Annotated in this window: 176 protein-coding genes, 2 tRNA genes and 3 pseudogenes (1 of these 181 only partly in view); 90 read left to right on the top strand and 91 right to left on the bottom strand. The window is 62.3% G+C overall.

Going from position 1 to position 165355, the window contains the following annotated elements:
* Positions 1–188: 188 nt before the first annotated feature.
* Both NKJ58_RS15045 and NKJ58_RS15040 read left to right on the top strand, forming a co-directional pair.
* A complete protein-coding gene (locus tag NKJ58_RS15045) occupies positions 189–1082 on the top strand; it encodes a hypothetical protein (RefSeq protein ID WP_352853381.1) in 894 nt (297 codons plus the stop codon).
* A gap of 262 nt (positions 1083–1344) precedes the next feature.
* Entirely contained in the window at positions 1345–3966 is a 2622-nt protein-coding gene (locus tag NKJ58_RS15040; RefSeq protein WP_023827696.1) for a bifunctional diguanylate cyclase/phosphodiesterase, read from the top strand.
* A gap of 45 nt (positions 3967–4011) precedes the next feature.
* Here the strand turns inward: NKJ58_RS15040 and NKJ58_RS15035 are convergent, their stop codons facing one another.
* Positions 4012–5634 (bottom strand): ABC-F family ATP-binding cassette domain-containing protein, encoded by a 1623-nt coding sequence (locus NKJ58_RS15035; RefSeq protein ID WP_023752556.1) that lies wholly within the window; start codon positions 5632–5634, stop codon positions 4012–4014.
* 222 nt (positions 5635–5856) lie between these two features.
* Between NKJ58_RS15035 and NKJ58_RS15030 the strand changes: the two genes are divergently transcribed.
* On the top strand, positions 5857–6177 hold the full coding sequence (locus NKJ58_RS15030) for an EthD family reductase (RefSeq protein WP_245272119.1): 321 nt from the start codon (positions 5857–5859) through the stop codon (positions 6175–6177).
* Between the two features lie 51 nt (positions 6178–6228).
* Here NKJ58_RS15030 and NKJ58_RS15025 read toward each other — a convergent pair whose 3' ends face one another.
* A complete protein-coding gene (locus tag NKJ58_RS15025; RefSeq protein ID WP_352853379.1) occupies positions 6229–6972 on the bottom strand; it encodes a 2OG-Fe(II) oxygenase in 744 nt (247 codons plus the stop codon).
* Between the two features lie 65 nt (positions 6973–7037).
* Between NKJ58_RS15025 and NKJ58_RS15020 the strand changes: the two genes are divergently transcribed.
* Positions 7038–7496, top strand: coding sequence for a hypothetical protein (locus NKJ58_RS15020; RefSeq protein WP_050586866.1), 459 nt, complete (start codon positions 7038–7040; stop codon positions 7494–7496).
* Positions 7497–7542: 46 nt separating this feature from the next.
* Here NKJ58_RS15020 and NKJ58_RS15015 read toward each other — a convergent pair whose 3' ends face one another.
* Both NKJ58_RS15015 and NKJ58_RS15010 read right to left on the bottom strand, forming a co-directional pair.
* Positions 7543–8082, bottom strand: coding sequence for a carboxymuconolactone decarboxylase family protein (locus tag NKJ58_RS15015; protein ID WP_023684792.1), 540 nt, complete (start codon positions 8080–8082; stop codon positions 7543–7545).
* Between the two features lie 44 nt (positions 8083–8126).
* Complete coding sequence (locus NKJ58_RS15010) at positions 8127–8549, bottom strand: OsmC family protein (protein ID WP_023752554.1); 423 nt, start codon at positions 8547–8549, stop codon at positions 8127–8129.
* A 200-nt stretch (positions 8550–8749) separates the two neighbouring features.
* Between NKJ58_RS15010 and NKJ58_RS15005 the strand changes: the two genes are divergently transcribed.
* From NKJ58_RS15005 to NKJ58_RS14975, 7 genes are all read left to right on the top strand, one after another.
* A complete protein-coding gene (locus NKJ58_RS15005) occupies positions 8750–9481 on the top strand; it encodes a 3-keto-5-aminohexanoate cleavage protein (RefSeq protein WP_023684791.1) in 732 nt (243 codons plus the stop codon).
* Between the two features lie 102 nt (positions 9482–9583).
* Positions 9584–10093 carry an Lrp/AsnC family transcriptional regulator gene (locus NKJ58_RS15000; protein ID WP_023670324.1) on the top strand — a complete coding sequence of 170 codons (510 nt, stop codon included), beginning with the start codon at positions 9584–9586 and terminating at the stop codon, positions 10091–10093.
* Positions 10090–11253: a saccharopine dehydrogenase family protein gene (locus NKJ58_RS14995; protein WP_023684790.1), complete on the top strand. Its 1164-nt coding sequence runs from the start codon at positions 10090–10092 to the stop codon at positions 11251–11253. The genes NKJ58_RS15000 and NKJ58_RS14995 overlap by 4 nt, the downstream gene beginning before the upstream one ends.
* Positions 11254–11361: 108 nt before the next feature.
* A complete protein-coding gene (locus tag NKJ58_RS14990) occupies positions 11362–12150 on the top strand; it encodes an ABC transporter substrate-binding protein (RefSeq protein WP_023684789.1) in 789 nt (262 codons plus the stop codon).
* A gap of 108 nt (positions 12151–12258) precedes the next feature.
* Positions 12259–12936 carry an amino acid ABC transporter permease gene (locus NKJ58_RS14985; protein ID WP_023684788.1) on the top strand — a complete coding sequence of 226 codons (678 nt, stop codon included), beginning with the start codon at positions 12259–12261 and terminating at the stop codon, positions 12934–12936.
* Positions 12933–13607: an amino acid ABC transporter permease gene (locus NKJ58_RS14980; protein WP_023684787.1), complete on the top strand. Its 675-nt coding sequence runs from the start codon at positions 12933–12935 to the stop codon at positions 13605–13607. The genes NKJ58_RS14985 and NKJ58_RS14980 overlap by 4 nt, the downstream gene beginning before the upstream one ends.
* Positions 13608–13677: 70 nt before the next feature.
* Positions 13678–14406 carry an amino acid ABC transporter ATP-binding protein gene (locus NKJ58_RS14975; protein WP_023670319.1) on the top strand — a complete coding sequence of 243 codons (729 nt, stop codon included), beginning with the start codon at positions 13678–13680 and terminating at the stop codon, positions 14404–14406.
* Positions 14407–14600: 194 nt separating this feature from the next.
* Here the strand turns inward: NKJ58_RS14975 and NKJ58_RS14970 are convergent, their stop codons facing one another.
* The 9 genes from NKJ58_RS14970 to NKJ58_RS14930 all read right to left on the bottom strand — a co-directional run bounded on the left by NKJ58_RS14970 (position 14601) and on the right by NKJ58_RS14930 (position 25075).
* A complete protein-coding gene (locus NKJ58_RS14970) occupies positions 14601–15668 on the bottom strand; it encodes a cyclic nucleotide-gated potassium channel (RefSeq protein ID WP_023684786.1) in 1068 nt (355 codons plus the stop codon).
* 144 nt (positions 15669–15812) lie between these two features.
* Positions 15813–16883, bottom strand: coding sequence for an adenylate/guanylate cyclase domain-containing protein (locus NKJ58_RS14965; protein ID WP_023684785.1), 1071 nt, complete (start codon positions 16881–16883; stop codon positions 15813–15815).
* A 3-nt stretch (positions 16884–16886) separates the two neighbouring features.
* On the bottom strand, positions 16887–17381 hold the full coding sequence (locus tag NKJ58_RS14960) for a Rab family GTPase (RefSeq protein WP_023670316.1): 495 nt from the start codon (positions 17379–17381) through the stop codon (positions 16887–16889).
* Between the two features lie 11 nt (positions 17382–17392).
* Positions 17393–20071, bottom strand: a complete 2679-nt coding sequence (locus tag NKJ58_RS14955; RefSeq protein WP_031204239.1) for an OmpA family protein — start codon at positions 20069–20071, stop codon at positions 17393–17395.
* 7 nt (positions 20072–20078) lie between these two features.
* Positions 20079–20744, bottom strand: a complete 666-nt coding sequence (locus tag NKJ58_RS14950) for a hypothetical protein (protein WP_023670314.1) — start codon at positions 20742–20744, stop codon at positions 20079–20081.
* Positions 20745–20939: 195 nt separating this feature from the next.
* Positions 20940–21341 carry a GFA family protein gene (locus NKJ58_RS14945; RefSeq protein WP_023670313.1) on the bottom strand — a complete coding sequence of 134 codons (402 nt, stop codon included), beginning with the start codon at positions 21339–21341 and terminating at the stop codon, positions 20940–20942.
* 21 nt (positions 21342–21362) lie between these two features.
* Positions 21363–22421 carry a Gfo/Idh/MocA family protein gene (locus NKJ58_RS14940; RefSeq protein ID WP_352518964.1) on the bottom strand — a complete coding sequence of 353 codons (1059 nt, stop codon included), beginning with the start codon at positions 22419–22421 and terminating at the stop codon, positions 21363–21365.
* 103 nt (positions 22422–22524) lie between these two features.
* The gene (locus NKJ58_RS14935) at positions 22525–23310 is read right to left on the bottom strand and encodes a ThuA domain-containing protein (protein WP_023684782.1); all 786 of its coding nucleotides are present in this window, start codon (positions 23308–23310) and stop codon (positions 22525–22527) included.
* Positions 23311–23512: 202 nt separating this feature from the next.
* Entirely contained in the window at positions 23513–25075 is a 1563-nt protein-coding gene (locus NKJ58_RS14930; protein ID WP_084569989.1) for a DUF2778 domain-containing protein, read from the bottom strand.
* A gap of 482 nt (positions 25076–25557) precedes the next feature.
* Between NKJ58_RS14930 and NKJ58_RS14925 the strand changes: the two genes are divergently transcribed.
* From NKJ58_RS14925 to NKJ58_RS14915, 3 genes are all read left to right on the top strand, one after another.
* Entirely contained in the window at positions 25558–26109 is a 552-nt protein-coding gene (locus NKJ58_RS14925) for a cytochrome c (protein WP_245263134.1), read from the top strand.
* 129 nt (positions 26110–26238) lie between these two features.
* Positions 26239–26661 carry a hypothetical protein gene (locus NKJ58_RS14920; protein ID WP_023684778.1) on the top strand — a complete coding sequence of 141 codons (423 nt, stop codon included), beginning with the start codon at positions 26239–26241 and terminating at the stop codon, positions 26659–26661.
* A 237-nt stretch (positions 26662–26898) separates the two neighbouring features.
* Entirely contained in the window at positions 26899–27060 is a 162-nt protein-coding gene (locus tag NKJ58_RS14915) for an FCD domain-containing protein (RefSeq protein ID WP_023684777.1), read from the top strand.
* A 322-nt stretch (positions 27061–27382) separates the two neighbouring features.
* On the opposite strand, the gene NKJ58_RS14910 is transcribed toward NKJ58_RS14915, so the two are convergent.
* Together NKJ58_RS14910 and NKJ58_RS14905 are read right to left on the bottom strand one after the other, a co-directional pair.
* Positions 27383–28315 carry a dimethylarginine dimethylaminohydrolase family protein gene (locus NKJ58_RS14910; RefSeq protein WP_023711883.1) on the bottom strand — a complete coding sequence of 311 codons (933 nt, stop codon included), beginning with the start codon at positions 28313–28315 and terminating at the stop codon, positions 27383–27385.
* A gap of 19 nt (positions 28316–28334) precedes the next feature.
* The gene (locus tag NKJ58_RS14905; protein WP_031204236.1) at positions 28335–29936 is read right to left on the bottom strand and encodes a zinc-binding metallopeptidase family protein; all 1602 of its coding nucleotides are present in this window, start codon (positions 29934–29936) and stop codon (positions 28335–28337) included.
* Between the two features lie 83 nt (positions 29937–30019).
* Here NKJ58_RS14905 and NKJ58_RS14900 point away from each other — a divergent pair, with 83 nt between their 5' ends.
* The 6 genes from NKJ58_RS14900 to NKJ58_RS14875 all read left to right on the top strand — a co-directional run bounded on the left by NKJ58_RS14900 (position 30020) and on the right by NKJ58_RS14875 (position 35693).
* On the top strand, positions 30020–30916 hold the full coding sequence (locus tag NKJ58_RS14900; RefSeq protein WP_023684774.1) for a LysR substrate-binding domain-containing protein: 897 nt from the start codon (positions 30020–30022) through the stop codon (positions 30914–30916).
* Between the two features lie 103 nt (positions 30917–31019).
* Complete coding sequence (locus NKJ58_RS14895) at positions 31020–32111, top strand: ABC transporter ATP-binding protein (RefSeq protein ID WP_352853374.1); 1092 nt, start codon at positions 31020–31022, stop codon at positions 32109–32111.
* A gap of 83 nt (positions 32112–32194) precedes the next feature.
* The gene (locus tag NKJ58_RS14890) at positions 32195–33310 is read left to right on the top strand and encodes an ABC transporter substrate-binding protein (protein WP_023684772.1); all 1116 of its coding nucleotides are present in this window, start codon (positions 32195–32197) and stop codon (positions 33308–33310) included.
* 21 nt (positions 33311–33331) lie between these two features.
* Positions 33332–34165 (top strand): ABC transporter permease, encoded by an 834-nt coding sequence (locus NKJ58_RS14885; protein WP_023670301.1) that lies wholly within the window; start codon positions 33332–33334, stop codon positions 34163–34165.
* Positions 34165–34971 carry an ABC transporter permease gene (locus tag NKJ58_RS14880; protein ID WP_023684771.1) on the top strand — a complete coding sequence of 269 codons (807 nt, stop codon included), beginning with the start codon at positions 34165–34167 and terminating at the stop codon, positions 34969–34971. Before NKJ58_RS14885 ends, NKJ58_RS14880 begins: the two co-directional genes overlap by 1 nt.
* An 89-nt stretch (positions 34972–35060) precedes the next feature.
* The gene (locus NKJ58_RS14875) at positions 35061–35693 is read left to right on the top strand and encodes a LysE family translocator (RefSeq protein WP_023684770.1); all 633 of its coding nucleotides are present in this window, start codon (positions 35061–35063) and stop codon (positions 35691–35693) included.
* Positions 35694–35738: 45 nt separating this feature from the next.
* Here NKJ58_RS14875 and NKJ58_RS14870 read toward each other — a convergent pair whose 3' ends face one another.
* Both NKJ58_RS14870 and NKJ58_RS14865 read right to left on the bottom strand, forming a co-directional pair.
* The gene (locus NKJ58_RS14870; RefSeq protein ID WP_023684769.1) at positions 35739–36629 is read right to left on the bottom strand and encodes an alpha/beta fold hydrolase; all 891 of its coding nucleotides are present in this window, start codon (positions 36627–36629) and stop codon (positions 35739–35741) included.
* The gene (locus tag NKJ58_RS14865) at positions 36629–36964 is read right to left on the bottom strand and encodes an antibiotic biosynthesis monooxygenase family protein (RefSeq protein ID WP_023738659.1); all 336 of its coding nucleotides are present in this window, start codon (positions 36962–36964) and stop codon (positions 36629–36631) included. The genes NKJ58_RS14870 and NKJ58_RS14865 overlap by 1 nt, the downstream gene beginning before the upstream one ends.
* Positions 36965–37130: 166 nt before the next feature.
* On the opposite strand from NKJ58_RS14865, the gene NKJ58_RS14860 reads away from it, so the two are divergent.
* Positions 37131–37511, top strand: a complete 381-nt coding sequence (locus NKJ58_RS14860; RefSeq protein WP_023684767.1) for a hypothetical protein — start codon at positions 37131–37133, stop codon at positions 37509–37511.
* 160 nt (positions 37512–37671) lie between these two features.
* Here NKJ58_RS14860 and NKJ58_RS14855 read toward each other — a convergent pair.
* Positions 37672–37993 (bottom strand): annotated as a pseudogene (locus tag NKJ58_RS14855) (HigA family addiction module antitoxin).
* A gap of 179 nt (positions 37994–38172) precedes the next feature.
* On the opposite strand from NKJ58_RS14855, the gene NKJ58_RS14850 reads away from it, so the two are divergent.
* The 8 genes from NKJ58_RS14850 (at position 38173) to NKJ58_RS14815 (ending at position 44681) form a co-directional block, all read left to right on the top strand.
* Positions 38173–38415, top strand: coding sequence for a hypothetical protein (locus tag NKJ58_RS14850; protein WP_352639515.1), 243 nt, complete (start codon positions 38173–38175; stop codon positions 38413–38415).
* Positions 38402–39571: a hypothetical protein gene (locus NKJ58_RS14845; protein ID WP_352853371.1), complete on the top strand. Its 1170-nt coding sequence runs from the start codon at positions 38402–38404 to the stop codon at positions 39569–39571. Before NKJ58_RS14850 ends, NKJ58_RS14845 begins: the two co-directional genes overlap by 14 nt.
* The gene (locus NKJ58_RS14840; protein ID WP_352853369.1) at positions 39568–39840 is read left to right on the top strand and encodes a hypothetical protein; all 273 of its coding nucleotides are present in this window, start codon (positions 39568–39570) and stop codon (positions 39838–39840) included. The genes NKJ58_RS14845 and NKJ58_RS14840 overlap by 4 nt, the downstream gene beginning before the upstream one ends.
* Positions 39841–41432: 1592 nt before the next feature.
* Positions 41433–42341, top strand: a complete 909-nt coding sequence (locus tag NKJ58_RS14835; RefSeq protein ID WP_352853367.1) for a hypothetical protein — start codon at positions 41433–41435, stop codon at positions 42339–42341.
* Between the two features lie 320 nt (positions 42342–42661).
* Positions 42662–43210 carry a hypothetical protein gene (locus tag NKJ58_RS14830; RefSeq protein ID WP_352853365.1) on the top strand — a complete coding sequence of 183 codons (549 nt, stop codon included), beginning with the start codon at positions 42662–42664 and terminating at the stop codon, positions 43208–43210.
* Between the two features lie 12 nt (positions 43211–43222).
* Positions 43223–43855: a hypothetical protein gene (locus NKJ58_RS14825; RefSeq protein ID WP_352853363.1), complete on the top strand. Its 633-nt coding sequence runs from the start codon at positions 43223–43225 to the stop codon at positions 43853–43855.
* Positions 43852–44067, top strand: a complete 216-nt coding sequence (locus NKJ58_RS14820; RefSeq protein ID WP_352853361.1) for a hypothetical protein — start codon at positions 43852–43854, stop codon at positions 44065–44067. Before NKJ58_RS14825 ends, NKJ58_RS14820 begins: the two co-directional genes overlap by 4 nt.
* Entirely contained in the window at positions 44064–44681 is a 618-nt protein-coding gene (locus NKJ58_RS14815) for an HK97 family phage prohead protease (protein ID WP_352853359.1), read from the top strand. Before NKJ58_RS14820 ends, NKJ58_RS14815 begins: the two co-directional genes overlap by 4 nt.
* A 227-nt stretch (positions 44682–44908) precedes the next feature.
* Here the strand turns inward: NKJ58_RS14815 and NKJ58_RS14810 are convergent, their stop codons facing one another.
* Positions 44909–46435: an anti-phage dCTP deaminase gene (locus NKJ58_RS14810; protein ID WP_352853357.1), complete on the bottom strand. Its 1527-nt coding sequence runs from the start codon at positions 46433–46435 to the stop codon at positions 44909–44911.
* Positions 46436–46490: 55 nt separating this feature from the next.
* Here NKJ58_RS14810 and NKJ58_RS14805 point away from each other — a divergent pair, with 55 nt between their 5' ends.
* The gene (locus NKJ58_RS14805) at positions 46491–46691 is read left to right on the top strand and encodes a hypothetical protein (protein WP_352853355.1); all 201 of its coding nucleotides are present in this window, start codon (positions 46491–46493) and stop codon (positions 46689–46691) included.
* Positions 46692–47183: 492 nt separating this feature from the next.
* Here NKJ58_RS14805 and NKJ58_RS14800 read toward each other — a convergent pair whose 3' ends face one another.
* Positions 47184–47543: a hypothetical protein gene (locus tag NKJ58_RS14800; protein WP_352853353.1), complete on the bottom strand. Its 360-nt coding sequence runs from the start codon at positions 47541–47543 to the stop codon at positions 47184–47186.
* A gap of 87 nt (positions 47544–47630) precedes the next feature.
* Between NKJ58_RS14800 and NKJ58_RS14795 the strand changes: the two genes are divergently transcribed.
* The 3 genes from NKJ58_RS14795 to NKJ58_RS14785 all read left to right on the top strand — a co-directional run bounded on the left by NKJ58_RS14795 (position 47631) and on the right by NKJ58_RS14785 (position 50678).
* Complete coding sequence (locus tag NKJ58_RS14795) at positions 47631–48095, top strand: HK97 family phage prohead protease (protein ID WP_352853351.1); 465 nt, start codon at positions 47631–47633, stop codon at positions 48093–48095.
* Entirely contained in the window at positions 48092–49798 is a 1707-nt protein-coding gene (locus NKJ58_RS14790) for a hypothetical protein (protein ID WP_352853349.1), read from the top strand. The genes NKJ58_RS14795 and NKJ58_RS14790 overlap by 4 nt, the downstream gene beginning before the upstream one ends.
* Before the next feature lie 211 nt (positions 49799–50009).
* Complete coding sequence (locus NKJ58_RS14785) at positions 50010–50678, top strand: hypothetical protein (protein ID WP_352853347.1); 669 nt, start codon at positions 50010–50012, stop codon at positions 50676–50678.
* Here NKJ58_RS14785 and NKJ58_RS14780 read toward each other — a convergent pair.
* Positions 50675–50875, bottom strand: coding sequence for a hypothetical protein (locus NKJ58_RS14780; protein WP_352853345.1), 201 nt, complete (start codon positions 50873–50875; stop codon positions 50675–50677). The two genes, NKJ58_RS14785 and NKJ58_RS14780, sit on opposite strands and share 4 nt — an antisense overlap.
* Before the next feature lie 1328 nt (positions 50876–52203).
* Positions 52204–52434: a hypothetical protein gene (locus NKJ58_RS14775; RefSeq protein ID WP_352853343.1), complete on the bottom strand. Its 231-nt coding sequence runs from the start codon at positions 52432–52434 to the stop codon at positions 52204–52206.
* An 80-nt stretch (positions 52435–52514) separates the two neighbouring features.
* Between NKJ58_RS14775 and NKJ58_RS14770 the strand changes: the two genes are divergently transcribed.
* Complete coding sequence (locus NKJ58_RS14770) at positions 52515–52727, top strand: hypothetical protein (protein WP_023746180.1); 213 nt, start codon at positions 52515–52517, stop codon at positions 52725–52727.
* Between the two features lie 109 nt (positions 52728–52836).
* Here the strand turns inward: NKJ58_RS14770 and NKJ58_RS14765 are convergent, their stop codons facing one another.
* Positions 52837–53370: a J domain-containing protein gene (locus tag NKJ58_RS14765; protein ID WP_352853342.1), complete on the bottom strand. Its 534-nt coding sequence runs from the start codon at positions 53368–53370 to the stop codon at positions 52837–52839.
* A gap of 278 nt (positions 53371–53648) precedes the next feature.
* The gene (locus NKJ58_RS14760; protein ID WP_352853341.1) at positions 53649–54059 is read right to left on the bottom strand and encodes a Ros/MucR family transcriptional regulator; all 411 of its coding nucleotides are present in this window, start codon (positions 54057–54059) and stop codon (positions 53649–53651) included.
* A gap of 1071 nt (positions 54060–55130) precedes the next feature.
* Here NKJ58_RS14760 and NKJ58_RS14755 point away from each other — a divergent pair.
* Positions 55131–56261, top strand: coding sequence for a tyrosine-type recombinase/integrase (locus tag NKJ58_RS14755; RefSeq protein ID WP_352853340.1), 1131 nt, complete (start codon positions 55131–55133; stop codon positions 56259–56261).
* On the opposite strand, the gene NKJ58_RS14750 is transcribed toward NKJ58_RS14755, so the two are convergent.
* Positions 56232–56308 (bottom strand) — tRNA-Arg (locus tag NKJ58_RS14750). The genes NKJ58_RS14755 and NKJ58_RS14750 overlap by 30 nt on opposite strands.
* 60 nt (positions 56309–56368) lie before the next feature.
* Positions 56369–56674: an ETC complex I subunit gene (locus NKJ58_RS14745; protein ID WP_023670294.1), complete on the bottom strand. Its 306-nt coding sequence runs from the start codon at positions 56672–56674 to the stop codon at positions 56369–56371.
* Between the two features lie 173 nt (positions 56675–56847).
* On the opposite strand from NKJ58_RS14745, the gene NKJ58_RS14740 reads away from it, so the two are divergent.
* From NKJ58_RS14740 to NKJ58_RS14725, 4 genes are all read left to right on the top strand, one after another.
* Complete coding sequence (locus NKJ58_RS14740) at positions 56848–58032, top strand: flavin-containing monooxygenase (RefSeq protein ID WP_023684766.1); 1185 nt, start codon at positions 56848–56850, stop codon at positions 58030–58032.
* A 51-nt stretch (positions 58033–58083) separates the two neighbouring features.
* Positions 58084–58160 (top strand) — tRNA-Pro (locus NKJ58_RS14735).
* Positions 58161–58337: 177 nt separating this feature from the next.
* Positions 58338–58649: a hypothetical protein gene (locus NKJ58_RS14730; RefSeq protein WP_023684765.1), complete on the top strand. Its 312-nt coding sequence runs from the start codon at positions 58338–58340 to the stop codon at positions 58647–58649.
* A 378-nt stretch (positions 58650–59027) separates the two neighbouring features.
* Positions 59028–59288: a hypothetical protein gene (locus NKJ58_RS14725; RefSeq protein ID WP_023684764.1), complete on the top strand. Its 261-nt coding sequence runs from the start codon at positions 59028–59030 to the stop codon at positions 59286–59288.
* Positions 59289–59594: 306 nt separating this feature from the next.
* Here NKJ58_RS14725 and NKJ58_RS14720 read toward each other — a convergent pair whose 3' ends face one another.
* The 5 genes and pseudogenes from NKJ58_RS14720 to NKJ58_RS14700 all read right to left on the bottom strand — a co-directional run bounded on the left by NKJ58_RS14720 (position 59595) and on the right by NKJ58_RS14700 (position 62802).
* On the bottom strand, positions 59595–60011 hold the full coding sequence (locus NKJ58_RS14720) for a type II toxin-antitoxin system VapC family toxin (protein ID WP_352853338.1): 417 nt from the start codon (positions 60009–60011) through the stop codon (positions 59595–59597).
* Complete coding sequence (locus NKJ58_RS14715) at positions 60008–60262, bottom strand: FitA-like ribbon-helix-helix domain-containing protein (RefSeq protein ID WP_023670289.1); 255 nt, start codon at positions 60260–60262, stop codon at positions 60008–60010. The genes NKJ58_RS14720 and NKJ58_RS14715 overlap by 4 nt, the downstream gene beginning before the upstream one ends.
* Before the next feature lie 123 nt (positions 60263–60385).
* Entirely contained in the window at positions 60386–61090 is a 705-nt protein-coding gene (gene hdaA, locus NKJ58_RS14710; RefSeq protein WP_352853337.1) for a DnaA regulatory inactivator HdaA, read from the bottom strand.
* A gap of 2 nt (positions 61091–61092) precedes the next feature.
* Entirely contained in the window at positions 61093–62286 is a 1194-nt protein-coding gene (locus NKJ58_RS14705; protein ID WP_023705318.1) for an AI-2E family transporter, read from the bottom strand.
* Positions 62258–62802 (bottom strand): annotated as a pseudogene (locus NKJ58_RS14700) (CDP-alcohol phosphatidyltransferase family protein). Before NKJ58_RS14700 ends, NKJ58_RS14705 begins: the two are co-directional and overlap by 29 nt.
* A gap of 187 nt (positions 62803–62989) precedes the next feature.
* Between NKJ58_RS14700 and purM the strand changes: the two are divergent.
* From purM to NKJ58_RS14680, 4 genes are read left to right on the top strand one after another with little or no spacing between them, the layout of a single operon-like run.
* Positions 62990–64069, top strand: a complete 1080-nt coding sequence (gene purM, locus NKJ58_RS14695) for a phosphoribosylformylglycinamidine cyclo-ligase (protein ID WP_023738653.1) — start codon at positions 62990–62992, stop codon at positions 64067–64069.
* Positions 64066–64773: a phosphoribosylglycinamide formyltransferase gene (purN, locus tag NKJ58_RS14690; protein WP_023684759.1), complete on the top strand. Its 708-nt coding sequence runs from the start codon at positions 64066–64068 to the stop codon at positions 64771–64773. Before purM ends, purN begins: the two co-directional genes overlap by 4 nt.
* A 22-nt stretch (positions 64774–64795) precedes the next feature.
* Entirely contained in the window at positions 64796–65128 is a 333-nt protein-coding gene (locus NKJ58_RS14685; RefSeq protein ID WP_023731097.1) for a hypothetical protein, read from the top strand.
* Between the two features lie 10 nt (positions 65129–65138).
* Positions 65139–65654, top strand: coding sequence for a SixA phosphatase family protein (locus NKJ58_RS14680; protein ID WP_352518959.1), 516 nt, complete (start codon positions 65139–65141; stop codon positions 65652–65654).
* A 192-nt stretch (positions 65655–65846) separates the two neighbouring features.
* On the opposite strand, the gene NKJ58_RS14675 is transcribed toward NKJ58_RS14680, so the two are convergent.
* The 6 genes from NKJ58_RS14675 to NKJ58_RS14650 form a co-directional block, all read right to left on the bottom strand.
* On the bottom strand, positions 65847–66080 hold the full coding sequence (locus NKJ58_RS14675; RefSeq protein WP_023684758.1) for a DUF680 domain-containing protein: 234 nt from the start codon (positions 66078–66080) through the stop codon (positions 65847–65849).
* Positions 66081–66317: 237 nt separating this feature from the next.
* A complete protein-coding gene (dapB, locus tag NKJ58_RS14670; RefSeq protein WP_023754698.1) occupies positions 66318–67091 on the bottom strand; it encodes a 4-hydroxy-tetrahydrodipicolinate reductase in 774 nt (257 codons plus the stop codon).
* 63 nt (positions 67092–67154) lie between these two features.
* Entirely contained in the window at positions 67155–67958 is an 804-nt protein-coding gene (gene speB / locus NKJ58_RS14665; RefSeq protein ID WP_023684756.1) for an agmatinase, read from the bottom strand.
* 96 nt (positions 67959–68054) lie between these two features.
* Entirely contained in the window at positions 68055–69227 is a 1173-nt protein-coding gene (locus NKJ58_RS14660) for an amidohydrolase (protein ID WP_352518957.1), read from the bottom strand.
* A gap of 12 nt (positions 69228–69239) precedes the next feature.
* Entirely contained in the window at positions 69240–70466 is a 1227-nt protein-coding gene (locus NKJ58_RS14655) for a Zn-dependent hydrolase (RefSeq protein WP_031201259.1), read from the bottom strand.
* Between the two features lie 2 nt (positions 70467–70468).
* Positions 70469–71671, bottom strand: coding sequence for a diaminopropionate ammonia-lyase (locus NKJ58_RS14650; protein WP_352518956.1), 1203 nt, complete (start codon positions 71669–71671; stop codon positions 70469–70471).
* A 103-nt stretch (positions 71672–71774) separates the two neighbouring features.
* Here NKJ58_RS14650 and NKJ58_RS14645 point away from each other — a divergent pair, with 103 nt between their 5' ends.
* Positions 71775–72251 (top strand): Lrp/AsnC family transcriptional regulator, encoded by a 477-nt coding sequence (locus NKJ58_RS14645; RefSeq protein ID WP_023834753.1) that lies wholly within the window; start codon positions 71775–71777, stop codon positions 72249–72251.
* Positions 72252–72308: 57 nt separating this feature from the next.
* Here NKJ58_RS14645 and NKJ58_RS14640 read toward each other — a convergent pair whose 3' ends face one another.
* From NKJ58_RS14640 to NKJ58_RS14630, 3 genes are all read right to left on the bottom strand, one after another.
* Positions 72309–74417 (bottom strand): molybdopterin-containing oxidoreductase family protein, encoded by a 2109-nt coding sequence (locus NKJ58_RS14640; RefSeq protein ID WP_352853336.1) that lies wholly within the window; start codon positions 74415–74417, stop codon positions 72309–72311.
* A 159-nt stretch (positions 74418–74576) separates the two neighbouring features.
* Positions 74577–74990: a GFA family protein gene (locus NKJ58_RS14635; RefSeq protein WP_023689070.1), complete on the bottom strand. Its 414-nt coding sequence runs from the start codon at positions 74988–74990 to the stop codon at positions 74577–74579.
* A complete protein-coding gene (locus NKJ58_RS14630; protein WP_081730967.1) occupies positions 74983–75897 on the bottom strand; it encodes an NAD(P)-dependent oxidoreductase in 915 nt (304 codons plus the stop codon). Before NKJ58_RS14630 ends, NKJ58_RS14635 begins: the two co-directional genes overlap by 8 nt.
* Before the next feature lie 125 nt (positions 75898–76022).
* Between NKJ58_RS14630 and NKJ58_RS14625 the strand changes: the two genes are divergently transcribed.
* Positions 76023–76361: a winged helix-turn-helix transcriptional regulator gene (locus tag NKJ58_RS14625; RefSeq protein WP_023689072.1), complete on the top strand. Its 339-nt coding sequence runs from the start codon at positions 76023–76025 to the stop codon at positions 76359–76361.
* 224 nt (positions 76362–76585) lie between these two features.
* Here the strand turns inward: NKJ58_RS14625 and NKJ58_RS14620 are convergent, their stop codons facing one another.
* The 5 genes from NKJ58_RS14620 to NKJ58_RS14600 form a co-directional block, all read right to left on the bottom strand.
* The gene (locus NKJ58_RS14620) at positions 76586–78463 is read right to left on the bottom strand and encodes an ABC-F family ATP-binding cassette domain-containing protein (protein ID WP_023689073.1); all 1878 of its coding nucleotides are present in this window, start codon (positions 78461–78463) and stop codon (positions 76586–76588) included.
* Between the two features lie 137 nt (positions 78464–78600).
* On the bottom strand, positions 78601–79047 hold the full coding sequence (locus tag NKJ58_RS14615) for a Ros/MucR family transcriptional regulator (protein ID WP_023670270.1): 447 nt from the start codon (positions 79045–79047) through the stop codon (positions 78601–78603).
* A 167-nt stretch (positions 79048–79214) separates the two neighbouring features.
* Positions 79215–79448, bottom strand: a complete 234-nt coding sequence (locus tag NKJ58_RS14610; protein ID WP_023684750.1) for a hypothetical protein — start codon at positions 79446–79448, stop codon at positions 79215–79217.
* Complete coding sequence (locus tag NKJ58_RS14605; RefSeq protein WP_352853334.1) at positions 79441–80397, bottom strand: DMT family transporter; 957 nt, start codon at positions 80395–80397, stop codon at positions 79441–79443. The genes NKJ58_RS14610 and NKJ58_RS14605 overlap by 8 nt, the downstream gene beginning before the upstream one ends.
* Positions 80398–80422: 25 nt before the next feature.
* Positions 80423–81256, bottom strand: coding sequence for a hypothetical protein (locus NKJ58_RS14600; RefSeq protein WP_023743822.1), 834 nt, complete (start codon positions 81254–81256; stop codon positions 80423–80425).
* A gap of 111 nt (positions 81257–81367) precedes the next feature.
* On the opposite strand from NKJ58_RS14600, the gene NKJ58_RS14595 reads away from it, so the two are divergent.
* Positions 81368–82336, top strand: coding sequence for a LysR substrate-binding domain-containing protein (locus NKJ58_RS14595; protein WP_023743821.1), 969 nt, complete (start codon positions 81368–81370; stop codon positions 82334–82336).
* 241 nt (positions 82337–82577) lie between these two features.
* On the opposite strand, the gene NKJ58_RS14590 is transcribed toward NKJ58_RS14595, so the two are convergent.
* Entirely contained in the window at positions 82578–82730 is a 153-nt protein-coding gene (locus tag NKJ58_RS14590; protein WP_023684746.1) for a hypothetical protein, read from the bottom strand.
* A 137-nt stretch (positions 82731–82867) separates the two neighbouring features.
* Here NKJ58_RS14590 and NKJ58_RS14585 point away from each other — a divergent pair, with 137 nt between their 5' ends.
* The 8 genes from NKJ58_RS14585 (at position 82868) to NKJ58_RS14550 (ending at position 93054) form a co-directional block, all read left to right on the top strand.
* Entirely contained in the window at positions 82868–83035 is a 168-nt protein-coding gene (locus tag NKJ58_RS14585; protein ID WP_023684745.1) for a hypothetical protein, read from the top strand.
* Between the two features lie 50 nt (positions 83036–83085).
* A complete protein-coding gene (locus NKJ58_RS14580; protein ID WP_352853332.1) occupies positions 83086–85167 on the top strand; it encodes an ATP-dependent helicase in 2082 nt (693 codons plus the stop codon).
* A 165-nt stretch (positions 85168–85332) separates the two neighbouring features.
* Positions 85333–85635, top strand: coding sequence for a DUF982 domain-containing protein (locus tag NKJ58_RS14575; protein WP_352518946.1), 303 nt, complete (start codon positions 85333–85335; stop codon positions 85633–85635).
* A gap of 875 nt (positions 85636–86510) precedes the next feature.
* The gene (locus tag NKJ58_RS14570) at positions 86511–88850 is read left to right on the top strand and encodes a methyltransferase domain-containing protein (RefSeq protein ID WP_352518945.1); all 2340 of its coding nucleotides are present in this window, start codon (positions 86511–86513) and stop codon (positions 88848–88850) included.
* Positions 88847–89917, top strand: coding sequence for a glycosyltransferase family 2 protein (locus tag NKJ58_RS14565; protein ID WP_023684740.1), 1071 nt, complete (start codon positions 88847–88849; stop codon positions 89915–89917). Before NKJ58_RS14570 ends, NKJ58_RS14565 begins: the two co-directional genes overlap by 4 nt.
* Before the next feature lie 97 nt (positions 89918–90014).
* A complete protein-coding gene (locus NKJ58_RS14560) occupies positions 90015–91067 on the top strand; it encodes an acyltransferase family protein (protein ID WP_023715088.1) in 1053 nt (350 codons plus the stop codon).
* Positions 91068–91074: 7 nt separating this feature from the next.
* Positions 91075–92010 carry a class I SAM-dependent methyltransferase gene (locus NKJ58_RS14555; protein ID WP_050586865.1) on the top strand — a complete coding sequence of 312 codons (936 nt, stop codon included), beginning with the start codon at positions 91075–91077 and terminating at the stop codon, positions 92008–92010.
* A gap of 21 nt (positions 92011–92031) precedes the next feature.
* On the top strand, positions 92032–93054 hold the full coding sequence (locus tag NKJ58_RS14550) for a class I SAM-dependent methyltransferase (protein WP_023715087.1): 1023 nt from the start codon (positions 92032–92034) through the stop codon (positions 93052–93054).
* Between the two features lie 26 nt (positions 93055–93080).
* Here NKJ58_RS14550 and NKJ58_RS14545 read toward each other — a convergent pair whose 3' ends face one another.
* From NKJ58_RS14545 to NKJ58_RS14535, 3 genes are all read right to left on the bottom strand, one after another.
* Entirely contained in the window at positions 93081–93866 is a 786-nt protein-coding gene (locus NKJ58_RS14545; RefSeq protein ID WP_023684736.1) for a GGDEF domain-containing protein, read from the bottom strand.
* Positions 93867–94259: 393 nt separating this feature from the next.
* Entirely contained in the window at positions 94260–94910 is a 651-nt protein-coding gene (locus NKJ58_RS14540; RefSeq protein WP_023689083.1) for a hypothetical protein, read from the bottom strand.
* A gap of 447 nt (positions 94911–95357) precedes the next feature.
* Entirely contained in the window at positions 95358–95870 is a 513-nt protein-coding gene (locus NKJ58_RS14535) for a DinB family protein (RefSeq protein ID WP_023684734.1), read from the bottom strand.
* 68 nt (positions 95871–95938) lie between these two features.
* On the opposite strand from NKJ58_RS14535, the pseudogene NKJ58_RS31490 reads away from it, so the two are divergent.
* Positions 95939–96025, top strand: a pseudogene (locus NKJ58_RS31490) (glutathione S-transferase family protein); the annotation flags it as partial.
* A 121-nt stretch (positions 96026–96146) separates the two neighbouring features.
* A complete protein-coding gene (bluB, locus tag NKJ58_RS14530) occupies positions 96147–96782 on the top strand; it encodes a 5,6-dimethylbenzimidazole synthase (RefSeq protein WP_352518943.1) in 636 nt (211 codons plus the stop codon).
* A gap of 12 nt (positions 96783–96794) precedes the next feature.
* On the opposite strand, the gene NKJ58_RS14525 is transcribed toward bluB, so the two are convergent.
* Positions 96795–96992 (bottom strand): hypothetical protein, encoded by a 198-nt coding sequence (locus tag NKJ58_RS14525; RefSeq protein ID WP_023814921.1) that lies wholly within the window; start codon positions 96990–96992, stop codon positions 96795–96797.
* Between the two features lie 238 nt (positions 96993–97230).
* On the opposite strand from NKJ58_RS14525, the gene ndk reads away from it, so the two are divergent.
* Positions 97231–97653 (top strand): nucleoside-diphosphate kinase, encoded by a 423-nt coding sequence (ndk, locus tag NKJ58_RS14520; protein WP_023684731.1) that lies wholly within the window; start codon positions 97231–97233, stop codon positions 97651–97653.
* Positions 97654–97739: 86 nt separating this feature from the next.
* On the opposite strand, the gene NKJ58_RS14515 is transcribed toward ndk, so the two are convergent.
* On the bottom strand, positions 97740–98195 hold the full coding sequence (locus tag NKJ58_RS14515) for a MarR family winged helix-turn-helix transcriptional regulator (protein ID WP_352518942.1): 456 nt from the start codon (positions 98193–98195) through the stop codon (positions 97740–97742).
* Positions 98196–98259: 64 nt separating this feature from the next.
* Between NKJ58_RS14515 and NKJ58_RS14510 the strand changes: the two genes are divergently transcribed.
* Complete coding sequence (locus NKJ58_RS14510; RefSeq protein WP_023684729.1) at positions 98260–98736, top strand: cupin domain-containing protein; 477 nt, start codon at positions 98260–98262, stop codon at positions 98734–98736.
* Between the two features lie 3 nt (positions 98737–98739).
* Here NKJ58_RS14510 and NKJ58_RS14505 read toward each other — a convergent pair whose 3' ends face one another.
* The 6 genes from NKJ58_RS14505 to NKJ58_RS14480 all read right to left on the bottom strand — a co-directional run bounded on the left by NKJ58_RS14505 (position 98740) and on the right by NKJ58_RS14480 (position 103917).
* Complete coding sequence (locus NKJ58_RS14505; protein ID WP_023715085.1) at positions 98740–99507, bottom strand: YbaY family lipoprotein; 768 nt, start codon at positions 99505–99507, stop codon at positions 98740–98742.
* 69 nt (positions 99508–99576) lie between these two features.
* Positions 99577–100050, bottom strand: a complete 474-nt coding sequence (locus NKJ58_RS14500) for a molybdenum cofactor biosynthesis protein MoaE (RefSeq protein WP_023684727.1) — start codon at positions 100048–100050, stop codon at positions 99577–99579.
* Positions 100051–100054: 4 nt separating this feature from the next.
* The gene (moaD, locus tag NKJ58_RS14495; protein ID WP_023673448.1) at positions 100055–100312 is read right to left on the bottom strand and encodes a molybdopterin converting factor subunit 1; all 258 of its coding nucleotides are present in this window, start codon (positions 100310–100312) and stop codon (positions 100055–100057) included.
* Between the two features lies 1 nt (position 100313).
* Positions 100314–100910, bottom strand: a complete 597-nt coding sequence (pgsA, locus tag NKJ58_RS14490) for a CDP-diacylglycerol--glycerol-3-phosphate 3-phosphatidyltransferase (RefSeq protein ID WP_023673449.1) — start codon at positions 100908–100910, stop codon at positions 100314–100316.
* 170 nt (positions 100911–101080) lie between these two features.
* A complete protein-coding gene (uvrC, locus tag NKJ58_RS14485; RefSeq protein WP_023715084.1) occupies positions 101081–103156 on the bottom strand; it encodes an excinuclease ABC subunit UvrC in 2076 nt (691 codons plus the stop codon).
* Positions 103153–103917: an SDR family oxidoreductase gene (locus NKJ58_RS14480; protein ID WP_023684725.1), complete on the bottom strand. Its 765-nt coding sequence runs from the start codon at positions 103915–103917 to the stop codon at positions 103153–103155. Before NKJ58_RS14480 ends, uvrC begins: the two co-directional genes overlap by 4 nt.
* Before the next feature lie 411 nt (positions 103918–104328).
* Here NKJ58_RS14480 and NKJ58_RS14475 point away from each other — a divergent pair, with 411 nt between their 5' ends.
* On the top strand, positions 104329–104979 hold the full coding sequence (locus NKJ58_RS14475) for an outer membrane protein (protein WP_023684724.1): 651 nt from the start codon (positions 104329–104331) through the stop codon (positions 104977–104979).
* Between the two features lie 63 nt (positions 104980–105042).
* On the opposite strand, the gene NKJ58_RS14470 is transcribed toward NKJ58_RS14475, so the two are convergent.
* The 3 genes from NKJ58_RS14470 to NKJ58_RS14460 form a co-directional block, all read right to left on the bottom strand.
* Positions 105043–105639 carry a glutathione S-transferase family protein gene (locus tag NKJ58_RS14470; RefSeq protein ID WP_352518941.1) on the bottom strand — a complete coding sequence of 199 codons (597 nt, stop codon included), beginning with the start codon at positions 105637–105639 and terminating at the stop codon, positions 105043–105045.
* Between the two features lie 340 nt (positions 105640–105979).
* Positions 105980–106369 carry a hypothetical protein gene (locus tag NKJ58_RS14465; protein ID WP_023673454.1) on the bottom strand — a complete coding sequence of 130 codons (390 nt, stop codon included), beginning with the start codon at positions 106367–106369 and terminating at the stop codon, positions 105980–105982.
* 581 nt (positions 106370–106950) lie between these two features.
* The gene (locus NKJ58_RS14460; protein ID WP_348626027.1) at positions 106951–107475 is read right to left on the bottom strand and encodes a DinB family protein; all 525 of its coding nucleotides are present in this window, start codon (positions 107473–107475) and stop codon (positions 106951–106953) included.
* A 62-nt stretch (positions 107476–107537) separates the two neighbouring features.
* On the opposite strand from NKJ58_RS14460, the gene NKJ58_RS14455 reads away from it, so the two are divergent.
* Positions 107538–108161 carry a TetR family transcriptional regulator gene (locus NKJ58_RS14455; protein WP_031198064.1) on the top strand — a complete coding sequence of 208 codons (624 nt, stop codon included), beginning with the start codon at positions 107538–107540 and terminating at the stop codon, positions 108159–108161.
* 96 nt (positions 108162–108257) lie between these two features.
* Here the strand turns inward: NKJ58_RS14455 and NKJ58_RS14450 are convergent, their stop codons facing one another.
* The 6 genes from NKJ58_RS14450 to NKJ58_RS14425 all read right to left on the bottom strand — a co-directional run bounded on the left by NKJ58_RS14450 (position 108258) and on the right by NKJ58_RS14425 (position 111540).
* Positions 108258–108704 carry a hypothetical protein gene (locus NKJ58_RS14450; RefSeq protein WP_023673457.1) on the bottom strand — a complete coding sequence of 149 codons (447 nt, stop codon included), beginning with the start codon at positions 108702–108704 and terminating at the stop codon, positions 108258–108260.
* Positions 108705–108906: 202 nt separating this feature from the next.
* Positions 108907–109329: a VOC family protein gene (locus tag NKJ58_RS14445; RefSeq protein ID WP_023684718.1), complete on the bottom strand. Its 423-nt coding sequence runs from the start codon at positions 109327–109329 to the stop codon at positions 108907–108909.
* 70 nt (positions 109330–109399) lie between these two features.
* Positions 109400–109660: a MarR family transcriptional regulator gene (locus NKJ58_RS14440; protein WP_023689095.1), complete on the bottom strand. Its 261-nt coding sequence runs from the start codon at positions 109658–109660 to the stop codon at positions 109400–109402.
* Positions 109653–109877, bottom strand: a complete 225-nt coding sequence (locus tag NKJ58_RS14435; protein WP_023689096.1) for a hypothetical protein — start codon at positions 109875–109877, stop codon at positions 109653–109655. Before NKJ58_RS14435 ends, NKJ58_RS14440 begins: the two co-directional genes overlap by 8 nt.
* Positions 109878–110069: 192 nt before the next feature.
* Positions 110070–110918 carry a 23S rRNA (adenine(2030)-N(6))-methyltransferase RlmJ gene (locus NKJ58_RS14430; protein ID WP_023673460.1) on the bottom strand — a complete coding sequence of 283 codons (849 nt, stop codon included), beginning with the start codon at positions 110916–110918 and terminating at the stop codon, positions 110070–110072.
* Between the two features lie 7 nt (positions 110919–110925).
* Positions 110926–111540, bottom strand: a complete 615-nt coding sequence (locus NKJ58_RS14425; protein ID WP_023673461.1) for a hypothetical protein — start codon at positions 111538–111540, stop codon at positions 110926–110928.
* A gap of 182 nt (positions 111541–111722) precedes the next feature.
* Here NKJ58_RS14425 and NKJ58_RS14420 point away from each other — a divergent pair, with 182 nt between their 5' ends.
* Entirely contained in the window at positions 111723–112880 is a 1158-nt protein-coding gene (locus NKJ58_RS14420) for an ATP-grasp domain-containing protein (RefSeq protein ID WP_031205215.1), read from the top strand.
* Between the two features lie 48 nt (positions 112881–112928).
* On the opposite strand, the gene NKJ58_RS14415 is transcribed toward NKJ58_RS14420, so the two are convergent.
* Genes NKJ58_RS14415 through NKJ58_RS14380 form a run of 8 tightly spaced genes read right to left on the bottom strand, consistent with a single transcriptional unit; the run spans position 112929 to position 119720 of the window.
* Positions 112929–113231: an addiction module antidote protein gene (locus NKJ58_RS14415; protein ID WP_023814929.1), complete on the bottom strand. Its 303-nt coding sequence runs from the start codon at positions 113229–113231 to the stop codon at positions 112929–112931.
* 1 nt (position 113232) lies between these two features.
* Entirely contained in the window at positions 113233–113520 is a 288-nt protein-coding gene (locus tag NKJ58_RS14410; protein WP_023727340.1) for a type II toxin-antitoxin system RelE/ParE family toxin, read from the bottom strand.
* Between the two features lie 52 nt (positions 113521–113572).
* Entirely contained in the window at positions 113573–114577 is a 1005-nt protein-coding gene (locus NKJ58_RS14405) for a Rieske 2Fe-2S domain-containing protein (RefSeq protein ID WP_023715077.1), read from the bottom strand.
* Positions 114574–115707 carry a GNAT family N-acetyltransferase gene (locus NKJ58_RS14400; protein ID WP_352518940.1) on the bottom strand — a complete coding sequence of 378 codons (1134 nt, stop codon included), beginning with the start codon at positions 115705–115707 and terminating at the stop codon, positions 114574–114576. Before NKJ58_RS14400 ends, NKJ58_RS14405 begins: the two co-directional genes overlap by 4 nt.
* Entirely contained in the window at positions 115704–116960 is a 1257-nt protein-coding gene (locus tag NKJ58_RS14395) for a F390 synthetase-related protein (RefSeq protein ID WP_352518939.1), read from the bottom strand. The genes NKJ58_RS14400 and NKJ58_RS14395 overlap by 4 nt, the downstream gene beginning before the upstream one ends.
* Positions 116957–117781 carry an MBL fold metallo-hydrolase gene (locus tag NKJ58_RS14390; RefSeq protein WP_023715074.1) on the bottom strand — a complete coding sequence of 275 codons (825 nt, stop codon included), beginning with the start codon at positions 117779–117781 and terminating at the stop codon, positions 116957–116959. The genes NKJ58_RS14395 and NKJ58_RS14390 overlap by 4 nt, the downstream gene beginning before the upstream one ends.
* On the bottom strand, positions 117778–118782 hold the full coding sequence (locus NKJ58_RS14385) for an NAD-dependent epimerase/dehydratase family protein (protein ID WP_023685698.1): 1005 nt from the start codon (positions 118780–118782) through the stop codon (positions 117778–117780). The genes NKJ58_RS14390 and NKJ58_RS14385 overlap by 4 nt, the downstream gene beginning before the upstream one ends.
* A complete protein-coding gene (locus NKJ58_RS14380; RefSeq protein ID WP_245263167.1) occupies positions 118779–119720 on the bottom strand; it encodes a 3-oxoacyl-[acyl-carrier-protein] synthase III C-terminal domain-containing protein in 942 nt (313 codons plus the stop codon). Before NKJ58_RS14380 ends, NKJ58_RS14385 begins: the two co-directional genes overlap by 4 nt.
* Before the next feature lie 201 nt (positions 119721–119921).
* Here NKJ58_RS14380 and NKJ58_RS14375 point away from each other — a divergent pair, with 201 nt between their 5' ends.
* A complete protein-coding gene (locus NKJ58_RS14375) occupies positions 119922–120518 on the top strand; it encodes a T6SS immunity protein Tdi1 domain-containing protein (protein ID WP_023685696.1) in 597 nt (198 codons plus the stop codon).
* Positions 120519–120524: 6 nt separating this feature from the next.
* Here the strand turns inward: NKJ58_RS14375 and NKJ58_RS14370 are convergent, their stop codons facing one another.
* Genes NKJ58_RS14370 through NKJ58_RS14360 form a run of 3 tightly spaced genes read right to left on the bottom strand, consistent with a single transcriptional unit; the run spans position 120525 to position 122816 of the window.
* A complete protein-coding gene (locus NKJ58_RS14370; RefSeq protein ID WP_023672739.1) occupies positions 120525–120974 on the bottom strand; it encodes a DNA polymerase III subunit chi in 450 nt (149 codons plus the stop codon).
* A gap of 8 nt (positions 120975–120982) precedes the next feature.
* Positions 120983–122473, bottom strand: a complete 1491-nt coding sequence (locus NKJ58_RS14365; protein ID WP_023695590.1) for a leucyl aminopeptidase — start codon at positions 122471–122473, stop codon at positions 120983–120985.
* Between the two features lie 49 nt (positions 122474–122522).
* The gene (locus tag NKJ58_RS14360) at positions 122523–122816 is read right to left on the bottom strand and encodes a hypothetical protein (RefSeq protein ID WP_155921583.1); all 294 of its coding nucleotides are present in this window, start codon (positions 122814–122816) and stop codon (positions 122523–122525) included.
* A 32-nt stretch (positions 122817–122848) separates the two neighbouring features.
* On the opposite strand from NKJ58_RS14360, the gene lptF reads away from it, so the two are divergent.
* The 8 genes from lptF to NKJ58_RS14320 all read left to right on the top strand — a co-directional run bounded on the left by lptF (position 122849) and on the right by NKJ58_RS14320 (position 131162).
* Entirely contained in the window at positions 122849–124048 is a 1200-nt protein-coding gene (lptF, locus tag NKJ58_RS14355; protein ID WP_023672737.1) for an LPS export ABC transporter permease LptF, read from the top strand.
* 2 nt (positions 124049–124050) lie between these two features.
* Positions 124051–125133, top strand: coding sequence for an LPS export ABC transporter permease LptG (gene lptG / locus NKJ58_RS14350; RefSeq protein ID WP_023695591.1), 1083 nt, complete (start codon positions 124051–124053; stop codon positions 125131–125133).
* Positions 125133–127565, top strand: coding sequence for an LPS-assembly protein LptD (locus NKJ58_RS14345; protein WP_023705353.1), 2433 nt, complete (start codon positions 125133–125135; stop codon positions 127563–127565). Before lptG ends, NKJ58_RS14345 begins: the two co-directional genes overlap by 1 nt.
* Before the next feature lie 90 nt (positions 127566–127655).
* Positions 127656–128582 (top strand): peptidylprolyl isomerase, encoded by a 927-nt coding sequence (locus NKJ58_RS14340; RefSeq protein ID WP_023705354.1) that lies wholly within the window; start codon positions 127656–127658, stop codon positions 128580–128582.
* A gap of 12 nt (positions 128583–128594) precedes the next feature.
* On the top strand, positions 128595–129623 hold the full coding sequence (gene pdxA / locus NKJ58_RS14335; RefSeq protein ID WP_031196567.1) for a 4-hydroxythreonine-4-phosphate dehydrogenase PdxA: 1029 nt from the start codon (positions 128595–128597) through the stop codon (positions 129621–129623).
* Positions 129624–129661: 38 nt separating this feature from the next.
* Positions 129662–130498 carry a 16S rRNA (adenine(1518)-N(6)/adenine(1519)-N(6))-dimethyltransferase RsmA gene (gene rsmA / locus NKJ58_RS14330; RefSeq protein WP_023705356.1) on the top strand — a complete coding sequence of 279 codons (837 nt, stop codon included), beginning with the start codon at positions 129662–129664 and terminating at the stop codon, positions 130496–130498.
* 68 nt (positions 130499–130566) lie between these two features.
* Positions 130567–130872, top strand: a complete 306-nt coding sequence (locus NKJ58_RS14325) for a type II toxin-antitoxin system RelB/DinJ family antitoxin (RefSeq protein WP_023672731.1) — start codon at positions 130567–130569, stop codon at positions 130870–130872.
* Positions 130869–131162 carry a type II toxin-antitoxin system RelE/ParE family toxin gene (locus NKJ58_RS14320; RefSeq protein ID WP_352518937.1) on the top strand — a complete coding sequence of 98 codons (294 nt, stop codon included), beginning with the start codon at positions 130869–130871 and terminating at the stop codon, positions 131160–131162. The genes NKJ58_RS14325 and NKJ58_RS14320 overlap by 4 nt, the downstream gene beginning before the upstream one ends.
* 33 nt (positions 131163–131195) lie before the next feature.
* Here NKJ58_RS14320 and gmk read toward each other — a convergent pair whose 3' ends face one another.
* The 7 genes from gmk to fabD all read right to left on the bottom strand — a co-directional run bounded on the left by gmk (position 131196) and on the right by fabD (position 137989).
* On the bottom strand, positions 131196–131870 hold the full coding sequence (gene gmk / locus NKJ58_RS14315; protein WP_031193552.1) for a guanylate kinase: 675 nt from the start codon (positions 131868–131870) through the stop codon (positions 131196–131198).
* A 6-nt stretch (positions 131871–131876) separates the two neighbouring features.
* Complete coding sequence (locus NKJ58_RS14310) at positions 131877–132767, bottom strand: YicC/YloC family endoribonuclease (RefSeq protein ID WP_023695597.1); 891 nt, start codon at positions 132765–132767, stop codon at positions 131877–131879.
* A 262-nt stretch (positions 132768–133029) separates the two neighbouring features.
* Positions 133030–134286, bottom strand: coding sequence for an endolytic transglycosylase MltG (mltG, locus tag NKJ58_RS14305; protein WP_352518936.1), 1257 nt, complete (start codon positions 134284–134286; stop codon positions 133030–133032).
* A gap of 202 nt (positions 134287–134488) precedes the next feature.
* Positions 134489–135751, bottom strand: a complete 1263-nt coding sequence (gene fabF / locus NKJ58_RS14300) for a beta-ketoacyl-ACP synthase II (protein ID WP_023685687.1) — start codon at positions 135749–135751, stop codon at positions 134489–134491.
* 34 nt (positions 135752–135785) lie between these two features.
* The gene (locus tag NKJ58_RS14295) at positions 135786–136022 is read right to left on the bottom strand and encodes an acyl carrier protein (RefSeq protein ID WP_006203723.1); all 237 of its coding nucleotides are present in this window, start codon (positions 136020–136022) and stop codon (positions 135786–135788) included.
* 221 nt (positions 136023–136243) lie between these two features.
* The gene (fabG, locus tag NKJ58_RS14290) at positions 136244–136981 is read right to left on the bottom strand and encodes a 3-oxoacyl-[acyl-carrier-protein] reductase (protein ID WP_023752523.1); all 738 of its coding nucleotides are present in this window, start codon (positions 136979–136981) and stop codon (positions 136244–136246) included.
* 60 nt (positions 136982–137041) lie between these two features.
* The gene (gene fabD, locus NKJ58_RS14285) at positions 137042–137989 is read right to left on the bottom strand and encodes an ACP S-malonyltransferase (protein WP_023752522.1); all 948 of its coding nucleotides are present in this window, start codon (positions 137987–137989) and stop codon (positions 137042–137044) included.
* Positions 137990–138266: 277 nt separating this feature from the next.
* Here fabD and NKJ58_RS14280 point away from each other — a divergent pair, with 277 nt between their 5' ends.
* The 13 genes from NKJ58_RS14280 (at position 138267) to NKJ58_RS14220 (ending at position 152283) form a co-directional block, all read left to right on the top strand.
* Positions 138267–140195 carry an LTA synthase family protein gene (locus NKJ58_RS14280; protein WP_023752521.1) on the top strand — a complete coding sequence of 643 codons (1929 nt, stop codon included), beginning with the start codon at positions 138267–138269 and terminating at the stop codon, positions 140193–140195.
* A 310-nt stretch (positions 140196–140505) separates the two neighbouring features.
* The gene (rpsF, locus tag NKJ58_RS14275; RefSeq protein WP_023672722.1) at positions 140506–141006 is read left to right on the top strand and encodes a 30S ribosomal protein S6; all 501 of its coding nucleotides are present in this window, start codon (positions 140506–140508) and stop codon (positions 141004–141006) included.
* The gene (gene rpsR / locus NKJ58_RS14270) at positions 141006–141254 is read left to right on the top strand and encodes a 30S ribosomal protein S18 (protein ID WP_006203718.1); all 249 of its coding nucleotides are present in this window, start codon (positions 141006–141008) and stop codon (positions 141252–141254) included. The genes rpsF and rpsR overlap by 1 nt, the downstream gene beginning before the upstream one ends.
* A gap of 266 nt (positions 141255–141520) precedes the next feature.
* The gene (gene rplI / locus NKJ58_RS14265) at positions 141521–142108 is read left to right on the top strand and encodes a 50S ribosomal protein L9 (RefSeq protein WP_023672721.1); all 588 of its coding nucleotides are present in this window, start codon (positions 141521–141523) and stop codon (positions 142106–142108) included.
* Between the two features lie 185 nt (positions 142109–142293).
* On the top strand, positions 142294–143643 hold the full coding sequence (locus tag NKJ58_RS14260; RefSeq protein ID WP_023672720.1) for a cyclopropane fatty acid synthase: 1350 nt from the start codon (positions 142294–142296) through the stop codon (positions 143641–143643).
* Between the two features lie 157 nt (positions 143644–143800).
* Positions 143801–144778, top strand: a complete 978-nt coding sequence (locus tag NKJ58_RS14255; protein ID WP_352518934.1) for a small ribosomal subunit Rsm22 family protein — start codon at positions 143801–143803, stop codon at positions 144776–144778.
* Between the two features lie 222 nt (positions 144779–145000).
* Positions 145001–146494 carry a replicative DNA helicase gene (locus NKJ58_RS14250; protein WP_023672717.1) on the top strand — a complete coding sequence of 498 codons (1494 nt, stop codon included), beginning with the start codon at positions 145001–145003 and terminating at the stop codon, positions 146492–146494.
* A 230-nt stretch (positions 146495–146724) separates the two neighbouring features.
* Positions 146725–148128: a DNA repair protein RadA gene (radA, locus tag NKJ58_RS14245; RefSeq protein WP_023672716.1), complete on the top strand. Its 1404-nt coding sequence runs from the start codon at positions 146725–146727 to the stop codon at positions 148126–148128.
* Between the two features lie 48 nt (positions 148129–148176).
* The gene (locus NKJ58_RS14240) at positions 148177–148842 is read left to right on the top strand and encodes a CvpA family protein (RefSeq protein WP_023672715.1); all 666 of its coding nucleotides are present in this window, start codon (positions 148177–148179) and stop codon (positions 148840–148842) included.
* 108 nt (positions 148843–148950) lie between these two features.
* Positions 148951–150432, top strand: a complete 1482-nt coding sequence (purF, locus tag NKJ58_RS14235) for an amidophosphoribosyltransferase (protein WP_023672714.1) — start codon at positions 148951–148953, stop codon at positions 150430–150432.
* A 30-nt stretch (positions 150433–150462) separates the two neighbouring features.
* Positions 150463–151218, top strand: a complete 756-nt coding sequence (locus NKJ58_RS14230; RefSeq protein WP_023702953.1) for an SDR family NAD(P)-dependent oxidoreductase — start codon at positions 150463–150465, stop codon at positions 151216–151218.
* A 77-nt stretch (positions 151219–151295) separates the two neighbouring features.
* Entirely contained in the window at positions 151296–151925 is a 630-nt protein-coding gene (locus NKJ58_RS14225) for a hypothetical protein (RefSeq protein ID WP_352518933.1), read from the top strand.
* Between the two features lie 136 nt (positions 151926–152061).
* The gene (locus tag NKJ58_RS14220; protein WP_023689120.1) at positions 152062–152283 is read left to right on the top strand and encodes a hypothetical protein; all 222 of its coding nucleotides are present in this window, start codon (positions 152062–152064) and stop codon (positions 152281–152283) included.
* Between the two features lie 152 nt (positions 152284–152435).
* Here NKJ58_RS14220 and NKJ58_RS14215 read toward each other — a convergent pair whose 3' ends face one another.
* A complete protein-coding gene (locus NKJ58_RS14215) occupies positions 152436–152942 on the bottom strand; it encodes an OsmC family protein (protein WP_352652413.1) in 507 nt (168 codons plus the stop codon).
* Between the two features lie 289 nt (positions 152943–153231).
* Between NKJ58_RS14215 and NKJ58_RS14210 the strand changes: the two genes are divergently transcribed.
* The 3 genes from NKJ58_RS14210 (at position 153232) to NKJ58_RS14200 (ending at position 156735) form a co-directional block, all read left to right on the top strand.
* Positions 153232–154737, top strand: coding sequence for a S10 family peptidase (locus NKJ58_RS14210; RefSeq protein ID WP_352499547.1), 1506 nt, complete (start codon positions 153232–153234; stop codon positions 154735–154737).
* 149 nt (positions 154738–154886) lie between these two features.
* Positions 154887–155774, top strand: a complete 888-nt coding sequence (locus tag NKJ58_RS14205) for a DMT family transporter (protein WP_352518931.1) — start codon at positions 154887–154889, stop codon at positions 155772–155774.
* A gap of 52 nt (positions 155775–155826) precedes the next feature.
* The gene (locus tag NKJ58_RS14200; protein ID WP_352853328.1) at positions 155827–156735 is read left to right on the top strand and encodes a DMT family transporter; all 909 of its coding nucleotides are present in this window, start codon (positions 155827–155829) and stop codon (positions 156733–156735) included.
* Between the two features lie 134 nt (positions 156736–156869).
* Here the strand turns inward: NKJ58_RS14200 and NKJ58_RS14195 are convergent, their stop codons facing one another.
* The gene (locus NKJ58_RS14195) at positions 156870–157733 is read right to left on the bottom strand and encodes a LysR substrate-binding domain-containing protein (RefSeq protein WP_023693978.1); all 864 of its coding nucleotides are present in this window, start codon (positions 157731–157733) and stop codon (positions 156870–156872) included.
* A 112-nt stretch (positions 157734–157845) separates the two neighbouring features.
* On the opposite strand from NKJ58_RS14195, the gene NKJ58_RS14190 reads away from it, so the two are divergent.
* Positions 157846–158256, top strand: coding sequence for a tautomerase family protein (locus NKJ58_RS14190; RefSeq protein ID WP_023672705.1), 411 nt, complete (start codon positions 157846–157848; stop codon positions 158254–158256).
* Between the two features lie 3 nt (positions 158257–158259).
* On the opposite strand, the gene NKJ58_RS14185 is transcribed toward NKJ58_RS14190, so the two are convergent.
* Both NKJ58_RS14185 and NKJ58_RS14180 read right to left on the bottom strand, forming a co-directional pair.
* Positions 158260–158766, bottom strand: a complete 507-nt coding sequence (locus tag NKJ58_RS14185; RefSeq protein WP_023689127.1) for an RES family NAD+ phosphorylase — start codon at positions 158764–158766, stop codon at positions 158260–158262.
* Positions 158763–159251 (bottom strand): Xre family toxin-antitoxin system antitoxin, encoded by a 489-nt coding sequence (locus NKJ58_RS14180; protein WP_023727360.1) that lies wholly within the window; start codon positions 159249–159251, stop codon positions 158763–158765. Before NKJ58_RS14180 ends, NKJ58_RS14185 begins: the two co-directional genes overlap by 4 nt.
* Positions 159252–159451: 200 nt before the next feature.
* Here NKJ58_RS14180 and NKJ58_RS14175 point away from each other — a divergent pair, with 200 nt between their 5' ends.
* On the top strand, positions 159452–161674 hold the full coding sequence (locus tag NKJ58_RS14175; protein WP_352518929.1) for an AMP-binding protein: 2223 nt from the start codon (positions 159452–159454) through the stop codon (positions 161672–161674).
* Positions 161675–161834: 160 nt separating this feature from the next.
* Here NKJ58_RS14175 and pssA read toward each other — a convergent pair whose 3' ends face one another.
* Positions 161835–162650: a CDP-diacylglycerol--serine O-phosphatidyltransferase gene (gene pssA / locus NKJ58_RS14170; protein ID WP_023672701.1), complete on the bottom strand. Its 816-nt coding sequence runs from the start codon at positions 162648–162650 to the stop codon at positions 161835–161837.
* Between the two features lie 3 nt (positions 162651–162653).
* Positions 162654–163436 carry a phosphatidylserine decarboxylase gene (locus NKJ58_RS14165; protein WP_280790543.1) on the bottom strand — a complete coding sequence of 261 codons (783 nt, stop codon included), beginning with the start codon at positions 163434–163436 and terminating at the stop codon, positions 162654–162656.
* Positions 163437–163617: 181 nt separating this feature from the next.
* On the opposite strand from NKJ58_RS14165, the gene NKJ58_RS14160 reads away from it, so the two are divergent.
* Positions 163618–164295, top strand: coding sequence for a lysozyme inhibitor LprI family protein (locus tag NKJ58_RS14160; protein ID WP_352518928.1), 678 nt, complete (start codon positions 163618–163620; stop codon positions 164293–164295).
* 97 nt (positions 164296–164392) lie between these two features.
* Positions 164393–165265 carry an SMP-30/gluconolactonase/LRE family protein gene (locus tag NKJ58_RS14155; RefSeq protein ID WP_031198057.1) on the top strand — a complete coding sequence of 291 codons (873 nt, stop codon included), beginning with the start codon at positions 164393–164395 and terminating at the stop codon, positions 165263–165265.
* On the opposite strand, the gene NKJ58_RS14150 is transcribed toward NKJ58_RS14155, so the two are convergent.
* A protein-coding gene (locus NKJ58_RS14150) for an antibiotic biosynthesis monooxygenase family protein (protein WP_023752515.1) crosses the window boundary here: on the bottom strand, positions 165244–165355 show its end. It continues 236 nt past the right edge of the window; 112 of the gene's 348 nt are visible here — the last part of the coding sequence; the start codon falls outside the window, past its right edge; it ends in the stop codon at positions 165244–165246. The two genes, NKJ58_RS14155 and NKJ58_RS14150, sit on opposite strands and share 22 nt — an antisense overlap.

Below are 165355 nucleotides of genomic sequence, written 5' to 3'. Positions count from 1 at the left end.
TCGTTGCGCGTTAAGCGCTAACGTCGTCTCGCGCTGCAAAAGGAGTCAGCGCTTCACGCGCGGCGACCCCCTCTGGCCTGCCGGCCATCTCCCCCTCATGTGGGGAGATCTGCAGCTCCAACGGCGTCTTTTTTCAGCCCAATGTTGTCATGTATCCTTGGAATCGAACGTAGAGCAGGGTTTATATCATGCGGTGGGTCTGGACGTTTCTGTTTGCACTGGTGAGCAGCGTGGCTTTCGCGGCCTCGCCGGAGGACGACTATGTGGCCGCGCGTGACAAGGCGAATGCTGATATCGCAGCGCTGAACAGTGCGAACGCGGCAATCGAGACCATCGACGCTGAGAACGAGAAGGCGCTGGCCGACCTCCAGCAGCGTCTTGCCGGCATTATCGGGCCGCTGGCGGTCAAGGACTTTCCGCCAACCGGCACAATCAATATCGAAAGCCTCAGCGACTCCGATATCGGCTATGGCATGCTCGATGGGCTGCGATACACCAAGGGCGACGACGGCCCCAGCCTAGTGGCAACGACGCGAGGGCTGCTGGAGCGCTGGCTCCAGTCCAGAACCGCCGAGACCGACGAAAGTTTCAAACTGCCCGCCGGCATCGATGAGGCGCTTAAGCTGGATGCCTTCTATACCCAGGCGATCAACAGCGACGCCGCCTTCGAGGGAACGCTCGACTTTCCATTGAAGAAACCCGAAGGCGCCGACATCGCCTTCGCACGGCTCGGCGGCTGGACGCAGGACGTCGGGCCGATCTATGAGCAGGAAGTCATCGTTACGCTCGTCAAAGGCAACAGCGTGAGAATTATCGCAGCGCCGGCAGCCCCTGCCGTTCCGAAGATCGCCGCCTGCGACGCCGTGTGGGCTGCTGCGGACGCCGCCGCGCAGAAATTCCAGGAGGCCTACCAGGCATCGGACCTGAAGGACGAAAAAGCGTTCGAGTCCTCCAACGCCGCCTGGGACAAGGGCGACAGCGACTACCGGGCCTGCATGGCGCAGCGCCTGCCGGCTGACCCGGCTTTCCCGGCGCTGCTCGCCCAGGCGCAGGCGCTGGCCGATCAAATGGCTGGGAAGTAAGCCTCCCGCAAGGGCCCGCGCGGCAAGATCAGGCGGCTTGTTGCAATCTGAGGCGAATATGACTTCGCCGCTGGGTTGCAGAACGCTGCAACCTGGCGTCCTACTTTCGGACACTCATTCAGATTTCGGCTGGACCCTGGCAGCCAAAAGCTTACCGTTTGTTCTCGGATTCGTCTCGAAGCTCAAACTTAAGCTTTAGCTACTATGGTCGACCGAAGGACTACTGTCCTGGAAAGGTCTTCGGATCGAGTTGGCAGGTGCAATGCTCAATTCCGGCCGGTTGAAACGGGCCGTTTTTTCTTCCGCCAACTTGCCGGCGGCGATTGCCTTTGTCGTGCTTCTCGTCTGCGCCCTGGTTGCCGACCAGAGGAACAGAGAGGTCTCCGATCAGCTGGCGCGCGCCGACGTCCTGGCCAAGGTCAACATCATACGCGCCAAGCTCGAAGGCAACATAGGCGGCAATCTCCAGCTGGTTCAGGGTCTCGTTTCGACAATCGTTACCGAGCCTTATATGGGCCAGCAAAGATTTGCGGCACTCGCCCGTAATCTGTTCGAGCAAAAATCGCAGTTGCGCGATATTGCCGGCGCCCCCGACCTCGTCATCGCGCTGATGTATCCGCTGGAAGGCAATGAAAAAGCCATCGGGCTGGACTACCGCAAGAGCGATACGCAACGCATGGCCGCGCTTCGCGCCCGTGACCAGCGCGCGCTGGTGCTCGCCGGGCCGGTCAAACTGGCGCAAGGCGGACGTGGCTTCATCGGCCGTATCCCGGTCTTCGTGCCGACGGCGGGTGGCGGCGACCGTTTCTGGGGTATCGTCTCGGCCGTGATCGATGTCGATCGGCTCTACGCTGCCAGCGGACTGACCGACCCTGATCTGGATATCGATGTGGCGCTTATCGGCAAGGATGCGCTCGGCGGCGGCGGGGAACTGTTCTTCGGCGGCGATAATGTCGTGTCCGGCAATCCGGTGATGGCAGAGGTGCAATTGCCTTCAGGCTCCTGGCAAATTTCAGCCATACCGAAGGGCGGCTGGCCGACCGCTCCGAAAAATGAGTGGCTGTTGCGTCTGCTCATGGCGCTTGCCGGCGCGCTGGTGGTGCTGCCGATCCTCGTGGCAGGACGTCTTTTCGGTGAGCGGCAGAAAAGTGACGCCGAGTTGAGGCGCCTGTCCCGGCGGCTGGAGCTGGCGTTGGAAGCCTCTGCTATAGGCGTGTGGGAGCACGATACCGTCAGCAACGAACTCGTATGGGACGACCGCATCAACGAAATCTATGGCAAACCCGGCGGCGGCAAGACCCGTAGCTATGACGACTGGGCGCTGGCGATCCATCCCCAAGACTTCGAACGGGCTAAAGCAGATTTCGATTCGGCTGTTGCAACACAAGGCCCCTACTCTTCGCAGTATCGGCTCCTGCGGCCGGACGGCACCATTCGCCATGTGCGCACCCGCGCCAGTTTCTTCCGGGACATCGACGGCACGCCAAAAATGATCGGCGCCGAATGGGATGTGACAGGCGACGTGCTGCTCAACGAGAATCTCGTGCGTGAACGTCGCCTTTCAGAATCGAAAAATGCCGAACTGAACCTGGCCAAAGCCCGCATCGAGCATGTCGCGATGCATGATTCGCTGACCGGTCTGCCCAACCGTCGGTATCTGGACGAGATGCTTGCCGAAAACCGCGAAGCCGACGGCCGTGCGGCGTTGCTGCATCTCGACCTTGACCGGTTCAAGCAGATCAACGACACGCTCGGCCATGCAGCGGGCGATGCATTGCTGGTGCATGCTTCGAAAGTCATCAAGGCCAGCGTCGGCAGTGCCGATTTCGTTGCGCGCATCGGCGGCGACGAGTTTGTCGTGCTGAGCCATGGACGCGACGACAAGGAACTCGCCGCGCTGGCCGACCACATTATCGATGCGATGCGCCAGCCGGTCGACTATCTGGGTCACCAGTGCCGGTTCGGCGTCAGCATCGGCATTGCGGCCAATAGCGGCGTCGATGCAAGGCAGTTGCTTGTCAATGCCGATCTGGCGCTGTACCGGGCGAAAGGCCGCGGCCGCAACCGCTACGAGTTTTTCAACGAAGAGCTGCAGAGCGAGATCGTGCGGACCAAGCAGACCGCCGACGAGATTCTGGGCGGGCTCGAGCGGAACGAATTCATCGTCTACTATCAGCCGCAGTTCGACGCCAAGACGCTGGAGATCGTCGGCGTCGAGGCGCTGTCGCGTTGGGATCACCCGCAACGCGGCATGCTGACCCCCGACGCCTACATCAAGGTGGCTGAAGAACTCAATGTCGTGGCGCTTATCGACCGCACCGTCCTGGAGCAGGCGCTCGATAATTTTGAGCGTTGGTCGCGCAGCCACCTCAACATCCCGCGCGTCTCGGTCAACGTTTCCGCCAGGCGCCTGGAAGACAGGGATCTGATCAAGGGTTTGCGCAAGCTTCCCATCAAGGAAGGGACCGTGTCGTTCGAACTGGTGGAGTCGATTTTCCTCGACGAAAACGACGAGCTGGTCAGCTGGAACATCGAACACATCAAGGGGCTCGGCATCGACGTCGAGATCGACGATTTCGGCACCGGGCATGCCTCGATCGTCTCGCTGTTGAAGTTGCGGCCCCGTCGCCTCAAGATCGACCGCCAGCTGGTCACCCCCATCACCAGCTCAACCGCACAGCGGCAGCTTGTGTCGTCCATCATCGACATCGGCAAGTCGCTCGGGATCGAAGTGATCGCCGAGGGCGTCGAGACGATGGAGCACGCGCGCATCCTGAAAGAGCTTGGCTGCGACATCTTGCAAGGCTTCCTGTTCGGCTACCCGATGGACGCCAAAGCCTTCAAGGCCTTCGCGCAGTCGCGCAAATGGCTGGCGGCGAGCTGACAAATCCTGGCTTTGCTCGACGCAAATGCGGACGCAGGACCTGCGTCAGGTCCGCAGCCCCGGCGCCTCGTGCCCGGTCCTCTCCACATATTCGGTATAGCCGCCGCCATAGGTGTGGATGCCTTCGGGCGTCAGTTCCAGCACGCGGTTGGAGAGTGCGGCCAGGAAATGGCGGTCGTGCGAGACGAACAGCATGGTGCCTTCGTACTGCGACAGCGCCGTGATCAGCATCTCCTTGGTCGCGATGTCGAGGTGGTTGGTCGGCTCGTCGAGCACCAGAAGATTGGGCGGATCGAACAGCATCAACGCCATCACCAGGCGCGCCTTTTCGCCGCCCGACAGCACCCGGCATTTCTTCTCGATCTCGTCGCCGGAAAAGCCGAAGCAGCCGGCGAGTGCCCTGAGCGGCGCCTGGCCGGCTTGCGGAAACGCGTCCTCCAGCGTCTGGAACACGGTGCGTTCGCCCTCCAGCACCTCCATGGCGTGCTGGGCGAAATAGCCCATTTTCACGCTCGGCCCCCGCGCGACCGTGCCGGTGTCGGGATCGGAAGCGCCTGCCACCAGCTTCAGCAGCGTTGACTTGCCGGCGCCGTTGACGCCCATGATGCACCAGCGCTCGCGGCGGCGGACCTGGAAATCCAGCCCCTCATAGATCGAGCGACTGCCATATCCCTTGTGGACGTTCTTCAGCGTAACGACATCCTCGCCGCAGCGCGGCGCCGGCTGAAAATCGAAATTCACGATCTGACGGCGCTTGGGCGGCTCGACACGATCGATCTTGTCGAGCTTCTTCACCCGGCTCTGCACCTGGGCGGCGTGTGACGCCCGCGCCTTGAAGCGCTCGATAAAAGCGATCTCCTTGGCCAGCATGGCCTGCTGGCGCTCGAACTGCGCCTGCTGCTGCTTGTCGGCGAGCGCCCGCTGCTGCTGGTAGAATTCGTAATTGCCGGAATAGGCGGTGAGCGACCCGGCGTCGATCTCGACCACCTTGTTGACGATGCGGTTCATGAACTCGCGGTCGTGCGAGGTCATCAGCAGCGCGCCCTCATAACCCTTCAGGAACTGCTCCAGCCAGATCAGGCTTTCGAGATCGAGATGGTTGGACGGCTCGTCGAGCAGCATGACGTCGGGCCGCATTAACAGGATGCGGGCCAGCGCCACGCGCATCTTCCAGCCGCCGGACAGTTTGCCGACATCGCCGTCCATCATTTTCTGGGAAAAGCCGAGGCCGTCGAGCACTTCGCGGGCGCGGCCATCGAGCGCATAGCCGTCGAGCTCCTCGAAACGATGCTGCGCCTCGCCGTACTTCTCGATGATCTCGTCCATCCGGTCGGCCTGCTCGGGATCGGCCATGGCCGCCTCGAGTTCGGCCATTTCGGCCGCCACGTCGCTGACCGGCCCGGCGCCGTTCATCACTTCGGCCACAGCACTGCGGCCGGCCATGTCGCCGACATCCTGGCTGAAATAGCCGATGGTGACGCCGCGATCGACCTGCACCTGGCCTTCGTCGGGCTGTTCCTGGCCGGTGATCATGCGAAACAGCGTCGTCTTGCCGGCGCCGTTCGGCCCGACAAGGCCGACCTTCTCGCCCTTCTGTAGCGAGGCCGAGGCCTCGATGAAGACAAGCTGGCGGCCGTTCTGCTTGCTGATGCTTTCAAGACGGATCATGAGGCGGTCCGGGGGAGTTGGTGCAAAGTTGAGGGATTTGCCCGGGGCCATACGCGAATGAGCGCAAGGAGGAAAGAGGCAGAAGCGCCACAGATGGTGGCGAGGACCCCGTCATCGCGCCCGAAAACAAAAAACCAGCGATTGTCGAAAACCGCCCTCGCGGAACGACATTGGCACGGCGGCCTGCATGGCCCCCAAACAGCGACACCAACAGGCAGGAATATGACGATGGCCAAGATGCTCGTGATCTACAAAACCCCGGCTGATCCGGAGGCGTTCGACCGGCACTATTTCGAGGTTCATGTGCCGCTGGCCAAGAAGCTTCCCGGCCTGCGGCGCTACGATATCAGCAGGCGGCCCATCATCAAGCGCTCGGCGGGCGAGATTCCGTATCTGGTCGGGACACTCTATTTCGACAGCCTCGCCGATATGCAGAGCGCATTTGCCACCGAAATCGGCATTGCCTGCGCCGCTGACCGGCGCATACTCGCCCCAGGAGACGATGACTTGACGATGCTGCTGTTCGACGTCGACGAAGTGTGAATCTTAGCCGTCTCGGAGTGGAACGAAGGAGCCGCGCCGAAGCGGACGACGTTACTTCGCGTCGTGGAAGATGATCCCCACCGTATGCCGCCGTCCCGAGTGCAGGCGGCTGACGCCGTGCCGGAGATTGACGCGGTAGTGCCCTTTCGTACCTTGCACCGGGCGATTGTGGACAGCAAAGATCACTGCATCGCCCCGGGTCAGCGGCACCACTTCGGCACGGCTTTGCATGCGCGGGCGCTGTTCGGTCAGGACGAATTCGCCGCCGGTGAAATCCTCGCCGGGCTGCGACAACAGGATCGCCACCTGCAGGGGAAAAGCGAGATCGCCATAGAGGTCCTGATGGAGGCAGTTGAAGTCGCCGGGGCCATATTGCAGGAGAAGCGGCGTCGGCCGCGTTTGGCCGCCTTCGTGGCAAAGCTGGAGGAAGGCGGCGTGGTCATCGGGATAGCGCCGTGCCACGCCCATGCGTTCGTTCCAGTCGTTGGCGACGCCGGCGAGCCTGGGATAGAGCGCGGTGCGCAGGCCACCGACCAGATCCGGCAGCGGATAGCGGAAATAGCGGTACTCGCCCTTGCCGAAGCCATGGCGGGCCATCACCACATGGCTGCGGAAATGGTCCTCATGCGGATAGAGACCGGCGATCTCGGTGCACTCCTCGGGTGAAAGCAGCGCCGGCATGACGGTGCTGCCGTGGCTGTTCAGTTCGCCGATCAGAGCACTCCAGTCCTGCGCTGCGACGCGCGCTTCGGCCGAATGGGCTGCGCGTTTGGTGCTTATCGAATGGATGGTCATGGATGCCTCCTTTGCTTGCGGTCAAAGTGGGGCGAACGAGGCGCCTGGGCCACCCGATTCCTGCGATGAACATTGTCATCTGCTGCCGGCAGCGATTAACTGTGTACATGCATCTTTCGATCGAACCGCTAAATGGCGTCAAAGGGCTTCCTCTCGGATCGTCTAAGGCGACTGTCAGATCCTTCTTTTCAGGAGAGCTCAAGGTCTTCCGGCGGAGCCCAACCAGCGTTCCGGCCGACTATTGGCCGGACCTTGGAGTATTCGCCTATTACAAGGCCGATGGCGCACTCGAAGCGCTAGAATTCACCTCGCCTGCGATCTTGGAACTGGGTGGCGCGTCGCTGTTTCCGATTTCCATGGAGGTTGCGCTGAGGTTCTTAAGACAAACCGACCCCAATGTGAAGGTCGAGATCGATAGCGCGATTTCGAATGCTCTCGGCATCAGCATCTGGACAGCCATAGGAAAAGAAGCGGACTCCCAGGTGGAAACACTTTTGCTGTTTGGAGCCGGCTACTACGGCTGATCCTTCCGGGCGATATCCACTGCAGATCGACTGCGTATCGATCGCATCAGACCGGATCGGCACCCTTGCGGCGATACGCCTCCAACTCAGGGTCCAGATCGACCCTCACCGCGTTTGTGAACAGGCAGGTCGCCACCATGATGCCGGCGAAGGCGACGAGGTTGACCAGCAGCGTGTCGTCATAGCGAGCCTTCAGCGCTGCCCAGATGTCGTTCGGAATGACATTGGCATCGGCGGCGACTGCCTTGCCAAATTCGATCAGCAACGCCTCGTCGGAGGTTGGCTGGATTGCCTCGGGATCAAGGCCACCATCGATCAGCGCGCGGCGGAAGAAGGTAAGCGGTATCTCGGCGCGGCATCTCTCGGAGATCGCCAGCGACAACAGCCAGACAGCGCGGTCGTCGAGTGCGGGCTTGAGCAGATCGCGCAGGGTGAACCATTCGGCATAGATGCGGTGGGCCGCCGGTGAATGCAGCAGGATGCGCTTCATGTTGGTCATGCGTCCGCGCAGGCCAAGCTCCCTGTCGTGCTCGGCGCGGATGTCATGCGATGCCGAGGCGTAGTCGATCGGCGGGATCATGGCCATGGGACGGTCCTTGGTTGGTGGCAGCGAGGCATTCTGCGAAGCCCTCACGCAAGCGTCGTATGCAATTGCGGCGCGGCGCGCAGCGTGTTGGACACCGTGCAGATCGCTTCGGCGTCCTCGACGATCCGCTGCTTGGTCGCAGCGTCGAGATCGCCTGAGATGTCGAGCCTGATGTTGAGCCTTTCGACGCGCGACGGCTCGTCCTTGGCCTTCTCGCCGCTGACCTCGGCGCGCACCTCGCCAAGCGCGGCGGCAACCCCGAGGCGGGAGGCGGCGATGCGCGCGCTCAGCACCATGCAGGCGGCGAGCGAGGCGTAGAGCAGGTCGAGCGGATTGAAGCCCGGCGCGCTGACACCGGTGACGACATCGACTGCACCGCCGGTCGGAGTGGTGATGGAAGGCAAGCCGCCGGGCTGCAGCGTCGCCGTCGCGCCGGTGACACGGGTCCTGACCTTCAACTCAGCCATCGCAAATCCTTCTGGCCGGCAGTCCGGCAAAGGGGTAAGGATCGCCCGTGGCGTGTCCTGTCCCGCTATATGGTATGTCCTGGGCCGATACCGCAACCTCCGCAGAAGCGGCACCCTGTCAGCAATCTTCACCACGCCCGTTCCCTCTCCGCCCTGCCCTGCGGTAGGCTCGCGCGATCCGCAACAGGATCGCGAGAGCCATGATCGTCCAGGCCTGCATCAATGGCGCGCGCGCCGCCGATTTTCACCCCACCCTGCCGCTCGACCCCGACACCATGGCGCGCGACGGGGCGGCTTCGATTGCCGTGGGCGCAGCTGAGCTGCATGTCCATGCCCGCGGCGCGGACTGCCGCGAGAGCCTTGCGCCGGAAGCGATGGACCCGACGATCGCAGCGCTGCGCCGCGCCTGCCCCGGCACGCTGATCGGCGTCTCCACCGGCGCCTGGATCGAGAATGACGATACAAGCACGCTGGTCGCCATCGCCGGCTGGCGCGAATTGCCGGACTATGCCTCGGTCAATCTCAGCGAGGCGGCGGCTCCGATCGTCATGGAGAGCCTGCGCCAGCGCGGCATCGGCATCGAGGCGGGTCTGGCGTCGGTCGCCGACGCCGAGCGGCTGGTCGGCCTCGACCATGGCGGGCGCGTGCTGCGCGTGCTGATCGAGATTTCCGAGCAGACGCTAGACGAGGCTTTTGCGGTCGCCGGCGGCATCGAACAGGTCCTGGAGCGCGCCGGCATTCGCCGTGCCATCCTGCTGCATGGCGAGAACGCGACGGTGTGGCCGTTCGTGCGCCGTGCGGCGGATCGCAACTGGTCGACGCGCGTCGGGCTGGAGGATGGGAAGCATCTGCCGGATGGCACGGTTGCGGCCGGCAATGCCGCGCTGACTGCGGCAGCGGTGGCGATCTTCCAGTCCATTCGATCAGCGTAGCAACAAACTCACCTCTTGCTGTTATTATAAATATCTCGTAGGCTATTTTCATATCAGGAAGAAATTCCACCACATTTTTCTCCTTTATGAAAGCCTTGCCTTTTGCGTGAGCATCTCGATCAAACCGATCGACGGCTGGTAAAGCTGTTGTCGCAGGATGCCCAGCCCGGCATCAACCGGCTCGCCGAGACGATGGCGATCTCGGTGCCGACGGTGCGCTCAAGGCTGCGCAATCTGCTCGACCGCAACCTCTTGAAGATCGTCGGGCTGCTCAATCTGACCGAACGCCCCGAGCTGATCTCGGCCATTGTCGGCATCAACGCTCAGGGACGTGGCCGCGCCCGGGAACTGGCGCAGCGCATTGCCGAACTGCCTTTCGTCAACTCGGCCTCGGTGGTTACCGGGCGCTTCGACATCATCGTCGACGTGACCGTCGCCGGCGATGTCGCCGACCTCTACCGCATCACCAGCGAGCTGATTCCGGGCGCCGGCATTCCCGGGGAAGTCGTGCGCAGCGAAACCTTCGTCGTCATGGCTTCATGCAACAAATGGGTCAGCCTTCCCGAAGGCTGCTGGTCGGAAGAAACACCGTCACGCAAGGAGCCGGCATGAGAATAGCTGTTCTCGGCGGCCTCGGCCTGCAGGGACGGGCGGCGATCGCCGATCTCGTCGCCAGCGCCGGCGTCGAGGAAGTCGTCTGCGTCGATACGTCGGCCGACGGCCCTGCCCGGCTTGCCGGGCTGACCGACCTTTCCCGCGTGCGTTTCGTCGTGCCCGAGGGCCCCATCGGCCCGGCACTTGCCACCGTGCTGGCGGATGTCGACGCCGCCATCGATCTGTTGCCACAGCCATTGATGCGCGAGGCGGTGCAGGCCGCGATCGCAACGCGCACGCCGCTGGTCACCACCAATTACGGCAAGGCGATTGCCGATCTGGCGGCGGAGGCTGAACAGGCCGGCGTTTCGATCATGACCGAATGCGGGCTCGATCCCGGCATCGACCTCGTGCTCTACGCGCGCGCCGCAAAGCAGTTCTCTACGATCTTCTCGATCGATTCCTATTGCGGCGGCATCCCCGAACCGAAGGCGATGGCGAAGCCGCTTTGCTACAAGGTAAGCTGGAATTTCGACATGGTTCTGGTCAGCCAGAACCGCGACAGCGTGATGATCGAGCATGGCAAGCGCGTCGAAGTGCCGGCCGGCCGACAGCACGACAATGCCTTCATCCACGAGATCGAGGTCGCGGGCCTCGGCCGGCTGGAAGCTTTCCCCAATGGCGACGCGCTGCACTATGTCGAGATGCTGGCAGCCGCCAAGGGATTGCAACGCTCGGGCCGCTATACGCTGCGCTGGCCGGGATGGTCGGCGTTCTGGGCGCCGCTGAAGGAACTCGGCTTCCTCTCCGAAGATAAGGTGCCCGGCACCGGCGCCAGCCCACGCGAATTTCTCGGCCGTCTGCTCGGCCCGCAACTGCAATATGGCGCCGACGAGAAGGACCTTTGCGTGATGCGCAATGTCTTTTCCGGTCTCGAAGGCGGCCGCGCCAAAACGGTGACGTCGGACCTGATCATCGAACGCGACCTGGCATCAGGCCTGTTCGGCATGAGCCTTGGCGTCGGCTATCCCGCCAGCATCGTGGCGCAGATGCTGGCGCGGCGCGAGATCGCCACACCAGGGCTTTTGAACCCGCTGCTGCATGTGCCAGACGGGCCGTTCTTCGACAAGCTGGCCAGGCGTGGCATCAAGGTTGCCGAGACGGTGGCCTGGGACTGAGGATTTTCGAACGGTGGCTGCCGCCGGCAAACGGTGCCGCCGCTCAAAAAACACCCAAAAGGGTGGAATAACAAAGTGGAACAACAACGATAACAGGAGGAATGCCAAATGAAGATTGCCAAGCTTTTCATCGCCGGACTTGCGCTTGCGGGCCTGACCGCTGCTGCCAGTGCCGGAACGCTCGACGAGATCACCAAGCGCGGCGAACTGCGCGTCGCGGTACAGACGCAAGGACCTCCCTTCTCGCTGGTCGGCGCGGCCGGCGAGCGCACCGGCAGTTCGGTCGAACTCGCCGAACTGATGGCCAAGGAAATGGGCGTCAAGATCACCTTCCTCGACTATGATTGGGACGGGCTGATCCCGGCGCTGCTTTCGGGCAAGGCCGACCTGCTCGTCGCCGACATGACGCCGACGCTGGCGCGCGGCATGAAGGTCGCCTTCACCACACCTTACATGTATACCGGCAGCACCGTCTTCACCAAGGCCGACAGCAAGTTCAAGACAACCGAGGACTGCAAGGCCAAGGGCACCAAGATCGCCGTGCTGTTGGGCGCCACCGGCGAAAAGGAAGCCAAGAACGCCTTCCCGGATGCCGACATCAAGAGCTACAAGGGCGGCGGCCCGCTGCTGCTCGACGCGGTCAACAACGGCCAGGCCGATTGCGGCGTCAACGACGTCTCGGCGGTCAAGGGTCAGTCGACAGCCTATCCCGCCGGCACCTTCACCATCATGCCGGACCTGTTGTCGAAGGAGCCGCTTGCCTTCGCCACCCGCTACGACGAGCCGGACCTGTTGATCTGGATGAACCTGTTCCTCAACCAGGTCAGCATCGACGGACGCCTGCAGAAGAACCTCGACTACTGGGTCAATTCCGACGCCTGGAAGAAGGATCACTAAGCAGAGGTAAGCAGGGAGTAGTGAGTAGGAAGTAGTGAATGGTGAATGGCCATTCCGCACGCCCTTCACTACTCACTACTCACTACTGCCCATTCACCATTCACCGCCATGCTCGAAAATTTCAGCTTCCGCACCATCGTCGAATATCTGCCGCTGTTCGGGCAGGGCCTGATCACGACCGTTTGGCTGTCGGCGCTGTCCTTTGCCGGCGCGCTGGCGGTCGGCATCGTGCTCGCCGCCATGAACCTGCAGCGCGGCCAGCTGTTTCGCGTGCTGGCCAAGGGCTATATCGATGCCGTGCGCGCCACGCCGTTGCTGGCGCAGCTCTACTTCCTCTATTTCGGCCTGCCGCGTCTCGGCTTCGTCCTGCCCGAGCTGGTCGTCGGCATCATCGCTCTGTCGCTGAACAGCGGCGCCTATGTCGCGGAAATCATCCGCGCCGGCATCCTGTCGATCCCGCGCGGCCAGGTCGAGGCCGGCGTCGCTTCGGGCATGACCTATGTCCAGCGCATGCGCCTGGTCATCCTGCCGCAGGCGTTCAAGGTGACGATCCCGCCGCTGCTCGGCCAGGCGATCGTGCTGGTCAAGGATTCCGCGCTGTTGTCGCTGATCTCGGTTTCCGAACTGACGCGCGCCGGCCAGTTGCTGGCGTCCGACCGCTTCATGCCGGCCGAAGGTTTCATCACCATCGCCGCTTTCTATCTGCTGCTCTATTACGGCCTCAAAGGACTGGCGGGGCTGTCCAGTCGCTGGCTCGGTCTGCAGCCGGCAAGGAGCAGCACATGATCTGGCAACAGCTGCAAAGCCTGGCCGGCAGCTACCCCCTCGCCTTGCGCGGCCTCGGGATGACCGTGATGCTGTCGGCGATCAGCCTGGTGCTGGGCACGCTGCTTGGTTTCGGCCTCGGCATATTGCGCACGGGCGGCAACCGGCTGATCTCGAGCGTGATCGGCGCCTGGGTCGACCTGATCCGCGGCACGCCGTTCCTGGTGCAGATCTTCCTGATCTTCTTCATCCTGCCGGAATTCGGCATCGAGCTCGATGCCTTCACGGCCGGCATCATCGCGCTCACCAACCTCGCCGCGTGCTTCATCTGCGAGATCGTCGCCGCCGGCATCCGCTCGGTGCCGACCGGCCAGGTTGAGGCAGCTCTGGCGTCTGGCCTGTCGCGCTGGCAACGCATGCGCCAGGTGGTGCTGCCGCAGGCGATGCGCATCGTGCTGCCGCCGCTGGTCGGGCAATATGTACTCTTGATCAAGGATTCCTCCGTCGTCTCGGCGATCGGGCTGACCGACCTCACCCGCGTCGGCTGGCTTGTGGTGCAGCGTGTGCCCAACGGCCTGCTGGTCTTCTTCCTGGTCGGCGTCGGCTATTTCGTCGTCTGCTATCCGCTGATCATGCTCGCCCGCCGGCTGGAGCGCCGCATGGGCGCGGCGCATGGCGAGGTGCAGCTGTGACATCGAACCCAAAGGGCTGACCGCCATGACCAATCCAAGCCCGACCAAGACAAACCTGACCAAAACGGGCATGATCGACTTTCGCGGCGTCAACAAATGGTTCGGCTCGCTCAATGTGCTGAAGGACATCACGCTCAGCGTCGAGCCGCGCGAAGTGGTCGTCGTCTGCGGCCCGAGCGGCTCGGGCAAGTCGACGCTGATCCGCTGCATCAATGGCCTGGAGGCGATCAAGGACGGGGATCTCGTCGTCGACGGCCAGCGCCTCGGCGACCCCGCCACCAACATGACGCAGCTGCGCACTGAGATCGGCTTCGTCTTCCAGTCGTTCAACCTCTACCCGCACAAGACGGCGCTGGAAAACGTCACGCTGGCGCCGATCCATGTGCGCAAGATCCCCCGCGCCGAGGCCGAGCAGGCCGGGCGCGACTTGCTGGCCAAGGTCGGCCTCGCCGACAAGGTCAACGCCTACCCGTCACAGCTGTCCGGCGGCCAGCAGCAGCGTGTGGCCATCGCGCGCTGCCTCGGCATGCGCCCCAAGATCATGCTGTTTGACGAACCGACCTCGGCGCTCGATCCCGAGATGATTTCCGAAGTGCTCGACGTCATGGTCGCGGTGGCCGAGGAAGGCATGACCATGATGGTGGTAACGCACGAAATGGGCTTTGCCCGCAAGGTGGCGCAGCGCGTGGTGTTCATGGACGCCGGCGCCATCGTCGAAAGCGGCACGCCGGAGGCGTTTTTCTCCGACCCGAAGACCGACCGCAGCCGGGCTTTTCTAAGCAAGATTCTAAGGCATTAGAGTTTAGCCCAAGCCGAAAGGCCGCGGGGCAGGAACTGTCGACGCACAGCGCCAAACAACGAGCCGCCGGTAGAGTGGATCGGCTACGTTTACGTCTCCGGCTACGCCTCTGGAACTTCCACGTGCCGTCCAGAAGCTCCGCGCGGATGGAGCCGCACCATCCAGTTCCAGCCGGGCCACCATCGGCTGTACGGTCAAGCCACCGGCGCCGCGCCGCGCCGCTCGAGCGCGGTCCTGCGGATGATTTCCGCGATTTCCGGGCTGCTGCTGCACAGCATCTGGAAATCCGCCGCGTGCAGCGACAGGAGTGAGACAGAAGTTGCGGCAGTGACGGTCGCCATACGCGGTTCGCCGCTGATCAGCGCCATCTCGCCGAAGAAGGCGCCAGGGCCAAGCTCCACCGGGTTCGGCGTCGCGACGCTGACGCGGCCCTCCACGACGAAGAACATCCGATCGCCGGTCTCGCCGCTGCGGCAGATCACGGCGCCCGCCGGCACCGTGCGAGGCCTTAACGCGCGCACGATCTCGACCAGCGTGGCCGGGCCAAGCTTCTGAAACAACGGAACGCCGGCAATCAATTGCCAATTGCGGACGAAATCCTCGCGACGGACTTCTTGATAAAAGCCGGAGGCAAGAATGCCGGCCCAGAGCCCGAAGATGCCGATGCCACACATCATGACAGCCCCGGCAAGGACGCGGCCGGCGAAGCTTTGCGGAATGTCGTCGCCATAGCCGGTAGTGGACAGCGTGACCACCGCCCACCACATTGTCTCGGGGATGCTGCCGAACTTTTCCGGTTGGACGTCGCGCTCGATGACATAGGCCGCGAGTGCGACACCGAACAGAACCAGGCCGAAGACCGTGGTGACGCCGACCAGGTTGCGCGCTTCGTTGGCCAGAACCCTGCCAAGCAGCGGGAAGAAGGTCGAGTCGCGCAGCGGCTTCAGCAGCCAGACAGCACAGTAGAGGCTCCGGTCGGGCGTGCCGTCGAGCAGAAATGCGGCGACTGGAACCAAAACCGCGAGCACATCGATCGCGATTGCCGGCGTCCTGTCCCTGAGGTCTCCCGCCCAGCGCTTGAGCAGGGTCTCGGCCATCTGCAGAAGATAGGCGGCCCAAATGACAGCGAGCACAGCAGCCAGAGCCAGTCTGCTTCGTCCGGACATGTTCGGCATCGTGAGCGCAGCCACCGCCAGAAGCCCAGGCGCAGCGAGCACCGCATTTAGCGGTGCGTAGATTCTCAGAAAAGGCAGTACCGACATTCTATCCCACCAGCGGCCACTGTGCTCCAGAATAGAGGCCTTCCGGGCAAGCGCAAAGGGTGCTTTGCGATCGCAAGATCACGTCACGCCAATGGCTTTCGGGCGCCGCTATCGGCTCTCCACGGTCGCACCGCAGGCGACGGATCAGCTCGGGAGCCGCCACATTCGCACGCGACCCGCACCGCGCAATTCCGTTTCATCGAGTGGGTCGCAAGCAAATTTCGGTCCAAGCAGTTGGTAAGTTGCATCGGAAATACGGATTTCATCGGGCTCCGCGGACGTTTGAATACGTGAGGCGAGATTAACGGTCTCACCCCACAGGTCATAGGCGAACCGCCTCTTGCCTATGACACCGGCGACGATCGGTCCTGAGTGAATTCCAATTCTCAGCCTTATCGGTTCTCCTGCGAAGCGTTCCCGCCTTACCGCCTTGCGCAGCTCAACTGCATAGCGCGCGAGGGCTTTTGCATGATCGGATCGCGCGGTGGGCAAGCCAGAGACCACCATCACACAATCGCCGATTGTCTTGATTTTTTCGCAGCCGTATCGTTCCGAGAGCCGGTCCGCCGCCCTGAAGAAGTAATTCAAGATAGCGAGCGTCGTCACGGCTCCGACGCTTCGCGCTCTTTCGGTAAAGCCGACGATGTCGGCAAAAAGCACACTCACCTCCGCGTGGTTGTCGGCAATTTTCTTTTGCGCTTTCAACCGCTCCGCGATGGATGCCGGAAGAATGTTGAGGAGCAGGGTTTCGGCGCGCTGGTATTCACGCGCCAATCCCTCCTGGCTCTTTCTCAGTGCCTCGTTCGTCGATTGCAATTTTTCGTTGAGTTGACGCTCCCTCTCTTGCAGGAGCGTCATTTCATAGGCCTTCTGTTGAAGCCGCTGCCTGTTGTCTCGTTCGGCAGTGGCGTCCAGAAAAAGCAGCCACACGCACGCATTGTCAGCAAAAAAATGAAGGTCGGCGACACGCCCGCCGGGCAGTTCGATCATGTCCATGCGAAACGGAAGCTCCGGGCAAGGCAGCAAACCTTCCATGAATTCAAGCTGCCCCGCAACAGGCTTGCCGATGCGAAGCGATGACAGCCCGTAATGTTCAACATTACCGCCCTTGGCAGCTATGCAAAGCTCAGCGTCGATTTTCAGATAAGCGACAGCGTGCCCGTCGAAGAAGAAATTGAAAAACCAATTTCTGACTTCTTTTGGCAATTCATGCATGGTCTATTTGGTGACCATCAAGGCAAGTTGACGAAAGGCGTCATCGACCTGCTCGCCCGAAAGCGCACTTGTTAGATAGATTTGCCATCCACGTTGCCTCAACTCGTTGATCTCACCATCCGATATCGCCCACCGATCGGCCAGATCGGACTTGTTGAACAGCAATACGAACGGCATGGCGCCGAATTCGGCCTCGACCCGTTCGCGCAGCGTGAGTGCCACGGCAAGAGTAGCAGCGCGGGTTCCATCGACGACTAGCACGAGCCCGGTTGCACCTCGAACATAGCTGACGCGGAATGAGCCGATATCGTCCTCGCCGGCCAAATCCCACAAAATCAGATCCACGGTTTTGTCCGGGAGCGCGACGCTTTTCTTGTCGATTTTCACTCCGACGGTGGTCAAGTAGGTTTCTGAGAAGATGCTCTGCACAAACCTGCGGACCAGACTCGTCTTTCCGACGGCGAAGCCGCCCAGCATGCAGATCTTTTTTTGCAACATGTTGGGCTCCGCTAGTCCAGGTTTACCGTAATCGAAACCCGGCGATTGGTGGAGCTACCGGTTAGACTGTTTTCAGGTACAGCCGGCTCAAAAGTGCCCGCGCCCCGAACCAGCAGCAGTTCGGGAGCAACGCCGCGCTTGTTGAGAAGCGCACGAACTGTCTCGGCGCGGGCGGCGCTGATCGACGCGTTGGCCGTCTCACGGCCCGTGGTGTCCGAATGCCCGGTCAACATGAACCTCGCCGTTACGCCGGAATTGCGGGCACTCTGGGCGAATTCCTTTATTTGATCCGCCAACCTGTCGAGAACCGGCGTCTGCTCCGGTCCCGGCACAACCTTGCCGGAAGAGAAGAAAATATCGGTCGTCTGGATCGCCTGCCTCAAATGATTAAGTTCTGCGAGGTTCAGCTCACGCAGCTGCGAGACATCCAGAACCACTCCGTCCGCCGAAAGTTGTTCAGCGGCGGCCCGCGCGCGGTTGATCCAGCCGGCAGGAGCCTCACCCACGGCCACGATGCGACCCTGGATGATCGAGAGCTGAACGGTTTTCGGCGGGGACAGCGCCGCCGTCAGCCGCTTCACCACAAACTTCGGATCAAGGCTCTGATAGAATTGCCACTGTGCATGAACGCGGGCAGGATCAACGTCCGTTCCAGACAGCAGGGCTTGCGGGTCGGCGGCAAGCGGGTCTCTCAAGCCGGAAATGTAGAAATGTCCGCCCCTCGCGCTTTGTTGGGCGACGATGATTCCCGATTGGGCCTCAAGTCGCGACACATAATACTGCCAGTGCTCCGCCGCGCGTGCTTCGGGGCTCACGTCACGAACCTTGGAGATGTCGAATTCGGGTCCGCCTGCCGAAAGCTGCCGGGCCGCCGCGCGCGCGCGATCGATCCAGGTGTCGGGAGCCTCACCCTCGGCAACGATGCGATCATCGACGATCGAAAGTCGTACTGTATCCGGCGGATACAGTGACGCCGTCAGCCGCTTCAGCACGAACTCCGGCTCAAGGCTCTGATAGAACTGCCACTGCGCATGAACCCGGGCAGGATCGACCTCTGTTCCCGACAACAGCGACTGCGGGTCGGCGCCAAGCGGGTCTCGCAGGCCGGCAATATAGAATTGGCCGTCGCTTATCTTTTGGTCTGCAACGATGATGCCCGGCTGGGTCTCCAGTCGCGACACATAGGCGTGCCAGCGCTCCGCCTCGCGCACTTGGGGGCTTACGTCACGAACCCCCGAGATATCGAAGACCGGCCCGCCTGCCGAAAGCTGCTGGGCCGCCGCGCGCGCCCGGCTGATCCAGGTGTCGGGAGCCTCACCCTCGGCGACGATGCGGCCATCGACAATCGAAAGTCGCACTGAATCCGGCGGAGCCAGCGACGCCGTCAGCCGCTTCAGCACGAACTCCGGCTCAAGGCTCTGATAAAATTGCCATTGCGGATGAACCCCGGCCGGATCGACTCCCGTGCCTGACAACAGCGACTGCGGGTCGACGGCAAGCGGGTCCCTCAGGCCGGCAATATAGAACTGGCCATCGCGTACCTGCTGTTCGGCAACGATGATGCCCGGCTGGGCCTCCACTCGCGACACGTAAGCCTGCCAGCGCGACACATAAGCCTGCCAGCGCTGCGCTGATTGCCAGGAAAGAAAGTACCAACCGCCTGCCAGACTCAAGAGCAACAGGGCAACGGCCGCCACCAGCCACGGAAATCCGTCGTTTGATTCCTCTTGCTTGAGCTCGACGCAGGTCTGCAACTGCGCCTCTACGGAGGCCAGCTGCGAACCGTCGCCGTCGAACTGCTCTAAAGCCTCTGAGGATTGCTCATGGATGCGAAGCAACACATCGCGAACGATTTCATGCAATTCCTCCGGCGGATTTCCCCGGATCACCGAAACCAGTGTCGCAAACGGTCCAACTTCCGACCAGAGACGAAGCTCGCCGAAACGGATTGTGTCCAGGCCGCTCTGCTCTTTCTCGTTAAATGAGTCTTTTACAAAATCCTGAATCGCACTGAGCATCGAAGAAATGAGCTGAGGATCTTCGCTCGTCGCATTGTCGGCAGTTACATGCGCTATCAAAAGGCCGGAATTCCGATGAATGAGAAAGGCATGTTCCACACGGTAGACAAGGGAATGCTTCAGAACAACTGCCGAGAAGCTTGCCCCTGTTCTCCAGGCTTCAAGTCTCCACTTGAGCCCGTGCCAGGTGAATATGTGCCTTAGAGTTTCATTCAGCGACTGAAAGGTCTGGTCGATCTTTTCCCCGATCGACTTGCGAATTGCCGGCAGAAACACCGGGTACAATATGTCCGTCAGCGTGCGCGGGCTCTTCTGGATCGACCGTTGCACAGCCCGTTCGACAGCTGGCGCAAGCGCCTCGCCGAGTTGCGCGTAAGGCGCTCGTCCGGCAGCACTGGGAAGAACGTCGCCCACGGCCGCCGCAAGCTGCTCGGGTTCGTCGAGCAGATGCGTAACGCGTGAAAGCTCCGAGATTTCGCGGCTGACCAGCAACTGCCGCAGCGTTTCCATGCGCGGATCGGCGGTGGGAACCGCCTCGAACTGCGCACGGTAGTCCGGATCAACGTTCCGGGCAATTTCGATCAAAAGACGAGCCAGAGCCTCGCGATCAATCTCTGTATCGTTCGAGGCTGTTCTTTGCGGAAGGTTGAATGGGTCGACGGTGGACGTCAAGGTCCCATCAACTCACTTTCCAGCTGCGGTCCGAGTTGCTCTTGCTCCCGACGGGATCCTGATTGAGACATTTTGCAACCTCGACAAACAGGCCAGCCAAAAGATTTCGGTCGGTCTTGACGTTGCTGAGGTCGGCAAACATCTTCTCGATCAGCATCTGAACGCCTTCATTCTTCTGCTTGATTTCCTCACGCAGCAAATGATCGTTTCGATTTATCCGGTCCGAAACGTCGCGCTCGAGCGCGCTCAACTGATCCGACAACGTGCGCACCTGCTTTTCAAGAGCCTGGTTTTGCTCGCGAAGATTCCGGTCGATCTCCTTGTCGGCATCGGCTCGTGAATCTTTTTCGCTCCGCAATTGCCCTGCAAGCGAATCGATCTGCTTCTTTGCATTCGACTCGTACATTTCGAGATTGCGCTTGGCCTCGGACTCGACATCCTTGAAGCGCTGCAACACCCGTTCTTCAAGCTTGGAAAAACGGCGGTCATAGTCCTGCATCTGGTTGCCGAACAGCAGGTCACGGATCTTGTCGACACCGACGGCGTCGCCGGCGGTTCCGTTTTCGCGGGCCTGAACTCCCATGAAGTTCAGCCCGTTTCCTTCTGTGTTACCTATCAGATTTACGTCCGCCTTCTTTTCTGAAGAAGCGGAATTCGAAGATTCCTTAGCCATCCATATACCCCCATTGAACACATGCCGTCAGGTAAGCATGTCAGCAATCGGGCCGCAAGCCGGATTCGTCTTGACTTATGCCTATTCATGGGGCAGCCGAGCGCGATGGCTAACGGCCCGGCAATGGCAATCAGGGGCGATGCCCTCTTGAAGGCGCGGAGCGTGCGGACGGTTCCGGGTATCCAAAAAGCGCCTTCAGTCGAACGTCGCCAGCGGCTCGGCGTTGATCTCGACCCACTCACAGCGACGGCTTTCGTGGTAAAAAGACTGGAAGGGCGGCGGGAACGACGGGTCGGCGAAGGCGCCGACGGGAATGGCGATCACACCGGGCTGCGTGTCGATGCGATAGTGGACGGCGGCGCCGCACTCCGGGCAGAAATTGTAGATGACGCGGCCGCCCTCGTCGCCGGTGCGCGTGAACTGCTTCGCCCGCCCCTCGATCGATACATCAGCTTGCGCAAACCGGACATTGTAGCTGAAGGCGCTGCCGGTGCGGCGCTTGCAGTCGAGGCAATGACAGACCGAGATGCGCACCGGCTCGCCCGAACAGACGGCTGAAAGCTGGCCGCAGAGACATTGCGCGCGGCGCGTGACCATTGTTTCTTCCTCCCCTTCACATCACTGCGTATCGGCGCTGGCCCTCAGTTCCGTCCGCTTCTGTTCCGAAACCATGGCCAGATCCAGCACCTTCTGCAGTTCGGCGGCATGGTGGAATGAAGGCTCGGCCTGCACGCCGCTGCGAACCGCATCGACGAAGCGCTGGTAATTGGTCGGCACCGTGCCGGCGTCGAGCACCTGCCATTTGGCGTTCTCGATATCCTCGCCGACACACGCCTTCAGTTCCGAACCCTCGAGATTGTGCACGACTTCGATGCCGCCCTTGTCGCCATAGATGCGCAGGCGCAATTCGTTGATGTGGCCGGTCGCCCAGCGGCTGGCGTGAACGACGCCAAAGGCGCCGTTGGAGAAATCCAGCGTCATGGCGAAGCTGTCATTGGCGTCGAGGTCGTATTCGCCGATACGGTTGCCTGGCGCCTTGTCGAAGGTGCGCAGCCGGCAAAACACGTGGTCGACGTCGAGTGCGGCGCCATAGCTGGCGAAATCGAGGATGTGGATGCCGACATCGCCGAGCACGCCGTTGGAGCCGTGGTCGCGCGACAGCCGCCACAGCCATTTCGGGTCGGTGCGCCAGTCGCCCCAGAATTTCGAGACCAGCCAGCTCTGTAGATAGGAGGACTCGACGTGGCGGACGGTGCCGATCTCGCCGGCCAGCACCATCTGCCGCGCCTTCTGCAAGGCAGCGACATTGCGATAGGTGAGATTGACCATGTTGACGATGCCGGCGGCCTCAGCCGCTTTGGCCATCTCGCTTGCCTTGCCGAAGTCTTCGGCCAGCGGCTTTTCGCACAGCACCGGCTTGCCGGCCGCGATCAGCGTCATGGTGGTCGGGTGGTGAATGCGGTCGGGCGTGACGTTGGCGACCGCATCGAACTCGCCCCACGCCAGCGCGTCTTCCAGCGATGTGAATCGCTTCGGTATCTTGAACCCGTCGGCAAATTCGCCAACGCGCTTTTCATCGACGTCGACAGCACCGACGATCTCGACGCCGTCGATACCGCCGAAGCGGCGGGCATGCTCCTGCGCCATCCAGCCGGTACCCAGTATCAAAAGCCGCATTCTCTGCACTCCGAGCGAATTGGTTCGATTCAATCATATGGCGCAGATACGGTCTAGGAAACCCATGCGGAAAACCGCTACGCCTTTTTTCCTGGATTTTGCTTTAGCGGAAGCCGGCCTCGCCCGAAGCGTGCAGCTTGCCGCCGCGCTCGACGATCGGCTCCAGCGCCTTCTCGACCGGCACGTTCGGCGCCTCAAGGATCGCCGACTTGGTGCCCTGCGGATTGTGCGCCCACTTCACCGCATTGCGCAGCACCTTGTGCACATTGGCGTCGTGATAGGTCGGATAGGTCTCGTGGCCCGGGCGGAAGTAGAAGACATTGCCGGCGCCGCGGCGATAGGTCAGCCCAGAACGGAACACCTCGCCGCCCTGGAACCAGGAGATGAAGACGGTCTCCAGCGGTTCGGGCACGGCGAACTGCTCGCCATACATTTCTTCATTCTCGAGCTCGAAATATTCGCCGACGCCTTCGGCGATCGGATGGCTGGGACTGGTCACCCAGAGTCGCTCGCGCTCGCCCGCCTCGCGCCATTTCAGCGTGCAGGGCGTGCCCATCAGCCGCTTGAAGATTTTCGAGAAATGGCCGGAATGGAGAACGATCAGCCCCATCCCCTCCCAAACGCGGCGGGCGACGCGCTCGACGATCTCGTCGGCCACCGCGCCATGATCCTTGTGGCCCCACCAGACCAGCACGTCGGTCTCGGCCAGACGGTCGGCCGGCAGGCCGTGCTCCGGCTGATCGAGCGTGGCGGTCGAGGCGGAGATCGCCTTGTCGGCATTCAGCGCCTTGGCGATGGTCGTGTGCATGCCCTCGGGATAGAGGGCTGCGACCACCTCATTGGTCCGCTCATGGATGTTCTCGCCCCAAACGACAGCGCGTATTGTCATGGATGTCCTCGTGGTGAAGCCGACCCGCAGGGGTCACTCATAGTCTGCCTGGGGGTGAAAAGGGAATAGGCAGTGGGGAATAGGCAATAGGGGCAGAAAAACAATCAACAGGCGATGGACGCTCCTGGGCCCTACTGCCTACTGCCTACTGCCTACTGCCTACTGCCTACTGCCTACTGCCTACTGCCTACTGCCTACTGCCTTACGCTCCCCGGCCTTCCTGAGCGACCCGCGTCAGCGGCTTGGTCAGGCGCGGCACGACGACGAGGCGCTTAATCTTGCCCTTCTTGTAGGCGGCAAGGAAGCGGGCGTAGTCCTTGAAGACGACGCAGCCATTGGATTCCGCACGGCCGCCGCGCAGCATGTAGGTGTGGGCGAGCAGGCCGTCGCGGCCGTATTTATTGCCGCCGCTGACCGGAGTGAGACGGAGCGCCTCGACGCCATGGAAGCGGGATTCGCGCAGTCGCAGATCATAGGTGTTGGGCGGCGTCGGGCCGACATTCTTCTTGTGCACGAAGCGCGGCTGGTCGACCATCGAACCCAGCCCCGAATGGGCCTCCAGCCGCGAGCCGTCCGGCATATAGACGGTCTTGGCCGAGATATCGTACACGGCGACGCCGCCGCCCATTCCGGGCGTGGCGAACAGATCCTTGAAGGCGCGACCGACACCGCCCGCCGGGACGTCCGGCTTGGCATAGGCCAGCATCTCGCCGGCCTGTGTCTTCGACCGTTTGCCAGGCTTGATCCGGCTTGATTGGATGCTCTGGCTGTCTGGCACGCCAGGCAGTGCGGCGACCTCCGAAGTACTGCGTGGCGAGCGCGGCGACGAATTGCCCGGCGACTGGGGTGCGGGGCTCTCGGGCGTCCTGTCGGTCTGTGGCTTGGCTGCCCTGGGCTTGCTGGCTTGCCGAGCCTCGGCAGGCTGAGCGGTTTCGGCGCGTGGACGCCAACCGGGCAACGCAATGTTGTCGGGCAGATCGTCCTGCGGCGGCAGCGAAGCGACCTGAACCTCGGCCTGCTCAGGATCCTGCCCTCCGGCGATTGCTTCAACGGCCGGCGGCGGGGCCAGCATGTCAGCGTCTTCCGGCAAGCTGTTGGCCAGCGCCAGCGCCAGGCGCGATGAGCGTTCGATCTCAGCCACTTCCGGCCCAAAGCGTTCCGAGGCCGGGCCATGCTGATCGGGCAGCCGGACTTCGGCGAAACGGGCAGCGACCGGAAGGCTGGCAAGCATGAAGGGCGCATTCGAGGCCTTGGCGAAGGCGGCAGCCAGCTTTTGCGGCGACAGCTCTGCCTTGGCCACCACGCCGTCGAAGCGCATGCCGCGCGAAGTGGCGAGAGCGACGCTGGTGTTTGGCGCAATGTTTGAGGCGACACTGCTCGGGGCCACAGCGTGCGCGGCCGGCTTCAGCCGCGCCATCTTGCCGTCATGCGCGAAGTTCGCGGCGGCATGCGCGCAGCCGGCGTCGCATTGGCTGAGCAGCGAGGCCTGTGATTTTTGCGCCGAAAGCCGAGGCGCCCACGAATTGGCGAGGCTGCGGCGCGAATCGGCAAGTGCTGCGTTCGGCAGAAGCAGACTGTGCGGAAGGCTGTTGGAGGCTGCGGTGAGCGAGGTACCGAGCGAATAGAGGCCGGCCATAGTTGCCACCGACCACAGCGCCAAGGCCGCGCCGACAACCGGCACCACCACCCAGCGCTGGCCGGATCTCTTCGAAGTCAAACCCCGTTCAGGAGTATCGCCCCGGTCTTTCAAACGCAAAAACGCCATACAACCACTCTCAATCGGCATGCAGGCTTGCGACCCTCGCATCCGTGACATCCACAGTTCGCTGGTGCCCCCTGCACCTTTCGCGTCTGTTGCCGATTGAATCAAAAGATGGACAAAGTTGGTTAACCAATCCCTCCATCAGCCACCGATTATGCGGCGCCTGATACGAAAAAAAGAGCACTCCATGGTCTGCGCCACGGTAGAATGCTCTCCCTCACCCCCGCCTTGCTGCCCGTTTTTGCGATCCAAGTCAAGGAAACGCTGCGTCAGCTTGCTGCAAGCCTGTGCTGATTGCCCGCTGATCGGCCTTCTCAATCAGTTGACCTTCCGGTGGCTGGAAGGTCTATCTGCTCAGAGACGGAGACCTCCGGCGACGGAAATTTACCGATGAGAACCGGCATCACGACCGAAGAATCCGACTGCAGGTCGAACCCCTGCTGCGGCTGGCTGAGCACGGATGAATGGGGCAAGGACATGGCGCCGTGAGATGGACTGTGAAAGCGGCGCTGCTGTGGCTGGTCTGTGCCCTTACGATGGGCGCCTCCGTCGGCAGCGGACCGATCGTCGCGGCCCGCCAGGCGTCGATGAAGGAGATGGCGGCGGCTGCGAAAACCATTGCCGGCATGTTCGACCGCAGGCAAGCCTATGACGCGGCAGCCTTCAAGGCGGCAGCGGACACGCTGCGCGCGCGCATCGGCCCTGCCCTGATTGCCGAATTTCCGAGCGGCTCGCTTGGACCGCCTTCGCAGGCCAGGCTGGAGATCGATCAGTCACGGGCGGAATTCGAGGCCCTGGCAAATCATATCGGAACGCTGGCCGACGCTCTGGCCGCCAAGGCCGAAAGCGCGCCGGCCGTCATCACCGATGACATGCGCATGGGCACCGGCCTGGCGATGGGCGGCGGCAGCCTGCTCGGCAAGCGCTCGATTCCAGAGGAAGCCGATCCGACCAAACTGCCGGCGGAGCATATCCTGCATCTCATCCTGCAGGATTGCTCGACCTGTCATTCGAAATTCCGGCAAAAGGTACAGTGAAGCGACATTATCCGGCGGAGCATTTCTTGCTGGCCTGCGCCACAGTCACTTTGCATACAAGTAAATTCGTTTGTGCTAATATATCGCCGGCCGTGCATATCCATGCATGACGAGCATCGGGAGGATGCAATGAAAACCATGAATCGCAGGTCTGCAATTGCCCTCGGTCTGACGACCGCCGCGGTAGCGCCTTTGTTCACCTTGGCGGCATCGGCAAAAATCAAGAAATACGGCCCGAAAGAGGGCAAGGAGATTGCGCCCGGTGTCAGGGTGGTGGAGGTCGGCACCGGCAATGCAGACATTCCCGCCTACAAGAGCATCGCAATTATCGACGTTGTGTTTCAGCCCGGAGCACATGCTCCTCAAACCGTGATGGACAACGACATGGTGTGCACCATTACCTCAGGTGCATTCACGATCAAGAAAGCGGACAAGGAATTCAAGCTCAAGACGGGTGATATGTACACCTGCTCCAAGGGCAAGACCGATGAAGCGACGAATACAAGCAAGGAGGTCGGCGTGCATCGCATCGCCGTATTGATACCCGCATAGCAGATGGAATTCCGGCCGGACCACGCCGTCGCGAGTCCGGCCGGCCAGACGAGGCGATCTCGTTCCGTCGTCAGCGCGGCCATCTCACGCCAGCCACTCCCTGATCGCCGAGCGGGCGGGAACGGCGCGCATGTGGTCTTCGCGCTATGGCTTTGTTTGGGCATGATCTTTTGGGGAAGCTGGCTTGGTTTTCAAATCATCGGCTAGGTCGAATGGCTGATCAACCAGCGCATCCACGTGGCCAATACGGAGATCGAAAACCGCACGAGTTTTGCCGGCCACCGAGCGGTGTTCGAGGCGATCGAGCGCCGCGACCCGGAAGCGGCCGGCCAAGCGATGCGGGCGCATCTGGAAAACGCCCGGCGCAAGTTCAATTCAGGTTCGGGCAGATTGGACTAGCCGGCAGACGCGGCAGCGCTCTGGCGCAAAGCAAAAAGCCCGCCGTTCATAGCCGGCGGCTCCCTTCAATCATACAGCGCGATCCGGTCGCCGATAACCAGGACGACCGAATTTCGGCCTTCAGCGGCTGGTTGCGCTCAGGGGGCGGGCTTCGATGGGTTTGAAGCGACCAGCGAACCCAGTTTGCCGGCTTTGGCCAGACTCGGCTTTTCGTAGGTTTTTTTCACAGAATCCCTCCTTAATAGCATCAATTCCGTCTGCTGGGCCCGTTTTGTCAAATCTGGCAGCAGTCCGTCACAGGTCCCGGCGGCAATTCGTGCCCTTACGCCGGCTCGCGCTTGAGCGCCTGCGCCATGCAGTGAATGCCGCCGCCGGTCTTGGAAATCTCGCTCATGTCGACGGCAGCAACCTCGAAGCCGCGCGCTTTGAGTTGGCCGATCAGCGACTGGCTCGACGTCGGCGCGATCACCCTGTCCTTGCCAAGCGACATGAAGTTGCAGCCGAGCGCCATCGTGTCCTGGAACGGCACGTCGATGATCTCGTGGCCCTTGCCCTTCAGCCAGTCGACGATGCCGGGCTCGGTGCAGGCGAGACACACCGCGGTGAGTTTTTCGGCGATCGGCACCACCATCAGGTCGATATGGACGTAATATTCGTCGATGAAGGCGAGGCGCGTTTCCCAGCCTTCCTTTTCGAACCAGTCCTGCACCTGGCGGGCGCCCTCTTCCTGCGTGCGGGCGCCGCCGCAGCCGATCAGCACCACGCCCTCCTCGATGACGTTGAAGTCGCCGCCTTCGAAGGTGCCAGCCGTGACCATGTCGTAGATCGGGATGCCGAGCTTTTCATAGGTGCGGATGGCGGCATAGTTCTCGCCGCGCCGCCACCAATTGGCCATGGCGGTGATGAAGGCGCCGTAGGGCGTCATGACGCTGGAGTCTCTGGAATAGACCTGCATCGGCAGTTCCGGCGTCGGCTCGTGCCAGTGGATGTTGACGCCGAAATGCTCATAGGCGGCGACGAGGTCCTTGTGCTGCGCCTGGGCGATCTGAACGTTGCAGGGCGCTTCGCGCAAATGCTTGCGCGAGAGCGAGCTGGTCGAGAGGTGGCGCAGGAAGTTTGGCGAGCCGAGCAACACGTCTGTCAGCACGTCGGTCTCGTTGGCAAAGCCCCATGATGTCAGCGGCTTGGTGCCGCCGGCGGGATTGCGGCGCTGCAGCGAGAACGGTTCGGCGATGATGCGATCATGGACGGTCATAAGGTTCTCCTCGATTTGACTATGCAGCTTGATTGGATTGGCTGCTCGGAATCCACCAATCGCGTCCGCGCGCGGTGGTGACATATTCCGGCCAGCGGAAATTGATCGGCGGGTCATAGTCGCAAAGCGGCGCGATCCAGTTGGAGCCACCAATGCCGCCGCCGGTGCGGGTGACGAATTCGTCCATGGCTGCATCACGCGCGGACTTGTCCTCGAGCAGGCGGAGGGCTGCAAGCGCAACCGTCTTGGCGGCGCAAATGACCATCGGGTCGATGGTGGCCGAGATACCGCCCAGCGCGTTCATCGCCCAGGATGGATAGGCATGGCCATTCGCCGAGCGCAGCGCCGGGCGGGCGACATAGAAGCGTGCGGTCGGCGTGTGCCACGACATGTCGGTGTAGTCGTCGGAGGTCGAGTTGATCTGCGACGGAGGCAAATCGCGGCGCAGGATTGCCTCGGCCTCTTGCGGCGCAACCAGCCGCTCCATCTCGTCGATGAAAGGGTTGTCGGTCGCGGTGCCGCCGGCATTGACCTGGACCTCGCGACCGATCGCTTTCGCCGCCTCGTCCCAGCTTGGAGCGCCAACGGTGGACAGCGCCTCATAGGCAATCCCCGCCATGGCGTGATTGGCGAGACCCGGCCTCGACTTCGACACCCAATGGCGCTCATAGCGACAACCGCTGATCGCCGCGGCCGCGGCCGCATTACGGTCGAGCACCGCGGTGACCTGCTCTGCCATGGCAATGGTCGGCACGCGGATCATGTACTGGATCTCGGCCAGCCCCGCCGGCAGATTGTCGGCGGTCGCCTGCCCGGCGGTGAGGATCGCCTCGCTGATCGACCAGCCGCCCTGGTGGGGTAGCATGGAATCGCGCAGCGCCTTGGAGGCCATGTACATCGTCATCAGTGCGTCGTTGGCGCCGGGCGCCCGCACCGCCGAATGCGCCTGCGGGATCGGCGCGCCATCGCTTGCGCGAACCCAGTTTTCGGGTTCGTCGCAGACAAAACGGTAGATCATCGCATAGGCGGCGCCGCAATGCGTGTCCCAGCGCGCCGTGTTGCAGAGCGGCAGCATATAGAAGGGGTGGAAGGAGATCATGCCGGCAAGGCCGTCATAGTAGCCCTTGGCCGCATGGATCGGCTTCGAGCCCCTGACCTTCTCGGCCGGCTCGCCGGTGAAGCGCAACGTCCCCTCGATGCCGTGGCGTTGCATTGCCGCCTTGGTGGCGAGAAGTCCGCCGAGGCCGGCAATGCCAAGCCCGGAATGCGGATCGGTGTGGCCGCCGGCCTCGCTGCCGAGGCGCGGCCGCGATCGCTTCACCGTTGCCGCGTCCTGGCAGTTGCCAGGCACGGCGTCGTATTCGCCGTACATGCCGATGGTCGGCCCCGGGCCATTCGTCCAGTGGGCGCAAAAGGCGGTCGGCATGCCGGCCGACCCTTCCTCGACCGAAAAGCCCTCATGCTTCAGCCGCGCGACATACCAGGCCGCCGACTGGTATTCGCGCCAGGCTGTTTCGCCGAAATCGAAAATGGTGCGCGTCCACGCCGACAGCGACGGCTGGATGCTATCGAGACAGGCAAGCGCGGTGGCTTGCGCCGAGGTCGTCACCGGTTTCTCCATGCGGCCCAAGAAAGCAGTGAAGCGGCATTGCAAAAAGTGATATGTTTTTCCGGTTCATGCAAATTCGGTTCACCTGAGGCCTCTTGCGAATACCTTCCACACAGGCGCTGCGCGCCCTCGACAGTTTTGCCCGTCACGGCAGTGTCTGGCGCGCAGCCGATGAACTGCACTTGACCCGCAGCGCCGTCAGCCATCAGTTGCGGCTGCTCGAACGCGACCTCGGCTTCGACCTGCTGGAGCGCATCGGCAAGGGCGTGGCGCTGACACCGCGCGGCCAGCGCTATGCCGCCGATGTGAGAAAGGCGCTGACGGTGCTCGGCGATGCGGTGACGCGCCAGGCCGGCACGGGCGTCGGCGGTTCGTTCGCCGTTTCCTGCACGCCGGGCTTCGCCTCTCTGTTCCTGTGCACGCACATCGGCGAGTTCCGGCAGATGTATCCGGACGTGGCGCTGTCGATCCTGACGCCGCGGCGGCTGGACGATGTCAGCAATCCGGACGCCGATGCCTTCATTGCCTTTGGCGTCGGCAACTGGCCGAACCGCTCGGTGGAGTTGCTGTGCGAAATCTCGTTCACGCCACTTTGCAGCCCGACACTGCTCAACAAGGTCGGCGGCTTTTCAAAACCGGCCGACGTGCTGCGCGCCAATCTCCTGCATCTCGGCGACACCGAGGACTGGGCGCGCTGGCTGGCGCTGTCCAAGGTGGAAAACCCCGACACCGAAGGCGGCATCTTCTTCTCGGACATGAACCTCGTTTTTTCCGCGGCGATCGCCGGCCAGGGCATCGCCATGGGCGACGAGCTGACCAGCCGCCGGGCGCTGAGCGAAGGCCGTCTGGTGCGCCCCTTCGACATCGCGATCCCCTCGCCGCGCTCGTATTTCCTGGTGTCGGAACATGCCAAGGCCAGCCACCCGGTGCTGGAAGCATTCAATGGGTGGTTGAGGTCGAAGCTGTCGGAGAACCGGATCAGCCCGTACTAGCCTCCCATCCGTGAATCAAATTTGCCGATCAGGCGAAAACTATTCGGTTGCGGTGAGCCGGCGCACTGCCCTACGCTCAAGCCACGATCAAGGAAGAGGCAGGATGCAGCAACCCGGCCGGGCCGCAGAGATCAAGGCAATCGGGATCGGCAAGAGCTTCGGCTCGTTCCAGGCGCTGGACGATCTGACGCTCAATATCGGCCGCGGCGAGTTTTTGACGCTGCTCGGCCCCTCGGGTTCCGGCAAGACCACCTTCCTGATGATTCTGGCCGGCTTCGTGCAGCCCACCGTCGGCAGGCTTTTCAGCGACGGCGTCGATATCACCGAACGGCCGGCCGAGCAGCGTGCCGCCGGCATGGTGTTCCAAGGTTATGCGCTGTTTCCGCATATGTCGGTCGAAGCCAACATCGCTTTCCCGCTCAAGGTACGCAAGAAATCGGCTGCCGAGATCAAGCGCCGCGTTGCCGAGATGATCGAGCGCGTCGGCCTCAAGGGCCATGAGACGAAACTGCCGGCGCAGCTTTCCGGCGGCCAGCAGCAGCGCGTGGCGTTGGCCCGCGCTTTGGTGTTCGAACCCGGCGTGCTGCTCCTCGACGAGCCGTTCTCAGCGCTCGACAAGAGCCTGCGCGGCCAGATGCAGGCCGAGATGAAGCGGCTGCATCAGGAGACCGGCACCACCTTCGTCTTCGTTACCCACGACCAGAGCGAGGCGCTGGCGCTGTCGTCGCGCGTCGCCATCTTCAACCATGGCAAATTGCTGCAGGTCGGTGCACCGGACGAGGTGTATGACCGGCCGGCCAATCGTTTCGTCGCTGAGTTCCTGGGCGAGATCAACATGCTGCCGCTCAAGGGCGTGAAGCGCGCCGACAATGGCGCGACCGCGCTCTGCGAAGACCGCGCGATCACGCTGCGCGGCAATGCCGAGGCGGTGAACGGCAACGCCATATTGGCGATCCGGCCCGAACATATGTCGATCGCGCGCGAAGCCGCCACCGGCGACAATGGCATCGCCGCCACCGCCATCGGCTCGACTTATCTGGGTGCGGCGACCAAGCTCGATCTGACGACGCGCCAGGGCGCCAAGGTGACCGTCTCGGTGCCGAACGAGGTCGCGGCGGCGGCGCTGAGCAAAGGCAATTCCGTCTGGCTGACCTGGCCGGCGGAAAAGGGTTTCCTCCTTCCGGACGGAGGATGACGACGAGAACGGCGAAGTCTTCCAGCAAAGAATCTGGAGCGCGCCATAACCACCGGAACCAACAACGAAAAAGGGGAACTAAAATGACAGACCAAAGCAAAAAACAAGCCATGGACGCGCTATCCGCCCGGGCTGTGCGCGGCGAGATTTCGCGCCGGCAATTCACCCAGCTTGCAGCCTTCGTGCTGGCCGGCACGCCGATGCTGCTGCGCTCGACCGGCGCGTTTGCGCAGGCCAAGGAACTGGTGCTGGTCAACTGGGGTGGCGATGCCCTCACCGCTTATGACGCCGCCTATGGCCAGGCCTTCACCAAGGACACCGGCATCGCCGTCAAGATGGACGGTTCGGGCCCGACCGAAGGCGCGATTGCCGCACAGTTCAAGAGCGGCGCGCCGACCTGGGATCTCGTCGATGTCGACCCGTTCTCGGCCATCACTCTCGGTGCCCAGGGTGCGCTCGAGCCGATCGACTACGCCGTCGTCGACAAGAAGAAGATGCGAGAAGGCTTCGGCTGGGAATACGCGGCCTCGACCTATTTCTTCTCCTACGTCATCGCCTATGACTCGGAGAAATACGGCAAGGACGCGCCGACCGGCATGGCCGACTTCTTCGACGTGAAGAAGTTTCCGGGCAAGCGCTCGCTCTACAAATGGGGCGTGTCGAGCTGGGAAGCAGCGCTGCTTGCAGACGGCATCGCGCCGGCCTCGCTCTACCCGCTCGACCTGAAGCGAGCGCATGACAAGATCGCCGCTTTCAAGGAAAACGTCGTGGCTTACTGGGGCGGCGGCGCCGAGAGCCAGAGCGTGCTGCTCAACGGCGAAGCCTCGATGGCGATCGTGTGGTCGACCCGCGCCTCGCTGATCGAGCAGGACTCGGGCGGCAAGATCAAGTTCATCTGGGATCAGGGCCTGATTTCGCCCGGCGCGCTGGCCGTGCTCAAGGGCAACCCCGGCGGCAAGGACGCAGCGATGAAGTTCATCGCCAGCGCCCAGGATCCGCAAAAGCAACTGGTGATGTTCGACAAGCTCGGACAGGGTCCGGCCAATCCGGCCGCCGATGCGCTGATCCCCGCCGACAAGAAGCGCATCAACCCGGTCGATCCCGAAAACATGAAGAAGCAGATCGCGCTCGACATGGACTGGTACGCCAAGAATTACGGGGCAGCACTCGACGAATACACCAAGATCATCTCGGCCTGACCAGGCCGGGCACGAGCTTCGATGAGAGGCACCCTCTCCGACAGGATGGGCGCGGCGGTGCTGATGGCGCCGCTGCTCCTGTTCCTTGTGCTGGCCTACGCCTGGCCGTTCCTCGGCGTCGTCAAGTGGAGCGTCACCTTGCCGACACCGGGGCTCGGCCAGTATGGCGCGCTCGCCACCGATGCCCTGGTGCAGTCTGTGTTCATCCGCACGCTGCGCATCGCGCTGATCGTCACCGTGGTTTCCGTGGCGGCGGCATACGCCATCACCATGGTGTGGGTGCGCGGCAGCCCGGCACAGCGCATAATCGCTGAATTCTGCATTCTCGTCCCCTTCTGGATCTCGGTGCTGACCCGCGCCTTCGGCTGGGTGGCGCTTTTGTCCAACCGCGGCCTGATCAACACCTGGCTACAATCGATCGGCTTCATCTCCGAGCCGCTGGCGCTGGTGCGCAACGAGTTCGGCGTCATCGTCGGCATGACGCATTTCCTCATTCCCTTCGCGGTGTTCCCGCTGGCCTCCGCCATGCGCAGCCTCGACGAGCGCGTGCTGCTCGCGGCGCGCGGGCTCGGCTCCAGCCGCATGCGCACCTTCTGGACCGTGTTCGTGCCGATGACGCGCTCCGGCATCATCGGTTCGGCGATGATCGTGTTCGTCTTCTCGCTCGGCTTCTTCGTCACGCCGGCGATCCTCGGCGGCGGCCGCAGCGTGATGATCGCCGAGCTGATCTATCTGCGCATCTTCCAGAGTCCCGACTGGGGACTGGGTGCGGCGATCAGCGTCGTGCTGGTGCTGTTCGTCGGCGCGCTCATGGCGCTGCTGTTCCGCTATGTCAGACCGAAGCAACTGATCTGATGCCGACCTATCGCCCCGGTCCCGTCTCGCTGATCCTCGCCGTGCTGGTGGCACTGTTCCTGCTGCTGCCGCTGCTGGCGGTCATCCCAGTGTCGCTGACGCCAAGCCGCATGCTGGCTATGCCGACGGGCGAACTGTCGCTGCGCCACTACCGCGCGCTGATCGAGGATCCGCGCTGGCTCGACGCCATCCTGCTGTCGATCCGCATCGGCATCGTCAGCAGCGTCATCTCCACCGTGCTGGCGCTGTGCTTCAGCCTTGGCGCCTGGATGTTCCAGCCGCGCTTCACGGCCACCCTTGTCGGCTTCGTGCTGTTGCCGATGGTGGTGCCGCCGGTGGTCTCGGCGATCACGCTCTACTTCCTGCTGACGTCGATCTCGGGCATGAGTTCGTTCTTCGGCTACGACACCTGGCTCGGCGTCGCCATGGCGCATTCGGTGATGACGGTGCCTTTCGCCACGGTGCTGATCCTGGTCTCGCTCAGCCAGCTCGACCGCCGCATCGACCTTGCCGCGCGCGGCCTTGGCGCCGGCGTGTGGGAACGCGCCACGCGCATCATCATGCCCAACATCAAGTTCGGCATCGTCACCGCCGCGCTGCTGTCCTTCGTGCTGTCCTGGGAAGAGATAGGCGTCACCCTGTTCATCACCTCGGTCAACGCCATCACGCTGCCGCGGCTGATGTGGATGGGCCTGCGCGACAACATCGACCCGGCGATCGCAGCCCTTTCGGTGATCCTGATCATCATCACCGTGCTGGTCCTGGCGGTGAGGACTGTGGTGGTGAAGATGCGCGGCGGGCACTGAGCCAAGGTGGCCAACAACAATCGGCGATAGCCAAGCCGCTGTGTGAAGGGCGTTACGGACGGTGAGCGCCGGGTACATTACGCGGCGTCATGGGAAACCTGCCGCTGGTGACATTTGCCTTCGTGTCGGTGCTCGGAATGGCGGTTCCGGGACCGGACGTCGTGCTCGCCATCACCAACGGCTCCCGCTACGGTTTTCGACGCGCGTTTCTCGGCATGGCCGGCGTCGTACTGTCTGATTTCGTTCTTATCAGCATCGTCGCGCTGGGCTTCGGCGCTCTTCTGCTGGCTTCGGAATTCTATCTCTCGGCTCTCAGGATGTTCGGCGCGGGCTATCTGCTTTTCGTCGCCATCGGTACCCTGCGCACCGCGTCCCGACCTTCGTTCAACCCTAACGTTCCCGAAACACGCCATTCAGCCAAGGCACTCATTGGGCGCTGCTTCCTGGTGGCGGTCACAAATCCGGCGGCCTGGCTGCTTTTCCCCGCGATCCTGCCGCATTTTGTCCGCGTGGATGAGCCGATCGCGATCCAGTATGGCATCCTGGCCATTATCGCCGCGCTTGCCGATGTGTTTGTGCTGACGTTTTACGCAGCCCTTGGCGCGCGGGCTGCAAGGCTTCTGGCTGGGCCAAACGCCGTGTGGATCGACCGGTTGTACGGTATCGCCCTGCTTGGTCTTTCGAGCACTTTGATCCTGCAATCCCTCGGGCATCTGAGATAGTCGACACAGGACTACACAGGGCCGGATTTAGCAATCGGCCCGTAGTCAGCTTGCGAAGAATCTCGACAGCCTTGCAGCCGTGTCTTCGGGGTGCTCTTCCGGGAAGAAATGCCCACCCTTGACCGAGCCGCCTCCGACGTTATCAGCCCATTGCCGCCAGATCGCCAACGGGCCGCCCTCCTCCGCATACCAGTTCTCCAACCCGCCCTCGCCGCTCCAGAGCGCAAGCAGCGGGCATCTGATGCGACAGCCATCAGCCTGGTCCTGCGCGTCGTGCTCGCGGTCGATGCCTGCGGCGGCGCGATATTCCTCGCAGATGGCGTGGGCATGGGCGGGATCACGCAGCGCCTCGATATAGGCGGCCCTGACCTCAGCGGGAAAAGCATCTGGAGCCGAGCCCCAGCCGGCGATCGCATTGTCGACAACTGCGTCGGGTGCTGCGGACAACAGGCGCTCAGGCAGCGGTTCCGGCTGGGCGAGCAGGCTCCACGGCCAGAAGGCCAGCGCCAACCTGGCATCGGCCCGATCCCAGGCGGAGGCCGTGGGGACGATGTCGAGAACGGCGACTTTCGACACGGTTTCGGGATGGTCGAGCGCCAGCCGGTAGGCGACGCGACCGCCACGGTCGTGGCCGGCAACCATGAAACGGTCGAAACCGAGAACGTCCATAACCTGCACCATGTCGCGCGCCATCGCTCGTTTGGAATAGGCGGCATGATTGGCTCCGGAAGCCGGACAGCCGCTTTGTCCGTAGCCTCTCAGATCGGCGGCGACCACGCTGAAATGCGGCGCCAGGGCCACGGCGATGTCCCGCCACATCACATGCGTTTCGGGAAAGCCATGCAGGAGCAGCAACGGCGGCCCTGAGCCACCGGCCCTGACGAAGATCGATGTCTCCTCCATTTGAACGGTCCTGGCGTCAAAGCCCGCAAACATCAGCTGCCGCCAACCAGTCCGTGGCTGGAACGGATTCGCAGCACCTGGACACCCTTCGGCAATTCGATCAGGAACTCCTTGTCGCGGTCGAGATGGTGGATGCTTTGCGGATCGCCGCCGGTAAAGGCGGCCATCGCCTCGACGCTCTCCCAATAGGAGATGGTGATGAATTCCGAATGCGTCGGCGTGTCCTCGCGAAAAGTCTGCACGCCAAGCGCTTTCTCGATCAGCGGCTTGATACCAGCCTCGTAATTGTAGCGCTCATAGGCGTCGGCCCTGCCGGGCGAGGTCCTGCCGCGCCAGATGCGCGCAATGGTCGGGGTTTTCGGTGCCATCTCCTATAACACCCGAAGGCGCGCCGCGTTCCGACTATCCTGACTGGCCGCACAACTGGCTGATAGTCGACGTATGGCAAAGGTTCCGTACAGTAACTTGCACTGGACACGCGGCTATCCTGTCAAGTCCAAACGTGCTCTCTTGTGCTCAACTTGGGAGGGCACAATGAAACTACGTCTAGCTTTCGCTGTATTCACCGCAGGAATTTTCTTCGCATTGTCGGCTGCCTCGGCCGGACAAGGGGAACAGCAAAACATCAACTTCCTGGCTCGGATGTCCGATGCAAGGTTAAATTCGGCCGCCAGAATGGCCGGTGACCTCGTTGGCGTAAGGCAAAGATGTCCGGCGTTGAGGCCAACGGAAGACGGAAAAGCAATTTTCGCCGTCCCGGTCCTTTTGTATGATGGGCGGGACAAACACCTGACCCCAGACCCCCGAAAGTTCAACATGGCCATCCATACCTATGAGAGGGCTTTCGCAATGGCGGCCCAGAGATCGGCAAGTTGCCAAAGCGAGAGGGCCAAATACCCGAAACTTTACCGGTAGATGGCTAACAAGGACGACCTTCAGTCTCCGGCGCCGCGACGCCTCACCTAAGGTATTGAAATTATTGGCAGGATTCGAAGCTGTGACCATCGGTTTAGAAGGCCGGTGCTCTATCCGGCGGAGCTACGGGACCGCTGCCGTCAGCGAACGCGCTCTACCTTCAGGCAGCATGCAGGGTCGGGATGGCGCTAACGTCAACTTCGCGCTCCGCATGCCAGGCATCATACGCGGCCTGCATCCTGAGCCAGATCGCGGCACCATCGCCGAACATCTTGCCAAGGCGGGCGGCCACGGCAGGCGATACCGGCTTCTTCTCACGGATGATATCGTAGAGCTGCTGGGCGCGAGATTCCGAGCAGATTGGCGATTTCCATCTTGGTCTTGCCGGCGGCGGGAACGATGTCGTCGAGCAACGCGCCAGGATGGGAAGGGCAGCGCTCGGTCGTTCTGTTTCGTTCGTACACCTTCAGAGTGCTACCCATATGCCAGGTACAAACCGTAACCTATGTGTCCGGAATGGACCCGGCAAAATTGGCGATCCCGACAGGATTAACATAGCCTAGCCAAATCAAGTGGTTAGCCCTACTAACCAGCCGCTATCGTCCCATTGAATCGCATAGCGTTTTTTCCAAACTGCCTAACCTAAAATAGGATTCTTCCCTTGAACATCATTGCAATCCGGCCAGCAGCCGGACCAAAGACGCTTGCCTATTTCGATCTGGAGATTGGCGGGCACTTACGGATTTACAATCTCATTCTCCGCCGAAACACTGAAGGCAAGTTGCGCACAGTCGCACCTCAAGCTTGCGGCAAACACGCTGTAACCTTCCTTCCGAAGTTCGCCGAACAAATCAGCCAGGCGGCAGCCGCGGCGTTGCGGGCAGCAGCTCATGTCGGACGCTAAACACCTCCCCAAGCCGGAGAGCCTCGAGGCCAAGTTCAAGCTCCTTACGAGCCTGCCATACGACAAGCGCGCGAACCGTAAGCACAGCTTGGTCTTCGGTTTCATTCTGGATTGGTATCACAGCAGGTACGGCAACGCTTTGGCCAGCATCCGGCACGTCGTCAGCACCATCAAAGAGCGCGACCCGTCGGGCAAGGGCCTGTATGCCGGTGATGTGCATGGTGCGCTCACTGACCTCGTATCGTGGGGCTACCTCCACCAGGAAAAGGGCAGCGGGCGCCGCGCCAGCCGCTACATCCCCGTTTGGGACCTGGTTTGTAGCGTTCAGGATTCTCCGAACACTACGAATGTTGCGCCTAGCGTTCTGAATTTTCCGAACGCAGATGTTCGGGAATCCCCGAACGCTACGACCGTTAGCGTTCAGCAATCTCCGAACAAAGACCCATCCACCCTGACCCGGTCACTAGACCCGGGTACAGGGAAGGATGAATATGATTGCACCGCGCCTTTGGCGCCGCCCCCGGCTGGCCTATCGGCAGCCGCGGCGGATCCGGCGCAAGCGTTTGAGAAATTGTATCGCGCTTATGGTGTCCGCAAGAACAAGACTGCGGCTGAGGGCGAGTTCATGAAACTTCATCTGCCGATCGCCGATCTCATCTCCGCCGCCCTAGTTTGGAAAGCGGCTGCAGGCGAAGGTGTGACCCGCATGTATCTCGACAGGTGGCTGCGGGAAGGACGCTATGACGAAGATCCACCGCAAAAGTACGAGCCGAAGCGCGACAAGGTGAAGATGCCGCGAAAGCAGGCGGGTGCGATTAGACGCGACGTCGAAATCGAGGAAATCCTCTGGGATGGTGGCTTCGGGCCGATTGATGTCTGTCTAAAATGGCTAGATCGAGAAAGAGACGAGCCGGCCAGCAGCACCATTCGATTGCATGGCGATGACTACGCCACCATGAAAAGCGAACTCGCCGTCATCAACGATTCCGACTTCGAATTCAGGCGCGCCCTGCTTGACCTGCATACCGCAAAGGACGGCACCGAAACTTATCGGTGGCACAGGTATCCCGACGCCGCAAACGACAACCTCGTTCGCGAGGGCGACAGCGACGACGAGTCCTGTGGGCGCCATCTTCCTTGGCAGGACGCCGCATGATGGATCCGGAGCAATTTGAGGAAATCGTGCGCGGAGTGCTGACCGACCGCGAACCTGCCGACGTTCGCGTCATCATGCCAGTCACTGCCTTTGCGGCGCAGGATGATGACGGCGATGATGTCGAGGTTGTCGGCGTCACCTTTACACAGGCCGACAACGAAAACCTGTCTTTCGTGGTGATGGTGGAAATGGAGGACGGCGAAGTCTTTCCCACCATGCGAGACACTGTGTGGAGGAAGGCGTACGGAGTCGTCCGGAGCGCAGCCTAATCAGCCCGTATCCTGTCGGCGTCAGATTATTTTCATGTGAGCGCCTTGTGACAAATGCTGGTCGTCCCCACCTTCTCAGACAACACGAGTCAGCCGAAGGCTTGGGGTCACCGCACCGCTGAATTGATAGGTCTGAAACGATCCCATTGCTGGTCTTGTGCGCGGCGTTCGGCTCATCAAGAGGCCCGCGCAAGGTAGAAGGAGAAGCCGCCACATGACGGTCTTTCTTGCTATCGAAACCAGCCAGTCGAACGGGACTACGCGCCGCCTGGCTATGGGGATTAAGTTCCCCTTGGTTTCGTGGTTAGCAGTCTTCGCCAGACTGTTCTGATGAAGAAAGGGCATCTCGGAAACGGGGTGCCCTTTTTCGTTTTATCGCGTGAATTTTTGCTAGATAGTAGCCTATGGCTAGGAACAAGCCCGACCAATCAGGAAAGCGGAAGAGATCGCCCCGCAAACGGTCGAAGCGACAGCTAAAAGCATCTGCACTCAAAAGAGTAAAAACGGTTATCCGTGCTCGCCCCCGGTCAATGTTTTTGAACCCCGATCTGGTCATGTATAGAACTGGCGCAACGAGCGAACCTCCTGTCGGACCGATCGTTCGAAACTCGGGACGTCACACCGAAGACGAGGCGGAATGGTTTCGAGATACTCTCGGCGAGTGACTGTGTGCCTCCCCCTTTGTCACCCATGTGACACACAAGACGTTGGGGTCACGGAAGCTCCTGAGAAGAATCCTTGACTGACGGAAACGAGCCGCCTTTTATAGGGATGTGTTCGAAAAAGATGCGGTTATTTCAAGGGCTTTGCCTTTATACGACATGCAGGGCCGACTGGAAAAAATCATTGTTCAGCACTATATTTAGTGTTTGAAAGCAGGTTCGACGTTAGATAGTGCGAACGACATAGACAAAAGACCGTCGCCAAACTGGCGCCGATGCAGACCGGCCTCGCCGGAACCCGCGCTTACAGCGCCTTTTCCCTAGAGTTCCAAATGATATCCCGAACCATCGCAGTGGGCGCCGAGACCGTTCAGGTGCGCAGACTATCTTGGGCCGATAACCGTTCGGACTTTGGGGCGACCCACGGCGCGCATAGGGGTAGCCAGACGAGGCCGCACCTTGATTTGCCAGATGGGAACAAGATGCCAATGGCTCCTGCTCAAGCTCGAAAAGGGAGCCGGCTGGCGTCCTCGCCTATCGAAATGCACGGCTAGGCCTTCGTCGACTGCGGCCAATACGGCGCACCGCTCGATGTGATCGTCGGACATCTCGCAATCGGGGACTCTGTCTCGCACCCACTGAACGGCAGCAAAGGTTGAAATGATACGGCCAGGAGCGGAGCAGTCGATATACCCGACGATAGCGTCAGTGACGTCATCGGGAATATGAAAGTTAAAATGGCGCGAGGAAGCTGCGCGGTTTGGCATTTCGCCTTCTGAAAGCCCCGGCAGACGCTGGCGCCTTAAAGGATAATTTAGCAAGACCTAATGGACGGCGCAGGATGTTATGCACCGTTATCTTACCGGCCGCGCTTTGCGGTTCGGCTCTACCGGCCTGGCGGCCGGCTCTTCAACCTGGGGACGACCGCATATGGAACTGCAGCTAGATTTGACTGGCAAGCCAGCGTGCTTTGATGGGGCGCTGCGCGGCAAGGTGTTGTCGTGGCAGGCGTTCGCCTCACTCACTGGCCGCCCGATACCGGCAGGCGCAACCGTGCGGAGGAAGCAACCGCGCCAACGTCCGGAGCCGCGGCCAGTTGACCAATATTGGCTTGGCCGCTTGTGCACGTTTGCGAAGCGCTACACCGATCCGCTGCGCCGTTGGAGGGGTTGGAAGCCCAAGCCGCCAGAACAAGCCACCGTGCCGTTTCTAGTCCTCCTGGCGCCCCTGTCGGCCACGATACTTGCGCGGCATTACTTCGCTTCCTTCGTTGCGCCAGAGGCAGCAATCAGGGCTCCCATAGCTCCTCGCCGGCCGCTTGCCGAAGAGCACGTTGCCGGCCGCATCTCTGCGCGGCACGTCAACGGCGCGGATTGGTTCCAGCGAGACATCGAGGCGAGCGGTAGCGCTCTTGTTGACGGGATGCGTATGCGGACGTCTTCTGGCGAAATGGTTCCATCCGGAAGCCGGGACCCTGAATCACTGTGGCCGGCCGAAGCCTCCGCTGACCGGGCAATCCGATTGCGGGGTCGGTTCCGCACATTGGGGCCTTTGGCGCACATTGTGTGGCGTGCGTTGAACGGCGCTGAAATGGCCGACCTAGCCCCAGTATGGAACTTGCCGCAAAGGCACGTCGCCGAGGCTGGCCGCATCCGGTTGCGGGCCGGTTTGGAACTTTGCGCCCGCATGGCTGAGCGGGAAGTCGATTGCCTGTCACAGTGGGAAGTGCTCGAGGTAGTGCGTCAAGCCCGCGACGAATGTGCAAAACTGGAAGCAAGGCGAAGAATGCGCGTGCTGATCCCGGCAAATGATAACTGTCGGCAACGCAACGCTGCTTGATTTTGTTAGTGTTTCCGGCTTCGCGCGAGGGTCACTGCAAGTTTTTGCTATATTACAATTATTGAAATCAGTTTAGCGCCGTCCCCCAGGTCGGCGCTCGCCGCTCACGTCGCCAGCGTGGCGGCACCTATTGCGCTGCGGCCTTAGGGCCGCGGTGCGGTCTCCCCGTTGTGTTCGTCCGCTCCTTGCGCAACGGGGCCAGTTTCCAATCCGCATAGCCGCTGCCGGCAGTGCGTTGATCGACCCCGCCAGGCGCTTCCAGCCGGCGGGGTAGCGTTTCGCTTTACCTCTTCCTTCCCGATTTATTGAAAGGATCACACATGGCCACCGCAAAGCAGGCGGTCGAAATCTTCGACTCCACACTTCGACTATCAGACGGGTCCGCCCGATGGCATGCCGATCGCCTGAGAGCAGAAGGCATGCTGATATCGACGCCCGGCAAGCCGGAGCCGATCGATGGCGGCCACATTGCCTTGCTGTTGCTAAGCATCCTCAGCGGCCTGCCACCTCATTCGAGCGCGGGTTTAGTTGCCGAATATGCCGGGCTCCGTCCGACCACAGGCGGCAAGACGCTGGTGGAGACCCTTGCTGCCTTCATCGACATCCCACACAACTTTTTCGAGCTGCGCGTTGACAATTTCTCCGTCTCCGCCGCGCTGACCTACCGCGGTGCCGATAACGGCATGCAGGTTGCTTCGTTCAACACTTATGGCCACCAACCGCGGCCAGCCTTCGAACGCGTCTCTATCTTAAGCGCCTCCACACTTACAGAACTCAGTCAATCACTTGCCGCTGCAGAACCACACCGCGCCGGCAGGCGCCGCACGGTCGACCGCTACCGACGCATTGAACGCGCCGTTCGATTTTAGAAGGAAAACCAAGTGTTCAAACAAACCACCAAGGCCACTCCGCCGATGCGGTTCAACCTTCGCGACGCCACACCAGACTACGATAAACTCGCAGAGCTGTGCGCTACTCTGCGTTCATCGGCTGCAAAGTTCGACACCGAGGAATCGGAGCTTCTAACCTGCCTTGGGTCTGGCGCTGCCAAACCACACAAAGCCATCAATGCTCGCGTAGCCGATCTGCTGGGTGACGCGGCCGATGAAAGCCCTGATCCACTTGCGGAAGGCATTCGCGCTCGGCTGACCGAGATCAACAGCTTGCGCAGAGATACCAGGGCAGCCCTCGATATAGCTACCGCTCGCCTTCAGCAGGCCCGCCACGCCGCGTCGAAGGCCATCTGCGATAGTGTCGCGACCGAATACCGCGCACGAGTCCAGGCGCTAGCCGAAGCGCTCGTTACCGCGCACGAAGCTAACGCTTCCTTGGCCGAAATCACCAACGCCCTCGAGGCAGCGGACGTCGCCTGGGTCGGCATCCTCCCGCCCGCTCCCGCCCGTATGCTTGGTGCGCCGCACGATCGCGGGAACAGAGTTGGTATCTGGCTCCGTGAGGCTGCTTCTGCAGGCCTAATTGATAAGAAATCCATCCCAAGAGATCTGACCCAATGACCAAACTACTGATTGAAAAAGCCGTTCGCGGGCGTGAAACTACGAACGACAAGGAACTCCGCGCGACAAAGGTGAGCGGCAGAACGGAAATGCTGCCAGCAGATCCAATGGCTGTTGCGAAAATCTTGAAAGACCGCCGCAACAAATTATCACCCGCCGCCAAGCTGCGTGCGCGACTGCAGGCCGACGTCGACAAGCGCGTCAATCGGTGATCATCCCCGCACTGCCGCCCGAGCCAGCGCGGCTGATCGCTGGATGGGCGGTGCGATGGCACTCTCCGGCTGAGATCACGTGTCCAACCCGCGGCAAGTTTATCGAGACAATAGAGCCGCAGTGCTTTAGCGCCGCTGTCGCTTCCGGTGTCGTTGACCTGATCTTCAGCCACGACCGTCGACGTGGCGTGATCGCCACTCAGCGCAACGGCTCGCTAAAACTGTCGCAAGATTCGGCGGGCCTCTGGTTTGAAGCGGAGGTTGGAGACAGCGCTATTGGGGACGAAGCGCTCGAGGTTGTCCGCGGCGCCGGATATCGCGCGGCGTCAGTCGGCATGACCGAAGCACTGTCACGCTGGTCCTATGATAGAGATGGCAGGCATCATCGCGCCATCATGTCCGCTGGCCTTCGGGAGATATCGATATGCTCTCGGGGTGCCCACCCGTCCGCGCGCATCGCGGCAGGCAGGTTGCCAATCGAGCGACTAAAGGCAGAAGGCAGGCTCGACCGCCTGGCGCGCGCCGAAGCAGAGGTGGCGTCGCAACGGGCATGGGGGTCGGCTGACATCCGTGGCCTTCCAGATCCATACCGCTGCGAACGCCCCGCGCTATAGCTATTACAGGTTTTCTCCTCACGCGCGCGCAAGCGCGCGAGGCGACGCCGAAAAAATAAGCTGAAAACCTGCGGCGTAACGTCTGCGATGGCTGAGACGGTCTGAGCGGAGCGATGCTGCAGGTCGCGCCATACCCCCGGAGGGGGTCTTCCGAACGCGGCCGCAATCGACTTTCGCTTACCGGTCCGCCTAGTTTGCGCACATTTTTCCAATTCAAATGTTGAGCGTCAGACGCCGCCCAGAGCCTTCCTGGCCACTATCTCCTCGAAGGCCGTAAAGCCGGTTCGCACAACCTTAGATTCGAAGTCGGTGTAGAAGGGAGCGATTAGGCTAAGATTGGGGCGCTTGCGGTTCCAGATGTAAGGCTCAAACCGCCCGTCCGCCTTTCGCGCACCTCGTTCGAAAAATTCGCGGTACCTTCGTGGTGTCACGCCATAGAAATGTTCAAACTTGACGGCATCGTAGGTTTCGTATTTTCCCCGAGATCCGCCCTCAATCTGAATTGAGTCAGAATGCAAATCGGAGGCTAGGCTTTTCGGGTACGGCTCAAGAAAGATCACTTTCTTAATGCCGGCCGAAACAATGTGCTTGGCGCACATGTGACAAGGGAAGGTTGTGCAAAACAGCATAGCGTCGGCGACAGAAAGGCCCAGCCTGGCCGCATCAGATATCGCTGACATCTCAGCGTGGACTATTCGACCGTATTCGAGGGCATCCATAAACTGAGAGTCTCTCACCGTCTCCTTGGCTGAGAACTCTTCAAACGAAAGGGGAGAATTTGCTGCTGCAAATATCTCGCCGAGGATCTCACGTTTCCTAGAATCATTTGAATCAACGCCTAGGGTGTATTCCCTTGCATCATAGGGTAGTTCATCACACCAATACGTCCCGCCGCCAGCTTTTGGGACCTCGTTGGAACCCATGCTTATGATTTCGCCCGTGGGACGGAATATCGCAGCGCCGACTTGGCGCGACAAGTCGAGGGTTCTAAGGGCAGCAGCTTTCGCAGCAAACATGCCATATTCGAGCTTTGTTGGGGACAGCGCGTTAGACGAAAATAGCAGTTCTAAAAATCGATTGACCTGCCTATCGGCCCCATCCTGTTCAACCGCATCGCAATTCACGATGAAGTCGGCATCATGAAAGATTTTGGTCAAACGCTGACCGTGTAGGTTTTTCTTTTCGTTTTCGTCCCTCGAGACAAGTTCGTGCGCTATAGTTCGGGATTCCGATTGATCTGCTGTACCGCGGTCGTGCGCTATTTTGTAAGACAGGTAGTCAATTCTCGATTTTTTGCTAGAATATACAGAGATCTGGAAAAAGAATCGCCCATATACAGAGCGCAAAAGATCTATCTCTTCCTTACGCTTAAATTGATGAAGTATGTAAACGCGCTTTTGATAAGAGATCTGATTGCTCTTTTTAAATTCCTGCTCTCTGGTTCGCGCAACCTTAAATACCGCATATGCAGCGAGCACTGAATCGTCGTTAAATTCCTCTCTAATTTTATTGCCAAAATCTATGTAGCTATTAATCCTTTTGTCAGTAGGTGTCTTATCCAATGGAAGGTCTATCGATAGGGATTTTTTAAAGACATCAAAGTAGTCAGTTACTTTAATATCGAATACGTCGTAGCCGGACGCTGCAAAGAATCGACTTATACTCGATATAACCCCTGCCGTATCGACACCAACTGGCGACACAATGCCGATAAATATTTCTGGGCATTCGAGTTTTTCTAGTGCATTTTGCACGTTAACGGTCCCTTAAAAGTCTGATAGCATGATTCTATAAATTGGAGGAACGACCATGCAGGCCAAGCTTGGCGTGAAATTGAGTACCGTGACGGTGACATCCCGATACGTTGATGGACTGATAGAGCGAAGCGGAGCTTACTACTCCGCATGGCTGAGACAGGATGGCCGCACCGAGGCTGTCAGCCTTCCCGCCAAGAAGCCTTCAGGCTCGCTGCATGGTTCTGCCGAGCCGAACACGGCCAAGGCAAAGTAGAAAAAACGGCGGGCCGAAGCCCGCCGCCAGTCTCATTTTCCGTGCTTGGTTGGATCTACAAGCTTGTAGGTAGATCCTTTCGACGGAGTCGGCGGCAGCGGCTCATTGCGAGTCACTGTTCTTTCCGGTCCTTTGCCGCCACGCGGGCCAATAATTTCGTATTGACCTGAACGTGGAGCGGGTTGACCAGGCCGAAGGGGAGGATTCTTCGACATAAGTCTTTACTCCTGCGGCTTGCCAATGCAGCCTCAGGACGCTAGTTACCGACCTGCTAGGGAGCGGACTCGCGGTCTCGTTCGTTCACTCGGCGCCACAAATACCGCGAGTACGCAAAAGACAGAGGCAGACGGGACGAATCACCGTCTGCCTCTTTTCTATGCAGAACTTGACCAGCAAGTAAACTGATCACCTCTTTTGTTAACAACAATAGCAGCTCTAAAATAAGTCAGGCCTGCTGTCTCAGTTCTTGTTGGGCACCGTCTGACGGCCTTTTCACTTAGGAATCCGACCCGACCCACGCAGCTTCGCAAGCAGCCGTTCAGCCGCTGCGCGATAGCTGACAGTTACCTGCTCGGCCGTCGGCAGCGAAGCCCAAGCGGTTAGCTCGGCAATCAACTCGTCGCTTCCGACTATTGGTGCCGACGTAAGCTGCCCATCCTTATCCATGACGATCGCGACGGTGCCTTCCGCGCCGTAGCCAACCGCCGCGAGCCTTTGAATGCCGATGTTGTCGTCTACGCGAACGTCGAACAACACCGAGCCTGCAGTTTTTTCGGCAACGTCGATTACACGATCAGAGAACGGGTGGTTCATACCGCCGGCACTGGCGATCGACTGTTCCAGCAGAACCATCTCGACTTCTTGAGGCTTCACGGCGCGACTATGAGCGCTAACGTGCAATCGGCAATCCTGCCGACGTCTTTCACACAGGAATCCCAAATGACCACCACCCAACGCGCCGCGGCGGCGCGACCGCAGATCCGTGCCCAACGCCAGACAACTCGTCCGACCATGATAGCCGGTTACGCCTCAACTTTCGGTGTCGCAGTTAACGGGCAGTATGTGATTGCGCCCGGCGCCTTCGATCGGCTTCTAGAGCGCGGCTTTTCTCCCCGTATGCTTCTGGAGCATGAGGGCGAGCCAGTCGGCGAATGGTTGAAAATCATTGCTGATCAAACGGGCCTGTTCGTCGTCGGTCGCGTCGATGCTGCAGCGGCAATCGAGAGGATTGAGGCCGGCGACATCGGCCTGTCGCTCGGACGCAAGGTCGGGCTGCGCAAGATGATCGAGGGCGGCATTTCGCTCTGCCCGCAAGTCCTGGACGTCGGCGAGATTTCAATAGTTTCAGAACCTGGCGACCCCTTGGCGCTAATCACGGAATTCGCGATCGGAGCAGGGCAATGAGCTTTAGCCGTGGAGTATGGGCCGGCTGGGGAACACCAACGCGGTCTTCACCAACCGTCCCGAACGTTCCTGACGTTCAGGTCACACTGCCGACTTCGGCTTATGGCCAGACACTCCCGGTGGTCTACGGCAAGTGCCGGTTGCCTGCCGCCTATATCTGGGTTCCGCCGATCCTGACCGTCACTTCGACGCACGTCGAATATTGGGACACCATTACGTCGACCACGGCCAAGATGTCATGTCGGCTTCGCTTTGCGCGGCCTCTGGTGCCTAATTCCACTTGGACCATGCGAAAGCTCTATGCGAATGGAAAGGCGATTTACGACGCCTCGATCGGCTATCGCAAAAAGGGACTGAAGTTCACCGCCTATGATGGGCGCAGCACTCAGCCACGCGATCCGACCATGGTTGCGGAAGAGGGCCTGACCAATGTTTCGGCCCATCGCGGCTATCTCGACATTGTCGTCAAGGATTTCGACATCGTCGGTCTTGGCGCCCCTCCGGTCTTCGAAGCCGAATGGATTCAGGATGGCGCAACCACGCACGATTATGACCTGTTCCGAGTCCTGGCTGCTGGCACCGTAAATTTGCTGGCTCCGGATTGGGAGGCCGGCACGCTCTACGGGCGACAGAATGGCGGCGCCCTGATCAGACATTTCTCGATCGGTGCGCAGCAGGAATATTTCGCCACCGACAATTCCTTCGGCCTCAACTATTTCTCGGATTTCCGCTACAGCCGGACGCTCGACAAGCTCGTTTTCCTGGCTGGCTTCATTGGCTCTGGCGATAGCGTTGCAGTGCTGGTGAACCCGCTCACGGGCGCCGTGGATGCCACGTCCGCATCGGCAGCAACCACGGCCATCGTCCACGACTGCGCGGCCCTGGTGGATGTTGCCGGCGGCACCGTGCTGGTCGGTTTCAGCAGCAACGAGCAGATCTTCAGCTTCTACGCCGACAGCGCTACCGGCTTGATAGAGCGCTCGTACCAGTCAACTGCCAGCTTTGGAGGCTATGCGAATATTGAATGCGTGACGCCGGGTGAGGTGCGCGGCAGCGAGTTCGATGTCTACTTCTGCGCCGACGCCGACCTTGTAAAAGTGACTTTGACCGCACTCGGCACGTTCAAGAGTTCAACGGTTATCGCCACGCTTGCCGACGATCTCCGCTATGCGGTCTATGATGATGGTGACCTCGTCGTCTGGACCGATGCCGCCACAGTGAAAAGGATTAACGGCACGACTGGCGCCGTCGAATTCACCAAAACCGTTCCTTACCAGATTGAGACCGTTGACACCCGCGACCTAGGCTCACCCGATCAGCAGCGCCTCGTCAATGAGCTCTATTTTGCCGGCGGCGGAACGTCCTACTTCACCAATCTCGACACGGGCCTGACGCGCTCTATAGCCGGCACCACGCCTGCCAATCCCTATGTCTTCGACGGCCAGACCGAAACAATCATCACGACAAACGGCTTCGGCGTGCCTGAACGGCTTCGCATCATTGCCGATGACGGGGGCAAGCGTCTGCTTACTGATTTCCTGCAGGCCTTGATGGAAGCCGGCGGGTTTGCTCCCGATGAAATTGCCTTCGAAGGCTCGATAGATGATCTGATTGACGGCGCGGTGATCGACATCACAGCCAGCGTCAGGGACATCGCACGCTCGGTCTGCGAACCCTATTCCATTGCAATGTTTGAACGGTGAACCCCCGTGCCCGTCCCTCTCATCGGCCATTTCCCACGCATAGAAGCAGTCACGATCGCGCAGCGCAGGTTCGACCTGACCACATGGGACGGCGTACGCGCATGGCTGCAGGTCGAAGCCCCGCAAGAATTTCATCTGAACAAACAGGACGAGCAAAAGTGCTCCGAATCCTGATGCCAACTAGCCACCGTAACCAGAGGAGGGCGTCCAAGTGACGTTTCCGTTTCCAATGATGATAGTCAATTCTTTCGTATTTACCCCGCCCGCCACAGGCCCGATCGTCACCTTTTGCGGCGTCCAAGACTCCGGGACGTCCTTCAGTATCGGCACCGCGAGCGCCGATCGCGTGGTCATCGCCCTTTCTGCAGCCGTGCGAGGGGCTTCGACGCCGCGCACCCTGTCGAGCCTGGTGTTTGATGGAGCGGCCGGAACGACCCCGACGACCACGGGCGTCGGCGCCGGATCGAGCAGCGTGACGGTAGGAGCGGCTTCAAAGCTGATCACGACCGGGACGACGTGCACGCCGACTGCCACCTATAGCGGCGGCGTCGTGTCGAGCAAGGTCGCCCTGTTCACGATCACCGGGCAAGGAACGAACACCCCTGGTGACACCAAGGCGTGGAAGACCGGCGATGCCGCAGCCACGATCAACGTTGCTGCGGCCGGCTGTATTTTGATGGTGGCGGCTGGCACAGACGGTTCGCTTGGCGCCTTCACCCTGACTGGCGCAAACGTTAATGACGACAATTCCTACGGCGGGTTGGCAACCATGCAGGCCGCCTTCGGCTCTGTCACCAATCTCTCGGCGGATGCCGCCAGGGCGCTTGCTGCCGTGAACACGAACACCGTGAAGGCGTTCGCCGCGCTTACCTATAGCTAGCGGTCAACGCTGACTATCCACGGGCAGCCGGTCACGGCGTAACTCGGCGTCGTCAACGTCCCTATTCCGGTGAAATAGCCGCACAGATACCCGTCTGCGGACTTCTCCTGATAAAGCAGGACGCCGCTCGACGTCGCTACCAGCGCGCCAACGGAAAGAACGATCACGATGATCAGGCCGGCGGCGACTGCTTTCATCGCCTTGCCTTCCGCTAACGAGCTTAGGCGGGCTGAAGCTGCTGGCCGACTGATTTCTCGCGTAGCCTCAACACCAACAGACGCGTAGCTGCGAACGGTGCCATGACGATAAACGTGGTGGCGATGCTTGCGAGGACCGACAAAACGCAGATCGAGCTTTGGGCGTAGCAAACGGATTCCATGACGTACCCCTTCCTGCCTAGAAGTTCCCGATAAGGCGGTTGCATGATGAGCCTGCTTCGGGAGGAATACAAGAACGCGCTAATAAACGATGTCGAGATGAGGTGGAGCGCCTTAACCGGCGATCGCCATTCCAAAGCCAACACCTAGGCCGATTGCGAGGCCTAGGAACAGCTTGGCGGCAAGATCGAGGGACAGGGCGCCACACGTCCTGGCGAGGCTCCGTGAGGGCATTGGCGATATCATCGAAGATCGCGTCCATGCTTCAACTAGATCGAAACGCAGATTCTGTGAATCCCCTGTTTGTTCCGTCAAAGTCTAACGATCAGGCGAGCGCCTGGAAAAGCACGTGCAGTAACGGTTGATTCAACCATTGCTGGTAAATTGTGGAATGTGGGTGGCGGCTCCGACAGTTCGGGGTGGAACTCAATGCCGAAGCCGCCTGCGCAGCCAAGGTTGGGGTTTGACCGCGCCGTCCTATAATGGGACAGCGCGGTCAACGATTCGTTAAAACGTTCTGGAACTAATTAAGCACGCGCTAATTGACTCGCGGTCTCGGGAGTCAGTGCATATGCGTGAAGTTCATCCCTCCGATGGAGCCGATTTTGGCGGGACAAGCCTCCCGAGGGCATTGGACAGCGTCACGTACCGGCCGCCGTCTTCGTCTTCCCTCTTCCTAGAGATCCGCCATTCGTTGGGCGAGTGGGTTGTTCGCATCATAGGGAGGAACGGTGAAACGTATTCCCGAGCATTCGAATATGAAGCAGATGCCGTCGCTTTCGCCGGCGATCAGTCTTCTCATCTAGGATTGGAAGCTCCCCCGAACCGAGCAACTTGACCGCCCTTCTCTGAAGATCCGAAAGCGCGGATCTGTGAATCCCCCTGGAACATCGTCGGCCTCGAAACACTTCGGGCGGTCGCACTGTTCCCATATCAGTGTCTCCCAAAACTGCCCACTACCTCAACGGTTGGTGGGCATTTTTGTACATTAGCGGAACCTGAAATTTGGAGGCTTGTTGATAGAACGGCAGCGAGTGGGTGATCGCTGCTGGTCGAGGTCCCGCAAGACTCGGCCGGGCTCGCATCACCTGCCCCGGTCGGTGCGAGCCCACCGTCGAGCGACCAAGCGAGCTTCCCTGTGTCGGTCTCTATTTGATGCTAGGGGACGGTGGTTTCACCATCACGCGCAGTTGCATCTGGTCGATTGTTGCGACGATGGCAGCAGCCAGCGCTTCCGCCTCATCCATGATCCCCGGCCCATAGAGACCGTTCACAGCTTCCTCGCTGGGCAGCACGCCGGGCGGGCAGTGGTCCTCGATTGTGCGCCGGATGAGCGTCAACGCTGCCCGGCATTCAGCGGCTTCGATCTTCATAACCATTGAAACATTCACTTTAGCTAAAATGTTCCGGAACCGATTTCAGGTTGGCGGCTTGAGACTGTGAGGGAAGAACACTAGTCATGCCCATCAGACGAAAAGCCGTGGATGCCGGGATTTTTAAGCCTGCCGAATTGGCCTTGCTAGGGCGCGTTTTCGAGCAGCTTAAACTGGTCGACGACCAATCACCTGACGGGCAGGGCCGGTTGGCTTCTCGGATCATTGCCAACTACATGGCCGGGATAAAAGATGAGGCCGAACTTCTCTCGCTTTCGAAGCAGCCGTTAGGGCGGTAAGGTCGGGAAAGCTAGACCTTCACCAGCCGCACAACATCAGGCGCGACCGTCACCACCGGGCCACCCAGGCTGACCGTTACGGCGTCCTTCTCGACCCGTGTGACGCTTTCTAGTCTCTACTCAGGAGCCGAGTGCTGGTATCGCGACGCAGTTCGGAATCGGCGCGATCGACGCCTTCAACCGTGATCGCGATTGTCCCGTTCTCAATTCTTGCGATCCACCCCTTTGCCTTCATGTACCAGAGATGAAACTCCAGATGCTCTGGTGGACAGCCTAACAACCGTTCGATTTCGACGTCGCCAATACCCGGATTGCCGACATCCTGGCGGCGCTTCACATAGAGCAGCGAAAGCAGTTTGGCCTGGACCAAAGCGTCCTTCTCGACCCCTTTGGGGTCGCTTGCCTCCTCGACCAATTTAAGCCGCTCACCGGCATGCTCTCGATAGGAGATATCGTACTGGGCGCGCTTAACGGGATCCTTCAAGACGTTGTGTGCTTCTACTATTTCGCTGAAGCGGGCTTCGTTTCCAGTTTGCTGATTGTCGGGATGATAGCGCATCGCAAAGTAGCGGAATATTCGCTCAAGTGTCTCCGAGTTGGCGTTTGGGCTGATCTCCAAGAGTTCGTAGTAATCGACGAACAATGCGCTGCTCCCTCAAACATCGCTCGACAGCCGCGCGGGGGCCGCCTACATGCCCTCACTCGTCGAGTTCATATACGGACAATACATTGCGCCCGGGGTCAAGATGAGCGGGAGCTAATGGACGTCAGCCAAGGCGGCTCCCGCGCGGGGTGCAACGAAAATGGCCGGCGCCGCAGTGGGAGATTGCCTGATCAGCGCCGGCCGGACGGTAATCAGGTCCGCCGCAACACAGCGATATCTGATTCTTGACGTAACGTCATGTGGGGATCGGACTACGCCTAACCCTCAGCCTTCCGACCTAGACCAGACGCCTTCGCAAGGGCCGATCGCTTCGCGGCGTAGTTCGGCGCGACCATGGGGTAATCGCGAGACAAGCCCCACTTCTCACGGTATTCGTCGGGCGTCATGCCAAGTAGGCCAAGGTGGCGTTTCATAGACTTGAATTTCCGGCCGTCTTCCAGGCTGATGATGTGATCTGGGAACACAGACTTTTTCGGATCTACGGCGGGAGCCTTCTTTTCGGCTCGCGACACAATCTGCTGGCTTAAGCCAGACAGCGACGCGTGAACCGAAGCGATAAGATCGGGCAGGCTGGTGGCAGGGACCGGGTTATTTGCCACGTAGGCGGATACAACATCCACGGTGAGTTCTGCGAGTTCGACTGAGTGGTCGTGTGTTTCGTCGGTCATCTGTTGGTCCTATTGATGAGTCGATGTCTATTAGGTCGTTCTAATGCGCGCAACAAAACAGGGACATTGGACCTACAGCCTTCGGTCGGTGGCGCTCTTAGGGCAACCCTACACCTAGCCCGCCGTCGACCTCTTTTTTGATGGTGCAACTAGGCGCTTCCGCATATCGAGCATTGACGTTCAAGGCGAAAACGCCTATTATTCCAGATACTTAGCTGAAAATCCCGCTTGCATAAGCCTTGAATCTCGGCCATGTTCCCTGGCGCGCCAATGACGGCGCTTTGAGGGGAACAAATCCATGTCATGCAGTGACGTCGAACACCTTGTGATCACGCATACCGCGCTCGAAGCTTTCGCCAAAAACATGTCGCCTCTGCCAGACGAAGCGATGGGACACCTCGTCCAGGCTATCTACGTCGTTCGTGAGAAGATCCTGACGCTTATGCCAACGTCCTCGGAGCGCATCAGAGCAACGGTACTGGCGCCATTCATTGAGCAATTGGTCTCGGAGGCCTGACTGCTCAGCAGCACAAAACGAAAAAAGCCCGCTTCGGCGGGCTTTTTGTTATGTGAGGTGTGACGGCGAATTAGGGCACGAAGCCCGGCATTGCCTATTGAGGGACAAACAAATGCTCCGCCGTCACGAGACTCAACCTTCTCGCAGCCGGCAGGTTCCAAAGGTCGCGCCGGACCCCCGCCTTGCGCAGGGTTTTTGTTTGTCTACTTGCCGGCAGTCAGCAGGTCTGTGGCTGGCCTTTAGTTTAGTTTTGGCCGCCTGCCGCCTATATCCGCCGTACGCTCATTTGGTCGGGGGAAGTTCTTACAATCGAAGGGGAAAACGATGCAGGCAATCCAGCCGCGCGGTCTTAGGCGTGCAGCCGCCGCAACCTATCTCGGCATCTCGCCAACGCTGTTCGATAGGGAGCGAACGGCCGGCGCGATCCCGGCTCCCAGGCTAATGTTTGGTGTGGCATTGTGGGACCGACACGATCTAGACTCGCTGTTTGACGGTAAGCCGACCACCAGCATAGTCGCCGATAATGATAATGCCTCTGACTATTGGGACCGCGAATGCGCCATCATCGGAAGCCTAAATACGTAAACGAATATCTGGACCGGCATGGCCGAGCGCGTGTCTATTTGCGTCGGCCAGGTCAGCCGCAGGTTGCATTGCCGACCCCGCTTTATTCAGAAACGTTCTGGACGGCATACCATGCCGCCATGGCCAACGAGCCGGTTCGGGTCAGTCGCCTCAAAGCCGGTTCGGTCGCTGCGGCGGCGCTTGGCTACTACGGCTCGATAGAGTTCCAAAGCTTGGCGAAATCAACGCAAGCCGTCTATCGCGGCGTGCTTGATCGCTTTGTTGCGAAGCATGGTGATGGGCCAATCGCTGGAATGAAGTCGAAGCACATCAACTCAATTATTGACGGGATGGCGTCGACACCTTCAGCAGCATTCAATTTCCGAAAACGGCTTTCCGCTGTCATGGACTACGCCATTGGCGCAGGTATGCGCACCGACAATCCTGTCGGCACGTCCAAGCGAATCAAACTTAAGTCGTCGGGACACCGAACTTGGACGGAGGACGACATTGCTGCTTTCCGCAAGCATTGGCCCATAGGAAAGCCGCAGCGGCTGGCCATGGAAGTTCTGCTGCACACAGGACTGCGCCGGTCTGATGCGGTTCGCATGGGTTGGCAGCATGCGACAGGCGGTGCATTCGTTATCACGGCACAGAAAACGGGGGCTGAATTGCATATCCCCATTCACACCGAGCTTGCCCGATTCCTGCAATCCTGCCCCAAGGACGGTCCCGCCTTCATCTCAACCAGCTTCGGCTCTGCGCGGTCGGAGAAGGCGTTTTCAGCATACATATCCGACGCGGCGGAAAGGGCGGGTTTGCCGGAAAAATCATCGCCACACGGCTTGCGAAAGGCGGCTTGCCGCCGCTTGGCAGAAGCCGGTTGCTCCGCAATGGAGATCATGTCGATCACCGGCCACACCGATATTAAGGAGATCGAGCGCTATTGCAGAGACGCTGCCAAGAAGCAGCTATCAGCCACCGCGATGGATAAACTGCAGAAGGGTTTCGATATCGAATTGCCTAACCACCCCGAAGGGTTAGGCGAAATGCCTGATAACCAATTGATTTCATTCTCGCAGAAAGGAGATTGGCGATCCCGACAGGATTCGAACCTGTGACCATCGGCTTAGAAGGCCGGTGCTCTATCCAGCTGAGCTACGGGACCGCTGGCCGGCATTTGATATCTTGGCCGGCTGGTGTCTATGTGCCAGGCGCTGACCGCCGGTCAATGCGTCCAGGGTATCCTGCGGTCATAGCGGAAATTTTCCGCATAGGAAATCTGCCGGCGCTTGGTCTCTTTCGGCTCCTCGACACGGAAGGCCAGGCCCTGCTTTTCGGCATAGGCCACCGCCTCTTCCCTGGTGTCGAAGGTCAGCCTGATCTGGCTCAGCATGTCGCCCGATGTGGTGTAGCCCATCAGCGGGTCGATCTTCTTGCGTTGGGCGGGATCGAATTCCAGCACCCAATGGCCGGTCTTGGCCTTGCCGGACTGCATCGCGGTTTTGGCTGGGCTGAAAATTCGCGCGGACATGGGCACCTCGTAGCTGCGTTGGCGGTAGCGCCGCCTTATTTCAGTCAATACTGTGCAACACTGCCGACGGCAAGGCCGAAGCGGCCTGCAACCAGGCCGCTTCGGCAGCGGCATCGGCCCGATACACTGGCGTAGCATCAAAAGTCATGGTCATGATGGCGACACAAAGAGGCATGGACGCAGGGATTTTGCACGCCGAGGCCGACAGCCAAGCGATTTTCGACGGCGCGATCGTGATCGGCGCCGGGGCAGCCGGCTTGACCGCAGCCCATGCGCTGCTCAAGACCGGCGTGCCTGTGATGGTGTTGGAAAAGGAAGCCCGGCTGGCCGAGCCATGGCACGGGCGGCACGAGCGACTGCATCTCAACACGCATCGCGACCTTTCGGCGCTGCCGGGCGTTTCCTTTCCTGCCGGCACCCCTGCCTTTCCGCACCGAAACACCATCATCGGCCATTTGAACGAATTCCACGCCATGCACCGGCTGCCGGTCGAGTTCGGCATCGCGGTCGAGGAGATTGGCTTCGAGGGCGACCACTGGCTTGTGCGGACCAGTGCCGGGCCGCGGCTGGCGCGCCATGTCGTCATCGCCACCGGGCGCGACCGGCAGCCCTTCATCCCGGCCTGGAAAGGCATGAAGGCCTTTGCCGGACGCATCATCCATTCGGCCGCATTCGGTAAGGCCAAGGCCTATGCGGGCAAGAAAGTGCTGGTCGTCGGCGCCGGCAATTCCGGCTTCGACGTGCTCAATCACCTGGTGGCAGCCGACGCGGGACAGATCTGGCTGTCGGCGCGCAACGGTCCGGCACTGCTGCCCAAGCGCCTCGGCCAGATCGCCGTCCACCGGTTTTCGCCGATCCTGGCGCGGCTGCCGTTCAAGCTCGCCGATGCGGTGATGGCGGCGACGCAGCGATGGGCCTTCGGCGACCTCACGGCCTACGGCCTGCCGCCGACGCCTTCGGGCGGCGCAAGCCGGCTGGCGTCGGATTATACCGCCATCGCCACCGATGACGGCGCCGTCGATGCCATCAAGGACCGCAGGATCATCGTGCTGCCAACCGTGCGGGAATTTACCGGCGACACGGTCGTTTTCGACGATGGCGCGACGATCCAGCCCGATATCGTCATCGCCGCGACCGGCTACCGCACCGGGCTCGAGGCCATGCTGGGCAGGCTCGGCGTGCTCGACCAAAAGGGCGTGCCGCTGTTCAACGGCGCCGACAGCGACCCGAAACTGCCGGGCCTGTGGTTCACCGGCATGCGGCCAAGCATCCGCGGCTGCTTCGCCAATGCTCGCATCCAGGCCAAGGCGATCGCAGCCAGGATTGCGCGGGAGCGCAGACCGCCAAGCCCCGTTTGATGTTTTAGGGGTTGCGCGACAGGGTCCGGAACCGTATACGCCGCAGGGCCTCGGAGTGTAGCGCAGCCTGGTAGCGCATCTGGTTTGGGACCAGAGGGTCGGGAGTTCGAATCTCTCCACTCCGACCATTTTTTCCCACAAAGCCAGTCCTTGCCCAAGGTCACTCCCAAGGTCGCCAATGGCTGCCTCGCCGGTAGCGCATGGCGGCACGCATTGCCCAAGCAGCAGCCGCTCGCCGATCGGACCCTACATTGGAACACCAGTTCGCTCCCAGAGTTGTGTATGTTCAACCCAAGGAGCAAACAATGAAAACCCTTCTCATCGCCTCGATGATCGCGTTCGCCGGAACGGCGGCTTTGATCGCACCGGCGCAAGCCGCCAGTCTGACTATCCAGTCCGATGACGACGATCAATATTCGTCCGACGATGGCGATATACAGGTTCTTCGCCATCACCAGCGCCACAAAGACTATAGCGACGACTATGGCGACGACTACAGCGACAACCAGGATGGCCAATGGCGGCGCCACCATCGCCATCACCGCTGCCATATCGAACTGGTCAGGCACTGGCGCCATCACCACAGGGTCGTCGAAGAGGTCAGGGTCTGCGGCTGATCCGATCGCTTTGGACCTGCTCCGGCCGGGTTGGCGGCCGGAGCACCAATCTGACCTAAAGCGCGTCGCATTTGAACGGACTCAAGGACGCGCTTGAGGTCTTGTTTGATGCATGTGGTTCTCTCAAAACCGGGGCCACTTGAGCGACATGCATCAGGCGCCCGTGTCATCGAACAGCATCCCTTCGGCGGGTTTGGCTGAAAATCGACGCAGGGATAATCCCCTCGCTTCCACCTCTATCGCCGGTCTAAAAGCGCGTCGCGCTGAAACGTATCCAGGCGACGCGTTTTGATTTTTGTTTTGATGCATGTCGTTCTCTCAAAACCGGGACCACCTTGAGCGACATGCATTAGACTCCGGGCAAAGGGGAGATTCTGGATGCTTGGTCTCGAGGCATGGCTTTCGCTGATTGGCCCTGCCTACTTCGCTTACATCGGGATCACGGTTCCGTTCGTCGTCGTCTGGGCCATTATCTGTGCAGCCCTGTGGATCTGGAACAACCGGCCGAGCAAGAGGCAAGGCCGTCCCCGCTCGTGGCCCGCCAGCGTGCTGTTCTTTGTCGTCGTCGCCGCGTGCTACGTGGCAGCGCATACGGTGGTCTATCTGCTGGTCCGGTATCTGGCGGCGTTGTGGCTATAGGGCACCCTCCCGGACACTCCGGTGACTGCTCCACGAAGGTAAGCTCGCCGGGCGAGAACCCCAATCATCACTCCCGGCGAGCCTACAACCCGATCAGGAACGCGACCAGGACCGGGGTCAGCCGGCAAGTTCCCAGGTGCAAGACGGATGCCAAATAATGTTCCCGAAATGGGACAGCGGCCCTCATGCGGCGGTGGGCACGGAGAGATCGAGTGTATTCATTCGAACACGCTGTCGTCGCTGAAGAGGAAATCCTGCCGAAACGCATGTTCGCAGCTCGCGCTCTGGTCGGGCTGCCGTACCTGGTTACGGCTGCCAAGGATCGATGACAGGCACGCCGGCCGCATGGAATGGCGCCGTGTCACGCGAGGCGACATGAAAGCCGTTTGCGGAGGCGATTGCCGCGATGTAGCCGTCGGGCACAGGAAACCCGTTGCCGGCTGCCCTCGCCTTCACTGCAAGTCGGGCATAGTGCCGGGCCGCCTCGGTATCGAAAGGCAGGATGCGGCGCTCAAACACGGCGCACACACCGGCGAAGGTTTCAGCGAGCGCAGCCTTGCGACGACCCGCCGGCATGGCCTCGATGCCGAACAGCACTTCGGCGAGCGTCACACTGGAGAGGTAAAGCGTTTCCTCGGCCTGGTCATCAAGCCAGGCCAACACAGCTTGATGCGGTTCGGGCTTCATGGCCTCCGAAACGACATTTGTATCGAGGAGGATCATTCGAACCCCAGCGGTTCGGCCGGCGCCTTGTCGCGAGCCTGCTCCAGGACCTCCACGTCTTCATTGGTCAGCCCGGCGCGTCGGGCAATGTCTGCCAGAACGGAGCCGAGTTTCACACGGCCGTCCGGCCGCACCGCGTTTTCCAGAATGTCGCGTATCTCGGCCTCGGTGCTGCGACCGTGCAAGGCCGCCCGTACACGCAGAGCTCGGTGGGTCGCTTCCGGAAGATTTCGGACGGTCACTGCAGGCATTGATATCGCTCCGATGTCATTGATTAAAAGTATCATATTGTTTCAGGTGATGTCACCATGCATGTTTTGAAAACGTCGCACGGGCGGGATCGACAATCGCCGTCCAGGGAATTGCAGCAGGATCTAAACCTCGAACTCGCCCTGCCCTTCGTCCATTGCGCTGACGGTTTCGGCGGCGAGCGCCCGGGTGATCGGCGTCTTGCGCTCGAGCGCGGTGCGGTCGAGGCGCTCGACCACGCGCATGGCGGTGGCCAGCGAGCGCTCGATGCGGCGCACCAGATATTGCACGACATGCGGCTCGACCTCGACCTGGCGGTCGGCGAAGAGTTTGGTGATGACACCGGCCAGAAGCAAATCGTCCGGCTCATGGATCTCGACGGTTGCCGCCGCCTTCAGCCGCGAGGCAAGATCGGGCAACGTCACCCTCCAGGCGGCGGGGAAGCGCCGCGCCGTCAACAGCAAGGTGGCCCCGGCGCCGCGCACTTCATTGATGAGATGGAACAGGCCCGCCTCGTCGATGGCTGTCTTGTCGACATCGTCGATCAGCGCGGGCCTGCCGCCAAGCCCGGTGATGGCATTGCCGATGCGCTGGGCATCGACCGCCACAGCGTTGGCCCGCGCCTGCCAGATCGAGCCCAGATGTGTCTTGCCGGAACCGGCCGGGCCAGCGAGCACGATCACCGGCGACGGCCAGTCCGGCCAGCGATCGACAAGGGCTGCCGCCTCGCTGTTGGTGGCCGACACCACCAGTTCGTCGCGCGAGTAGCCGGTGCCGTGGCCAAGGTCGAGCGGCAGTTGGCGCGGCGGTTCGGTCTTATGATCCGTCACGTTCAGCCGCGCGGCGACCGGTGGCCCCCGCCGCGAGCGGCGGGCAGCGGCGGGACGGGCTCGGTGGAGTGTCCCTTGTAGAGCGGCGATTCGAGATAGCGGGCAATGGCAAACCGCACCAGCACAGCAACCGCCGCCGAAGCAGGAACGGCGATCAAAAGGCCGACGAAGCCGAACAGGGCGCCGAAAGCGAACAGCGCAAACATCAGCCAGACCGGGTGCAGGCCGACGCTTTTTCCGACCAGCCGGGGCTGCAGGATGTTGCCTTCGATGAACTGGCCGATGAAGAAGACCACCGCGACAGCAACGATCATGGTCCAGTCCGGCCAGAACTGGACGAAGGCGACGCCGACGGCCAGGACCAGCCCGGTCAGCGAGCCGACATAGGGAATGAAGGAGATCAACCCGGCGAAGAGGCCGATCAGGATGGCGAAATTCAGCCCGGTCAACGTCAGGCCGGTGGCATACATGCCGCCGAGCACCAGGCACAGCGTGCCCTGGCCGCGCACGAAGCCGGCGGTCGCGGTGTTGATGTCCCTGGAGATCGCCCTGACCGTCCCGACATAATCGCGCGGCACCCAGCTGTCGACGACCGCCACCATGCGATCCCAGTCGAGCAGCATGTAGAAAGCGACAACCGGAGTGACCACGAACAGGCTGACCACCGACACCAGAGCAACGCCGGAACTCCAGATCGAGGTGAAGACGGTGCTCAGCAGGCCGAAACCGGAAGTGAGCAGCGAATTCAGCCCGTCGCGCAGGCCATTGGCATTGACGCCGAATTTCTGCTCCAGCCATTTCGGGTCGAACGAGGTGATCAGCGACTGCAGCCGGGTCAGATATTCCGGCAGCTTGCTGGCGAAATCGGCCATCTGCGTGGCCAGTACCGGAACCAGGATGACGAAGGCCAGCACCAAAAGGACGATGAAGGCAATCAGGATGACCACCGTCGCCATCAGCCGCGACAGCCCGAGGCGCTGCAGCCGGTCGGCGACCGGGTCGAGGAAATAGGCCAGCACCATGCCGGCAACGAACGGCAACAGGATGCTGGAGAAAATGTAGAGGAACAGCGCCAGGAAGATTGCCGTACCCAGCCAGAAGAAAATCTGGCGGCGAAACGCCAGGGACGCAGCCGCCTCTGCCAGCGCTGCAGTCGCGGCATTCTTGTCAACTACCCGGGGTGGAGCCTTCGCCATAGCCGCTCATATGCCTCAGCCAAGCCACGAGATAGGCCGCGGCCGAAGCCACGGTCAAGACCCCGGACAGCAATATGAGCGCAGGCCTGAGCGGGTCGAGGTGGAGGCCAAGGGCAAGTTCGCCCAGCACCACGGCGCCAGCACGATCTGGGCGGCGGTGTTGGCCTTCGACACATAGAGCGGCTTCATCTCGACCGGATTCGCCATGACCGTGGACAAAAGCACGGCGCAGATGATCAGCGCATCGCGTGACACCATGGTCACCACCAGCCACAGCGGCAATTGCCCGATGAAGCCCATGACCACGAACACCGAGACCAGAAGCACCTTGTCGGCCATCGGATCGAGATAGGCGCCGAGTCTCGAATGCTGGTTGAAGCGGCGGGCGATGAAGCCGTCGACGCCATCGGAAATTCCGGCAACGAGAAATCCGGCAAAGGCCCAGTCCCAGCGCATGTTCAGCATCGCCAGCACCAGCACGAAGCGCAGGATGGTGATGAGGTTGGGAATGGTCAAAGGCATGTCCCGCCATGCTTGTTCTGCAGATAGATGATGGAGTTGGATTGTGGCTGCCAGGACCAGCGGTGAAGGGGCGACTGTCCACGTATTTATCTTGGGCAAAAGCCCGGTATCCTGTCGTCATCCTTGCCCCCCGAAACCATTCATGCGAAGAGCCGCCGAGGGAAACAGGGATGCGCCGACGATGAGCAAGGGCGACCGGGCCAAGCGCAAGAACGGGCTCACCTATGCCGAGGCGGGCGTCGACATCGATGCCGGCAACCTCATGGTCGAGAAGATCAAGCCGCTGGTGCGCGCCACGCGCCGGCCGGGCGCCGATGGCGAGATCGGCGGCTTTGGCGGCCTGTTCGACCTCAAGGCCGCCGGCTTCACCGATCCGGTGCTGGTCGCCGCCAATGACGGCGTCGGCACCAAGCTGAAGATCGCCATCGATGCCGGCAAGCATGACACGATCGGCATCGACCTCGTCGCCATGTGCGTCAACGACATCGTCGTCCAGGGCGCCGAGCCGCTGTTCTTCCTCGACTATTTCGCCACCGGCAAGCTCGACCCCGACCAGGGGGCGGCAATCGTCGGCGGCATCGCAATCGGCTGCCGACAGGCCGGCTGCGCGCTGATCGGCGGCGAGACCGCCGAAATGCCCGGCATGTATAACGACAAGGATTACGACCTTGCCGGTTTCGCCGTCGGTGCTGCCGAACGCGGCCAGTTGCTGCCGACCGACGATATCGTCGAAGGCGACGTGCTGCTTGGGCTGGCTTCCTCGGGCCTGCATTCGAATGGCTTTTCACTGGTGCGCCGTATCGTTGCCGTCAGCGGGCTTGCCTGGAGCGATCCGGCGCCGTTCAACGACGAAGCGACGCTGGCCGAGGCGCTGCTCGAGCCGACCCGCATCTATGTGAAGTCGGTCCTCAAGGCCATCCGCAACACGCATGGCATCAAGGCACTGGCCCATATCACCGGCGGCGGCTTTCCCGAAAACATTCCGCGCGTCCTGCCCAAGGACTTTTCCGCAGAGCTCGATCTCAATGCCATCGATGTGCCGGCGGTGTTTTCCTGGCTGGCGAAGACTGGCGGCGTGGCGCCGGAGGAGATGATGCGCACCTTCAACTGCGGTATCGGCATGATCCTCGTCGTCGCCTCCGGCCAGGCCGCACAGGTCGCAGCCGTGCTGCAGGAGGCCGGCGAGACGGTGACGCCGATCGGCCGCATCGTGCCGCGCCGCGACGCCGGCGTCATCTATCGGGGCTCGATCGGCCTATGAGCAGGAAACGCACGGTTGTTCTGATCTCGGGACGCGGCTCCAACATGACGGCGCTGATCGCGGCGGCGAGCGACCCGGCCTATCCCGCCGAGATCGTCGGCGTCATCTCCGACCGAGCCAACGCCGCCGGGCTTGGCATCGCGGCCGCGCGCGGCATCCCGACCAAAGTCATCGTGCGCGCCGACCATGCCAGCAAGGAAGCGCATGATGCGGCGATCGACGCCGCTCTGATTGCGTTCAACGCCGAGATCGTGGCGCTGGCCGGCTATCTGCGCATCCTGTCCCGCGGCCTGGTCGAGAAGTGGCAGGGGCGCATGATCAACATCCACCCTGCCCTGCTGCCGGCCTTCAAGGGCCTGGATACCCATGCACGCGCATTGCGCGCCGGCATGCGTATCCATGGCTGCACGGTGCATTTCGTTACGCCTGAGATGGATGACGGCCCGATCATCGCGCAAGCCGCGGTGCCGGTGATGGTCGGCGACAATGAGGACACACTGGCCGCCCGCGTTCTGAAAGCCGAGCACCGGCTCTACGCGCTGGCGCTCGGCCTCGTCGCCGACGGCAAGGCGCGCATGGAAGGCGGCCGCACTGTGCTGGCGCATTTCGCTGACGATGCCGAAAACGGAACTTCGGTGGTGATGGCCCCCGACCCGCTGCGCGAAGAGCGCGATCTCGAACATCTGGCGCGGATCACGCCGTAGGCGCTTCAGGACCTGAAAGCCCTTGGATATTTTTGACAGCGCGATCCGGGGAAAAGGCGATCTCGCCGGCGTCTTTGAATATGACGACACTGAAGGGCCAGCAAACGCCACGGCTTATTTTTACCTATACGAAGCGCATGACGAGGTAGTTGGGCGGATCATCGGCGCAATTCATATTCGATCGGGTGCCTGGGCGATCACCGAAGCGGATATTGCCGTCCAATGGGACAAAGATGAGAGGCGCGTCGGCCTGTTCGTCTTCGGCACTTTGTCGGCAGCCTTTGATGCCGCTACGGGCGCTAAATACGGTGGCGGATACGGCAAGGACTTCCAGCGCGAAATTCCCTGGTCCTGAGATCTAACAGATGAAACAGCTGCTTCTTCTTCGCCACGCCAAGTCGAGCTGGGACGACCCGGCGCTTGCTGATTTCGACCGGCCGCTCGGGCCGCGCGGGCTGAATACGGCGCCGCTGATGGGGCGCGAACTGGCGCGGCGCAGTTGGCTGCCTGACCTGGCGCTGGTGTCGCCGGCGCTGCGTACGCGCGAGACATGGCGGCTGGTCTCGGCGGAACTGTCGGCGAGCGTAACGGTGGAGTTCGCCGAGGCGCTCTTCGAAGCCACGGCTGGCGACATTCTGGCCGAAGTGCGACGGGCAATCTCCTCTGCCGGCTGTCTCCTGGTGCTCGGCCATAATCCCGGCCTGGAGGACTTTGCCCGCCGGCTTGCCAGTCCGCGATCGGGTGTGGCTGCTCTCAGGAAACTTGAAGAGAAATTCCCGACCGGCGCCCTTGCCCGCTTTGTCATCGACGGCGACTGGGCGGATCTCGGCTTCGGCGCGGCCCGGTTGACGCATTGCATCAAGCCGAAGGATATAAGCTAGACCAAGCTGCCTAACGGGCTAGCCGCAGGTGACAGCCGCAAACCGTGTTTTGAAAAGATCACGGCCAAACAAGGAGATAGGACCAGCTGCTGGCGGATTGATTCAAGATCTTTACGGCCCGAGTCGATTGCACAAAAACAAGAGCGGTGGGCCTGGCCCACCGCTCTTTGTGGTCGTCGATTTCTCAGAAAATCAACGACCCCAGATGCCCTGGCCGGATTCCGGCTGGTTCGAGTCGCCCTTGATCGTGAAATCGCCGAGGCTGGCCGGCTTGCGGATCGAGGCGGTATAACTGTGATCGATGTTGCCGGCGGGCGCTGTCACAGCAGGCTGGTTGACGCCGTCGGAACCGTAGTGGTCGCTGCCTGCGAAAGCGGTGCCGGTGGCAAGGAGGATGGCAGCAGCGGTAAGTGCGATCTTGGTCATTTCAGGTAATCCAGATTTTTCAGTTCTGTCCGTCAAGTGGCGTGCCTTGGGAGGAATTCGCGTCGCTCGGACCACCCCGAAATGGGTGTGCGTTGCTGCCATTGCCAATCACAAAAATGTGCGAACCGAACCGTTCGGTTCGGTGTGGGAAGGCGCGAAATGGCGTAGTTGTTGCTATATTCTATTCTCTATACGGCTCCGACCTCGCAACGCCCCTCGTTGCGTTACCCTTGCATCTCAAAAGGTCGTGAAGCCCAGTACGTCGCGCATGTCGTATTCGCGGGGCGGCCGGACGGCGACCCAGCGTGCGGCCGCAATGGCGCCGCGCGCGAACATCGAGCGGTCGCCAGCTGAATGCGAGAGCGTAAGCGTTTCGCCCTCACCGAGGAAGCTCACGCAGTGCTCGCCGACGATGCTGCCGCCGCGCAGCACGGCAAAGCCGATCTCGCCGGCAGGGCGTGGACCTGTAAGGCCGTCGCGGATGCTTTTCGCCACATCGTCCAGCCTGACGCCATGTCCGCGAGCGGCCGCCTCGCCCAGCATCAGCGCCGTGCCCGACGGTGCGTCGACCTTCATGCGGTGATGCGCTTCCAGGATCTCGATGTCGGCGGCGGGACCAAGTGCTCGCGCCGCCTGTTCGACCAGCCCAGCCAGCATGTTGAGCCCCAGCGAGTAGCTGCCTGAGCGAACGATGGCGACGGACTTCGAAGCAGCAGCGATGGCGGCGAGATCGGCAGGTTCGAAGCCGGTCGAGCCGATGACCAGCGCCGGGCCGCCGCGGGCCGCGCAAGCTTGTGCAAGATCGACGGAGGCCGAAGGCGTGGTGAAATCGATGACGACATCCGCAAGCGCCAGTGCTTCGTCGCGCTCGACCAGCCCCTCACCGATGCTGCCCGGCCTGTGAAAGCGGGCGACGAGCGCCAGCCTGGGATCGGTCTCGACGGCCAGCGCCATCTCCCTGCCCATGCGGCCGAGCGCACCGGCTATGGCTAACTTCAACAGATGCGGCATGGCGGCTTTCACTGGAAATGCGAGTCACAACAATGATCTATCATGCCGCCCTGCCAGATTGGTTCAGCCGGCGCCATGGGTCTTGAGCATCATGCCGGCGATCTCCTTGACCAGCTTGGCGGCAACCAGCGCAGTGAGATTGGAGACATCCTGGCTTGCATTGTATTCGACGACATCGGCGCCGACGATGGGCTGGTCGATCCGCTGGATCAGGTTGATCACTTGCCGGGTTGTAAGACCACCGGGTTCGCGGTGCGACACGCCGGGCGCACAAGCCGGGTCGAGGCCGTCGAGATCGACCGAGAGATAGACCGGCGTCTTGAGATCGAGCTGCAGATCCTCGCTGAAATGCCGCGCCTCGATCATTTCGACGCCGAAGCGCTTGAGCTGGTCACGAAGCTCATCATTGAGGGTGCGCAGGCCGATCTGGATCAGCCGGTCAGCCAGCCCCTCCTCCAGGATGCGCGCGAAGGACGAGGTGTGGGACCGCCTGTTGCCCTGATAGGCATCGTAGATGTCGGGATGGGCGTCGATCTGGACGATCGTTAGCCTGGCATGGCGGCGGCGCACGGCACGCAGCACCGGCCAGGCGATGGCATGATCGCCGCCGAGGCTGATCAACGGGTGGCCGGCATCCAGCGCGCGGCCGACCTCGGCCTCGATTCGCTCCCACGGATCGCCGGCGCCTGAAAAGTCGATGTCGCCGTGGTCGACGAAACTGTCCGCCACATCGAAGCCGGTTTCGCTCCACGAGCTGTGCGCGTCGCTTTTGAGTTCGCGCCGGATCAGGGCCGGCGCTGCAGCCGCGCCCTTGAGATAGGACGAGTTCTCGTCATGTGGTATTCCCAGAAGCGAAACCCTGGTCATCGGCGTGCGATCTCCGGCAACAGGCAATCTCCCTAAACCCGGCATCTGGCTGGCGATAGCAGTGCCGCTTGGGCCAGTTGCGAAGGCGATCAGGCGTCACTTCCCGATCGCGCCGCCCAGTCTTTGCCTGACGATCGCGATATGGAAATCCGTGCCGTGCAACAGCCCGTCATCGTTGAAGTCGTAGCTGGAATTGTGCAGCGGCGGCGAGGTCTCGCCATTGCCGAGAAAGACGAAGCAGCCCGGTACGTGATCGAGGAAGCGGGCGAAATCCTCCGAGGCGGTCATCGGCTCCGCCGCGATGCTGGCGGCGCCATAGGCCAGCACGCGCCTTGCGGCGACAAAGGCCGCGTCCACCAGGTCGGCATCGTTCTGCAGCGGCACGAATTCCCTGCTATAGGTCACGTCGGCGGTGACATTGTAGGCGGCGGCGGTACCCGCTGTGATGACCCGCATCTGGCGCTCGATCTCGGCGCTGACCTCGGGACGAAAACTGCGGGCGTCACCGAGGATGCGGGCGAGGCCGGGCAATGCGTTGCGGGTGCCGTCGGTGATCAGCTCGGTCACCGAAACCACCGAAATGTCGGCGGGACTCAGCCGGCGCGAGACGATGGTTTGCAGATTGGTTACCAGCGCGCAGGCGGCGACCAGCGTCTCGTTCCCGGAATGTGGACGCGCCGCATGGCCGCCGATCCCCTTGAGCACGATCTCGAAATTGTCCTCCGCCGACATGAACGGGCCGGCACGGGTCTCGAAATGTCCAATGGGCAGGCCCGGCATGTTGTGCAGGCCAAAGATCTCGTCGAAGGGAAAGCGCTGCAGCAGCCCGTCGTCCAGCATCGCCAGCGCGCCCCTGCCCCATTCCTCGGCGGGCTGGAAGATGAAGCGCACGGTGCCGTCGAAACCGCCCTCGGCGGCCAGCAGCTTTGCCGCGCCGAGCAGCATGGTGGTGTGGCCGTCATGGCCGCAGGCATGCATGATGCCGGGGTTCTGCGAGCGATGGGCGGTCGCGGACTGCTCGGTGATGCGCAGCGCATCCATGTCGGCCCTGAGCGCAATCGCCCGGTTGCCGCTGCCGCGCTTCAATGTGCCAACGACGCCGGTGCCGCCGACCCCCTCTGCAACATCGTCCAGCCCGAATTCGCGCAGCTTCGCGGCGACAAAGGCAGCGGTGCGCTTTTCCTCAAAGCCGAACTCGGGGTGCGCGTGCAAATCGCGCCGCCAGCCGGTCATTTCCTGCTTCAGCACATCACGATCGAGCTCAGCCATTCTCTCCCCGACCTATTTTGCAAGCTCACTGGCGACATCAAGCAGGATGTTGGCGCCGGCGACAAGCTCGGCATCTTCAGTGTGTTCGCGCGGATTGTGGCTGATGCCACCGGCGCTCGGCACGAAGATCATTGCCGCCGGCGCGAGGCGGGCCATCATCTGCGCGTCATGGCCGGCGCCCGATGTCATGCGCCTGACGCCGAGACCGCGGTTCTTCGCGGCCGCCTCGATCAGTTCGACGATGCCGATGTCGAATAGCACCGGTTCGAAGCGGGCGAGCCGCTCGACCGAGATCGATACGTTCTCCGAAACCTCAAGCTCCTCGAGATAGGCAGCAAGGGCCGCCTCATGCGCCTGCAAGCGCTGTTCGTCGGGATCGCGCAGGTCGATGGTGAAGACGGCGCGCGCGGGAATGACGTTGATGGCGTTGGGTTCGAAGCGCATCGTGCCGACCGTGGCCACGGTTGGCCCATTTGAAGCCCTGGCCCGATCGTGCAGGAAGGTGATGATGCGGGCGGCGGCGTGGCCGGCGTCGCTGCGCATCGACATCGGCGTGGTGCCGGCATGGTTGGCGGCGCCGTCGATGGTGATGCGCTGCCAGGAAATGCCTTGCAAATTCTCGACCGCGCCGATCGGCACCCCTTCACGCTCCAGCACCGGCCCCTGCTCGATATGAAGTTCGAGATAGGCATGCGGCTTGAGGAAGCCGGGTTCGCGGTCGCCGGCATAGCCGATGCGGGCGAGCTCCTGGCCGAGCACGCTGCCATCCGTGCCGATGGCGGCCAGCACGGCCTCGGCGCTGACGCCACCGGCATGGCATAGCGAGCCCATCATGTCAGGCGTGTAGCGCACGCCTTCCTCATTGGTGAAAGCGGCGACCGCGACCGGGCGCGACGGCGAAAAGCCCGAAGCCTGCAGCGTCTCGATCACCTCCAGCCCGGCCAGCACGCCGTAGCAGCCATCATAGATGCCGGCATCGATGACGGTGTCGATATGCGAACCGATGAGCAGTGGCGCCTGCCCGGCATTGTCGGGGCATTGCCAGATGCCGAAAATATTGCCGACCCGGTCGATGGCGACTTCCAGCCTGGCCTGCCTGAGCCAGCCGACAAAGAGGTCACGGCCCTGTTTGTCTGTGTCGGATGCGGCGAGCCGGATCAGCCTATCCTCACTGTCACGGCCAACGGCGCCGAGTTCCCGGATGCGGCCAAGCAGACGCTGTGCATCGATCCCGATCATGGCTATGCCTCGGCCTTCAGCTTGCCGGCCAGCACATCGGCGGGGCTCTGCCCGACCAGCTCGGTATAGCGATGCGGGTCTGTGGCGCCTTCGGTGTTGATTACAAGCACGCGGGATTTGTCGTCGAGCCCGAGCGCGGCCTTGTGGTCGGCCACCGCTCGGATCAGCCCGGCCAGACCGACGCCGCCGCTTTCGCCCGAGACGATCGCCGGATCGCCGGCACGCGGCCGGGCAAGAAGCCGCATCACTGCAACGGCCTCGTCCTCGTCCACCGTCATGAAGGCGTCGGCAACCCGGGTCAGCACGCGCCAGGCAACTTGCGAGGCCTCGTAGCATTCGAGCATCGCCATCACCGTCGGCTGATCGTGTGCGACCTTGACCACGTGGCCCGCCCGGGCGGCTGCGACAACGCAGGCGGCGCGGGCCGGCTCGACGACGATGAAGGTCGGCCTGGCGTCACCGAGCACGATGGCGAGATGGCCGGCCAGGGCGGCGGCAATACCGCCGACACCGGCCTGCACGAAGACATGGGTCGGCGGCTGCGGCAACTGGCCCAACGCTTCGCGCACGATCGCCGTATAGCCCTGCATGACCAGACCGGGGATGCGCTCGTAGCCCGGCCAGGAGGTGTCGGACACCACGGTCCAGCCTTGCTCCGCTGAAACCTCGGCGGCCTGCCTGACCGAGTCGTCATAATTGCCGTCGACGCGGATCATCTCGGCGCCATAGCGGGCTATTGCTGCAATGCGCGCCTCGCTGACGCCGGCGTGAACGAAGATTGCCGCTTTCGCGCCAACCAACTGTGCACCTTGCGCGACCGAGCGGCCATGATTGCCGTCGGTGGCGCAGGCAACCGTCATGCCGGCAGCGACCGCCCGGACGTCGAACCGGTTGAGATCGGCTACGTCGACGGGCCGACCAAGCGATCGGCTCGCCTCCTCCAGCACCAGTCGAAAAACGGCATAGGCGCCGCCGAGCGCCTTGAAGCTGCCGAGACCGAGGCGAAAGCCTTCATCCTTGATGTGGACGGCGCCGAGGCCGAGTTCGCAGGCCAGCACCGGCAATGCATGCAACGGAGTTCCGAGGTGATTGTCGCGATGGGCAAGAAAGCGCTCGACCGTATCGGCACCGGCATTTCCCAGCGTTTCGGCATCGACCGGATCGAGCGGCCGGCGGTGCAAGGCATTGCTGTTGAGCAGGAACACGGGTGGCCTCCTTTGGGTGTGACGAAATCATATTGCAGCCGAGGCGCAAATAGCGCTGTTATTGGCGCTCCGAAATGCAAGTTTGTTTCGCCAGGATAGCGCTTTGCCTCGATCGCCTTCGCTCGACAGTTTCGACCTCGCCATCCTTGCCATCCTGCAGCGGGACAACACGACGCCGCAGCGGCTGATCGGCGAAGCCGTCAACCTGTCGGCGCCGGCGGTGCAGCGGCGCATCAAGCGCATGGAACAGTCCGGCGTCATTGCGGGCAATGTCGCCGTGGTCGACCCGGCGGCGGTCGGCCATCCCATCACCATCTTCGTCGAAGTGGAACTGGAGAGCGAACGCTCGGACCTGATCGACGCGGCCAAGCGGCAGTTCTCGGCGGAGCCGCAAGTGCAGCAATGCTACTACGTCACCGGCGAGGCCGACTTCATCCTGATTATCACCGTGGCCGACATGGGCGCCTATGAAGCGCTGACGCGCAGACTGTTCTTCGACAGCAAGAATGTCCGAAAATTCCGCACCTTCGTTGCCATGGACCGTGTCAAGGTGGGGCTGACGGTGCCTCTGCCGGGATAGCCAGTCTCTTTTACGCAATTCCGGACGGAAACCGCTCACACTTTTCCTGGAATTGCTTTAGCCCGCCGGCCGCAGCCAGACCTTGTTGTCGTGGAAGGCCGCACCGCCATAGGGCGCTGGTGCGTCGGCGCCGGTGAGCACATTGATGCCTTCGCCACGCTCATGCGCGCTGTTTGGCCAGATGCCCTCGGCGATCACCACGCCGCGCTTGAGGCCTTCGAACAGCTTTGCATGCAGCACCACCTCGCCGCGCCGGTTGCCGACCTCGATACGGTCGCCGTCGCCCAAGCCAAGCGCGGCAGCGTCGTCCGGATGCACCAGGAGTTCCGGCCGGCCTTCCTTGGCTCTCGACACCGGTGTCTCGGCGAATGTCGAATTGAGAAAATTGCGCGCCGGCGATGTGGCGAGCCGGAACGGATGCTCGGCGTCCGCCACCTCGATCAGGTCGACATGGTCAGGGAATTCGGGGAGTTCCGCCACCGGCCCGAACAGGCCCATGCTTTTCGGCGGCCGGTTGGGCGCCGCCTGCCCGCTCCAATTGGCGCGGAAGTGAAATTTCTTGTCGGCATGGCCGAAGCCAGCGATGAAATGCGCGGCCTCGAAATCCGGCTGCAGGTCGACCCATTTGTCTTCCTTCAGGCTGGCGAAGCTGCCCAGCCCGCGCTTGCCCAGGATGATGTCGATATGCTGCTGCTCGGTCAGGCCAAAGCCCGGCCGGTCGGAGACGCCGAGACGCTGCGCCAATTGCTCGATGACGAAGTGGTTGGTGCGCGGCCCTTCCGGCGGGTCGATCAGCTTGGGACCAAGCGTGATGTGCTGGTTGCCGCCGCCCTTGTAGACGTCGTCATGCTCGAGGAACATCGTTGCCGGCAGCACGACATCGGCAAGCTTTGCCGTGTCGGTCATGAACTGTTCGTGCACGCAGGTGAACAGGTCATCACGCAGAAAACCTTGTTTCACCAGCCGCTGCTCGGATGCGACATTCACCGGGTTGGTGTTCTGGATCAGCATCGCCGTCACCGGCGGGCCACCGTAAAGCGCGTCCGCTGCGCCGGTCAGCACCGGACCGATGCGCGACTGGTCGAGATGGCGAATATTGGGATCGCGCATCGCGGTGCCTTCCAGCACATCCTGGTTGAGCTTGAAGATGCCGGAATTGGAATGGAAGGCGCCGCCACCCTCATATTGCCAGGCGCCGGTGACGGCGGCGATGCAGGATGCCGCGTGCATGTTGACCGAGCCATTGCGCTGGCGGGCAAAGCCATAGCCGAGGCGGAAATAGGTTTTCCTCGTCGTGCCGACGAGGCGTGCGAAAGCCTCGATCTCGGTGACGGCAAGACCGGTGATGGCAGATGCCCATTCCGGCGTGCGCGTCTCCAGATGGGCTTCCAGCCCCTTCGGATCGTCGGTGTATCTTTCGAGATAGGCGCGGTCTGCCATGCCTTCCCTGAACAGCACATGCATGACCGCGCAGGCCAGCGCGCCATCGGTGCCGGGCTTCAGCACAAGGCCTATATCGGCCTGCTTCATCGTCGCGTTCTCGTAGACATCGATGACGACGATCCTGGCGCCACGCTCCTTCCGCGCCTTGATGGCGTGGGTCATGACATTGACCTGCGTGACCACGGCATTGGTGCCCCAGATCACCACGCAGTCGGACTTCGCCATCTCGCGCGGATCGGGACCGCGCAAGGCGCCCGCTCCCATCATCCAGCCGGTCCAGGCCAGATTGGTGCAGATCGAGCCGAAGAAGCCGGAGTATTTTTTCGCATGGCGCAGCCGGTCGATGCCGTCGCGCTGCACCAGCCCCATCGTGCCGGCATAGAAATAAGGCCAGACGGTCTCGGAGCCGTATTTTTCCTCGGCCGCGATGAATTTCTCGGCGACGAGGTCGAGTGCCGCTTCCCAGCTGGATTCTTTCCAGATGCCGGCGCCCTTGGCGCCGGCGCGAACAAGCGGCTTCAGCAGCCGGTCGGGATGGTGGACACGGTCGGCATAGCGCGCGACCTTGGCGCAGACCACACCAGCCGTATACGTATTGGACTTGGCGCCATGGACACGGCCGATGCGGTTGCCATCGAGCAGCTCGACCTCGAGCGCGCAGGTCGAAGGGCAATCATGCGGACAGGCGGAGTGGCCGATTCTGAGCTTGGCGTGCTGGTTCATGCGGGGTTTTTAGCGGGTTTCGCGGGCGGCGTGTAGGGCCAGAAGTGGCGCACCGCTTTGCCTCTGCGAGCAATGCCCCTTGCCTTCTCCCCTGGGGAAGAAGGCAAGGACACTGCCAAGCCGATCGCCACCCAAGACTGGGCCGGTCAGCTATCTGCCTCAGGAGGCTTCTGCCTGGGGCACGCCTTCCAGGCAGAGCCATTTGTGCTTCCTGTTGGGCCAATGAAGAATTGCCGGAGGCAGAAATTCCAGGTCCTCCAGACAGCCGACAGATACCGACAGCGCTTCCGTCAGGCCTTCGGCACGCATGAAGACGATCGATCCGCATGTGGTGCAAAATGTCTGCTCCAGCCATTGCCCTGACGAGCCGTTTCGTCGCCAGGATTTCGTCTCGCCTTTTCGGTCGACTATGGCGGAGTCGTCATAAATGGCTCGGTATGAGAACGCTGCGCCCGTGCATCTCTGGCATTCCAGGCAGCTGCAGGCATAGACGCGCCGAGGCTCCCCGGCGAGCACCAGTTCCACCCCGCGACACGAGCAGGTCGCCCGTCGCCTGGTCTTGCCATCACGCATTCGCAGGCTCCCTGCCATGATGCGGCGAACTATTTCCGAACAGGGGCGAGAGAGATGCAAAATCATCATCTGCGCGCCCGCCAGAAAGCGCCTGCTGGAAAATTGCGTCCATGGCGCGCGGCATGGCAGCGTCGAGACCTCGTTCCTGGCATGCTTCGAGCAGATGCCGGAAGGCGCTGTAGTGGGCGCCCAATGACGCGAGCGTTGCGTCGTCGCCGGCAAAACGGCGCGCCTTCGTCCGGTCAACCACATCGAACAAGGCGGCATCGACAACCGGCTTGAATGCAGTCAGATGGCTCCTGAACGTCTCCAGATCGAGACCTTCGGCCTCGGCGACAGCCATGCCCTGGAGCGCGCCAAAGAGCCCGCCCCACATCTGCGTGAGCAGCGCGGTATCAAGCGCGGAGGCCTGGCCCGGCACCTCGCCGACATAACTTGTGCCGCCGCCAAGCGCAAAGAGCAGGGTCTTGTTCGTTTCGTAGACGGCGCGGGAGCCTGAATAAAGCAATGCTGTGTCGGGTTTGCCGATAAAATCCGGGGTCGCCAGGATCGCCCCGTCCAGATAGCTGGCGCCATGCGCTTCTATCCAGCGCGCTTCCTCCCGTGCCAAGCGCGCTGAGCCGGAGGTGAGTTGCACGATGGCTTTGCCGGCCAGTGCCGAAGCAACACTGCGCTGCTTGAGCAGCGCATCGCTAGCGGCATAATCCAGAACATTTATGATCACGACATCGGCCGACCGGATTCCATCCTCGACTGAAGAGGCTACCCTCGCACCAAGAATACCTAGGGGCTGGCACCTGGCCGCAGTACGATTCCACACCGATGTTGGATAATTTCGGTCGAGCAACGTTCGAACAATGGACGAGCCCATGCGGCCCGCGCCGAGCACGCAGACATTGGATTTCATGACGATTTCTCCGATAGCGATAGCTGGTTTGTCTTTGGCGCGCTAATCTGAAGATATATATTCTTCCTGCGTTGAGAAGTACGCACCTTGAGGTAAGTTATTGGAATCATGTCAGGAGTAGTCACATGAGGAGCAAGGAAACAGACAGCTGCGGCTTTGCTGCCGCGATGCAGGCAATCGGCGGAAAGTGGAAAACCTCGTTGTTGTGGGAATTGCACCTGCGGCCTCACCGCTTCGCCGAATTGCACCGGCGGTTGTCGGGGATCAGTGAGAAGATGCTCGCGCAACAATTGCGACAGATGGAGGCCGACGGGCTTGTCAGCCGACGCGCCTATGACCAGGTACCGCCGCGCGTGGAATATTCGGTGACGCCACTGGGCTTCAGCCTGAACGATGCCGTGACCGCAATGTCGGCATGGGGGAAGCGGCACGAGACGTGGAAAGTTCAGCGGAAAGCCGCCTGAAAGCAGGAGCTCGTTTGGTGATCCGCGCGAGCCAAATTACGGTCCGCTTCTCGACGCCGAAGACGGCAATAAACACCGGGCCGCGTCGCCCGGGTGCGTAAGAGAAGCCGTAGCAAGAGCCTCGGTGCCGAAGGCTTTTCAGCCCCCTGTTGGATCCCCCGCTGCTTTGCAGCGTCCCGGCGTTCGCTGGCCTTTCATCATGCGACTGGGCGCAACCGGCCGCTTTACTCCGCCGTGCCCTCTTCATACTCCGCCGACATGGTCAGCCACTTTTCCTCATGACCGGCAAGCTGCTGGGCCAGTTGCGAGCGCTCCTTGGCGAGCCGGGTCGCCGTCGACGGATCCTTTTCGTAGACGGCCGGATTGGCGAGTTCGTCCTCGATCAGGTCGATGCGCTTGCGGATGCGGTCCATCAGCGCTTCGGTGGCGCGGATTTCCTTGGCCAGCGGCTCGAAGGCGGCGCGGCGCGCCGCGGCATCGCGGCGGCGATCGGCCTTGGATGCCTTCTCGGCCTCGCGCTTGCCGCGTCGATCGCCGGACACGCCGGTGACCAGCGTCTTGTAGTCCTCAAGGTCGCCGTCATACGGGTTGACCGCACCATCCTTGACCAGCCACAGCCGGTCGGCGGTCGCTTCCAGCAGATGGCGGTCATGCGAGATCAGGATGACGGCGCCGGGAAACTCGTTCAGCGCATGGATCAAGGACTCGCGGCTGTCGATGTCCAAATGGTTGGTCGGTTCGTCGAGGATGAACAAGTTTGGCCCCTCAAAGGCCGACAGGCCCATCAGCAGGCGCGCCTTCTCGCCGCCGGACAGGTCCTTGGCGGCGGTGTTCATCTTCTCGGTGGTGAGACCGAACTGGGCGACGCGGCCACGTACCTTGGATTCCGGCGCCTCCGGCATCAGCCGGCGGACATGCTCGTAGGCGTTTTCATCAGGCCTGAGATCGTCGAGCTGATGCTGTGCAAAGATCGCCACCTTCAGGCCCGGCGCCACCGTCATGGTGCCGGTTTCCTGCTTCAGCCGGCCGGACAGGAGCTTGGCGAAGGTCGACTTGCCGTTGCCGTTGGCGCCGAGCAGCGCGATGCGGTCGTCGGCATCGATGCGCAGCGTCATCTTCTTCAGGATCGGCTGGCCCTCGGTGTAGCCGACATTGACGTTGTTCAAGGCAATGATCGGCGACGCCACCGTTTTCACCGGTTCGGGGAAAGAGAACGGCCGCACCGTGTCGTTCACGATCGCCGCGATCGGCTTCATCTTCTCCAGCGCCTTGATGCGCGACTGCGCCTGTCTCGCCTTCGAAGCCTTGGCGCGGAAGCGTTCGACGAAGGACTCCATGTGTTTGCGCGCGGCTTCCTGCTTGACACGGCCCTTCTCCTGCAACTCCTTCTGCTCGGTGTACTGGCGCTCGAACTGGTCGTAGCCGCCGCGCCAGAAGGTCAGCTTCTTCTGGTCGAGATGAACGATGGAATTGACGGCGCGGTTGAGCAGGTCGCGATCGTGCGAGATCAGAAGCACCGTGTGCGGATATTTCGACACGTAGTTTTCCAACCAAAGCGTTCCTTCGAGATCGAGATAGTTGGTCGGCTCGTCGAGCAGCAGAAGGTCGGGCTCGGCAAACAGCACCGCGGCAAGCGCGACGCGCATGCGCCAGCCGCCGGAGAAGGACGAGGCCGGCCGTCTCTGCGCGGCGTCGTCGAAGCCGAGGCCGGCGAGGATGGTGGCCGCGCGGGATTCCGCCGAATGCGCATCGATATCCGCCAGCCGCATATGGATATCGGCAATGCGGTGCGCGTCGGTGGCGGTCTTTTCCTCCTCGAGCAGCGCGGTGCGCTCAAGATCGGCCTTGAGCACGATCTCGATCAGCGGCTCCTCGGTGCCGGGTGCTTCCTGCGCCACCTGGCCGATGCGGGTGTTTTTGGGCAGGCTGATCGAGCCGGTCTCGGAGGGAAAGTCGCCGGTGATGGCCTTGAACAGCGTGGTCTTGCCGGTGCCGTTGCGGCCGACGAGGCCGGCCTTGGTGCCGGCCGGCAAGGTCAGCGAGGCATGATCGAGAAGCAAGCGTCCGGCCATGCGGAGCGAAAGATCGTTGATGATAAGCATGCCGGGGCTTTTGCACGGGAGGGCGGCGCTTCGCAAGTGCCTGGGCGCTGGCGGGGGCATAAGGCATGAAAACGGCGCGCCCAAAGCGCGCCGTCCATCACTGCTAACTGCAGACTGACTTTAAGAGGCTGCCTGGTTCAGGCTTTGGGTTTGCGCTTCGTCACCTTGGCCGCGGCGGCCGGAACGGCCGGCTTGCGGCCGAGGCCCGAGGACTTGGCCAGTGCCGAACGGGTCGCGGAGTAGTTCGGCGCCACCATCGGATAGTCCGACGGCAAGCCCCATTTGCCACGATATTCCTCCGGGCTGAGACCATGGTCGGTCATCAAGTGGCGCTTCAGCGACTTGAATTTCTTGCCGTCCTCAAGACAGACGATGTGATCGGGAAACACCGACCGCTTCGGATTGACAGCGGGGTTCAGCGCGGGGCTTTCCACGGCGGCAATGCTGCCCAGCTTGCGCACCGATGCGCTGACGCTGGCGATCAGATCCGGCAGGCCAGACGCAGGGAGAGGATTGTTGCCGACATAGGCCGAGACGATGTCAGCAGTCAGTTCAATAGCGGTCTTGCTGTCGATGGTGTGCAATTCTGTTTCTCCCGCCGGTCATGAAGTTGCCGGCTTTTTTTAAGACTTCTCTTGATGTATCGACCTAGCTGCACCCCCCAACGGGTCGCTAAAGTCTCAATAAATGATCAAGAATCGGAACAGGAGGATGTTTCCACAACAGGTTGCAACGTTGCAAATTAGAAAATCTAATACTTGGAAACGGCCGACTTCGCGCCAGCAGATTTCAACTGCACGGACGCCGCAGGTTTAGAGTCGGCCAGTATGTCCAGAATGCGCTTCCAGCGGGCGCACCGGCCGAAATCTTTTTGCTCTATCGCCTTTTCGGCCTTCATGGCGGCGTAGAGCGGCGCCTCGGCGCCGAACTCCTTGAGCAGCCAGAATGCTTCCTGTCTGGCGAGGCGTTCATCGTCGTCAAGCATGTTCAGCCTCCGAGCGTTCTATGCCCACCGCAATACAGCTGCCGATGACGAGGACCGCACCGGCTATCGCGGTCAGCGTCAGCCTTTCGCCCGAAAGTGTCAGCAGCAGCGTCGATGCGATCGGCGTCAGATAGGCGATGACCGCAACCTTGCCGCCGCCTTCAAGCTTCAAGGCGCGCGACCAGAAATAATATCCCAGCCCCATCGGACCGGCGCCGAGATAGAGGCCAAGCAGGAGGTGCTCGCTGGATGGCCAGGCTGCGCCGTCGTGAATACACCACAGCAAGGTCAGGCCGACGCCGACCAATGCCGAAGGCAAAAGCAAACGCTCCGACGGTGTGGCCAGGCGGGCGACCGCAATCGAATAGAAGGCCATGCACAGCGCCGAGCCGAAGGCAGCGAGATAGCCGACGATGCTGCCTTGGAGAAAAGGCTGGCCGCGGCCACCCGAGATCACCAGCGCCACGCCGACAAAGCCGAGCACGGCAGTCAACCCCATCAGCACGGGGCGTTGCCGCTTGCCCAGCACGATGACCGCCGCCGCGACCATCAGCGGCCAGGTGTAGGCGACGAGATTGGCCTCGATCACCGGCATGGAGGCAAAGGCGATGTATTGCAGCACCATGGTGCCGACCAGGCCAATAAAGCCGACCGCGACCGGCGCCAGGGTGCCGTCAGCACCCTTGGAAAAGGCTGCGTCTTGCGTGTCCCCCTTCCGGCTCGCCAGATGGATGACGGCGAACACCAGAGCCGCTCCACAAAATTGCAGCAACTGCACGAGCGACACTGGATGGCTGGCCAGCAGGGATTTGCCGACCAGCGCGTTGGTCGACCACAGGGCGACCGCGCCGGCGGCGAAGACCAGGGCCGATGGCGAGCCGGATCCATCCCGGAATCGGCGCGACGGTGCCTTGTCCTTATCGCCGACCATGATGTTACCGACGGCCAAACCGGCGTCCACTTCTATGCTCTGGCTACCATGAATCCCTTGACCCGCCCGGGACCGGCGCATCGGCCGCCGCCGCAACCGGACGTTCTTCCTCGAAGCGGCGATAGGCCGGCAGCTGGTTCGTCCAGACGTCTTCGGCCAGTTCGTTGACCCATTCGCGATCGTGATCATTGTCGGCTGCGAGATAGAACATGCGATTGTCGTCGACGTAGGGCTTGGCCACAGAGCGCTGGTTGAGGACCAGCGTGACGCGCGAGCCGAGCTGGATCGGCGCGGTCCGGTGCAGGACGCCGAGAAACTGGCCGAGTGTGGCGTAGTTCATCTTGTGGTCGATGCGCATGACCTGGTTGCGCGGAATCTCGCGGCCGGATTCAAGGATGGCGCGGCCGGTCTCGGAGTCGTCGCAGTAGATTTCGAGATGGCCGCCGACCAGCGGATTGCTGATCGACAGCGGAATGAGTTCGGTGACCGGGACACCGTCGCAATGCCAATCGACCGCGCCGTCCTTGGGATTCATGAAAGTGACGGTCGAGCCGACGATCGACAGCGGATAGGGCTCGAGCTTGGTGCCCATCATGTCGGACAGACGCTCCAGGCGCAGCTTGTCATGCAGCAACTCCTTGATCTCCGGGATGAAACGGTCGGCGCCGGTGATGAAGGTAAGGTCGAGGTGCTTGTGCACGGCGTGGCTGGCCTTGAGCTTCAACGCCGCCTCTTCGATCGCCGCCAGCAGCGCCGGGTCGTAGCCATGCAGATACTGCGCAACGCCGAAACCCGACACTTTCCAGGCCGTCTCATGGCCGATAATGGCTTCTCGGCTCATCGCGTAGCGCAGTTCAGGTATGGTATGGGCGTTCATTCTACTTCTCCAGGATGGGGGCATCACTTGGTAAACTGTCGATTAATTTCCCCACCCCTGTAAAATTAGGAATGCTGGTGCTAGTGTAAGCCCAGCTTAAGGTCGAAACGCGTGCGTCTGCTCAGTCAGGTCAACCTCAATTCGCTGAAGATTGTCGAAAGTGCCGCCCGGCACCGTAACTTCACGCGCGCGGGCGAAGAGCAGTTTATTACTGCTTCCGCCGTCAGCCAGCGCGTCAAAAGCCTCGAGGACCAGCTGCGCTTCAAGATCTTCCAGCGCGGCGGCAATGCGGTGTCGCTGACACCCGAAGGCGAGACCTATGTGTCGCGCGTTCGCGAGGCGCTGGAGCGCATCGTGGCGGCCAGCATGGAGGCGACCGGACAGTCGCAGGCGCATGTGCTGAAGATTTCGGTGCTGCCGACGTTCGCAGCGCGCTGGCTGTTTGCCCGCCTGCCGCTGTTCCAGCGGCAATATCCCGAAATCGAAATGCGGGTCTCGACCTCCTACGCCACCAATGAGTTCGCCACCTCCGAGTTCGACCTCGAGATCCGCTATGGCGACGGCAGCTTTCCCGACCTCAAAGCGGACCTGCTGTTCAAGGAGGATTTGACGCCGGTGTGCAGCAGGAAGCTGTTCCACGAGGTTCTCGGCGACACGCCGCCGTCACAGGTGACGCCCGACGACCTCAGGCATTTCACGCTGCTGCATTCCGACACCTGCACGCAGAACTGGCAGTCGTGGCTGGGTTTTGCCGGCGCGAGTTCCGTGCTCGGCGAGACCAAGAGCATCTATTTCGATTCCTGCATGATGTCCTATGAGGCGGCCAATGCCGGTATGGGCTTTGCAGTCGCCAACCGCGCCTATATGGCGAGCGAGATCCGCGCAGAGAGACTGGTGGCGCCGTTTGCCGTGCATCACCCCAACACCGCCGGCTGGTATTTCGTCTGCCCGGTCACCGCGCCCTACACGCGCAAGGTGGAATTGTTCAAGCAGTGGATCATGGCCGAGGCGGCGCTGACGCAGTGCCAGCTGGACGCCGGGATCGCCGGCGGCCCGGTGCTGCGCAAGGCCATTGCCTGAGGTCGGATTCTTTCCGCGGCCTTGCGGGATTTGTGGCCTTTTCTGCTGGTTTTGCGCAGACGGCACGAGCAGAACCGGCACGAAAACTGCCACCTCATGACGCAGGCGAGAGACTCAGCTATCTTCGGTTGTTGCGGCGGACCTGATATCCGCCTGGCCGGCGCTATCAGCTCACCTCCCAAGCGGCGCCGGCCTTCTTCTCCCGAAGGCTACCTTCAGCCTTGTCGTCCCGCTAAAACGATCATTGCGCGGGCTGATCGCCGCCGGCCGCCGGCTTTGGCGCCGAATCCGACTGCGGGGCATGGTCGAGCAAGGGTGCTTTGGTCGGCTGGATATTGTTGTCGCAGGCGGCGAGCGCCAAGCCGACGGCCAACAGAACAGGGAGCTTCTTCATGGCAACCTCCTTCGTTTGCCCTCCCCCTCGTGAAGGCAACGAGAGGATTTAGCTTTGGTTGCACGCTCGCAAACGACACCGCGTCGGCTGGAACCAAACGGCGGCTCTGAGGTTGGTTGCCTAAAGGAGATCGCGCCATGATCCGTCTGCTCATAACCGGCCTTTTCGCTTACGCGACCTATCGCATCGCCAAGGAGATCATCAAGGACGTGCCTGACAATTTCGATCCGTTGCCGGTGCCTGGCGACGAACGCGCCGCCTTGCGGCGCCAGTCGGCGGCAACGGGTGTCGCGCCACGGCGGTAAGGGCGACTTCCGCCCGTTGCGAACAAAGCGGAAACGATGCTTGATAGGCGATGACCATCGCCATCAATGATTCGTCCTTGCGGCCCGCCTATCTGGCGAAGCTCAACGCCGAGCAGCGGCTCGCTGTCGAACATGGCGACGGCCAGATCGCCGGGCCGCTGCTGGTGATCGCCGGCGCCGGCTCCGGCAAGACCAACACGCTCGCCCACCGGGTTGCGCATCTGATCGTCAAGGGCGCTGATCCCAGACGCATTCTGCTTATGACATTCTCGCGCCGCGCCGCCACCGAAATGGCCAGGCGGGTCGAACGCATCGCCGGCGAGGTCCTGGGCCGAGACGCGTCCGTCATCGCCGACGCGCTGGCCTGGGCCGGTACGTTTCACGGCATCGGCGCCAGGCTGCTGCGCGACTATGCGCTGACGATCGGCCTTGACCCCGCCTTTACCATCCATGACCGCGAGGATTCCGCCGACCTGATGAATCTTGCCCGGCATGAGCTTGGATTCTCGAAGACCGAAAGCCGGTTTCCGACCAAGGGCACCTGCCTGGCGATCTATTCGCGCGCCGTCAACGCTCAGGCGCCGCTCGGCGAGGTGCTGGGTTCGGCCTTTCCCTGGTGTGCCGGCTGGGCCGAACAGCTGAAGGCGCTGTTCGCCCGATATGTCGAGGCCAAGCAGGCGCAGAACGTGCTCGATTACGACGACCTCCTGCTCTACTGGGCGCAAATGGCCGCCGAGCCGGAGATCGCGGCGCATCTGGGCTCGCGCTTCGACCATGTGCTGGTCGACGAATACCAGGACACCAACCGGCTGCAGGCCTCGATCCTTTCGGCGCTGAAGCCGGACGGCGCCGGACTGACAGTGGTGGGCGACGACGCGCAGTCGATCTATTCGTTTCGCGCCGCGGAAGTGCGCAACATCCTCGATTTCCCGCAACAATTCGCGCGAGCCGCCGATGTCATCATGCTGGAGCGCAACTACCGCTCGACCCAGACTATCTTGGCGGCAGCCAATGCGGTCATCTCGGAGGCGTCGGAGCGCTTCACCAAGAACCTCTGGTCGGAGCGCAAATCCTCGCAAAGGCCGAAATTGGTCAGCGTGCGCGACGAGGCCGAGCAGGCGAACTATGTCTGCCAGGCCATCCTGGCCGAGCGCGAGGCCGGCACGGTGCTGAAATCGCAGGCGGTGCTGTTTCGCGCCTCGCACCACAGCGGCCCGCTGGAGATCGAACTGACGCGCCGCAACATCCCCTTCGTCAAGTTCGGCGGGCTCAAATTCCTCGACGCCGCCCATGTCAAGGACGTGCTTTCGGTGCTGCGTTTTGCCGAGAACCCGCGCGACCGCGTCGCCGGCTTCCGCGTGCTGCAGCTCCTGCCCGGCATCGGCCCTTCGGCGGCGAGCACCATCGTCGAGACCATGGCGACATCGCTCGACGAGGAAATGGGACTGGCCCGCTACCGGCCGCCGCAACGCGCGGCTGAGGACTGGCCAGCCTTCGTTGCGCTTTATTCCGGCCTGCTCGCGCGGTCGGGGAAATGGCCGGCCGATCTCGAACAGGTCAGGCTGTGGTACGAGCCGCATCTCGAGCGCATGCACGATGATGCAACGACGCGGCGGGCCGACCTCATGCAGCTCGAGCAGATCGGTTCCGGCTATGCTTCGCGCGAGCGCTTCCTGACCGAGCTGACGCTGGATCCACCGGATGCGACCAGCGACCAGGCCGGGCCGCCGCACCGCGACGAGGACTATCTGATCCTGTCGACCATCCATTCGGCCAAGGGCCAGGAATGGAAGAACGTCTTCGTGCTCAACACCGTCGATGGCTGCATCCCGGCCGATCTCGGCGTCGGCACCAAGGAAGACCTCGAGGAGGAGCGCCGGCTGCTTTACGTCGCGATGACGCGGGCCAAGGACGGCCTGCATCTGGTGACGCCGCAGCGCTTCTTCACTCACGGCCAGGCAGCGCGCGGCGACCGCCACGTCTATGCCTCGCGAACCCGTTTCATCCCGGCCTCGATCCTCGGCGCTTTCGAGCAGACCTCTTGGGCGAGCGTCCACGCCAAGGACGATCCGCGCCACAGACCTGAGGTCCGCGTCGACCTCGGCGCCCGCATGCGCGGCATGTGGAAATAGAAGCCGCCGCAACCGCGGATGCCGGCCGGGGAGCGACCTCAACAAGCAAATCGTCCTGTCATGGCATCTCTCAGGGAACCTCGGGCCGCCGGCCGCGTTTTCTGGCGTCCACCACGCGATCGGAGAGCGGCGACCGCCGCCTTCCGCCCATCCAGAGAGGCCAGAATGCACGACGCGATGTTCTTCACCCCGGTTGCCGTTAGCGTTGGCGCCGGCCACAAACGCATGCTCGCCTCGCTGTTCGACATGCATGATTTCCTGACCGAATTTCCGCCGTCACGCCGGCGCCTGAGCTATGGCGCGGCCGTGAGGGCTTGCGAGGCGGCGCGCGCCGGAGAAATCTCGACCGAGGCCGCACGCGATGCCCTGATCACCTTTGCAGTCACGGCAGGCATCCTCTGGCCCGCGGTCCAGGCGGCCGTCTCGGTCAAGCCGGTCGCACACGGTTATGGCGGCTACGCCGTCTGAGACGGCCGGGACCAGGCCTGCCCAGCAAAAAAGATCACTCGGACTTGCCGGCAGACGTCGGCGAGGCCTCTGCCAGCCTTGCCGGCGGGGCGGTCTGTTCGGTGTTGCCGACAAAGAGTTGATCGCCGACAAAGGGATAGGCAAGCTGCCGATGATAGAGCGAGGGAACCGGGTCATCGGTGTCGTATTCTGCGGCATCCTTTCGGGCATGAACAATGTGCCTCCCAGCATGTCGAGCAAAGGCAGCTGCCCGGCGAAATTCTTGTCCCAGGCTTCGCGCTCATTGGCATGATGCCAGTGATGAAATCGCGGTGACGCCAGCAGCCATTTCAACGGTCCGACCCTGATACGCGTGTCGAATGGATGAACAGCGACTGCCACTGATAGACCAATGTGAAGATCAGTATGGCGGGGGTCGAAAATCGAGCGCGAAGACCGGCAGGAACGACGCCGATTTGGTCAGGATCTGTTCGACAGGATGGACGCGGTGCGCTGCCAGCCAATCCATCTCCTATGACCGGCACCGCCTTGAGGCACCCTGCCCTCGTTGGGGCCGAAGATCAGCTCGCCAGAGATTAATGCTAAGAGATGAACGGATTGCTGACGGCGGCTGATGCCCCGAAAATCGATATTTCATCTGTATAACGATGTTTTCCAAAGTTTTTGTACATTATCGCGGTTATCGAGAAGTCGATCTCAGAAGCGATAGTTTTTACCGGCAACATGGAAACAATATGTTGGCCGCCGCTGCACCAAAAACTGGGCACAATTTCCAATTTTTGCTTTACGAAACTCTCCCCCCACGTAGGTCAATCCATGATGTACATAACTCCATGGAGCATATTGTGCGGTCAAGCTTTGAGGGCTAACGTGCCTTGGGATCGGGAGGACGATCAAGCGATCTGTGCGCTGAAAACACTAATAACGGAAATCCCAAGTATATCCTCGCAGGGAATGGTGGAATCTTGCAGAATACACGAGGTGTATTGACGTTTAGGTCAGGTCAGCTTTGGAATAAGGCCAATTTTGGCTCTCTGTTCACAACGGCCGAACGACTGGGTCGGCTTTTTCCGCCTAGAGGTGATTCCTCGGCAACCAACGCCAGTGCTTTGTTTGCCGAAGCACCGCATCGCGGCACGCTCGCCCGAGGAAAATTCGTCCACCTGATCGACTACATGTGGTGCGACAGGCATGGCGTGTTCCTGAAGGGTTGGGCGCATGCACATGAGCAGCCGATCACGGCGATGTCGCTTTGCAGCGGCGATTTTCAGGCGCAGGTCACGGAGTTTGAGGACCGGCCGGACGTGCTGAACTTCTATCCGCATCTTCCTTCCACCAAATGCGGGTTTGCCGTCTATCTGGCGTGCAGTCCGTTTCGTCCGGTCAGGCTGGTAGCCGAGACGCCTGCGGGCTGGACCGAGGTCGACATCACGGCGCTGCCCGCAGAACACCCCCTTAACGCGCCGCTGCCCACCGTCGACAACGGCATGGCCGACTTCATCAACGAGATGAAGAGGGTCAATGGAACCGTCGTGGAAATCGGCGCCCGCGTCGTCGGACCCGCATCGTCGCTGCAGGCGCCACTGTTCAAGCCGGAATGCAAGTTTATCGGCGTGGACATCCACGCAGCGCCAGGTGTCGACGTGGTGGCGGACGCGCATTTCCTCGGCGACCATTTTGAGCCCGGTTCCATCGATGGAATTATGTCGTTTGCGGTCATGGAGCATCTGGCATGCCCGTGGCTGCTGGCGGCCGAGATCAACAAGGTCCTCAAGGTCGGCGGGCTGACGCTGCATTCCTTGCCGCAGGCCTTCCCCATACATGAAACGCCAAACGATTTCTGGCGCGCTTCGGATGAAGCGCTGAAGGTCCTGTTTTCGCCGGAGATGGGTTTCGAGATCCTCAAGGTCGGCATGTGCACGCCGCTCAGGATGTATGTGCATCCGGATTTCCGCGAAGGCGCCATGCATCAGTTTCCCCTATTCGACGGTATGGCCTCATCCTTCGTGCTGGCCCGCAAGACGTTCGATCTTCCGGGAGGCGCCGTCGCCTGGCCACTGCAGAAAAGCCAGTCCATCAAACACAGCCAAGCCTACCCCGCGCATGGCAGCGAAGCTGCGGCGAACCCGAAAAGCGACGCGGCAGCTTCGAATGGCGTGGTGTCGGAACCATCCAAGCCCGCGCCCCGACCGGAATGGGTTATGCCGGAAAGGACCAAGCTGCTGTTGTCGATGTTCGATGCCAGCGGCTTCGGCCTCGAAGTCGGCCCGAGCTACAATCCGCTGTTGCCGAAGTCTCGTGGCTTCAACGTCGAAACGATCGACCATGCCGACGCCGCCACCTTGCGCGAGAAGTACAAAGATAACGCATCGCAGATAGAAGAGGTTGACTACGTTTCGGACGGACGCAGCATCCTCGAGACCATTGGCAAGAAGAAGCGCTACGACTTCATCTATGCTTCGCACGTCATCGAACATGTGACCGATATTGTCCGCTTCATCCAGGATTGTGAAACCTTGCTGAAGCCGGATGGACGGCTGGTGCTGGCCGTCCCCGACAAGCGGTTCTGCTTCGACGCCTTGCGGCCGTTGTCTACGGTCGGGCAGGCGCTGCAGTCCTATTTCGAGGAGCGCAAGCGCCACTCACCGGCGGTTCTCTTCGACCAAGCCTTCTATGCCTGCTGTAAGGCGCAGCAGACTGTCTGGATCGAACCGACTCTCGACGATGTCGCCCTGATGCTGAGTGAAGAGACAGCAAAGGACCACTTCGACAAGTCACAGAAAAATCCGAACTACCAGGACGCTCACGGCTGGCAGTTCACGCCGACTTCGTTTCGCTATCTGGTCAAGAAGCTTCGCTCTCTCGGCTACATTAAGTCGGGCGAGATGGAATTTCACACCAACCCTGCAGGGAAACCGAACCTGCACGAGTTTTACATCACCCTTTCCAAGAGTGCGCCTGTCCTGACGACCTCAGACGTTGACCTCATCAAGCAGGCGGAGCAGGAACTTCGCGGTCTCTTCGTAAGCCCTCAAGAGATGGTGACGAGAAGCCAGGTCGAGGCGCTCGAGCGCGACGCCCAGGCAGCGCGCCAGCAGATCGAAAATGCGAACCGGCAGATCCAGCTGCTGACGGTCAGGAACGATGCCTTGCTGCATTCGACATCGTGGAAGGTAACAGCCCCGCTACGCTATATTAGGTCGGTGTTCCTATGATGCACGTATCCCCCAAATTTTCGAAGCTCGCCTCGAAAAAAGCCCCCACGGTGGTGGTCGTCATCCCCTATTACAACGGGTCGGCGTTCATCGAGAGGTCCGTCAGAAGCGTCCTCAACCAGACGCTTCGGCCTGATGAATTCATCGTCGTCAATGACGGTTCGACGGCCACCGAAGCGGCATTTCTGCACAAGCTTGCCAGACGGCTGCATTTCAAAGTGATCGACCAGCCCAATGGCGGGCAGGGATCGGCCAGAAACACCGGCGTTCGCGCGTCGACGTCGAACTACATCAGTTTTCTCGATCAGGATGATTTCTATCGCGACACCCACGTCGAGGCGCTGGTGCGCGCCATTCCGTCTGACGATCCGCATCTGGGCTGGGTCTATGGCGACCTCATGGAGGCGGACGGAGCCGGCAATGTCCTGCGCACGGCAACCGTCAAGCGCCACAGCGCTCACCCGAAGCGCGACATTGAGCAGATGGTGGGCTTCGACATGCACGTCCTGCCCTCCGCGTCGCTGATCTCGCGAACCGCCTATGAAGCCGTCGGCGGTTTCGACCCTCAGTTCATAGGCTATGAGGACGACGATCTTTTCCTGCGCATTTTCCGCAGCGGATACAGCAATTACTTCGTCGATGAGCCAGTGACCGTCTGGTGCATTCGCCCCAACAGCACGTCCTACACCGTGATGATGTCGCGCAGCCGGTTTCGTTACTTCAAGAAACTCCAGGAAATGTTTCCCGACGACCGAAAAATGGTACGTTATTATTTTCGAGATTTGCTTATCCCCCGCTTCCATTCGCAATTCGTCCAGGACGCGATCCGGTGGGCTGTCCAGGAGGACAACCATCTTCCCGAACACAGGAAAGAGTTGGTCTCCATCTTCAACGGCTATGGGCGAGCGGTGTTCAGCAACAAATCGATACCTTGGCGTTTCAAAGCAAAGGTCTGGCTCGAGCGTCTGGTTGTGAACACCAATTCCAAAATCGTCATCCTTACGGCGATCAGGCTGGCCCAGGCCGGCCACGGCTTGCGCGTGTTCTTCACCCGGTCGCTGCGCTAGCCGATGATCCCGATTCACCTGTTTCAGCGCGGCACCATCATCACCAACATGGCAGTCATTCAAACAGCAACATAGAGCACGCACGGGGGCGTGGGGAATGCGGGAGCGGGTAAGGTCTATTCAGGGTCTTCGGGCCTTGGCGGCAATGCTGGTATTGTTCTGCCACGCGCCGCACAACCTGTGGTTCTTCAGGCTCGGCTATTCGGGAGTGGATTTATTTTTCGTCGTAAGCGGTTTCATCATGGTGGTCAGCACCGGCAATCATACCGGCCCACGGGCTTTCAAGCTGTTTTTGATCAACCGCTTCGCGCGGATATGGCCGGTCTATGCAGCCACCAGCGTCGCTATGGCGATTGCTTTCTGCATAATAGGGACAGTTGCACCTCAAGATGTGGCAGCACGGCTGATGAACGATCTGACATTTCAGCCGGCATGGAACAATCCGCCTATCAATGCCCCGGGTTGGTCGCTTACTTTCGAGGTCTTCTTCTACGCGCTTTTCGCCTTCAGCCTGCTGTTCGGTCGCTGGCGTTATCCGCTGCTACTCGGGACGATGGGGACCTTTCTGCTGCTTGGCGGCCAATCGGCCCGAACGGACGGTCTATGGGGTTATGTCGCGCTGGCGACGAACCCGGTGTGCGGTTGCTTCATCGCCGGAGTTCTCGCCGGTCTTGTCTATCGCTCCAAGTGGCGCGGCCCGCCACGTCCGCTGGCGGCATGCCTTCTGGCGGCGTTTGCCGTGCTGACTGGGTATTTACTATTTTTCAGCATCCGCGAATTCAATCATGGTCTCGTCTGGGCAGCAGCGTTTGGCGGCATCGTCATGTCCGTTGCGCTGATGGAGAAGCGCGCTCCGGTATGGGTCCCCAACTCATTGGTTAGCGTTGGGAACGCATCTTTCTCGCTGTATATCTCGCAATGGCTGGTTGTTGTCCCCTTCGCCGTTTACGCGCCACCGGTAGAGGGTACTCTGCAGATACTCATGTTGGCGTGCGCGTTCCTTCTGACGATCGCCGCCATATCAGCCGTAACATACCGGCTGCTGGAAACAGACCTTTCCTTGTGGACCCGGACCAGGCTTCATCGCTTCTTCCAGTCTGCAGATCGCGAACCTGCTGAAATCGCCGCCAGTTCCGTCCCCGCGCAGTGAGATACGAATGTTCCAGTTCCTGAAACCGCGTCCTACAGTCCACAGCCCGGCGACACCCCTGAGGCCAGTCACCGAAGACTGCGTCGACCGGCTTTCCCTCCTCGACGGTATACTGATTGCCACCGGATGGACCACGGGCGCCGACCCGGTAATCCTCTACGATGGCAAGCCGGTTCCCAACCAGGTCTGCGTGCGCTTTGCCCGCCCAGGCCTGGCAACAACGGCCCATGATGGCTTTCGGGTCGCCGCTCCCCTGGTCGACAGAAACATTGCCAACCAGAATGTCTCCGTTGGGTTCGACAATGGCAACCGGCTGAGGCGCTCGCCCAAACACGCGGAGACGTCGACGTCAATTCACGCCAGATTCTGCAAGGCGGTGGCCGACAGGCCAGGCGCGCCGCTGATAGAGATCGGCTCACGGGCCCGTTCCGGCAACACCTACCGGCACTTCTTTCCCGACTGCAGATATTTCGGCATCGACGTCTCGGCCGGGCCGAATGTCGATTTCGTCACCGACGCCCACACCATGGAAGGCGTGACCGAGACGTTCGACTTTGCCTTTTCCATATCGGTCTTCGAGCATCTGATGATGCCATGGGTCGCAGCGCACGCGCTCAACCGGGTGCTGAACGTCGGCGGCCTGGCCTTCATCCAGTCGCATCCAGCCTGGCCGCTGCATGAGGTGCCCTGGGATTTCTTCCGGTTCTCCAAGGAATCATGGTCGTCGATCTTCAACAAATTTACAGGCTTCGAAGTGCTCGACGCCGGCTATGCCCTGGAGGCGGCGATCGTGCCGGCAAACATGGAGAGCGGGCCGCTACAGACCTTTGACGAACACCCCACATTCCTTTTGTCGGCTTGCCTTGCCAGGAAGGTCGGACCTCCAACCGCCGACTGGGCCGCCGACCCGGCCACGATCTACAATCTCAACTACTCACATTGAAGCCGGCGGTCGGAGTGGGTCATGCTGAACAGGACTGAACTTTTGTTTTCAATGTTTGATCCCAAAGGCTTCGGCCTGGAAGTCGGACCGAGCTACAATCCGCTGTTGCCGAAATGCCGTGGTTTCAACGTCGAGATCGTCGATCATGCCAATGCCACGGCTTTGCGCGAGAAATATCGCGACAACGCATCACAGATCGAAGAGGTCGACTACGTTTCGGACGGTCGCAGCCTGCTCGAGACCATCGGCCAGGAGCAACGCTACGACTTCATCTTTGCTTCACATGTGATCGAACATGTCACCGATATCGTTCGTTTCATCCAGGACTGCGAGGTCCTTCTGAAGCCAGCGGGCCGGCTGGTGCTGGCCGTGCCCGACAAGCGCTTTTGCTTTGACGCGTTGCGGCCGCTGTCCACTGTGGGGCAGGCGTTGCAGGCCTATGCCGAACAGCGCAAGCGCCACACGCCGGGAATCCTGTTCGACCAGGTTTCGTATTTCTGCACCAAGGCCCAACAGGTCGTCTGGCTCGAGCCGACCTTTGATGACGTCGCCTTGCTGCAAAGCGGCGAAGAGGCAAAAAACATGGCCGAAGCCGTGCAGGTCGACAGGGCCTATTATGATGCTCACGCGTGGCAGTTCACGCCGGCGTCGTTCCGATTTCTGGTCAAGAAACTTCGCTCCCTCGGATACATCAAATCTGGCGAGATTGCGTTCCACAAAAACGAGCCGAGCCAGTTGCACCTGCACGAGTTCTATATCAGCCTGACGAAGACCGCTCCGGTTCTGGAAGTCTCCGATGTCGATCTGTTCAAGCAGGCGGAAGCGGAACTGCGCGAAATTGCTGTGGACCGGGGCGGGTTGCATTTGAACAGTAAGGCCGCTGCGCTGAGGCATCAAATCGACGCCGTGAACCAACAGATCGAAGCGGCAAACTGGCAGATCCAGCTACTTGCGGCGAGGAACGAAGCGTTGCTGCACTCAACATCGTGGAAGCTGACGGCACCGTTGCGCTATGTCAGATCGGCGTTGCGGCGATCCGCCTGATCGGGTCTGCAGCCGACCGAAGTATCCTAATGCAACGTCGGATCACCGGCGAGCAGGCTGCGCGGCCCGGTCGTTTCGAAACTGACCTGGTCGCGGCCGTTGGACTTGGCCTTGTAGAGGTGCCGGTCGGCCGTCAGGAACATGTCGGCATAGGTGGTGGGTCCGCTGAAGGCGACGCCGCCGATGCTTACCGAGAGCGGACAGGGCCGCCCATCCGGGGCAAACTCGACCTCGCGGATGCGCCGCCGGATCCCCTCGGCAACCAGCCAAGACTGCGACGGGTCGGCGCCGGGCAGGAAGATGGCGAACTCCTCGCCGCCGATGCGTCCGACGATGTCGGCGCCGCGCAGCTGGGCCTTGATCGTCTGCGCAATAAGCTTGAGCGCCTGATCGCCGCAATCGTGGCCCAATCGATCGTTGATGGTCTTGAAATGATCGGCGTCGACGATCAGCAGGGCGCCGGCATCGACGACGGCCTGGCTGCGCGCCTGTTCGAGATAGGCCTCTACCAGCATCGAAAACGCGCCGCGGTTGAACACCGCGGTCAGGCTGTCGGTCGCCGCGACGATGCTCAGATTCTTCTGGGCGATCGCCAGCTGGCGCATCTTGTACATCAGGAAAGAGAAGAACGATCCACCCAGCACGAGCGGCAGCAACAGGTCGGTGAGCTGCGCCCAGCGCAACGCTTCGGGCGACAGCGACGGAAAATTGTAGGAATCGACAAGGAAGGCCGCCGCGATACAGATCGCCGTGCCGACAACCGTGACTGCTATGACCCTGCCCAAGCTCGTGGGCGAAAGATCGACCCGCATGCCATTTCTCCCACTGTGTTCGCCATTTTGCAGCGGGAACACAAATGAAACCCTAAAATCTTACCTGCAATTCGAATGTGGTTAACCAGAACAATTCCAGGAAAGTGTGAGCAGCTTTCCCGGGAGAAGCGCGTGGGCGCTTTCCCTGAGAATTACCAAGACAAAGGGATAGCGCGTTTCACCGTTTCCGTTAAACGATAAAAAGCTCCGGCAATCGAAAGGCGCGATCGGTTGCCTTGTGAGTGGCGACAAAAAGCCCGCCACTTGCGCGGCGGGCTTTCCGACTGGCCGGAGGCTTCTCGTCAGCGCATGTCCCTCGGGAAGTCTGGGCCATGCGGTAGGAGAGTGCCGTAAAGCCTCACGGCTGGCTCGACACTCCCGGCGAAACCTGTCTCAGCGACGCGAGATCATAAGGCATAGCTGCCGCAGATCGCTGTCGTAGGTGCCCTCGCTGGCGAGCACATCGACGCAGCGCTTCTTCATACGTGTCAGCTGGCTGTTCGACATGCTGGCGACGATACCGGGTGTCCCAGGGGTGCCTGGTGTTCCAGGAGTTCCTGGAGTGCCGGGGGTACCGGGCGTGCCCGGCGTTCCGCCAATGCCGACGCCGACACCGACGTTGATGCCGCTGCCGACGTTGACGCCGACACCGGCATTGATACCTCCGCTGCCGCCGACCGTGGCCCCAACACCGGCATTGATGCCACCGGCTCCGCCGACCGTCGCGCCAGCGCCGGCCTTAATGCCGCTGCTACCGCCGACTGAGGCGCCGAGGCCTGCTGTAACGCCGCTATTGCCGCCGACCGTTGCGCCAGCACCCGCCTTGATACCGCCGCTGCCGCCAACCGAGGCGCCGGCACCGGCCTTGACCCCGCCGCTGCCGCCGATCGAAGCGCCAACACCGGCATTGATGCCGCCAGCACCGCCGATAGATGCGCCGACACCGACGCCAATTCCGCCGCCTGCATTCGCCGGAGCGGCAAAAATGACGATAATTGCACCCGCCGCCAGTGTTCTAGCGATTTTTTGAGTGATATTAACCATGACACTCTCCTTGTTGCCGTTCTGCTTTGTGCATTGCAACATGCCAGCAAACCAAAGCAGACATATGCTTATGCACTCACAGCTACGCACGAGTCTTCCTTATAGTTTCTTTATTTTTTCCAATAATAAGGTTTGTAGTTCTCAAGGCGTGCACTGGTCTGCTAAAAAAAAATATGTTTTTGCTTCAACATTTAAACTTTGTTTAATTCTCTAAACAGAAATCCCACCGGAGTTGGAGCGGGTTGTGGCTGCGGCGGCCTGGAGCCGAAGGCCCACAAAAGGCGGGCCACCGACAGCCCAGCCACCTGGCCCCGTCACCGGGCAGCGTTGTGCCGACAGGGTCCTCACAACCCGGCTGGAATTCAGAGCTGGCGTCGGGGATGGATGGTCGGCGCAAATGTACCGGTAACGCTCCCGTGCGTTTAAACGGGAAGCGCGGTCAGGAGATCAGGCGTAGGCGCGGCCTTCGTCGGTGCGTTGGAAAAAGGCTAGGTCGAGCTGCACCGAAGGCCGGCCGAGAATGGTCAGGATGGCGTGCGCCTGGCCGCGGTGATGGGTCTGGTGGTTGAAGACGTGTCCCAGCGCCGGCGCCAGCCGCTGCGAGACGGTGCGCATGTCGGAAACGGTCATGTAGGAGAAGCGGCCGGACAAAGCCTTTTCGGTCAAACCGCCGACCCAGTCGACGATCCGCCTGTCCTCGGCCTCACGCGCCAGCTTCAAGCCAGGCAACGCGCGGTGCAGGATGGCGTCGAGTTTTGCCGGCGCGTCGCCCTCGCCGGTGAAGCGTTTCATCCAGATGCGGTCGGTGGCCAGCAGATGGTTGAGCGTGCCCATCATCGAGCCGAAAAATGCGCCGACATCGCGGTTGAACTCTTCTTCCTCAAGTGCGGCGACGGCATCGTAGATGCGGCCATTGGCCCATTGATTGTAGGCCGCGAACATCATGAAATGCTGTTTCATCTTTTTCCCGCCGACGAGTTCCGCTTCAGCCGCAGGCGACTAATTAGACCGCGAGGGCGCAGCCGCCAATGACCATTCTGTTCAATGAACTCGTCGGACACGACGCGACCCGTCCGTTCAGCCCGCATTGCTGGAAGGAGGCGGCGGCAGCAGCTTAGGGAGTAGGCAGTAGGCAATAGGGTCCGAGCGCTGTACTGCCTACTGCCTACTGCCTACTGCCTACTGCCTACTGCCTACTGCCTACTGCCTATTCCCCACACAAGTCTCCTGATCGCCATGCCACCACCCCCCGATTTCACCGATGATTTTCGCGCCGGGCTGGTCACGCTGCTGCGCTGGCGCCGGGATGTGCGGCGCTTCGAGCGGACGGCTTTGCCCGAGGGTACGCTGGAGCGGCTGCTGGAGCTTGCCAGCATCGCGCCGTCCGTCGGTCTCAGCCAGCCGTGGCGCTTCGTGGTAGTCGACAGCGCCGAGCGGCGGGGCGCGGTGAGAGACTGTTTCGAGCGCTGCAATGCCGAGGCGCTGGCATGCTTTTCGGGCGAGCGCGCCGCGCTCTATGCCCAGCTGAAGCTCGCCGGTCTCAATGAAGCGCCCTGCCAGTTCGCGGTTTTCGCCGACCGCACGACGCAACAGGGCCACGGGCTCGGCCGCATGACCATGCCGGCGACCATCGACTATTCGGCCGTCATGGCGGTGCACACACTGTGGCTGGCGGCGCGGGCGGAAGGCATCGGCATGGGCTGGGTGTCGATCCTCGACGCCGCCGAGATGGCCGTAATCCTGGACACCCCGCCTGAGTGGACGCTGATCGGCTATTTCTGCCTCGGCTATCCCAGCGAGGAGCATGAGATGCCGACGCTGGAGTGCGAGGGCTGGGAGCGCCGGCGGCCGCCCGTTGTTATCAGGCGGTAGTGATACTGACAGTCACTTCGCGCCGTCTTTGCCGACCAGCTTCACGCAGATCGGGTCGCCCTTCGGCATCGGCGTGCATTGCCATTCGGGGCCGAAGCCGAAGTTCGTATCTGTGCGGCGACCCAGAAAGAGCAGCAGAACAAGGCCCACGGCAGCAAAAATGCCGATAATCAATAGGCTGGTGGTAGGCCAGCGCGTCCCGTCAAACATGGTCCGATGTCTTTCCATTCCGCTGGTTTCCCTTCGAAACCGTGCGTGCCTGCGCAATCGCCATTTTCCCGCAAAGCCTTGCCTTTGACCACAGCGTTGCGAACAGCCATGCGGGCGGTCGCGGTCGAATAACGCTGCCGGGGCGCCTCCCCTTGGCAATGGGCCGGGCGGCTTGTATAGAGCCCGCCACTCCACATTCCGATCTCAAGACTTTCCATCTCAAGACAAGGACGACCCCATGGCGCTCGAACGCACCTTTTCCATGATCAAGCCGGACGCGACCCGGCGCAATCTTACCGGCGCCATCACCAGGATGCTGGAAGAGGCCGGCCTGCGCGTCGTCGCCTCACGTCGCGTGTGGATGAGCCGCCGCGAGGCCGAAGGCTTTTACGCCGTCCACAAGGATCGTCCGTTCTTCGGCGAACTGGTGGAATTCATGTCGTCGGCGCCGACCATCGTGCAAGTTCTGGAAGGCGAAAACGCCATTGCCAGGAACCGCGAAGTTATGGGCGCGACCAACCCCGCCAACGCCGCCGAAGGCACCATCCGCAAGGTCCACGCGCTGTCGATCGGCGAGAATTCCGTGCACGGCTCCGACGCGCCGGAAACCGCTGCTGAAGAGATCAAGTACTGGTTCTCGGACACCGAGATCGTCGGCTGAGCCGACGCGAACCAATGTATGCAAGAGGCCGGCACTTCGCCGGCCTTTTTCTTTGGTCAGGTCCCGGCTTCGGCTTCATGCCGCTTTCAACGGATGAGCGGCGTATCCCAGAGGTCGCCGAGCAGCGTTTTCAGCTCCGTGAAACGCTTCTCGCCCAGTTCCTCGGCCCATTCCCGTTCGACGTCGAGCAGGATGTCGGCCATCTTCTGGTATGCGGCGCGCCCGCGGTCGGTGAAGTGGACGACGGTCCCGCCGCTCTCATCGGGTGCCGCCGAGCGAGTGATATAACCCATCGCTTCCAGCGTCTTCAGCAGTTGATTCATGGCCTGCTTGCTCATCGCGGCGCGCTCGGCGAGCGCGCTCGGCCGAAGGCCATCCGGGCCGGGATATTGGATCACCGCCATATGCGGCGGGCTGAGGTCCTCGAAACCCGACGCCCTGAGACCCCTGATCAGCTTGCGGTGAATGGCCATGGCCGGAACGCGCAGCAGTGCACCGATCAGCGGTGGCTTCGTTGGCGGTTCTTCCCTGGATAATGGCATTGACACTCGGGTAAATCGAGTTTACTCATTTCGGTAAATCGGATTTACCACATGGGAGAGTGAAATGCTAGACAGAGCTAGCCAGATCAGCGTCAATCCGGCCGACGAGACAATCAGCCATGGCGGCCTTGCCGTGCGCTTCCTGCTTACCGGCGACCAGTCGAACGGCAGCATCGCCGCCTTCGAACTGACGGTCGCCGGCTCGCAGCGCCTGCCCGCCCCGGCGCACAGCCACGATCACTATGAAGAGACGATGTACGGGATCGAAGGCGTGCTGATGCTGACCGTCGACGGACACCGGCACGATATCGGGCCGGGCCAGGCGCTGTGCATTCCGCGCGGCGCGGTTCACCGCTTCGACAACGACACCGCCGCGACCGCCAAGGTGCTGTGCGTGGTGACGCCGGCGGCGATCGGCCCGGACTATTTTCGCGAGGCCTTCGCCATCTTCAGCACTGGCGGCCCGCCAGACCGCACCAGGCTGATGGACCTGATGCGCCGGTTCGGCCTGACGCCGGCGCCCCCGCCGCCGCAGTCTTGATTCTTAGCTCGCTGCGTTGAAGCGCAAGATATCGTGGCCGTCCTTGTCGGCGATGATCAGCTTGCCGCCATCGACACGGTATGACGCCGCCTTGGCGAGCGCCTCGAACAGCGCCTTTTCCTCGGCCATGATCTCCGGCGCGCAGGCCTTGTAGGTCGAGCCGATGTCGCTGATGACGATGGTCTCGCCATCGACCTTGGCGGTGGCGAAATAGGCGTTGCACGGGCCGCTGCCGCCCGCCTTGCCGGCTTCGCTGACCCGGAACGTCGCCTGCGGCTCCGAAATCACGCCGATACCGTCGATATATTCGACTAGCCAGCTCTGGCCGAACAGCGAGGCCGAGGTCGGCTTGTCGCTCGGCGCCACCATTTTCAGCACAATGGCGTGCGGCGCCTCGCTGAGCGGATCGACCTGATAGCGCGAGTCCGTGACGAACAGCAGCTTGTCGTCGGCGGTGATGCGCGCCTGCAGCGCATAGGTCATGTTGGGCCGGATCACCGTTGGATCGAAGCTGATCTCGAACTTGATCGGCACCTGGCCGGCCGGCGCCACCTTGCGCTCGCCGACAATGGCGGCCGGCGCATCGGCCAGCGATACATCGGCAAGTTGAACCGACAGCACGGCGTTGGGCGGCAGCGCGATGCGCTCGCGATACATCACCTCGCCCTTCAGGGTTTTCTCGGCGGCGACGGAAGGCTCGGGAACGGCCAGAACGCCGATAACCAGCGGCACAAAACCGAAGACGAAGAATTCGGCGATCCTGTCCAGCATGCCCTTGCTCCCTTTTTGCCGATGCGATTTGGCCAAGGGAATGCGGTCAATACATGGCTGCGCCGAGATTTATTCGGGCCGCGCCTTCCAGCGCGCCGCAGCCTGGTCGTCGGCGTCCTTGGCCTCGACCCAGCCGCCATCGGTGCCGTCCACGCGGTGCTCCTTCTTCCAGAAGGGTGCACGCGATTTCAGGAAATCCATCAGGAAATTGGCCGCTTCGAACGCCGCCTGCCGGTGCGAGGACGCCGCCACCACCAGCACGATGTTTTCGCCCGATGCGATCTTGCCGTGGCGATGGATGACGGTCAGGCCTTGCAACGGCCAGCGCTGAAGCGCCTCGCCGGCGATCCGGCTGATTTCTGCCTCGGCCATGCCTGGATAGTGCTCGAGTTCCAGCGCCGACAGCTGGCCCTGCTCGTCGCGGCAAAGTCCTGAGAAGGACACCACGGCGCCGATGTCGGCGCGACCCCCGGTCAGTTTCGCGATCTCGGCGGCAACGTCGAAATCGTCGCGCTGGATGCGCACCGTCGGCGCGCCGGACATGGTGTCAGCCCCCGGTCATCGGCGGAAACAGCGCGATCTCGCGCGCGCCGGCTATCTTCTCGCGATGCTCGACATGTTCCTGGTTGATGGCGACGCGGATCACATCAGGATATTGCAGCGCGTGCTCATATTCCTCGCCACGCGATTTCAGCCAGCGCAGGAGGTCGGCCACCGTCTCGATACCGGCGGGCAGTTCGACATCCTCTTCCGGCTTGCCGATCCGTTCGCGCACCCAGGCGAAATAAATGAGCCGGGTGATCATCTCACTCGTCCATGATGTGCTTGAGGCCGGCGCGGAAATAGTCGTAGCCGGTGTAGAGCGTGACGAGGGCTGCGATCCACAGCAGCACCAGTCCGGTCTGCGTGGTCAGCGGGAAGATCTTGTCGCCGGCAGGCCCAGCCAGCAGGAAGGCGATGGCGACCATCTGGATGGCGGTCTTCCATTTGGCGAGCTGCGTCACCGGCACCGAGACTTTCAATGCCGCCAAATATTCGCGCAGCCCCGAAACCAGGATTTCGCGGCACAGGATGATGATTGCCGCCCACAACGACCAGCCTGCGATGCCGGCATGGCGGTCGGTGTCGGCGGCGAGCAGCAGCAGGCAGGTGGCGACCAGCAGTTTATCGGCGATCGGATCCAGCATCTTGCCGATGTTGGACGTCTGCTGCCAGGCGCGCGCCAGATAGCCGTCGAGATAGTCGGTGATCGAAGCCAGCAGGAAGATGATCAACGCCGACCAGCGGGCGAAGTCGCTCGATTTCAGATGCCCCTCGAGAAAAAAGCACAGCACCACCAGCGGCACCGCGACGATGCGGGCATAGGTAAGCATATTAGGCAGGTTGAACGCGCGCTTGGCCATATCTCAGGGACTCTTTCTGCCTGCGTACTCAAATCAGAACCGGATGTAGGGGGTCAACAGGCGAGATTCGATTGGCCAGACGAAAATAGCGCGCGATTGCCGGGATTCGAGTGGCCTGCGAGAAAAGAACGGCTGCTGCCATTTGATCGGGACAGCGGCGTCACCGGCGCTCAGCTCTCATGGAAATGATTGTAGACGAGCTTGGCGACCTGCTCTGAAATACCGTCGACCTTGACCAGATCCTCGACTGCCGCGCGGCTGACCGCCTTCGCAGTGCCGAAGGCCAGCAGCAGCGCGCGCTTGCGGCCGGGACCGATGCCGGCGATCTCGTCGAGCGGGCTCTTGACCAATTCCTTCTTGCGCCGCGCGCGGTGCGAACCGATGGCGAAGCGATGCACCTCGTCGCGCAGCCGCTGGACGAAATAGAGCACGGGATCGCGGACGGGCAGCGAAAACGAGTCCCTGCCTCTGACGAAGAAACGCTCGCGGCCGGCATCGCGGTCCTGGCCCTTGGCGATGCCGATGGCCGCCACGCGATCCTCGATGCCGAGGTCGGCGAGGATCTTGCGCACCGCGCTCATCTGGCCCTGGCCGCCATCGATCAGGATGACGTCGGGCCAGGCCGGGAAGCTGCCGGAGATGTCTTCTTCGATGTCGTCGCCTGCTCCACCGGCTGCCGCGTCGTCGGGAACGACATCGCCATGTTCCTTCAGCAGCCGCGAAAAGCGCCGTTCCATCACCTCGCGCATCATGCCGAAATCGTCACCGGGCGTGATCTCGGTCGAGCGGATGTTGAATTTGCGGTACTGGTTCTTCACAAACCCTTCCGGCCCGGCGACGACCATGGCGCCAACGGCGTTGGTGCCCATAATATGCGAATTGTCATAGACCTCGATGCGCACCGGCGGCTTCGGCAGGCCGAAGGTCTCGGCAAAGCCGGCGAGTAGCCGGCCTTGCGTGGAGGTTTCGGCCAGCCGGCGGCCGAGCGCCTCGCGGGCATTCTGCAGCGCGTTGTCGGTCAAATCCTTCTTCTCGCCGCGCTGCGGCACCGAGATCGACACTTTACGGCCGGCGCGGGTGGACAGCGCTTCGGCCAGCAGTTCCTGATCCTGGACGCCTCGCGACAGCAGAATGTTCCGTGGCGTCGGCTTGTCGTCATAGAACTGCGCCAGGAACGAGCCCAGCACTTCCGCCCCCTCCAGTGCCGGATCGGCCTTGGGGAAATAGGCGCGGTTGCCCCAGTTCTGGCCGGTGCGGAAGAAAAACACCTGGATACAGACCTGGCCGCCCTCCTGATGGATGGCAAAGACATCGGCCTCGTCGACCGTGGCCGGGTTGATGCCCTGATGGCTCTGCACATGGGACAGTGCAGCCAACCGGTCGCGATAAATGGCGGCGCGCTCGAAATCGAGCTCCTGCGAGGCCTGCTGCATGGCGGCAGAGATTTCGGTCTTCACCTTCTGGCTGCGGCCGGACAGAAAATCCTTCGCCTCGCTGACCAGCTCGGCATAGTCGCCATGCGAGATTTCGCCGGTGCAGGGACCGGCACAGCGCTTGATCTGGTAGAGCAGGCACGGCCGGGTGCGGTTTTCGTAAAAGGAGTTGGTGCAGCTCCTGAGCAGGAACGCGCGCTGTAGCGAATTGATGGTGCGCCCGACCGCGCCGGCCGACGCAAAAGGTCCGAAATAGTCGCCCTTGCGCGAGCGCGCACCGCGATGCTTGTAGATGCCGGGCGAGACGTGATCGCCGGTCAACAGGATGTAAGGGAACGACTTGTCGTCCCGCATCAGCACATTGAAACGCGGCCGCAAGCGCTTGATGAGATTGGCCTCGAGCAGCAGCGCTTCGATTTCGGTGCGGGTGACGACGAACTCCATCGTCGATGTCTCGCGCACCATGCGGCCGATGCGGGCGGTGTGGAACCGGCCTTGCGCGTAGTTGGTCACCCGCTTCTTCAGGCTGCGCGCCTTGCCGACATAAAGCACGTCGCCGGCAGCGTTCATCATGCGGTAGACGCCGGGCGCATTGGGCAGCCGCTTGACCAATGTCTGGATGACCTCGGCGCCGACCATGCCGTCGGCGTCGCCGGCATGCGGCGCCCAGTCTATCGCTGTGAAGGCGACATCGGGCCCGGTGGCCTCGGGCTCGACGATCTCCTCGACCGCTTCATCCTCAAGCTCGATGTCAGGCGGCATATCGTCGGCGGCGCCGGCGCGCGTCTTGTGTTTCTGGTCTGCGGGACTCATTCCACCATGCCTGTCACATCCGGCGTCTGCCATGCAAGATGCTGGCCGCCGTCGAGCGCGATCATCTGGCCGGTCACCGAGCGCGCCTCCCAGAGATAGCGGATGGTGGCGCCGAATTCGGCCAATTGCGGGCCGCGCTTCAGAATCAGGCCATCGACCTGCTTTTGGAAATCATCATCGTCCTGGCGCGCATTCTTCAGCGCCGGACCGGGACCGATGGCGTTGACGCGGATGCGCGGACCGAGCGCCTGTGCCAGCATTTCGGTCTGCGTCCACAGGGCCGACTTCGACAGCGCATAGGAGAAATAGCGCGGCGTCGGCCGCCAGACGCGCTGGTCGATGATGTTGACGATCAGCCCCTCCTGCCCTTGCGGCAAGGCGCGGGCGAAGTTTTGCGCCAACAGCGCCGGCGTCTTCACATGGATGGCGAAGTGAAGGTCCCATGCCGCCCAGTCGAAGTCCTCGACGCTATCGTCGACGAACAGCGACGCATTGTTGACAAGAAGCGTGACCGGGCCGAGCGCTGCCGCGGCGCGGCCGACGAGATCGCCAACCGCATCCATGTCGGTCAGATCGGCGGCTACCACGCCGGCGCGGCCGCCTCCGTCCCTGATGCTCGCAGCCAGCGCGTCGGCCTCGGCGGTCGAGCGGTTGGCGTGGATGGCGACGGCAAAACCGTGCGCGGCCAGATCCTCGACGATCGCCTTGCCGATCCGCTTCGCCCCGCCCGTCACCAGCGCCGTTCCGGCGGCTTCGATCATCTGTCAATCCTCAATCTGCGCCTCAATTCGGCTAGCGGCACATTGTGACGCGCCCAGGGGTTAAATGCCGTTTCCACCTGGGGCAGGAATGTGGCGAAACGGCTTTTTCGCCGCCGGCACCGCCCCGGATTCGGGTCGGCAGGACCGCAATATAGGACGCTGAACCCGTTGCACCAAGCCGAGTGCAGTGCAGCATCGCCTGCGTACTGACATTTCGCTGTTGCGAAGATGCAACGTCAAGCTTCGGCCTCATTCGTGCCGGGGAATGACCCATTTTCAGGTTCGCTGCCGCCGCATTTTGACACGACATTCGGAACCGTTGAGTGCCAGATCCGTTTCACCCCCCGGACGGGTTGATGGCGCTCAGGACAAACAAGCCTACGTGTCTTGTGGCTTAAGGAGTAAACAACAATGCAAACCAATCTCAAATTCGCGCCGCTCGCGGTTGCGCTCGGGCTCTTCGCCCTCAGCGGTACCGCTTTTGCTGCCGATGTCGTCTCGGAAGAGCCCCCGGCGCCAGCCCCGATCGCCGAGCTCCCCGTCGCTTCCTGGGCCGGCCCGTATGCCGGTCTCAGCGCCGGCTACGGCTTCAGCGGTCATGCCAAAGTCCACGACGGCGGCCCCGACATCAAGACCAAGGGCTTTGTCGGCGGCGTTTTCGGCGGCTACCAGTGGCAGCAGGAAAACTTCGTGTACGGTGCTGAAGCCGATCTCGGCTACAACGGCGTCAAGGGTGACAGCGGCGGCGTCAATTCCAAGGGCGGCTTCGAAGGCTCGCTGCGCGCCCGTCTGGGTTACGCCGTGACCCCGGAAATCCTGCTGTACGGCACCGGCGGCGGCGCCCTGAAGAACCAGAAGGTCTCGGTCCCCGGCGACAGCGACAGCAACACCATGCTCGGCTGGACGGCCGGCGTCGGCACCGACATCAAGATCACCGACAATGTGTTCGGCCGTGTCGAGTACCGCTACACCGACTTCGGTTCCAAGAGCTTCGACAGTGTCGGCACCAAGGTCAAAGAGAGCGACAACCGCGTCACCTTCGGCGTCGGTATGAAGTTCTAACTGTCGTTCAAGCCACGACACAAGAAAGCCGGGCCTCGCGCCCGGCTTTTTTTGTTTCGCCCGTCAGGCCGGCACAGCCACCTTCAGCCCCGGAAACTTCTCATCGAAACGCGCTGCCCAGCGGGTCAGGCGGCCGCGGCCCTTTTCCCATTTGCCGGCGAAGCGCAGAGAGAGGTAGCCGAGGCAGGCACGCAACGCCAGCTGGCCAAGCGTGATCTTCTTCGGCAGCTTCGGCGGATTGGCGTTGAGGAAATCGAGTGCGGCGGTGATCTTGGTCCACTGGCGATCGAGCCAGGGTTGATAGACCATCTCCTCCGGACGCGTGCGCCGCTCATAGACCATCGACAGCGCGCAGTCGCATATGCCGTCGGCCAGCGCCTCCAGCACTTCGGCCTCGAGGCGCTTGTCGGCCTTGCGCGGCAACAACAGGCTCTTCGAAGCGCGGTTGAGATGCTGAGTGATCGCGCGGCTGTCATGGATCGAGCGGCCGTCGTCGAGCACCAGCACCGGAATCTTGCCGAGAGGATTGGCTGACATCAGTTCAGCAGGCTTGTCCTCGGTCTTGACCGGCACGAGCTCGACGGCAATGCCGGCATGGAGTGCTGCCATGCGCACCTTGGAACTGTAGGGGGATGAGGACGCGTAGAGCAGCTTCGGCATGATCGGTTCCCTGTTTTCGGACGGCCAGTGCATGTCGCTCAAAAATGCGATTCCGGTCTTGAGAACGACGCGCGTAAAACAAAGGTCTAGAGCGTGTCGCCTGAACCCCATCGAATGCGACCGCCTTAGTGTTGGCCGATCTTCCCTGAGGGAGCAACTGCCAGAAGGGCAAAACCAGGCGGCCAATCCGCCGACAATGAAATCGCCATGCATGTCTCACAGAAGTGGCGTCAATTTCGAGAGAACGACATGCATCAAAACAAGACCTAAATCACAACAAAAAAGCTCCCGGGAATCTGCCAGTCGGCAAAGTTCCCGGGAGCTTTGAGATGGACCGCTGTTACTTCTTCTTGGCGGCTGGCTTTTTGGCCGGTGCAGCCTTCTTCACAGCGGCCGTCGACTTGGCGGCGGCGGCCTTCATCGGAGCCTTGGCGGCGGGTTTTGCCGCTGCCTTGGCTGCCGGCTTCTTGGCGGCGGGCTTGGCTGCTGCCTTCGCAGCAGGCTTCGCCACAGCCTTGGCGGCCGGCTTCTTGGCGGCGGGTTTCGCTGCTGCCTTGGCGGCGGGTTTTGCTACTGCCTTAGCTGCCGGCTTTGCCGCTGCCTTGGCAGCCGGCTTTGCCGCTGCCTTCGGTGCTGCCTTCTTTACTGCTGCAGGTTTCGCGGCAGCTTTCGGTGCCGCTTTCTTTGCCGGCGCTTTCGCCGCCGGCGCCTTCGTCGTGGTCTTTGCCATGCGATGCCCCTTGCGTTTGTGCCGATGGCCGTGAGTGACCCGGCGAGCTAATGCATATCTGACTCGTGCGTATCTAGCCAGCGAAGCATTACATAGAATTTTGCAGATTAAGTTTCGGTTACGCTGAGAGCATGATCGCAATGATCGGCACAGAAATCGGCAAAGAATCTTCCCGCTTCGCAGCGAACTATTGCGAGAGAAATCTCTGATATCGCGACTCACACGATCTTCTCGTCAAGCTCACATTCTCTTGCAACGCCGTCGATCTCACGCGGTCATCGGCGGCCTATCGGATGGCAACAATCATCGCACCGCAGAGGCTGATCTTGCTTCATCCCCACGGTTGCAGGAACAGCACTAAACTAAACGCGAGCTTTTTACTCGTATATTGCGAGTGGGTGGACGGAAGCCAGGAAAGACAGCACTTGAAGGGACAGCCTGTTGTGTCGGACGTCTCCCCGACGAGAAGGGAGATCGCCAGCTTCGGCGCAAGAGATGCCAAACGGAAATGGGAAACGAAAGATCGGGGAATCCTCCTCCCGGGAAGCCGCGATCCCTTGGAAGCCAAGGGGTGCAGGCCCCTAAGCGCCAACCCGCTCGCGCACCTGCAGCCGGCGCAAGGCTCGGCGTGATGGAGGTGGACGGCAACCGTATCCCACGGCGGCGCAATGCCGATCCGCATCAGGATCCGCCCGATCTCGCCGCGGTGATAGCCGCCATGCGTGACGACATGTGTCAGCATCCTGGAGTGACATCATCGCCCTGTCGTCGTCGGTGAAGGTGAAAGGCACAGGCTCTGGCATGAGCTTTGGCGAGACGGCTTCGATATAGTCGAGATACCAACGATCCATCGCAGCGACATCAGCGCTCAATTCATCGAGTGCCGGTGTGTCCTCGGTGTTTTCGGACGCATAGCCATGACGCGTGCCGGAAAGATGCGCGGCGAATATCTTCGATACGACGAGGTTGTGGTTGATGAGACGGGTCGCCGTGTGGCGCTGATCGACATGCTCCTGCTGGTCGAGGCCCGCAAGCTTCTCCAGCAATTCACCATTCGCCCAGGCTTGATAAACGAAGAGGCTGCGGAGCAAATCCAGCGCGTCCATGGTCTGTATCCTTTGCAAGAAATGTGAGTATGTTGTCTATATTCTTGGCTGCTGGAGCAGACATGTCTACTCGCATTGCAAAGCCGCGCTCACGCATGCGCAAGCAGCCGCGCCAGGCGCGTTCGAGAGCGACGGTCGAGGCGCTCATCGAAGCCGGTGCTCATGTTCTGAGCGCGCTCGGCTGGGCCGGCTTCACCACCAACAAGGTGGCCGATGCGGCCGGCGTCAGCATCGGCTCGCTCTATCAATATTTTCCCGACAAGCTGTCGCTGGTCGAAGCAATTCGCCGGCGACATTTCGATCAGGTGCTGTCGGTGATCGCCGAATCAGCAGAAGGCGACAAGCCGCTCAAGCGATTCGCGCAGGAGCTGGTGCGCGGCATGATCGATGCGCACAGCATCCATCCGACGCTGCATCAGGTGCTGCTCGACGAGGCGCCGGGCGATCGCGGCTCACGCGCCGCCCATGCCTCGTTCCAGTCGCGCTATCTGGATCACTACACGGCGGCGGTGGCGCAATATCGCAGGCGCAGAAAGGACAATGAGACCGTGGCCCGGGTGCTGTCCTCAGCGGTCGAGGGCGTCATCCACAATGCCGCGCGGCGAGACATGCTCGACGCGCCGGAGCTGCAGAAGCAGTTGGTCGAGCTGATCTGCGCTTACGTGTCTGGTGGGAAGGCGGTGTGAGGCAGCGGCAGCAGTTCGGAGATTGGCGAAACCGGAGCGACATCAGATCTCCCCCTTGCGGGAGATGGCAGGTTCAACGGCGGTTCTTATCCGACCTTAGCGCAGGACGCGGCAGCGGCCGTTGTAGACCATCCAGCGGTCGAAGCCCGAGACGCAGAATTCGACATTGTCGCCGATCGAGGCAAAACCCTGGCCTTCCTCGATCAAGTACCAGATGGTGCGGGCGCGGCCATCGGAAAGGCTGACGGTGGCGCCGCAATAGCGGCGGCCGATCGGCCATTCTTCGCTGGCCGGGAGATAGCGATGCTGGTGGATGCGCTGGAAATCTGTGATCGAAACATCCGGCAGATGCGGCACGTGATGCACCTGGTAGGAGAAGCGGCTGGAGATCTTGCTTAGCACCCAGGCCTCGCCGCAAACGCCGCTGTCCTCGTCGGAATAGACGGAAAGGTCGGCGGCCTGTGCTGGCTGGCCGAGGGGTGCGGCCAGCGGCGTGCAAAGCGAAATCAGGGCAGCAAGAGCGGATTTGGCAAAGCGAGTCATGGCAGCCTCTCAAAGGTCGACTGCGCCCACTTTGCGGATTCGGCGGCGCGCGGTCAAGCGGTCGCGCTGCCGATGGTTTCCCGCTCCGCAACCGGTTTCTCCGGTGCGAAGCTGCGAAACCACGTCCTGACCTTTGAAAAAGCTCGCCTTGCCCATTAGGAAAAGCGGCCTGCCCATGGCCGGCGGGCCGCCGAAACCCGGTTCAGCCTTGCTTGGCGTCGCCCTGCGGTATGGCGGCCGGGTCCATCCACATCGCTTCCCAGACGTGGCCGTCAGGATCGGCCAGGCTACGATTGTACATGAAGCCATAATCCTGCTGGGCGTTGATGTCGGCGGCGCCGCCATTTTTAGCCGCCGCCTCATTCATCGCATCGACCGCCGCGCGGCTGTCGCAGGACACGGCCAGCATGACCTCGCTCGAGGTGGCCGGTGGGATGGGGCGATCGGTGAACTGACGCCATTTGGCGTGGGTGAGCAGCATGACGTTGATCGTTTCGCTCAGCACCATGCAGGCTGCGGTGTCGTCGGTGAAGTGCGGGTTGTTGTCGAAGCCGAGGGCTTTGTAGAATGCCATCGACGCAGCGAGATCGGCGACGGGCAGATTGACGAAGATCATACGGGGCATAGGGTCTCCTTGACAGTACACACTTGAAACCGGACCGGCGTTTCGCCGGACCATCCTCCGATGCCTTCTCTCAACGCACCGGTTTTGCTTTGCCGCGCACCCTCTCGGTCTGCGCCTCCTGCATCGCTTCGACCTCTTGATAAGCCGAGCAAAAACTGCATCTCGGCCGCCGAATATTCTCCAGCAATGCGGCGCCCGCCTCGAGGATCGGATGGTAGCAGCGCCGGACGAGTTCCTCGGTCTTCTTGCCCGCCGCGACCATGACCTTGCGCCTGTCATCGGGATCCGGCTGGCGGCTGACGAAGCCGCGCTTTTCCAGCCGGTCAATCAACGTCGTGACCGCCGCCGGCGTGAGATTTGTCTCCCTCGCTACGAGGTTTGCCGGCCCCGCCGGCCGTGATTGATCGCACCGAGACACAGCGGCGCTCGGCAGCGCTCAGCACATAGATTTCGGCGACGGTCCCATCGAACGTTTCGACGGCATCCTGCCAGCGCGACATCGCGAAGCCTATCGCGTTGACCAGTTCCTCTTCTGTCGATCTTGGCATTCGATTCGAAATCTAATAATTAGATATCTATCTCTCGGATTCTGGGATTAGCGTCAACGCCGAGCCGATTAGATGTGCATCTCCATGGTTTCGGTTCGTTGAACACAGCTGAGCATTCGCGGATGGCGCCACCGTCAAAACCTCTAGCGACTTTGTGTCTTTGCCGCGGGCGTCGCCCGCTGCGAAGCGTCGCTACTCCCCGGCCAGCCATTCCAGCGACCAGTGCGCCGGCTTTTCGACCGCCAGCAATCTGTGCAGGACCGGCAGCACGATGCGCAGTTCGCGCTCCAGCGTGAAGGGCGGGTTGACCACCACCATGCCGCTGCCGTCGAGGCTTGGTTCACGCGATGCCGGCCGGATCTCGAACTCGATGTCGAGCAATTTTGGGACGCCGGATTGCTTGAGCGCCTTGCGGAAGGCGATGATCGCTTTGCGATCCTTGATCGGATACCACAGCGCGTAGATGCCACCCGGCCAGCGCCTGTGCGCTTTCTGCATGCCGTCGACGAGGCGGTCGAATTCGCCGGCTTCCTCGAACGGCGGATCGATCAGCACCAGGCCGCGCTTTTCCTTTGGCGGCAGATGCGCGCCAAGCGCCAGCCAGCCGTCGAGTTCGATCACCCTTGTCTGGAAATCGCCGGCAAACAGCGTCTTCAGCCTGGCGGCATCTGCGCCGTGCAGTTCGATCGCCGACAACCGGTCCTGCTTTCGCATGAGGTGCCTGGCGATCAATGGCGAGCCCGGATATTTCTTCACCCCGCCATCGGGATTGAGCGAACGCACCGCTTCAAGATAGGGGGCAAGCAGCGCAGCCGCCGATTTTTCGATCGGGGCGTCGATGAGGCGGCCGATGCCGCCTTGCCATTCGCCGGTCTTTTGCGCTTCCGCCGACGAAAAATCGTAGCGGCCAATGCCGGCATGAGTGTCGAGGACACGGAACGCCTTGTCCTTCTGCTTCAGATAGTCGAGCAGAAGGCTGAGCACGACATGCTTGACGACGTCGGCGAAATTGCCGGCGTGATAGGCGTGACGGTAGTTCATGCCGCGCTCATGTCGAGGAGCCTCTGCCCCAACGCGGCGGTGGCGGCTTCGAGTTCGGGTTCTCCGGCCGGCGACCGCCGAAAGCCAGAGTAAGCAGGAAGCCGATCAGGCCGACGGCCATCAGCCCATAGCCAACCGGCCGTGCGCGTTGATCGATCTCACCGGCGCCGGAGCGCAGTATCAGATCCACTGCGCGTATCGGGATATCGTCGGCGTCGCCCGGGCCGGCGGTGAAGAGATAGGCGCCGGGACTGACGGTTTCGATCACGCCGGCCTCGTCGCGAAAGATCTTGTCGGGCAGTTGCGGGCTGACCTGGCGCGGATTGTCGGCGTGGTTGAATTGCAGCGTCGAGGCAAGCACCGTGCGGCCGGCTGTGGCGGCAGTCAGCGTCAGCACAGTGCGCTGCTGCGAGACAATGCGCTCGGCCCTCGCCGTCAGGTCGACCAGCACTCTGACCGGCGCGTCGCCAGCTTTCAGCGTCACCGTCACAGGCCTAAACCGTCCCTGGTCGTAGACGCGCCAGGCGCCGATCTCGTGGCCGGAGAAATTGCTCATGGCCCAGGGATACACGAAGCCAATGGCGGCGCCGGCAAGCAGTATCAGGACAAACAGAAAGCGCATTGAGGAGATCCGGGTGTTCAACAGATTGCCAATAACGCCCCGAAGGCCAAAAAGCGATGGCTGACGCAGCGGAGCCACCTTTGTGGAGTCCGTTGGCGGCACGCAAGCCATGTGGCACTTATGGCGAATGAAGCCTTCCGCAGAAGCATCGACTCGTCTTTTCCAACCGATGCCGGTGGCTCATGCCCAATAGCACCGTGCTGATCACCGGTGCCCGCGCGCCGGTGGCGCTGCACCTGGCGCGGCTGCTGCATGGCGCCGGTCGCCGGGTGATCCTGGCCGACAGCCCGGCCCGGCCGATCGCCGCAGCGAGCACGGCCTGCGCCGCCTACCATCGCCTGCTGCCGCCGCGCTTTGCCGCCGACGCCTATGCCAAGGCGGTCGAAGCGCTTGTCCGCGCGGAAGGCATCGAACTCGTTATCCCGACCTGCGAGGAAGTCTTTTATCTCGGTCGTCTCTGGCAGCACCGCGCCATGCCGGCCCGCCTCTTCGCACCCGAGATGGCGATGCTCGCCAGCGTTCACGACAAGCATGCCTTCATCCGGCTGGCGCAGAGCCTTGGGCTCGACGTGCCGGAAACGATACTGCTGCAAAGCGAGGCCGATCTCGACGGCGTTCGTGGCCAATCGCGCGAATTGGTGTTCAAACCTGTGTGGTCACGTTTTGCCCGTGACGTACTGCTGCGGCCATCGCCGGACGAACTCGACGCCGTCCGCCCCTCGCCCGCCGCTCCTTGGGTGGCGCAGCGCTACATCGCCGGTGAAGAGATCAGCGCCTATGCGGTGGCGGTCGAGGGTGAACTCAAAGCGCTGGCGCTCTACCGTTCGCTCTATCGCGCCGGCAAGGGCGCCGGCATCTGTTTCGAGCCGGTCGAGGATATCGCGGCGCGGCGCTTCGTCGAAACCTTCGTCGCCGGCGCCGGCTGGACCGGCCAGATATCCTTCGACCTGATGCGCGAGAACAACGGCAGGGTGCTGCCACTGGAGTGCAATCCGCGCGCCGTGAGCGGCCTGCACTTCTTTCGCGATCCGCGGCGCTTCGCCGACGCGGTGCTGGAGGATGGCGCCGAGGTGAAGCCCGACGTGACGGCGCCGCAGACGGTGAGGCTGGCGATGTGGATCTACGGGATGCCGGCGGCACTGCGCTCCGGTGGTCTCGGCAGCTTTCGCCAGGCGATGCACGATGCCGATGAGCTGCTCGACTGGCCGGGCGACCCCGCGCCGAAGCGGGCGCAGTGGCGCACGCTGGCCGAGATCGCCGGCACAGCACTGCGCCAGCGCATCAGCCTTCAGGCTGCGTCGACGCGCGATATCGAGTGGAATGGGCCGGAGCAGGACTAGTCGAGTTGAAGCGGAACTTCCCGTTTTCAGCTGAGTGCGTAAGTCCTGCTAAGGTTGCCTAAACGGGATAACTGGCTTTGCGGACAATTGCAGGCCAAGCGCCTTGGTTACGCCCAGCAATGTACTGAGGCGCGGATCGCCCTTTTCGCTCAGCGCTTTGTAGAGTGCCTCTCGGGTCACGCCGGCGTCCTTCGCTATGCTTGTCATGCCGCGGGCGCGCGCGACAATGCCGAGGGCGTGCGCAATATAAGTCGCGTCCCCGGTCTCGAACGCATCAGCGAGCAGTTCGGCTTGAGACTCAGCATCATCAAGATATTCGGCGGCGTCGAATGGTGTGGTTCTGAGGGTCATATCAAACTTCCTTTGCCATTTTCCTGGCTTTTCCGATGTCCCTGTCCTGCGAGCCTTTGTCACCGCCGCAGAGCAGGATAATGACCGTGTTGCCGCGCCGGACGAAGTACACGCGGTATCCCGGACCGTAATCTACGCGCAATTCTCCTATGCCATCGAAGAACTTGGCGTCTCCCGCCAGCCCAGCCTGAACGCGGACAATCCGTTGGGTGATCTTCTTTACGGCGCGAATGTCCGTGAGCCCTCTGAGCCATTTTCGGAATTCGTCAGTGGATCGAACTTCGATCATCCGTGAACTATAATTTACAGCAGAACTGGAATCAAGTGCCGTGAACTTTAGATTACAACTCGATTTGGTGCACCCGCGGCTCTGCCGCCGCCGGTGGCATCTTGCCGTCGATGATCGCCGCTATGTCGCGGCGCAGGAAATCCAGCGGGCCGATCGCCGGCTGAACCTGCGGCGATATACGGGCGTTGTCGCTGGCCGATTTCAGCACACGGCGATCCTGCTGCAGGGCAAAGGCAAAGAGCGGCCGGAAAGCAAGCGCCTTGAGTTCGCCGAACAGGCCCTGTCGCGGGCCGATCAGCCAGCCGACGCCTTCGACGGTCCGTTCGTCCGCCTGACGCAAATGGAAAGTGGTCGCCAGCGCCAAGCCGCCCTTGCCCCAATATTCGAGTTCGACGATGCCGGGATGGCGGTAGCGGCCGATGGTCTTGGCGCGCTTGCCTTCCAGCAGCCGGCTGACCAGCCCCTGTTGGCGGTCCTCGCCGGTGTAGCAGCTTTCGACCCAGCCCTTGCCGCCGGTCACCTCGACGCGCACGAGATGGCGCTTTGCGGTCAGGCCGCGCAGCACACCCTTGTGGGTGAAGTGGGTGTGAGTGGCGTCGAGAATGTTCTCGGCGGCGTCGAGCACCGTCGATCGCGCCGAGCTTCGCACCCGCTTCACGACGACATCCTTGCCTTGCATGCAATGGAGATAGGGCTCGCCCTCAGGCGTGCCTGCCGAGACGAAGACGACGCCGTCGCGCTCGATCGCGCTGTAGCGGCGGATACGGTAATGCGGGACGTCGCCGACATGGCCGGGAATGGCGGTGCAGCGCCCTTCCCCATTGTAGCGCCAGCCATGATAGGGACATTCGATCTCGCCACCGACGACCTTGCCGGTCGAGAGTTCGACCAGGCGGTGAGCGCAGCGGTCGAAGAGGGCGGCAATGCCTTTCGCCGAGCGGAACAGCACCAGTGGCGCGCCGTCGAACAGGATGCGCTTCGGCTTGGCTTTGATGTCGGCAGACCGCATCACCGCCTGCCAATAGTCTTTGTCTTTCTGCTGCCGGGTGTCGCTCAAAGTTCAAATCTCCTGAGCAGGGGAATGCCGATCTTCGCGAGCACAAATTCCATGATCCGCACCGCCATGCGTTGGCGGCGCGGCAGATGGGCAGCATAGACGGCGTTGTATTCCACCGTCGCCACGGCGCCGCGCAAGCGTTTGAAGGCGGCGGCACCGGCGCTCATGTTGAAGAACAGGCTGTGCGCCATCGCATGATCCTGCGCCAGCGCCATCATCATGCGGTAAAGGCCTTCGCTCACCGGGAGGCCGGTGTCGTAGCCGACGATGGGCTGCGTCAGTGTCCTGCCGTTCTGAGACAAAGCGGCGACGGCGACCAGTTCACCGCCGGGACGACGCAGGCCTGCCAGTTGCAGGATGCCGCGACGGTGCGTCTCGCCGATATAGCGGGCCGTGTAGTGCGGGTTGAGCGGCGTGTATTTGTCGAGATAGAGCATCCGGTAGAGCGCTTCGGCGCGCGCATAGTCGGCCTCGGTGAAGTCGCCATTGCCGACCTGCTCGAAAGGCGTCGTGGGCAGCCGCTTGCGGTCGCGCTTCATGTCGTTGGTCATGGCCGAACCGTTGCCTGCGAAGATGTAGATCTGCCGCGCCGCCAGCATTCGAAAACCCTCCGCCTTCAGCGCTGCGATTGTCGACGGATCGGCGATCTCGTTCAGGGAGCGGATGAGAACAGCGCGATCGGGAAAACGCGCGGTGAGATCGTCGCGCATCGCCGCGACCGCGTTGCGATCGAGCAGCGGCACCGGATTGGTCGAATAGAGCCAGTTGTTGACCTGAACCTGATGGTCAAGGCCGCTCATCCTGACCAGCGGCGCGCACAGGCCGATCAGCATCCGCATCGTTTTTTGCAGCAAGGGCGAGGAGACGAAATTGCGGGTCTCGTCGATGGCATAGTCGACATAGGCGCTGGACGGGCAGCAGATGTAGCAGTTCGGCGCTTCGCTTCTGTCGTTCAGCGTCAGCGGAAAGGAGCGGCCGGCGATCTCGAAGGTTTCGACAGCCACTGTCAGATTGCGCACGAGGTCGCGCACCGGCACCTCGTTGAAAAGCTGAACGAAGGCTTCGACCTCACGCGGGTTGTTTTCTACCCGGTTCGTCTGATCGAGTGGCAACATAGCGAGCCGGTTCATGATGCCGCTCCCAGGTGGCATTCGACCCGACGCAGTTTGCGGCCGGTCTCCAACGGCAGGTCCCTGCGAACAAGGCTGACCGAAGCTGTCGCCTGGCGCGCCGCCAGCAAATTGCGCACGGACTGATGGGCGGCGGTGGCGGCTTCGTCGGCAAGCCCGGGGGCCAGGCTGAGTTCGATTGCATCTTCAGCGGTCTGGACCAGGCGGAAATCGTCGATGCGCCGGTCGGCCTTGAGCACCGCATTGCGTAGTATGTCGGGCGTGACGAGGAGCTGCCCGTGCGGCGAGGCTAGCCGGAAAGCGTCGTCCATGCGGCCGACGATCTCGTCCAGCGTGCGCAGCGGCGAGCCGCAGCGGCATGGCTTTTCGGACAGCCGCAGCAAGTCGTTCATCCGGTAGCGCGCCATGATCTGGGTCCGCCGGCGAAAGGCGGTGATCAGCGGCATGACCAGGCCGTCGCCGGCCGGTTCGAACTCGAAGAACACCGAATCCTCGGCCAGATGCAGCCCGCCCTGGCGGCAGGTGACGGCGAACAGCCCTTCGGTCGCCATGTAGATCTGGTCGACCTGACCACCAAAGAATGCCTCGATGACCGGCCGGTCAACCGGGTCGAGCGTTTCGGCGGCGCTGAAGACACGCTGCGGCTTGAGCCGAAAGCCCTCGGCCGCGAAGTGCCGCAGTATCTTCGGTGGCGCGATGATCACCGTCGGCGCGAAATCTTCGAGAGCGCCGCGCCAGCTCTCCGGACCGCGCGTCAGATCGAAGAAGCGCAGGTCGATACGCCGCGATTTGCGCGCGCTATCGTAGAGCCCGGTGTTTTGCGGCAGGATCACCGCAACGCGCTGCCGGCGCCAGAGCAGATCGGGCACGGCTTTGGCCAGGATGGTGCCCAGCCAGCGGTATTTTTCCGCCTCGGAAATGACGAACAGGCCACGATTGCCCGACGTGCCGGTGCTGGAGCCGACAGTCAGCTCGCCAATGTGGCTATCGCCGGCCTGCGCCTTCCAGGCCTCGGCGGCCGAGACGCCATGAATGTTGAAGCGCTCGAAATTGCCCATCAGCGTCGCCTTGTCGGTCACCGGCAGATCGCCGAGATGACGCGGCGTCTTGCCGTAGAACGGCGCGCGCGGCAGGTCGCGGTCGAGAAAGCGGCGCAAGGCATGACCTTGCCAGCGTTCGAAATTCTCACGGCTCTTGCGCGAGAGCCATTGCGTCAACACAAACGAACGGGCCGCTTCCGTCGGCCCGTTCATGCGCTCTCTCCGGCCAGATCGTAGGCCGTCACCGCCGGATCATGACAAAGAACAACCTCGCCGCCGGTCGCCAGAAACCGGCGCAACATTACGCTGGTCGGCTCGATCGCGGCGGCATCCTCGGCCAGCAGGGTTGCCGGCAGACCGGGAGTTCGGTTTTCGACGAGGGCCGCGAACAACCATTGCGCGTCGACGGCGTAGAGCAGCGGCCGCTCCAGATTTGGGAACGAAAGGCCGAACTGGCCATCGGCATGGCCGGGCAGACCGACTGCGATGACGCTGCCGTCGCCGAACAGATCGGCGCCGCCCGGTACGCCGCCACGCGGCTCGACCTGCCGCTTCGACGACAGCCCGTCGAGTCGGGCCTCGAAGTCAGACGGGAACAGTTCCTTGAAGACGCCATGGCGCAGATTCTGCAGGGAAGTCTTGGCCTTCGCCCGCGCCCAGGCGGTGTCATTGGCGATAAGCCGAGCGTTGGGAAACAGCGACAGGCCCGACATGTGGTCGGCATGGAAATGCGTGACGATGACGGTGCGCACATCCTGCAAAGACAGGCCGAAGCGCGCCAGTACCGCGAGCGGCTGCTCGGCTTCGTTGAGCTGGGGCCGGAGGATCGCACTGTAAAGACGCAGCGCCGTGCTGCGCCCACTGCCTTGTGTCACATGCGGCGTGTAGCCGGTGTCGATCAGGACGGGGCCGGCCCGCGGATGCATGATCAGGCCGTAGCGGACACGTAGCCTGACCTTCGCCCAGCTGCCGCCGCGCAGGATCAGGCGCTCGGCTGCGCCGACAGAGGCGCTGTTGGCGAAGACGATCTTCACGCTGCCCCCCTGCTTTCCATCGCCTTGCCGAATGTGCGATCGAGCCCTTCCTCGAACGACACTTTCGGCGCCCAGCCGAGGATGCGGCCTGCCTTGGAAAGATCGAGGCTCTGCGCATAGGCGAACAGGCCAAGACCGTAGCGCGTCACCGGCGGTTCCGGGCGGCCGGGCAATATATTCGCTACCGTCTCCGCTATCCCGGCCGCCAGCATGGCGGGCCAGAGCGGCATTCTGCGCCAGCGCGGCTGCACGCCGGCGCGGGCGCAGGCCGCCTCGGCAACGCGGCGGACCGGCACCACTTCGCCGCCGGAGATGTTGAATATCTGTCCCTCGGCAGCGCTGCCGGCGGACAGCGCGGCAAGCACCGCATCGACGACATCCTCTATATAAGTGAGATCGATGCGCGCCTTGCCGTCGCGAAACAGCGGCAGCGGGCGCTGCCGTGCCACCTGCAGCAGACGCGGCAGCAGCGTGCGGTCGCCGGGACCGTAGAGGCCGCGCGGCCGCAGCACCACCGGGCTGATCTCAGGCGCCGCCAGCACGATCTCCTCGGCCTGCCGCTTGGTGCGGGCATAGTGGTTGACCGGAGGGGGCAAGGCCGCATTCTCGGAAACTCCGAGCTGGTCGCGATAGGCGAAACAGACCGTCGGGCTGGAGATATGGACGAAGCGGCGCACGCCTTGCCCGCGCGCGAAATCGCTGAGGTTGCGGGTAGCTGTGACATTTGCCGTCTGGAAATCCGCCAACCTGCCGAAGGGCGCGGAAAGTGCCGCGCAGTGGATGATCGCATCGACGCCGTCGAGAGCGCGCGCGGCAGCTGCATCGAATGGTTGAGACAAATCGAGCCGAACGACCCGATGACCAGCGGCTTCGAGCGCCGCGCAGCGTTTGGCGTCCCTGCCAAGACCCAGCGCCGGTGTGCCCAGTGCAGCCAGCCGCGCCATGACATGCGCGCCGAGGAAGCCGCTAGCGCCGGTGACGAGGACGCGTCCCACGGTCATGCTTCCAGCGCCATGCCGCCGAACGACACGCCGGCCGAGGTGCCGAGGAACAGCACTTTGGCGCCGGGCACAATGCGTTGTTCGCGGCGCGCGACGTCGAGCGCAAAGGGGATGGAAGCGGCGATCTGATTGCCGTAGCGCGCCGCGATGTCGACGAGCTTTTCCCTGGCGAAGCCCGTCTGGCGCGCCATGTGGGCGAGCGCGAAAGGGCTTGCCTGATGCGGCACGACGAGGTCGACATCGTCGTGCCGCCAGCCGGCGCGATCGAGCAACTCCGCTACAAAGCCGTTGAAATGGCGTGACGTGACGCGAAACAGTTCCTTACCCTCCATGTGGAACAGGCTGTGGCGGGCAAATTCCTCAGGCTCACGATGAAAGTCGAACCGGGTGCCGCCGGAGCCGATGCTGCAGGCCGCATAGGCGGAAGGGTAGGTGCGCATCAGGTTGGCCGCGACTCGACCCTCGGCAGGGGCTGCCTGTTGCAGCACGGCGGCCGCCGCGCCATCGCCGAAGAGGGCCGCAATTTCCGGCTGGTCCTGCCACGGCAGCGCGCGCGAGGCGATTTCAGACGAGAACACCAGCGCCGTCCGGCATTGCCCGGCCTCGATCAGGCGCGACGCGGTCTCGAAGGCTGTGAGGAAGCCCAGGCAGGTGCTGTTGACGTCGAAAGCGGCCGCCGACCCATCGGCAAGGCCGAGGCGCTGCATGACCAGCGGCGCCGTCGACGGCAACGGCTGGTAAGGCACGCCGCAACCGCCGATGACCAGATCGACACTGCCTGCCTCAAGTTCGGCATCGGCAAGCGCCAGACGGGCTGCGGCACAAGCAAGGTCGACCTGCGATTCGGCGTCGCAGACATAGCGTTCGATGACGCCGGTCGCGGCCTCGAAATGTCCATCGCCAAACCCCAGCCGCGCATCGAGGGCGCGCGACGTCACGCATCGAGCCGGCACGGCCCGCCCGGTTCCGATGATCCTGATCCGCATTCTCAGCCCGCCCAATGAGCCTGCATCCAGTCAATCCATAAAACGGATCCAATGTGATGGCCATCATCAAGACGAATGCGTGGGAACTATGGAGCCTTCAGTGGATTGCGGCTAGAATCTCTCGCACGTATAAAGACCCGTACGGGGGCGATTATGGCCAGATCTTTTTTCCGCTTTATTTCTTCAATTTTTGGCGCGTCCGACGCCAGACAGGAAGGAAAAGCCGAGGCCAACAGAGCCAATACAGGGGGCTTGATCAGAGCCGAATGGCCCCATGACTATCAGTTCCTCTTTATCGAACCACCTGCGAACGAAGTCGCGGAAGCGTTGGACGGCTGGAAGTGGATCGGACTGGATGGCCTTGAACCAGCTGCGGTGTCAGCTTTCGGCGACATATTTTTCCGTGCCGGCGACGGGTCGGTTCGTCATCTCGATATGCTCGACGGGAAATTGACCAGAATTGCGGGTCATTGGGCGGAATTTCAGGCCGACTTGCAGAATGAAGCGCGCCGCGACGAGTTGCTGCTGGCGGGCCTTGTCGTTGCCGCCCGAAAGAACGGACTGATTCCGGCAGCCGGCCAATGCTATGATTTCAAGAAGCCGCCGGTGCTTGGCGGCGAAATGAGTCTGCGAGAGATGGAAACGACGTTTTTCGTTGTGAAGGTGCATATCGCCGGCCAAATCCATCGGCAGGTGAAAGATCTCCCGCAGGGCGCGAAGATAAACAAGGTTACGATCAGCGACCGATAACGCGACTTACGCCTTGCGCTCCCAGCGACGGTCGGGCGTCTGCTGCCAGTAGGTGACAGCGTGGCCCGCTTCTTTCAACACCTTCCAATGCGTCCGCGCCCCTTCGACCTGGGCCGCGTCATGGCCGTCGAACAGGAACACGGCGCGTTCGTAGCCGGCGAGATCGGCGGGTGCGGCGCCATCGACGAGGAAGCGTATCTGCGCCTGGTTGGGGTTGGCGTCGCTCGTGGTGAGCAGGATTGGCTGTTCGGCCGGATGGGCTTCACGGTCGGTCGCGTGCGCGAGGAACGAATCGTCCCTGAATGTCCACAGATGCAGGTCGAGCGCATCGCGCCGCTCCTCGGTCCCTGTCTGCACCACGGCGCGCCAGCCGCGATCGACGCTGCGCTCGAGCAGGCCGGGAAGCGCATCCTCCAGCGTCGATTCGGTCAGGTGGTAGAACAGGACATCGGCCATTCCCTGCCTTATCCCTCGTAATTGTCGCGCACCAGCCGGTCGAGCAGCCTGACGCCGAAACCCGAGCCCCAGGACTGGTTGATCTCGCTCGGCGGAGAGCCCATCGCGGTGCCGGCGATGTCGAGATGCGCCCACGGCGTTTCCTTGACGAAGCGCTGCAGGAACTGCGCGGCGATGATGGCGCCGCCATAGCGGCCGCCGATGTTCTTCATGTCGGCGTTCTTGGAATCGATCAGCTTGTCGTATTCGGGCCCAAGCGGCATGCGCCACAGCCGCTCCTGACTCGCCTGGCCGGCCGCCGTCAACCTGTCCGAAAGTTCGTCATTGTTGGAGAACAGGCCGGCATAATGCTGGCCGAGCGCGACCATGATGGCGCCGGTCAGCGTCGCCAGATTGACCATGAATTTCGGCTGGAAGCGGTCGTTGCAATACCACAGCGCGTCGGCCAGAACGAGGCGTCCTTCGGCATCGGTGTTGAGCACCTCGATGGTCTGACCCGACATCGAGGTGACGATGTCGCCGGGGCGCTGGGCATGGCCGTCGACGGCATTTTCCACCAGCCCGACGATGCCGACGACATTGGCCTTGGCCTTTCGCGCGGCCAGCGCCTGGATGAGCCCGATGACGGCCGCGGCACCGCCCATGTCGCCCTTCATGTCTTCCATGCCGGAGGCCGGCTTCATAGAATTGCCGCCGGTGTCGAAGGTGACGCCCTTGCCGACGAAGGCGACCGGTGCGTCCTTGGCCTTGCCGCCCTTCCATTGCATGACAGCCATCCGGGCGCCGCGCGGCGAACCCTGCGCGACACCGAGGAGCGAGCCCATGCCGAGCTTCTTCATTTCCTTCTCGGTGAGGATCTCGACCTCGACGCCGAGCGCTTCCAGTTCCTTGGCGCGGGCGGCGAATTCGATCGGGCCGAGCGTATTGGCCGGTTCGTTGACAAGGTCGCGCGCCAGAAGCACGCCGTCGATGACCGCAACCTCGTCGGCGAAGGCCTTTTTCGCCGCGGCAGGATCGGCGGTGTGGATGGTCACCTTGACCGGTTTCTTCGGCTCGGCATCGTCCTTGTCTTTCCTGGTCTTGTATTTGTCGAAGGAGTAGCTGCGAAGAATGATGCCGGCGGCAAGGTTCGCCGCTTGCCTGCCGCCAATCTTTGCGCCCGGCACATCGAGGATGACGGCCACCTCCGCTGCCTTGCGCAGGGACGCGGCGATGGTGCCGCCAAGCTTCAGCCAGGCAAAGTCATCGAGGCCGGCGACCTTGCCGGCGCCGACCGCCACCAGTCGGTCGAGCGATGTTCCCTGCGGCGCCAGCACTTCGACGACACCGGCGAATTTTCCGGAAAACTCCGCCACCGGAAACGCCCGCGCCAGCGTTCCTGAGGGGTCGCAGGCCTTTGCCGGTTCGCCAAGACCACCATCGTCGGCCGCCAGCACGATGATGCTGCCCTTTTTGGGTGCGGCAAATTTGGCGAAGGCGATCAATGGTCTCAAAGTCATCAGGTCCTGCTTTCGGGAAACGGCTCAGATTTTCAGGAAAAATGCATTCTCAGGGAAGATGCGCGACATTTGGTCGTTTTCCTTGATTTGGCAAGACTTTGCCGGAATCAGGGCTCATATGCGCAGCGGAATCGATAACGATTCGTCGCGGCACGGCTCCGCTTTCCTGCCGCAACCTTTTGTTAACCATTGATGTTCTCCCTTTCTTATTCATTGCCGCCGACACTCCGGCCTGCGGAACGGGCGATGTGGGACGGAGAATCGGATCGAACCGCCTGAAAGAAATGGCCAAACGCACCCAGTTGTACAGCCGCAGCCGGACGACTACCTTGTCGGCGGGCATGATGCCGTTCGGCAAATCGAGAAAAGCCTTACATGAAGGTCGTTGAACGCTACATCATGCGTCGCGCACTGGCGGTGTTTCTCGCTGCGCTGATCTGGACGCTGGCCATTGTCTGGACGACGCAGGTGCTTGCCCGCATCGACCTGGTCACCGACAGTGGCCAATCGGCGCTCACTTTTTTCGAGGTCGCGGGCCTCATCATCCCCACCATCATCCCGATCGTGGTGCCATTCGCCCTGGTGGTGGCGGTGGCCCAGACGCTCAGCGTCATGAACTCCGATTCGGAATTGGCCGTCATCAACGCCGCCGGCGCCTCGCGCTGGACGATTGTGCGGCCGGTCCTGCTGATCGCGCTGGCGGCCAGCGTCTTTTCCTTCGCGGTCGACAATGGCGTCGAACCCTATGCCAGGCAGAAGAACCGCCAGCTGATAGCATCCTCGCGCGCCGATCTCTTGTCGCTGATCATCCAGGAAGGCACGTTCCGCAAGATCGACGACGGGCTGTTCCTGCAGATAGGCGAGCGGCTGCCGGACAACCGGCTCGGCGGCATCTTCGTGGCCGATTCGCGCGAGGAAGGCGCCAATCTGATCTATTATGCCAAGAGCGGCAGCGTCGTCGAAAAGGGTGACGAGAAGGTGCTGATGATGAATGACGGCGTCATTCATCGCAAGACGCTGACCGGCGACCTGTCGGTCATTCGCTTCACGTCCTACGCCTTCGACCTTTCCGCCTTCATGTCGGCGGCGAACGATATCATGCTCCTGCCCAAGGACCGAACGACGCAATACCTGCTCAACCCGGATCCGAACGACAAGATCTTCCAGCGCAGGCCCGGCGCCTACAAGGCCGAGCTCGACCAGCGCTTTTCCGAATGGTCCTATTCGCTGGTGTTCGCGCTGATCGCGCTGGCCGTGGCAGGCGATGCGCGCTCACACCGCGAGGCGCGCATCCACCCGCTGATCACAGCCATCGCCATTGCGCTGTTCGTGCGCTGGCTGGGCTTCTTTGCCGCCGGCAAGGCCGACAAGATCCCGCAATACGCCTATATGGTCTATGGCGTGCCGGTCATCGCCTCGGCGGTCGCCATCTGGTTCATCGTCACCTCGCGAAGCATGGAACTGCCCGGCAGCTGGGCCGACTGGATGACGAATTTCGCCGGCCGCGTCAGCGATGGCTGGACGGCGCTCAAGCTGCGCCTCAATCGGCGCTACACATCCGGCCAGGGAGCCTGACGATGGGCTGGACCCTGGGCCGCTACTTCTTCTTTCGCTACGTGTCGATCACGATCTGGTTCTTCATCGGCCTTCTGGCGCTGGTGTTCCTGATCGACTTCACCGAGCTGTCCGGCCGCATCACCGGCCTGCCGGGCTTCACCTACGGCACGGCGGTCGCCATCTCGGCGCTGAGGATGCCGATGATCATGCTGCAGACGGTGCCGTTCGTCGGCCTGTTCTCGGCGATGGCGACGCTGGTCTCGCTCAACCGAAAATACGAGCTGGTGATTGCGCGCTCGGCCGGAGTGTCGGCCTGGCAGTTTCTGTTGCCCTGCTGCATCGGTGCGCTGTTATTCGGCATATTGTCGGTCGGCGTGCTCAATCCGATCGCCGCGCATGGCTTCTCATGGTCGGAGCAGATGGAAAACCAGCTGCGATCCGGCAATTCGAACGCGGTGGCGGCCGATGCCACGCCGTGGATCCGCCAGAAAACCAACTCCGGCGATACCATCATCGGCGCCCGCGCCATCCTGAACCAGGGCCTGGAAATGGCCGACACCGTGTTCTTCGTCCTCGATCCGCAGGGCAATATCGTCGAGCGCAAGGACGCCGCCCGGGCCTTTCTGCGCGACGGCTACTGGGAATTGCAGGACGTCAAGGTGTTCAAGGACGGCAACATCCGTTCCGAAACGACCGACCAGTTGCCGACCAACCTCAAGCCGGAATTCGTGCAGGAACGGCTGGCGCGCCCCGAAACCATCCCGTTTTACGACCTTCCCGGCAAGATTGAGGTTGCCCGCTCCTTCGGCCTCAAGGCAAATGCCTTCGCCATGCAGTTCGATTCGCTGGTAGCGTTACCGTTCCTGCTTGTGGCCATGACGCTGATTGCGGCAACAGTTTCAATGCGATTTGCGAGGATGGGGCAGTCGGCAACGATGATTCTGGGTGGCGTCCTCGCCGGCTTTCTGCTTTATGTCGTTTCGGTATTGGTCAAGGCATTCGGCGTTGCGGGATTCGTGCCCACAGCCGTGGCTGCATGGGTTCCGGTTGTCGTGGCTATGTTCTTTGGGGTGACATTCCTGCTATACAAGGAAGACGGCTAGTGAGGGAGGCGGCTTTGCGCAGCCATAGGCAGGCCGGTTTGGCGCGCCTCTATTCGGCGAGCGCCTTGGCATGCCTGCTCGCCTGCGGCGTGCTGACGGGCCCTGCGCTGGCGCAGGACGTTACCGACGTGGCAACGAAGGTTCCCTCCGGCTCCCAGATGCTGCTGGCGGCCGACACGCTCGTCTATAACAACGACAACCAGACGGTCACCGCCATCGGCGGCGTCCAGATCGACTATGGCGGCAACAAGCTCGTCGCCCAGCGCGTCGTCTATGATCGAAACACCAAGCGGCTGGTTGCCAGCGGCAATGTCGAGATCGTCAACAGCGACGGCACCAAGATCAACTCGCAGCATATCGATATTACCGACGATTTCGCTGACGGTTTCGTCAATGCGCTGCGCGTCGAAACGCCCGAAAAAGCCTATTTCGCCGCCGAAAGCGCCGAGCGCATGGGCGGCGTGCTGACAACGTTCCACAACGGCGTCTATACGGCCTGCGAGCCTTGCGAAGACAAGCCGGACAAGGCGCCGACCTGGCGGATCAAAGCCAGGAAGATCATCTGGAACGGCGAAAAGAAAACGGTTCGCTTCGAGAACGCGAATTTCGAATTCTTCGGTTTCCCGCTGGCTTATCTGCCGGCGTTCGAGATCGCCGACCCGACGGTCAAGCGCAAAAGCGGCTTCCTGATCCCCAGCATCGGCTACAACAATCGTCTCGGCGTCGGCGTCAAAGTCCCCTACTACTTCGCTTTGTCGCCGACCTACGACCTCACCGTTACCGGCAGCGGCTACACCAAGCAGGGTTTCCTCGGCGAGGCCGAGTGGCGCCAGCGCTTCAACAATGGCCAATACACGCTGAAGCTTGCCGGAATCAACCAGCAGGACCCTGGCGCTTTCCGTGATTTCGCGGCTTTCCCCGGCGGCTACAATGTCAATTCGGGGCCAGCAGGCGATCCGAACAAGTTCCGCGGCATGATGGGCACCAAGGGCCAGTTCGCCATCAATCCGCGCTGGGACTTCGGCTGGGATATCCTGCTTCAGACCGACAAGAATTTTTCGCGTACCTATACGATCGAAGGCTACAACGACGCCGTGCATCAATCGTCGGTCTACCTGACCGGCCTAAACGACCGCAATTATTTCGATGTGCGCGCCATGCGCTTCCAGGTTCAGGAGAACACACCGGACGGCAACGTCGCATCGCGCAGCGACAAGCAGCCCTGGGTGTTGCCGTCGCTCGACTATGCCTACATCCCCGACATGTCGGTGGCCGGCGGCCAGCTGTCGTTCAACGTCAATGCGCGCATCATCCGCCGCGACGATCTCGATCAGGCCTATTTTACCCCCTATGTGCCGGGCTCAGGCGTCCAGCGCGTGCGCGGCATCGAGGGCGAATCCGGTCGCCTCACCGCCGAGGCCGAATGGAAGCGTACCTTCACCACGGACGGCGGATTGCAGTTGACGCCCCTTCTGGCTCTGCAGGGCGACGTCGACTATCTCAACGCTTCTTCGGCTTCGCTGACTGCGGTAAACCAGATGGCAACGAATGTCGGTGCCGCCGACGACATGCGGTCTTCCTTCGCCCGGTACATGGCGACCGCCGGACTTGAAATGCGCTGGCCGGTGCTGTTCTCGATGACCGGCTCCAGCCATATCGTCGAGCCGATGGCGCAGGTCTTCATGCGCCCGAATGAGCAGTATGTCGGCGGGCTCGCCGTTCCCAACGAGGATGCACAGAGCTTCGTCTTCGACGCCACGACCCTGTTCGAGCGCGACAAGTTCTCCGGCTACGACCGCGTCGAAGGCGGCAGCCGCGCCAATGTCGGGTTCCGCTATTCCGGCGCCTACGACAGTGGCTGGGGCACCAACGCGATCTTCGGCCAATCCTACCAGTTGGGCGGGCGCAACTCGTTCGATTCACCGGATCTGGTCAATGCGGGCGCCGATTCCGGCTTGGAGACTTCGACCTCCGACTATGTCGGCCTTGTCGGCTTCAGCAGCCCGAGCGGCTTCTCCGGTTCGCTCAGCGGCCGCTTCGACGAGCAGACCTTCGAAGTTCGCCGTGCCGAGGTGAAGGCCGCCTATTCCGGGCTGCCGGTTTCGCTGAGCGCCAAATACGCCTTCATCCAGGCGCAGCCGCTCTATGGTTTCACCACCGACCGCCACGAAGTCACGCTCGGCGCCTCGACACACCTGGCCGAAAACTGGCGCGTCTTCGGCACCGGCACCTACGACCTGCAACAAAGCGTGCTGGTCAAGGACGGCGTCGGCTTTGCCTACAATGATTCCTGCTTCACCTACCTGATGACGTACTCGGAATCACGCGACATCAACACCAAGGAAGTGTCGCAGAATGTCGGCTTCAACCTGTCGTTCCGCACGCTCGGCGATTTCGGCTCGTCCCAAAGCTCGATCGACTCCATCCAGTAGAGCCGGCTGACGACATCGTTTTGCCGCATAAAGCGGGCACGGATTTCGCCAATATCGGGCTGGAATCGGCCAAAACCGGGCTAGAATGGGATGCTTTCGATGAGGAAATACCTGTTTTCGGCAGGATTCGCGCTCCTGTTCGCGGCGACCTCGGTCTCTGTCACCACGATGGTACCGCCGGCCTTCGCCAGTGAAATCAAGTATGTCGTCAACAACATGCCGATCACCACCGGCGACATCGCGCACCGGGCTGCCTTCCTGAAACTGCAGCGCAAGAAGGGTGACGCGGGTCAGGAAATGATCGACCAGACGCTGCGTATGGCGGAGGCCAGGCGTCTCGGCATCCGCATCTCCGACGCCCAGGTAGAGGCTGCCTATCAGCGCTTTGCCTCGAGCAACAAGATGCAGCTCAAGCAGCTCGACGGTGTCATGGCGCAGTCCGGCGTGACCAAGGAGCATTTCAAGGAATTCATCCGCTCCCAGATGGCGTGGAACCAGGCGCTGAGTGCACGCTACGGCGGCGGCGGCGGGGAGGTGAGCGAACAGGATCTGGTCAAGCGCATGCTCGAAAAAGGCGGCGCCAAGCCAAGCGCCACCGAGTACATGCTGCAGCAGGTGATCTTCGTGGTGCCGAAGGCCGAGCGCAGTGCCACACTCGCCAAACGCAAGCGCGAGGCCGAAGCCATGCGAGCCCGCTTCAATGGCTGCAACACCACGCGTGAATTCGCCAAGGGCCTGATCGACGTCACCGTTCGCGACCTCCCCCGATTGCTGGCGCCACAACTGCCGCCGGACTGGGCCGAGCAGATCAAGGCCACCAAGCTGGGCGGCGCCACGGCCGTGCGCGAGACCGATCGCGGCATTGAATTCATCGGCATCTGCTCGTCGCGCGAGGTTTCCGACGACAAGGCGGCCCAGATGGTGTTCCAGAGCGAAGGCAGCGACAAGAACGCCGACGAGCTCTCGGCCAAATATGTCGAAGAGCTGAAGGCGAAAGCCAAGATCGTTACGCGCTGAACCGGCCCAGCCGTGCGTGAGACAGAGCTTCCGCTGGCGCTGAGCGTCGGCGATCCATCCGGCGTCGGTCCGGAAATCGCCATTGCCGCGTGGCAGAGCGCCCGCGGTTCCGGTGCCGCGCCCTTCTATCTTCTCGCCGATCCGGCGCTGATTGCCGCGCGGGCGCGCCGGCTCGGCGCGGCGGTGGCAATCGCCGAGACGGTGCCGGCCCAAGCAGCTGGTGTCTTTCAACACGCCTTGCCCGTGGTGCCGCTGGCGGCCCACTTCACCGACGATCCCGGCCGGCCCGACCCGGCCAATGCCGCCGGCATCATCGAGGCCATCGATCGCGCCGTCGCCGACTGCCTTGCCGGTCACGCGGCCGCGGTCGTCACCTGTCCGATCGCGAAGAAGCCGCTTTACGATGCCGGCTTCGGCTTTCCCGGTCACACCGAATATCTGGCGCATCTGGCCTCGCTCCACACCGGCGGCACGGTGACGCCGGTGATGCTGATCGCCGGCCCCGAATTGCGCACCGTTCCTGTCACCATCCACATCGCGCTGGCCGAGGTGCCGAAGACGCTGACGACGGAGCTGATCGTTGCCATCGCGCGCATCACCGCCGGCGATCTTGCACGCCGTTTCGGCATCGCCAGGCCGAGGCTCGCGCTTGCCGGCCTCAATCCGCATGCCGGCGAAAGCGGCGCCATGGGGACAGAGGACGAGCGCATCATTCGTCCTGCGGTCGACATGTTGCGGGCGCAAGGCATCGATGCCTTCGGGCCGCTGCCGGCCGATACGATGTTTCATGCGCGCGCCCGCGCCGGCTACGACGTGGCGGTCTGCATGTACCATGACCAGGCGTTGATCCCGGCCAAGGCGCTGGCCTTCGACGAGGCCGTCAACGTCACGCTTGGCCTGCCGTTCATCCGCACCTCGCCCGATCACGGCACAGCCTTCGACATCGCCGGCAAGGGCATCGCACGTCCCGACAGCCTGATCGCGGCGCTGAAGCTGGCCCGCCGGCTGGCCGATACCGGCGCAAAGCCCGCAGCTGCATGAGCCAAAAATCATGAGCCCAAATCATGAGCCCAAAATTCATGAGCATTGACGGGCTGCCGCCGCTGCGCGAGGTGATCGAGCGCCATGGACTGCAGGCAAAGAAGGCGCTTGGCCAGAATTTCCTGCTCGACCTCAATTTGACCGGCAAGATCGCGCGGGTCGCCGGCGACCTCAGCGACAGCACGGTGATCGAGGTCGGCCCCGGCCCCGGCGGGCTGACCAGGGCGCTGCTCGCTGCCGGTGCCGGCCGCGTCGTCGCCATCGAGCGCGACGAACGCTGCCTTGCGGCCTTGGCCGAGGTCTCCAACCACTATCCGGGCCGGCTCGAGGTGATCAGCGGCGATGCGCTGAAGACGGATTTTGCCGCTCTTGCCAAGACCGCGTCACAAGACGGCCCGGTGAGGATTGCCGCCAACCTGCCCTACAATATCGGCACCGAGCTGTTGATCCGTTGGCTGACCGTGGCGGACTGGCCACCCTTCTATCAATCGATGACGCTGATGTTCCAGCGCGAGGTGGCCGAGCGCATTGTCGCCGGTGCCGGCAGCGATGCTTATGGCCGGCTCGGCGTGCTGGCGGGCTGGCGGACCGAGGCGAGGATCGCCTTCGACGTGCCGCCGCAAGCGTTCACGCCGCCACCCAAGGTAACGTCCTCGGTGGTGCATCTGGTGCCGCGCGCCAGCCCTTTGTCAACCGACGTGAAAAAACTCGGTCGCGTCACCGAAGCCGCTTTCGGCCAGCGCCGGAAAATGCTGCGGCAGAGCGTGAAGAGCCTGGGTGGCGAGGCACTGCTGACGCGCGCCGGCATCGATCCGACCCGGCGTGCGGAGACGCTCAGCGTCGAGGAATTCGTGCGGCTGACAAACGCGGTTTGACCGGCGGCGCTAGCGCCGCCTAGCAATCGTCATTCAAATGCATTACATTGACGTCGAAGGAGATTGCCATGCCAGCAAATGCACTGGTCCAGACGCGTATCGACGCCGACATCCGGGATCGAGCTTCGGCGGTGCTCGAAAGCATGGGGCTGACGGTCTCGGATGCGGTGCGGATATTGCTCACCCGAACCGCCAACGAGGGTGCGCTGCCCATCGATCTCGTCACAAACAACGAGGCGTATGATTTATGGTTTCGCGCCAAGGTTCGCGAAGCGCTCGACGACACCCGACAAGACATTCCTGATGATCAAGTCGAGGCGCATTTTGCCGAGAGACGCGCTGCGGCGCGGCGTTCGGGTGAACCTAAATCTTGAAGATCGTCTGGTCGCCATTCGCGCTTTCAGATCGCGACGGCATCTTCGCGCATATCGAGGCCGACAATCCTGCGGCCGCGATCGCCACCGATGAGCGGATCGTCGCCGCAATCAACCGTCTTCGGGACCTTCCCCAAAGCGGCCGGATCGGCAGGCTTGCAGGGACACGAGAGAGCGTCATCGTCGGCACGCCATATGTCGCGGCCTATCAGCTGACCAACAGCACGATTCGAATCCTGCGCGTGCTTCACGGAGCGCAGCGTTGGCCGGACGATCTGCCAGGCAGCTGATGCGGCTAATTTAGATTGCCAGCGGTGGACGAGCTATTCCGTCTTCTCGTCCAGCAACCCCGAGACGAAATCGAACAGCCCGGGCCGGCGGTCGCGCCGCAGCCTTTCCGCCGTCACGATGCCACGCACTTCGGCGAAGGCGCGGTCGAGATCGTCGTTGACGATGACAAAGTCATATTCCTTCCAGTGCTCGATCTCGTTGCGGGCGTTCTTCAGCCTGGTCTCGATCACGTGCTCCTGGTCCTCGGCGCGGCGCTTGAGGCGCGACTTCAATTCCTTCATCGACGGCGGCAGGATGAAGATCGAGACGATGTCGGCGCGCATCTTCTCCTTGAGCTGCTGGGCGCCTTGCCAGTCGATGTCGAAGAGCATGTCACGGCCCTGCGCCAGCGCCAGTTCGGCCGGCTCGCGCGGCGTCGCGTAGCAATTGCCGTGCACCTCGGCCCATTCGAGCAACGCGTCGGAATCGCGCAGCCGCTCGAACTCGCGCGTGGTGCGGAAGTGATAGTGGACGCCCTCGATCTCCGAGCCGCGGCGTGGCCTGGTGGTGACCGAGACCGATAATTCCAGGCTGCCGTCGCTTTCCAGCAGGTTGCGCGCGATCGTCGACTTGCCGGCGCCCGACGGCGACGACAGGACCAGCATCAGCCCGCGGCGGCGAATGCGGGATCCGAGATCCCTGGCAACCATCGGCTCCTTGGCACCCATTCGGGTTTACTCCAGATTCTGGACCTGTTCGCGAAACTGGTCGACCACCGCCTTGAGTTCCAGCCCGATGGCGGTGACAGTGGCGGCGTTTGACTTGGAACACAGCGTATTCGATTCGCGGTTGAATTCCTGCGCCAGAAAATCGAGCTTGCGGCCGATGGCGCCGCCATTTGCCAGCAGCGCTCTGCCCGACGCCACATGCGTCTTCAGCCGATCGATCTCTTCACGGATATCGGCCTTGGTGGCCAGGAACGCCGCTTCCATGTGCAGCCGGCCGGCATCGAGATTGGCCGACGCATCCATCAGCAGCCGCACCTGTTCGGCGATCCGCTCGCGGATCGCCGCCGGTTCGCGCGACGGGTCGGCCTCGGCTTGAAGCGTCAGCGCCTCAATGGCGTCGATATGGCCGGAAAGCAGCGAACGCAGCGCTTCGCCCTCGCTCTGGCGTGCCTGCTCGAGACCTGTAAGCGCCGTTTCCAGCGCCGACAGGATTGACGCGTCGAGTGCTGCCCGCACCTCCTCGGTTTCGCTGGTTTCAGGGATATCGAGCACGCCGCGCAGAGAAAGCAGACCGTCGGCAGTTGCCGGACCAACACCGAACTGGTCCTGCAGCCGCTTGGCTAAGCCCGCCAGATCCCTGAGGAAGGCTTCGTTGACCACCGGCTGCGCCTGCTGGCCGGCGGCGCGGCCGACGGTCAGCGTCGCTTGGAAATTGCCACGCGAAAAGCGCTTCTGCAGCGTCTGCCGCACAGTCGGTTCGAGCCGCTCGAAACCTTGCGGCAACCGCAACCTGACCTCGACGCTCTTGCCGTTGACCGACTTGACCTCCCAGGCGATCGAGGCGCCGTCATGTTCGGCAACAGTGCGTGCAAATCCGGTCATGCTCTGCAAATTCATGATGCGGCTCGTGTCTCCCTGATGGTCCGATTCTACAAATCGCGCATGCGTTCGATATCACGGGCGGCGCGAATGTCAGAATCGCAACACCAGCAAGATGTTGATTTCCGCTGTCGTTTCGATCTCGCAGGGCTGAAATCGAGAAGCAGAGGCACCCGAGCAAGACCGAAAACGCTTCGAACCCCGCTACTCGTTCAAAGCAGCAGCGCGTCCGCCTCTGTCCGCATCGCTTAAGGTCGATCCGTCTGAAAGCGCCGGCCTGCTATTGGGCGGCACCCCTATCGCCGGCATCACCGCTGTCACCGGCGGCATCGCCACTTGCGTCACCGTTGTCGTTGCCATCCGCCGGTGCATCGGTCTGGCCCGGAGTCTTGGCGCCCTTGGCGGCGTCTTCAGCCTGCTTCTTCTGCAGTGCCCGGTAGCGGGCAACGTTCTCATTGTGCTCGGCAAGCGTGGTGGCAAAGACGTGGCCGCCGGTGCCGTCGGCGACGAAATAGAGATCATCGGTCTTCGACGGGTTGGCGACGGCTTCGAGCGCGGCGCGGCCGGGATTGGCGATCGGCGTCGGCGGCAGGCCGTTGATCAGATAGGTGTTGTAAGGCGTCTGTTTCTGGATGTCAGACTGATAAATCGGCCGGTCGGCGGGTTTGCCCTTGCCGCCGAACAGGCCGTAGATGATGGTCGGATCGGATTGCAGCCGCATGCCCTTGGCCAGACGGTTGAGGAAGACGGCGGCAACGCGCGAGCGCTCGTCGCCCCGGCCGGTTTCCTTTTCGACAATGGAGGCCAAGGTGACGAAGTCGTCGACATTGGCCAGAGGCAGGTCGGGCGCGCGCCGCTGCCAGACCTCGTCGACCAGCTTCTTCTGGTCGGCGAGCAGCTTGTCGACCATCTGTTGGCGCGTGGCGCCGCGGGTAAAGCGCAGCGTGTCGGTGGCGAGGCTGCCCTCAGCCGGCTTGGCGGCCGGCATGTCGCCGGTCAGCGCATCCTGCTCGGCGATGCGCTGCAGCGCCTGCTCGACCGTCAGGCCCTCGGGAATGGTCAGCGAATACATCACCGCCTTGCCGCTCTTCAGAAGCTCCATGATGTCGCGCATGGAGGCGCGCGGCTTTATCTCGTATTCGCCTGCCTTCAGCGCTGAATCATTGCCATAGACCCGCACGGCGATGCGGAAGATGCGGGCATCGCTGATCAGCCCACGCCGTTCGAGCTGGTCGGCAATATCCTGGACGCCGGTGCTCGGCTTGACCAGGAAGGTGTCGCCGGCCACCGACGGGCCCGGTTCGTTGAATGCCTGCTTGCCGAAATAGAGCGAAACGCCGGCGGCGAGGATCATCAACATCACCGCGGAGATGACGAAGTTCATGAACACGACGACTTGGCTGCGCGAGGCGCGCGAGCGCTTTGGTGGTGGTGTGCCGGCTTCCGGGCGCAAAGCCTCGGCCGCGGTCTTCGGCACGATCGGGCCGGTCTGCTGGTTTTGTCCGAATTGTCCGCTGCCGCCCGGATTGGTGTTCATTAGCGCCCTACCATCTGATCTCTTAGAGCGACCATGCGCCCGATTGGACGCACAGCGTGCCCTAACATTTCAAGCCTACGCATCGTGCTTTTAAAAAAAGCGCCTTCGGTTTCAGGCCGATGCGACGAATCCCCAGCGGCAGAGTAGGCTTGAATATGGCAAAATTGACGACAGACCGCTGGCGCGCCGGTCGATACCGCAATCAGCCTGTATAACGCTGGAATACCAGCGAAGCGTTGGTGCCGCCGAAGCCGAAGGAGTTGGACAGCGCCACGTCGACCTGGCGATGCCGTGGCGTGTTCGGAACAAGATCGATCGCGGTTTCCCGTTCCGGGTTGTCAAGATTGATGGTGGCTGGCGCGATGTTGTCTCTGATAGCGAGGATCGAAAAGATCGCCTCGGCGGCGCCCGCGGCACCCAGGAGATGGCCGATCGACGACTTGGTCGATGACATCGAGATTTTCGAGGCGGCGTTGCCGACCAGCCGCTCGACGGCGCCGAGTTCGATCGTGTCGGCCATGGTCGAGGTGCCGTGCGCGTTGATGTAGTCGACGTCGGCGGGCGTCAGCTTGGCCCGGTTCAGCGCCGCCGTCATGCAGCGGAAGGCGCCGTCGCCGTCTTCGGCCGGTGCAGTGATGTGATAGGCATCGCCGGTCAGGCCGTAGCCGGTGACCTCGGCATAGATCTTGGCGCCGCGCGCCTTGGCGTGTTCGAGTTCTTCCAGCACGACGACCCCGGCGCCCTCGCCCATGACGAAGCCGTCACGGTCGCGGTCATAGGGACGCGAGGCCTTCTCAGGCGTGTCGTTGCGGTCGGTGGACAGTGCCCGGCAAGCAGCGAAGCCGGCAAGCGATAGTCTGGTCACCGGCGATTCCGCGCCGCCGGCCAGCATCACGTCGGCATCGCCGAAGATGATCAGCCGGGCGGCATCGCCAATGGCGTGCGCGCCGGTCGAGCAGGCGGTGACGACGGCGTGGTTGGGGCCTTTCAGCCCATGCCGGATCGATACCTGGCCAGATACCAGGTTGATAATGTTGCCGGGAATGAAGAATGGACTGATACGGCGCGGTCCGCGCTCTTTCAGGATGATAGCGTTCTCGGCGATGCCCTCGAGGCCGCCAATGCCGGAGCCGATCATGACGCCGGTGGCGCAGCGCTCGGCTTCGGTGCTGGGCTCCCAGCCGGAATCCTTCAGCGCTTCGTCGGCGGCCGCAATCCCGTAAAGGATGAAGTCGCCGATCTTGCGCAGTTCCTTGGGCTCGAGCACGGCTTCGGGATTGAGCGTGCCGTTGGTGCCGTCACCGCGCGGAATGACGTGGGCGATCTTGCAGGCAAGATCTTCCACTTCGAACTCGGTGACGCGCTTGGCGGCGCTGCGGCCGGTCAGAAGTTCCTTCCAGCTGTGCTCGAAGCCCATGCCGAACGGCGAAACCAGGCCAAGGCCCGTGACGACGACTCGCCTCATCGCAGGTCCTCCCCGGTGATGACTGCGGATAGTGTCAGGCCGAAGCCTTGTCGATGTACTTCACGGCATCGCCGACGGTCAGGATGGTCTCGGCCGCATCGTCCGGAATCTCGACGCCGAACTCTTCTTCGAACGCCATGACGAGTTCGACCGTGTCGAGGCTGTCCGCGCCCAGATCATCGATGAAGCTCGCCTGCTCCGTCACCTTGTCGGCATCGACGCCAAGATGTTCGATGACGATCTTCTTGACGCGCTCTGCGGTGTCACTCATTTGGGGCATCCTCGTCTTTTGTTTGTCTGTCTTCGTTAGCGGGCAGAATGCCGCTAATCAAGCTGAAAGATGGTCCTGCCGGAAACGCAACGATGCCGGACCGGTTTTTGCCCGAACCGCCGGGTTGCGGGCCGCATTACACGAAAAATGGCCGAGGTCCAAGGCGAAATGGTCTCTTTTCACAAGCCGGCCATGTCTTCTTATCACCCGGCAATATCCTGTCAGATCATGGCCATGCCACCGTTGACATGGATGGTCTGGCCGGTGACGTAGGCTGCCTCGTTGGAGGCGAGATAGGCGACGGCCGACGCCACTTCAACACTCGTGCCCATGCGGCGCGTCGGGATCGCGGCCATTATCGCGTCTTTCTGCTTGTCGTTGAGCTTGTCGGTCATGGCCGATTCGATAAAGCCCGGGGCGACGCAGTTGACGGTGATGTTGCGGGTGGCGATCTCCTGCGCCAGCGACTTGGAAAAGCCGATCATGCCGGCCTTGGAGGCGCAATAATTGGTCTGGCCAGGATTGCCGGTGACGCCGACCACCGAGGTGATGTTGATGATGCGGCCATGGCGGCGGCGCATCATCGGATGGGTCAGCTCGCGGGTCAGCCGGAACACGGCGGTGAGGTTCACCTCCAGCACGCTGTCCCAATCCGCATCCGCCATGCGTACGAACAGGCCGTCCTTGGTGATGCCGGCATTGTTGACCAGTATGTCGACGCCTTCGAGTTCGGCTTCGGCCTTCTGGCCAAGCGCCTTGACCACGTCACGGTCGGCAAGATTGGCCGGGAACAGCTTTACCCGGTCGCCGAGTTCGCCGGCCAGGGTCTCCAGTTTCTCGATGCGGGTGCCGTGCAGGCCGACAATGGCGCCTTGCGCATGCAGCACCCGGGCAATCGCCTCGCCAATGCCGCCCGATGCGCCGGTGACGAGCGCCTTGCGGCCGGTCAGTTCGAACATTTTCGTCTCCTGATCTTAAGAGAACACCCTTCCCACGGGAGGGGTTGAATCGCCAGTGGATTATGCAAGCGCGGCCAGCGCCGCCTCGACTTCGGCCGGCGTGCCGACGGCCGATGTGGCGATGTCGCGGTTGATCCGCCGCGCCAGGCCGGAAAGCACCTTGCCGGCGCCGATCTCAAACAGCGTGGCGACGCCATTGGCGCCGAACCACTCCACCGTTTCGCGCCAGCGCACGCGGCCGGTGATCTGCTCGACCAGGCGGCGCGCGATCTCGTCGGGGTCGCTGGTCGGGGCTACAGTGACGTTGGAGACGACGGGCACGACCGGTGCATTCTTGGTCACGCCGGCCAGCGCCTCGCGCATGACATCGGCCGCCGGCGCCATCAGCGCCGAATGGAAGGGTGCGGAGACCTGCAGCATCAGCGCCCGCTTGGCGCCCTTTTCGGTGCACAGTTTCGCGGCGAGTTCCACCGCCGCCCTGGCGCCGGAGATCACCAGCTGGCCGCCGCCATTGTCGTTGGCGATCTGGCAGACCTTGCCGGATCCCGTTGCGGCCTCGGTGCAAGCGGCTTCGACGTCGGGCTGTTCCAGTCCGATGATCGCCGCCATGGCGCCCTCGCCGGCCGGCACCGCCGCCTGCATGGCGTTGCCGCGGATGCGCAGCAGCCGGGCAGCATCGGCGACCGAAACGAAACCGGCCGCGGCAAGGGCGGAATATTCGCCGAGCGAATGACCGGCAACGTAGGCAACCTTGTCCTTCAGCGAAAAGCCGCGCGCTTCCAGCGAGCGGATTCCCGCCAGCGAGACCGCCATCAGCGCCGGCTGGGCATTGGCAGTCAGGGTCAGCGCCTCTTCCGGGCCTTCCCAGATCAGTTTCGACAGCTTTTCGCCCAACGCATCATCGACTTCCTCGAACACCCTGCGTGCCTCGGGGAAGGCGTCGGCGAGGTCCTTGCCCATGCCGACAGCCTGACTGCCCTGTCCCGGAAAGGTGAATGCGACGGCCATTTGGGCGCTCTCCAGCGGCTGATTTTTCCTGCCTGTGACGCAAGGCGGACCGTCAAGTCAAGCCCGGAGGCGGCATTTCGGCTCTCGCTTGAACCGGAGCTGACCTCGAGTCCCTGTTCCCAAAGGCTTTTTGCCGATCACACCTGATGAAAACCGCTCACGAATCGTTTGCTGGCTCTTCTTATTTTCGCCACAGGCGCTAGCTTTTGCATGACAGTTCTATGACAGAACGGTGGCGCGAGTGGAAATACGCGTTGCTTGGGCCGGGGGAAGAGACGTGGCTAGGATCAGGAAGGGCGCGGCCGTACCCGCGCCACAGTTCTTGGAAGACGATCCGTCCACCGGCTACCTGCCGGGGCGCAGATGGCCGGTCATCCGCTACGGTCTGGTCACGCTGCTTGCCTCCGCCATCCTGGTGTTCGCCATCGAATGGATCGTGCGCGGCGACTTCTTCGGCACGGTCGACTTCTTCCTGCAGCCATTCAAGCCGGGCTGGACCACCATCATTGTCTTTGCATTGGTGCTGATGGGACTGGACGCCGTGCTTGGCCGCAGTCACCAGAGTCTGATGATCGTGGCGCCGCTGACGCTGGCGCTGGCCTTTGTCGGGCATCAGAAGTCGCATTATCTCGGCGATCCGCTCTACCCAACCGATTTTCTTTATTCGCGCCAGATCATGGCACTGATGCCGCTCCTGGTGCGCGAACGGCCTTGGACGGCGCTCGCCATGGCGGTCGGCATCGTCGCCGGCCTGTCGCTGCTGATCTATGGCTGGCGGTTGTGGCGCCGCAAGGTTCCGATCCTCAGCCGCAAAGGGCGGCTGGCGCGGCTGACGCTGGCAGTGCCGCTGCTCGCCTTCTTCGTCTCGATCATGGACTACGCCACCTTCTCGTGGACCCGCGACCGGCTGCAGATCATCCCGATTATGTGGGACCAGAAGGAGAACTACGCCTCCAACGGGTTTGCGCTGGCCTTCGCGCTAAACGTGCCGATGGCGCATGTCTCGGCGCCGGCGGGCTATTCCGACAAGGCGATCGACGCGATCGACAGGCCTGATGTGGCGGCCTCGGTACCGGATGAGAAACCCGACATCATCGTGGTGATGAGCGAATCTTTCTGGGATCCGACCAAGCTGCCCGGCGTCACAATCACGCCTGACCCGATCCCCAATGTGCGGGCGCTGCGTTCCGGCTATATGTTCTCGCCGGAATTCGGCGGCATGACCGCCAACATCGAATTCGAGGCGCTGACCGGCTTTTCCAATGCCTTCCTGCCGGCGGGCTCGATCCCCTACCAGCAATATGTGCGCACGCCGACGCCGTCGCTGGCGACCTTCCTGAAAAGCGAGGGCTACCGGGCGCGCGCCATCCATCCGGGCACCAACTGGTTCTGGAACAGGGGCGCCGTCTATGCCGATTTCGGTTTCAACGATTTCCGCTCGGAAGAGACGCTGCCGCCACTGGAAAAGCGCGGGCCGCTGGCTTCCGATGCGTCGATGACCGACGAGATCATCGCAGAGGCCGACGCCAGCGAGCGGCCGGTGTTCTTCTTCGCCGTCAGCCTGCAGAACCACGGTCCCTACGAGCCGTACCGCTATTACAATCCGACCCACAAGGTCGTGGCACCGATCAGCACGTGGGCGCGGGAATCGCTGCTCAGCTACGCCGAGGGATCGGCCGATGCCGACCGTGGCCTCGAGCGATTGATCGAATGGGCGAAGAAGCGCGAGCGGCCGACGGTCATCGCCTTCTTCGGCGACCATCTGCCGCCGCTCGGCCCCGTCTATGTCGAAACCGGTTACCTGAAGGACAATGTCGCGCCGCGCAAGGAACCGACGCCCGAGGCGGCACTGGAGCATCATCAGACGCCGCTGGTCATCTGGTCTAACCGCACCGGTCCGGCGCAGGATATGGGCGCCGTGAGCCCAGCCTTCCTGCCCTACCATATCCTTACGACGGCCGGGATCACGCACCCCTACTACACCGGCTTCCTGGGCGCGCTGCGCGAACGCTATCGCGTCGTCGACCGCAATCTGCTTCTGACACCGTCAGGTGAGGCCACGCCGGACTGGGCGCGGCAGAAGGATGTTGATCCGGCGATCAACGATTTCCGCCTGCTGCAATACGACATGATGTTCGGCAAGCGTAAGGCGGCCCCGGACTTCTTCCCCGAAACGATCAACGGTCGTACCCCGCATACGAGTTGATGCCTTCTTTATCCAACCCTGCGACGCCAGGACGCTGTCCGGAGCATGCGTTACCCTTGCCTTCCAGCCAAATTGCTATATAGACGCCCGCAATCTGCCGGTCCTTGCTGGGGGCTGAACGGAGGGCCGGAGGTTTTACCCAAAACCTTCGTGTGAAGCCAGAAGCGCTTCCGCCTCCCGTGTCTCCGCTCTCGACCGTCTCGAAATGCTCCTTTCTTCCCCGCCCCTTCGGGATCAGCGGGTCAGAGAAGTTGCAGAGGCTTTTGCCGCGAGGATCCGGGAGAGAAACGAAGAAAGGCACTGAACCACTATGGCTCTATACGAACATGTGTTCCTTGCCCGGCAGGACCTCTCGCAGCAGCAGGTCGATGCGCTTGTCGAACAGTACAAGGGCGTCATCTCCGCAAATGGCGGGTCCGTCGGCCGGGTCGAGAACTGGGGACTGAAGTCCCTCACCTACCGGGTCAACAAGAACCGGAAGGCTTACTACACGCTTATGGACCTCAACTGCCCGCCGGCAGCGCTCAACGAGATGGAGCGCCAGATGGGCCTGTCCGAGGACGTGCTGCGTTTCCTGACCGTCAAGGTCGAGGCGCATGAGGAAGGCCCGTCGGCCATGATGCAGAAGCGCGAAGAGCGCTCGGAACGCGGCGGCTTCGGCGACCGCGACCGTGGCGATCGTGGTCCGCGCTCGTTCGGCGACCGTGATCGCGGCGACCGTGGCGATCGTCCGCCGCGCTCATTTGGCGATGCCGGTGGCGATCGTGGTCCGCGCCGTCCGCGCGAAGGCGTTGAAGGAGGTGCAGAATAATGGTCGACATCAATCAGATCCCGACCCGGCGCCCGTTCCATCGCCGCCGCAAGACCTGCCCGTTCTCCGGCGCCAATGCGCCCAAGATCGACTACAAGGACGTGCGTCTTCTGCAGCGCTACATTTCCGAGCGCGGCAAGATCGTGCCGTCGCGCATCACCGCCGTCAGCCAGAAGAAGCAGCGCGAACTCGCCAAGGCGATCAAGCGCGCCCGCTTCCTCGGCCTGCTGCCCTACGTGGTTCGCTAAGATCTCCGAAGCAGGCGGTTCGCCGCCTGCTTCCTTCTCCCACGGCGACGGGCGCCGCAGGGGTAATTTGATGATGCATGTCGTTGTCCCAAAACCGGGACCACTCTTGGCGACATGCATTGAAATCCCGAGTTGAGGTGAAAAGCCTCTAACTGCCGCGACAGGCAGGACAGCGACACCGGCGCCAAGGCGCTCAGAGCTTCCTGACCTGTTCCATTCAATTCGGCGCCGATCCCGCGGTCGGTGCCCAGACGAAGGAACAAGACATGCAAGTGATTCTTCTCGAACGCGTTTCCCGCCTCGGCCAGATGGGCGATACCGTCAAGGTCAAGGACGGCTTTGCCCGCAACTTCCTCTTGCCGCAGGGCAAGGCGCTGCGCGCCAACGAAGCCAACAAGAAGAAGTTCGAAGGACAGCGCGCGCAGCTCGAAGCCCGCAACCTCGAGCGCAAGTCGGAAGCCAGCCAGGTTGCCGAAAAGCTCGACGGGAAGAGCTTCATCGCCGTACGTTCGGCCGGCGAGACCGGCCAGCTCTACGGTTCGGTGTCGACCCGCGACATCGCCGACCTGCTGACCGCCGAAGGGTTCTCGGTCAACCGCAACCAGATCCAGCTCAACCAGCCGATCAAGACCATCGGCGTCACCAATGTGGCGATTGCGCTGCATCCGGAAGTCGAGGTCACCATCAGCCTCAACATCGCCCGCACGGCTGACGAAGCCGAGCGCCAGGCCAAGGGCGAGACGCTGACCACCGCCGAAGCCATCTATGGCGATGACATCAACGACAACGCACGGCCGGAGAACTTCTTCGACCCGAACACCGAGTTCGAAGGCGGCGAAGAAGACAACGCCTGATCCCGCACTGGGCCTGATCGGGAAGCGAGGGAGCAGCGCTCCAATCACTTCCTCGTCATCCAGCCTTTCTGGACCAATGCCCGGGCCTCTCGCCCGGGCATTTTTGTGCCAAATGGAACTTTTCGAACCCCTATATATTGTTGCAGAATTGGTCCGCCAGTCTGACCGTGAGGGGACATTTGGTGATGAATATTCTGTTGAAACGCGTTCTCGACCGCCTGGTGCGTACGGGCAATCTGAAAGTCACCGGGCCGAAGGGCTCGACAGTGGTTTTCGGCGACGGCAGCGGCGAGCCGGTTCATATGCACATCAAGACCGCGCATGCCGAGCGCGCCATTACCTTCGATCCGATGCTGGCCGTGCCGGAAGCCTATATGGACGGCGAACTCGACATCATCGAGGGCGGCGTACTGGGTATGATGCGCATCGCCTTCCAGAACATGGGCAGCGGCGGTATCGACGCCACCTGGTCGAAGGCCATCGAGGGTCTGCGCCACGCCTTTCGCCGCCTGCAGCAGATCAACACCGCATCACGGGCGCGCCGCAACGTGCAGCGCCACTATGATTTGTCGGGTGACCTCTACCGGCTCTTCCTCGACGACGACATGCAGTATTCCTGCGCCTATTTCGAACAGCCGGACATGACGCTCGACGAGGCGCAGATGGCCAAGAAACGCCATATCGCCGCCAAGCTCAGGCTGAAGGCCGGCCAGACCGTGCTCGATATCGGCTCCGGCTGGGGTGGACTCGGCCTCTATCTCGCCAAGGCTTTCGATGTCGACGTGCAAGGCGTGACGCTGTCGACCGAGCAGCACGGCGTCGCCACCGACCGGGCGCATGCGCAAGGCTTGCAGGACCGCGTGCATTTCGACCTCAAGGACTACCGCGAACTCAACGAACGCTTCGACCGCATCGTCTCGGTCGGCATGTTCGAGCATGTCGGCGTCAACCACTTCCGCACCTTCTTCGACAAGTCGGCGACGCTGTTGAAGCCCGACGGCGTCATGCTCTTGCACACGATCGGCCGCTCCGGCGTGCCGTGGGCGACCAGCGCCTTCATCCGCAAGTACATTTTTCCGGGCGGCTACATTCCTTCGCTGTCGGAGGTGATGCCGGCGATCGAGAAGTCGGGCCTTGTAGTCACCGACATCGAGATTCTGCGGCTGCACTATGCCGATACGCTGAAGCATTGGGGCCAGCGCTTTGCCGCCAACCGGGACAAGGCCAAGGCCATCTATGACGAGCGCTTCTGCAGGATGTGGGAGTTCTATCTGGCGGCTTCGGAAGCCGCCTTCCGCTGGCAGGATCTGGTGATCTTCCAGATCCAGATCGCCAAGAAGAACGACACGCTGCCGATGACGCGCGACTACATGGCCAAATGTGAAAAGGCGCTCGAAATGCGCGAAATGGGGCATCGTCAGGAGGCGGCGGCCGCCGAGCCTGCTGTCGCCAGGTCTGTGCCTGCCAGGTCCGTTGCTGTCAGGTCCGTTGCGGCCAAGCCAGCGCGCCGTCGCAAGGTGGCGGATCGCGAATAACGCCTCGATTGCGATTGCCGCTTGCCATTGACGGCTCTGACACTGAAAAAGGTCTCGTTCTCGCGAGACCTTTTTTAATGACCTGCCTGCCCACCATCGCCACCACCCTTGTCGAGTTCGCCCGCGCCTCGGTGCTCGCGGCACGCGGAGCCTGAGCGTGGAACTCCCCGCCTCGCTGCGACAAGGCGTCGAGCGCCTGCTCGAAACGATACCGCTGGCGGTGGTGCGCCAGGCGGCGAAGACGCTGTCTGACCGCTACCGCGCCGAATTGCGCGACGGCCGCCTGCACATGGCCGAAGAGATGGCGGTAAAAGCCTATCTGGCGACGCGGCTGCCGGCGACCTACGCGGCGGTACGGGCCGGTCTCGACGAACTCGCCTATGCGCGGCCCGATTTCCAGCCAACGAGCTTGCTCGATGTCGGCGCCGGTCCTGGCACGGTGCTTTGGGCCACTACAGACCTGTGGCCCGACCTCGAAGAGGCGGTTCTGGTTGAAGCAAGCGCCGCGGTGCGCAAGGTTGGCCAGTCGCTCGCCCTTGATACCATCGCCACCAGGATGGACTGGCGCGCCGGCGACGTGACCATCGACCTTGCCGATCTCAAGCCTGCCGATCTGGTCACCTGCGCCTATGTGCTGGACGAGATCGCGCCGGCATCGCTGCCGAAGCTTGTCGGCCGGCTCTGGCAGTTGACCGGCGACACACTGCTGATCGTCGAGCCCGGCACACCGGCCGGCTGGCAGCGCATCCTGGCAGTGCGCAGGCAATTGCTGGAGGCCGGGGCGCATGTGCTGGCGCCTTGTCCGCATGAGGCGCCCTGCCCGCTTGAGCCCCCCGACTGGTGTCATTTTTCGCGCCGCGTCGCCCGCTCGCGCCTGCATCGCCTGGCCAAGGACGCCGACGTGCCGTGGGAGGACGAGAAATTCATCTACGTCGCGGCTTCGCGGCAACCCGCGCCTGCACGTCAGCCGCGCGTGATTGCGCCGCCGAAATCGGGCTCCGGCAAGGTGCTGCTCAAACTGTGCCAGCCGGATGGCGGCGCCGGCGAGACACTTTTCACCAAGCGCGAGGGCGAGTTGTTCAAGGCAGCGCGGCGGCTGGACTGGGGCGATACATTGGACGGAAGAAGCGGATAATCACCGAGATTGTTCTTGCTCTGTTCCAACGACTCGGATAAAAGTCAGCGCCTTTCTGAGTCAACCGGAATCGGGGCGCGGAAACACTCTTCTGTGGACGGTTTGCCGCCCCTGTGAACAAACGGGGCATCAAGGTTGATTGGTCGTGCGGTGATGCAGAAAGGTCAGCACCGATTTATCTCGTTCTGATATCGAGAAGCCGGGATCAAAATCGGGGACATCATGGCAGAGGCAGCGCGAAAATTCGGCGTGGCGGAGCAGCAACCGCTTTATCGTGAAGCGCCGAACAACATCGAGGCCGAACAGGCGCTGCTCGGCGCCATCCTCGTCAACAACGATGCCTTCTACCGCGTCTCCGACTTCCTCAAGGCCGGCCATTTCTACGAGCCGCTGCACCGGAAAATCTTCGAGGTCGCGGCCGAGCTCATCCGCATGGGCAAGGTGGCGACGCCGATCACGCTGAAAACCTTCCTGCCGGCCGACGAGAAGGTCGGCGACATGACGGTGGCGCAATATGTGGTTCGTCTGGCGGTCGAAGCCGTCACCGTCGTCAACGCCACAGACTATGGCCGCGCCATCTACGATCTGGCCACGCGCCGGGCACTGATCACCGTCGGCGAGGACATGGTCAACATCGCCTATGACGCGCCGGTCGACATGGCGCCGTCCGAACAGATCGAGGATGCCGAGCGGCGGCTGTTCGAACTGGCCGAAACCGGCCGCTACGACGGCGGCTTCGAGAGCTTCACCGACGCGGTCAAGACCGCCGTCGACATGGCCAACGCCGCCTATATGCGCGACGGCCATTTGTCGGGCCTCGCCACCGGCATGCGCGATCTCGACCGCCGCATGGGTGGCCTGCAGGCGTCGGATCTGATCATCATTGCCGGCCGTCCGGGCATGGGCAAGACATCGCTAGCCACCAACATCGCCTTCAACATCGCCGAGATGTATGAGCCGGCGCAACAGGCCGACGGCTCGTTCAAGGCAGCCAATGGCGGCGTCGTCGGCTTCTTCTCACTGGAAATGTCGTCCGAGCAGCTCGCCACCCGCATCATTTCCGAACAGACGGAAATTTCGTCGTCAAAAATCCGCCGCGGCGAGATTTCAGAGATGGATTTCGAAAAGCTGGTCGCCTGCTCGCAGACCATGCAGAAGATCCCGCTGTTCATCGACCAGACCGGCGGTATCTCGATCGCGCAGCTGTCGGCGCGGGCGCGGCGGCTGAAGCGTCAGCGCGGCCTCGACCTCATCGTCATCGACTATATCCAGCTGATGCAGGGGTCGAGCGCGAAATCGTCGCAGAACCGGGTGCAGGAAATCACCGAGATCACCACCGGCCTCAAGGCGCTGGCCAAGGAACTCTCCGTTCCGATCATCGCGCTGTCGCAGCTGTCGCGTCAGGTCGAAAGCCGCGAAGACAAACGCCCCCAGCTGTCCGATCTTCGCGAATCCGGCTCGATCGAGCAGGACGCCGACGTGGTGATGTTCGTCTACCGCGAGGAATATTATCTGAAGAACCGCGAACCGAAGCCCGGCACCGACGAATACATCAAGTGGGAACACGAGATGAACGAGATGCGCGGCAAGGCCGAAGTCATCGTCGCCAAGCAGCGCCACGGCCCGACAGGTTCGGTGAGCCTCGCCTTCCATGGCGAGTTCACACGGTTTTCCGACCTCGCCGAAGAGCATCATATTGCGGAGAGGTTCGAGTAGCTTTTTGGCCTACCGCAGCGCTCCGTCACACCCCCCTCTGGCCTGCCGGCCATCTCCCCCGCAAGGGGGGAGATCAGCAGCTTTGCGGATGGCGCTCATCTTGCGACGTTGGCGATTGGCGAAAGCAGCGACGATAGCCAATCTCCCCCCTTGCGGGGGAGATGTCCGGCAGGACAGAGAGGGGTGTGCAGGATCACCCTCCTTCGGTCATTTGCAGGCAGCATCACTCCATGGCTAAATCGCGCGTCCAGTTCATCTGCCAGAATTGCGGGTCGGTGCATCAGCGCTGGGCCGGTAAATGCGATGCCTGCGGCGAGTGGAACACACTCGTCGAGGAAGGCACGTCCGGCGGCATCGGCTCGGGACCGGCCAACACGCGAAATGCGCGCAAGGGCCGCGCCGTGGTGCTGACCAGCCTGTCCGGTGACATCGAGGATGCGCCGCGGATCATCTCCGGCATTGGCGAACTCGACCGCGCCACCGGCGGCGGTTTCGTGCGCGGCTCGGCGCTGCTGGTCGGCGGCGATCCCGGCATCGGCAAGTCGACGCTGCTTACCCAGGCCGCAGCAGCATTGGCGTCAAAAGGCCACCGCATCGTCTATGTCTCGGGCGAAGAGGCTGTCGCGCAGATCCGGCTGCGGGCGCAGCGGCTTGGCGTCGCCGACACGCCGGTCGAACTTGCCGCCGAGACCAATGTCGAGGATATCCTGGCAACAATAGCCGATGGCAGAAGGCCGGACCTCGTCATCCTCGATTCCATCCAGACGCTGTGGACCGACATGGCCGACTCGGCGCCCGGCACCGTCACCCAGGTGCGCGCCTCGGCGCAAGCGATGATCCGCTACGCCAAATCCACCGGTGCTGCCATCGTGCTGGTCGGCCATGTCACCAAGGAAGGCCAGATCGCCGGTCCGCGCGTCGTCGAGCACATGGTCGACGCCGTTCTCTATTTCGAAGGCGAAGGCGGCCATCACTACCGCATCCTGCGCACGGTGAAGAACCGCTTTGGGCCGACCGACGAGATCGGCGTCTTCGAGATGTCGGACAAGGGCTTGCGCGAGGTCGCCAATCCGTCGGAGCTGTTCCTCGGCGAACGCCACGCAAAATCGCCGGGTGCCGCGGTATTTGCCGGCATGGAAGGCACACGTCCGGTGCTGGTCGAGATCCAGGCGCTGGTGGCGCCGTCCACATTGGGCACGCCGCGCCGTGCCGTCGTCGGCTGGGACGGCGCACGGCTGTCGATGATCCTTGCCGTGCTCGAAGCCCATTGCGGCGTGCGCTTCGGCACCCACGATGTCTACCTCAACGTCGCCGGCGGCTACCGGATTTCCGAGCCGGCGGCCGATCTGGCGGTTGCCGCTGCACTGGTTTCGTCGCTCACCGGTCTTGCCCTTCCCGCCGATTGCGTCTATTTCGGCGAAATCAGCCTGTCGGGCGCAGTGAGGCCGGTTGCGCATGCGCAGCAGCGCCTTAAAGAGGCCGAAAAGCTGGGTTTTGGAAGTGCGGTTCTGCCCTTGGGCAGCGAGGAGGTTGTCGGGGGGATCGGGGCCGGCGCTTTCCAGCCGACCGAACTTGCCGATCTCGTCGCACGCATAGCCGGCTCACGGCGCAGCCGTGTCGACGTGGAAGATTGACGCGGCTCGCCCGAGCCGTGAAAAGACAATCTGAGTGGGGCGAAAGACATGCCGATTACGCTGCTGGACGGAATTCTCGTCGGCTTCACCCTGGTCTCGGCGATGCTCGCCATGGTTCGCGGCCTGTCACGCGAAATCCTGTCCGTCGTGTCCTGGGCGGCTGCCGCCGCGGCGGCATTCTTCTTCTACAAGCCGGTGCTGCCTTACGTTCAGCCCTATGTCGAAAGCGACAAGATCGCCATGGCGGCATCCGCCGGCATCGTCTTCCTCATCGCGCTGATCGTCGTTTCCGTCATCACCATGAAGCTTGCCGACTGGATCATCGATTCCAGGATCGGCGCGCTCGACCGTACGCTGGGCTTCCTCTATGGCGCCGCGCGCGGCGTCCTCGTCGTCGCCGTGGCGCTGCTGTTCTTCAACTGGCTGGCCGGCGCCAAGGCCCCTGCCTGGATCGCCAACGCCAAGTCGAAGCCGCTGCTCGAGACCATCGGCGCCAAGCTGGAAAGCCTGCTGCCCGAAGATCCGGAAAACGCCATCCTGAAGAAGCTCAATCCGAATCAGCCGGCAGCCGAGACGCCTCCGGCGGCCGATGCACCGGCGGCGGATGCTCCGGCAACCGGTGACGATACGCCGGCGCCCGACGACGAGACCGACGCTCCGGCCGATAACGCACCCGCGCCCGCTGCTCCGGCTCCGGCCGCGCCGGCAAACTGATACGGACGGATGGTGCCGGACAGGCGCCATCCCGGCAGTTCCGGCCTGACTACGTTGCTTTCGCGGTGCTATCGCACTATATGGCCATTTTAGCGGAGCTTGAGCCCCATGGCAGTTTCGAAGGCAGACGCGGACGACGTGCTTTCCGCCGAAGCAGACGATCATTTCCACGACGAATGCGGGGTGTTCGGCATTTTCGGCCGGCAGGACGCTGCGGCCATCGTAACGCTAGGCCTGCATGCGCTGCAGCATCGCGGCCAGGAAGCGGCCGGCATCGTCTCCTATGACGGCACGCAGTTCCATGTCGAACGCCATGTCGGCCTGATCGGCGACACCTTCACCAAGCAGCACGTCATCGACAGCCTGCAAGGCAACCGTGCCATCGGCCACACGCGCTATGCCACGACCGGCGGCGCCGGCATGCGCAACATCCAGCCCTTCTTCGCCGAACTCGCCGATGGCGGCTTTGCCGTCGCCCATAACGGCAATCTCACCAACGCCATGACCGTGCAGCGCGCGCTGCAGAAGCAGGGCGCGATCTTCTCGTCGACCTCCGACACCGAGACGCTGCTGCATCTCGTTGCCACCAGTAAGGAACGCGATTTGAATTCGCGCTTCATCGACGCCGTGCGTCAGGTCGAAGGCGCTTTCTCGCTGGTCGCGATGACCTCCAAGAAGATGATCGGCTGCCGCGATCCGCTCGGCATCCGCCCGCTGGTGCTCGGCGACCTCGACGGCGCCTGGATCCTGGCCTCCGAAACCTGCGCGCTCGACATTATCGGCGCCCGCTTCGTGCGCGACCTGAAGCCCGGCGAAATGGTCGTGGTGACCTCGAAGGGCATCGAGAGCCTGTTCCCTTTCGAGCCGCAGAAGACCCGCTTCTGCATCTTCGAATATGTCTATTTCGCCCGCCCGGACTCCTCGGTCGAAGGCCGCAATGTCTACGAAGTGCGCAAGCGTATCGGCGCCGAATTGGCGCAGGAAAGCCCGGTCGAGGCCGATATCGTCGTGCCGGTGCCGGATTCCGGCACGCCGGCGGCAATCGGCTTCTCCCAGGCGGCAGGCATCCCCTTCGAACTCGGTATCATCCGCAACCACTATGTCGGCCGAACCTTCATCCAGCCCGGCGATTCGATCCGCCATATGGGCGTCAAGCTCAAGCACAACGCCAACCGCCGGATGATCGAGGGCAAGCGCGTGGTGTTGGTCGACGATTCGATCGTGCGCGGCACCACCAGCCAGAAAATCGTGCAGATGGTGCGCGACGCCGGCGCCAAGGAAGTGCATATGCGCATCGCCTCGCCGCCGACCAGCGCGTCGTGCTTCTACGGCGTCGACACGCCGGAGAAGTCGAAGCTTTTGGCATCGCGCATGTCGATCGAGGAAATGGCCGAGTTCATCCGTGTCGATTCGCTCGGCTTCCTCACCATTGACGGGCTCTACCGCGCCGTCGGCGAAGCCAGCCGCGACAATGAGCAGCCGCAATTCTGCGACGCCTGTTTCACCGGCCAGTACCCGACCCGCCTGCTCGACTTCGAAGGCCACGACAATGTGCGCACGCTGTCGCTGCTGGCGAACAACGGGGCGTAAAGCCCAACTGCTATCCTTGAAAGCGCTCGCATGACCCTCGACCTCTCCGGCCGCGTCGCGGTCGTTACCGGCGCCTCGCGCGGCATCGGCTACTTCATCGCCAAGGAACTTGCCGCCGCCGGCGCGCATGTCATTGCGGTTGCCCGGACCGTCGGCGGGCTGGAAGAACTCGACGACCAGATCAAGGCCGAACGCGCGAAAACCGGCAAGGGCGAAGCGACGCTGGTGCCACTCGACCTCTCAGACATGGCCGGCATCGACCGGCTGGGCGGGGCCATTCACGAGCGCTGGGGCAAGCTCGACATTCTGGTGGCCAATGCCGGCGTGCTCGGCGTCATCTCGCCGATCGGCCATGTCGAGGCCAAAACCTTCGAGAAGGTTATGACCATCAATGTCACCTCGACCTGGCGGCTGATCCGCTCGGTCGACCCGCTGCTCAGGCTGTCCGACGCTGGCCGCGCCATTCTCATGTCGTCCGGGGCCGCGCATTCGGCGCGCGCCTTCTGGGCGCCCTATGCGGCGTCGAAGGCGGCGGTGGAAGCCATGACGCGTTCCTGGGCGCATGAGACGCAGAGCCTGGCGCTCCGCATCAATGCCGTCGACCCCGGTGCCACCCGCACCGCCATGCGTGCACAGGCCGCGCCCGGCGAGGATCCGGAAACGCTGCCGCACCCCTCAGAGGTTGCAAAACGCATCGTGCCGCTGGCGAGCCCCGAGCTGAAAGAGACGGGGCTGATCTTCCAGGTCAAGAACAACCGCTTCGTCGCCTACCGGCAGCCGGAATAAACCGGGTTGTAGCGGGATTAAACAGGCCCCCAGTTACGTTTCTTCGAATGTAGGACATTCGAAACCGGAGGACCGACATGCGTAGACTTCTTCTCGTTGCCGCCGCCGCGATTGCCGCCACAGCCGGCGTGGCGCTGGCGCAAGACGCAAAGATGAGTTTCTTCGTCACCAGCGTCGGTTCCGGCAAAGGCGCCGATCTCGGCGGTCTCAAGGGTGCCGACGCGCATTGCGCCTCGCTGGCGGAAGCGGCTGGGGTTACCGGCAAGGAATGGCACGCCTATCTCTCGAGCGCCAATGTCGATGCGCGCGACCGTATCGGCAAGGGTCCCTGGGTCAACGCCAAGGGCGAGAAGATTGCCGATGACGTCGCCTCGCTGCACAGCGACGCCAACGCCATCAACAAGCAGACGGCGCTGACCGAGAAGGGCCAAGTGGTCAATGGCCGCGGCGACAAGCCGAACCGGCACGACATATTGACCGGCTCGAAGCCTGACGGCACCAAGCTCGCCGACCAGACCTGCGGCGACTGGACCTTGAGCGGCGCGGAGGGCGCGGCGATGATGGGCCATCACGACCGCACCGGCCTTGATGAGTCGGCCGCGGCGAAATCCTGGAACTCCTCGCATGCCTCGCGCGGCGGCTGCAGCCAGGAGGCGCTGAAAGGCACCGGCGCCGACGGCCTGTTCTACTGCTTTGCGACGAACTGAGAGACGTCTGGGAGCGGTTCGTTCACGGGTCTGTGATGGTCCGGCAGGTCCCTCCCCCATCGCCCTGCTTTCGCCATCAGCCGGGAGTTGCTAGGGTCGACCCGACTCCGACACCCAGCAAAGCGAGGAATTCCCCATGGCTGCTCCCAGCGTAGCACTGGTCTGGTACCTGGTGATCGCCGGCCCGCAAGGCGGCATGGTGGTGCTGCCCAGCACCTTCGACACCCGCGAACAGTGCACAAACGCGATTACCGAATATCAGAAGCAGCCGACGCCGGCCGGCTGGGCGGTCAACTGCGTGCCGAGCGCCTCGCCTTTCACCGATGAGGGTGATGCGGAAGAGCCGGCGGCGCAGTAGCGCAATCTCCCCCCTCGAGGGGGAGATGGCCGGCAGGCCAGAGGGGGTCGCCTCGCGTAGAGTGCCAACCTCCTTCCGCACAAAGGGCGTCGCGTCCAGTCGGCCGACCCCCTCTGTCTCCTTCGGCGACATCTCCCCCTCAAGGGGGGAGATCAGGCGCGCGCCTTCACCGTCAGCTCCGGCTTGCTGTTGATGGTCTGGAAGACCACGCAATAGCGTTCCGTCAGCTTGATCAGCGCGTCGATGCGATCCTGCGGCTCATCCGTGTCGAGGTTGAAATTCAACCGGATGGCGCGAAAGCCCACGGGGGCGTCCTTGGCCACGCCCAGCGTGCCGCGAAAGTCGAGATCGCCTTCGGCCTCGACGGTGGCTGCGCCGAGTTTGAACTCTAGTGCGGTGGCCACCGCCTTCAGCGTCACCCCGGCGCACGCCACCAGCGCCTCGAGCAGCATGTCGCCCGAACACAATTCGAGCCCGGAACCGCCGGTCGCCGGATGCCGGCCGGCCACCGCCAGCGCCCTGCCCGTCTCGACCTTGCAGGCAATCGACTGGTCGTCGATGGAGCCTTTGGCGCGAAGCGTGATCAGCGCTCGCGAGGAATCGTCGCGATAAGCCTCCTTGATCGGTGCCTGCATGGCCTTGAGTGCGGTGGCGTCCATGTTGCATTCCTTTTCGAGTCCGTCGCGCTTTGATAGCACTGATATGCCAGCGAGACAGCGCCCCCCTCTGGCCCGGCCACCTCCCCACAGGGGGGAGATCTGCAGCTTCGCCGATGGCGCTTTCTACGCCGGCGATTAGCGAAGGCGGTCGCGACATCCAATCTCCACCCCTGTGGGGGGAGATGTCCGGCAGGACAGAGGGGGCTGAAGGAATGCTACCTCACGAAGAGTTACTTTGACTTCGACCGCCCCGGCCATACCTAAGCAGAGTCATTCCCGCGGAGACATCATGCCGTTCACGCTGAAACTGATCTCGCTTACCCTGTTGGTGCTTGCAGCCTTCGCGCAGCCAGTCCTCGCCGAAACGCCCGAGCGCCCCGCACCGGCAGGCGGCGTGCTGTCGCTGCTGCCGGCACCGCAGACGACCAGCCATTCAATCACCATTGCCGGGCGCAAGCTGGACTATCAGGCTAAGGCCGGCACGCTGTCACTGCTGTCCGGCAAGGGCGAGGTCACCGCGGAAATCTTCTATGTCGCCTATACGCTGCCGCCACTGGCGGGCGCGGAGAAGGCTCGCCCCATCACCTTCGTCTTCAATGGCGGCCCGGGCGCGGCATCCGCCTATCTGCATCTCGGCGCACTCGGCCCGCGTGTCGTCGCGACCGGCGCCGATGGCCAATTCCTGCCGCCGCCGCAAAAGCTGATCGACAATCCCGACAGCTGGCTCGACATGACCGACCTCGTCTTCGTCGATCCGGTCGGCACCGGCTACAGCCGCGAGGCCCCCGGCCAGGACACAAAAGATTTTTGGGGCGTCAGCCAGGACGCCAGTTCGATCGGCGCTTTCATCCGGCTCTATCTCGCCCAGAACGGCCGCACCGGATCGCCGCTCTTCCTTGCCGGCGAAAGCTATGGCGGGTTCCGCGCGGCACTTCTCGCCAGGACCCTGCAGGAAGATGTCGGCCTGAGCCCCAACGGCATCGTGCTGATCTCGCCTGCACTGGAGTTCACGCTGGTGCTGCCCGACGAATTCCAGCCGCTGCATTGGGCGCTGGAACTGCCCTCGATGGCGGCGGTGCGCCTGCGCAGCGAAGGCCTCAGCGGCGAAGCACTGCGCGAAAAGGTCGCCGAGGTCGAAAAGTATGCGCTGGGCGACTACCTCACGGCTCTGACCGGCGGGCTGGAACAGGGCGGGCGGCTGGCCAGCCAGCGCGTGGCCGAGATCACCGGCCTGCCGCTCGACCTCGTGCAGCGCAATTCCGCCCGCATCCCGACCGGCCTGTTCGCGCGCGAATTCCAGCGCGCCAGTGGCAAAGTGCTCAGCCCGTATGACGGCACCATCGCCACCAGCGACATCGCCCCGGAGAGCGCCCGCAGCGCCGGCCCGGATCCGGTGCTTGACCGCAGCGTGCCGGCGCTGACCTCGGCCTTTGTCGGTTATGCGCGCGACGAGCTGAATTTTCGCACCGATGTCAGCTACAGGTTGCTCAATGGCGATGTGACCCACGCCTGGGACTATGGCGGCTCGCGGCAAGGCTATGCCGGGGTGATGGACGATCTGCAGCGGGCGCGCTCGCTCAACCCGGGGCTCGGCGTGGTGATCGTCAACGGCGACACCGATCTGGTCACTCCCTATCTGGCCTCACGCTATCTGGTGAGCCAAATCCCGACGCTGGGCGGGGCAAAACCCATCCGTCTCGACGTCGTCGAAGGCGGCCACATGATGTATCTCAGGCCGGGCGGCCGGCGCGCCCTGAAGGAGGCCGCTTCGGAGCTCTACCAGGCAACACAGTGAACGGCGTGCCCACGCTGTCGGCCAGGCTGCGCCAACGCAAGCTTGCCACTGGCGTAGCGCCCCGCAGGCTTTCGCCCGTATAGCCTGCAATGGGAGCCTGATTGGGGCAGGCTTCTTCTTCGTCCTCTTGACAGCGCCGGACACGCCGCATGGCCGATATTGCCATTCTGGAAACCCGCGAAAGGGTGCTTGCCGGCATCCTGTTCACCGGCTGCGCCTATTTCCTGTTTTCGACCCAGGACGCCGCGATCAAGCTTCTGGTCGTCGGCATCAGCGTCTGGCAGATCATGTTCTTCCGCTCGATCGCTGTGCTTATCGGCTGTGCTGCAATCGGCGGACCGCGCATCTTTGCCGACACAATGCGCTCGCCCATCGTGCGGCCGATGCTGGTGCGCAGCGCCTTCACGCTCGGCGCCTGGCTCTGCTACTACAACGCCGCCCGCTCCCTGCAGCTGGCCGAACTCACCACCATCTATTACGCCGCCCCGATCATCGTCACCGTGCTGTCGGTGGTGATGCTTGGCGAAAAGGTGCCGCTGTTGCGCTGGCTGGCGGTGTTCATCGGCTTCGTCGGCGTCTTCACCGCCTGTGATCCCGCTCGTCTCGGCTTTTCCGTGCCGATGCTCTTGGTACTGGCGGCGGCAGTGCTGTGGGGCATTGCCGTGGTGCTGTTGCGCAAGACGGCACTGGCCGAGCGTACGCTGATCCAGCTTGTGCTCAACAATTTCTACTTCCTGGTGTTTTCCGCGGTGCCGGCGCTGTTGGTCTGGCAGATGCCGGACTGGCGCCAGTTGCTGCTTTTGATCAGCGTCGGTGCGCTCGGCGGCGTGGCGCAATTTATGCTGTTCGAAGGCATGAAGCGGGCGCCGGTGTCGATCGTGGCGCCGTTCGAATACACCTCATTGGTCTGGGCCTTCGGGCTCGGCTTTGCGATCTGGGGCGACGTGCCGCGTCGCGAGGTGTTTCTGGGGGCGGCGTTGATCGTCGGCGCCGGCCTGCTGATCATCGGCAACGAGCATTTCCGCAAGCGGCTATGAGTACCCCCGTGCTGACAGCATGGTGGCAGGAGAAGACGGATAGGCTGCTGAGATGACGGAAGCGCTCGACGGCCCAGGCACCACAGATACCGCTGCCGAGCGTACGCTCGGCATCATGCTGGTGGCGGCCTCGGCGGCTTTCTTCGCCCTCACCGGCGTGCTGACCAAATCGATCCACGCCGACCCGCTGACCATCACCTGCTGGCGCGGCTTTGTCGGCGCGATCCTGATCACCTTCTATGTGCTGTGGCGCCGGCGCCGCTCCGGCGGGCGGGAAAGCTTGCGGCTTGGCTGGCGCGGCTGGTTGCTGGCCCTCGAGGGCGCCGCGGCCAGCATCGCCTTCATCTCGGCGTTCAAATTCACCTATGTCGCCAATGTCGCGGTCATCTACGCCACCGCGCCCTTCATCACCGCGCTGCTCGCCTTCGTGCTGGTGCGCGAGCCGTTCCGGGCGCAGACGCTTGCCGCCGCCGCCGTTTCGCTGTGCGGCGTGGCGATGATAGTCGGCTCCGGCTTCGGCAGCGGTCATCTGTTTGGCGATGGGCTCGCGCTGCTGATGACCGCCGGCAGCGCGCTCTACATGATCATGGTGCGCGCCTTCCGCGACACGCCGGTGGTGTGGGCGGGCGCAGTCTCGGCGCTTCTGCTGTTCGTGCCCGGCTGGTTCGTCACCGACCCCCTGGCGATTTCTGCTCGCGACGCCGTGCTGCTCGTCGCCTTCGGAGGATCGTTTGCGGCGGCGTCGATCCTGTGGACGGAAGGCTCGCGGCTGATCCCTGCGCCTGAGTCCGGCCTTCTCGGTGCCGCCGAAGTGCCGTTTGCGATCCTGTTCGCCTTCCTGTTCCTCGGCGAGATCGCGCCGGCCGCCAGCCTGATCGGCGGCGCCATAGTACTGTGCGCGGTTTTCGCCCATGCGGGGCGCGACTGGCTGGCCGCGAGAAAAAGTGCGGCAACCCAATAATTATTTTCCAAGTCATGGAACCATCATGCGGATCAGGCAGTTTTATGTGCGACGGGTCACCCCCCAAGTCCCCCCAAACCCCTCGACCCGTCCTCCTCAAAGCCGACCGTAAAGGTCGGCTTTTTCTTTGGACATCAGCCGGCAAAGCCGGGCAAGGCGAGGTTGTCGCTGAGCAGGATGGCAAGATCGCGCGCCGGCCGCTCGGCGCCCTGGCCGAGTTTTATCGCGAATTGCGCTGTCGGCACCGGCGGCAGGGCGAATTCGCGCGGTGCTTCGGCAATGCCTGAATGGGCAAAGCGGGCGGTGCGCAAGGTCAGCGCGATGCCGGCATTGACCGCCGTGCGCAAGCCGGCAAGGCTGGCGCTGCCGGCGGCAATGCGGTAGCGGCGGCCGGCAGCATCGAGGGCCGCGAGTGCTGCTTCGCGAAAGCCGCAATAGGGGTCGAGCAGCGCCAGCGGCAATTCCTCTTCCCGCACGGCAAGCCCTTTTTGCGAGCACAGCCACAGCATCGGCTCACTGAACAGCCCGACTTCGTCATTGGCCGGCGTCTTGCGCATGACAACGGCCAGATCGAGCTGCCCGGCCTGCAGCGCCTCGCCAAGCTCGGCCGAACGGCCGACGCGGAGTTCGACCCTGACGCGCGGATGGCTGGTCGCGAAGGCGCGCAGCAGCTCCGGCAGGCCGCTATCGGCGAAATCCTGTGTCGTGCCGATGGCGACGCGACCAGCGGCACGCGCGCCCTTGAGCGCCAGCCAGGCCTCGCTGTGCACGGCAAGAATGCGGCGGGCATGACCGACAAGATCCTCGCCGGCCGGCGTCAGCCCGCGCCCGCGCCCCTGCGCCACCAGCAGCGGTTCGCCGACGATCTCCTCCAGACGCTGCATTTGCGCGGTCACCGCCGAGGGCGAGCGGCCGACAGCAGACGCAGCCTGAGCCAGCGAGCCGCCATCGACAAAGGCAAGGAAGGTTTTGAGCAGATCGGGATCGAGAGCTTGCATGCTTCGATAATACAGAACCTTTTGTTCGAAACAATTCGATTTTTTTGATTCAAAGATGATGGCATTGTCTCTCCAACGGCAAACAGACGCCGCTCAAACGAAGGAGAGAAAAATGCCCATCATCAACATCAGCGTCACCGGCAAGCCCGACGCCAAGCTGTCCGCCACAATCGCCAAGGAAATCACCGAGCTGACGGCAACCCATCTGCGCAAGGACCCGACGATTACCGCCGTCGCCGTCACCTATGTCGACCCGCAGCATTGGTTCGCCGGCGGCAAATCGCTGGCGGAGCATGGCGCCAACACCTTCTGGCTCGACATCAAGGTGGTCGACGGCACCAACACCAAGCTGGAACTGGAGGCTTATCTGAAGGCGATCTTTGAGGCCTTTGGTAAGTTGCTGGGTGGTGTGCACGAGGAAAGCTATGCCTTCGTGCATGAAGTCCCGGCCGCTGCTTACGGTTATGGCGGCAAGTCGCAGGAGTTCCGGTTCATCAGTGGGCGGCTGAAGGCCACGGCCTGATTGCTACCCAGCGGGAGGATGAAGCCTTGTATCAAGCGCGAAATCCTCCCGGAGATGCAAGCTATAAAGGCCTGCCGCCCGGTTGGGATCGAACACCAGGTTCCAGCTGTGCTGGGATACCGCGCTGGGGATCAGAAAGAACGGATGCTTTGCCAGCAGACCATCGCCGAACTGCTGCTGTCCCGCGCCCGGGATGCCGGGACGCAGCCAGTTCGCGTTCGGAATATCGTCGGTTTGGACCACATAAATCTCTGATGGATCGACGATGTCGAATGCCGTCAGCACGTGAGGGACAGTATCCAGCGTGCGAAACCCCTTGTGGACCGCCACCTCCAAGATGGCGGTCGATGGGTCGATGGACGCATATACGGCTCTGATCCCTTTGCTGTTCCACCTTCCCCCAAGCTTGAAGGCTCCTTCGCCACTGTCCCAGCTCGCCTTGAAGCGTCTGTGATCAAGCCTCCAGCCCAACAACTGCCCTGTTCCGAGGGAGCCCGGCAAAGGCGTCACGCGTAGACACCATAGTCGAGCCGCTCAAGAAACTCCTGCACAAGCGCAGTGCCCGCCGCCGTGGCCAGCAGATCAATCGGCCGGCGATTGTCCAAACCCATGGCAGACTCGATCATCCATTTTTCCGCGTCTTCCTGAGTCCCGAGCACGGACGTGGCCTTTGTCAGGAGCTTGGCGAAGTTCCAGGTTCTGGAACCTTGCTCCCGACTGAGGGTCTTGGAGTGATCCGATTTGTGCCGCTGAAATGTCCGCTCGCTCATGCCGAATGCGGTCTCAAACGCATCGGCGGGATCAATGACCATCAGATGCCGGACGAGGCTTTCGAGCGCCTGGCCCGGAATTCCATGCAGGATCATTTCATGTGCCTCAAGAGGACTGGCTACCGAGAATCCAAGAACCTTCCGTCCACCAAACAGGTCGACCATTCGTTCGAACTCCGGCTCCATATGTGGTGCCTCGGCAAAACCCAGCGGGGAACTGGCCATATTACCTCTCCGTCACGTGTCGCTTTTATTTACGACACGTGTCGCAACATTTCAAGGCCTGCGTTTGGGTCATTGCCTGGTGAGGTCAGGTGGAACACCGCTCCCTCGCACCCGCGCATTGACCTTGCTCCCCATTGCGCTACCCTCTGCTCTCGAAGCGGACGAAGAGCCGCATACCGGACCGTTGGGAGAGACGCGGCATGATCCTGACACTGGCGCTGCTTGCAGGCCTCGTGCTGGCCTGGCTGCTGATTGGCGCTATCGAGACGTTTCGTCTCGACCTGCGCTTTACCCAGGCGCTACTCTATGTGCCGTTCAAGCTCGCCTACCGGATCGATGACCGGCGCATCCGCATTGCCCGCAACGCGCCGACGCCGGTGATCTATGTGGTCTCGCACCAGTCACGCTTCGAGCCGGCGCTGATGCTGTCGCTGCTGCCCGACGACACGCTGCACATTCTCGACGAGGCCTCGGCGCGCTCGCCCTGGATGGAGCCTTGGCGCGAGCTTGGCCGCACCATCGCCTTCAACGCCGAGCATCTCTTCGTCAGCCGGCGGCTGGTCAGGGTGCTGAAGGGTAAAGGCCGGCTTGCCGTCTATCTGCCCGATGACGTCGAGCCCGATGTGAAGACGTTTCGCCTGTTCCGCGCCGTCACCCGCATCGCCATGCAGGCCGACGCCCGCATCGTGCCGATCTTCGTCACCGGCTCGCGCGACCTGCCGGTTTCCTTGACGCCAAAGAACCGGGCGCCGCGCCACTGGTTCCCAAAACTCTCGATCAGCGTGCTGGAGCCAATGACGATTGCCGAACTGGTGGCGCGCAACCCCGACCAGGCTTCCAACACCAATGCGTTGTTCGACCGCATCGCCGAGGCGCGCCTTTATGGCAGCAACCTCGATCGCGGCCTGTTCCTGGCCATGCGCGATGCCGCGGATCGCACCGGCGCCTCGCATCCGATCATCGAGGATGTGATCAGCGGCTCGCTCAGCTATCGAAAAATGTTCATCGGCGCACGCGTGCTCGGCCGCCGTTTCGAGGCGGTGGCGGCGCCCGGCGAAGCGGTCGGGGTTTTGCTGCCCAACGCCAATGGCGTGGTGCTGTCCTTCGTCGGCCTGCTCTCGGCCGGCCGGGTAGCGGCGATGATCAACTACACGGCAGGGCCGGCCAGCGTAACCGCCGCGGTGCGCGCGGCAGTCATCCGAACGGTGGTTTCCTCGCGCGCGTTCGTCGAGAAGGCGGCGCTTGCCGACATCATCGCCGCCATCGAGGCCGGCGGCGCCAAAATGCTGTGGCTGGAGGATGTGCGCGCAAGCGTCACGACGCTGGAAAAGCTCGCAGCAGCGGTGCTGTGGCGGTTCCCGCTGCAGCGGCAGGATGCGGCCAAGCCCGCCGCAATCCTGTTCACCTCAGGCTCGGAAGGCACGCCCAAGGCCGTGGTGCTGTCGCACCGCAATCTCCACGCCAACGCCATGCAGGCCGAGGCGCGCATTACCATTTCGCCGTCCGACATCCTGCTCAACGTGCTGCCGGTTTTTCACTCTTTCGGCCTGACCGGCGGTACCATCCTGCCGCTGGTGACCGGGGTGAAACTGTTCCTCTACCCGTCACCGCTGCACTACAAGATCATCCCGGAGATCGCCCGCAAGGTGAAGCCGACCATCATGTTCGGCACCGACACTTTCCTTGCCAACTATGCCCGCACCGCCAAGGATGGCGATTTCTCCAGCCTGCGCTTCGTCGTCGCCGGCGCGGAAGCGGTGAAGCCGGAGACGCGGCGCGTTTATCGCGAGCGCTTCGATGCCTCGATCATCGAGGGGTTCGGGCTGACGGAGGCCGCTCCCGTCGTCGCCGTCAACACCGCCATCCATGGTCGCGACGGCACGGTCGGACGGCTGTTGCCGGCGATGCGCATGAAGCTCGAACCGGTCGAGGGTATCGAGGGTGCCGGCCGCCTGTGGCTCGACGGGCCGAATTTGATGATGGGCTACATGACCGCTGACCGGCCCGGCGAATTGCAGCCGCTGGACGGCTGGCACGACACCGGCGACATCGTCTCGGTCGACCGCGAAGGCTTCATCACCATTCGCGGCCGGGCAAAACGCTTCGCCAAGATCGCTGGCGAGATGGTGTCGTTGGGCGCCGTCGAGATGCTGGTGCAGTCGCTGTGGCCGGAAGAGCGCCACGCCGCGGTGGCGGTGCCGGACAAGAGGCGCGGCGAGCGCATCGTGCTGGTCACCACCGCCGACGACGCCGATCCGGAAGAACTGCGCGCCTTCGGCAAGAAGGCAGGTGCGGCCGAACTGATGGTGCCCAACGACATCGTCAAGGTCGGGGAGATCCCGGTGCTGGGTTCCGGCAAGACGGATTATGTCTCGACGCGGAACCTGGCGATCGAGAAGCTGGGGCTGGGCCTGGCGGCTTAGCGTATCTCCCTCCTTGAGGGGGAGATGGCCGGCAGGCCAGAGGGGGTCGCCTCGCGTGAAGCGCCGACGTCCTCTTCGCTCAAACGAGGTCGCGTCCGGGGCGTACCGACCCCCTCTGTCGCCTTCGGCGACATCTCCCCCTCAAGGGGGGAGATAACAACTACCCAATATCCGACGGCGGCACTTTTTCGCCCTCGCGCTTGGCGCGCTTCGAATACGCCCGCACGCTGAAAGGCAGGAAGATGAGATAGCCTGCGACAGAGGCGGTCAGCGTGTACCAGGGATAGGTCATCAACAGCAGGACGTAGAGAACGACCGCCAGGATGATCGGCAGCACCTTGTCGCCCGGCACTTTCAGGCTTTTGCCGGAATAGACCGGCAGCCGGCTGACCAGCAGGAAAGCGACCAGCACAGTGAAGCCGGTGGCGACGAATGCCGTCAGGCGGTCCGGCTCGAGACCGAGCCGCAGGAAGGACAGATAGAGCGGCAGCATAACCAGCACGGCGCCGGCCGGTGCCGGCACGCCGACGAAGTATTCGCTCTGCCAGATCGGCCGGTCATGGTCTTCGTCGAGCACGTTGAAGCGCGCCAGCCGCAGGCCACAGGCGATGGTGAACAGAAGAGCTGCGATCCAGCCGAAGGAGCCGGCGCGGTCGAGCAGGAAGGCGTAGAGCACCAGTGCCGGCGCGACGCCGAAATTGACGATGTCGGCCAGCGAATCCATCTGCGCGCCGAATTTGGATGTCGCCTTCAACATGCGCGCCAGGCGCCCGTCTATGCCGTCCAGGAAGGCGGCGAGCAGCACCATCACCACGGCCGGCTCGAAACGGCCCTCGAAGCCGAAGCGGATGCCGGACAGGCCGGCGCAGATGGCAAGCACGGTGACCAGATTGGGCAGCACCATGCGCATCGGAATTTCGCGGATGCGCGGGCCGCCGCTGCCATGGGCCTCGAACTTTTTGAACGGCGCGCCCACCGCTTACGAAATCCTGACGAGCGGGGTTGCGGCGACGCCGCCGAATTCGGCGAGCACGGTTTCGCCGCCGACCGCCGTCTGGCCGACGGCGACGCGCGGCACCGCGGTCGACGGCAGGAAGACATCGACGCGCGAGCCGAAGCGGATCAGGCCAAAGCGTTCGCCGACGGCAATGGAGCCGCCGGTCTCGGCCCAGCAGACGATGCGGCGCGCCACTAGGCCGGCAATCTGCACGGCGACAACGATGCCGTTGGGACTGTCTATGACCAGCCCGTTGCGCTCGTTCTCCGAGCTTGCCTTGTCGAGTTCGGCATTCAGGAACTTGCCCGGCCGGTGCTCGATTTTGGTGATGCGGCCGCGCACCGGAGCGCGGTTCACATGGCAGGAAAAGACGTTCATGAACACCGAGATGCGGGTCATCTCGGTGTTGCCGAGGCCAAGCTCGCGCGGCGGCACGGCCGGGCCGACCGCCGAGATGACGCCGTCGGCGGGACTGACCACCAGCCTGTCATCGACCGGGGTGACACGCTCGGGGTCACGGAAGAAATAGACGCACCAGGCGGTCAGGATCAGGCCGATCCAGAACAGCACCGAGGAGAAATAGCCGAGGAACAGCGTGCCCGCACCAAAGGCGGCAATGAACGGATAGCCCTCGCGATGGATCGGAACGAAGGCATTCTTGATCGAATCGACAAGGCTCATCGGATGGGGCTCATGGGATGGGGGCGGTCCCTGTTTCAGGTCCGGCCTCAATACCGGAAAGGCTCCGCTGCCGCAACGCAACATTGGGCAAGGCCGCATCGTCCGCAGCCGGCAGGAACGGTGACGTGCTTGCCTGTCGGCTGCTTTGCCGCCAGAATTCGGGCCAACGCCGGCTGAACGCGCGGCGAAAAGGCCGACTGCCATGGCGCCAAATTCAGGCAAAACGTATCTTGTTGCCATACGATCGTCAGCCGTGGGTGCCGTTTTGACCGTACTTGTGGCAGCGAGCGACCACGCAGTTGCGCAAGGCAAGCCATCCTTCGACTGCGCCAAGGCCGCCAGCTTGGCGGAAAAGGCCATTTGCGCCGATCCGGTCCTGGCGCAAGCCGATGCCGACGTCGCGAAGAATTATACCGCGCTGCTGAAGAGGCTCGATGCTCATGCCGGGAAGGCGCTGCGGGACGACCAAAGCGATTTCATCGCCTATCGCGATCAGATCGCCGGTTTCAACGAAAGTTCGCCCAAGAACCAACAGACTTTCGATCTCGGCGAATTCCTGCGCGACCGCGCAACCTTCCTGTCCGGCATACGCAAGCCCCCCGATGCAGGTTTGATCGGCACATGGAGCAGCGTGCGCGGCAGCGTCGACATCAAGGCTGTTGGCGGAGGCAAGGTCGAAATCTCGGAAGATGTCGTTTCCAATCCAGTCTCGGGAAGTGGGTCATGCGAGATCGACGGCACGGTCGAGGAGCGCAATACGCTTCGACTTGAGGACACCGACGACAACGACAACCCAACCGGTTTTGTCTTTACCTTCCGACGCGACGGCGATGCGCTTGTCGTCGAGCAGAGCGGCGCCGGCAAGGATGGCAGATCGGAGCCCCTGTCATGCGGTGCCAACGGCCATGCCGATGGCACGTTCTTCCTGAGCGAAAAACAGTAAACCTGCTGTCGGCAAAACCACCCCTCACCAGTCCTTGGTGAGACGGCGATCATGGTTCCTTGCCATGATTGCGCACCCAACAAGGAGTTACCCCAAAATGCTGAACCAAACGCGTCTCGTTGCCGCCGGCCTCGCGTTCGGGGAGTCGCCGCGCTGGCATGACGGACGGCTGTGGCTCTGCAATTGGGGCACCGGCGAGATCGTCGCCGTCGATGCAGACGGCGACAGCGAGATCCTGCTCAAGATACCAGCCACCCTGCCCTATTCCATCGACTGGCTGCCGGACGGGCGGCTGCTGGTCATCTCGGGGCGTGAAGGGCTGCTGCTGCGGCAGGAGGCGGACGGAACGCTCGCCACCCATGCCGATTTGAGAGAACTGTCAAAGAGCCCGTGGAACGAGATCGTCGTCGACGGGCGCGGCAACATCTATGTCAATGGCGGCGGGTCGGCGCCTGCACCGGGCGAGCATTTCGGGCCCGGCACCATCGTGCTGATCACGCCGGACGGCTCGGTTCGACAAGTGGCCGAGAACATCGCTTTCGCCAACGGCATGGCGGTGACGCCGGACAACAGGACACTGATCGTGGCGGAGTCGCATGCCAACCGGCTGACCGCCTTCGATATCGCGGAGGATGGCGGGCTTTCCAACCGCCGGGTCTGGGCCGATCTCGATGGCTTTCCCGACGGCATCTGCCTCGATGCCGAAGGGGCTGCCTGGTACGCGGATGTTCCCAACAAGCGCTGCGTGCGGGTGCGCGAAGGTGGCGAGGTGTTGCAGACAGTCGATGCCGATCGCGGCTGCTTTGCCTGCATGCTGGGCGGGCCGGATGGCACGACACTGTTCATCGTCGCCGCCGAATGGCGTGGTTTCGAGAACATGATCAGCGATGCCCGCACCGGCCAGGTGCTGAGCGTCGAGGCGCCAGCACCTGGCACGGGCTGGCCCGGCTATAGTTCAGGCAGACGCTGATAGTTGGCGATATCGGCCTTCACGCCCAGCCGGGCAATGGTCTCCTGCGGGTTGAAGCCCGCCCGCTCGTGGGCCGCCTTGACGATCGGC

The sequence above is a fragment of the Mesorhizobium sp. M0139 genome (assembly GCF_040322455.1).
In the GTDB taxonomy this organism is placed as follows: Bacteria; Pseudomonadota; Alphaproteobacteria; order Rhizobiales; family Rhizobiaceae; genus Mesorhizobium.
The sequence above is the reverse complement of the archived record's forward strand: the minus strand, read 5'-3'. Positions and strand labels throughout refer to the sequence as shown.

Bases quoted from the DNA above. Each gene is read 5' to 3' on its own strand.
- NKJ58_RS15045 (WP_352853381.1), top strand. From the start codon at position 189: ATGCGGTGGGTCTGGACGTTTCTGTTTGCACTGGTGAGCAGCGTGGCT.
- NKJ58_RS15040 (WP_023827696.1), top strand. From the start codon at position 1,345: ATGCTCAATTCCGGCCGGTTGAAACGGGCCGTTTTTTCTTCCGCCAAC.
- NKJ58_RS15035 (WP_023752556.1), bottom strand. From the start codon at position 5,634: ATGATCCGTCTTGAAAGCATCAGCAAGCAGAACGGCCGCCAGCTTGTC.
- NKJ58_RS15030 (WP_245272119.1), top strand. From the start codon at position 5,857: ATGACGATGGCCAAGATGCTCGTGATCTACAAAACCCCGGCTGATCCG.
- NKJ58_RS15025 (WP_352853379.1), bottom strand. From the start codon at position 6,972: ATGACCATCCATTCGATAAGCACCAAACGCGCAGCCCATTCGGCCGAA.
- NKJ58_RS15020 (WP_050586866.1), top strand. From the start codon at position 7,038: ATGAACATTGTCATCTGCTGCCGGCAGCGATTAACTGTGTACATGCAT.
- NKJ58_RS15015 (WP_023684792.1), bottom strand. From the start codon at position 8,082: ATGGCCATGATCCCGCCGATCGACTACGCCTCGGCATCGCATGACATC.
- NKJ58_RS15010 (WP_023752554.1), bottom strand. From the start codon at position 8,549: ATGGCTGAGTTGAAGGTCAGGACCCGTGTCACCGGCGCGACGGCGACG.
- NKJ58_RS15005 (WP_023684791.1), top strand. From the start codon at position 8,750: ATGATCGTCCAGGCCTGCATCAATGGCGCGCGCGCCGCCGATTTTCAC.
- NKJ58_RS14995 (WP_023684790.1), top strand. From the start codon at position 10,090: ATGAGAATAGCTGTTCTCGGCGGCCTCGGCCTGCAGGGACGGGCGGCG.
- NKJ58_RS14990 (WP_023684789.1), top strand. From the start codon at position 11,362: ATGAAGATTGCCAAGCTTTTCATCGCCGGACTTGCGCTTGCGGGCCTG.
- NKJ58_RS14985 (WP_023684788.1), top strand. From the start codon at position 12,259: ATGCTCGAAAATTTCAGCTTCCGCACCATCGTCGAATATCTGCCGCTG.
- NKJ58_RS14980 (WP_023684787.1), top strand. From the start codon at position 12,933: ATGATCTGGCAACAGCTGCAAAGCCTGGCCGGCAGCTACCCCCTCGCC.
- NKJ58_RS14975 (WP_023670319.1), top strand. From the start codon at position 13,678: ATGATCGACTTTCGCGGCGTCAACAAATGGTTCGGCTCGCTCAATGTG.
- NKJ58_RS14970 (WP_023684786.1), bottom strand. From the start codon at position 15,668: ATGTCGGTACTGCCTTTTCTGAGAATCTACGCACCGCTAAATGCGGTG.
- NKJ58_RS14965 (WP_023684785.1), bottom strand. From the start codon at position 16,883: ATGCATGAATTGCCAAAAGAAGTCAGAAATTGGTTTTTCAATTTCTTC.
- NKJ58_RS14960 (WP_023670316.1), bottom strand. From the start codon at position 17,381: ATGTTGCAAAAAAAGATCTGCATGCTGGGCGGCTTCGCCGTCGGAAAG.
- NKJ58_RS14950 (WP_023670314.1), bottom strand. From the start codon at position 20,744: ATGGCTAAGGAATCTTCGAATTCCGCTTCTTCAGAAAAGAAGGCGGAC.
- NKJ58_RS14945 (WP_023670313.1), bottom strand. From the start codon at position 21,341: ATGGTCACGCGCCGCGCGCAATGTCTCTGCGGCCAGCTTTCAGCCGTC.
- NKJ58_RS14940 (WP_352518964.1), bottom strand. From the start codon at position 22,421: ATGCGGCTTTTGATACTGGGTACCGGCTGGATGGCGCAGGAGCATGCC.
- NKJ58_RS14935 (WP_023684782.1), bottom strand. From the start codon at position 23,310: ATGACAATACGCGCTGTCGTTTGGGGCGAGAACATCCATGAGCGGACC.
- NKJ58_RS14930 (WP_084569989.1), bottom strand. From the start codon at position 25,075: ATGGCGTTTTTGCGTTTGAAAGACCGGGGCGATACTCCTGAACGGGGT.
- NKJ58_RS14920 (WP_023684778.1), top strand. From the start codon at position 26,239: ATGAAAACCATGAATCGCAGGTCTGCAATTGCCCTCGGTCTGACGACC.
- NKJ58_RS14910 (WP_023711883.1), bottom strand. From the start codon at position 28,315: ATGACCGTCCATGATCGCATCATCGCCGAACCGTTCTCGCTGCAGCGC.
- NKJ58_RS14905 (WP_031204236.1), bottom strand. From the start codon at position 29,936: ATGGAGAAACCGGTGACGACCTCGGCGCAAGCCACCGCGCTTGCCTGT.
- NKJ58_RS14895 (WP_352853374.1), top strand. From the start codon at position 31,020: ATGCAGCAACCCGGCCGGGCCGCAGAGATCAAGGCAATCGGGATCGGC.
- NKJ58_RS14890 (WP_023684772.1), top strand. From the start codon at position 32,195: ATGACAGACCAAAGCAAAAAACAAGCCATGGACGCGCTATCCGCCCGG.
- NKJ58_RS14885 (WP_023670301.1), top strand. From the start codon at position 33,332: ATGAGAGGCACCCTCTCCGACAGGATGGGCGCGGCGGTGCTGATGGCG.
- NKJ58_RS14880 (WP_023684771.1), top strand. From the start codon at position 34,165: ATGCCGACCTATCGCCCCGGTCCCGTCTCGCTGATCCTCGCCGTGCTG.
- NKJ58_RS14875 (WP_023684770.1), top strand. From the start codon at position 35,061: ATGGGAAACCTGCCGCTGGTGACATTTGCCTTCGTGTCGGTGCTCGGA.
- NKJ58_RS14870 (WP_023684769.1), bottom strand. From the start codon at position 36,629: ATGTTTGCGGGCTTTGACGCCAGGACCGTTCAAATGGAGGAGACATCG.
- NKJ58_RS14865 (WP_023738659.1), bottom strand. From the start codon at position 36,964: ATGGCACCGAAAACCCCGACCATTGCGCGCATCTGGCGCGGCAGGACC.
- NKJ58_RS14860 (WP_023684767.1), top strand. From the start codon at position 37,131: ATGAAACTACGTCTAGCTTTCGCTGTATTCACCGCAGGAATTTTCTTC.
- NKJ58_RS14845 (WP_352853371.1), top strand. From the start codon at position 38,402: ATGTCGGACGCTAAACACCTCCCCAAGCCGGAGAGCCTCGAGGCCAAG.
- NKJ58_RS14840 (WP_352853369.1), top strand. From the start codon at position 39,568: ATGATGGATCCGGAGCAATTTGAGGAAATCGTGCGCGGAGTGCTGACC.
- NKJ58_RS14835 (WP_352853367.1), top strand. From the start codon at position 41,433: ATGGAACTGCAGCTAGATTTGACTGGCAAGCCAGCGTGCTTTGATGGG.
- NKJ58_RS14830 (WP_352853365.1), top strand. From the start codon at position 42,662: ATGGCCACCGCAAAGCAGGCGGTCGAAATCTTCGACTCCACACTTCGA.
- NKJ58_RS14820 (WP_352853361.1), top strand. From the start codon at position 43,852: ATGACCAAACTACTGATTGAAAAAGCCGTTCGCGGGCGTGAAACTACG.
- NKJ58_RS14805 (WP_352853355.1), top strand. From the start codon at position 46,491: ATGCAGGCCAAGCTTGGCGTGAAATTGAGTACCGTGACGGTGACATCC.
- NKJ58_RS14800 (WP_352853353.1), bottom strand. From the start codon at position 47,543: ATGGTTCTGCTGGAACAGTCGATCGCCAGTGCCGGCGGTATGAACCAC.
- NKJ58_RS14795 (WP_352853351.1), top strand. From the start codon at position 47,631: ATGACCACCACCCAACGCGCCGCGGCGGCGCGACCGCAGATCCGTGCC.
- NKJ58_RS14790 (WP_352853349.1), top strand. From the start codon at position 48,092: ATGAGCTTTAGCCGTGGAGTATGGGCCGGCTGGGGAACACCAACGCGG.
- NKJ58_RS14780 (WP_352853345.1), bottom strand. From the start codon at position 50,875: ATGAAAGCAGTCGCCGCCGGCCTGATCATCGTGATCGTTCTTTCCGTT.
- NKJ58_RS14775 (WP_352853343.1), bottom strand. From the start codon at position 52,434: ATGGTTATGAAGATCGAAGCCGCTGAATGCCGGGCAGCGTTGACGCTC.
- NKJ58_RS14770 (WP_023746180.1), top strand. From the start codon at position 52,515: ATGCCCATCAGACGAAAAGCCGTGGATGCCGGGATTTTTAAGCCTGCC.
- NKJ58_RS14760 (WP_352853341.1), bottom strand. From the start codon at position 54,059: ATGACCGACGAAACACACGACCACTCAGTCGAACTCGCAGAACTCACC.
- NKJ58_RS14755 (WP_352853340.1), top strand. From the start codon at position 55,131: ATGCGCCATCATCGGAAGCCTAAATACGTAAACGAATATCTGGACCGG.
- NKJ58_RS14745 (WP_023670294.1), bottom strand. From the start codon at position 56,674: ATGTCCGCGCGAATTTTCAGCCCAGCCAAAACCGCGATGCAGTCCGGC.
- NKJ58_RS14740 (WP_023684766.1), top strand. From the start codon at position 56,848: ATGGACGCAGGGATTTTGCACGCCGAGGCCGACAGCCAAGCGATTTTC.
- NKJ58_RS14730 (WP_023684765.1), top strand. From the start codon at position 58,338: ATGAAAACCCTTCTCATCGCCTCGATGATCGCGTTCGCCGGAACGGCG.
- NKJ58_RS14725 (WP_023684764.1), top strand. From the start codon at position 59,028: ATGCTTGGTCTCGAGGCATGGCTTTCGCTGATTGGCCCTGCCTACTTC.
- NKJ58_RS14720 (WP_352853338.1), bottom strand. From the start codon at position 60,011: ATGATCCTCCTCGATACAAATGTCGTTTCGGAGGCCATGAAGCCCGAA.
- NKJ58_RS14715 (WP_023670289.1), bottom strand. From the start codon at position 60,262: ATGCCTGCAGTGACCGTCCGAAATCTTCCGGAAGCGACCCACCGAGCT.
- NKJ58_RS14705 (WP_023705318.1), bottom strand. From the start codon at position 62,286: ATGGCGAAGGCTCCACCCCGGGTAGTTGACAAGAATGCCGCGACTGCA.
- purM (WP_023738653.1), top strand. From the start codon at position 62,990: ATGAGCAAGGGCGACCGGGCCAAGCGCAAGAACGGGCTCACCTATGCC.
- purN (WP_023684759.1), top strand. From the start codon at position 64,066: ATGAGCAGGAAACGCACGGTTGTTCTGATCTCGGGACGCGGCTCCAAC.
- NKJ58_RS14680 (WP_352518959.1), top strand. From the start codon at position 65,139: ATGAAACAGCTGCTTCTTCTTCGCCACGCCAAGTCGAGCTGGGACGAC.
- NKJ58_RS14675 (WP_023684758.1), bottom strand. From the start codon at position 66,080: ATGACCAAGATCGCACTTACCGCTGCTGCCATCCTCCTTGCCACCGGC.
- dapB (WP_023754698.1), bottom strand. From the start codon at position 67,091: ATGCCGCATCTGTTGAAGTTAGCCATAGCCGGTGCGCTCGGCCGCATG.
- speB (WP_023684756.1), bottom strand. From the start codon at position 67,958: ATGACCAGGGTTTCGCTTCTGGGAATACCACATGACGAGAACTCGTCC.
- NKJ58_RS14660 (WP_352518957.1), bottom strand. From the start codon at position 69,227: ATGGCTGAGCTCGATCGTGATGTGCTGAAGCAGGAAATGACCGGCTGG.
- NKJ58_RS14655 (WP_031201259.1), bottom strand. From the start codon at position 70,466: ATGATCGGGATCGATGCACAGCGTCTGCTTGGCCGCATCCGGGAACTC.
- NKJ58_RS14640 (WP_352853336.1), bottom strand. From the start codon at position 74,417: ATGAACCAGCACGCCAAGCTCAGAATCGGCCACTCCGCCTGTCCGCAT.
- NKJ58_RS14635 (WP_023689070.1), bottom strand. From the start codon at position 74,990: ATGCGTGATGGCAAGACCAGGCGACGGGCGACCTGCTCGTGTCGCGGG.
- NKJ58_RS14630 (WP_081730967.1), bottom strand. From the start codon at position 75,897: ATGAAATCCAATGTCTGCGTGCTCGGCGCGGGCCGCATGGGCTCGTCC.
- NKJ58_RS14625 (WP_023689072.1), top strand. From the start codon at position 76,023: ATGAGGAGCAAGGAAACAGACAGCTGCGGCTTTGCTGCCGCGATGCAG.
- NKJ58_RS14620 (WP_023689073.1), bottom strand. From the start codon at position 78,463: ATGCTTATCATCAACGATCTTTCGCTCCGCATGGCCGGACGCTTGCTT.
- NKJ58_RS14610 (WP_023684750.1), bottom strand. From the start codon at position 79,448: ATGCTTGACGACGATGAACGCCTCGCCAGACAGGAAGCATTCTGGCTG.
- NKJ58_RS14600 (WP_023743822.1), bottom strand. From the start codon at position 81,256: ATGAACGCCCATACCATACCTGAACTGCGCTACGCGATGAGCCGAGAA.
- NKJ58_RS14590 (WP_023684746.1), bottom strand. From the start codon at position 82,730: ATGAAGAAGCTCCCTGTTCTGTTGGCCGTCGGCTTGGCGCTCGCCGCC.
- NKJ58_RS14585 (WP_023684745.1), top strand. From the start codon at position 82,868: ATGATCCGTCTGCTCATAACCGGCCTTTTCGCTTACGCGACCTATCGC.
- NKJ58_RS14580 (WP_352853332.1), top strand. From the start codon at position 83,086: ATGACCATCGCCATCAATGATTCGTCCTTGCGGCCCGCCTATCTGGCG.
- NKJ58_RS14575 (WP_352518946.1), top strand. From the start codon at position 85,333: ATGCACGACGCGATGTTCTTCACCCCGGTTGCCGTTAGCGTTGGCGCC.
- NKJ58_RS14565 (WP_023684740.1), top strand. From the start codon at position 88,847: ATGATGCACGTATCCCCCAAATTTTCGAAGCTCGCCTCGAAAAAAGCC.
- NKJ58_RS14560 (WP_023715088.1), top strand. From the start codon at position 90,015: ATGCGGGAGCGGGTAAGGTCTATTCAGGGTCTTCGGGCCTTGGCGGCA.
- NKJ58_RS14555 (WP_050586865.1), top strand. From the start codon at position 91,075: ATGTTCCAGTTCCTGAAACCGCGTCCTACAGTCCACAGCCCGGCGACA.
- NKJ58_RS14550 (WP_023715087.1), top strand. From the start codon at position 92,032: ATGCTGAACAGGACTGAACTTTTGTTTTCAATGTTTGATCCCAAAGGC.
- NKJ58_RS14545 (WP_023684736.1), bottom strand. From the start codon at position 93,866: ATGCGGGTCGATCTTTCGCCCACGAGCTTGGGCAGGGTCATAGCAGTC.
- NKJ58_RS14540 (WP_023689083.1), bottom strand. From the start codon at position 94,910: ATGGTTAATATCACTCAAAAAATCGCTAGAACACTGGCGGCGGGTGCA.
- NKJ58_RS14535 (WP_023684734.1), bottom strand. From the start codon at position 95,870: ATGAAACAGCATTTCATGATGTTCGCGGCCTACAATCAATGGGCCAAT.
- bluB (WP_352518943.1), top strand. From the start codon at position 96,147: ATGCCACCACCCCCCGATTTCACCGATGATTTTCGCGCCGGGCTGGTC.
- NKJ58_RS14525 (WP_023814921.1), bottom strand. From the start codon at position 96,992: ATGTTTGACGGGACGCGCTGGCCTACCACCAGCCTATTGATTATCGGC.
- ndk (WP_023684731.1), top strand. From the start codon at position 97,231: ATGGCGCTCGAACGCACCTTTTCCATGATCAAGCCGGACGCGACCCGG.
- NKJ58_RS14515 (WP_352518942.1), bottom strand. From the start codon at position 98,195: ATGCCATTATCCAGGGAAGAACCGCCAACGAAGCCACCGCTGATCGGT.
- NKJ58_RS14510 (WP_023684729.1), top strand. From the start codon at position 98,260: ATGCTAGACAGAGCTAGCCAGATCAGCGTCAATCCGGCCGACGAGACA.
- NKJ58_RS14505 (WP_023715085.1), bottom strand. From the start codon at position 99,507: ATGCTGGACAGGATCGCCGAATTCTTCGTCTTCGGTTTTGTGCCGCTG.
- NKJ58_RS14500 (WP_023684727.1), bottom strand. From the start codon at position 100,050: ATGTCCGGCGCGCCGACGGTGCGCATCCAGCGCGACGATTTCGACGTT.
- moaD (WP_023673448.1), bottom strand. From the start codon at position 100,312: ATGATCACCCGGCTCATTTATTTCGCCTGGGTGCGCGAACGGATCGGC.
- pgsA (WP_023673449.1), bottom strand. From the start codon at position 100,910: ATGGCCAAGCGCGCGTTCAACCTGCCTAATATGCTTACCTATGCCCGC.
- uvrC (WP_023715084.1), bottom strand. From the start codon at position 103,156: ATGAGTCCCGCAGACCAGAAACACAAGACGCGCGCCGGCGCCGCCGAC.
- NKJ58_RS14480 (WP_023684725.1), bottom strand. From the start codon at position 103,917: ATGATCGAAGCCGCCGGAACGGCGCTGGTGACGGGCGGGGCGAAGCGG.
- NKJ58_RS14475 (WP_023684724.1), top strand. From the start codon at position 104,329: ATGCAAACCAATCTCAAATTCGCGCCGCTCGCGGTTGCGCTCGGGCTC.
- NKJ58_RS14470 (WP_352518941.1), bottom strand. From the start codon at position 105,639: ATGCCGAAGCTGCTCTACGCGTCCTCATCCCCCTACAGTTCCAAGGTG.
- NKJ58_RS14465 (WP_023673454.1), bottom strand. From the start codon at position 106,369: ATGGCAAAGACCACGACGAAGGCGCCGGCGGCGAAAGCGCCGGCAAAG.
- NKJ58_RS14460 (WP_348626027.1), bottom strand. From the start codon at position 107,475: ATGGACGCGCTGGATTTGCTCCGCAGCCTCTTCGTTTATCAAGCCTGG.
- NKJ58_RS14455 (WP_031198064.1), top strand. From the start codon at position 107,538: ATGTCTACTCGCATTGCAAAGCCGCGCTCACGCATGCGCAAGCAGCCG.
- NKJ58_RS14450 (WP_023673457.1), bottom strand. From the start codon at position 108,704: ATGACTCGCTTTGCCAAATCCGCTCTTGCTGCCCTGATTTCGCTTTGC.
- NKJ58_RS14445 (WP_023684718.1), bottom strand. From the start codon at position 109,329: ATGCCCCGTATGATCTTCGTCAATCTGCCCGTCGCCGATCTCGCTGCG.
- NKJ58_RS14435 (WP_023689096.1), bottom strand. From the start codon at position 109,877: ATGCCAAGATCGACAGAAGAGGAACTGGTCAACGCGATAGGCTTCGCG.
- NKJ58_RS14430 (WP_023673460.1), bottom strand. From the start codon at position 110,918: ATGAACTACCGTCACGCCTATCACGCCGGCAATTTCGCCGACGTCGTC.
- NKJ58_RS14425 (WP_023673461.1), bottom strand. From the start codon at position 111,540: ATGCGCTTTCTGTTTGTCCTGATACTGCTTGCCGGCGCCGCCATTGGC.
- NKJ58_RS14420 (WP_031205215.1), top strand. From the start codon at position 111,723: ATGCCCAATAGCACCGTGCTGATCACCGGTGCCCGCGCGCCGGTGGCG.
- NKJ58_RS14415 (WP_023814929.1), bottom strand. From the start codon at position 113,231: ATGACCCTCAGAACCACACCATTCGACGCCGCCGAATATCTTGATGAT.
- NKJ58_RS14410 (WP_023727340.1), bottom strand. From the start codon at position 113,520: ATGATCGAAGTTCGATCCACTGACGAATTCCGAAAATGGCTCAGAGGG.
- NKJ58_RS14400 (WP_352518940.1), bottom strand. From the start codon at position 115,707: ATGAACCGGCTCGCTATGTTGCCACTCGATCAGACGAACCGGGTAGAA.
- NKJ58_RS14395 (WP_352518939.1), bottom strand. From the start codon at position 116,960: ATGAACGGGCCGACGGAAGCGGCCCGTTCGTTTGTGTTGACGCAATGG.
- NKJ58_RS14385 (WP_023685698.1), bottom strand. From the start codon at position 118,782: ATGACCGTGGGACGCGTCCTCGTCACCGGCGCTAGCGGCTTCCTCGGC.
- NKJ58_RS14375 (WP_023685696.1), top strand. From the start codon at position 119,922: ATGGCCAGATCTTTTTTCCGCTTTATTTCTTCAATTTTTGGCGCGTCC.
- NKJ58_RS14370 (WP_023672739.1), bottom strand. From the start codon at position 120,974: ATGGCCGATGTCCTGTTCTACCACCTGACCGAATCGACGCTGGAGGAT.
- NKJ58_RS14365 (WP_023695590.1), bottom strand. From the start codon at position 122,473: ATGACTTTGAGACCATTGATCGCCTTCGCCAAATTTGCCGCACCCAAA.
- NKJ58_RS14360 (WP_155921583.1), bottom strand. From the start codon at position 122,816: ATGCCCGCCGACAAGGTAGTCGTCCGGCTGCGGCTGTACAACTGGGTG.
- lptF (WP_023672737.1), top strand. From the start codon at position 122,849: ATGAAGGTCGTTGAACGCTACATCATGCGTCGCGCACTGGCGGTGTTT.
- lptG (WP_023695591.1), top strand. From the start codon at position 124,051: ATGGGCTGGACCCTGGGCCGCTACTTCTTCTTTCGCTACGTGTCGATC.
- NKJ58_RS14340 (WP_023705354.1), top strand. From the start codon at position 127,656: ATGCTTTCGATGAGGAAATACCTGTTTTCGGCAGGATTCGCGCTCCTG.
- rsmA (WP_023705356.1), top strand. From the start codon at position 129,662: ATGAGCATTGACGGGCTGCCGCCGCTGCGCGAGGTGATCGAGCGCCAT.
- NKJ58_RS14325 (WP_023672731.1), top strand. From the start codon at position 130,567: ATGCCAGCAAATGCACTGGTCCAGACGCGTATCGACGCCGACATCCGG.
- gmk (WP_031193552.1), bottom strand. From the start codon at position 131,870: ATGGGTGCCAAGGAGCCGATGGTTGCCAGGGATCTCGGATCCCGCATT.
- NKJ58_RS14310 (WP_023695597.1), bottom strand. From the start codon at position 132,767: ATGAATTTGCAGAGCATGACCGGATTTGCACGCACTGTTGCCGAACAT.
- mltG (WP_352518936.1), bottom strand. From the start codon at position 134,286: ATGAACACCAATCCGGGCGGCAGCGGACAATTCGGACAAAACCAGCAG.
- fabF (WP_023685687.1), bottom strand. From the start codon at position 135,751: ATGAGGCGAGTCGTCGTCACGGGCCTTGGCCTGGTTTCGCCGTTCGGC.
- NKJ58_RS14295 (WP_006203723.1), bottom strand. From the start codon at position 136,022: ATGAGTGACACCGCAGAGCGCGTCAAGAAGATCGTCATCGAACATCTT.
- fabG (WP_023752523.1), bottom strand. From the start codon at position 136,981: ATGTTCGAACTGACCGGCCGCAAGGCGCTCGTCACCGGCGCATCGGGC.
- fabD (WP_023752522.1), bottom strand. From the start codon at position 137,989: ATGGCCGTCGCATTCACCTTTCCGGGACAGGGCAGTCAGGCTGTCGGC.
- rpsF (WP_023672722.1), top strand. From the start codon at position 140,506: ATGGCTCTATACGAACATGTGTTCCTTGCCCGGCAGGACCTCTCGCAG.
- rpsR (WP_006203718.1), top strand. From the start codon at position 141,006: ATGGTCGACATCAATCAGATCCCGACCCGGCGCCCGTTCCATCGCCGC.
- rplI (WP_023672721.1), top strand. From the start codon at position 141,521: ATGCAAGTGATTCTTCTCGAACGCGTTTCCCGCCTCGGCCAGATGGGC.
- NKJ58_RS14260 (WP_023672720.1), top strand. From the start codon at position 142,294: ATGAATATTCTGTTGAAACGCGTTCTCGACCGCCTGGTGCGTACGGGC.
- NKJ58_RS14250 (WP_023672717.1), top strand. From the start codon at position 145,001: ATGGCAGAGGCAGCGCGAAAATTCGGCGTGGCGGAGCAGCAACCGCTT.
- radA (WP_023672716.1), top strand. From the start codon at position 146,725: ATGGCTAAATCGCGCGTCCAGTTCATCTGCCAGAATTGCGGGTCGGTG.
- NKJ58_RS14240 (WP_023672715.1), top strand. From the start codon at position 148,177: ATGCCGATTACGCTGCTGGACGGAATTCTCGTCGGCTTCACCCTGGTC.
- purF (WP_023672714.1), top strand. From the start codon at position 148,951: ATGGCAGTTTCGAAGGCAGACGCGGACGACGTGCTTTCCGCCGAAGCA.
- NKJ58_RS14230 (WP_023702953.1), top strand. From the start codon at position 150,463: ATGACCCTCGACCTCTCCGGCCGCGTCGCGGTCGTTACCGGCGCCTCG.
- NKJ58_RS14225 (WP_352518933.1), top strand. From the start codon at position 151,296: ATGCGTAGACTTCTTCTCGTTGCCGCCGCCGCGATTGCCGCCACAGCC.
- NKJ58_RS14220 (WP_023689120.1), top strand. From the start codon at position 152,062: ATGGCTGCTCCCAGCGTAGCACTGGTCTGGTACCTGGTGATCGCCGGC.
- NKJ58_RS14215 (WP_352652413.1), bottom strand. From the start codon at position 152,942: ATGGACGCCACCGCACTCAAGGCCATGCAGGCACCGATCAAGGAGGCT.
- NKJ58_RS14210 (WP_352499547.1), top strand. From the start codon at position 153,232: ATGCCGTTCACGCTGAAACTGATCTCGCTTACCCTGTTGGTGCTTGCA.
- NKJ58_RS14205 (WP_352518931.1), top strand. From the start codon at position 154,887: ATGGCCGATATTGCCATTCTGGAAACCCGCGAAAGGGTGCTTGCCGGC.
- NKJ58_RS14200 (WP_352853328.1), top strand. From the start codon at position 155,827: ATGACGGAAGCGCTCGACGGCCCAGGCACCACAGATACCGCTGCCGAG.
- NKJ58_RS14195 (WP_023693978.1), bottom strand. From the start codon at position 157,733: ATGCAAGCTCTCGATCCCGATCTGCTCAAAACCTTCCTTGCCTTTGTC.
- NKJ58_RS14190 (WP_023672705.1), top strand. From the start codon at position 157,846: ATGCCCATCATCAACATCAGCGTCACCGGCAAGCCCGACGCCAAGCTG.
- NKJ58_RS14180 (WP_023727360.1), bottom strand. From the start codon at position 159,251: ATGGCCAGTTCCCCGCTGGGTTTTGCCGAGGCACCACATATGGAGCCG.
- NKJ58_RS14175 (WP_352518929.1), top strand. From the start codon at position 159,452: ATGATCCTGACACTGGCGCTGCTTGCAGGCCTCGTGCTGGCCTGGCTG.
- NKJ58_RS14165 (WP_280790543.1), bottom strand. From the start codon at position 163,436: ATGTTGCGTTGCGGCAGCGGAGCCTTTCCGGTATTGAGGCCGGACCTG.
- NKJ58_RS14155 (WP_031198057.1), top strand. From the start codon at position 164,393: ATGCTGAACCAAACGCGTCTCGTTGCCGCCGGCCTCGCGTTCGGGGAG.